The following is a 181,918-nucleotide window of genomic DNA, read 5'->3' on the forward strand; positions in this document are numbered from 1 at the left end:
ACCGCCACTTGTCAACACACCGATTTTCTTAATCATGACTACCTCTGAACTTAGGAAGCAAAAAATAATCCTGTTGCCTGAAGCGCCCCCTCACCAGGAGTGCCCATCGATAATTGCAATAGTATATCAAACGCTTCTGGCTGAATTGATTCAGGTCAGACCAAATGGCGGTAATTTATACAAATAATGCCGATCCGCCCCACATTTTTACATCGAGTTTACAGACTATAACCGAAAGCTCATAAAATACCCTGCTGTGCTAACGGCACCACAGAGCACGGATCCTGATGAATAATCACATCAGAACCCGGAAAACGGTGCAGAATCGCCTGCTCCACCTGGTCAGCAATCACATGAGCCTGAACCAGCGGGAGATTATCTTCCATTTCCAAATGTATCTGAATAAAGCGAGTCGGCCCTGACTGCCGTGTTCGTAGATCGTGCGCCCCGCTGACTCCGGGCCATGCGGTCACGATATTGATAATGTCCTGGCGTTCCTCATCAGGAAGCGCGCGGTCTAATAACGACTGGACGGCGTCATAAGCCATGCGCAGCGCGCTATATAAAATATAGACGCCAATGCCCAATGCAAACAGCGCATCGGCACGGTGCCAGCCATACCACGAGAGGCCGAGCGCCACCAGAATTGCGCCGTTCATCATAACATCAGACTGATAATGAAGCATATCCGCCCGTACTGCCTGACTTTGGGTTTTTCTCACCACCCAGCGCTGGAACGTCACCAATACCAGAGTGCTTATCAACGCAACGAGCGTCACAATCATCCCGACCCCCGCCGCCTGCATCGGTTCAGGGCGCACCAGGTGCTGAATACCGGTCAGGAACAGAAATAATGCCGAGCCGGAAATAAACATACTTTGTGCCAGCGCGGCCAGCGACTCCGCCTTACCATGGCCAAAGGTATGTTCTTCATCGGCAGGTTGTAGCGAATAACGCACGACTAACAGATTGGTTAACGAGGCGGCAATATCGACTAGCGAATCAACCAACGCCGCCAGAATACTCACTGAGCCGGTATACCACCACGCAAAAATTTTGATCAAAAGTAACGCAGAGGCCATCACCGTTGCCGCAATAGCCGCACGGCTCACCAGCTGCCCATAGGATTGATTCATAAACGCTCCTTACTTCGCGATGCGCTTAGTATAACCCGATCTTTTGCCGGGACGGGGAGCAAGGGAGAGGCCATTTGGCCGAATGACAGGCAAAAAAAACCCCCACATCATGTGGGGGAAGACAGGGATGGTGTCTATGGCAAGGAAAACAGGGTTTGTTACTGGGGTTGCAGGGTATTGCTACTACTGGAAAGCATCATCGCTGAGCCTTTTTGCATCCTTGCAACCTCACGCAACTGATCCATTCGTTGCTGGTGCTTAGCATTTAAAACCGCTTGCTGCTCGGGCGTTAACAGGTGGTACATCTGGTTGCGAACTTTTGCCATTTCAACCTGGCGGGCAACCTGTTCCTGCGCCATCTTATCTGCCTGAGCGCGTACAGCGTTTTCATCAAAATTTTCTGCGGTGACAAGGCTATGCATTGTCTCCATTTCGCTAACATTAACGGGTAGCCTGTCGTGGCGTGCCCGGTGCATAAGATCACGTAACTGCTGTCGTTGGTGTTCGGTTAAACTTATGCCGTCAAACATATGGCTCTGGCCGCTGCGCTGGGCCCCGACATCTCCAGGTAGCCAGTTAACGCTGGTGACGACTTCAGCAGCCTGGCTATATGCACTTAGCACCAGCGTTGAGGCCATGACGGCAGCGATAACATTGCGCATCACATACTCCCAAAACGTTTGTGTCGCGATTCAACGAGAGACAGTTTACGATGCAGGCTGCAAACATGCGTCAGGGGGTGTAAAACAACGTAAAGTCATGGATTAGCGGGCCTTGATGACGTAATTTCTGCCTCGGAGGTATTTAAACAATGAATAAAATCCTGTTAGTAGATGATGACCGGGAGCTCACCTCCCTGTTAAAAGAGCTGCTCGATATGGAAGGTTTTAATGTGCTTGTCGCCCATGACGGGGAACAGGCGCTGGCCCTTCTTGACGACAGCGTCGATTTACTTTTGCTTGATGTGATGATGCCGAAGAAAAACGGTATCGATACGCTCAAAGAGTTGCGTCAGACACACCAGACCCCGGTTATCATGCTAACGGCCCGCGGCAGCGAGCTGGATCGCGTTCTTGGCCTTGAGCTGGGCGCGGACGATTATTTGCCTAAGCCGTTCAACGATCGCGAGCTGGTGGCGCGTATACGCGCTATTCTGCGCCGTTCCCACTGGAGCGAGCAGCAGCAAACGACTGAAGCCGGTTCACCGACGCTGGAAGTCGATGCCCTAAGCCTCAACCCGGGTCGCCAGGAAGCCAGCTTCGATGGACAGACGCTGGAACTGACCGGCACCGAGTTCACCCTGCTGTACCTGCTGGCGCAGCATCTCGGCCAGGTCGTGTCGCGTGAGCACTTGAGCCAGGAAGTGCTGGGCAAACGTCTAACGCCGTTTGACCGCGCTATCGATATGCACATCTCCAACTTGCGGCGTAAGCTGCCAGAGCGCAAAGACGGCCATCCGTGGTTTAAAACTCTGCGCGGACGCGGCTATCTGATGGTATCGGCTTCATGATTGGAAGTTTAACCGCACGCATCTTCGCTATTTTCTGGCTCACGCTGGCATTGGTGTTGATGCTGGTTCTGATGCTGCCCAAGCTGGACTCGCGCCAGATGACCGAGCTGCTGGAGAGCGAGCAACGTCAGGGCATCATGATTGAACAGCACGTCGAGGCCGAACTGGCGACCGATCCGCCAAACGACCTGATGTGGTGGCGTCGTCTGTTTCGTGCCATCGATAAGTGGGCTCCGCCGGGCCAGCGCTTGCTGCTGGTGACCAGCGAAGGACGCGTTATCGGTGCTGAACGCAACGAGATGCAGATTATCCGCAACTTTATCGGCCAGGCGGATAACGCCGACCATCCGCAGAAAAAGCGCTATGGTCGTCTGGAAATGGTCGGGCCCTTTTCCGTGCGGGATGGCGAAGATAACTACCAGCTCTATCTGATCCGCCCTGCCAACACGTCTCAATCAGACTTTATCAATCTGCTCTTTGACCGGCCGTTATTGCTGCTGATCGTCACGATGTTAGTCAGCGCCCCGCTGCTGCTATGGCTCGCATGGAGTCTGGCTAAGCCCGCGCGTAAGCTAAAAAACGCCGCCGATGAAGTCGCCCAGGGCAACTTGCGTCAACATCCGGAACTGGAAGCCGGCCCGCAGGAGTTTTTAGCCGCCGGGACCAGCTTTAACCAGATGGTGACCGCGCTGGAACGCATGATGACCAGCCAGCATCGTCTGCTGTCCGACATCTCCCACGAGCTGCGCACGCCGTTGACGCGCCTGCAGTTAGGCACCGCATTGCTGCGCCGCCGCAGTGGGGAGAGCAAAGAACTGGAGCGCATCGAAATGGAAGCGCACCGGCTGGACAGCATGATCAACGATCTGCTGGTGATGTCGCGTAATCAGGCTAACAACGCGTTGGTCAGCGAGACGGTAAAAGCTAATCAGCTTTGGGGTGAAGTGCTGGATAACGCCGCATTTGAAGCCGAGCAGGTAGGGAAATCGTTCACTGTGGAGTATCCGCCAGGGCCGTGGCCGCTGTACGGTAACCCCAATGCGCTGGAAAGCGCGCTGGAGAATATCGTGCGTAACGCGCTGCGCTACTCGCATACGAAGATTTCAGTGAGTTTCTCGGTGGATAAAGACGGGATTACGGTGAACGTCGATGACGACGGTCCGGGCGTCAGTCCGGAAGATCGCGAACAGATTTTCCGTCCGTTTTACCGGACCGACGAGGCGCGCGATCGCGAGTCTGGCGGTACCGGCCTGGGGCTGGCGATTGTTGAAGCCGCCATTCAGCAGCACCGCGGTTGGGTGAAAGCCGACGACAGCCCGCTGGGCGGTTTACGCTTAACCATCTGGCTGCCGCTGTACAAACGTTCATAACGGACTTCCCCGGAATACCATTTCCGGGGAAGCTCAGATCTTATGCTGCTGCAGTTGTTGCAGTGAGTTTTTGCTTCTTAATCCGCTTAACCAGCAGCGTCGAGCAGACAAACCCCATTAAGCTGAACGCAACCATCACGCTAAAAACGTAGTTATAGCCAGTGATGCCGCTGTGGGTGTCCAGCAGCCAGCCATACAGCGTATAGGCAAACATCGCTGGCATATAACCAATAATGCAGCCAAAGGCCATGGCAGAACCAGCATACTCACGCGGTGTGCCAATCTCATCCATTGGTGCGAAGAAAATGGCGCGCTGCGAGAAAATAATCGCCCCAAATCCTAACGTTGCCGCCATTCCCACGTACACATTCATAGACTGATGGGGCAGCTGCATAAAGATAATCATGGCGATAGCAGAGATCAGGAACGTCCACTTCAGATAAACTGTGGGTGACTTGGCAACCTTATCAGCCAGCAATCCCCCAATCGGCCCACCGACCATTTTCAACGCATACTGGTTAATAATGCCGTACGCCCCAACCAACGCGACCGGCAGCATATAGATATCTTTCAGGAACGGGATAAAGTACGTCAGCCCACAATAAGCAGCGTATACGAAGAAGATACCAAGGGCAGCCAGCCAGACATTCGGGCAGGACAAAACATGTTTGATACCTCTTATCACTTCAACATTGGCATTGGCGTTTTCACCGCCTTTTATCTGGTCATTATCGACGATAAAGTAGGTAATAATGCCCGCGACTAAAGTGATTACCGTATAAAACAACAGGCCGGCCTGCATGCCCGCTTTTCCTTCGCCGAAATGGACAAAAACAAATAGCGCACCGGAGGCAACAATAACATCCACCACACCGCGTCCGGCCTCTAAAAAGCCAAACATACGTCCCTGCTCTTCTTGCGTACCGAGCAAGCGAACCGCTTTCAGCAAGACCGGCCAATAAACTACATCAGCAAAAAAGGCCATGGCGGCAAAACAGACCAGATACCCGGTGAAGGACGGCAAAGTCGATAAATACAGACCGCACAACCCAACACCGATTAAACCAAAGGGTAATAGTATCTTTTTAGAGTAACGATCCGCGATATATAGTGAGAGAAAAAGCCCTGCGGTCTGAACGATTGTATATACCGTAAAGCTTAGACCAATTTGCGTATTTGTTAATCCCCAGTCATTTTGCATTGGCACATAAAATACATCCTTCATACTGGAGAGCTTGAATATTGTGCCTCCCCCCAAAATCAAAAAGCACAGCCGTGCCCATTTGTTCATGAACATAATTCACACCCTCATTGCTGGTTGAGAGAAAAGCTCGATCAATCAAATGAATAACAAACCATACGGCCAACCATAAATAATGGCGCGCCTGCATAATTCTCCACTACTTAATAAAAAATTATTAGATATTTATAAAGTCATCACATAGATCACGAATGTATTTAATTTGCGAAAGAGCATGTTCTTTTTCCTGTGCCAGGCGAGCATCAACCAGATGAGTATCAGGCAAAGGGGTATAGCTCGCTTCTCGCCACGGGATCCAGGGATTATCACCTTCATCATCGAAACGAAATGCGGGCGCATAATATTCCACTTCTTCTTCAAGCCCAAAAGAGAGGACTTGTGGTTTATCCTCGCCTAAAAGCAACAATGCCCTGAGCATCTCTTTCATTGGTAAATCGCCATACCCGGAACGACAAGCTTCATGCCCCCAGCCCTTTCCTTCTTTAATAATTCGGGCATCCTTGATATGTACCTGAGTAATTAATGGTGACATAACCTCTAATGCCGCAAGGGGTTGTTCATTGGCATTAATCATATTGCCAAAATCGAACAAAATAGAGAGGTTCTGCATACCGCTATTTCTCACCAGCGCCACCAGTTCATGGCCCTGCAAATCTTCATGCTGTTCAATCGTAAAGCTCAACCCGCAATCATCAAACTGTGACAACCAGGCGATATCACTGGCAATTTTCTCCAGTACATCCTTTAGATAGCCTTCGTAACGAGGGTAGAAGCGCACCGAGGTTGCGCCGGTTGCCTGCGCGATGCGGATGGCGTCAGCCAATGTCTCCCGATCCGATGCGCTCGTTTCTATATGAATATCCAGACCATAGTTTGCCGCCTTTTCCTTAAAGCACTGCAATTGCTGGCTATTCATCTTCTGTAGCGCTTGAGATTCACCATCTTCAACATGGACTTTTACGCCCTTTAATTCTTGTTGATGAGCAATATCCAACAAATCGCCAGGGAGAATACGTTCATAACGCATATTTAAATGAAAAGCATAAGCATGGAGATAGAGCTGTATATTTTTGGCTCGTTCAGCAAGACGTTCTCTATTCATATTTTCCATAATCTTTCTCATTCATCACGAATAACAAGTTCCACGGACTCAAGGCGCCAGTATTCAAAGTCAATCTGAACCACCTTTTTATCATGAGTCGCACGATGTTTTTCTACCAAAATACCGTAGGTATTAGGTGCAACCCCCAATTCCTTACAAGCCATTTCCGGCATATTGACCGGTTTAAAGACCATTTCTTTAATATTTAACACGTAACCAAACTCCTCCTCCCAAACTCGGGCAAAAGATTTGTCTTCCAGTTTCGGGACAAAATCTGGTGCAATTTCAGCGTTAATATAAGACTCATGATAAAATACTTTGTGCTCGTCAAGCCCGCACCATCCAGTGATAAGATATCGTTGACCTGAAGCCTGAAAAACCTGATCAACATGGTGCGGAACGGTCTCAACGGCCTCTTTTGATAAATACCCCCAAAATGGATTGCGTCCCTGGGCTCTTGCTTCAGCATTAAAGCTTGAAAGTGATTTGGGGTTATAAATGAATCGCTTCGACGAAATAAACCAACCACTACGGTTTTTTCTAAAAATACGTGAGTCAACTTCAAGTTCAATAAGAACCTGACGTAAGGTCATACGCTTCGCATCCAACAACTCACAAAGTTCCCTCTCAGAAGGTAACTTTGCGCCAGCCGGTAAATTTTTCTCATTCAGCCAGCTTTCGAAGCGCTCTCTGAGGACATCAACATAGTTTTTCTCTTTCATATCGCCCAATCTGGTTTAAACCAATTTACACATAAGATATTTGAGTGCAGGGAATACTCAAGTTTTTTTTCGTAACCGAGGCTTTTTTTGTGGACCAGGTAGCAAGAATGGCTCTGAAGTACGTGGCCACAAACCTATTGCCACGCTAAATAGATGAGACAAAGCGAAAAGGAAAAGCAGGGGCGATCGGCCCCTATATGGGAAGAGAGAAACTAACGAGCGGGTGAGTTATTTCCCCCACAATCTCCGGGAATTGTCTTCGATCTGCCCGCTTAAACGCCGTTTCTGCATGGTACGGCTCCAGCTCACTGACAGCCCCGCCGCTGATAGCAGGCGGTGGTACTGTTCATCATCAAACGGCATAGACCAGGCGATCGCGCCAGCCTCGTGCACGCTAACATCGCTTAGCCGGGAGACCAGCTCTAGCGGCGTATCGCTGGATACCTTCCCGCCCGCCACCACCCGATACAGCCAGCCGGTTTTGCCGCTGTTCTGCATCAGCTGCGCCATATCGCTGACGGCAAAGTGATAGTTGAGCTTAAAGCACGGCGAACGCGGCTGCGTCACCTGAATCAGCGCCTCTCCCCAGTGGAAGATATCGCCAATAAAGACGTTTTGCTCCGTCAGTCCCTCGGTCGAGAGATTCTCGCCAAACGCCGGGGCGCAGAACAGATCCGCCTGCTGAGGCAGCTCGCGAGCCCAGTGGGCATAATGTTCACGCGGATAGTGGCACAGCGCACGGTCCGGCCCGCCGTGAATTTTCTTCTCCGCCTGCTCATCGCCCTCAAGGCCGAGATCGCCGAGGGTTAATTCACCATCGACCTGAATTTTGCTTATTGCGCTCGGGCGGCTGCCGGGATAGTCGCGAATGCGCCCAATGTAGACATTTAGCGGATAGTGCATCTGCTGCTCCTTGCTGCGGACATAAAAAAAGCGAGTCATCAGACTCGCTTCTCACTCAGCACAATGCAACCTTATTTTTTGGCGGCAAAACGCGCTGCAGCTTCGTCCCAGTTAACCACGTCCCAGAACGCTTTGATGTAGTCCGGGCGACGGTTCTGGAATTTCAGGTAGTAAGCGTGTTCCCACACGTCCAGACCCACAATTGGGAAACCGGAAGCGCCGGAGATAGCTTCGCCCATCAGCGGGGAATCCTGGTTCGCTGTAGAAACTACAGCCAGCTTATCGCCTTTCAGCACCAGCCACGCCCAGCCGGAGCCGAAACGGGTAGCAGCCGCTTTTTCAAATTCCGCTTTGAAGTTATCAACGGAACCGAAATCACGCTCGATAGCCGCTTTCAGGTCGCCCTGCAGCGTAGTACCGGTTTTCAGGCCTTTCCAGAACAGGCTGTGGTTAGCATGGCCGCCAGCGTTATTACGCAGAACGGTTTTTTTGTCAGCCGGCAGTTGATCCAGTTTGGTGATCAGTTCTTCAGCAGACAGGCTAGCGAATTCCGGCAGGCTTTCCAGCGCAGCGTTGGCATTGTTAACGTAGGCCTGGTGGTGTTTAGTGTGATGGATTTCCATCGTCTGCTTGTCAAAGTGCGGTTCCAGGGCGTCATAAGCGTACGGCAGGGCTGGCAGTGTATAACTCATAATCATCTCCATTATTGTCGAGCGGCGGAAGGTGTTAATGCCGCGTAAGCAGTTGGTTCATTATAGTTAATTAAATGATATTGAAAACGCTTATCAATGCCGTATTTTTAATAAGGTTATAACAGACGGTTATACACGTGGTTTTGTGATGTAGAACAACGAATTAAGCTTCTGGTTGCCAAAGAAGGATGTTACGTGGCAACAGGTTGAAGGCAGTAAAACTGACCGATTTTTACACTCATCGGGTCGGAAAATGATTTATCCGATAAAAAAATAGATGAGGATAGAATCAATGAATCACGCGATTACGATGGGTATTTTTTGGCATTTGATAGGTGCGGCCAGTGCAGCCTGTTTCTATGCCCCGTTCAAAAAAGTTAAACATTGGTCCTGGGAAACCATGTGGTCTATCGGCGGGATTGTCTCCTGGCTGATACTCCCCTGGGCCATCAGCGCCATGCTGCTCCCTGATTTTTGGGCCTACTACGGCTCCTTTAATGCCTCCACGCTCCTGCCGGTGTTCCTGTTCGGTGCGATGTGGGGTATCGGCAATATCAACTATGGCCTGACCATGCGCTATCTCGGCATGTCGATGGGGATCGGTATCGCCATTGGCATTACGTTGATTGTCGGCACGCTAATGACCCCAATCCTCAACGGTCAATTCGATGTCTTAATTAACACTAAAGGCGGCCAAATGACGCTGCTCGGCGTGCTGGTTGCGGTGATTGGCGTGGGGATAGTCACTCGCGCAGGCCAGCTCAAAGAGCGCAAAATGGGCATCAAAGCCGAAGACTTCAACCTGAAAAAGGGGCTGGTACTGGCGGTAATGTGCGGCATTTTCTCGGCCGGTATGTCCTTTGCGATGAACGCTGCAAAACCGATGCATGAAGCCGCCGCCGCGCTCGGCGTTGACCCGCTCTACACCGCGCTGCCAAGCTACGTGGTGATTATGGGCGGCGGTGCGCTGGTCAACCTCGGTTTCTGCTTTATCCGCCTGGCAAAAGTGAAGAATCTGTCAGTAAAAGCCGACTTCTCGCTGGCAAAACCACTGATTATCAGCAATATCCTGCTTTCCGCATTGGGCGGCCTGATGTGGTATCTCCAGTTCTTCTTCTACGCCTGGGGCCACGCCAGCATTCCGGCACAGTACGACTACATGAGCTGGATGCTGCATATGAGCTTCTATGTCTTGTGCGGCGGGCTGGTTGGCCTGGTGCTGAAAGAGTGGAACAACGCAGGACGTCGTCCGGTTGGCGTACTGAGCCTCGGCTGCGTGGTGATTATCATCGCTGCAAACATCGTCGGTCTGGGAATGGCCAACTAGCTTCGTCAGGCGGCAGTGCGACTGCGCTGCCGCCACTGCCCCGGCGTCATGCCAATCTCACGGTTAAACACCACCGAAAAGTAGTTACTGTCCTCAAACCCGCACTGCATCGCCACTTCGCCAATCAGGCGTTCCGTATGCTGTAACAGATACTGAGCGTGGCAAATCCGCAGCTGGCGCAGATAGTGGTTGATGGTCATTCCCGTCTGCTGACGAAACTGCTGGCGTAGCGCGCGTTCGCTGCACCCTTCGCGTTCACAAAATTTATCCAGAAAGAAAGGCCGGTTCAGGCTACCCGCCAGTTCGGTAAGCAGCTTATCGAGCAGCGCCTCGCTCTGGGTTGCCGCCAGATTATCGGTGGCATAGCGATAGCGCTGGAGGATAAGCACCAGTTGAGCAAACAGCAGCTCGGCCATGTCATTGGCCTGCGCATCGCTACGGCTACTCTCGTGCTCCAGCTGGGTTATCACCTGACGGACCTGAGCCATACCGCTGCTGCCAATTCGCCAGTGCGGGACCCACGGCGTACCGAACAGGCCGGGAATATGTGCCGCCCAGTCAAAATTGAGCCGTAGCCGATCCGGGCAATAAATCACGTTTTGCAGGACGAGATCGTTCACCGAGGCGTAGGAGTGTTTATCTTCGGCGCGGATATAGAACAAATCGCCGCGCGTTATGCGCCACGGGCGATCGTTAAGGACGTGCAGGCCGTTGCCCCGCCACACCAGCACCAGTTCACAAAACTCATGGGTGTGTTCGGCAAAGACATTTTGCGGATAGCGATCCGCCACCGCCACAGCCTGGGCGGGGGAAGCAAAAAATTCATTTTTGCGAAGAATCAGCTGACCTGCCACTCATCAACTCCAGACGCGAACAAACGCATCATTATTCGCGCTTATACCTGTTAATACGTTGACTGCTCTCGCGTTACTGAAGAATCGCGTCGCGCCCCTGGCGAATATCGCGCGGAGACCAGTCAAACTCCCGACGAAAAAGCGTCGAAAAGTGGTTACTGTCGCCAAAACCACAGCGATACGCGATATCGGTCACGCTGTCATCACTATGGCGCAGCAGATGGCGTGCCTTTATCAGCCGCACCCGGTTCAGATAGCGCTGCGGCGTCAGGCCAGTTTGCTGTTTTAACTGGCGATGCAGAGTGCGCAGCGATAGCGAAAACTGCGCCGCCACCTCTTCCCAGCAGACATCTTCGGCAAAATGATCTTCCAGCCAGGCCATCAGGTGATTCAACCGCGCATCGTTATCCGCGCTTCCTTCAGCAAGGCTGCTTTTACGCAGTAGCACCAGCAACTGCATAAAGAAAATCTCGCGGCTGGCGATGGAATGCATGTCCGAATCCGCACCAACATTTTCCATCTGGCCGACAATCTGGCGAACCTGCTGCAACGCGCTTTGGTTAACCCGCCAGTGTGAGAGGTAATTCCCCTCCTGCTCCTGCGGCAGCAGTTCATTCAGGCCGGACAAAAAGCGAAACGCGTCCGGCGCGCGATAAAGCACATTGGTCAGGCATAAATTATCCGTGTGCTCGTAGAGATGGCGATCGTGATCGCGAATAAAACAGACCGACCCGCCGCTGATGGTATAGGGCTGACCGTTGAAAACATGAATTCCCGTACCGTGTTCGACGATAACAATTTCATGAAAATCATGATGATGCTCAGGAAAAGCCGATTGCGGGAGCCGCGGTTCAATGGCAACAGCAGAAACGCCGGACTTAAAGAAATCCACACTGTGCAACATGGTCATAGCCGCTCCTCGAAATGAGAAAAATTATCAATCAGTGGTGCAAATAGTAATTAAGGGTTGGCAATCCGGCCTTCAATTTTTGACTACAAAATTCGTAAAGCCTGCCGCTTTTTCAAGAAATGGCGGGAAAGATCGGGAACTGCGGACAACATCACATCCCTCAGCGAGCCGCTGATAAAACGAAACTGTGACCTCCCTCACGGTCACCTTTGCTTTCTTGCCAGGGGCCAATTTTCCCTGTCAGTAACAAGAAGGTGAGTCAGCCGCGACTTTTTTAGACTGCTTGCAATGATTTTCACAAGGATCTTCCCATGAGTTTTCGTCATTGTGTCGCGGTTGATTTAGGCGCCTCCAGCGGGCGGGTGATGCTCGCCAGTTATGAACCCGGGCAGCAAACGCTGGCGCTGCGCGAAATTCACCGCTTTACCAATAGCCTACAGAAGGTAGATGGCTTCGACTGCTGGGATATTGATAGCCTGGAAAATGAAATTCGCTGCGGCCTGGTGAAAGTATGCGAACAGGGCATCCTGATCGATAGCATCGGCATTGATACCTGGGGCGTGGATTATGTCCTGCTGGATAAACAGGGTCAGCGCGTCGGCCTGCCGGTCTCTTATCGCGACTCCCGCACCCAGGGCCTGATGCGCCATGCCGAAGAGCAGATGGGACGTGCGGACATCTATCGCCGCAGCGGTATTCAGTTTCTGCCGTTTAACACTCTTTATCAGCTTCGCGCGCTGGTTGAACAGCAGCCGGAGCTGGTCAGCCAGGCCGCGCACGCGCTGCTGATCCCGGACTACCTTAGCTTTCGCCTGACCGGCAAAATGAACTGGGAATACACCAACGCCACCACCACACAGCTGGTCAATATCAATAGCGATAACTGGGATGAAGAGCTGCTGAACTGGACCGGCGCGCCGCGCGAATGGTTCGGTACGCCGACGCACCCGGGCAACGTTATCGGCCACTGGATTTGCCCGCAGGGAAATCATATTCCGGTAGTTGCCGTCGCCAGCCACGATACCGCCAGCGCGGTTATCGCTTCGCCGTTAGCCAGCAAAAATGCCGCCTACCTCTCTTCCGGCACCTGGTCGCTAATGGGCTTTGAAAGCAAAACCCCCTGCACCAGCGACGAAGCGTTGAAGGCCAATATCACCAATGAAGGCGGAGCTGAAGGCCGCTATCGGGTGCTGAAAAATATCATGGGCCTGTGGCTGCTCCAGCGGGTGCTGAAAGAGCAAAACGTCGGTGACCTGTCGGCGCTGATTGCCCGCACGGCGGCGCTTCCAGCCTGCCGTTTCGTTATTGATTGCAACGACGACCGCTTTATCAACCCGGACAACATGAGCGCTGAAATTCAGGCCGCCTGCCGCGAATCCGGGCAGCCGGTTCCTGCCAGCGACGCCGAACTGGCGCGCTGTATTTTCGACAGCTTAGCGCTGCTCTACGCCCGAGTGCTCAACGAACTGTCGGCGCTTCGCGACCAGCCATTCAGTCAGCTGCATATCGTCGGCGGCGGCTGCCAGAACGAACTGCTTAACCAGCTGTGCGCCGACGCCTGCGGCATCACCGTGGTCGCGGGCCCCATTGAGGCCTCTACGCTGGGCAATATCGGCATCCAGTTAATGACCCTCGACGAGCTACATAACGTCGATGAATTCCGTCAAGTGGTGCGGCAAAACTACGCCCTCACCACTTTTACCCCTCATCCTGAAAGTGAAATTGCCCGCTTCATCGCGCAGTTTCAGCCACAACAGACCAAGGAGCTTTGCGCATGACCACTCAACTTGAACAAGCCTGGGAAATTGCCAAACAGCGCTACGCCAGCGTCGGCGTGGACGTCGAGGAGGCCTTGCGCCAGCTGGACCGCCTGCCTGTTTCCATGCACTGCTGGCAGGGCGATGACGTCGTCGGTTTTGAAAACCCGGAAGGGAGCCTGACCGGCGGTATTCAGGCCACCGGCAACTATCCGGGCAAAGCGCGTAACGCCACCGAGCTGCGCGCTGACCTTGAGCAGGCGCTGAGCCTGATTCCGGGGCCAAAACGCCTGAACCTGCACGCGCTCTATCTGGAATCCGAAACGCCGGTACCGCGTAATGAAATCAAGCCGGAACACTTTAAAAACTGGGTTGAGTGGGCGAAAACCAACAAGCTGGGGCTGGATTTTAACCCTTCCTGCTTCTCGCATCCGCTGAGCGCCGACGGCTTTACGCTGTCGCACGCTAACGATGAAATCCGCCAGTTCTGGATCGACCACTGCAAGGCCAGCCGCCGCGTTTCCGCGTATTTCGGCGAGCAGCTGGGCACACCGTCGGTGATGAATATCTGGATCCCGGACGGCATGAAAGATATCACCGTTGACCGCTTTGCTCCGCGCCAGCGTCTGCTGAATGCGCTTGATGAAGTGATCAGCGAAAAATTCGACCCGGCGCATCACATTGATGCCGTGGAGAGCAAGCTGTTCGGGATCGGCGCAGAGAGCTACACCGTCGGCTCCAATGAGTTCTATATGGGTTACGCCACCAGCCGCCAGACCGCCCTGTGCCTGGATGCCGGTCACTTCCACCCGACGGAAGTAATCTCCGACAAAATCTCCGCCGCGATGCTCTATATCCCACGCCTGCTGCTGCACGTGAGCCGCCCGGTGCGCTGGGACAGCGACCACGTGGTGCTGCTGGATGACGAAACGCAGGCTATCGCCAGCGAGATTATCCGTCACGACCTGTTCGACCGCGTGCATATCGGCCTCGATTTCTTCGATGCCTCCATCAACCGCATCGCGGCGTGGGTCATTGGTACCCGCAATATGAAGAAAGCGCTGCTGCGCGCCCTGCTGGAACCGACTGAACAATTGCGTCAGCTGGAAGTTGACGGCGATTACACCGCCCGCCTGGCGCTGCTGGAAGAACAGAAGTGTCTGCCGTGGCAGGCCATCTGGGAGATGTATTGCCAGCGTAACGATACTCCGGCGGGGAGCCAGTGGCTGGATAGCGTGCGGGCTTATGAGAAAGACGTTCTGAGCCAGCGCGGGTAAACCCTCACCCCGGCCCTCTCCCTGGAAGGGAGAGGGAGAAAACCAGGCCTTCTGCGCGATGTTGCCAGAGCGCACCGAACAGTTCCCTCGCCCCTTTGGGGAGAGGGTTAGGGTGAGGGGACAACCCCGCACCGAATTAACAGGAAACACAAGACTATGCAGACCATTATCGACTCCTGGTTCGTCCAGGGCATGATTAAAGCCACTTCCGACGCCTGGCTGAAAGGCTGGGACGAGCGCAACGGCGGCAACCTGACGCTGCGCCTCGATGAAGCGGATATCGAACCTTATGCAGCGGATTTCCACGCTAAACCGCGCTATATCGCCCTGAGCCAGCCGATGCCAACGCTGGCCAATCAGCCGTTTATCGTGACCGGTTCCGGCAAATTCTTCCGCAACGTCCAGCTCGACCCGGCCGCTAACCTCGGCGTAGTAAAAGTCGACAGCGACGGCGCGGGATACCATATTTTGTGGGGCCTGACTCACGACGCGGTACCGACTTCCGAACTGCCAGCGCACTTCCTGTCCCATAGCGAGCGCATCAAGCTGACCAACGGCAAAGACCGTGTGATCATGCACTGCCACGCCACCAACTTGATCGCCCTGACCTACGTGCTGGAGAACAATAGCGAGTTGTTCACCCGCAAACTGTGGGAAGGCAGCACCGAATGCCTGGTGGTATTCCCGGACGGCGTCGGCATTCTGCCGTGGATGGTGCCGGGTACCGACGAAATCGGCCAGGCTACCGCCGAGGCCATGCAGAAACACTCGCTGGTGCTGTGGCCGTTCCACGGCGTCTTCGGCAGCGGCCCCAATCTGGACGAAACCTTCGGCCTGATCGATACCGCCGAGAAATCCGCCGAGGTGCTGGTGAAAGTCTATTCAATGGGTGGCATGAAACAAACCATCACCCGTGAAGAGCTGGTCGCCCTTGGCAAACGCTTTAATGTTCAACCAATGCAGTCCGCGTTAGATCTTTATCAATAATAACATCGCGCCCCGCTCACCGAGACGGGGCGAAAAATCACCTGCAAACCCTACAAAACTGACTCATGTGGAGTAAAAGCAATGAAAATAAAGACAAGCTTGATCCTCACCGTTGCCGCCATGGCGTTGTCCGGTTCCGCTTTAGCTGAAGTTAAAATTGCCCTCGTGGCAAAATCATTGGGAAATGGATTCTTCGAAGCAGCGAACGTTGGCGCGCAGGAGGCAGCCAAAGAGTTAGGCGATGTAAAAGTTATCTATACCGGCCCGACCACCACCACGGCCGAAGCGCAGATCGAAGTGCTGAATGGATTGATCGCCCAAGGGGTGGATGCGATCGCGATTTCCGCTAACGATCCCGACGCCGTGGTGCCGGTGCTGAAAAAAGCGATGCAGCGCGGCATTAAGGTGGTCTCCTGGGACTCCGGCGTCGCGCCTGCGGGCCGCCAGATCCACCTAAATCCGTCCAACAACGCGCTGATTGGCGAAACCAACGTCAAGCTCGCCGCCGATGCGCTGAAAGCGCTCAATGTGGAAAAAGGCGATGTGGCGATTTTAAGCGCCACGCCAACTTCCACTAACCAGAACATCTGGATTGCGGAGATGAAAAAGGTGCTGCCGCAGTACCCGTCCGTCAATCTGGTCACCGTCGCCTACGGTGACGATCTGTCCGATAAAAGCTACCGCGAAGCGGTGGGTCTGCTGAAGTCATATCCTGATCTGAAAGTGATTGTTTCGCCTTCATCGGTGGGGATCGTTGCCGCCGCGCAGGCGGTGAAGGATCAGGGCAAAATCGGCAAGGTGTACGTGACCGGGCTGGGGCTGCCGTCGGAAATGGCCGGGGCGATTAAATCCGGCGCCAGCAAAAGCTTTGCCATCTGGAATCCGATTGACCTCGGTTACGCCGCCACTTACCTGGCGGATGATTTAGTCAAAGGCACGGCGACCAAAACCGAAGCCAATATGGGCAAGCTGGGCAAAGTGAAGCTGGATGTCGACGGTAACGGTGCGATGGCCGAGCCGTTCGTCTACGATGCCAGCAACATCGATAAGTTCTCGAAGATTTTCTAATCCCTGTTCCCTCACCCCGGCCCTCTCCCAAAGGGAGAGGGAGCAAACCATTCCCTCGCCCCTTTGGGGAGAGGGTTAGGGTGAGGGGCGATTTTACGGAGAACTATCATGTCAGCATCCACCCCACTGCTGTCGCTGAAGGGCATCACCAAGATTTTTCCCGGTGTGCGCGCCCTTGAGAACGTGCAGCTCGATCTCTGGCCCGGCAAAGTAACCGCCTTAATCGGCGAAAACGGCGCAGGAAAATCCACGCTGGTCAAAGTGATGACCGGTATTTATCAGCCCGAAGAGGGCGAAATTCTCTATAAAGCGATCCCTATCCAGCTGCCGAACCCGGAGTCGGCGCACAAGGTGGGGATCACCGCTATTCATCAGGAAACCGTGCTATTTGATGAGCTGTCGGTCACCGAAAATATTTTCGTCGGCCAGTATCTGCATACCGGCCTGCTGAAAAAACTCGACTGGCCTGCGATGCACCGCAAAGCCAGCGAGATCCTCAATCGCCTTGAGGTGCAGATTGACCCGCGCGCGACGCTGAAAACCCTCAGCATCGCCCAGCGCCATATGGTGGCCATTGCCCGGGCGCTCTCCTTTGAAGCTCAGGTGGTGATCCTCGATGAACCGACAGCGGCGCTCTCCCAACATGAAATTCTGGAGTTTTATCAAATCGTTGAGCGCCTGAAGCAGGACGGAAAAGCGATTCTGTTTATCTCGCATAAGTTCGATGAGATTTTCGAACTGGCGGACTACTACACCATTCTGCGCGATGGCGTGTACGTCAGCTCCGGGGCGATTAACGACATCACCGAAGAACGGATGGTGGCGATGATGGTCGGTCGCGCCATTACGCAAACCTACCCGAAAGTCGACTGTACCCCAGGGGAAACGGTGCTGGAGGTGAAAGATCTCTGCCACCCTACCGAATTCGCCCATATCAACTTCAGCCTGCGCAAAGGGGAAATTCTCGGCTTTTACGGCCTGGTCGGTGCCGGACGTACCGAGCTGATGCAGGCGCTTTCCGGTGTATCGCATCCCTCTTCCGGCGAGATCGTGCTGAAGGGCAAAGCGATGCGTTTTCGCCAGCCTGCCGACGCCATCAGCGCCGGTATCGTCTGCGTCCCGGAAGAGCGGCAGAAACAGGGTGCGATTATCGCCCTGCCGATCGCCCAGAACATCAGCCTGCCGCAGCTCAGCAAACTGAACGCCAACGGGGTGCTGAACGACGCCCGCGAATGGCGGCTGGCGGATGAGTACGCCTCGCGCCTGCAGGTCAAAGCCTTTAGCTGGCGACAGGCGGTAGAGACCCTCTCCGGCGGCAATCAGCAAAAAGTGGTGATCGGCAAATGGCTGGCGACCCATCCGGAGGTGATTATCCTCGACGAGCCGACCAAAGGCATCGATATCGGCTCCAAAGCGGCGGTGCACCAATTTATGTCCGAGCTGGTCAGCCAAGGGCTGGCAGTGATCATGGTTTCTTCGGAGCTGCCGGAAGTGATGGGTATGGCTGACCGGATTATCGTGATGCACGAAGGGCTGATGGTCGCCGAGTATCAGGCCGGTGAGGCCACGGCAGAAACCATCGTCAGCGCCGCCAGCGGCGTCAGTCAGGAGGCCGCGTAATGGGCAAACAACTGCTTAAACACCGCGAAGCGCTGCTGGCGGCGGTCATCATTTTGATGATCGGCGCGATAGGCAGTCGGGTGCCGTCGTTTATCGCCCCAGGCAATCTGGTGGAGATGTTTAACGACACCTCGATTCTCATCATCCTCGCTCTCGGCCAGATGATGGTGCTGCTCACCAAAGGTATCGATCTGTCGATGGCCGCCAACCTGGCGCTCACCGGGATGATCGTCGCCCTGCTCAACGCCCACTATCCGGGGATTCCCGTGGTGGCGCTGTTGGCGCTGGCAACCCTGCTTGGGCTGCTGATGGGGGTGATTAACGGCCTGCTGGTCTGGCGGCTCGGCATCCCGGCCATCGTGGTGACGCTCGGCACCATGAGCATTTACCGGGGGATTATTTTCCTGCTCTCCGACGGCGGTTGGGTTAACTCGCACCAGATGAGCGCTGACTTTCTCGGCCTGCCGCGCGCCTCGCTGTTGGGCCTGCCGCTGCTGAGCTGGTGCGCCATCACCGCACTCTTGCTGGTCGGCTATTTCTTACGCTTCAGCCGCACCGGGCGAGCGCTGTACACCGCTGGCGGCAACGCCACGGCGGCGTACTACACCGGGATTAATGCCGGGAAAATGCAGTTCATCAGCTTCTGCCTTTCCGGCGCGCTGGCCGGGTTCTGCGGCTACCTGTGGATCTCACGCTTTGCCGTCGCCTACGTCGATGTCGCCAACGGTTTCGAACTGCAGGTGGTCGCCGCCTGCGTGATCGGCGGTATCAGCACCATGGGCGGAACCGGTCGGGTGCTCGGCTGCCTGTGCGGTGCCTTGTTCCTCGGCGTTATCAATAACGCGCTGCCGGTGATCGGCATTTCGCCGTTCTGGCAAATGGCGATTTCCGGCGCGGTTATCGTGATTGCGGTGCTGCTTAACGAGCGCGGCAATAAAGGTCACGGGCGGTTAATCCTGCGCAACGCGGCATTAGCCCGACAGAAACAGGCGGTGAAATCATGAGCAAAATGATGATGTCTGAAGAGATGAAAAGCGTCCCGGTCGCACCGTCACCGCTGCGCCGCCTACTGTGCTGGGAGGGTTTTCTGCTGGCGGTCACTCTGGCGGTATTCGTGGTTAACGCCCTGGCGTCGCCCTACTTCCTTAATATCTGGAACCTGTCGGACGCTACGTTTAATTTCACCGAAAAAGCGATCATCGTGCTGCCAATGGCGATGCTGATTATCGCCCGCGAAATTGACCTTTCGGTGGCCTCGACGATGGCGCTGAGTTCAACGGTGATGGGCTTTTGCGCGGCAGCGGGCATGGACACGCCGCTGCTGGTGGTGGTCGGATTGGGCGTCGGGCTGCTGTGCGGTCTGTTCAACGGCATTCTGGTGACGCGCTTTAACCTGTCATCGATTGTGATCACCATCGGCACCATGAGCTTGTATCGCGGGATGACCTACATCCTGCTGGGCGACAAAGCGCTCAATCACTACCCGGACAGCTTCGCCTGGTTCGGTCAGGGTTACGTGTGGGGGGCGCTCTCTTTCGAGTTCGCGCTGTTTATCCTCCTCGCCGCCGCCTTTACCTTCCTGCTGCATAAAACCAACTTTGGCCGCCGAACCTACGCCATCGGTAATAACCCGACCGGGGCCTGGTTTTCCGGGATCAACGTTAAACGCCACAACCTGATGCTGTTCGCGCTGGTCGGGCTAATGGCCGGGCTAGCAGCGGTCCTGCTGACCTCCAGGCTCGGCAGCACCCGCCCGACGCTGGCGATGGGTTGGGAGCTGGCGGTGGTCACCATGGCGGTGCTCGGCGGCGTCAATATTCTCGGCGGTTCCGGCAGCATGGTGGGGGTGATTATCGCCGCCTTCCTGATGGGGCTGGTGACCTTCGGGCTGAGCCTGCTCAACGTGCCGGGCATCGTGATGTCGATCATCATCGGCGCGATGCTGATTGTGGTTATCTCGCTGCCGATTATTACGCGACGGATGATGCAGCGAAGACGAATTTAATTTCCCCCTCTCCCTTTGGGAGAGGGTCGGGGTGAGGGGAAACGGATTACCCAAATCGACATTAAGGAGAATTATCATGAGTTTTATGTTGGCACTTCCTAAAATCAGCCTTCACGGCGCGGGCGCAATCGGCGATATGGTCAAGCTGGTGGCGGGCAAACAGTGGGGTAAAGCGCTGATCGTCACCGACGGTCATCTGGTCAAAATGGGCCTGCTCGATAGCCTGTTTGCCGCGCTGGACGCCCAGCAGATGTCATATCATCTGTTTGACGAGGTGTTCCCCAACCCGACCGAAGCGCTGGTGCAAAAAGGCTACGCGGCATATCAGGAAGCAAACTGCGACTTTATTATCGCCTTTGGCGGCGGCAGCCCAATTGATACCGCCAAAGCGGTGAAAATCCTCACTGCCAATCCGGGACCGTCCACCGCCTACTCCGGCGTCGGCAAGGTGAAAAACGCCGGCGTGCCGCTGGTGGCGATCAACACCACCGCCGGAACGGCGGCGGAGATGACCAGCAACGCGGTGATCATCGACTCCGAACGTCAGGTTAAAGAAGTGATTATCGACCCGAATATCATCCCGGATATCGCCGTTGATGACGCCAGCGTGATGCTGGATATTCCGGCGTCCATCACCGCCGCCACCGGCATGGATGCGCTGACTCACGCCATTGAAGCCTTCGTTTCCGTGGGCGCGCACCCGCTGACCGACGCCAACGCCCTGGAAGCGATTCGCTTGATCAACCTGTGGTTGCCGAAAGCCGTGGACGACGGACATAACCTCGATGCCCGTGAGCAGATGGCCTTTGGTCAATATCTGGCGGGCATGGCGTTTAACAGCGCTGGTTTAGGGCTGGTCCACGCGCTGGCCCACCAGCCGGGCGCAACCCACAACCTGCCGCACGGCGTGTGCAACGCCATCCTGCTGCCAATCATCGAAAACTTTAACCGCCCGAACGCCGTCGCACGTTTTGCCCGCGTGGCGCAGGCGATGGGCGTCGAGACTCGCGGCATGAGCGATGAAGCCGCCAGCATGGAGGCGATCAACGCCATCCGCGCCCTGAGCAAGCGCGTCGGTATTCCGCAGGGCTTCAGCCAGCTTGGCGTCAGCAAAGAGGACATTGAAGGCTGGCTGGATAAGGCGCTGGCCGACCCGTGCGCACCGTGCAACCCGCGCATCGCCAGCCGTGACGAAGTTCGCGCGCTGTATCTGGAGGCATTATGATCCACAAAGCTTTTGTTATGCAGGTAAACCCTGACGCCCATGAAGAGTATCAGCGCCGCCACACGCCGATCTGGCCGGAGCTGGAAGCGGTGCTGAAGGCCCACGGCGCGCACCACTACGCAATTTACCTCGATAAAGAGCGCAACCTGCTGTTCGCCACGGTGGAGATTGAATCGGAAGAACGTTGGAACGCCGTCGCCAGTACCGAAGTGTGCCAGCGCTGGTGGAAACATATGCGCGACGTGATGCCAGCGAACCCGGACAACAGCCCGGTCAGCGCGGAGCTGAAAGAAGTGTTTTATCTGGATTAAATCCATGGCTGCCCCGCTGCGCTAAGCGGGGCAATCTTTCAGGACGTTAGAAGAAATACTTAAAGCGCAACCGCGCGCCGTAGCGGTCGTCGTCATCGCCCTGGCTCAGCTTATTGTCACTATCCAAAATAGAGTAATAAGCACCGAGATAAATATTAAAGTTCTGCATATTCATCACGTTCGGGATTTGATACGAAGCGTGGAAAGTATGAATATTGTAGGTGCCTTCGTCTTTAATCCAGCAATCGTTATCGCAAATCACCCCGGCATAATCGCTGATTTTGTTATGCGCGTAGATATATCCCAGCTCAAAGCGTTGCCACAGTGCGTTTACCCCGGCGGTAAAATCTTTTTCGTTACTGGCGTCCATATAAGCGGTGTTCAGGTTGACCACCACGCCGTTGTCCGGGTCGCTCTTCAGACCGTTCCATGTCATGGTCAAGCCGTAGCCGGTACGATCGGACTGATCGACAAAGTTGCCCTGCGCATTTTTATACCCGTAGGCGTTTTGCACTACGTTGGCCTCCATTGCCGCCGCTACGGAGAATTCATCCTTCGCCCATGACACAACAGGGCGCAGGTACGCAACGTTCTTTTTCTGCTCCATATCGCGACCATGGTAGCCGCTATCTTTATACAGTGACGTGCCGTCTTCCAGCAGGGTGTTAAGCTCAAAATACCAGTTATCAAGCTGCTTGCTTAGCAGGAAATTGCCGCCCGCGTCAGAACGACCGCGCCCCTCTTTCATCATATAGATATAGCCATGGCCGTCGCTGTACAGGTCGTTGGCGGTATTGCCCGAGTGTTCAACGAAAGTGTCCTGATTTAACGGGAACATATCGTAAGCTTCAAAGCGCCCCACTTTGACCTTCCAGTCGTTCTCCTGACCAAAGAAGAATGCGGCATCATCGAGGTTCATCGAGCCGGTCATATCCGCCAACGGCTGAATGGAGAACCCGGCAAAATAGCCGTTGTCCATTTTACGAATGCCGTCAAAACCCAGCAGGATGCGACCGTTTAAATCCCAGTTCTCGTAGGTTGGGTCGCTACCAACATCAGCGTTGGTCATCGCCAGCAAGCCACGTTTGCTTTCCGCATCCATGTTGAATTCCACGTCGCCGTAGATTTTCAGATCGCCATAACCGGTTAATTTAAGCTCAGGTGCGGTAATATTCTTTTTACTCTCTGCAATAGGGGTCTGGCTTTTTACCGGCACCGCATTTTGTGCGGCCTGTATAGAGGCATTCTGTTTATCCTGTAATTCTCGCACCTGGCTTTCCGCCACCGTCGCCCGGCTTTCAGCGGCGGCAAGCCGCGCTTCGAGTTGTTCCATACGCTGCTCGAGGGTCAGGTGATTATTTTTCGCCACTGCTGAACCTGCCATTAAACATAAACCAATCGCTATCGATAATACTTTTTTATTCATTTTTATTTTCCGGAGGTATAAGAGGGTCAGGTGAGTAGAAAACTCACCTGTGTTTACTTCTAATTATTTATATAAGATGGATAATTTAAGTTATTATTTAATATATTATCACCCCGCAAATAGCTGATATTTATTTTTATCCTCATCGGTAATGTCTCTTAATACTCGACAAGGCACCCCGACGGCCACTATGTTTGCCGGTATTGAGCGGTTAACCACGCTTCCGGCGCCAATCACTGAGTTTTTCCCGATAGTGACGCCAGGATTAATAATCACCCCGGTACCCAGCCAGACGCCATCTTCAATAACTACCGGCAGAGAAAACTGCTGCTGGGTATGGCGCAGCGTCGGATGCACAGGATGCCCCGCAGTGGAAATGGTGACGTTTGGCGCAAACATGACATTATTGCCGATAATAATCTCAGCATCATCGACCAGCGTCAGATTGAAATTCGCGTAAAAATTATCGCCAATGGTGGTGTGAATACCATAGGCAATATTAATCGGCGGTTCTATCCAGCACTCTTTGCCCACGTTGGCAAACATGCGCTGGATAATATCGTTTCTTAATTCCTGATTAAAAGGATGCGAGTGGTTATATTCATAAGCCCGCGCCTTACCCATCAGCCGCTGCTGCGGCAAGCCATATCCTGAATCAATATACAGCTCGCCGCTGTTCATTCTTTCCTTCATATCCATAGTGCAAACTTTCCTCATCTATTCAGCACATCCCTGTGAATTATCGTTCTCTTTTCTAAACCGTCATGGCGTTATCGCTAATCTTTTCTGACTTGGCCTTACCCGATAAGGTAAAAGCGGATATTAGCGTGACGGCCAGGGCAATTCCGCCGAGGATCATATAGGTGTCCTGGAAGCCGATCCGGTCATACATATTCCCGGCAAAAGCAGAAAGGAAAATCGCTGCCACCTGTTTGGAGAACTGGAAACCGACCAGGTAAATCGTCGCCGACAGGCGGACATCAAACACGCCGGTAATATATTTAAATGCGCCCACCAGCAGGAACGGTACTTCCAGCGCATGGAGCATTTTCAGGGCCACCACTTCCGCAGCGGTCGTGGCGAACGAGGAACCAATCATCCTTGCCGCCATCACCATCCCGGCAATCAGCAGCGTGTTCTTCGCCCCGATGCGGTTAATAATCCACGGCGAGCTGAACATAATGATCGCGTTACAAATTTCCCCGGCAGTGGTCGCAAAACCAAAGGCGCGGGTACCCGATTCCGGGGTAGCGAAGAAGGATTTAAAGAAGGTGGCAAACTGCTGATCGAAGACGTCATACACGCACGCCACGCCCACCACGTACAGGATGAACATCCACATTTTGCGCTGACGGAACATGCTCACGGCGGTTTTTAAATCCACTGCCGGGCGATTCGCGCCCAAAGAATCCATCACCTGGGCGCTCTGGCTGGCCTGCGGTTTGGCGATAGCCACCAGCACGACCAGCACCAGCGCGGCAGCCGATCCCATCCAGAACACCCACTCGGGATTCACACTGAACAGCATTCCTGCCGTGGTCGCGCACAGCGCCCAGCCGAGGCAACCAAAGGTACGCGCCTTACCGTATTCAAACCCGCTATTGCGGCTCACGCGTTCGATATAGGCTTCCATCGCCCCGGCTCCGGCGGAGAAAACAAAGCCGATATAGGCCCCACCGCTCAACGCGCCGAGCCAGATATTGGTTTTCAACAGCGGCGCAAAAACGTAGAGGAAAAAGGGGGCGATCAGCACCAGCAGCACGGTCACTATCCACATCAGGTGCTTTTTCAGCCCGAGCTTATCGGAAATCACGCCCAGGATGGGCTGAAAACAGATAGCGAACAGCGACAGGCTGGAGAAAACGATGCCGGTCTCGGTTTTATTCAGGCCGATGACATCCGATAGCCAGATCGGCAAAAACGGAAAGCAGGTGGCCATAATGAAGAAATAGAGAAAGAAGAACAGCCCGAAAATCCAGAAATTGGGGTTGTTTTTATGGGTACAGACGGTCGGGTTCATTGTGTATTCCTCAAAAAGGGCCGACTCGCGGCCCGTCACCATCAAACGCGTTGCAGGCCAATCAAAATGGCGCTTTCCGGGTCAAGGATTGGCAGCGCCAGTCCCGCCTGTTGTAACCACTCGCCGCTTACGGTCTGCGGCGTTGTCATCCATTCCGGTAGCTTACGCATCGTATGGCCGCCCTCTCCGGTAATTTGAATATTCGGATGATCGAGCACCGTCACCTGATAGCGCGCGCCTGCGTCCAGTCCCGCCACGCGCAGCGGCGCCATCAGGGTGTAATCCGGCATCGCCAGCTGGCTGACGAGGAAAATCGCCTGGCTCTTATCCTCACTCACCACGCCGTTCGCCAGCGTCGTGGCATCCGGCATATCAACTCGCCACTGCACGCCATGATGAATCACATCGCGCCACTGCTTGTGCAGCGCGGCGTATTTGCGATACCCCGCGCGTTCTTGTTCATCAGCGCTCACCGGGTCCAGCTCAAGGCCCATATGACCGAACAGCGCCGTCAGGCCGCGAAAAGCGATACTGTGCTGACGGAAGGTGGCGTGGCAATGGCGGTTGCCGATGTGCGCGCCCATCACTTCAGGCGGGAAGAAGTAACTCATGCCGCGCTGGATGGTATTGCGCTCCAGGGCATCGTTATTGTCGGAAGCCCAGAAGCGGTGGCTGCGCTTCAGCACTTCATAGTCAATACGTCCGCCGCCGGAGGAGCAGGACTCAAATTCGATATGCGGGAAACGAGCCACCAGCGTATCCAGCAGGCGGTAGAACTGGCGGGTCTGCGCATCGGCGGCGGCTTTGCCGTTATGCCCGGGCTGCACCAGCTCGCGGTTCATATCCCACTTCACATAATCTACGGCGTGCTCACCCAGCAGCCAGCTCATCCGCTCCAGCAGATAATCAAAGGCTTCCGGGATATTCAGGTTCAGCACAAACTGATGACGCCCAGGAATCAGCGTATAGCCCGGCAGCGCCAGCACCCAATCCGGATGCGCGCGATATAAATCCGAATTCGGGTTGATCATTTCCGGCTCAACCCAGATGCCAAACTCCATTCCCAGCGACTTCACGTGGTCGATAACCGGGGTCAGGCCGTTAGGATATTTTTTCTCATCGAGATACCAGTCGCCGAGCGCCGCCCAGTCGTCGTTGCGCCCTTTAAACCAGCCGTCATCGATGATAAAGCGCTCAACCCCCAGCTCCGCCGCCTCATCCGCCATGCGCATGATGTACTGCGGGTCGTGGTCGAAATAGATCCCTTCCCAGGTATTGAGGTGCACCGGGCGTGGTTTGTTATCCGGGAAGCGAATAATCTGTTCGCGCAGGTAGCGGTGGAACTGCTGGCTCATGCCGTTCAGCCCTTGCGCCGAATAGCTGGCGTAGAGGTTCGGGGTCCACAACGTTTCACCTTCCGCCAGCGCCATTTCGCCCGGCAGGTAGAGGGCTTCCGCCTGCAGATAGCGGCGACCATCGGTTTTAACTTCTGCCCGCAGACGGTGGTTGCCGCTCCAGCCCAGATGTACGCCCCACACTTCGCCTTGCATCTCGCTAAAAGCCTGGCTGCCGGTAATCAGCGCCGGGAAATGTTCGTGGGAGGTGCGCCCACGTCGGTTTTCCAGCACAAAGCTGTCGTGTTCGAGAACCAGACGATGGGGCTGGAATTCGCGGATCCAGCGGCCATGAAAGGCCATCACTTCGCGGGCGCGCTCGGCGACTGGCAGAGTAATCGCCAGACGGTCTACCTGCCAGGGCTGCACGCGCAGGTTGGTTAAACCATGGCGAACGCTCAGTACGCCGCTGCTATCAAGCTGGATTTCGCTGCATAGCCGCAGGCCTGCCTGCGAGTCTTCGCTGGTGATGGTTAAATTTTGCCCATCCTGCACCACATCGGTGGTGGTGAAAATTGGCGAGGCATCCAGTCCCTGGCGATGGCCTTCGATGCCCGGCGCGCCGAACAGGCCGTGGCCCAGTTCGGCCATTAAGGTCACTGGCGTGTCAATATCCAGACGACCGTTGGCAACCGGGCGGGCAATACTCGCCGCATCCTGCGGCGAAAAGTGGCTTAAGTGCGGCCCCCAGTAGATAATTTCGGCGAACGGATGGGTTTTTATCACCACATCGGCGGCTGCGCTTTGCAGGCGTAAAATCGAATCAGACATCAGACATCTCCACAACAAGGAATGCCTTACTGTTGATCCGAAACGTTTCGGGTGCCAACCAAAACGTTTCGGATCCGTGATCGAGTTCAGGAAATTAATCTAAAAAGGGGTGAATCAGGCGGTTTCGCCGGGTATGAATTCAGGCTGCCAGAGTACCTGGAGAGAGGCGAGATCGTCACCCGCAATTAGGCGGCGAACCATGCTGGCTATCTGGCGACCCACGCCCTGCCGGGTGGATTGAATCACCGCGCCAACCTGGGTCTCAATGATGCTGTCCTGCGGCAAGCCATCGTAAACGACTAACGCGACGCGATTTTCGCCAGTGAGGCGCCCCTGCTGGGCAAGAGCCATCGCCGCGCCGTCGCCGTGGCTGTTGCAGTCGGTGACGATCGCGGTGGGAGGCTCGGGTAAACGCAGCAGCTCCATCGTCGCCTGAAACCCGCTACGCCGGGTTGGCGTCACGCTGCGCAGCCAGTCCTCAGCTAATCCGGCCTCGCGTAGCGCTTGCAGGTAGCCGTTACGACGCTGAGTGATAAACGCCTGATTGTTATTTTCGCTCAACAGCGCGATACGCCGGTGCCCCTGGCTAATCAGGTGGCGGGTGGCGCGATAGGTTCCGGCCTGATTATCAAAATCAAACCAGGCGTAGGGCTGCGGCAGACGGCTACGGCCCATGGCAAGGAAAGGGAAGCCAGCTGATAGCAACTGCGTCAGACGTGGATCGTCATCCAGAGTATGCGCGACGATTAACGCATCGACGCGTCGGCTCTGCACCATACGCATATACCCGTGCTTGTCGGCCTGTTCATCGTCGGCAATCAGCAGTAAATCAATCTCATAGCGCGCCAGCTCGTGGCTAATTTCGCCGACCAATTCGAGAAAAACATTGTTATTCAACAGCACTGGACCCACGGGAAACACGAGGCCAACGGCGTCAATTTTACCCATCTTCAGGCGACGGGCGAAGGTATTCGGGCGATATCCGCGACGCTGTGCTTCCGCTTCCACGCGAGCGCGCGTCTCCTGCGACACGTCGTCATAGCCGTTTAACGCACGACTGACGGTGGTCACCGAGATCCCAAGTTCTTTAGCAATGGCTTTCAACGACATAAGTATCCCTGTCCTCGCGGGAGAATGCGGTAGTGTCCCGCAATACGGCCATGGCGTCCAGCAAGAGCGACAAAGCGCCGATGGCACCGGGACAGAACATAATCAGACATAACAGCTTCAGGAGAAGAGCATTAAATCAGCTCAAGAAGCGTTCTCGTAAGTTTAAGGGCTATTAATATATAAAAGATCTATACGCACACTAATGTTTATTCAATCTGAACATACTTGAACCAAAACTTTTTGTTATATAAAAATCATAATGTTAAAAAAAATCATTGTGTTCGCTAAAGCATAAAGAAGAGAGTGCACCATCAAAAAGTCGTTTCCTTTTGCCGTTAAATTATTTTATTTATATATTATTCAATCATGAACTATATCCCATAATTATATCATTAAATATGAAGTAAAGATGAACACAATCTCTTCATTGATATTTCTCAATTAACCATTAATTGAGAAAAGATTTAAAAAAATTAAATGCTATAAACGAAAAAAATTACCGAACATTTTCCACAGGATTTTATGTTTAGTTCACTGCTCTCTATTTCATCGCGGCGTGCTTTAATATTTTGCCTTTTCCTTTCTATGTTTGAACTACTAACTTATATTGCCAGCGATGTTGTTATGCCGGGAATGTTATTAGTCATTGCGGATTTAAATGCTGAGCCTTATTATATCCCCTGGTCTCTAAATGCCTACCTTCTCGGCGGAGTTGCGTTTCAATGGTTAATTGGTCCTCTATCAGATAGATTTGGCCGACGGCCTTTACTACTAATCGGCTGTGCTATTTTTTCTATTTCCTGTCTAGTAACACCGTGGGTTAATAACATCCAGATTTTCACTTCTCTTCGTTTTATTCAAGGTATGGGGCTGGGGTTTGTTGTGGTGGTCAGCTATCCGGCCTTACAGGAGGGGTTTAAAGAATCAGACGCCATACGCTTAATTGCTATATTCGCCAATATCGCGTTACTTTCACCATTATTTGGGCCGCTAGTCGGTAGCATTTTACTTTCATATATATCATGGCGAATGATTTTTATTGTTATCGCGATTATGGCGGCGCTGACCTGGTTCGGTTTGTTACGCTGGATGCCGGAGACAATCGGAGTAATGCGTAACGATGGCAGTAAAATTGAATACCAGCCGTTACAAGTAAAAACCATTGCTCGCGCTTACGGAGAACTGCTTAAAAACCAACGTTGTATGTCCGGCAGTATTGTGCTTGGCCTGACTGGGCTTCCGCTAATGGCGTGGATAGCGCTATCCCCTCTGCTGTTAGTGCACAATCTAAATATGAGCATGATGGAATATGCGCTATGGCAGTTACCTATTTTCGGCGCTTTGATTGCAGGTAATATCGTGCTTAACTACAGCGCTAAAAAATTCAAGACGGAGCGATTATTATATTTTTCACTTTTCCCTGTTTTTATCGGTATAATTCTGGCGCTGATAATAACTCTAATTTTCCAAAACATTATTGCCTTAATTTTTGGCATGGCCATTTATGCTTTCGGCCTTGGCATCTGCAACGCCACACTGTACCGCCTGACTCTATTTTCCAGCGAACTTGGGAAAGGTTGTGTATCGGCAATGATAGGAATGATTTCTGTCGCTATTTTTAGTGTCGGGGGCGCATTAATGGCTGCATTAGGCGCAGGCGATAGTCTTTGCGCATATATTATCGCGGCTATTTTCCCGATACTGGCAGCATTGTTAATTATGCTTAAAATGTTCAGCCACCAACTTAAGAATAAAATGAAAGCAACCGCACCAAACCATTAATTACCCATGAACGACTTATTATTAAGGATAAATAAAATGGTCACTCTATCCAGCGTTGATGCCCTCTGTACAATCAACACCCCTTATTGTGAAGACGGCAATTCACAACGACTTTTTGATGCCGCCATGCATGAAATAGTCGCCTTTCACGTAGCGAATACACCAGGTTATAGCCAATGGCTCACCCATCATAATATTCAACCAGATGCAGAAAATATAGATTCGTGGTCGCAGCTGCCGCCAATTTTTGCCAACTACTTCAAACAAAATTTGCTAATCAGTCGGTCTGGACAGGATGCGCTAGAACTCACCTCCTCCGGTACCAGCGGGCAGAAAAGCCGTATGCGCTATGATGAGCGCAGTATTGGAGCCGCGCAGGGAATGGTCGATCGCATTTTCCGCCACTATGGCTGGGAAACGCCTGATGCTCCTTGCAACTACCTGCTCCTGAGCTATGAACCCGCTGGTAACATCACTCTCGGCACCTCTTTTACTGACCAGTTCTTGTGTAAATACGCTCCCGTTAATCACGCCGTTTACGCATTGCGTCACACCGGAAGCGGGCATGAATTCGACTCTTACGGTGTTATTCGCGCTTTACAGGAGTTTGCTGAAGAGGGGTTACCGGTAAGGATCCTGGGGTTCCCGGCATTTATGTGGTTCATACTCGAACGCATGCGTGAAATGCATCTGCCAGCGCTCCAACTTCATCCTCAATCGTTAGCTTTTTTTGGTGGAGGCTGGAAAACGCATGCCGACCGGGAAATCCCTAAATCTGCATTTTATTCTCGACTGACCCAGCAACTCGGGATTTCGGATAGTCGATGCCGCGACGGCTATGGTTCCGTTGAGCACTGCGTGCCTTACATTGAATGCGCACATCACCATTTCCATATTCCTGTTTATTCCCGCGCCTGGATCCGCGATACCGCCTCTCTGGCGGTGAAAGATTATGGACAGAGCGGTTTTATACAATTTGTGTCGCCTTATATCACTTCCAGCCCTGCGCATAGTGTGGTCATGAGCGATCTTGCGGTACTGCACTGCGCCAAAGAATGTGGATGCGGCGCGACAACGGATTGGTTTGAGCTGCTTGGCCGGGCCAGTCGTAACAAAGCACGTAGCTGCGCACTGGCGGCATCAGAACTTATTAAGGGAAAATAATATGTATCTCATTCAGGGAAAAACCTATCCATCGTTCACGCCAGATGAGGCCCTGGCCCTGTTGACGAGCAAGTTGGATAGCGCGCTGAGCCAACCGCCGCGCCCAGAAATCGTGCTAACTTGCGCTGGGCTTTTTATCGAACAGCTAAAAGACTGCGCTTTTATTCCGCAGTTGGGCCCGGTTTATCGGGAAGAAATCAGAAAATTTTGCCAACCTGAAGCGCTACGCCATAAGCTCGAACATGAGCTGGGTGATAATCCCTTTTCCGTACGCCGCATTAACTACCGTGAGCCACAGTTTGAGGGCTGGCGTCCTCTGGGCGTCGTAGTGCATATCACCCCAGCAAATGCGGAACTGCTCCCCTTCTTTGCAATAGTAGAAAGCCTTCTGGTCGGTAATATTAACTGGCTGCGCCCAAGCTCCAGCGAACAAGGAATGACAATTCAGCTGCTACATGCGTTTATCCATTGCGATTTAACGGGTCATTTGGCGAACTTCGTCGCTGTTGTCCCCGTAGAGACAAAACGCCTGGACCTGTTACTTGCCCACGCCGATGGAGTATCAGCTTGGGGTGGCGATACCGCGCTTGGGGCGATTCGCCAACAGCTCCCTGACGGGTGTCGGTGGATACCCTGGGGACATAAAATCAGCTTTGCCTGGCTAAAACCTGATGCCATTAATGAAGAAAGCCTCCTTGCGCTGGCAGATGACGTTTGCTGTTTTGACCAGCAGGCCTGTTCCAGCCCGCAAATCGTTTTTGTTGATAGCGATGATTCTGCAGTATTGCATGATATTGGCAGAAGGCTGGCGGAGGCCATGCAGCACCGTCACGCGCTGTGGCATCCGTTAATTCCAGATGAAAAGGCGGCAGCAGATATCACCAGTACCATCGCCTTCGCGCAGCTGGACGCTGTGTTTTCTGGTGCGGACAACGCTCTACTGGCAGGAGACGGTTGGCGCATCATTCAGCAACACACCTCGGCTATTACGCCATCACCACTCTTTCGAACCGTATTGCTACGGCCGCTACCGCAACATAAAGTGATGCAAACGCTGCGCCCCTGGCGTACCCACCTGCAAACCTGCGGATTGGTTGCCGCCGATAGGGATATTATTCCCCTCAGCCAACTGTTGCTGGCCGCTGGCGTCAATCGAATTTGCCCCGTAGGTAAAATGCATGAGAGCTACCACGGCGAACCTCATGACGGCATTTATGCCTTGAGCCAACTGGCTCGCCGGGTCACGGTTACGCTGGATGCCAATGTCCTGTCGCAACAAGCCAGGCTCGACCCAAACCCGCCGCCGCCGATATTGTCGGCCCCGCAGCCCATTATGGATAAAACGGCATTCTTACAGCACTCCATGCAGCCCAGCGCCCAGCTTTTCTTTCGCAGCGGCGGCAGCAGCGGTGTGCCTAAACTCGCTGGTTTTACCTATCGCGACTATCACCGCCAGATGCAGGCCGCCGCCGCAGGCATGTTCGCTGCCGGGCTGGACCCCGTGCACGACAAAGTGCTCAATCTCATGTATGCGGGCAATCTCTATGGCGGCCTGCTCAGTTTTTTTACCGTACTTGAAATGCTAGAGGTCACCCATCTTCCAATGGGCGGGCCTCATGATGATGACTATCACGAGATCGCCCAAACGATTGTGAATCAGGGGGTCACCACGCTCATTGGTATGCCCAGCACGCTGTATCAGCTATTTACGCGAGAAGAGGCAATTTTACGCGACTACGGCGGCATTCAGAAACTCCTGCTAGGAGGAGAGCATATGGGAGCCGTTCAGCGTGACTACATTCAGGGTTTTGGCGTAACCACCATCCGTTCAGCCCTCTATGGCTCCGTTGATGCCGGCCCTCTGGGGCATGCATGCAGCTATTGCCCGGATGGAGTGTTTCACTTAATGGCTGATATTCAGTGGCTGGAAATTGTCGATCCGCTCAATGATCTGCCTGTCGCGCCTGGTGAAGCTGGGCGTCTGCTCTTTACCTCGACGGCCCGCGAGGGTCAGAAGATTATTCGTTACGACATAGGCGATACCGGCCGTTGGCTGCCCGGCGAATGCCCTTGCGGCGCACCCAGCCCCCGTTTTGAACTTTTGGGCCGCCACGGTAGCCTGGTGCGTATTGGCACAATGTTTATTCAGCCCCAGCGACTGGAGACGCTAGCTAATGCACCCATCCAATTGCTTCTTAAACATAATCCAGACAATGGGCTTGAATGTATTCAGATATTAACTGAAGGCAATATCGAAACTGTCAAAAAACAGGTCTGCACCGACCCTGAGCTCGGAATGGCGTTGGACGCCAATATGCTGGAGTTAGACGTTATTAACTGTTCTTACTCGGAATTTGAACGGCATGCACAAAGCGGTAAAACGCCGCTGGTCATTGATAAACGCCGTTAAGCGAGTCCCTACTGAACAGTTCACTATAAGGATATTTGTACATGATAACATCAGAGAGCGCCGACCTCCTTGAGCCGGCATTACCTCACATGGAAGAAATGACCGGAAGTCCACTAAGTCTTGAGCAACTTGTCCAGGTCGTTCGCCGTCGTTCGCCTTTCTATGCCGAACACTATCGCCATCTTGCCGCCAGCGGCTGGCAGCTAACAGACCTGCCGCTCATCAACCCCAAACGTTACTGGGAGGAGAGCCAGGGTCTGCAAAACTGGCCGGTACTCACCGGGCCTGTGGAAGATGGTATTGTTTTTAAGACTGGTGGCACCACCGGTGGCGGCAAGCTGTCCATTTTTTCCCGCCAGGAATGGCGCTCATTCGTCACTAGCTTTGGTCGTAGCCTCTCCAGCCAGATCAAGCCAGGGGCACGAGTAGCAAATTTATTTTTCGCTGGTGATTTGTACGCAAGCTTTCTTTTCATTCATGGCGCTCTTTCACACATGTCGACACCGGTATGTGAGTACCCTTTCACCGGAACGCTTGAATCACAAAACCTTACCGAACAAATCATTCAGCATGATATTAGCGTACTGGTAGGCGTACCGGCGATGTTGCTGCAATATGCGGCAGAACTCACTAGAAAAAACTGTCTTCTACCCGGAATTGAAACCATCCTCTACGGCAGTGAGAGCCTTTTTACAGAACAGCTACAGCTGCTGAAATCAGCATTTCCAAACGCACGTATCGCCTCCATAGGCTGCGCTAGCGTTGACGCCGGACTCATCGGACTCAGCTCTCCAGATTGCCTGGCAGGCGAACATCGGGTTTTTGAACCCGAAACCATCGTGGAGATTATTGATGAAGCGACAGGTGAGCCAATTAATGAAATCAATCGTTCCGGAATGCTGGTAGTCACCAGCCTCACCCGCACGCTAATGCCGCTGATTCGCTATCCGGTAGGCGATCTGGCCGCCTGGCGAGAACCTTCTGGAAGCAAAAATCGCAAGTTTATTTTGCAAGGGCGCAGCAGCCTCGGCCATCGTTTACGGGTTGGTTATGCATCCGTGTTCCCTGATGAAATAGCGGTGCTCATTACGGAAAAATTGGGTAATCAGCAGTGGCAACTAGTACTGGAACATGACACTCACCGCGATCGTCTGACCTTACGTATCGCTTGTTCCGGAACGCGAGACCAGGCGAATACGCTATGCAGTACGTTAGTCGCCAGAGATCATGCTCTCGCGGAGCTGCAGACCGCCGGACAATTGATCATTCAAGTTCACTGGTGCAGCCAGGTTGAACTCAGTCGTAATACCCGAACGGGTAAGCTACTGCGGGTGATCGATAAACGTGTCTACCTCGCACAGGAGACGGTGAAGTGATTGGAATAAGAGATTTTCAACGACAAGACAGCGAGGCTATCAGCGCTCTATTCCGAACGGTTTATGGCGAGCGCTATGTATATCCTGATATCTATATGCCCAGTATGATTAGCTGGCATAACGCACAGGGGCACTGGCACAGTGCGATAGCCGAACAAAACGGAACTATCATTGGTCATGCCGCATTATGGCAGCATGACACGGATAAGGAGGCCGCCGAGCTGGCCATGTTCGCCGTGCACCCTGTCATCAGAAACCGAGGAGTTGCCACTCAGCTTGGCAAACATTTGCTTCTTATCGCGAACAAGCTCGGTCTTGGCACGTTAACGATCAAAATGGTATCCAGCCATCAACACTCTCAGCGTCTGGCAAAAACGTTGGGTTTTCACTCAACGGCATTGCTCAGAGACTACGTCCCTTCTCCCTTCCAGTCGGGCCAGCGGGAAAGTATTATCCTGGGCGTATTGCTGTTACAACCGCGACCCGTACCGCTTGCCGTGGACGATAGCCGCCATGACTGTTGGATAAACTTGCTAAAGGAAAAATTCGGCACGGCTCATATCCCGCCTGCCAGAGAAACCATCGCTGCGCCTGTTGAAATATCAATTTGTGATGATCGGGTGGATGTGACGATTAATAAATCAATATCGCAGACGGTCAATGAGATATCCCGGCTCCCCGACTGCAAACTGATTCATATTCGAGTGCCCATCGATGGCTCTTTGATGTCGCTACGACAAAGGCTATGGCAGGGAGGATATACAGATATGGGCCTGGCGCCATCAGCTGAGGGTAGATGGTTCTGGCTGTTGCAACGAGGCTATCGTTCCCAACAACTCGAACTATCCTGTCCTATCGCTATTGCCCTACAGAAAATGAACTGCGCCGAGCATTGTCAATTCTGCTCGGCCACCAGCAGCGCCTGGGTATCCGGCTCCAGCGCCTGGAAAAGGTGCTCTCGATCGGCCGGATAGCAGATGTAATCCCCTTCCCCCAGTTCTTCCGGCGCTTCCGTCAGGCCAACTCGCGCGCGTCCCTGAGTGATAATAATATGCTCCACTGACCCCAGCGGATGCGGCTGTGAAATGCGGTCCGCTCCCGGCTGGGTCAACAAGAGATAGATATCGCGCCGTGCACCCGGCGGGCATGCAGCCAGGAGGATCGCCTGATAGTTTGCCTGCTCGGCGATAACTTTCGTCCCCTCGCCGCGACGGATCACCTGAGTGGTATTGACCTGCGGTTCCAGCAGACGAGCGAAGGGAATATCAAGAGCCACGCAGAGCGCCCACAGGGTTTCCAGGCTCGGGTTGCCGTTAGCGGATTCCAGCTGCGATAACGTCGATTTAGCAATTCCCGCCCGCCGCGCAACTTCGGCGAGGGAAAGCCCGGTGCGCGCACGTTCACGTACCAGACTTTTGGCAATCAGGCTAATTGGCTGGGTCATACACGGCTCCGTGTTTTTTATAACGAACGATTCGTTCGTCTTGAAATGCGATTCTGTTGCGTTCATTATAATGGAAATTCGTTCGATATGGCTAAAGAGTATGAAGCGGCACTTCGCCAGCCTCAAAGGCGACACCATTAAAGCAATTTTTTTAGTCTGCCTGGCGGTTGGCATCGTCGGCATGTCCTACGGCTCGCTGGCTATCGCCTATGGTTTTCCCATTTGGGTGCCTTTTGTCCTCTCGGTTTGCGTGCTGGCAGGTGCCTCTGAGTTTATGTTTATTGGGATTGTCGCCAGCGGCGGCAACCCGTTGGCAGCGGCAGCGGCCGGTTTACTGGTTAACGCCCGCCATATTCCTTTCGGCGTCACGGTACGCGATCTGGTCGGCCAGCGCGCCGCCAGCTTCCTCGGTTGCCACATCATGAACGACGAAAGCGTGGTTTTTGGTCTGTCGCAGAAAACCCCCGAACAGCGCCGGGCTGCCTACTGGCTATGCGGTCTGGGCGTGGCGCTGATTTGGCCACTGGGAGCGCTCCTGGGCGCGGGCGTCGGCAAGTTGCTTCCGGCTCCGGAAACCATCGGCCTTGATGCGGTATTCCCGGCGATTCTGCTGGCATTGGTCGTTCCGGCATTTAAAAACCGTACTACCCTTATCCGCGCCTGTAGCGGAGCGGTGCTATCTCTGGCCGCCGTGCCTTTTGCGCCGGTTGGCCTGCCGGTCCTGCTGTCGCTGTTTGGCCTGCTGGCGAGGAAAAAGTAATGGGTAACATGACGCTGTTTATTGTCGGTATCGCCGTGCTATCTCTGGGAACCTATTTAATGCGTTTAGGTGGGGCAAAGCTCGGCAGCCGTTTAGCCTTTTCTGAACGCTCCCAGGCACTGCTCTCCGATGCGGCGACGGTGCTGCTCTTTTCCGTCGCGCTGGCGACCACCTTTTATGAAGGCGAACATTTTGCCGGCATGGCGCGGGTGCTGGGCGTGGGCTTCGCGGTGTTCCTCGCCTGGCGCAAGATGCCGCTGATTGTGGTGATTATCGCCGCCGCCGTGGTAACGGCGCTGCTGCGGATGGCGGGAATGTCTTAGGCCGGATATCCAGGCGGCATCCGGCCATCAGGCTCACCAACGCCGGATGGCGACGCTAACGCGTCTTATCCGGCCTACAGTTTTCATTCCCTATCTGTATTTCAATCCACTCATTTAAGAGTCCAATGTCTGGTAGCTGTCGTTGATCTACCGTAAATACCGGTCCCAGGCGCATCGGTTGCGCCCGTTCGGCAAGCGCGTGAAGCTCCGGGAGATACTCTTCACCCGGATGTCCCGGTTTGCGATCCTGCAACCGCGTGGCGTAGCGTGATACCGCAAGCTCTGGCGAGATGTGATTCCAGACCTCAAGGACCTTTTCAACGCCAGCCTGCTGGAGCAGTTGCTGCAATGTTTCACGCGGCTGAAAACCAAACCATGCGTCTACCAGCCAGACGCAGCCCGCTGGAGACTGACCGACAATCGACCAGATAACCTCATAGGCGGCGCAGCCCAGCTGCCGGTTGAAGGGTCGATCAATATCAGTAAAGCGCGCCATAAAGGGCTCTTTAATACCGTCAATGGTCAGCAGCGGCAGATTAAATGCTGCCGAGAGCTGCCGGGTGACGGTGCTTTTACCCGATGCGGGAATGCCGTTAATTAAAATCACCGTTTTGCAGCCTGGAGTAAGGTGTCTCTTCATAACAGCGCGACGACCTCCTCCCGGCTGCTGGCGGCCCGCAGCTTCGTCATCGTCTCATTATTATCGAGTAACGCGATAATAGCGCGGATCCCCTCCTCAATATGGGCATTGCTATCTTGCGCGCCAAACATAATGACAATGTCCACCTTCTCGCTGTCGGCAAATTGAATCGGTTTATTCAGCACCACCAAACTAAAACAGTTGCGCTTTACGCCGCACTCCGGACGGGCGTGAGGGATCGCCACCCCTTCATCAAAAACGTAGTACGCACCATGATGCAGAGTATTATCAATGACCGCCTGGCCGTAATCCGCCGAAATGTATCCTTTTGCTACCAGCGGACTGGCGGCCAGATGAATCACCTTCTGCCAGTCGGACTCCGTGACGCCGACCTGAATGGCATCGGCCTCAATAAGTAATTCTTTTATTGTCATTACGACTCCTTAAGAGCCTATATCAGTAGGCGTTATCGGTGCAGGCAGTTTGGACACAGACAGCGCGGAAAAACCGAAGCGTACACGTAGTACGTGAGGATTTTGAGCACTGCCCTGGTTCAAACTGGCAAACAAGATAGCCTAATGAACAGGTTCTAAATATTGCGGCGAATAATGTTACGTAACTCATCAATGCGAATAAAAAGCGCATCTATTTCTTGCCGATGTGTTTTGCTTTTGGCATACACCGACAGCGCACGGTTATAAATCAGCATTAATGCTTTCTGTACTTCGCCATTGCCGGGGTTGCCCTGTAATTCGCCTTCCAGCCGGGTTATTTCCTCCGCCAGCTGGCTGGCCTGTTGGTCATAATCCTGCGGCGGGTTATTTTCTTTTTTCCACAGCGTTTTTAAAGATTCAAACATAGCGAGCTCCTCCCTGACGAACTACAGGGCAACGAATATCATTAAATAATGAAGTCTTATTTAAACAGGGCGATTTTTTCCATTAATACATTGGTGACTGCATTATTCGCTGGAATTAAAAACTTGCGCACGCTGTCATTCACTTTGCCTTTTTCAAAGGTGGTTTTGCATTGATCGACCCACTGGACGTTCATTTCCGTGCCGACATTCACTTTATTGATGCCCTCGGTGACGGCCAGACGCATATCCTCATCGCTGACGCCGGTACCGCCATGGAGCACTAACGGCACGCCGGTTGCGGCGCTAATCTCTTGCAGTCGCTGATGCTGGATCTGCGCCTTGCCGGTATACAGACCATGCACCGTTCCCACGGAGACCGCCAGCATGTCGACCTGCGTTTCATCCACAAAACGTTTCGCGTCTTCCACCGTGGTAAAGCAGATATCTTCCGCAGCAACCGCTTTACCATCTTCTGAGCCGCCGATAGCCCCCAGTTCGCCTTCAACGGTGATATTCCGCGGACGCGCCATCTCCACCACAATTCGCGTATTGCCGATGTTTTCTTCCAGCCCCAGGTGCGAACCGTCGTACATCACCGATGAAAAACCGGCGTCCATTGCCGTTTCGATCGCGCTAATATCAGAGCAGTGATCCAGATGCAGGCAGGTCGGCACATTTTCACTCTCCGCCAGCGAACAGACCGCGTCGACCAGTAAGCGATAGCCCAGATATTCCGCCGTCCCGGTCGAGATTTGAATCATTAACGGGCTATTACTCTTTTGCGCCGCTTTAAAAAAAGCGGGCAGCATTTCAATACAGTGCAAATTAAACGATCCAATCGCTTTAAATTTTCTTTCCTGCGCAATTTTCAGAATATCGTTGAAATTATACAGACTCATGAGCATTTTCCCCTTTCGGCTTCGCTGATTTACCGTTTACGAACCATGCCAGTGCGGCAACAAAAACAATGAATAAGGCGACAAACAACCAGTTATTCTGGAAGGCATGACCCAATACCAGACCGGAACTGATCACATCAGAATCGCTAAAAGTGACGCCAGTAAAGCCGTAGCTTTCGAGCATCGGTACCAGAATCGCAGGCAGGAAGGTGATAAACAGGCCGTGAACCACGCCGCCAATCATCGCCCCACGGCGGCCGCCCAGCGCATTACCAAACACGCCCGCCGTACCGCCAGCAAAGAAGTTGGTTAACAGACCGGGCAGAATCATCGCCAGGCCGAACAGCGGGAACACCAGCATGCCGATAATGGAGCCGACTGTGGTCGCCAGGAAGCCGACGATCACGGCGTTAGGCGCATAGGGAAACAGAACCGGGCAATCCAGCGCGGGCTTGGCGTCCGGAACAATACGCATTGCGATACCGCGAAATGCCGGAACCAGTTCATTAAGCAGTAAGCGAACACCGCTGTAGAGCACGAAGACGCCCGCCACGAACTGAATGGACTGCATAAAGGCGTACATCAGGTAATTAATACCGTTGGAGAACTGGCCAATATATTCCGGGCCCGCCGCGACCGCCGGGATGAGATACATCGGCACCATCACCACCGCCATCGCGAGGTAGGTGTCCTGGAGAAACTTAAAGTTGTCCGGTAATTCAAGGTCTTCCGTTGAGCGGGAACCTTTACCCACCACTTTGGCCACCGCCGCCTGTACCAGATAACCAATGGTGCAGAAGTGCCCCAGCGCCACGTCGTCAGAACCGGTAATGCGCCTGACCACCGGCTGTGCCAGCGCGGGCATCAGTACCGCCATAATGCCGCCAAAGATGCCGCCGGTCAGGATCAGCGGGAATCCGGTCAGTCCGGCTTTATAGCCAATCACCGCGCCAATGGTCGCCATCCACAGCAATGCCTGACCGGTCAGGAAGATATATTTCAGCGGCGTCAGGCGGGCGATAATAATGTTGACGGCAAAGATCACCAGCAGCGTCAGCGCCACTTCCGAGCCTAATTCACGGTTAGCTAACCCGGCGATAGCGGCAACGTCGGTAATATAGCCTTTCATGCCGAATCCCTGAGTGAAAATATCGTTCAGGAACGTGAGCGTGGCGACAATAATGTTAATCCCGGCCATCATGATTAAAAAGCCGAGCAAGGTTTTAAACGTTCCTTCTGCCGTTTTACCCGGTGATTTTTTTTGCAGGATCAGGCCCAGCATCGCAATAAAGGCGATTAATATCGATGCCTGACCGAGCAAATCTTTGACGATAAACTCTACAAAGCTATTCATAGTCCGCTACCTTCAGGTTACGTTCTTTTAAGAATGCGACGATCTTGGCCTCAACTTCGTCTTTATCCGTCAGTTTATGCAGCACCACCACGCGTTTAATTTCCTCCTCGCTAGCATCCGCCGTTAATATATCGGCGAAAGTTTTTTGCGTGAGAATCATATCGGATTTAAACGCTCCGGCTTCGGAAACGGTGGTATGTTCAATATGCGCCGGAATTTCCAGTTTCTTTAAAACCGCTTTCGTCGTCATTTCGATGGCAAAGCTTGAACCGAGGCCGCAGCCACATACGCAAAGAATTTTCAGCATGTAGGGTCTCCTCAAATTATATTGAGTTGTTTGGCAAGTTTATAATGGTGTCCTTCGGTATCTACCAGACGTTTTTTCATACTGACTAAATCAATTGGAATAGGTTTATTACTTGAATTAATTATGATGGCTTTATTTTTCATCCCTGACTGAATGCAGCGAACGACTTCACTGGCCATAATCGTACCCTGATAAATCTCTTCACAGGTCGGGTCACCGTTACGTAAACCGTAGCCCACAATGGTTTTACGAATACGCACGCCAATTTGCGGTTCAAGCTGCTTAATCATGGTATCAATAGCCCCCTGGAATCCGGGGGAATACTCCCTGGTGTAGCCTTCAGAGCACAGGATCACGACGCTATTCTGCTTTGCCAGTTTCTGCTTCACCCGCTCGGCAAGCGCAGCCAGCGGCATCTGCGATTCCGGGATCAGGGCGATATCCGCGTTACATTTAATCGCCGATTGCAACGTTAACTCTCCACAATAACCTCCTAGTATTTCGGGTAATGACTCCAACTTAATGATAGTGTTTTATGTTCAGATAATGCCCGATGACCTTGTCATGCAGCTCCACCGATTTTGAGAACGACAGTGACTTCCGTCCCAGCCTTGCCAGATGTTGTCTCAGATTCAGGTTATGTCGCTCAATGCGCTGAGTGTAACGCTTGCTGATAACGTGCAGCTTTCCCTTCAGGCGGGATTCATACAGCGGCCAGCCATCCGTCATCCATACCACGACCTCAAAGGCCGACAGCAGGCTCAGAAGACGCTCCAGTGTGGCCAGAGTGCGTTCACCGAATACGTGCGCCACAACCGTCTTCCGGAGCCTGTCATACGCGTAAAACAGCCAGCGCTGGCGCGATTTAGCCCCGACGTATCCCCACTGTTCGTCCATTTCCGCGCAGACGATGACGTCACTGCCCGGCTGTATGCGCGAGGTTACCGACTGCGGCCTGAGTTTTTTAAATGGCGGAAAATCGTGTTGAGGCCAACGCCCATAATGCGGGCGGTTGCCCGGCATCCAACGCCATTCATGGCCATATCAATGATTTTCTGGTGCGTACCGGGTTGAGAAGCGGTGTAAGTGAACTGCAGTTGCCATGTTTTACGGCAGTGAGAGCAGAGATAGCGCTGATGTCCGGCGGTGCTTTTGCCGTTACGCACCACCCCGTCAGTAGCTGAACAGGAGGGACAGCTGATAGAAACAGAAGCCACTGGAGCACCTCAAAAACACCATCATACACTAAATCAGTAAGTTGGCAGCATCACCGTATTTCGACCATAAATACCCGACCAGGCAATGCTCTGCCGGTATTTCTTAAGCGGGAAACTTCTTTAATAATCTGCTCACAGGCGGTAGAGAAACCAATGGTATAATCGCTACCGTACACATCGTTATCAATCGTCATCCCGACGCCAAAACAGTTAATATCAAACTCACTTAACGTATTGAGAAACTGCAGGCTACCGTCGCCGCCGGCCATAATCAGCACATCAACGCGCAGTGACTTAATTTTTTTAGCAATCGTTTCATATTCACTACGAAGCAATTTACGACTGGTGCGTCCGGAGGTAATAATCGGAATAGCCGCAATCGAAAAATCAACCAGATCGCGCCAGGCAACTTCTTGATAATTTTTATCCAACAGCCCAGGTATTCCGCCATTAAAAATGGTGATCTCAGCATTCGCCATTTTGGCAATCTGGAATATAAAATTATTAATTCCAGAAACATCCCCACCGCTGATAACAATGCCAATTTTCATTGCCTGCCCCCGCCGTTTTCTCTGCCAACATTTTTCCCTGACTTCAAGACTGCTATTTGCAATAGAGATCACAATATGCCGATAATTTTGCTCCAGCCTAATATTGACAACCGCTTTATTACGCTATTTTTTGTGATCAACATCTCTTTTATAAAGTGAGATCGGCTTAACAGTTAACTTTTTATTTTGTTTAAGATCATTAAGTTACTTAGCCCGATAATTCCCTGTATGGGTTGCATGTTTTTACCCGGCAATCCCGCTTTTGCGGAAAGAGAGAAATGTGATAAATAGCGCATTTTTTTCCTCGGAAAGGTTCACAGCACGTTTTTCCGCTAACCCGCACGAACTAGAATTGTGTGCTTGCGCACAAAGCCCACTCGCGCTTACTGGGCAAAATGTCACTGCGCGCTGACATATTGCCGCTCATCTCTTCGCCGTCCCGACGTTAAAATCGTATTCATTCAGTTTTAACGGAGTCTCACCATGGCAGCCCTTACAGCGAACTGCATTGACCTGAATATTCAGGGCAATAGCGTTTATTCCATCCTCAAGCAGCTGGCGGATATGGCCTTTCATAACGGCTACGTCAGCGACCGTAATCAGTTTTTGCAAACGCTGCTGCTGCGCGAAAAGCTGCACTCCACTGGTTTTGGTTCGGGCATCGCCGTTCCTCACGGCAAAAACGCCTGCGTGAAGCAGCCTTTCGTCCTGTTCGCGCGTAAATCCGCCAACGTCGACTGGAAGGCCAGCGACGGCGAAGACGTCAACTGCTGGATCTGCCTCGGCGTGCCGCAGGCCGGTGAGGACGACCAGGTCAAAATCATCGGCACCCTGTGTCGCAAAATTATCCATCAGGATTTTATCAACCAGCTGAAACAGGGCGACGCCGACCAGGTGCTGGCGCTGTTAAATCAGACCTTAACCTCATAAGGAAGCGGCTATGGAGTCATCCTTGCGTTTAGTGGCGATCACCAACTGCCCCGCCGGTATCGCCCACACTTACATGGTGGCGGAAGCGCTGGAGCAAAAAGCGCGTTCGCTCGGCCATACCATAAAAGTTGAAACCCAAGGTTCAAGCGGCGTCGAAAACCGCCTGACCAATGAAGAGATTGCCGCTGCGGATTACGTGATTCTGGCGACAGGACGCGGCTTAAGCGCTGATGATCGCGCACGCTTTGCCGGTAAGAAGGTTTATGAGATCGCCATTTCCCAGGCGTTGAAAAATATCGACCAGATCTTTACCCAGTTGCCCTCTCATTCGCAGCTTTTTGCCGCCGATAGCGGCGTCAAGCTGGGCAAACAGGATGTACAGCAGGGTAGCGTGATGAGCCACCTGATGGCGGGAGTTTCCGCCGCGCTGCCGTTTGTTATCGGCGGCGGTATTCTGGTCGCCATCGCCAATATGCTGGTGCAGTTCGGTTTGCCATATACCGACATGTCGAAAGGCGCGCCGTCGTTTACCTGGGTCGTCGAATCTATCGGCTATCTCGGCTTCACCTTTATGATCCCAATCATGGGCGCGTACATCGCCTGGTCGATTGGCGATAAACCGGCGTTCGCCCCGGCGTTTCTGGTGTGCTATCTGGCGAACGATAAAGGGCTGCTGGGTACGCAGTCCGGCGCGGGATTTCTCGGCGCGGTAGTGCTGGGGCTGGCAATCGGCTACTTCGTGTTATGGTTTCGCAAGGTACGTCTCGGCAAGGCGCTTCAGCCGCTGCTCGGCTCAATGCTGATCCCGTTCGTCACTCTACTGGTGTTTGGCGTGCTGACGTACTACGTCGTCGGCCCGGTGATGTCCGATATCATGGGCGGCCTGTTGCACTTCCTGAACACCATTCCGCCATCCATGAAAATGGGCGCAGCTTTCCTTGTTGGCGCGATGCTGGCGTTCGACATGGGCGGACCGATCAACAAAACCGCGTGGTTCTTCTGCTTCTCGCTGCTGGAAAAACATATCTATGACTGGTACGCCATCGTTGGCGTGGTGGCGCTGATGCCGCCCGTCGCCGCAGGTATCGCCACCTATATCGCGCCGAAGCTGTTTACACAGCAGGAGAAGGCCGCCGCCAGCAGCGCGATTGTGGTCGGCGCAACCGTCGCTACCGAACCGGCAATTCCTTACGCGCTGGCCGCCCCACTGCCGATGATTACCGCCAATACGCTCTCCGGCGGCATTACCGGGATGCTGGTGATCGCCTTCGGAATCAAACGTCTGGCGCCGGGTTTAGGTATCTTTGACCCGCTGATCGGCCTGATGTCGCCTGTAGGTTCATTTTATCTGGTGCTGGCGATTGGCCTGGCGCTAAACATTTCGCTAATCATCATTCTGAAAGGATTGTGGCTCAAACGTAAAGCCGCGCAGCAGGAGCTTGTCCATGAACATTGAGTTACTACAACAGTTATGCGAAGCCAGCGCCGTCAGCGGTGATGAACAGGAAGTTCGTTTGATTTTGATCGACACGCTGGAACCCTGCGTGGATGAGATCACTTTTGACGGCCTCGGCAGCTTTGTCGCCCGCAAAGGGACGCGCGGGCCGAAAGTCGCCATCGTCGGGCATATGGATGAAGTGGGCTTTATGGTGACGCATATCGACGAGAGCGGTTTTATCCGTTTCACCACCATTGGCGGGTGGTGGAACCAGTCGATGCTCAATCACCGGGTGACCGTGCGCAGCCGCGCAGGGGTAAAAATCCCCGGCGTGATTGGCTCCGTAGCACCGCACGCCCTGACGGAAAAGCAGAAACAGCAGCCGCTGTCGTTTGACGAGATGTTCATCGATATTGGCGCGAGCAGCCGCGAAGAGGTGGAAAAACGCGGCATTGCGATCGGCGATTTCATCAGTCCGGAAGCGAACTTTTCCCGCTGGGGCGACGATAAAGTCGTCGGCAAAACACTGGATAACCGCGTCGGCTGCGCCCTGATGGCGGAGCTTTTACAAGCGGTGGATAACCCGGAAATCACGCTGTATGGCGTTGGCAGCGTGGAAGAAGAGGTCGGGCTGCGCGGGGCGCAAACCTCGGCGGAGCATATCAAACCCGACGTGGTTATCGTACTGGATACTGCGGTGGCGGGCGACGTGCCCGGCATCGACAGCATCAAATATCCGCTGAAGCTCGGCGACGGGCCGGGGCTGATGCTGTTTGATAAGCGCTATTTCCCTAACCAGCAGTTGGTCGCCGCCTTAAAACAGAGCGCCGGAGACAGCGGCGCCCCATTGCAGTTCTGCACCATGAAAACCGGGGCAACGGACGGTGGACGCTACAATGTGATGGGCGGCGGTCGTCCGGTGGCTGCGCTGTGCCTGCCGACCCGCTATCTGCACGCCAATAGCGGCATGGTTTCGGCAAAAGATTATGACGCACTGTTTACCCTGGTGCGCGAGCTGCTGGCCTCGCTGACGGCGGATAAGGTCAAAGCCTTCACTGACTTTCGCCAGGTGAGCCATACACAAACTCATTCGAGTTGCATCAAGGCGGCAAATGAATGAATCCCTGGGAGCGTACAAGTAGTACGTGACTAGGGTGAGTGAATGCAGCTAACGCAGAAGCAGCTTGAAGGAGGAAGTGTATATGCTATCGGAACGCCAGTTAAAGGTCGCGGAGATTCTCGAACAGCAGCCCTGCTTGCTGGGCGAACTGGCGCGACAAACTGGCGTGTCGAGCCGCACGATCCTGCGCGATATTGATTACCTCAACTTTACCTTCAGCGGTAAGGCCCGCATTCACCCCGGCGGCGGTGCGGGCTACCAGCTGGATATTGTCGACCGGCGCGGCTATTTCCAGCTTTTACAACGTCATGATAATGATGACCGGTTGCTGGCGATATTACTGCTTAACCCATTTACCACCCGCGTGCAGCTCGCCGCGACGCTGAATTTACCGGAAACCTGGGTCGCCGACAGGTTGCCGCGCCTGAAGCAGCGCTACGAACGCGCGTTCAGCATCGCAAGCCGCCCCGGCGTCGGGCACTTTATTGATGAGCCTGAAGACAAGCGCATTATCCTGCTGGCGAATCTGCTGAAAAAAGATCCGCTGTTGATTCCCCTGCCGGGCATAACGCGCGAGAACATCGAGCAGCTTCAGCAGGCCTGTGAAAATCTGCACGCTTTTGCGCTGGTTTCCGGAGAGTATCTCGCAAGCGTAGTGCTTGCCGTTTATGCCCTGCGCAACCAGCTCACCGCCGCCTGGCCTGAGTGTCAGCATAGTGCGCTTAACAATGCGGTGGAGCTGGCGGGAATTTATCTCGGTGACAAGGCGTTTAGCACGCTGGTTGGGCTGCTGGAAATGCAACAACAGCATACCGCTGCGATTTCCGAAGAGGGCGTCGTGTCGCTGCTAAAATCGCTACCCGGCGTCACCCCGCTGAATATTATCGACGAACAGCTAGTCGAAAATATTACCGGTCACCTCCTGCGCTGCGTCGCCGCCCCGGTATGGATCCCGGAACATCGACAGGGCAGCATGAACAACCTGAAGGCCGCCTGGCCCGCCGCCTTCGACATGAGCCTGCGCTTTATCGCCCGACTTCGCGAACAGTTGGATATTCCTCTGTTCGACAGCGACCTGATTGGGCTTTATTTTGCCTGTGCTCTGGAACGGCATCAGAACGAACGCCAGCCGATTATTTTGCTCTCCGATCAGAACGCCATCGCCACCATTAACCAGCAGGCGATTGAGCGGGATGTGCTGAATTGCCGGGTGATTATTGCGCGCAGCGCGGGCGAAGTAAGCGCCATCAGCGAAGAGGTCACTCCGCTATTAATCATCAACAATAGTCACTATCTGCTTGATGATGCTTTAAAAAATGTTCTTACTATCAAAAACATTATCACCGCAGCCGGTACCGAGCAGATTAAAAACTTCCTCGCCACGGCCTTTATCCGCCAGCAGCCTGAGCGTTTCTTTTCACAGCAGGGCAGCTTCCATTACCCCAATACGGCGGGCGAAAGCTGGCAGGAGATTATCGGCCGAATTTGCGGACAGCTTGTCGCGCAGGGTCATATCACCGAAGACGAGGCACTGCGCATCTGCGCCAGGGAGCATGAGGGCGAAAACCTGATTGTGAATCGCCTGGCGATCCCCCACTGTTGGAGCGAGCAGGAGCGCCGCTTTCGCGGCTTCTTTATCACCCTCGCGCGCCCCATGCAGGTCAATAACGAGCCGGTCAGCCATGTGCTCATCGCCTGCGCCGCCGCCGACGCGCGCCACGAGTTAAAAATATTCAGCTATTTATCCAGCGTGCTGTGCCGTCATCCGGCGGACACTATTGCGGGACTGGCGGGGTATGAAGCATTTATTGCGCTGCTCAGGGAGTAAAGCTCCGCCGATTTGTTTTCCACCACAGAAAATGTGTGGCGATCTCCATCACACTCTAATCAAAACATGGTTTCATTTTTAACCCATGGCGTGGAAAGTATTCAGTGTCTAATGAAAACCGTAGTGTCTAGTGTCTAAATTAAATCGACGCTATTTTCTACTCTATGCGGAACACTGAAAAATGGCGCTGTCGGCGAAAGAAAAGTTATTTCACAAAATACTCACCCATTATGCGCAGAAACCCGCAGGTTTCACGGCTCAGGACTGCGCTGACTTTATGCAGGTTAACCGCAGCGTCATCAGTCATTACCTCAACAGGCTGTGCGATGACGGCCATCTGAGTAAAGAAAATACCCGCCCGGTTCGCTTCTTTGTGCAGCAAAATGGCGTAAAAAACGCGCAGGCGTCTCGCATAGTGTCGAAAAAGCACGACGCCTTTCAGCAGTTGATCGGCGCACAGGGAAGCCTGGCGGAAGCAATCGCGCTTTGCCGCTCGGCGGTGGATTATCCCGGCGACGGTCTGCCTGTCCTGCTCTCCGGGGAAAGCGGCGTCGGTAAGAGCCATCTGGCGGCGCTGATTTATCAATATGCCATCGAGCGCAACGTCATTGCGGCGGATAAGCCGTTCGTTGAACTGAACTGTGCCGACTACGCCAATAACCCGGAGCTGCTTTCGGCAACGCTTTTCGGCTATACGCGCGGTGCGTTCACCGGGGCTGACCGCGAAAAGCGTGGGGCCTTTGATGATGCGGATGGCGGGTTTCTGTTTCTCGATGAGGTCCATCGACTGTCAGCTGAGAACCAGGAGAAGCTGTTTCTGTTTATGGACAAAGGCTATTTCTATCGTCTCGGCGATAACCGCACGCGCCATCCGGCGTCGCTGCGCTTTATTTTCGCCACCACGGAGAATATCGACACCGTCCTGCTCAACACCTTCCGCCGCCGAATTCCGGTGCGCGTGACGCTGCCCAACTATATTTCGCGCCCGCTCACCGAGCGCGTCGCTCAGGTTAGCCATTTTTTGCATCAGGAAGCGCTCAGCCTGCGCCGGGATATTCATCTCGATAATCCGCTCATGCATCAACTGGTAACCTCGCCGGTGCGCGGCAATATCGGCGAGCTAAAAAATCAGATCAAAGTCATGTGCGCCAGCGCCTGGAGCGATAATCGCGAGACCTCCGTGATTACGCTACGCGGCCCCTCGTCCGGCGGCGAAATAATCAGAATTACCGCTAACCCTGATGATGATGCGCTTAATGTCAGCCAATTGCTGCCAAAAGCGATGCACGATGCGGTTATTTTTCGCGACTTTTGCCATAGCGGTAACGTGCTGTTGCTGAATCGCAAAATGGAACAGCTGCTGACCACGGTCAGCGGCGCGGTTGCCGCCGAGTCGCTGTATAGCGGCTATATCTGGCAGAATACCGCTCATGCGTTGAACGAGCTGGAGAGCCTGACCGGTATCAGCTGTAGCCAGGAGATCCGCAAAGCCGTCTGGCTCTGCGTCAGCTATGCGCTGCATCCTTCTCAGGAGGCGGTCAACGCGAACGAGCTACAGACGATTTCTGACTATGTTTCCGCGAAGGCGCGCCTGCTGGCGGAAGAGTGCCTCGCCTTGCTGAACAAACACGTCACCCACCAGCCGCTGCCCCTCTTGCTGCCGCTGTTAAGCTGCGCTTTTCATACCCTGGCCGGTGAAGACGACCCCATTCAGGGCATTATCGTTTCCCACGGTCGCGCCACCGCATCGAGTATTGCCGGTATCGCCAATCAGTTGACCGGCGGCTACTACTTTAAAGCCTTCGATATGGCCAACGCGACCTCCACCAGAGAAATCATCGACCTGCTGATTGCCCACGTCTCGCGCCTCAAACAAGGGGGCGGGCTGATTATCCTGGTGGATATGGGGTCACTAAAAGAGATCTACGAAGAAATTAAGCTTCACCTGCATGGTGAACTGTTGGTTATCAACAACGTCAGCACCGCTATGGCGCTGGATATTGCCGCCAAAATTCAGGACAAACTGTCGATGGAGGCGATTATTGAGAGCGCCAAAGGGGCGTATGAGGTTGAAACCCGCTACTACGCTGGGATCTTGCCGGGGAATAAAATCATTATCTCCTGCATCTCCGGCGAAGGGATCTCCCGCAAGCTGAAAGATATCGTCCAGCGATTTCTGGCGCAGGAGGAGATCGACATCATTACGATGGAGTATGACGATCTGAAGTGGAAAATCGCCCACGCCGACCCGGCACTAAACGGCACCCGGCTTATCATCACGACCACCGATCTGGAAGCGGGCTATATTCCGCTGCTAAGCGTAGAGCAGTTAATTAAAGAAAAGACGCTGGTGTTAAAGCGCGACTACTTCAACGGGCTGCTGATGGAAGGCGGTCTGGAGCCGATGATTGATGAAGTCGTGAAGCTGTTTACCGTCGAAGGCGTCGCCAGCCGTCTCAACTTCCTCAATCCGGTGGTGATTATTGATGAAGTTGAAGCGGTGATTAAACAGTATGAATCCTTCTACAAAATCCATTTTGAAAGCTACCTGCGCATCAATCTGTTTATGCATATCGCGCTGATGATTGAGCGGGTAATGGTCAATAACGGCGTGCGCCATCGCGAAGAGGCGGAGCTGACGCTGGATCAGCAGGCGTTTGTCGCCGTCCACGACACCTTTTTCCAGGCGCTGAACCGTAAATACAATATCACCCTGCCGCTCACCGAAGTGCTGATGATCTATGAAATCATGGAGCCATGGATCGCCTTTGACCCCATCAATTAACCTCCCGCCGCCAGCTTCGGCTGGCCCCATCGACACTGGTTATCCCGCCCATTTCAACACTGAAATTAGCGTCCAAAAATTAATTTTTCACCTTTAAAAACAAACAAATAAAAACATGGCACGCTGATTGCAAAATCCCTGGCAGATACCTGAAAAGATTAAGGAACGCGAAATGCGAGAGATGTACATCGCAACTCATGGCCGCTATGCCGAAGGGATTGTCTCAGCGTTAAATCTGCTGATTGGCGACGACCACGGCGTCACGCCCGTTTGCGCCTACTGCGGCGAAATTGGCTCAACGGCAGAGCTGGCAGCCCGCTTTGACGCCATCGCTCAACAGGCCGCCGCTCTTGGCAATGAACTGGTGCTGTTTACCGATATGCCCGGCGGCAGCGTCAACAATACCGCCGTACAGATGATGGTCAAATACCCTCACGCCCACGTTATCAGCGGCGCCAACCTGATTATGTTGATGGAGTTTTGCATGTCGGAACACCCTGATACCGCGCAGCGGCTTCAGGATGCGGTTGCCGCCGCCAGCGGGGCGATGCAGTACATGAATCTGTTGCCGGAGATCATCGCAGCGCGCCAGGCAACGCAGCAGCAGACCCAGGACGATATTGACGATTTTTTTGCCGGGGAGGAAAACCTGTGACCATCGCACTCGAAGCACTTGATGCCCGTTACTTCTCACCGCAACCGGGGCTGGATAAGACATGGTTAAGCGGGGCTATCGCCGAAGTGCTGGACCAACTCGATGCCATGCTGCCGCGCTTTACGGCAACGTTTCCCGCCGCCAGCGCCACCCATGGCTGCTACGCAAGCGTGGAGAAAGTCGACTGGACCGAGGGATTCTGGACCGGGATGCTGTGGCTCGCCTGGGAGGTGACCGGCGATGAAAAATACCGCACGGTGGCGGAAAACCTGCTCGACAGCTTTGAAGAGCGGCTCGATAAGCAGATCAAAGTCGATACCCACGACCTCGGCTTTCTCTATCTGCTCTCCTGCGTTAACGCCTGGAAGCTCACCGGCAACCTGCGCGCCCGGGAACTCGCCCTGCGTGCCGCCGAACTGCTGTATCGCCGCTTTAACGCCACGGCGGGCGTCATTCAGGCGTGGGGGGATTTAAGCGACCCGGCGCGTCAGGGGCGGATGATTATTGACTGCAACCTCAATGTCCCACTGCTGTTTTGGGCCGCCGACGAGACGGGCAACGCCGCGTGGCGGGAAGCCGCCAGTCGCCATCTGGCGCAGGCTGCGCGTTATCTGGTGCGTGAAGACGCGTCGACCTTTCATACGTTTTATATGGATGTAAAGAACGGCCAGCCGCTGCGCGGCGATACGCATCAGGGGTTCAGTGATAGCTCCTGCTGGTCACGCGGTCAGGCGTGGGGAGTTTACGGTTTCGCGCTGGGATATGCCCATACCGGCGATGCCTGGCAGCCCGAGCTCTCCCGCCGCCTGGCGCACTATTTTCTCAACCGCTTACCGGACGATTTTGTCTGCTACTGGGATCTGATCTTTACCGCTGAAGATAACCCGTACCGGGACACGTCTGCGGCAGCAATCGCCGCCTGCGGCCTGGCGGAATTGCTAAAGCTACTGCCGCTAACCGACCCGCTGCGCCCGGCCTACGCCAACGCTATCGAGCTGATGATGCGCAATTTACGCGAGCATTACTTTGCCCACGCGCAGGACGGCCTGCTGCGCGAAGGCGTTTACAACTTTGGCCGCAATATGGGTATTAACGAACCAAACCTCTGGGGCGATTATTTTTATTTCGAAGCCCTGGTTCGCCTTTCCCGCGTCTGGACCCCCTACTTTTGCTAACTGGAGCTACACATGATTTCTTTAGTACGTATTGACGATCGTTTGATCCACGGACAGGTTGCCGTCGTCTGGACCAAGCATCTGGGCGTGAACCGCATTCTGGTCGCCAATGACCAGATCGTGAATAACGAAGTGCAAAAAATGTCGCTGCGCATGGCGGCTCCCGATACCGCCAAGTGCGCCATTATGGCGGTCAAAGACGCGGGCGATGTGCTTAACGACCCGCGATCTGACGCGATGAAGATTATGGTGATCGTTAACAATGCTGCCGATGCCCGCCGTCTGGTTGAACAGGTTCCGGGGATAAAAACCCTGAACGTCGCCAACTTCGGGCGTATTACCGACAATCTGGCGGCGAAAAAGCGCATAAGTGACACCGTCTACGTGACGCCGGAAGATGTGGTGGATTTCCATGCTATCGCCGATCGTGGCGTAGCCGTTGAATACCAGGTCCTGCCTTCTCATCCGGTCAAAAACCTGATTGAGATGCTGGACAACGCCGCCAGTTAAGCGAGGTCGCTATGTTAACGTCTGCATTACTTGTCGCACTGGTGATGTATATCGCCAAATTCGCCGACCATACTCTGGGCCAACCGTTAATCGAACGACCGCTGATCTGCGGCGCGATGGTCGGACTGGTACTGGGTGATCTCCAGCAGGGCATTATTATCGGCGCCACGCTGGAGCTGATTTTCCTTGGCACCATCACCATCGGCGGCTCCGTCCCCGCCGACCTGGCGGTGGGTTCGGTGCTGGCTACCGCGTTTACCATTCTGACCCGCGCGGAACCGGCGGTGGCCGTTGCGCTGGCGCTGCCCATCAGCCTGCTGGCGGTGTTCGTCTACCAGGTGCTGAAGCTGGTTTATACCGCCCTGGTCGAGAAATATGACGCATTGCTTGAAGAGGGACGCGACCGTGCCGCACTCGGCATGACGTTCGGTATGACGATGTTTTACGGCGTACCGTTCGCAGTGCTGGCGTTCTTCGGCATCCTGTTCGGCACCGACGTTATCCGCAGCCTGGTCGAAAGCATCCCGGACACGGTGATGCGTGGAATGACTGCGGTAGGCGGCATTTTGCCAGCGTTGGGCTTCGCGATTTTGCTCAAAGCATTGTGGAACCGGAACATCGCAGCGTTCTTCTTTATCGGCTTTGCGATGGCGGCCTATCTGCAGTTGCCGATCATGGGCATTGCGATTATTGCCGCATCCGTTGCCGTTTATCTGTGCTTTAACGAGTTCAACCAGCTTAAAGCGAACAAACAAGCGGCGACTGCCGCGACCCCGTCAGTTGACGATAAGGATGGGTTCTTCAATGACTGATATCCATAACAACGCAGTGAGCGCGTACAGCGACAGCAAGAGTGAGAAAAAGATGTTCCGCCAGCTGTTCTTCCGTCAGTTCCAGTTGCTGGGTTCGATGAACTTCACCCGTATGGAAGGATTGAGCTACGGCTGGGCCATCGCGCCGATGCTGAAAAAAATCTATGCTGGTGACCCGCATCGCTATACCGAGTCGCTCAAACGTAACAGCCAGTTCTTCAATACCAACCAGCATTTAGCGCCGTTTATTATGGGCCTGACGCTGTCGATGGAGAAAGAGAACGCAGCCAATCCGAACTTTGATACCTCCAGTATTAACGGCATCAAAGTGGCGCTAATGGGGCCATTCGCAGGGGTCGGGGATTCCTTCTTCTACGGCGTGCTGCGCATTATCGCCACCGGGATCGCCATTGGTCTGGCGTCGCAGGGTAACCCGCTGGGGCCGCTGCTGTTCCTGCTGATTTACAATATTCCCAGCTATCTGCTGCGCTATTACGGCGGGGTAATGGGCTACCGTCTGGGATCAAAATACATTGCCGAAGCAACGCAGTCTGGGCTGCTGAGCTGCATAACGAAAGCCTCGGCGATGATGGGCTTGATGATGGTAGGGGCAATGAGCGCCAGCATGGTGAAGTTTACTACCACCTTCAAAACGACCATCGCCGGGCAGCCCTTTGTGCTGCAGGAGATCCTCGACAAAATTTGCGTCGGGCTGATACCTCTGCTTTTAGTTCTGGGCTGCCTGAAGCTGCTGAATAAAAAGGTTAGCCCAAATAAGGTATTAATTATGCTAATTGTCTTTGGCTTTGCGGCTGCTGGCGTTGGGATAATTTAATTTGTCATCAAGCTCCCTGTAATAAAGGGATATACCCTTCATACTTCAAGTTGCTTGTGCGTTGGCTTTCCTCGCTCACCCCAGTCACTTACTAGAGTAAGCTCCTGGGGATTCACTGCGTCGCCGCCTTCCTGCAACTCGAATTATTTTGGGGATAGAACAGGTAGCCCGGACAGAAGCACGCTGCTGGTTATTTCCCGGAGGCGGCGCGTTGCGCCTGTCCGGGCTACAAAAGCCCTATAAATGTTTAATATTTAAATAGAAAAACCGTCAGCGTCGAATAACAAACAGAAATATCACAATCAATATATTTATTTTAAGGATTTTATATTCTGACGCAGAAATTGTATTTATTTGCAAAATAATGGCACTCAATAAATCCTACAGGAATAAAAATGAAAACATTACGCACGCTGTTGATAGGCATACCGCTGACCTGCTTTACGCTAAATGTATTTGCCGCGACTACCTGGGTTGATAACCGCTACGCACACACTACGGCCGCTGAGAAAAATCAGTATAAAATAGGTCTGGGCCATATATTTGATAACGGTGCTGGAGTACTGGCTTCTGCTATGTACGATCTCGGGCAAGACTTTAATCAAATGAAAAGCTCTTTTCAGGAGTTTGAAGGCTGGTATCCCATTCCGCTTAATGAAAAATGGACGCTGACGCCGGGGGGATTAACCGATATTGATAGCAATGGGACGAAGCTGGCTCCTTATATCAGCCTCGATTATAAAATCAGTAAAACATTAAGTTTTAGCAGCCGCTATCGCTATAACCATATGACCCATAAAGAGCGCGATTATAATGGCGAGATGGATTATAACGACAGCCATCAGTTCGACCTGTTCCTTAATTACCAGGCGACAGAGAAACTGTGGCTCCAGCTCAACCCGGAATTTTTCGTTAACACCAACGACTTCAATGCTTCTAACGGGCAGAAAACCCACTGGGAACCGAGCATCGTGGCACGCTACCGTGTTGATAAGCACTGGCTTCCTTATGCGGAAGTCGCCTGGCTGGATCAAGACCAGAATCATGACAATCAAGTGCGATTCCGCCTCGGAATTCGCTATTACTTCGATTAACTTTAGTAAGAACACAAAGCTGTTTTAGCTATTTTATCCGCATTTCTGCCGCCGGGCGGCGGCTAACGCCTTGCCCGGCTTCAGGCACAAAAAAAGCGCCCTGAGGCGCTCTTTCGACAGTAGCTTTAAGCTTATTTGTTCAGTTCCGCTGTCATATGCACACGGTTACCGGTAAACGCTTCGGTAATTTTGTAAGATGATGCGCCAGCAGCCTGGGCCTGAGCGGCGATTTGCGCTTCCGCGCCATCGATAGTCATAGCGGTAGCAGTGACGGTTTCAGCGGCAAAAGAACCAAAAGAAGCGGCCAGAGCGATAACTGAAACAAAAGTTTTGATGCTTTTCATGATATAAACCCTTTACGTTAGTTGTTTGAATAAGGCGCTGTGCCTTGATGTGATAAATAATAGCCCTCACATCAGCAAACAAAAAGCGGAAGGATTTGCTTTAATAATTCAAATTATTTGAACTAAAATTCTGATGGTCCATGCGCCTTACCTGGACGACCAGACAACAAGTCCGGCCGCTCAGGTAGGTATAATTTACTGCTACAAACCATAGCGCTCCGCAATAGCGCGATGCCTGTCCTCATTGGCGCCAGCGGCCTGCGCCAAAGCCCACCAGCTTAGCGGATGCTCCCAGTCTTCGGTCAAACGGTGAAGGGTTTTATCAATATCGGCTTTCGTCACCGACCGTGGCGCACTGATGACAAAGTAGAATCCCGGTAGAAGCTCTGCATTCTCCCCCTGATGGCTATCCGTCAGTTGATAGTCTTCTGGGCTGTTACACCAGTAAAACCATTGCAATTCGCTTAGTGCTTCGCGGAAAGCGGTATATTGCGCTTCTTCAGGCCTGACGCCATCGCAAAACCAGGATTCTCCGTAGGTTGAAGGGACAATCGTGTGCAGCACATTATAAAGCGGCGTGAAATTTTTCCGCTCTTCTTCATCTTCCGGCGGGGTATTGAGAAGTTCAGCGTCAAATACCACCACCTCGTCGGCATGTTGAGGATATTCAGTGCGATAAGCAGGTTCGATGACTCTGGCGGTAACCGGGCCAATGCGCCTTGCATAATAATAACGGCTTTCATAATCTTCACGGAAATGCAGGCGGATAATACCCCAGTTTTCGTCAATAAAACCCTCACCTTCAGAGAGATCCATATCTAATTCAGTGGCTATCTGGCGGACAATCTCCCACTTCTGCAATATGCTGGCGACGGACATAATGTCCCACTGAGTGTTCCGAATATCGATTTCGCGGCGTGTCTGTAGCTCCAGAAGTTGCTGCAAATATTCCAGTTGCCTGTCAAAGGCCAGCTGTTTCTGCGCAGCCCAGGCGCTCAAGCGATACACTCCAGGCCACTCCCGGCCAATCTCATGCTGAATCAACTTCTGACCCATCGCTTCAAGCGAGACCCAGTCGCCCTGCTGGTCAAGCACCCGGGAGCGGAACCATAGGGCCATATGTTCCACGCCCGCGTCTTCATACTGACAGGCCAACTGTTCAATAGCGTTAACGTCTCCTCTTGCTACCAGTAAGTCCAGAAGCTGGAAACAGAGAGAATTTTCATCAAGCAAATGTCTTTCTACATACTGACGCAGAAATTTAATCGCCTCATCCTGCGCATTACAGGCACTTAATGCATCAGCCAGTTTACTTAGTAACTCAGCATTATCCTGGTCATGCAGGTAGGTACGGCGATATATTTCGACATCTTTTTCCGGATCAGGGTCACTATTTTCATCGCTATTTCCCACCACGATATCAGAGGGGCGAGTCAGCAATTCGGCTTCTTTTGCTGTGATTTTTTCGCTAAGTTCAAGGTATTCGATATCAATGCCATGCAAAGCGCGAAGCTTGGGAATATGCTGCTGCGCCAGATTAAACGCCAGCTTTGCAACCCAGATGGATTCACGCTCCAGCGCCAGTTGGATTTGTAGTTTAGCGAGATTGACGACTTTCCGATGGGCGCCAACCTGTGAGCGCTGTTCCAGCATTTGCTGAATAATTCTTGCCAGACGCCAGGTATTGCGTTCAGGAGAACGCGGAAGTAACACGCCAATAATTTGAATCCACTGATCCCAACCGTAGGGAGTAATATCCGACAAAGCGGGAAGCTGCTCCCAGACTTCATCATCTTTTCCCATTTGCGCCAGAATATACAGTTTCTTTAAAAGATAGCTGATGCGATCGCGCCCCCAGTAATCATTTTCCTCGGCGAGCTCTTCAACTAATTTTGCGGCTTCGTCATAACGTTGTAACGCAATTAATATATTTACGCGCGTCGCTAACAAAGGTTCAATATTGTCCTCACCCGCGTCGCGAACGGCGGCAATCTGCTTATCCAGATAGACCAGCGCCTGCTCATGCTTATTAGTATCCATGAGCGCGCTGGCATATTCCGTCGATAAACACTGAAAGCAGTTCCATGTGGGGTCGATACGGGACATAGTTTCTTCGCATACCGCCATACGTTCCGCCGCCCACCCGGGAGCATCGATGTTTTCATAACAGGCGGATAAATCCTGCGTTACGCAGACCGACTGCGGGCAATCAGCGGCTTCTTCACGATGCGCTTTTTCAAACAGTGCAACGACGTCCGGTAGAACTTTTTCGCCTTCACTGTAGTTGGTCAGGCGATGCCGTAGCTCCCAGTGACCGATGAAAATCTCCAGCCATGGATTTTTTGCTACCTGGTTGAGCGCTTTCATCTCCGGCAACAATGCATCCGCTTTTTCCATTTGTAAATGTAGTACGCAGTCAGAAAAATCATCAATCAGTTGTGGAATATATCCCTGCCCGACGTCACGTAATTCCTGACTATAATTGTTTTACCATTCCCATGTATCCACTTTTACTTTCCTTGATTAATTAATGATGGAATAACCTGAGTAAAATCTTCCAGCGCTTGATATAAATCAAGTTGCTGGTTCGAATTACCGCCGGCGCATAAAATAACTTTTAAAGATTTTAATAAGCGTAATGCCGCTACCGGTTGTTGCTGCTTCTGCAATGCGGCAACTAACTGAATAACATAGGGATTATTTAAATTCAGATAGAGCGTTGAGGTTTTGATTTGTTTAATTTGCGAGGTAAACTGACGTGCCAGCATTAATGCCGCAGTACTGATTCTCTTATCGGCATCATCCTGCTCAAGAATTTGTTTTAATTCCGCCTCCCTGTCGGCAGTCACGATCAGCGGCAAAACGGCTGGTTCGAAGCGGGAAACAATCAGCTGTTCACCATCGCATAGCTCTTTTTCCAGATAAGTCACTATCTCATCGGGAAGATCTGCAAGCGTAAAGAGCTGTTCATTACCCGTTCGCGTCCCCACTTCGATAACCCGACAATGATAACGCTGCGCCCATCTACGTAAAAAAGGGAGAACGGCATAGCGATCGCCTCTGGCAACGGGCCGCTGTAAAATATGGAACAGCATCTCCTCAAAACCGCCATCCTGGCTTAATAATATATTGATACTGTTATTAATTCGTAAATCTTTAGCTCGCAGCGGGCCCTTGGATGTGGGCACCTGTAATTTATCTTTCAGTAAATCAAATAAGCGCTCGTCACACAGCGCCGCGCCAAGTAATGCTTCATTGTGCCGTAGCAGCACCCGCCGCCACATTTCCGGCTGGTATTGTGCTAAATCGGATAATCCGGAAATAAGTGATTCCGATAAAGCCTCCTGGACGGCATACCAGGTTTCATCACGCTGCAGATCTTCACGACTCGCCGTTGGCGTCAGCTTTGATGATTCAATTATCCCGCCGACAAACCCCGCCCACGGCGGCAGCAGATCCCGCGCGTCATCGTCCAGCAGCATTCCGCGTAAAAACAGCGACAGATTACGGTTATCGCTAGTGCCATAGGTACTGCCATCCTGGATCCACAAAATCCCGACAGCATCGCTCGACCCGGAGGGTACTATCGGGATTGTACAAATAGGTTCAGAAGATTCAAACTGCGCGGCAAAGGCAAGGTTCTTACGCTGCACTAAAGCCGTGTGCATCGATACGCCCTCAGGAGTGGATTCACGCCATGGCGGCAGGAGTTTATTGACCGGCTCCTGCGCATCACCGACAAAAACAGGCTCATGCAGTAGTATGCAATAACGCGAAAGCACCCGTTTCAACAGGGTATTGCTGGCAAGATGGCTATAGTCTTCTTTCAGAGTCAGTATGACCTGCGTCCCTCGAGCGGTGGCTGTGCACGGGGTAACCGAATAACGCTGACCATCGGTTGAATGGTATTTCCAGCCCTGTTCCGGCGTTTGCCATGATGTTGTGAGCACCGTAACGTCTTTAGCCAGAACAAATGCGGAGAGAAAACCGAGGCCAAACATTCCTATCAGCCCTGTATTATCATCCTGCTGACGTAACATTCGGGTATAGCCCACGCCGACCGTGGCTAAAAAACCGTGAATTTCACTTTCAGTTAACCCGGCTCCGGTATCCGAAATGGTAATTGTCGATTTCGCGGCATCGGCAACAATACGAATATGGTTGTCACGCGGTGCATTCGGTTCCTCAATGCGTAGACGAACAATAGCATCATGCCCATTTTGAACCAGCTCGCGTATCGCCACAATTGGCGTGGAATAAAGGTGCTTACTTAATACTTCAATTAAACCCTTTAAATTTACTTCTGTGGAAAAAGAATCATCCGTTGGTTGCATCAATCTCATATCGTCAACACCCACAATCCATCGTGCCATTGAATAAATAGCCTTGTCGTATTTATTCCACTCGTATTATTTGTCGTGATATTAAAGTAGATGTAATACCATAGACATTATGATTACCCAGTAACGTTGATATAATACGCGGCATCATATAATCACTATTTACCGTTAACTGCAAGGCACCCTATTAACCACGAACAACCACTTGCCATTAAATACCCGTCATACTTCAAGTAGCATGTGCGTTGGTTTTATTAATCGGCTCATCCATGAGCCTTGCGGGCCGCCGTTACACTGCGTTCAAATCTGTTCCGGACAGATTTGTCGCTCACCCCAGTCACTTGACCTCCATAAGCTCCAGGGGATTCGCTGCGTCACCGCCTTCATGCAATTTGAATTATTTAGGGTATAAAAATAAAATATAGCTAAACAACTAACATTAATTGCTTTAATAATATTCTGCTATTTTTGACAAGAATACGTGACTTAATAGTCCGTAATCCTATTGCAGGATTACGGAGATATTTATTTTGCGCTCAGCCGCTGCGGATGAGTATAGATAGTCGCCCTGCCCGGCTTGCAGAATCCCACCAGCGTCAGGTTGCAGCGCTCGGCAACTTCTACTGCCAGCATCGTAGCGGCAGAAACCGCAAACAGGATTTCCACTCCGCACATAGCCGCCTTCTGCACCATTTCATAACTGGCGCGACTGGAGACTAACGCGGCGCCATTGTGCCAGGCATCCCCCAGTTCCGCGCGGCGTCCGAGGAGTTTATCCAGCGCCACGTGACGACCCACGTCTTCATAGCCGCCCAAGAGATCGCCGGAAGGACGAACCCAGGCCGCGGCATGCGTACAGCCGGTCAGGCGACCTATCGGCTGGAAATCGTTCAGATGCGCCAATGCGCGATCGAGATTCGCCAGGTCGAACGTCTGGGTAAACGGCAGCGGCTGCACCGGCTTACCGATATCGTTGAGCTGCTCAACGCCGCATACGCCACAGCCAGTGCGCCCGGCCAGCGCGCGACGGCGCTCTTTCAATCCCATAAAACGGCGGCTGGACAGCTCAATTTGTACTTCCAGGCCATTGCAAGCCTGTACGACATCCATCGCATAAATTTCACGTCGATTTTCTATAATCCCTTCGGATAAGGAAAATCCCACGGCGAATTGCTGCAGATCCTTCGGCGTCGCCATCATCACGACGTGCGAGATGCCGTTATAAACCAGAGCAACAGGTACTTCTTCAGCTAACTCGTCTGGATGAGGATGTTGCAGATCTTCGCGTTTCCAGAGCATCACCTGACGATAACCTGTGACATCTGTCACATTTTTGACTTGTTCGAGAGGGTTCTTATTCACTTTGTCTTAACCGTATTGGAACAGGCATACACACAATGTGGTATTCTGTTTATATCCCTCCAGGAACGAGGGAAATTACCCTAATTCTGAACCTTTGCGGCCCTTACCGCAAAGCAAATAACTATATGTGACAATGTCGAAACAAGGAGCGAACCATGCAGGTCAGCAGAAGGCAGTTCTTTAAGATCTGCGCTGGCGGTATGGCAGGAACCACGGCGGCTGCGCTGGGCTTTGCGCCCGGTTTAGCGCTCGCGGAAACACGGCAGTACAAGTTGCTGCGTACCCGCGAAACCCGTAACACCTGCACTTACTGTTCCGTCGGTTGCGGGCTGTTAATGTACAGTCTCGGCGACGGCGCAAAAAACGCCAAAGCGTCTATCTTCCATATCGAAGGTGACTCGGACCACCCAGTCAACCGTGGTGCGCTCTGTCCGAAAGGTGCCGGTCTGGTGGACTTTATCCACTCTGAAAGCCGCCTGAAATTCCCGGAATATCGCGCGCCAGGCTCAGATAAATGGCAGCAAATCAGCTGGGATGAGGCATTCGATCGCATCGCTAAGCTGATGAAAGAAGACCGCGATGCCAACTATATTGCACAAAACGCCGAAGGCGTCACCGTAAACCGCTGGCTTTCCACCGGGATGCTGTGCGCTTCCGCTTCAAGTAATGAAACCGGCTATTTAACCCAGAAATTCTCTCGCGCGCTCGGTATGCTCGCGGTCGACAACCAGGCGCGTGTCTGACACGGACCAACGGTAGCAAGTCTTGCTCCAACATTTGGTCGCGGTGCGATGACCAACCACTGGGTCGACATCAAGAACGCCAACCTTATCGTGGTGATGGGCGGTAACGCCGCTGAAGCACACCCGGTAGGATTCCGCTGGGCGATGGAAGCCAAAATTCACAACGGCGCCAAGCTGATTGTTGTCGATCCGCGCTTTACGCGTACCGCGTCGGTGGCTGATTTCTATACCCCTATTCGTTCCGGTACTGACATTACCTTCTTGTCAGGCGTCATCCTGTATCTGTTGAACAATGAAAAAATCAACCGTGAATATACCGAAGCCTATACCAACGCCAGCCTGATCGTGCGTGAGGATTATAGCTTTGAAGACGGTCTGTTCAGCGGCTACGACGCCGAAGCCCGTAAGTACGATAAAACATCCTGGAACTATGAGCTGGATGAAAACGGCTTTGCCAAACGCGATACCACGCTGCAACACCCGCGCTGCGTCTGGAACCTGCTGAAGCAGCACGTTTCCCGCTATACGCCGGATGTTGTCGAAAATATCTGTGGGACGCCGAAAGCCGACTTCCTGAAAGTCTGCGAGTACATCGCGGAAACCAGCGCCCATGATAAAACCGCATCATTCCTCTACGCGCTTGGCTGGACACAGCACTCCATTGGTTCGCAGAACATCCGCACCATGGCGATGATCCAGCTACTGCTCGGTAATATGGGGATGGCGGGTGGCGGCGTGAACGCCCTGCGCGGTCACTCCAACATCCAGGGGCTGACCGACCTCGGCTTGCTGTCGCAAAGCCTGCCAGGCTATCTGACGCTGCCGAACGAAAAACAGGCTGACCTGCAAACTTATCTGACCGCCAACACGCCAAAACCGCTGTTGAAGGATCAGGTCAACTACTGGGGCAACTACCCGAAATTCTTCGTCTCGTTGATGAAGTCCTTCTATGGCGATAAGGCAACAGCGGAAAACAGCTGGGGCTTTGACTGGCTGCCTAAGTGGGACAAAGGCTACGACGTTCTTCAGTACTTCGAGATGATGAAAGAGGGCAAAGTCAATGGCTACATCTGCCAGGGCTTCAACCCCGTCGCCTCATTCCCGAACAAAAACAAGACGATTGCTTCACTGTCCAAACTGAAGTACCTGGTGACCATCGATCCGCTCAATACCGAGACCTCCACCTTCTGGCAAAACCACGGTGAGTCGAATGATGTTGATCCGTCGAAAATCCAGACCGAAGTGTTCCGCCTGCCATCCACCTGCTTTGCCGAAGAGAACGGCTCAATCGTTAACTCCGGGCGCTGGCTGCAGTGGCACTGGAAGGGCGCGGATGCCCCAGGGATTGCCGTAACCGATGGCGAGATCCTGGCAGGTATCTTCCTGCGTCTGCGCAAGATGTATGCCGAACAAAGCGGTGCTAACCCGGAACAGGTGCTGAGCATGACCTGGAACTACTCCACACCACATGAACCCGCTTCGGAAGAAGTGGCAATGGAGAATAACGGGAAGGCGTTGGCGGACATTACCGACCCGGCTACTGGAGCGGTTATCGTCAAGAAAGGCCAGCAGCTCAGTTCGTTTGCACAGCTACGTGATGACGGCACTACCGCCAGCGGCTGTTGGATTTTCGCCGGTAGCTGGACGCCGGAAGGCAACCAGATGGCACGACGCGATAACGCCGACCCGTCAGGCCTCGGTAATACGCTGGGCTGGGCATGGGCGTGGCCGCTTAACCGTCGTATCCTCTACAACCGTGCTTCTGCTGACCCACAGGGTAATCCGTGGGATCCAAAACGCCAGATCCTGAAATGGGACGGCGCGAAGTGGGGTGGGATGGATATTCCGGACTACAGCGCCGCGGCGCCGGGCAGCGATGTCGGGCCGTTTATCATGCAGCCGGAAGGGATGGGACGTCTGTTTGCCCTCGATAAGATGGCGGAAGGCCCGTTCCCGGAACACTACGAGCCGTTTGAAACGCCGCTTGGTACCAACCCGCTGCACCCGAACGTTATCTCCAACCCTGCCGCCCGTATCTTTAAAGGTGACAAGGAAGCGTTAGGTACAGCAGATAAGTTCCCGTACGTCGGAACCACCTACCGCCTGACCGAGCACTTCCACTACTGGACCAAGCACGCGCTGCTTAACGCCATCGCGCAGCCGGAACAGTTTGTAGAAATCGGTGAAAAGCTGGCGAATAAGCTCGGTATTGCTCACGGCGATACCGTTAAGGTCTCCTCTAACCGCGGTTTTATCAAAGCCAAAGCGGTGGTGACCAAGCGTATTCGCACGTTGAAAGCAGACGGTAAGGATATCGATACCATCGGTATTCCGATCCACTGGGGCTACGAAGGCGTGGCGAAGAAAGGGTTTATTGCTAATACCCTGACACCGTCCGTCGGCGATGCGAACTCACAGACACCGGAATTTAAATCCTTCCTCGTGAATGTGGAAAAGGTGTAACGGAGACGACTTATGGCTTATCAATCGCAAGATATTATTCGTCGTTCCGCCACTAACGGTTTCACTCCCGCGCCGCAGGCGCGGAATCATCAGGAAGAGGTGGCGAAGCTTATCGACGTCACCACCTGCATCGGCTGTAAAGCCTGTCAGGTGGCCTGTTCCGAGTGGAACGATATCCGCGACGAAATCGGTAGCAACGTCGGGGTATACGACAACCCCGCCGACCTGACCGCCAAATCCTGGACGGTGATGCGCTTCTCGGAAGTGGAGCAAAACGACAAACTGGAATGGCTGATCCGCAAGGATGGCTGTATGCACTGCGCCGATCCGGGCTGCCTGAAGGCGTGTCCGGCGGAAGGGGCAATCATTCAGTACGCCAACGGTATCGTCGACTTCCAGTCTGAGCAGTGCATTGGCTGCGGCTACTGTATCGCTGGCTGTCCGTTCAACGTGCCGCGCCTGAACCCGGAAGATAACCGCGTTTACAAGTGTACGCTGTGCGTCGACCGTGTAACCGTAGGCCAGGAACCGGCCTGCGTGAAAACCTGCCCGACCGGCGCTATCCACTTTGGCTCCAAAGAGGATATGAAGGTACTGGCAGGCGAGCGCGTGGCGGAGCTGAAAACCCGTGGTTACGACAACGCAGGGCTGTACGATCCAGCCGGGGTTGGCGGCACGCACGTGATGTACGTGCTGCATCACGCCGACAAGCCGAATCTGTACCACGGCCTGCCGGAGAACCCGGAAATCAGCGCCACCGTGAAGTTCTGGAAAGGTATCTGGAAACCGCTGGCCGCCGTTGGTTTTGCGGCCACCTTTGCCGCCAGCATCTTCCACTACGTCGGTGTCGGTCCGAACCGTGCGGAAGAGGAAGAGGATAATCTGGATGAAGAGAAAGACGAGGTGCGCAAATGAAAAGACGTGACACCATCGTGCGCTACACGGCGCCGGAGCGAATCAACCACTGGGTCACCGCCTTCTGTTTCATTCTGGCGGCGGTGAGCGGGCTGGGGTTCTTTTTCCCATCCTTCAACTGGCTGATGCAAATCATGGGTACTCCGCAGCTGGCGCGTATTCTGCACCCGTTTGTCGGCGTTATCATGTTTGCTTCGTTCATCATTATGTTCTTCCGCTACTGGCACCATAACCTGATCAATCGGGACGATATTTTCTGGGCGAAGAATATTCGCAAGATCGTCGTCAACGAGGAAGTGGGGGATACCGGGCGCTATAACTTCGGCCAGAAATGCGTGTTCTGGGCGGCGATTATCTTCCTGGTATTGCTGCTGGTAAGCGGTGTCATCATCTGGCGTCCGTACTTTGCGCCAGCGTTCTCTATCCCGGTGATCCGCTTTGCGTTAATGCTGCACTCGTTTGCCGCCGTAGCGTTGATTGTAGTTATCATGGTGCATATTTACGCCGCTCTATGGGTGAAAGGCACCATTACCGCGATGGTGGAAGGCTGGGTCACGAAGACGTGGGCGAAGAAGCATCACCCGCGCTGGTATCGTGAAGTCCGCGAAAAGCAGGATAAAAGCCAACCGTAAGCGCAAGAGATTGTGGTGGTATAAAATGGCGTCGTCTATCGACGCCATTTTTTTAGCGGATCTTGTTCAGTTTTGACAACTTTTTGACATCTTTATACAGATAACAGACCAATCGAGGTTCAGGTTCCATAAGAATGGATTCGATTCTTTCACAAGGAGACGTATCGTGAATCTAAAGCACCTTTTCGCCGCTCTGACCCTCGGTTTGCTGGCAGCAAACGCGGGAGTATACGCCCAGCAACCTGTCCAGAAAGTGGCCATCAAAGCTGAACTGGCTTCCCCTGTTGTCATGGAAAATACACAGGATAAAAACTACCTCAAAGTGTCCCTGACGGGGTTTCCTCTTAACGCCGCCAAACGCAGCCCGATTAACCTCGCGCTAGTGATCGACCGTTCCGGCTCAATGGGCGGCGAGCGAATTAGACAAGCCACAGAAGCCGCAGTGATGGCGGTAAATACCTTGAGTCCCCAGGACACGCTCTCGGTGGTGATTTACGACGATGTGGTGGATGTCATCGTCCCCGCAGCTAAGCTCAGCAATAAAGAGAAGCTCATCAGCCAGATTCGCGAAAAACTGACCGCCCGCGGCGGTACTGCGCTGTTTGCGGGCGTGAGTCGCGGTATCAAAGAGACCAGTAAGTTTCTGGATAAAACCCAGGTTAACCGCATTATTTTGCTCTCCGATGGCCAGGCCAATATTGGTCCATCATCAACCAGCGAATTGGCTGAATTAGGCAAAATCGCCGCCCGTAAAGGGATTGCTATCACCACGATGGGCATTGGCGAAGGTTACAATGAAGACCTGATGGCGGCGATGGCACAGTACAGCGATGGCAACCACGTGTTTGTACAAAATACCAACGATCTGGAGAAAGCATTTGCCCATGAATTTGGCGATGTAATGTCGGTGGTCGCCCAGGATGTGGTCGTTGAAATTAACGTCGCTGGCAACGTTAAGCCGCTGCGCCTGCTGGGGCGCGAAGGCGATATTCACGAGAATACGGTTATGGTGAAGCTGAACCAGCTTTACGCCAACCAGGAGAAATATGTCATGCTGGAGCTGCTTCCGGTAAAGGGTAGCGCAGCACAAAGCAAGCCGCTGGCCGATGTGAAGGTTAGCTATGACAACCTTGCGACCCACCAGAAAGAAAGCTGGGATGAAAAAATGGCCATACGCTACACCGCTTCTGCCAGCGAAGTGAAAAAAGCAGTGATAGAAGATGTGGTCGTCGATTCGGCGATTCAGAAGTCAGCGATTCAAAACGAGCAGGCCCTAAAGCTCATCGACGAAGGCAAAATGGATGAAGCAAAGGCGGCCCTGCGTGAAAGCACAAGTCTTATGGGTTCCCTGCAGCTCAGTGCGCCAGCGCCCAGAATGAAAGCGCAAGAAAGTGCAGAAGAAAACCGCCAGTTGCTGCAAAAGCTGGAAACGGAAAGCAAAGAATCTTCTCGTAAGTCATTGAAAGAACAAAACTACAGAACCAAGAATCAGAGTTCGAAAGCGAACTAATCCACAAGGAGTGCTGGATGCCCAGAAGCAAGCTGATTTATCTCATCGTCACGCTGATGTTTTTTATCCTGCTGGCTTACCTGGGCATTCGTACTCTGGAGCATGAAGTCTTACTGCGCCAGTACCAGACGCAAACCCTTGCCAGGACACAAACCGCCAGCGTGGCGGCGGGTATCGAAAATCTCCTGCAACAAAAAGCCTCGCGTCTGCATGCTATCAGCGATTTTATCGATCCCCAGAATTTCACCGCTCTCAAGACGCTAAAAGAACACGATAGCGACATTACCGCCGTGTTTACCCTGCGTAAAAACCAGCTGCTTTACCCCGATGAACGCCAGCCATTAAGTAATGAAGATAAAGAGTGGGTGCGCCAGCTAACGCCGTTGGCTAACGACCCCAGCCAGCTTGTCAGCCATATTGCTCACAATGAGCAAGAAACGCCGCAGGCGGGATGGTTTATTACCAGTGAAAATCAGGAGCCGTTATTGATTTACTGGCGACAAAAAGGCGATACGGTCATCGGCTTTCGTCTCTCATATGTGCAGCTGATGATGGATATTGCAAATAACGTTCAGGTTAGCCCTGAAGAGCAGCAGATAGTTCGGGTAAGTGAAAGTGGGCGACAGATTTTTCAAAACAAACAGGCAGTTCTGAATCATCTGACGCCGCTGGACTCGCGCACACTGGACTACCCGCTTACCCTGTGGCAAATCAGTGTTTATGGCGTTAAAACCCCGCTTTATCACATTTGGTTATGGGGTAGCGCGCTCATTCTGCTGCTGCTGACGGCTGTCGCTTTATTGGGCTATTCGCTGTGGCGGGAATACACTCGCGCCGCTCGCCAGGCGCGCCAGCAGGTAGATTTTGTCAGCCAGGTATCGCATGAACTTAAAACCCCGCTGACCAATATCACCCTCTATGCCGAGCTATTGCGTGAAGGGCTGGAGGACGATCAAACGCAGGAGCTGCGCTACATAGATGTCATCACTCAGGAGGGCCAACGGCTATCCCGGCTTATCCAAAATATCCTGACGTTTACACGAGCGCCTAAACTACATCTGCAGAAGGTGAATATTTCACGCCTCATCGCCGAAATCGTCCACATCTTTACGCCTGCACTTCAGGCAAAGGGGATGGCGATTCATCTCTCCTGCCCTGAAGAGATCATATTGCAAAGCGATCGCGACGTGATCACGCAAGTTATCAGCAACTTTATTAGTAATGCCGAAAAATACGCGGCGCAGGGTAAACGGGTCGATATCCTGGTGCAAACCACATCTGAACAGGTTGAGATCGCCGTTCGTGATTATGGTCCGGGCATTACGGAGAAAGAGATGAAGATGATATTTCACCCGTTTTATCGGGTTAAATCATCGATTACCGAAGGCGTTTCAGGTACCGGTATTGGGCTGACTATCGCGTCTCAGCTGGCCGAACGCCTGCAAGGAAAGATTCAGGTTACCGCCGAAAACCCCGGTGTGCGCTTTACGCTAACATTACCTCAAGGATGAAACATGAAGATACTGATTGCAGAAGATGACGCCAATATTCGCCAGGGGCTGGTTGATGCGCTGTCGCGTGAAGGCTACACGCTGCTTGCAGCCCCTGATGGCCGTGAAGCATTGGCTATCTACCATCGCGAAAAGCCGGACTTCGTGCTGCTGGATATCATGATGCCCGAAATGGATGGTTATACCGTTTGCCGTGAAATTCGCCGCCACAATGAACATATCCCCATTGTATTTCTCTCTGCTAAAGATGAGGAAATCGACCGCGTTGTGGGGCTGGAACTGGGCGCGGATGATTACATCAGCAAACCATTTGGCATTCACGAACTGCGGGCGCGAATCAAAACGATCGCCCGCCGCTGCTTAAGCCATAACGACCCGCAGCCTAATCTCAGCTTTTCCTTTGGGGATTTAGCGGTTTTTCCCAACGAACTGTGCGCATGGCGTGGCGAACAACGATTAGAACTTTCTCTGCGCGAAGTGCGAATTTTAAGCTGCCTGGAACGCCACAAAAATCAGGTGGTGACTCGAGATATGCTGTTTGACGCTGCATGGGGCTACGATTACATGCCCAACAGCCGCACTCTTGATCAGCATATTTCCCGGTTACGCAAGGTGATTGAGCAGGATGCTAATCACCCTCAGCTAATCCGAACGGTGCATGGTCTGGGGTATAGATATCAGGTATCGTAACGCACACATTGCGATGTCTTAGGTATATCCCGTATGCCGATTGCGGTTATCATTAATGACATTCACCAGAGCGGGCGCGTGATGCCCGCCAAATCACAGAGCGGACGCGACCATAGCCGAATCTGCTGAAACCAGGAAGTGACTAAATGAGCATTCGTATCATCCCGCAAGATGAGCTGGAAAAGAGCGAGAAACGCTCGACGGATATGATCCCACCGTTATTATTTCCCCGGCTCAAAAATCTGTATAACCGCCGCGCCGAACGCCTGCGCGAGCTGGCTGAAAATAACCCGCTGGGCGACTACCTGCGCTTTGCCGCGCTGATCGCCCACGCGCAGGAAGTGGTGCTGTACGACCATCCGTTACAGATGGATCTCACCGCGCGCATTAAAGAAGCAAACGACCAGGGCAAACCGCCGCTGGATATTCACGTGCTGCCGCGCGATAAGCACTGGCACAAGCTGCTGCATTCGCTGATTGCCGAGCTGAAGCCTGAGATGAGCGGCCCGGCGCTGGCAGTTATCGAGAATCTGGAAAAATCATCAGAGCAGGAGCTGGAACTGATGGCAAGCGCGCTGTTTGCCTCTGATTTCGCATCAGTCAGCAGCGATAAAGCCCCGTTTATCTGGGCTGCGCTATCTCTCTACTGGGCGCAAATGGCCAGCCTGATCCCCGGTAAAGCCCGCGCGGAATACGGCGAACAGCGCCAGTTCTGCCCGGTGTGCGGTTCAATGCCGGTCTCCAGCATGGTGCAAATTGGTACCACCCAAGGTCTGCGCTACCTGCACTGCAATCTGTGCGAAACCGAGTGGCACGTCGTGCGCGTGAAGTGCAGCAACTGCGAACAGACACGCGATCTGCATTACTGGTCGCTGGATAACGAGCAGTCGGCCATTAAAGCCGAGAGCTGTGGCGACTGCGGCACCTACCTGAAGATTTTGTATCAGGAAAAAGATCCGAAAGTGGAAGCCGTGGCCGACGACCTCGCCTCACTGGTGCTGGACGCGCGCATGGAACAAGAGGGCTTCGCCCGCAGTTCCATCAACCCGTTCCTGTTCCCGGGTGAAGGGGAGTAAAGCTGGCGTTATGTCGGGTGGCATTTGCTGCCCGATTTACAACTGATATGGCGTAATCACGCCTGGAATCCTGGCAAAATCTTTAGTGTTGCGCGTGACCCGTTCATACCACTCCTCGCGCAGTTTCTTTTCATATTCAACACCATCTTCCTCGCGGCTTTGCCAAAGCCCCAGCGCATTGGAAATAACGGCTTCAGCTTGCCTCTCCAGGTACTGTTCAACCGCTTCGCGCAACAGTTCCGCTCGCGGAAGATTGCGCTGCTGCTTGAGGTCTTCAAGACGTTTGATAACGTCATCTGATAAGTCGAGTAGTATTCCGCCCATATCCATCCCTGCGATCATGTTCACATATGCCTCAGCTGTATCCTGGGCGACTAATTTTCAAACAACATATACCTATGGTAGACCGGGGAAAAGTGTCGTCTGAAACGATTTTCACTTTTGCGAGCCGCTTTCCATAATCCTTCTGCAACCCAAATCCCTCATTTTATTTTGTTAAAAACCAGGCTATAACGCTGTATATCCAAACAGTTAAAGGGAATGAAAATGGCGCTTGAAAAAGGTATTGCAGAGCTGGTTCGGGAATTTATCGCTGCTGGTCGCCCCTCTTCGCGCGAACAGAATATTGATGACCGGAGAAACGGTTACGTCGCCAGCACCGTGCTAGCCGGGGAACAAGAAGAGCGCGTACAGGTAGAAGATATCGAGCTCGAAGGCATGATTTTTCGCGTCGTTTCACCCCTGAATGCTACTGGCGCACTGCCAGCCGTTATCTATTTTCACGGCGGCTGCTTTATCAGCGGTGGCTTCGCTACTCACGACAATCAGCTTCGCCAGCTGGCTTATCGCAGCGGCTGTCGGGTTATCGCCATGCAATACCGACTGGCACCAGAACATACTTTCCCTGCCGCACATGACGATGCGGAAAAGGGAGCGCTGATAATATATCGTCATGCAGAGACGTTGGGCATTGACGCTTCGCGTATTACGCTTGCTGGCGACAGCGCCGGGGGACATTTGGCATTAGTGACCGCTCTGCGCCTGAAGACAGCACAGGCCTGGAAACCCGCACAGCTCATTTTGATTTACCCGATGCTGGATGCCACCGCCAGCATGAAGAGCTATCTCGATAACGGTAAAGATTACATCATCACCGAAGATACGCTGCTCAGCGGCTACGAAATGTACCTTTTATCGACGGAACTCCACCATCCGGAAGCCAGCCCGCTCTGGCGTAAAGACTTTAGCGGCCTGCCGCCGGTGCATATTCTGACGGCGGAATATGACCCTTTGCGTGATGAAGGCGAAACGCTATATCAGCGCATGGTTGAACAGGGCGTTGACTGTACCTGCCAGCGCTATCTTGGGGTGATTCACGGTTTCTTTCAGTTAGGTGGTGTAAGCCCAGCGGCGCGAAACGCCATGGGGGATATCGCCTGGCGAGTCAAATCACCAGGCCAATAGATAAGCATGGGGGAAATCTACTCTTCCTCGTTACCGCCTTCTTCATACGAACCAAAAGGCTTCGCGGGCAGGACAATATAGATACCTTCAAAGACAGCGCCCAGTTGATCATCGCCAAACAGTTCAACCTGTAGTTGAACACGTGCTTTACGCCCCCGCGCCAGGCGGTCAAGATCGCCGCTTAACGAGCCAAGGTCGGCAACTGCGCTCGGGCGTCCGCTAATTGGCTGGCTGTAACGGATATGGGCATCGGCAAGAATAATCGTCCCGCCGAGATGCCGCTCGCGCAGCATCAGCCAGATAAGCCCCCAGCCGGTTAACGTTGCCTGTGAAAACAGGCTACCAGCAAACAGCGTATGGTGCGGATTCTGGTTACCAGCCTCCGGCATGGTGGTGATAAATTTTTGCCCGGTGTACTGCTGAATGCGCACGCCCATTTTCTCGCTGAGCGGAATATGCTGGTACCAGGCCTGTTGCAACTGAGCGCACCAGTCGCCGCGATGCAAAATATCGTCCAGCGAGGCTATCGGCTTAATCATCAAAAAATGGCGAATCGGCGTGGTGGTCGGCGTGGTGATTTCACCCTGGTTCACAAAACCAAGCTTGGCAAAGAAGTCCATCGCGTCTTCACGAGCGCTACAGGTCACGCGCTTAACGCCCTCCTGACGGGCAACCGACTCCAGCGTCATCGCCATCAGGGTACCCAGACCTTTATCCTGCACCGAGGGATGAACAGCCATAAAGCGAATTGAAGCTTCGTTCTCCGCATTCACATACAGCCGTCCGACAGCAACCAGATTACCCTCTTCATCAACAACCATCTGGTGGTGCGCCATCGCATCCCACGCGTCTCGTTCAGACCCTTTCGGCTGATGCAGCGGCTTACGCAGCATCTCCCAGCGAAACTGATAGTAGCTCTCTAACTCTTCTTCTGTTTGCGGTACACGAAGGTGATACATAGCTGTACTCTCTTTTGTTACCCGCAGCCTGCCCGGAAGCTGGCTCATACCTGCAACCAAAAGGTCACGGGGCCATCATTCACCAGAGAGACCTGCATATCGGCAGCGAATCTTCCGGTCTGTGTATTTATTTCCTGCTGGCGACAGCGCTCGACAAAATACTCATACAGCGCTTCTGCTCTGTCCGGCGCGGCCCCTTTAGAAAACCCTGGGCGCATCCCGCGCTCGGTATCCGCCGCCAGCGTAAACTGTGAGACCACCAGCACGCTGCCGCCAGCCTGCTGGACGTTAAGGTTCATTTTGCCTTCAGCATCGCTAAAAATACGGTACCCCAGCACGCGCTCGCACAGGCGGTTCGCCTTTTGCTCATCGTCGTCTCTCTCAACGCCTAACAGCACCAAAAGTCCCGGGCCGATTTCACCCGTCACTTCATCCTCCACGGTAACGCTAGCTCGGGATACGCGTTGAATTAATGCAATCATGATTGTTCTGTTTCTTCTTTTTTCAGTTTGCGGTATTCACCGAGAGTGACAGTAATTTCAGCACCAAGCAAGACGATACACCACGTCCAGTACACCCAAACGAACAAAATGGGCACCACGGCGATCACACCGTAAATCAGCTGATACGACGGGAAAGCGGTGATATATAACGCAAAAGCCTTCTTCCCCGCTTCAAACAATAACGCCGCTACCAGCGAGCCAATCACCGCGTCGCGGTTGCGCACCTCGGCCGTCGGCACAATGCTATAAAGCAGCCAGAATGCCACCCAGGATAAAATTAGCGGAAAAATGCGCAGCACATCGTCAATCACGCTATTCAGGTCGCTGGCCCAGCGTAACGAAAGCAGGTAGGAGCTGATCGCCAGGCTTGCCCCCGCCAGAAGCGGCCCTAGGGTCAGAATCATCCAGTAGACCGCGAAGGAGTAGGTCTTTGGCCGCGTACGGGTACTGCGCCAGATCGTGTTCAACGCGCTATCAATGGAGTACATCAGCAGCAGCGATGTCACAATCAGGCCGAAAGCGCCCACGGCGGTCATCCGGCTGGAGTTAGCGACAAATTGCTCAATGTAACCCTGAATAACATCTCCGGTAGCCGGGATAAAATTCGCAAAGATAAAGTGGCGAATCTGGATGCTGACATCAGAAAACATCGGAAATGCCGCGAACAGCGCGAAAACAACGGCGATAAGCGGCACAAGGGAGAGTAACGACACGTAAGCAAGGTTGCCAGCCAGCGTCGTCATGTTATCTTCATCAATACGCCGCCAGAGCAACTTAAGCCAGGAAACCAGCGGCCGCGTACGGCGCGTTGTTTTTTGATGAAGATTTTTTAGCATAGCTGTTTCGCAAAGTAGTCGGGAATGGTCTCCTTCCCGGTCACCTGAATACTGGTAATCCCTAACCGCTCAGCGCCCGCGATATTTTCGGCGTTATCATCAAAAAAGACCGTATCCTCAGCAGAAAAACCTTCGGATTCGAGGACGCTCTGATAGATCCGCGCCTCAGGTTTGCGCATCCCCATCTCTTGCGAAAGATAAATATGGTCAGCAACGGCGCGTATCTCTGGATATTCATCCGGCCAAAAGGTGGTATGCAGACGGTTAGTATTCGACAGGACCACCACGCGATGCCCCTGCTCACGCAGCTTTTGCATAATGGTGGTGACTTCCGGGCGCAGGGCAACAAAAACGGCCTGCCAGCCATGGGCGAACTGTTCGTAGCTAAGCGGCATGCTCATTTCATGGCACATTGCCGCCGCAAAATCTTCATCGCTGATTTCACCGCGTTCATGCTGATGAAACGCCTCGCCCATAGCGAAATGCTGCTTCAGCGTCGCAAGCGGGATACGCGTTAAATCACTCCACGTCCCGAGCACACGGTTGAAGTCAATATCGACAATCACATTACCTAAATCAAAGATATAGAGCATGGTCCTCTCCTTTTGTACCGTGGAAAATTAACTGTAGCGGGAAAGGAGAGGTTTTACTATTCATGAGTAAAGGTTGAAGACCCCAGCACATCAGGAACTGAGGAATAGCTAGCTAGCCCTCTTCCTGGGCAAGAATAATTTCTGTCTGATTTTCATCCAGCCACGATTTTAACCCACCTGACGGGTACTCATCGGTAAACAGCGCCGTCACCTGCGCGACGTTACCGATCTCCACGGCAGCAGAAGCGTGATATTTAGTATGATCGGCGGCGAGAAGAATTTGCCTCGAGTGCGCCATCATCGTTTTCACCACGCTGGCTTCGTTGACATCAAACTCCAGCAGTGCGCCATCGCTTTCAATGGCCCCGACGCTTGTCACCAGATAATCAGCCCGAAAGTCAGCCACAAACGCCGTCGCGGAAGGGCCGATGATTCCGCTATTGTGCGGACGCAGCGTACCGCCGGGCACCATAACCTCGAAGCGTGGGTTGTTATAAAGAATATGCGCCACCCGCAGGCTGTTGGTGATGATGCGCAAATGGTTATGGTTTAACAACGCCCGCGCCACCTGCTCAACGGTGGTGCCTATGGTAATAAATACCGTTGAACCATCCGGAATATAGTCAGCCACCGCTTCCGCGATGGCTTTTTTCTCTTCCGTCCAGGAGACTTCACGCTGTTCGAACGCCGTATTGACCACGCTCGACGCTCTGCCCGCCCCGCCGTGGTGACGCGTAATCAATCCCTGTTCGCTTAGTTTACGAATATCACGGCGCACGGTCTGCGTGGAAACATCCAGTAGGCTGGCCAGCTCGTCAATATTCATATAACCGCGCTCGCTAATCAGCATAAGCAGCTGATCGTGCCGCGGGTTACCGGTCAGTTCGGTAAGACTCATGAAATTTCCTCGAAAAACCATTGCCCTGGCATTTTATACAAAAAGTGACAGAAAAGATCGGGTTTGATCACAGTCAGGGATACCCGCACGCCCTCCCGGGCGCGTACACTTCAGTGCCGCAACCCCACTGGCAAACTTGACGGCATCTTCCTGGGCGCAGCCAGAAGCCAGACTGAAGGCCAGCGCACCGTGGAAAACATCGCCTGCACCGGTAGTATCAACCACATCTACAGCAAATCCAGGTTGATGCTGTAACACATTATTTTTTATCCAGTCACAGCCTTCCCCACCTCGCGTCACATAAACATGTCCATTTGTGAGCGCTTGTGCTTTTTTCAGACCAGCCTCCGATTCTTCTGTCCCGGTCAGACGCGCCAGTCCCGGTTCAGAGAAAGCAGCATGATCGCTTAACGCCACCAGCTCGCTAATGTCCTGCGGCGTAACATCACCATCCAGCACGGTTATCACTCCAGCCCGACGCGCGAGGGTAAATGCCTGCTTTGCCCCTTCGTGCCAGCGAACATCTGCCAGCACCACGTCCCACTGGGAAAAATCAATCGCATTCAACCAGTCGGCATCCGGCAGTAAATCCGGACTAGGGTAGTTGACGATAATCCGCTCCCCTTTCGCATCAACCATGATTGCCGATTGCGAAGAGTGCGCTCCCGTATAGCGCCGGGTGTAGCGAGTATTTACCCCCAGGGACTCCAGCTCCGCCAGCAAGCTGTTTCCGGTGTCGTCATCGCCAACCCGGCCAATAAAGTCCACCTGCGCGCCCAGTTTCGCCGCCGCCACAGCCGCCGTTGCGGCAGGCCCGCCGCCCACTTCCGTATAGCGCTTCGCCACATACTTCCCTCCTTCAAACGGTAAACCTTCTACGTAATAGATGCGATCCATCACGGCAATACCCACACAAGCAACGCGAATCATGGTCATTCCTTAAACGTTTCGAGATGGGATCATTTTAATTTCACAAAATGTTTAAAAAGTGACGGCTGTCAATTTTTTGACTATAAATTACAAATACGATCAAAAACAGACAATAAACACCCATTTTAAATGACAAAAAATGACACCGCGTCTCAGGAGAACGTTATGGCAGCTATAGCATTTATCGGATTAGGTCAAATGGGTTCCCCCATGGCGAGCAACCTGTTGAAGCAGGGCCATCAGCTCAGCGTCTTTGACGTTAACCCGAATGCCATGCAGCAGCTGGTGGAAAAAGGGGCGCGTCCTGCCACCAGTCCGGCTGACGCGGCGAAAGAGGCAGAGTTTGTCATCACCATGCTGCCAAACGGCGATCTGGTACGGAACGTTTTATTCGGTGAATCAGGCGTCTGCGAAACCCTTTCGCCACAAGCGCTGGTGATTGATATGTCGACTATTCACCCGCTGCAAACCGACAAACTGATTACCGATATGCGCGCCAAAGGCTTCGACATGATGGATTGCCCGGTCGGGCGCACTTCCGATCACGCCGTCGCGGGGACATTGCTGCTGCTGGCGGGTGGCACGGCAGAGCAGGTCGAACGCGCCACGCCGGTACTGATGGCGATGGGTAACGAACAGGTCAACGCAGGCGGTCCAGGTATGGGTATCCGCGTGAAGCTTATCAACAACTATATGAGCATTGCGCTGAATGCGCTATCCGCCGAAGCCGCCGTACTGTGCGAAGCGCTCGGCCTCTCCTTCGATGTGGCCTTAAAGGTGATGAGCGGAACGCCTGCCGGAAAAGGTCACTTCACCACCTCCTGGCCAAACAAAGTGCTGAAAGGCGATCTCTCTCCGGCCTTCATGATCGATCTGGCCCACAAAGATCTTGGCATCGCGCTGGATGTTGCCAATCAGCTACATGTGCCGATGCCGCTCGGGGCCGCCTCCCGTGAAGTTTATAACCAGGCGCGCGCTGCAGGTCGTGGTCGGGAAGACTGGAGTGCCATTCTTGAGCAGGTTCGCGCATCTGCCGGACTAAACAATCAACATTGATAAGTAAAAGGACTGAGGACTGAACAATGACGAAGTACACCCTGAAAGATATCACCCGAGCTTCCGGCGGTTTTGCCATGCTGGCCGTCGATCAACGCGAAGCCATGCGCTTAATGTTTGCCGCTGCGGGGGCGAAATCCCCGGTCAGCGACAGCGTGCTGACCGATTTCAAAGTGAATGCGGCGAAGATTCTTTCTCCTTATGCCTCGGCCATTCTGGTCGATCAGCAGTTCTGTTACCGTCAGGTGGTGGAGCAAAACGCGGTAGCCAAAAGCTGCGCCATGATTGTCGCCGCCGATGAGTTTATTCCCGGCAACGGCATCCCCGTTGATAGCGTGGTGATTGATAAAAATATCGATCCGCAGGCCGTGAAGCAGGACGGTGCCAAAGCATTAAAACTGCTGGTGCTGTGGCGCAGCGATGAAGATGCCCAGCAGCGTCTGGACATGGTGAAAGAGTTCAACGAGCTATGCCACGCCAGTGGCCTGCTGAGCATCATCGAGCCGGTCGTTCGCCCGCCGCGTCGTGGCGATAAGTTCGATCGCGAGCAGGCCATTATCGATGCCGCGAAAGAGCTGGGCGACAGCGGTGCCGATCTCTACAAAGTCGAAATGCCCCTCTACGGCAAGGGCTCTGCGCAAGAGCTACTCACCGCCTCCCAACGCCTGAATGAAAACATCAACATGCCGTGGGTCATTCTCTCCTCTGGTGTCGATGAAAAACTGTTTCCTCGCGCGGTCAGCGTTGCAATGACCGCTGGCGCATCAGGCTTCCTGGCCGGGCGTGCGGTCTGGTCATCGGTTGTGGGGCTGCCGGATACCGAGCTGATGCTGCGCGATGTTTCTGCACCGAAGTTGCAGCGTCTGGGCGATATCGTCGATGAAATGATGGCCCGCCGCCGTTAATACGAGGATCGAAGAATGAAATGGTTTAACACCTTGAGCCACAACCGCTGGCTGGAGCAGGAAACCGACCGCATCTTTAACTTTGGCAAGAACGCGGCGGTACCGACCGGATTTGGCTGGCTGGGAAATAGTGGTCAGGTCAGAACGGATATGGGAACGCATCTGTGGATCACTGCCCGAATGCTGCACGTCTATTCCGTTGCCGCATCCATGGGTCGCCCCGGGGCGTATCAATTAGTCAGTCACGGGATCAACGCTCTGAACGGCGCGCTGCGTGATAAACGCTACGGCGGCTGGTACGCCTGCGTCAATGACGAAGGCGTGATGGATGCCTCCAAGCAGGGCTATCAGCATTTCTTTGTGTTGCTTGGTGCGGCAAGCGCGGTCACAACCGGTCATCCACAGGCCAGACAACTGCTCGATGACGCCATCGAAGTGATTGAAGAATACTTCTGGAGTGAAGATGAGCAGATGTGCCTGGAGTCCTGGGACGAAGCCTTCAGCCAGACGGAAGATTATCGCGGCGGCAACGCCAACATGCACGCAGTTGAAGCCTTCCTGATCGTTTACGACGTCACTCATGATCGTAAATGGCTGGATCGGGCGCTACGCATCGCGTCGGTGATTATTCACGACGTGGCCCGCAGCGGTGAGTATCGCGTTAACGAGCACTTCGATTCGCAGTGGAACCCTATTCGCGATTACAACAAAGACAACCCAGCGCATCGCTTCCGTGCCTACGGCGGCACTCCGGGCCACTGGATCGAGTGGGGCAGATTGATGCTGCATCTGCACGCCGCGCTGGAAGCTCGCTTCGAAACGCCACCAGCCTGGCTGCTGGAAGATGCTAAAGGTCTGTTCCACGCCACCATCCGCGATGCCTGGGCACCGGACGGCGCGGACGGCTTTGTCTACTCGGTGGACTGGGACGGTAAACCGATCGTTCGCGAAAGAGTGCGCTGGCCGATCGTCGAAGCGATGGGCACCGCCTACGCCCTGCACACCCTCACCGGCGACAGCCAGTACGAAACCTGGTACCAGACGTGGTGGGATTACTGCATCACTTATCTGATGGACTACGAGACCGGTTCATGGTGGCAGGAGCTGGATACCGATAACAAGGTGACCACCAAAGTCTGGGACGGCAAGCAGGATATTTACCACCTGCTGCACTGCCTGGTGATCCCGCGCCTGCCCCTGGCACCTGGGCTGGCTCCGGCGGTTGCTGCTGGTCTTCTGGATATCAACGCAAAATAGGTCATAAGGATAGCAGCCATGCACAGCGGCGGAAAAACCATTCAACTTCAGGCCGGACACTACCAGGCAAAAATCGTGACGGTTGGCGCGGGACTGGCGGAACTGACGCACCATGGGCGTCACGTCGTTATTCCACACAAACCTGAAGAGATGCCGCTGGCGCATCTGGGGAAAATATTGGTTCCCTGGCCTAATCGCGTAGCAAACGGCTGCTATCAGCATAACGGCAAGACCTTCCAGCTTGCCGTTAACGACCTTGCTTCGCAGAGCGCGATTCATGGCCTTTTAGCCTGGCGGGATTGGCAGATTAACCAGCAGTCGGCATCGGAAGCGTCGCTGATGATTTTTCTGCCACCTTCTTACGGCTATCCCTTTTCGCTGCTTGTCGAAGTCATATACCGCCTGGACGCCATAGGCGGTCTGCATGTTTCTATCAGCACGCTCAATATCGGCGATCAACCAGCCCCTTACGGTTCCGGCGCGCATCCCTATTTAACCTGCGATCTTGAGAAAATAGATAGCTGTACGCTAACCCTTCCGGCAGACGAGGTATTGAGCATTGATACCCAGGAATTGCATCGCGTTGAGCACACAGAGCTAAATTTCACCACGCCACACCCTATCGCGGCGACGCAGATCGATCACACCTTTAAAACGACAGCGCCGGACGATGAGTGGGAAGTCAGGATGTTCAGCGCAGCAAAAAATATGACGACGTTTCTGCGCTGCAATCAGCCCTGGCTGCAGGTTTACAGCGGCGAGAAGTTACATCGACAAGGACTTGCCGTCGAGCCCATGACCTGTCCGCCTGATGCCTTTAATTCCGGAATTGGCCTTATTTCTCTTGCCCCAGGCGAGATGCACCGGATGCGCTTTTTGATCGGCGCTGAATAGTCCCATTCCGACGCAAAAATTACCGAATTACCCTATATCTACGGAGACGAAAATGAATTCGTTACAACAACGGTCAAGCGCATTAGAACTCACAACCCTACAGGATGGCTTTGCGCTAACGTACCACCAGCGCCTGATTCTGCGCCATACCTCGCAAACCCCTTGCCTGTGGATTGGCACCGGCGTCGCGGATATTGATATGTTTCGCGGCAACTTCAGTATTAAAGACAAACTGAATGAAAAAATTGCTCTCACTAGTGCCACGGTCAGTGAATCGTCTGACGGCTGGCGGGTCGATTTCAGCCGCGGCACCACCATCAACGCGACCCTGAAAATCTCCACTGATGAACAGGGCCGCCTGAAGCTGGATCTGCAAAACGACGATCTGAGCCACAATCGCATCTGGCTGCGGCTGGCCGCTAACCCGGCCGATCATATCTACGGCTGCGGTGAACAGTTCTCTTACTTCGACTTACGCGGCAAGCCGTTCCCATTATGGACCAGCGAACAGGGCGTGGGTCGTAATAAAAATAGTTATGTCACCTGGCAGGCGGACTGCAAAGAGAACGCGGGCGGCGACTATTACTGGACCTTCTTCCCGCAACCAACCTTTGTCAGCACGCAAAAATACTACTGCCACGTTGATAATAGCTGCTACATGAATTTCGACTTTAGCGCACCGGAGTATCACGAGCTGGCGCTGTGGGAAGACAAAACCACCCTGCGCTTTGAGTGCGCTGACACCTATATTTCCCTGCTGGAAAAACTGACCGCGCTGTTAGGCCGCCAGCCAGAGCTGCCGGACTGGATTTACGACGGCGTCACGCTGGGTATTCAGGGCGGCACTGAGGTTTGCCAGAATAAACTGGACACCATGCGCAACGCGGGCGTGAAGGTGAACGGCATCTGGGCGCAGGACTGGTCCGGGATCCGTATGACCTCCTTTGGCAAGCGCGTGATGTGGAACTGGAAGTGGAACAGCGACAACTATCCACAGCTGGACAGCCGCATTAAGCAGTGGAAAGAAGAAGGCGTGCAGTTCCTCTCGTATATCAACCCGTACGTTGCCAGCGATAAAGATCTCTGCGCCGAAGCGGCAGAACGCGGCTACCTGGCAAAAGATGCCGCTGGCGGTGACTATCTGGTTGAGTTCGGCGAATTTTACGGCGGCGTGGTCGATCTGACTAACCCGGAAGCCTACGACTGGTTCAAAGAAGTCATCAAAAAGAACATGATTGAGCTCGGTTGCGGCGGCTGGATGGCAGATTTTGGCGAATACCTGCCGACCGATACGTATCTGCACAACGGCGTCAGCGCCGAGATCATGCACAACGCCTGGCCTGCGCTGTGGGCGAAATGTAACTACGAGGCGCTACAGGAGACCGGCAAGCTCGGCGAGATCCTGTTCTTTATGCGTGCGGGTTACACCGGCAGCCAGAAGTACTCCACCATGATGTGGGCGGGCGACCAAAACGTGGACTGGAGCCTTGATGATGGCCTGGCTTCGGTCGTCCCTGCGGCGCTGTCGCTGGCGATGACCGGCCACGGCCTGCACCACAGCGATATCGGCGGCTACACGACCCTGTTTGACATGAAGCGCACGAAAGAGCTGCTGCTGCGCTGGTGCGACTTCAGCGCTTTCACCCCGATGATGCGTACCCACGAAGGCAACCGCCCTGGCGATAACTGGCAGTTTGACGGTGATGCAGAAACCATCGCCCACTTCGCCCGCATGACCACCGTATTCACTACCCTGAAACCGTATCTCAAGCAGGCCGTCGCGCAAAACAGCGCCACCGGACTGCCGGTGATGCGCCCGCTGTTCCTGCATTACGAAGACGATGCAACCACCTATACCCTGAAATATCAGTATCTGCTGGGTCAGGATCTGCTGGTAGCGCCGGTTCACGAACAGGGTAAGCGCGACTGGACGCTGTATCTGCCAGAGGATAGCTGGGTCAACGTCTGGACCGGTGAAACTCACCAGGGCGGCGAAATTACCGTCGATGCGCCCATTGGCCAGCCACCCGTCTTCTATCGCGCGAAGAGTGAGTGGGCATCGCTGTTTGCCACTTTACGCCACATCTAATACGGCTCGCCCGCGCGGAAACTCGCGGGCAAACGGAGAATAACAATGAGTCAGAATACAGCCAATCCGGCAACCCTACGCTTACCTTTTAAAGAAAAACTCGCCTATGGGATGGGTGATTTAGGTTCCAATATCCTGCTGGACATTGGCACGCTCTATTTACTCAAGTTTTATACCGATGTCCTTGGTTTACCAGGTACTTACGGCGGTATCATTTTCCTTATCGCCAAGTTTTTTACCGCGTTTACCGATATGGGTACCGGGATTATGCTCGATTCGCGACGTAAAATTGGTCCGAAGGGCAAATTCCGTCCGTTCGTGCTTTACGCGGCTTTCCCGGTTACGCTCCTGGCCATCGCTAACTTTGTCGGCACGCCGTTTGAAATCACCGGCAAAACGGTGATGGCGACGGTGCTGTTTATGCTGTACGGACTGTTCTTCAGTATGATGAACTGCTCTTACGGCGCGATGGTGCCCGCAATAACGAAAAACCCGGATGAGCGCGCTTCGCTTGCCGCCTGGCGTCAGGGCGGCGCGACGCTCGGCCTGCTGCTGTGCACCGTCGGCTTTGTGCCAGTGATGAACCTGATAGAAGGCAACTCGCAACTGGGTTATATCTTCGCCGCCACGCTGTTCTCCCTGTTCGGCCTGCTGTTTATGTGGCTGTGCTATGCGGGAGTTAAAGAGCGCTACGTCGAAGTTAAGCCCGTTGATGCGGCGCAAAAGCCGGGGTTACTGCAATCCTTCCGCGCCATCGCTGGCAACCGCCCGCTGTTTATTCTGTGCATTGCCAACCTGTGTACGCTCGGCGCGTTTAACGTCAAGCTAGCGATCCAGGTCTATTACACCCAGTACGTCCTGAATGACCCAATCCTCCTCTCCTGGATGGGATTTTTCAGCATGGGCTGCATCTTTATTGGCGTCTTTTTAATGCCCATGATGGTCAGACGCTTTGGTAAGAAGAAGGTTTATATCGGCGGTCTGCTGATTTGGATTGCGGGCGATCTGCTCAACTACTTCTTTGGCGGCGGGTCGGTCAGTTTTGTTGCTTTCTCCTGCCTGGCCTTCTTTGGTTCGGCGTTCGTCAACAGCCTGAACTGGGCGCTGGTCTCCGACACGGTGGAATATGGCGAATGGCGCACCGGCGTGCGTTCTGAAGGTACGGTGTACACCGGGTTTACCTTCTTTCGCAAAGTGTCGCAGGCGCTGGCTGGCTTCTTCCCCGGCTGGATGCTGACCCAGATTGGCTACGAGCCCAATGTGGTGCAATCGGCGGGTACCGTCGAAGGCTTACGCCAGCTGATTTTTATTTATCCATGCGCGCTAGCGGTGATCACCATCGTGGCAATGGGCTGTTTCTACAACCTTAACGAGAAGATGTATGTCCGCATCGTTGAAGAGATAGAAGCCCGTAAACAACCTGTCTGATAATAATAATGAATAGCGCCCTTCGGGGCGTTACTGAGGAGCGATTATGTCTGACCATGATCCGCTAACGTTAAAACTGAGCCTGCGGGAAAAATGCGCCTATGGCGTGGGTGACTTCGGCTCAAATTTGATGCTGTGTATCGGCACGCTGTATCTGCTTAAATTTTATACCGATGAACTAGGAATGCCTGCATATTACGGCGGGATCATCTTTCTGGTAGCGAAGTTCTTCACCGCCTTCACCGATATGCTGACCGGCGTATTACTGGACTCGCGGCGTAATATCGGCGCAAAGGGGAAATTCAGGCCTTTTATTCTGTATGCCTCATTCCCCGTCGCGCTGGTCGCCACAGCGCAGTTTTTAGCGACAGATTTTACGCTAACGGTGAAAACGGGGCTGGCAACGGTGCTGTTTATGTTGTTCGGCCTGTTCTATAGCCTGATGAACTGCTCTTATGGGGCGATGGTTCCCGCCATCACTAAAAACCCGCACCAGCGCGCAGAACTCGCCGCGTGGCGACAAGGCGGCGCAACCCTGGGCCTGCTGCTGTGTACCGTTGGCTTTATGCCCATTCAGGCGCTTTTTACAAGTTCACCTTCGCTTGGCTATCTGACTGCTGCGCTGATCTTCTCCGTTTGCGGGTTATTCAGCATGTGGTGGTGCTTTAGCGGGGTGAAAGAGCGCTATATTGAAATCGTACCGGATCATCATAAACCCAGTATTCTCAAGTCGTTCTGCGCGATTTTCCGTAACCCTCCTCTGCTGGTGCTGTGTATTGCTAACCTATGTACGCTGGCGGCATTTAACATCAAGCTGGCGATTCAGGTCTATTACACCCAGTACGTACTGAACGACATCCATCTACTGTCATGGATGGGCTTTTTCAGTATGGGATGCATTCTGGTGGGCGTTTTTCTTGTCCCCACAACGGTGAAGCGCTTCGGTAAAAAGCAGGTTTACCTGGGTGGACTGGCATTGTGGGCCATAGGCGATGTGCTGAACTTTTTCTGGGGAAGTACATCATTTTTATTTGTGACGTTCTCCTGCATGGCCTTCTTTGGCACAGCCTTCGTTAACAGCCTGAACTGGGCGCTGGTTCCGGATACGGTTGATTACGGTGAGTGGAAAACGGGTATTCGTGCGGAAGGGTCGGTTTATACCGGTTATACCTTTTCACGAAAAATTTCCGCAGCGCTTGCTGGGTTCTTGCCAGGTATTATGCTGACGCAAATTGGTTATATCCCCAATATTGCGCAAAGTGAAACTACGCTGCTCGGTTTACGCCAGCTTATTTTCCTCTGGCCCTGCGGTTTGGCGATTATCGCGGCATTCACCATGGGCTTATTTTATAAGCTCAATGAAAGCCGTTTTGCTTTTATTATCGAGGAAATTGGCCAACGAAAAAAACAACACAACCCGGTATTGTGAATAACTAAAAGACCTCTTTTTTAATTATTGCCGCTCTATCCATTTTAATGGATAGCGGCTCCCCTACGTTAAAAAATGGATTTATTATGAAAAAAATAAACGCGATACTTCTGTTAACCTCTGTTATCTCTACCTCTGCGTTTGCTGGTGCTTATGTGGAAAACCGCGAGGCCTATAATCTGGCATCCGATCAGATGGAAGTCATGATGCGCGTTGGCTATAACTTTGATATGGGCGCTGGCCTGATGCTCACCAACACCTATACTCTGCAACGCAAGGATGAGTTAAAGCATGGCTATAACGAAATCGAAGGCTGGTATCCGCTATTCAGACCAACGGATAAATTAACGATTCAGCCGGGAGGGTTAATTACCGACAAGAGCATTGGCTCCAGCGGTGCGGTTTATCTGGATGTGAATTACAAATTTACCCCGTGGTTTAATCTGACCGTGCGTAACCGCTATAATCACAATAACTACAGCTCAACTGACTTAAATGGTGAGCAAGATAATAATGACACCTACGAAGTAGGTACCTATTGGAATTTTATTATCACCGATAAATTCTCTTATACTTTTGAACCACACTATTTTACGCGGGTGAATGATTTTAATAGTAGCAACGGTAAAGACCATCACTGGGAAATTACCAATACCTTCAGATATCGGATCAATCAAAATTGGTTGCCTTACTTTGAACTGCGCTGGCTGGATCGCAATGTGGAACCGTACCACCGGGAACAAAACCAGATTCGCGCTGGGGTGAAGTATTTCTTTTAAGTCTTCAGGCAAAAAAAAGCCGCTGATTATCAGCGGCTTTTTCATAGCAAGAAGCGTTAATTAATCTTCTTTAGAACCACGCATCGCGCGTTTACGATCGTTCTCGGTCAGATGACGCTTACGGATACGGACAGAAGTCGGGGTGACTTCTACCAGTTCGTCGTCATCGATGAACTCAAGAGCTTGCTCCAGCGTCATTTTCAGTGCCGGAACCAGGGTCGTCGCTTCGTCAGTACCGGAAGCACGCATGTTGGTCAGTTTCTTACCGGTCAGGCAGTTTACAGTCAGGTCGTTAGAACGACTGTGAATACCGATGATCTGGCCTTCGTAAACTTCTGCACCGTGACCCAGGAACAGCTTACCGCGGTCCTGCAGGCTAAACAGTGCGAACGCAACCGCTTTACCCTGGCCATTGGAGATCAGAACGCCGTTCTGACGCTGACCCACATCACCCGCACGAACGTCGTCGTAATGGCTGAAGGTGGAGTACAGCAGACCGGTACCGGAGGTCATGGTCATGAATTCTGAACGGAAGCCGATCAGACCACGGCTTGGGATCACGTAGTCGAGACGTACGCGGCCTTTGCCATCTGGATTCATGTTTTTCAGATCGCCTTTACGCTCACCCAGTGCCTGCATCACAGAACCCTGGTGCTGTTCTTCGACGTCCAGCGTGACGTTTTCGAACGGCTCTTGTTTACGGCCATCGATTTCGCGGAAGATAACTTTCGGACGGGAAACCGCCATCTCGAAACCTTCACGACGCATGTTCTCGATAAGAACAGACAGGTGCAGTTCACCACGGCCAGAAACGCGGAATGCGTCTGCATCCGGAGTTTCTTCAACGCGCAGCGCCACGTTGTGCACCAGCTCTTTGTTCAGGCGGTCAAGGATCTGACGAGAGGTAACGTACTTACCTTCTTTGCCACAGAACGGAGAGGTGTTAACGCAGAAGAACATGGTTACGGTCGGCTCATCAACAGACAGCGCCGGCAGCGCTTCAACATTCTGCGTATCGCAGATGGTGTCAGAGATGTTCAGCTCGCCCAGACCGGTGATCGCGATGATATCGCCAGCTTCTGCAACGTCGCTCTCGATACGCTCAAGACCCAGATGGGTCAGAACTTTACCGACTTTACCGTTACGGGTTTTGCCTTCGCTATCAACGATAGTAACCTGCTGGTTCGGCTTCACTTTACCGCGTTTGATGCGGCCGATGCCGATGACGCCAACGTAGTTGTTGTAGTCCAGCTGGGAGATTTGCATCTGCAGCGGGCCATCAAGGTCAACGTTCGGAGCCGGTACGCGATCGACGATAGTCTGATACAGCGGAGTCATATCGTCAGCCATATCTTCGTGATCCAGACCCGCAATACCGTTCAGCGCAGAAGCGTAAACGATAGGGAAGTCCAGCTGTTCGTCGGTAGCGTCGAGGTTTACGAACAGGTCGAATACCTGATCGACAACCCAGTCAGGGCGTGCGCCCGGACGGTCAACTTTGTTGATAACAACAATTGGCTTCAGGCCATGAGCAAAGGCTTTTTTGGTCACGAAGCGCGTCTGCGGCATCGGACCATCCATTGCATCAACGACCAGCAGAACGGAATCGACCATGGACATGACACGTTCAACTTCACCACCAAAGTCGGCGTGCCCCGGGGTATCAACGATGTTGATACGGTAATCATTCCATTTGATAGCGGTGTTTTTAGCCAGGATGGTAATCCCACGCTCTTTCTCCAAATCGTTGGAGTCCATCACACGCTCTTGAGTTTCGGCACGCGCATCGAACGTACCGGATTGCTGCAGCAGCTTATCAACCAGGGTAGTTTTACCATGGTCAACGTGCGCGATGATGGCGATGTTACGCAAATTTTCGATCACAACTTTGCCTCAGGCATTTAGAAATAGCGCGTTATTGTACACGGATTAATCGCACTACAAAACAGGATCACAAACATCCCCCGCAAACAAGTATTGCAGAGTTTCTTTGTGACCGCTTTCACGGAGCGTTAAAAGGGTTATTAAAGGTCAATTGCACCAAATAAGTGCCCAATGTTCACACAATTGCACTATTATAGTGCAACGCATTCATAATGGTGCAGCCCTTTTGCACGATGGTGTGCATGATAACGCCTTTTGGGGGCAATTTAAAAGTTGGCACAGATTTCGCTTTATATTTTTTAAGGCAACAACGCCACCTTAAGCAGTTAGAAAGTTTTCGTTACCACGACGACAATGACCAATCCGGGAGAGTTTAAGTATGTCCGCTGAACACGTTTTGACGATGCTGAACGAGCACGAAGTGAAGTTTGTCGATCTGCGCTTCACCGATACCAAAGGTAAAGAACAGCACGTTACTATTCCTTCTCATCAGGTAAATGCCGAATTCTTCGAAGAAGGCAAAATGTTTGATGGCTCCTCGATTGGCGGCTGGAAAGGTATTAACGAATCCGACATGGTTCTGATGCCGGATGCAACTACCGCGCTGATCGACCCGTTCTACGAAGAACCGACGCTGATCATCCGTTGCGATATCCTGGAACCAGGCACCCTGCAGGGCTATGACCGTGACCCGCGCTCCATCGCCAAACGTGCGGAAGAATACCTGCGCGCAACCGGCATTGCGGATACCGTGCTGTTCGGGCCAGAACCAGAATTCTTCCTGTTCGATGACATCCGTTTTGGTGCGTCTATCTCCGGTTCTCACGTTGCTATCGATGATATCGAAGGCGCATGGAACTCTTCCACCAAATATGAAGGCGGCAACAAAGGCCACCGTCCGGGCGTGAAAGGCGGTTATTTCCCGGTTCCGCCGGTAGACTCTTCTCAGGATATCCGTTCGACCATGTGTATGATCATGGAAGAGATGGGCCTGGTTGTTGAAGCTCACCACCACGAAGTGGCAACTGCCGGTCAGAACGAAATCGCTACCCGCTTTAATACTATGACCAAAAAAGCGGACGAAATTCAGATCTACAAATACGTCGTGCACAACGTCGCACACCGCTTCGGTAAAACGGCGACCTTTATGCCAAAACCGATGTTCGGCGATAACGGTTCCGGTATGCACTGCCACATGTCCCTGTCCAAGAACGGCGTAAACCTGTTCTCTGGCGACAAATACGCAGGCCTGTCTGAACAAGCGCTGTTCTACATCGGCGGCGTAATCAAGCACGCTAAAGCCATTAACGCCCTGGCGAACCCGACCACCAACTCTTACAAGCGTCTGGTCCCGGGTTACGAAGCACCGGTCATGCTGGCTTACTCTGCCCGTAACCGCTCCGCTTCCATCCGTATTCCGGTAGTGACCTCTCCGAAAGCGCGTCGTATCGAAGTCCGCTTCCCGGATCCGGCTGCTAACCCGTACCTGTGCTTTGCTGCACTGCTGATGGCTGGCCTTGACGGTATCAAGAACAAAATCCATCCGGGCGAAGCGATGGACAAAAACCTGTACGATCTGCCGCCGGAAGAAGCGAAAGAGATCCCACAGGTTGCAGGTTCTCTGGAAGAAGCATTGAACGAACTGGATGCTGACCGTGAATTCCTGACCGCTGGTGGCGTATTCACCAACGACGCAATCGATGCTTACATCGCCCTGCGTATTGAAGAGAACGACCGTGTACGCATGACTCCGCACCCGGTTGAGTTCGAGCTGTACTACAGCGTTTAATTTTGCTGTAAATCCGCGGTATTCCGTGTTGTGGCGTGGGGTACCGAGGATGTTTTGTTGCCGTGGAAACTTTCAGCCCATCTCAGGATGGGCTTTTTTCTCCACCAACGCGCTGATCTCATGAGCTTTTTACTCATAAAAAGCTATACTGCACTAAAATGGTGCACTCTAATTCAGGAGACTGTCAGATGGCAACAGGCACACTGCCCGATGCTGGGCAGATCCTTAACTCTTTAATCAACAGTATCTTACTGGTCGATGACGACCTGGCGGTGCATTACGCGAACCCGGCTGCACAGCAGTTGCTGGCGCAAAGCTCACGTAAGCTATTTGGTACCCCGCTCCCGGAGCTGTTGAGCTATTTCTCGCTGAATATTGGTCTCATGCAGGAGAGCCTGCAGGCGGGCCAGGGCTTTACCGATAACGAAGTGACGCTGGTCATCGATGGTCGGTCTCATATCCTGTCTCTGACGGCACAGCGCCTTCCTGAGGGCTACATTTTGCTGGAAATGGCACCGATGGATAATCAGCGTCGTCTGAGCCAGGAACAGCTTCAGCACGCACAGCAGATTGCCGCGCGTGACTTAGTGCGCGGTTTGGCCCACGAGATTAAAAACCCGTTGGGTGGCCTGCGCGGTGCAGCGCAGTTGCTGAGCAAAGCGCTGCCCGATCCTTCGTTGACGGAATACACCAAAGTCATCATTGAACAGGCCGATCGGCTAAGAAATCTGGTCGACCGCCTGCTGGGACCGCAGCATCCTGGAATGCACGTCACAGAGAGCATTCACAAGGTTGCAGAGCGAGTGGTGAAGCTGGTGTCTATGGAGTTGCCGGATAACGTCAAACTGGTTCGTGATTACGACCCAAGCCTGCCGGAACTCCCACACGACCCGGATCAAATTGAACAAGTGCTGCTGAATATCGTCCGCAATGCGCTGCAAGCGCTGGGACCTGATGGCGGAGAGATAGTCCTGCGTACCCGCACGGCGTTCCAGCTGACCCTGCACGGGGTTCGCTACCGCCTTGCAGCACGTATTGACGTTGAAGATAACGGCCCGGGAATACCGTCTCACTTACAGGATACGCTGTTTTATCCGATGGTGAGCGGGCGCGAAGGCGGTACTGGCCTCGGGCTGTCTATCGCCCGCAGCCTTATCGATCAGCACTCCGGCAAAATTGAATTTACCAGTTGGCCAGGGCATACCGAATTCTCGGTGTACCTGCCTATTCGGAAGTAGAGGTGTTTATGCAACGAGGGATAGCATGGATCGTTGATGACGATAGCTCCATCCGTTGGGTGCTTGAACGCGCGCTCACCGGGGCTGGCTTGAGTTGTACAACGTTTGAGAGCGGCAGCGAGGTGCTTGATGCCCTCACCACCAAAACCCCGGATGTCCTGCTGTCTGATATCCGTATGCCGGGAATGGATGGGCTGGCGCTGCTGAAACAAATTAAACAGCGTCACCCGATGCTCCCGGTCATCATAATGACGGCGCATTCAGATCTGGACGCGGCGGTCAGCGCTTATCAGCAAGGTGCCTTTGATTATCTGCCAAAACCGTTTGATATTGATGAAGCGGTGGCGCTGGTCGACCGCGCAATCAGCCATTATCAGGAACAACAGCAGCCGCGAAATGCGCCAATAAATAGCCCAGCGGCCGATATTATCGGCGAAGCGCCAGCAATGCAGGACGTTTTTCGCATTATAGGCCGCCTGTCGCGTTCCTCCATCAGCGTGCTGATCAACGGCGAGTCTGGTACCGGTAAAGAGCTAGTTGCCCATGCTCTGCACCGCCACAGCCCGCGCGCTAAGGCACCATTTATCGCGCTGAATATGGCGGCAATCCCCAAAGACTTGATTGAATCAGAACTGTTCGGCCACGAGAAAGGGGCCTTTACGGGCGCGAATACCGTACGCCAGGGGCGTTTTGAACAGGCAGACGGCGGCACGTTGTTCCTCGATGAAATCGGCGATATGCCGCTGGACGTACAAACTCGGTTGCTGCGCGTGCTGGCTGATGGCCAGTTTTATCGCGTAGGCGGCTATGCTCCGGTGAAAGTGGATGTGCGCATTATCGCCGCCACCCACCAGAATCTTGAGCTGCGCGTACAGGAAGGAAAATTCCGCGAGGACTTATTCCACCGCCTGAACGTGATTCGCGTCCATCTCCCGCCGCTACGCGAGCGTCGGGAAGATATTCCGCGTCTGGCGCGCCACTTCCTGCAAGTTGCCGCTCGTGAACTCGGCGTTGAAGCCAAGCTACTGCACCCGGAAACGGAGATGGCGCTAACCCGGCTGGCCTGGCCGGGTAACGTGCGTCAACTGGAGAACACCTGTCGTTGGCTGACGGTGATGGCGGCAGGCCAGGAGGTTCTGACCCAGGATCTTCCCAGTGAGCTGTTTGAAACCGCGATACCGGATAATCCGACGCAAATGCTGCCGGATAGCTGGGCCACGCTGTTGGGGCAATGGGCCGACCGCGCTTTACGTTCCGGTCATCAAAACCTGCTGTCAGAAGCACAGCCGGAGATGGAGCGCACGCTATTGACCACCGCGCTACGCCACACTCAGGGGCATAAACAAGAAGCAGCACGCCTGCTGGGATGGGGCCGTAATACGTTGACACGTAAGCTAAAAGAACTGGGAATGGAGTAGTAGAACAGTGTCGTGTAAAAAATAGTCTGCCAGCGCAAACTGCTGCTATTTTGTACTTTACTGTTCAAATGCGTTGAGTATGATCGTGCCCGGAAAGACAGGGGGAAATCATGCTTGAATCACTCATAAATATTATATCGAGCGGTGTCGCAGCCGGTCATACCCCGCAGACGGCAATAGCTGCTGTTTTGTGTGCGGCGATGGTTGGATTGTTTAGCTGATAATTCACCCTCTCCCGGCAAGGAGAGGGTGAATAGATTAAATCACGCGTGAAAACTGCTGCATCCGTGCTTTCTGGCGCAAATATGCGTCAAAGCACATGCATATGTTGCGAATCAGCAAGCGGCCTTTCGGCGTCACCTGAATCCCTTTCTCATCCACATCCACCAGCCCGTCTTTGGCCAGCGGCGCCAACAGTTTCATATCTTCAGTGAAGTAGTCATTGAAATCTAAGCCCCACTGAGTTTCTACAGCGGAGAAATCGAGACGGAAATTGCAGATCAGCGCTTTAATAACATCGCGACGAATACAGTCATCGCGAGTCAACGCAATGCCACGCCATAAGGCCGTTCCGGTTTCATCAATCTGCTGATAATACTGCTTCAGCTCTTTTTGGTTCTGCGCATAGCAGTCGCCAATCATACTGATCGCCGAAACACCCAGCCCCAGCAGATCGGAATCCCCTTGGGTGGTATAGCCCTGGAAGTTGCGATGCAAAATACCTTCACGTTGGGCTATCGCCAGTTCATCGTCCGGACGAGCAAAGTGGTCCATACCGATAAACTGATACCCCGCGGCGGTCAGCGAATCGATAGTCTCCTGCAGGATATCCAGCTTTTGCTCGGCAGAAGGCAAATCGGCATCTTTGATTTTGCGCTGTGCGGCGAAGAGCGTCGGCAAATGCGCATAGTTAAATACGCTCAGACGATCGGGATTTAGCTCAGCCACCCGCTGGAGCGTAAATGCAAAGCTCTCTGGCGTTTGCTTCGGCAGTCCGTAAATCAGATCGATATTGGTAGAAGTAAAGCCAATCTCTCGGGCATGGTTGAGCAGGGCGAAGATAAACTCTTCATCCTGCTCGCGGTTCACCAGGCGCTGCACCTCTTTGTTGAAGTCCTGCACGCCCATGCTCAAGCGGTTGAAACCTTCAGCGCGTAAATGATCCAGTACATCAAGCTCAATTTCACGTGGATCGACTTCAATGGAAATCTCAGCCTCGGCATTAAAATTGAAATGCGTACGCAGCAGGCTCATCAGGCGGCTAATTTGCGCCTTATTTAAATATGTCGGCGTACCGCCGCCCCAATGCAGTTGGTTAACCTGGCGACCCGCAAAAAGCGGCGCGCGATGGATAATCTCCTGCTCAAGGACGTCCAGATACTGATCGGCTTTATGCTGCTGGCGGGTGACAATTTTATTGCAGCCACAAAAATAGCAGAGCTTATGGCAAAACGGGATATGCACATATAGCGATAGAGGTCGCTGCGGATAACGGGCTACCGCTGCATCAAATTCAGCAGCGCCAAATTCCGGAGAAAACTCCAGCGCGGTGGGGTACGAAGTATAACGCGGCCCGGAATAGTTATATTTTTGGATCAGGGCCAGATCCCAGTCGATTAACTGCACAGACATGCTCACTCCTTCCGATGGTGCCGTCGGCGGGTACGCCGCTCCGGCCCAACCACACCTGGGGTAATGAGCCGGTTGCGCAGCCATTTCTGACGCCGCGACAACCGTCGTAGTTTAACGAATAACCACAGCAGATAACATATAACCAAAAGGGTTATAAGTAGGACCGGGAATCCGATGGGGTGCAAATGTTAGTTTCCGCCCTTCAGCAAACGCATCATATCTTCTTTGCGTTCTTCCTCTTCTTCATCTTCGTCATCATCGTAGGAGAGGCCGAGCTGTTGCATCAGTTCATCAATACGATCCAGTTTGGCATCAACCCAGGTCTGCTCTTCAGCATTCAAGGTTCCGCCCTCTTCCAGACGTTCCAGCAGCGCGTCCAGGCGCTCATCGTTCTCCAGCAAATCCAGCTCAGCCTGCGGTGAAAGCATAGGTTTCTCGCTCTTCGGTTTGTGCTGCTTAATCACTGGGGCATTCTCTGTCACACCCAGCGGGATCGGTTTTTTGCTGCCAATGCGCGGATCTTGCTGTTGGCCTTGTTTTTTACCCGCAGAGGCGGCATCACCACCGGTCGCACGACTTCCTGCCGCATGACCGCGATGTTTCTTCTGCTGCTTACGATCGCGAGCTTCCTGGTTCAATTCTTCACGCGTTTTGCGACTTTTTTTGCCACGAGGTACAGATGTCGGTTTTTTCATGGTGTTAATCTTCAGGCCGTTTTCTTCAGTATAGAATTGAGGCGGAATCTAGCAGAAAGCAAGCAAAGAAAAAAGGCGACAGATTACTCTGTCGCCTTTTTCCGCACTGACAACCCTTAATGGGTTTCTACTTTCCATGTTAGCTAACGACAACCCCTGTCTTTCCTTTAGCTACCAACAGTCCCTGTTACATCCATTTCCTTTTAAAACGTCTCCAGACGCCTGTCATCCTGACAATCCGTAGTCCTCGCCTCCTGGCGCTTCCTGACACCTCGTCCTGAGTATTAATCCTGTTAGCTTCCTTCGCCCTTGCCCGCTACTTTACTGGTTTAAGAAAAACCTACAACCAGCAACGGTATAAAAAATGCTAATTTCAGAATCTTCTCTTCATTTAATTGTATGATTTATAGAGCGTTAGTTATTTTTTAATCAGGCTTTTCTCACAAATGTCTTATATCAACAATGGCCAATGTCTCACAAAGCATGTGGCTTTTACTCACACCAGTGGGTTGCGGTAAAAACAGCCTTTTTCTATTGTTCAGGTATAATCCCCGTCATAGCCTGATTAACGGAGACGACCGTCTTGACCAACTGGAATTATCAACTGACGCATTTTGTCACTAGCGCACCAGATATCCGCCATCTTCCTTCTGATACCGGTATCGAAGTGGCATTCGCTGGCCGCTCTAACGCAGGGAAATCCAGCGCCCTGAATACGCTGACTAACCAGAAAAGCCTTGCTCGTACATCAAAGACGCCTGGTCGTACGCAGCTCATTAACCTGTTTGAAGTTGCTGAGGGAAAACGTCTGGTCGACCTGCCAGGCTATGGTTACGCTCAAGTTCCTGAAGAGATGAAAATCAAATGGCAGCGGGCGCTGGGTGAATACCTGGAAAAACGCCTGTGTCTTAAAGGACTGGTCATACTGATGGATATCCGGCATCCGCTTAAAGATCTCGATCAGCAGATGATCCTATGGGCCGTCGAAAGCGATATCCCGGTTCTTGTGCTGCTGACTAAAGCCGATAAGCTGGCCAGTGGCGCGCGCAAAGCCCAGCTCAACCAAGTCCGTGAAGCAGTAATCGCATTTAATGGTGATGTGCAAGTGGAAGCATTTTCTTCCCTGAAGAAGCAGGGCGTAGATAAACTGCGTCAGAAACTGGATAGCTGGTATAACGACATTCCTCCTCAGGAAGAGCCTGAAGACGGCGAGTAATTATCGTCAATTTTCCCGGGTATGGGCATACAGAGCCTTATCCGGGCAGCCTGCCTTGCCAATATCAATACGCAAAAAATTTTCTTTCACGCAATAAAAAACGCCCCGGTCATAAATGACCGGGGCGGCTAAAATATTCAGCCAAATCCGATTACGTGAAGTAAAAGGTCTGAAAGATAGAACATCTTACCTCTGTACCCTACGTCTTTAACTCTACTCTTGTTTCCGTTATGGATAAAGCATTTTTGTAGTTTATTTTCAGTCTTTACATAGCAAATTCAAATGATCATCACAAAACGGTATAAGTTATGTTACTCACTTACAAAAAATGGCCTTATGTACTGAACACTTAGTGCGCTTGATCCCAATTTTCCCCACTCCCCACTTCTACCAGCAGCGGAACTGCCAGCGTCGTGCTGCTTTCCATCAGTTCGTGGATCTTTTTCGCGACCGTATCTAAATCGTCTTTATGAACTTCGAAGACTAATTCATCGTGTACCTGCATGATCATACGCACTCGCGGTTTTTCACTTAACAACCAATCATCTACAGCGATCATTGCACGTTTAATGATATCCGCAGCAGTTCCCTGCATCGGCGCGTTGATTGCCGCACGCTCAGCGCCAGCGCGACGTGCTCCGTTGCTGGATTTAATGTCCGGCAAATAGAGTCGGCGGCCATCGAGCGTTTCAACATACCCCTGCTCTTTTGCCTGCGCACGGGTACGCTCCATATAATCCAGCACACCTGGATAGCGCTCAAAGTAGAGGTCCATATATTTCTGCGCTTCTTTACGCGGAATATTGAGCTGTCGCGCAAGGCCAAATGCGCTCATCCCGTAAATCAGGCCAAAGTTGATGGCCTTTGCGCTGCGTCGTTGTTCGCTGCTCACGCTTTCAAGCGGTAAACCAAAAACCTCTGCCGCAGTAGCACGGTGGATATCTTTCCCCTCCGCAAACGCGGTTAGCAAACCCTTATCGCGCGACAGGTGCGCCATAATGCGCAATTCAATTTGCGAGTAGTCGGCGGAGACAATGAGGTAATCTTCCGGAGCAATAAACGCCTGACGAATACGGCGTCCTTCTTCGTTACGTACCGGAATGTTCTGCAGGTTCGGATCGGTAGATGACAGGCGTCCCGTTGCAGTGACCGCCTGGTGATAAGATGTATGCACGCGACCCGTTTTCGCGCTGATCATCAGCGGCAGCTTATCGGTATAAGTGGATTTGAGTTTTGCCAGGCCACGATATTCAAGGATAACTTTTGGCAGCGGATAATCCAGAGCCAGCTCTTCCAACACCTCTTCCGACGTAGACGGAGCGCCGCCCGGCGTCTTCTTCAGTGGTTTAATCCCTTGTTTTTCAAACAGGATGGTTTGCAGCTGCTTAGGCGATGAGAGGTTAAACTCTTCACCTGCAATATCATATGCCTTCTTCTCCAGCTCAATCAGGCGCTTGGCGATTTCCTGAGAATGCGCATGCAGCACGGCTGGGTCAATCTTCACGCCGTTGCGCTCAACGCGGGATAACACTGGCACTAACGGCATTTCTATATTTTTAAAGATGTTCAGCGGGCCTTCATTCTGCTGAAGCTTTGGCCACATCTTCAAATGCAGTTGCAGAGTCACGTCAGCATCTTCCGCCGCGTAACGACCTGCTTCTTCCAGTGCGATTTGATTAAAGGTGAGCTGATTTTTACCCTTGCCGGCAATCTCTTCAAAGGTAATAGTTTTGTGCTTCAACCAGCGATCGGAAAGGCTATCCATATCATGGCGGCCCGCTACGCTGTCAAGAATGTAGGACTCCAGCATGGTATCAAAGGCAATACCGCGCAGCTCAATACCGTAGTTAGCCAGAATACCGCGATCATACTTAAGGTTCTGTCCAACTTTCAGAGCCTTATTATCTTCCAGTAAGGGCTTCAGCAGTTCCAGCACGCGGTCGCGCGGGATCTGATCCGGCGCATCCAGATAGTCATGAGCAACTGGTACATAAGCTGCGATGCCTGGCTCAACGGCGAATGACAGGCCGACCATATTGGCGGATACATTATCAAGACTGTCAGTTTCGGTATCAAAAGCAAAAAGCGGCGCTTTCTTCAATTTTTCGATCCACGCCGTCAGCGTTTCTTCATCAAGAATCGTGACATAGTTTTCAGAGGAGAGCGTTGCCGCTGTCTCTTCTTCAGCATCTGTAGCATCTGCCGCTACTTCGACTGGTTTCGCGGTAGGTTTAGCGCCTTTCGCCTGCATCCATTTACCGGACTCAACATCGGTTATCCAGCGTTTGAATTCATACTTTTTAAACAGCGTCAGCAGTTCATCCGCTGCGGGTTGCTCAACGAGCAGTTCTTCACAGCTCAAATCCAGTTCAACATCCGTTTTAATCGTTGCCAGCTGATAAGAGAGATACGCGACCTCTTTATTCTGCTCTAGCTTCGCCGCCATCGTTTTAGATCCGCGGAAGCTCAGGCCGGCGATTTTCTCAGACTCCGCATACAGCGTATCAAGCCCACCCAGCCCCTGTAGTAACGCTTGCGCGGTCTTTTCGCCGACCCCAGGGACGCCAGGAATGTTGTCCGACGAGTCACCCATGAGAGCAAGGAAATCAATGATCAGTTCAGGTGGAACGCCGTATTTTGTGACGACTTCATCCGGACCAAGAATAGTGTTAGTCATCGTGTTAATCAGGGTAATACCCGGCGTAACTAACTGAGCCATATCTTTATCACCCGTGCTAATCAGCACTGGACGACCTGCCTTTTCAGCTTCACGCGCCAGTGTACCGATCACATCATCAGCTTCAACGCCCGGAACAGCCATCAGAGGTAAGCCCATCGCCTTAACCATGGTATGCAGCGGCTCGATCTGCGCACGCAGATCGTCCGGCATCGGTGGACGATGAGATTTATAGTGCTCAAACAATTCATCACGGAAAGTCTTCCCTTTAGCATCAAAAACCACGACCGCATGAGTCGGTTGATACTGTAGGATCAAGCTTCGCAGCATATTCAGTACGCCGTACATTGCGCCAGTCGGTTCACCAGCGCTGTTAGTCAGCGGGGGAAAAGCGTGATATGCCCGGTAAAGGTAAGAGGAGCCGTCAACGAGGATGAGAGGGTTTTCTGGGATCTGAACCATAATTTCCGTGCCTGTTTATCAGATTATGGGTAAAGGATGCCACAGACGGGCATTAAATCCTGAATTTTTCCCCTATTTCCTCGAAAAGATTCATTGATCTCCACGATCATTGCACAACTTCATCTGTGGATAACTTTGTGTATAGTTTTAAAATGATAGCTAGGCAACTCTTAATAAAATAGCCCTTCAAATAATTAATTCATATTTATCATTTAGTTAACGTTATATTTTTTATCGTAATGTCGTTTTGATGACTCAATGCTCCATGTGGATATAAGATCCGGAAATTTTTCTGCTCTGGTAAGACCCGTTATTTGCTGTATTTTCTGATAAAATCAGTCCCTTGCGCTGTTTAAATGCGTTTTTTGTCAGCCTAACTTTCTGAATAAACTAACTATGTCGAGATTACTCGCTGCGATAACCCTTCCGCTGAGTATCGCCCTTACTATCTTAGTCACTATAATCTGCTCGGTGCCGATAATCATCGCCGGACTGATTAAACTTCTTGTGCCGATTCCTGCGGTCTGGCGCTCGATATCTGTTTTCTGCAACTTCATGATGTATTGCTGGTGTGAAGGGTTGGCACTACTGCTACATCTTAATCCGTGGTTAAAATGGGATGTTCAAGGTATTGAAGGCCTGAACAAGAGAAACTGGTATTTACTTATCAGCAACCATCACAGTTGGGCTGATATCGTGGTGCTCTGTGTGCTGTTTCGCAAACATATCCCAATGAATAAATACTTTCTCAAACAGCAACTAGCCTGGGTACCGTTTATTGGTCTTGCTTGCTGGGCCCTGGACATGCCGTTTATGCGTCGTTACTCACGTGGTTATTTAATTCGTCATCCAGAACGTCGCGGTAAAGATGTTGAAACCACCCGTCGTTCCTGCGAGAAATTCCGCGTCCACCCAACGACTATCGTTAACTTTGTCGAAGGTTCACGTTTTACTGAAGAAAAGCAGCGTCAGACTCGCTCACCCTACAATAACTTATTACCCCCAAAAGCTGCGGGTATTGCTATGGCATTGGGCGTGCTGGGATCGCAGTTTGATAAGCTGCTCAACGTGACGTTATGTTACCCAGAGAATAACCACAGGCCATTTTACGACATGCTAAGTGGTCGATTGACGCGGATTGTGGTGCGAATAAATCTGGAGCCTGTAGCTGAAGATCTACATGGCGACTATGTGAATGATAAAAACTTTAAGCGCCACTTCCAGCGTTGGTTAAATATGCTGTGGGAAGAAAAGGATCGTCAACTGACGGAAATAATGCGGCAGAAAAAATGATTTTAGTCGCTGAAAAGAACAACGCCGGTCAATGACCGGCGTTTGTTTTTTATTTCTTCTCAACTAACTGCTTAACAGTATCGGCATACTGAGCAACAAATGCGTCCATGTTGCTGGTATCCATCCCTTGCGGGTTAATCTGATATTTTCCGTTAACGTACATCGCGGGTACGCCCTGCAGTTGGAAATCAGCAGCAGCTTTTTCTTGCTGAGCAACCAGAGATTTCACCACGAAGCTGTTCCACGCCGCATCGTACTCTTCGCCTTTCACACCGGAATCAACAAAGATTTTACGGATATCGGCCACGGTCTGGACGGACTGGGTTTTCTGTACCGCTTCAAACATTGGAACAGTAATCTTGTCTTCCACGCCCAGCGCCATCGCCACAGCCCACGCCTGAGTCAGAGATTTGCCCATCTCCCCCCCCATAAACACAACGTGGTATTTGGTCATCTTGACGCCTTCAGGCAGCTTTTTCTTCACGTTATCTGACACATGAAGCACATCTTCGAACTGGTAGCAATGCGGGCAGTAGAACGAGAAGAACTCGAGCACCTGAGGCCCGCCAGCAACTGGCTTATCGAGGGTGATGTACTGCTTACCGTCGGTGATCTGGGCAGCGGATGCACTAAAAGCCAGAATCATACCAGCCAGCGCCAGCCAAATTTTGTTCATGATTAATTCTCTCCTGGATATTTCACATTAATACATTGGCGTTAACTGAAGAGGGGGTTCCTGCAGAACCTTCACCTGCTCAAGAAAAGTTGTTGTCTGCCCGCGCCAGTAATCTTCCCCGGTTAACCATGGGAAATTTATAGGGAAAGCAGGATCATTCCAGCGTCTGAGCAACCACGCCAGATAATAAACTAACCGCATCGCACGTAAAGGTTCGATGAGAGCGATTTCATCCGTATTAAAAGAGCTGAACTCTTCATAGGCTTCAATGATCATCTCAAGCTGCATCCGCTGCTCGGCTTTATCTCCATTTAACAGCATCCAGAGATCCTGGATAGCAGGACCATTACGCGCATCATCTAAATCAACAAACAGAGGGCCATCACGCCAGAGGATATTTCCGGCATGGCAGTCACCGTGCAAACGTAAGATATTAGCGTTCCCGTGCCATTGTGCCATTACAGCATCAATCAGTTTATCGGTAGAGCTGAGAAAGGCCTCTTTCAAACCAGCAGGAATCAATGGGGAGAGCTCGAAGACCTGGCGTGGCTCAAGGAGATATTCATTAGTACCAATCTCCGGGCGAGCGACAAAACGCTGCTTGCGACCTGTCTGATGCATACGGCCAAGATAGCGCCCAACCCATTCCATCTGATCGAGGTTATCCGCCTCAAACTGACGTCCACCTAGGCTTGGGAAAACGGCAAAGAAGAATCCCTGATGCTGGTGAAGCGTACTTTCATGGAAAGATAATGGCGCCGCAACGGGAACATCATCCTGCACGAGTTGAAGGGTAAACTGATGTTCTTCGAGGATTTGTTCTGCAGACCAGCGTTCAGGACGATAGAACTTCACCACATAGCGGTGGCGATCTTCGTCCTGAAACTGGTAAACGCGGTTCTCATAGCTGTTAAGCGGGGTGAGCCCAGAGTCCACCCGCATACCCAGATCAAACAAACCATCAATGATGGTATCCGGGTGAAGCGTCTGAAAATTGAAAGCCTTATCGTGCATCCTGACATCCGATAATCGTGCGAATGATTCAGGATATCATCTCATTGCCTGTTCCGTGGCAGCGCTTACAACCTTTTACTCTTTAATGACTCCGCGAGCGCGAAGCAATGCGGTTTTGAAGTCTTCTTCATAATCTTTCTGAATACCGGGAATAACGGCCTCTTTTGTCGAGTCGCGCATTTTCAGATGATAAATCAGAATATCGTCGGAAAGATCGCTTAATTCCCCCGTATAACCGGCCTCTTTGGCCAGTTTTTGCAAGAATTGAATCAAATTTAGTTCAGGTTCTTTCTGCCAGGCAGGCTGGAGGAGTTCAATGACTTCATTCAGACGTTTACATTTCATAGTAATGCTCCTTACTCTAGATAAAGACACGTTAGCAGGGACAATCCCACAATGAAAGAGGCGATATTGATATGCAACGCGAGGTAATAACCGGTGTCGTGTTGGCTGGAGGAAAGGCGACGCGCATGGGGGGAGTGGATAAAGGATTGCAGATGTTAAAGGGTAAGCCATTGTGGTGCTACGTCGCCGATACGCTGGAACCACAGGTGGATAAAATGGTTATTAGCGCCAATCGGAACCTTGATAGCTGGCAAACCAGCGGTTATCCGATTATTACCGATAGTATGAATGATTTTCCAGGCCCTCTGGCCGGGATGCTATCTGTCATGCAGCATGTTGAAAGCGAGTGGTTCCTGTTTTGTCCATGTGATACTCCTTTTATCCCCGCTTTTCTGGTCGAGCGCTTAATACAGAATAAGAAATTATCTCCAGTAGTTTGGGTACATGATGGTGAACGCGACCATCCGGCTATCGTTTTGGTAAATCATAAGGTCACAGCAGAACTTGAAACCTATTTGGCCGCAGGCGAACGGCGAGTCATGGTATTTATGCGCAAAGTTGGTGGGCATAATGTTGATTTTAGCGATGTGAAATCAGCATTCATGAACGTAAATACCCTCGATGACTTACAGAATATGCAGGTGTCATCATGATTCCCCTTCTGGCTATCGCGGCCTGGAGCGGTACGGGTAAAACAACATTACTGAAGGAACTGATCCCGGAATTATGTGCGAAAGGCTTACGACCTGGGCTTATCAAACATACTCATCATGACATGGACGTGGATAAACCTGGTAAAGATAGCTACGAGCTACGCAAAGCCGGAGCTGCACAGACTATTGTCGCCAGTTCACAGCGCTGGGCCTTAATCACAGAAACACCAAATAAAAACGAACTGGATCTTAGCTGGCTAGTAAGCAGAATGGACCCTTCAACGTTGGATTTAGTGTTAGTCGAAGGTTTTAAGCATGAGCCAGTACCAAAGATCCTACTTTACAGGCACAACAGTGGGCACCATATAGATGAACTGGTATTTGATGAACACGTTATTGCCGTGGCTAGCGATATTCCTGTCGAGACTTCACTTCCGCAGTTAGACTTAAATAACATCCCGCAAATCGTGGATTTTATTTTACAGTGGTTACACAAGTCCTAATCAGATCTCAATAGAAAAGAAAATTTTTTGCTGTATGAGAAATGCATGCTCGGATAAAGCTTCATCGCGCTTTGTCTGATTTTTTATGATGTACAAAAACGCAAAAAGCCCATCCGTCAGGATGGGCTCTTCACTTAATTAATGCCTGGCAGTTCCCTACTCTCACATGGGGAGACCCCACACTACCATCGGCGCTACGGCGTTTCACTTCTGAGTTCGGCATGGGGTCAGGTGGGACCACCGCGCTGTTGCCGCCAGGCAAATTCTGTTATCTGTATCACGCTGAAAATCTTCTCTCAATTCCGCCAAAACATCTTCGGCGTTGTAAGGTTAAGCCTCACGGTTCATTAGTACCGGTTAGCTCAACGTATCGCTACGCTTACACACCCGGCCTATCAACGTCATCGTCTTTAACGTTCCTTCAGGACTCTCAGGGAGTCAGGGAGAACTCATCTCGGGGCAAGTTTCGTGCTTAGATGCTTTCAGCACTTATCTCTTCCGCATTTAGCTACCGGGCAATGCCATTGGCATGACAACCCGAACACCAGTGATGCGTCCACTCCGGTCCTCTCGTACTAGGAGCAGCCCCCCTCAATTCTCCAGCGCCCACGGCAGATAGGGACCGAACTGTCTCACGACGTTCTAAACCCAGCTCGCGTACCACTTTAAATGGCGAACAGCCATACCCTTGGGACCTACTTCAGCCCCAGGATGTGATGAGCCGACATCGAGGTGCCAAACACCGCCGTCGATATGAACTCTTGGGCGGTATCAGCCTGTTATCCCCGGAGTACCTTTTATCCGTTGAGCGATGGCCCTTCCATTCAGAACCACCGGATCACTATGACCTGCTTTCGCACCTGCTCGCGCCGTCACGCTCGCAGTCAAGCTAGCTTATGCCATTGCACTAACCTCCTGATGTCCGACCAGGATTAGCTAACCTTCGTGCTCCTCCGTTACTCTTTAGGAGGAGACCGCCCCAGTCAAACTACCCACCAGACACTGTCCGCAACCCGGATCACGGGTCCACGTTAGAACACCAGCCATTAAAGGGTGGTATTTCAAGGTTGGCTCCATGCAGACTGGCGTCCACACTTCAAAGCCTCCCACCTATCCTACACATCAAGGACCAGTGTTCAGTGTCAAGCTATAGTAAAGGTTCACGGGGTCTTTCCGTCTTGCCGCGGGTACACTGCATCTTCACAGCGAGTTCAATTTCACTGAGTCTCGGGTGGAGACAGCCTGGCCATCATTACGCCATTCGTGCAGGTCGGAACTTACCCGACAAGGAATTTCGCTACCTTAGGACCGTTATAGTTACGGCCGCCGTTTACCGGGGCTTCGATCAAGAGCTTCTCCTTACGGATAACCCCATCAATTAACCTTCCGGCACCGGGCAGGCGTCACACCGTATACGTCCACTTTCGTGTTTGCACAGTGCTGTGTTTTTAATAAACAGTTGCAGCCAGCTGGTATCTTCGACTGAGTTCAGCTCCGTGAGCAAGTCACTTCACCTACCATCAGCGTGCCTTCTCCCGAAGTTACGGCACCATTTTGCCTAGTTCCTTCACCCGAGTTCTCTCAAGCGCCTTGGTATTCTCTACCTGACCACCTGTGTCGGTTTGGGGTACGATTTGATGTTACCTGATGCTTAGAGGCTTTTCCTGGAAGCAGGGCATTTGTTACTTCAGCACCGTAGTGCCTCGTCATCACACCTCAGCGTTGAATGACGTTCCGGATTTACCTGGAACATCCGCCTACATGCTTAAACCGGGACAACCGTCGCCCGGCTAACATAGCCTTCTCCGTCCCCCCTTCGCAGTAACACCGAGTACAGGAATATTAACCTGTTTCCCATCGACTACGCCTTTCGGCCTCGCCTTAGGGGTCGACTCACCCTGCCCCGATTAACGTTGGACAGGAACCCTTGGTCTTCCGGCGAGCGGGCTTTTCACCCGCTTTATCGTTACTTATGTCAGCATTCGCACTTCTGATACCTCCAGCAGCCCTCACAGGCCACCTTCAACGGCTTACAGAACGCTCCCCTACCCAACAACGCATAAGCGTCGCTGCCGCAGCTTCGGTGCATGGTTTAGCCCCGTTACATCTTCCGCGCAGGCCGACTCGACCAGTGAGCTATTACGCTTTCTTTAAATGATGGCTGCTTCTAAGCCAACATCCTGGCTGTCTGTGCCTTCCCACATCGTTTCCCACTTAACCATGACTTTGGGACCTTAGCTGGCGGTCTGGGTTGTTTCCCTCTTCACGACGGACGTTAGCACCCGCCGTGTGTCTCCCGTGATAACATTCTTCGGTATTCGTAGTTTGCATCGGGTTGGTAAGTCGGGATGACCCCCTAGCCGAAACAGTGCTCTACCCCCGAAGATGAGTTCACGAGGCGCTACCTAAATAGCTTTCGGGGAGAACCAGCTATCTCCCGGTTTGATTGGCCTTTCACCCCCAGCCACAAGTCATCCGCTAATTTTTCAACATTAGTCGGTTCGGTCCTCCAGTTAGTGTTACCCAACCTTCAACCTGCCCATGGCTAGATCACCGGGTTTCGGGTCTATACCCTGCAACTTAACGCCCAGTTAAGACTCGGTTTCCCTGCGGCTCCCCTATACGGTTAACCTTGCTACAGAATATAAGTCGCTGACCCATTATACAAAAGGTACGCAGTCACCCCATTAAAGAGGCTCCTACTGCTTGTACGTACACGGTTTCAGGTTCTGTTTCACTCCCCTCGCCGGGGTTCTTTTCGCCTTTCCCTCACGGTACTGGTTCACTATCGGTCAGTCAGGAGTATTTAGCCTTGGAGGATGGTCCCCCCATATTCAGACAGGATACCACGTGTCCCGCCCTACTCTTCGAGTTCACAGCCTGTGTGTTTTTGTGTACGGGAGTATCACCCTGTACCCTGCGACTTTCCAGACGCTTCCACTAACACACAAACTGATTCAGACTCTGGGCTCCTCCCCGTTCGCTCGCCGCTACTGGGGGAATCTCGGTTGATTTCTTTTCCTCGGGGTACTTAGATGTTTCAGTTCCCCCGGTTCGCTTCGTTAAGCTATGTATTCACTTAACGATAGTGTGTCGGAACACACTGGGTTTCCCCATTCGGAAATCGTCGGTTATAACGGTTCATATCACCTTACCGACGCTTATCGCAGATTAGCACGTCCTTCATCGCCTCTGACTGCCAGGGCATCCACCGTGTACGCTTAGTCGCTTAACCTCACAACCCGAAGATGTTTCGTAAAACACTTCGTGCTGCAAAAATTTGAGAGACTCGAACACACTGTCATTCTGTTCTTATTACGGAGAACAGACGCAGCATGTCGTTTCAATTTTCAGCTTGATCCAGATTTTTAAAGAGCAAATATCTCAAACGTAACTCACTGAGTTAGTTTTGAGATATCGGTGGGTTGTGTCTTTCACTCACAGCCAGCAAGTGGCGTCCCCTAGGGGATTCGAACCCCTGTTGCCGCCGTGAAAGGGCGGAGTCCTAACCGCTAGACGAAGGGGACACGAGGTGTCGCGACTTCGCAGCCGTCTTGCTTCTTTACATTCATCAGACAATCTGTGTGGACACTACAAAGGCAGGTTCTTTAAGGTAAGGAGGTGATCCAACCGCAGGTTCCCCTACGGTTACCTTGTTACGACTTCACCCCAGTCATGAATCACAAAGTGGTAAGCGCCCTCCCGAAGGTTAAGCTACCTACTTCTTTTGCAACCCACTCCCATGGTGTGACGGGCGGTGTGTACAAGGCCCGGGAACGTATTCACCGTGGCATTCTGATCCACGATTACTAGCGATTCCGACTTCACGGAGTCGAGTTGCAGACTCCGATCCGGACTACGACATACTTTATGAGGTCCGCTTGCTCTCGCGAGGTCGCTTCTCTTTGTATATGCCATTGTAGCACGTGTGTAGCCCTACTCGTAAGGGCCATGATGACTTGACGTCATCCCCACCTTCCTCCAGTTTATCACTGGCAGTCTCCTTTGAGTTCCCGGCCGGACCGCTGGCAACAAAGGATAAGGGTTGCGCTCGTTGCGGGACTTAACCCAACATTTCACAACACGAGCTGACGACAGCCATGCAGCACCTGTCTCAGAGTTCCCGAAGGCACCAAAGCATCTCTGCTAAGTTCTCTGGATGTCAAGAGTAGGTAAGGTTCTTCGCGTTGCATCGAATTAAACCACATGCTCCACCGCTTGTGCGGGCCCCCGTCAATTCATTTGAGTTTTAACCTTGCGGCCGTACTCCCCAGGCGGTCGACTTAACGCGTTAGCTCCGGAAGCCACTCCTCAAGGGAACAACCTCCAAGTCGACATCGTTTACAGCGTGGACTACCAGGGTATCTAATCCTGTTTGCTCCCCACGCTTTCGCACCTGAGCGTCAGTCTTTGTCCAGGGGGCCGCCTTCGCCACCGGTATTCCTCCAGATCTCTACGCATTTCACCGCTACACCTGGAATTCTACCCCCCTCTACAAGACTCTAGCCTGCCAGTTTCGAATGCAGTTCCCAGGTTGAGCCCGGGGATTTCACATCCGACTTGACAGACCGCCTGCGTGCGCTTTACGCCCAGTAATTCCGATTAACGCTTGCACCCTCCGTATTACCGCGGCTGCTGGCACGGAGTTAGCCGGTGCTTCTTCTGCGAGTAACGTCAATGAATGCGGTTATTAACCACATCCCCTTCCTCCTCGCTGAAAGTACTTTACAACCCGAAGGCCTTCTTCATACACGCGGCATGGCTGCATCAGGCTTGCGCCCATTGTGCAATATTCCCCACTGCTGCCTCCCGTAGGAGTCTGGACCGTGTCTCAGTTCCAGTGTGGCTGGTCATCCTCTCAGACCAGCTAGGGATCGTCGCCTTGGTGAGCCGTTACCTCACCAACAAGCTAATCCCATCTGGGCACATCTGATGGCAAGAGGCCCGAAGGTCCCCCTCTTTGGTCTTGCGACGTTATGCGGTATTAGCTACCGTTTCCAGTAGTTATCCCCCTCCATCAGGCAGTTTCCCAGACATTACTCACCCGTCCGCCACTCGTCACCCGAGAGCAAGCTCTCTGTGCTACCGTTCGACTTGCATGTGTTAGGCCTGCCGCCAGCGTTCAATCTGAGCCATGATCAAACTCTTCAATTTAAGTTTGATGCTCGTGAATTAAACTTCGTAATGAATTACGTATGTTCACTCAGAGACTTGGTATTCATTTTTCGTCTTGCGACGTTAAGAATCCATGTCACTTTGAGTGCCCACACAGATTGTCTGATAAATTGTTAAAGAGCAGTGCAACGCGGCTTTCGCTCACCGTTGCGAGGTCCCGTATAATACGTTTTCCTCATTCAGAGTCAAGCGTTTAATTTCGCTTTTCTCTGCCGGCGTTCATCGCTGAACCCCGCTAACCCGGCGGCCTGTAAGCCGTTGTTCCGTGTCAGTGGTGGCGCATTATAGGGAGTTATTCCGATGTGACAAGAGGAAACTTCAAAAAACTTTTCAACCGTCTCTTTTTTCACCACAGCAACGTGTAATGTGGCAAAAAATCGGCGTTTTGCCGTTTTAACAAACGAAGTAAGTCGCCTGATGGCATACTGATAGAGTAAAAAAGAGAAAGGAACGGCATTTATGTCTTTAAGCACACAGCAGCTGGCGGCACAAAAGAATATCTCCTGGGTATTAGCGGAGAAACTGGCGCAAAAAATTCTGACCGGCGAATATCAGCCAGAAAGCATTCTTCCTGGAGAGATAGAGCTGGGTGAGCAATTCGGCGTAAGCCGCACGGCGGTTCGTGAGGCAGTCAAAACGTTGACAGCAAAAGGGATGCTTTTACCTCGCCCACGCATCGGTACCCGCGTTATGCCACGCAGTAGCTGGAACTTTCTCGACAAAGAGCTGCTAGCTTGGTGGTTAACGGAAGATAACTTTGAAGAGGTTGTTAGCCATTTCCTCGTAATGCGCAGCAGTCTTGAACCGCAAGCCTGTTTTCTGGCGGCGAATTCAGGTAGCCCAGAACAAAGAGCACAACTCAATGCTCTAATGGCGGAGATGATTGAGTTGAAGAGAAACTTTCAGCGCGAGCGCTGGATTGAAGTCGATATGGCCTGGCATGAACATATATATGAGATGAGTGGAAATCCCTTTCTGATCTCTTTCGCTTCTCTATTCCATTCTGTCTACCACACCTATTTCACTTCGATAACCCAGAATGAAGTGATGAAGCTGGATCTCCATCAGGCAATAGTTGATGCCATCCTCGATAACGACGGTTCACGGGCGCTGAACGCCTGTCAGGCTTTGTTGAGTGCTCCAAATCATTCAAAGGGTACCGAATGAGCGAGAAGAAAGGGCGTAGTATGGCTGGGCTGCCGTGGATTGCTGCGATGGCCTTTTTTATGCAGGCGCTGGATGCCACCATTCTGAATACCGCCCTTCCTGCTATCGCACAGAGTCTCAACCGTTCACCGCTGGCCATGCAATCAGCTATCATCAGCTATACGCTTACCGTGGCCATGTTAATTCCAGTCAGCGGTTGGCTGGCTGACCGTTTTGGCACACGGAAAGTGTTTATCATCGCCGTTAGTCTGTTCACCCTGGGTTCTCTCGCCTGCGCTCTCTCAGGTTCTCTAACAGAGCTGGTTACCTTCCGCGTTATTCAAGGTATAGGTGGGGCGATGATGATGCCGGTGGCGAGGCTGGCATTACTACGCGCCTATCCGCGCAGTGAATTACTACCAGTGTTAAATTTCGTCACGATGCCTGGGCTGGTCGGCCCCATTCTCGGACCCGTACTCGGCGGTGTACTGGTCACCTGGGCCAGCTGGCACTGGATTTTTCGGGTATACGGATTTAATGGTTGATGGGGCACCTTCACCCCATCAATCTGATACCACCCTCAGATGGTTGATAGATCGACTCCGTAGTTGAGTTCCTCTGCGAAGTCCGGCAGTCCGTAACCGATGGTTTTCTTGTAGAAAGGAGAGACCTTCGCAGTCGGTGCCTTCTTCTTGTGCTTCGTGGTGTAGAGCATTCGTGCCCGCATCACCTCGAAGGAGTAACCGCGCCCTTCACGGTTCTTGTCCTTGGCCAGTCGGTTGATGGACTCCGTGTAAGCGTTGGTGACGGGCATGTCCGTCTCGAAGTAGGTCATGGTCTCTTCGCGCCAGTTTCCCACTGCCCTGACCAGATCGCTCCAGACTTCCTTTTGGCCCTTCGGGATGGTGGCTATCCACTCGTCCAGGGCGGCTTCTGCCTGGAGCCGTGTGGTGGCGTCCCAGATGCCGTAGAAGCGCTCCTTGTGCTCGTAGGCGGCCAGCAGTTGCGGGAACGCGCCTGTCCAGGTCTCCATGATGAGGCGCTCCCGGTCTGAGACTTCGTGAGCGCGTTTCAGCAGGATTTTCCGGTCTCCCTTGAGAGTCCGGCTCTGGGACGGTTTCAGCTCCTTTCTGAGGCCCTTGCGCACTCTCTCTAGGGCATCGTTGGCCATGCGCACCACATGGAACTTATCGACCACGATACGGGCCTGGGGCAGCACAGCCTTGACCGCTGCCCGGTAGGGGTTCCACATGTCCATGCTGACGATCTCGACCTTCTGCCGGTCTTTCAGCTTCATCAGGTAGTTGGTCACCACGTCCTGGCGGCGGGTGGCCAGCAGGTCGAGCAGGGTTCGCTCCTCAATGTTGGTCAGAATGCAGCGGTAGCGCTTGTTCAGGTATAGCTCGTCAATGCCCAGGATGCGGGGCGTCTCGAAGCGGTGCCAGCGCCCCAGGAACTCGGCGCGGGCGTTGAAGATGTCGCGCACCGTCTTCTCGTCCAGGCCGGTCTGTGCCGCCACAAAGGTGTAGGGGTGGTTGAAGGATTCCTTCTCCACGTACTCATGCAGCCGCAGTGTCATACGGAATCCGTCCACCATCTCCGGTAGCTGGGGCCTGAATGTTGTCTTGCAGGCCCGGCAGGTGTATCGGCGGCGGACCACCCAGAGAGTGACCCGCTTGCCGTGGATGGGCAGATCACGATAGGGAACGTCACGCTTGCCGAACCGTACGAACTCACCCTGCACGCCGCATTCCTCGCAGGCGATGGGATCGGGCACGTCCACCTGGAAGTGCATTTCGTCGTCGGTTGATTTGCAGCCCAGTACTTGGTATTGCGGCAGGTGAAGGATGTTGTCGGGAAGTTCGGTCATGGTGTTGTATAGGCGTAGGTGTCAGTCAGATCCATCCGACTCGGCATTGGTGTTTGCTTTTTTACCCAACAAGCTGCTGGAAACGAAAAGTAAGGCACCGAGGACAATTGCAATATCAGCCAGGTTGAAGGCCGGCCAATGCCAGTCTCGCCAATAGAAATCAAAGGAATCCACAACATAGCCGCGAAAGACCCGGTCAATCAGGTTGCCCATGGCGCCACCGAGGATAAGACTGTAAGCGATGGCTTCTCCTTTATGACGATTTTCAAGGATCAGCTTGATCAGAAAAATCGAGACCACTACCGCGATTCCGATAAAAAAGTAGCGCTGCCAGCCTCCACCATTCGCAAAAAGACTGAATGCGGCACCGGTGTTCCATAGGTGCACCCAGTTAAAGAACGGGGTCACCGAAACATACTCGCCATAGGCCATTGATTGCTGCACCAGCCACTTTACAGCCTGATCAGACGCTGCCAGCAGGCCCGATATGGACAATAGGGCATACGGCGAGAGCTTTTTGCCAATAATGAGCATTATTTAACCCTTCAACGCCAAAATGCGTCTGGCACCGTTAAGTACAATGCCCCCCGCGATGGTGCCGATAATCAGATCCGGATAATTGGAACCGGTCCACGCGACCAGGGCGCCGGCGGTGATGACCCCCAGGTTGATCACCACGTCGTTGGCCGAGAATATCCAGCTTGCCTTCATGTGCGCCCCGCCTTCCCGATGTTTGGATATGAGCAGCAGACAACTGGTATTGGCAATCAATGCGACGAATGCGATAGCCATCATCACCAGCGATTCAGGCTCACTACCGAATACAAAGCGTCTCACCACCTCTACGAGCACGCCCACAGCCAAGATCAGTTGCAGTACACCAGCAAGATGCGCGGCACGTACCTGCATTTTCACGCTATGTCCAACCGCATAAAGGGCAAGCCCGTACACCGCCGCATCGGCAAAATTGTCCAGGGATTCTCCAATCAGGCCGGTGGACCGGGCGATCAGACCGGCAGTCATTTCCACCACGAACAGAAGTGCATTGATGCCGAGCAACCAGCGCAGGGTCCCGGATTCTTGCTTAGCAGAAGCTGCCGAAAACTCGGCGGCCTTGATGGTCTCCGGATTTGCAGCGACGGTTTCCTGAAGCGAGGCGCCTAGCCCCAAGGTCTTCAGTTTCGAGGTGACGGGCTCGACCTCGCCGTCATGCACGACCTTCAGCCGGCGGTTCGACAAGTCGAAGGACAGCGCCCGAATCTCCTCAAAGCCGTTCAGGGCTAGGCGAATCATTCGTTCTTCTGATGGACAGTCCATCTTCGGCACGGCATAAACACTGACCCATCTCCCTGGCGCCTCGGAGGAGGCCTGTATATCGGTATCCGCTGCGGACGTTGCATCACCGCCACAGGCGCCACCACAGGATTTGCTCATGATACGACTCCACTTGAACAATGTTGTGGTACCATTTTAAACTATAAAGCTACTATAAGGTCAATAGAGTAAAGAATCCGTTGGGGAGGAGGCTGATGCGCATTGGTCAGTTGGCGCAGTTGGTAGGGGTCGAAACACAGACGATCCGCTTCTATGAACAGCAGGGCTTGTTGCCGCCGCCTGATCGGCAGGACAACGGTTACCGTGTCTATACCGAGAAGCATGGTGAGGGGCTGGCCTTCATCCGTCGCTGCAGAATCCTGGGCCTGTCACTGGCTGAGATTCACGAACTACAGAGCTATCAGGACGACCCTCATCAGCCTTGTACCGCCGTCAACGCCTTGCTCGATGATCACATCTCTCATGTGCGGTCGCAGATAACCGCTCTGCAAGCGCTTGAGAAACAACTCGTTTCACTGAGAGCGAGTTGCAACGATGACCGGGAAGTTGAGGCGTGTGGGGTTCTTGCTGGAATTAGCGAAGGAAACATGCACCAGCAGTAGGTGAAGCATCAACCAGATAATCCGATGAGATGCCGGTCTGTCTCACTCTCATGCAAAGGTAAGATCAACCATTTAATCCGCTTACCCGATTTTTCTAATTAATATTCCCATCGGCATTATCGGGATTGTGTACGCCCGTAAATATATGCCGGACTTCACTACGCCCCGGCGCCGTTTTGACGCGCTCGGCTTTCTGCTGTTCGGATTAAGTCTGGTACTATTTTCCAGCGGAATCGAACTGTTTGGTGAGAAGATCGTCGCGACATGGATTGCTCTATCCATCATTGCTCTGAGCATTGTTATGCTGTTGGCGTATATTCGCCACGCTCGCCGTCATCCTACGCCGCTCATTTCGCTTTCTTTATTTAAGACGCATACTTTTTCAGTGGGAATCGCGGGAAATCTGGCAACTCGCCTGGGCACCGGCTGCGTCCCGTTCCTGATGCCTCTGATGCTACAAGTGGGCTTTGGTTATCCGGCGATAATCGCAGGCTGCATAATTGCACCGACAGCTATCGGTTCGATTATTGCCAAATCGACCGTTACCCAAATTCTACGCTGGTTTGGCTATCGAAAAACGCTGGTTGGGGTCACGATATTTATCGGTCTGATGATCGCCCAATTTTCACTGCAGTCTCCGGATATGTCGATTTGGGTACTGCTGTTGCCGCTATTTGTATTGGGGATGGCGATGTCCACCCAGTTCACATCAATGAACACCATCACGCTCGCAGATTTGACCGATGAAAATGCCAGTAGCGGCAACAGCATGCTGGCCGTCACCCAGCAGTTATCTATCAGCCTCGGGGTCGCCATTAGTGCGGCAGTGCTGCGCTTTTATGAAGGGTTCGATAGTGTAAATACCATCGAGCAGTTTCACTACACCTTTATAACCATGGGAGCAATCACCGTGGTATCAGCGCTAGTATTTGCTTTATTGAAAGCGAAAGATGGCCGCAACCTGATTAAGGAGCGGCACAAGCATTAAGCAGAGCCACGCACGACCAGTTCTGGAGTCAGCTGAACGCGTTGTTGTTTTTGTCCTGGGTCAGCCATTCGGTGGATGAGTACATCGATGGCCAGCTCGCCCAGTTCATCTTTCGGCTGATGAATGGTCGTCAGCGGCGGCGTCATATAGCGAGCCAGCTCAATGTCGTCATAACCCACCAGCGCCATATCCTGCGGAATGCGCAATCCACTCTGATAAAGCGCCTGATAAGCACCAACCGCCATCGCGTCGTTACCGACAAACACCGCCTGCGGCAGCTTGGGGAGTACTAACAGCTTTTCCATTGCGCTAAATCCGCCGCCAAACTCAAAATCGCTGCTAATAACGTATCCTTCAGGTACTGCCAGCCCGGCACGAGCCATTGCAGCATGATATCCCTCAAGACGCAGTCGCGAAGGGGTTTTATCCAGCGGGCCCGCGATGCAGGCAATCCGCGTATGGCCTTGATCGATGAGGTACTGCGTCGCTATATCGCCACCCAACAAAGAGTTATCCTGGATCAGGTCACTATCGCCATCGAACGGTGCCCAATCCATCATCACCGTCGGTACGGAAGGGTAGCGCTGCATGATTTCCGGCGAAGGCTGGTGAGTTTCAGTACACAGCAGCAACAAACCATCGACGCGCTTTTGCATCAGCGTCTCCAGATTACGGTTCATTCGCTGTTCATCGCCTTCGGTGTTACACAGCACCAGGCTATAACCGCGTTCAAAACAGCTACGCTCCACACCACGTACCAGCTCCGAGTAAAACGGATTGGTACTGGCGGTAATGAGCATGCCAATAGTACGGGTTTGGTTTAATTTAAGACTACGCGCCAGTGCAGATGGCGCGTAATTCAGGCTCTTAATCGCGGCGTCGACTTTAGCGGTAATGGCTTCGCTAACGAAGCGATCCTTGTTGATGACATGAGAAACCGTCGAAGTGGAAACGCCCGCTATGCGGGCTACATCCTTCATGGTGGCCAAGCGTTACCCCTGTTGACGTAAAAATTCATCTATTTCTTTTCGCCATGGCACGGAGGGCTGAGCACCTTTACGGGTGACGGCGATAGCCGCGGCAGCATGGGCAAAACGAATCGCCTCAGCCAGTGCGGTACCTTCAAGCAGCGCGGTGACCAGCGCCCCATTAAAGGTGTCTCCGGCGGCAATAGTATCAACGGCCTGCACTTTAAAACCGGGAACACGATGACCGTTGCCTTTGAGACTAGCCCATACACCACGGCTGCCGAGGGTAATAATCACCGCACCAATACCTTTATCATGGAGCACGTTAGCTGCTTTTGCCGCATCATCGTCATTTTCCACTCGAACGCCGGTCAGTTTTTCCGCTTCGGTTTCGTTCGGGGTAATGATATCCACCAGCGCTAACAGTTCATCCGGCAACTCTCGTGCTGGAGCAGGATTGAGTATCACTGCAGTTTGACTCTGGTGAGCAATTTTCGCCGCCGCCAGTACGCTTTCTAACGGCGATTCCAGCTGCATTAGTAGCGCCTGCGCGCTGGCGATACGATCTTTTTCAGCTTCAACCTGCGTAACGGAAAGGGCGGCGTTAGCTCCAGCATGAATACCAATAGTATTCTCACCTTCAGCGTTCACAAAAATCAGCGCCACGCCGGTTGATTCCCCGGCAACAGCCCTTACCGGCGCAACGTCGATATTATCGCTTTCCAGCTGGCGACGAACGCGTTCACCAATATCGTCATCACCGGTACAGGCGATAAAAGAGATATTTGCCCCGCTGCGCCCGGCAGCAACGGCCTGATTTGCGCCCTTACCGCCGAAAGCGACCTGATAGTGATGACCGGTGACGGTTTCACCAGGCGTAGGGAAGGAGTCGAGGTTAAGGATGTGATCGGCATTGATACTACCAAGGACGACAAGTTTGCCTGCGGTTTTCATAATCAATATTCCCGGAAAGCGCGCCACCGGAACCCGGTGGCGCATGCCCTGCTTTTCTTTATTATGTTGACCCTCGGACCGTTGCCAGTCCGAATCACATATTATTGCTTAATGACCAGTTTCAACTCAACCGGATAGCTGGTATCCACTTTTTCGCCCTTCAGCACTTTATCAGCGGTCTCAACGCCTTTCACGCCAATCTGCTCCGGAAGCTGGGCGACGGTCGCAGCCAGTTTGCCACTGTTTACTGCTTTTTCGCCATCCGGAGTGCCGTCAAATCCAACCACCATCACATCAGATTTACCTGCGGTTTGCAGAGCGCGCAGCGCACCCAGCGCCATTTCATCGTTCTGGGCAAATACGGCCTGTACATCAGGATGCGCCGTCAGCAGGTTCTGCATGACGTTCAAGCCCTTAGTGCGGTCGAAATCTGCCGGCTGGCTAGCCAGTACGTTAAATTTATGCGCCGCAACGGCTTGTTGAAAACCTTCGCCACGCTCACGCGCCGCAGAAGTCCCTGCAATTCCCTGTAGTTCAATGATCTTCGCACTTTCGCCGACTTTCTTGGCAATATAGTCACCGGCCATCTTGCCGCCCAGAACGTTATCAGAAGCAATATGGCTTACCACTTCGCCTTTTGAGGCCTGGCGGTCAAGGGTAATAACCGGAATTTTTGCCTGATTCGCCAGCTTCACAGCATTACCTACTGCGTCAGAGTCGGTTGGGTTGATCAGCAGCAGTTTGGCTCCGCGAACGGTTAAGTCCTGAACGTTAGCCAGTTCTTTCGCAGGGTTGTTCTGTGAATCCAGCACCACCAGGTTATAGCCGAGTTTATCTGCTTCTTTTTGCGCACCATCCTTCAGAGAGACAAAGAACGGATTGTTAAGCGTAGAGATAACCAGAGCGATAGTGTCTTTTGCCATCGCGTTTGCGCTTACGGTTGCGCTTAAAGCTACAGCAGAGATCAGGGTCGCCAGTTTTTTCATATTCATAGTTAAGATGTCCTGTAGAGTTCTCAGTTACTGCTTCTTGTTATCTACCAGTACCGCCAGCAAAATAACCACCGCTTTCACGATCATCTGGTAATAGGATGAAACGCCTAATAAATTCAAACCGTTGTTCAGGAAGCCAAGGATCAAAGCACCAATCAACGTACCGACAATACGACCTTTACCACCCGCCAGGCTGGTGCCACCAAGCACAACCGCAGCAATAGCATCCAGTTCATAACCGGTGCCTGCCGTTGGCTGTGCGGAAGAGAGACGCGCGACCTCAATAATCCCGGCCAGCGAAGCCAGCATGCCGCACAAAGAATAGACAATGATTTTAACTTTATTGACGCTGATGCCAGAAAGACGGGTTGCCGCTTCGTTACCACCCAGCGCATAGATATAACGACCCAAACGGGTATGGTGCAGCATGTACCACGCGGCCAGGAAGACAATCGCCATAATCCACACCGGGGTTGGGATCCCCAGCGGGCGACCAATCCCGAACCAGCCAAACAGATCGGCATTGTCGGTAAAGCCAGTATTTACCGGGCTACCGTTGGTATAAACCATGGTCACACCGCGTAGCAGCAGCATCATTACCAGGGTAGCGATAAATGCCTGCACGCGCCCTTTTGCCACAATTACGCCTGTAACCGCGCCGATTGCCGCACCTAATGCCAGCGCAGCGGCAACGGCCACCAGCGCGTTAACCTCAATTCCGACAATTGAAGCGGCGACCGCGCCAGTCAGCGCCAGAAGGGAACCTACGGACAGGTCGATACCCGACGTCAGGATAACCAGCGTCATCCCTACCGCCATGATGGCGTTAACTGAAGTCTGTTGCAGAATATTGAACAGGTTATTCACGGTAAAAAAGTTGGGGCTCATGGTAGAGACAACCGCAATCAGCACCAGTAGGGCAATCAGCGATTTTTGCTCCATCAACCACGCTTTGGTGAAGTAGCGGCGACCAGAAACAGTCGGGTTATTCATCTTTTTTACTCCTGATTCACGCGGTTAAGCTTGCCCACAGCGGCAGCCATCAATACTTCCTGGGTGGCCTGCTCGCGTGTGAATTCACCGCCGAGATGCCCTTCATGCATCACCATGATGCGATCGCTCATGCCCAACACTTCTGGCATCTCAGAAGAGACCAGAATGATGCTCAGACCATCGGCTTTAAATTGGTTGATCAGTTGGTAGATCTCTTTCTTCGCCCCAACGTCCACGCCGCGGGTTGGTTCATCAAGGATCAGCACTTTTGGCCGAGTCATCAGCCCGCGGGCAATCGCCACCTTCTGTTGGTTACCGCCGGAAAGTAGCCCAATGGCCTGCTCCATAGACGGCGTCTTCACATTAAACAGGCGGATAAAATCGCTGACCGCCTGCTGTTCATCTTTATGCTTGAGGCTGCCGCCGCTGCGGCTGAAATAACGCAGTGCAGTCAGCGACATATTTTCTTTGACCGACATACCGAGCACTAAACCATCGCGTTTACGGTCTTCAGAGATATAAACGATGCCGTTTGCCAGGCCATCCTGCGGAGAACGCGTCACCACTTCATGACCATCAAGGGTGACGTAGCCACTGGTGCGCGGCAGCGCACCGTATAGCACTTTCATCAGTTCCGTACGCCCTGCGCCCATCAGCCCAGCGACGCCAAGAATTTCGCCTTTACGCAGGGTAAAAGAGACGTTCTCCACGCCCGGCCCACACAGCGCATCCACCTTCAGACGGATATCGCCCGGCGCTTTATCAATGCGCGGGTACTGATCTTCGAGCTTACGTCCCACCATCATTTCAATCAGCAGATCTTCATCAAGGCTGGCGACTTCACGCTCGGCAATGAACTGGCCGTCACGGAAGACCGTCACGTCATCGCAAATTTCGAAGATCTCTTTCATACGGTGGGAGATATAAACAATGCCGCGCCCTTGCGATTTCAGCTCGCGGATGACGCGAAACAGGGATTCGGTTTCGGTATCGGTCAGTGCATCGGTCGGTTCATCCATAATGATGACTTTCGACTCGAAGCTCAGCACTTTAGCGATTTCGACCATCTGCTGATCGCCGATCGACAGATCGCCCACCAGCTTTTGGCTATTGAAGCGTAAATTCAGCTTCAATAGCAGGACATCGGCTTCGGCATACATCTTCTTCCAGTCGATTTTGCCAAAGCGATTCACAAACTCACGGCCGAGAAAGATGTTCTCTGCAATCGTCAGCTGCGGGATCAGGTTCAGCTCCTGGTGGATGATGCCGATACCGGCTTCCTGGGAGGATTTCGGGCCGGTGAAGGTGGTTTCTTTACCCAGCCATAATAATGAACCGGCGTCACGGGCATAAATCCCGGTCAGCACCTTCATCATGGTGGATTTGCCTGCGCCGTTTTCGCCCACCAGCGCCATGACGCGCCCAGAGTAGACATTTAACGCAGCACCGGAGAGCGCCTTCACGCCCGGGAACGATTTATCGATCCCTTTGAGTTGTAAGAGTGCGTCCATGACGGCCTCAGAACGTGACGCCAGCACAGAGAATAATGTTCGCAAACGGGGAACACTCCCCGCTGCGAATCACCGCCTGACTATCTGCAGTTTCTTTTTTGAACTGCTCATGATTGGTATAACGAATTTCAATGGTGTTTCCCTGGTGTTGCTGCAGCAGCTCAAGATGTCTGAGCAACGTCGTGTGGAGCTGCGGGTTAAGGGTTTTAATCTCTTGCGCGAGGATAGCCGCTTCAACCTGCATTTCGCTCGTCACCACCTCCAGAACCTGCATAAAGGAGGGAACTCCGTGGGTTAACGCCATGTCGATACGCGTGCTGCTACGAGGTACTGGTAATCCAGCATCGCAAACTACCAGCGTATCGGTATGACCCAGACGGGAGATGACCGACGAAATATCAGCGTTAAGTACGGTACCTTTTTTCATTTTCTCTTTTGCTCCACTAGCGAAACGTTTCGCTGACATAAGTATTATCAATACTCGAGCAAAAAACCATCATCAGAATTGAGAATTGTGATCGCTATCGAAACGTTTCGCAAAACTGAGGTAAAGGAAGGAAGTCAGAATAACAAACAGCAAAAAGCCCTTCGCAAGGAAGGGCTTTAGAGAATCAAATTTCGACTTGGGTACCGAGTTCAATAACCCGGTTTGGCGGGATTTCGAACTGATCCGGCGCTCGCAGGGCGTTACGCTGCAGCAGAAGATACAGCTTGCCGCGCAGGCGCAGATACCACGGCCGCTTGCCGATGATTAACGACTCATGCGACATAAAGAAGGAGGTCTCCATCATCCGGCAGCTCAGGCCTTCCAGCCCGCAGCGGTGGAAGACTTCTTCAACATTCGGCGTTTCACGCCAGCCGTAGCTGGCAACCACGCGCCAGAACGACGGTGAAATCTGCTCAATCTGCACGCGACGAACGTTATGCACGTATGGCGCATCTTCGGTACGCAGCGTTAGCAAGATTACCCGCTCATGCAGCACCTTGTTGTGCTTCAGGTTATGTAACAGAGCGAAAGGAATCACATTTAGCGCTCGGGACATATATACGGCGGTCCCAGGAACGCGAACCGGCGGCGATTTTTCAAGGGAAGAGATCATCGCTTCCAAAGAATTACCATGTTCATGCATCCGACGTAGCAAGCGGAAACGCTCGCTTTTCCAGGTGGTCATGATGGTAAACATCACCAGACCCAGCGTCAGCGGCAGCCAGCCACCGGAGACGATTTTGTCGAGGTTAGCTGAGAACAGCGGGATGTCGATGCACATAAAGGCCACCAGCAGCAGTGCCACAACAAACTTATTCCAGTGCCAGTTTTTACGCGCTACCGTCGAGAACAAAATGGTGGTCAGCACCATGGTTCCCGTCACCGCAATCCCATATGCCGCCGCCAGGTTCGAGGAGTGCTCAAAGCTGACAATCACAATGACCACCGAGATATAGAGCAGCCAGTTAATGAACGGGATATAAATCTGGCCGGACTCCATTTCCGAGGTATGGATAATGCGCATCGGCGAAAGATATCCCAGACGCACCGCCTGGCGGGTCAACGAGAAGACACCGGAAATCACCGCCTGAGAGGCGATAACCGTCGCCAGGGCGGCGATAATCAGCATCGGAATCAATGCCCACTCGGGCGCCAGCAGGAAGAACGGGTTCTTAATCGCTTCTGGATGTTTTAGCAGTAGCGCTCCCTGACCAAAGTAGTTCAGCACCAGAGAAGGCAGAACTACCGAGAACCAGGCCAGACGAATAGGCAATTTACCGAAGTGCCCCATGTCGGCATACAGCGCTTCCACGCCGGTAATCGACAGTACCACCGCGCCCAGTGCGACAAAAGAAACGGTTTTATATTCGAGGAAAAAGTGAACCGCCCAGTATGGGTTCAACGCCTGCAACACTTCCGGGTTAGCAAAAATGCTACGCGCCCCTAGCACTGCCAACAGCAGGAACCAGATCAGCATAATTGGCGCGAACAGCTTGCCCACCATACTGGTGCCGTGCTTTTGGATAGCAAACAGCAGCGTCAGAACAATAATTGATATGGGGACAACCCAGGTATCCAGGTCAGGAGCGATAATTTCCAGACCCTCGATTGCTGACATGACCGAGATTGCCGGCGTAATGACCACCTCTCCGTAGAAGAAGCTACCGCCGATAAGACCAAGGATCACCAGTACGGACGTTGCTCGCGCGGACGTGTTACGTCCTGCCAGCGACATCAGCGTCAGGATCCCACCTTCACCGGCGTTATCCGCCCGCATAACGAAGGTAATATATTTGAGTGATACGGTAAAAATCAGCAGCCAAAAAATGAGCGACAGGAAGCCAAAAACAGCATCACGCTCAACGCCAAAGCCAAACTGGCCAGACAGACATTCACGAAGTGTATATAGCGGGCTGGTGCCGATATCGCCGTATACCACACCGATTGCCGCCAGCGTTATTGCTGGCAACGATTGCTTATTATCAGAGCTCATAGACTAGTCTTTTCGTTTATAAAACAAATGTGTGCCTAGTCCCTTGGCCCACAAAAAGCGCACAGTATGCACGATTATTTGCTAAATCGTACCCCTAACTGACATCATCTTAACCTGACTCAAAGAAAATAAATCGATTCTTCAGGCTATTACCACCCCTAATCAAACATCTATACTCGACTTAACAACGACATCCTAAAAAGCACGCAACTCAATTATGGCTCAATCACATTTACTGGCAGAAAGAATTTCCCGGCTCAGCGCAGCTCTGGAAAAAGGGCTCTTTGAACGCAGCCACGCAATACGCCTTTGTCTACTTGCGGCACTCAGCGGCGAGAGCGTTTTTTTGCTGGGTCCACCGGGTATCGCCAAAAGCTTAATTGCCCGCCGTCTTAAGTTCGCCTTCCTGCGAGCCCGCGCATTTGAATATCTGATGACCCGCTTTTCAACGCCGGAAGAAGTCTTTGGCCCACTTTCCATCCAGGCGCTGAAAGACGAAGGTCGTTACGAACGCCTGACCGCCGGCTACCTTCCGGAAGCCGAAATTGTTTTTCTCGATGAGATCTGGAAAGCAGGTCCGGCGATCCTCAATACGCTGCTGACGGCGATAAACGAGCGCCATTTTCGCAACGGGGCAACCGAAGAGAAAATCCCTATGCGCCTGCTGGTGGCAGCATCGAACGAATTGCCTGAAGCGGATAACAGCCTGGAAGCCTTATACGATCGCATGCTCATCCGTTTATGGCTGGATAAGGTACAAGATAAAACCAACTTCCGCTCAATGTTGATAAGCCAGCAGGATGAGAACAGCAACCCAGTTCCAACTAATTTGCAGGTCAGCGACGAGGAATTCATACAGTGGCAGCAAGATATCGGTGCCGTTAAGCTGCCGGACAGCGTGTTTGAGCTGATTTTCCAGTTGCGCCAGCAACTGGATGCACTACCCAACGCGCCCTACGTTTCAGATCGTCGCTGGAAAAAAGCCATCCGTCTGTTGCAAGCCAGCGCCTTCTTCAGCGGTCGAGATACCATTGCCCCTATCGACCTGATCCTGCTGAAAGATTGCCTGTGGCACAACATTGAGACCATGAACCTGATGTCCGTGCAGTTGGAAACCTTAATGACCAGCCACGCCTGGCAGCAACAGGCAATGCTCACCCGCCTGGGGACGATTATCCAGAGGCGCATTCAGCTTCAGCAACAGCAAAGCGATAAGACCGCGCTAAAAGTGACGCGCCTGGGCGGTATGTTTAGCCGGAAACCTCATTATGAATTACCTGCTGAAGTGCAGGCCCCCACGTTGACTCTGCTACTCCAGCAGCCGCTCAAACTGCACGATCTGGAAGTCATTCATATTACGTTTGTCCGTGAAGAGCTAGCGCATTGGCTGGAAAAAGGCGGTGAGATCCGCGGTAAACTCAACGGTATAGGCTTTGCCCAGCAGCTGAATATGGATGTCGATACCAGCCAGCACCTGGTTGTGCGCGATGTCAGTCTGCAGGGGTCGCGTCTCTCCTTACCCGGCAGTGAATCGCAGGAAAATATGCCGGCCGAAATCAGGCAACAGCTGGAAGCGCTGGACGACGAGTGGCATCAACAACACAACCGCTTCAGCGAACAGCAAAAATGCCTGTTTATTCCCGGTGAGTGGCTGGGACGCATCGAAGCCAGCCTGCAGGACGTTGGGACGCAGATTAAACAGGCCCGACAGTCATGACTCTGGATATGCTGAATGTCATGCTGGCAGTCGGCGAAGAGGGAATGATCGACGAAATGCTGCTGGCTCTGCTGGCAGCACCTCAGTTAGCCATTTTCTTTGAAAAATTTCCGCGGTTAAAAAATATCATCGCCGCAGATATTCCTCGCTGGCGTGAGGCGGTCAGATCGCGCCTAAAAGAGACCCATGTTCCTCCCGAACTGGATGCGGAAGTTCAGTGCTATCAACAGTCACAGCGGCTTTCCACTTCGCAGTTTATCGTCCAGCTCCCGCAAATCCAGAGTCAGCTACACAAGCTTCACTCCCCTTTTGCCGCCCAGGCACAGCAGTTAGTGGATAACAATCATACTTTTACCCCCGCTCTGCATACGCTTTTTCTCCAGCGCTGGCGTTTGAGTCTGGTGGTGCAGGCAACGTCCCTCAATCAGCAACTGCTGGATGAGGAGCGCGATCAGTTGCTTAGCGAAGTCCAGGAACGAATGACTCTCAGCGGTCAATTGGAGCCGGTGCTGGTGGAAAATGATAACGCAGCAGGGCACCTGTGGGATATGAGCGCAGGAGAGCTGAGGCGCGGTGATTATCAGTTGATCGTTCGCTACGGGGATTTTTTGACTCAGCAGCCTGAACTTATGCAGCTTGCTGAGCAGTTGGGTCGTTCCAGAGAGGCGAAGACGGTACCAAAAAAGGATGCGCCGATGGAAACCTTCCGCAGCCTGGTGCGAGAACCGGCAACCGTGCCGGAGCAGGTCGATGGGCTACAGCAGAGCGACGATATTCTGCGCCTGCTGCCGCCGGAACTGGCCACACTCGGCATCACCGAGCTGGAGTTTGAGTTCTATCGTAAGCTGGTAGAGAAACAGCTGCTGACCTACCGACTTCACGGTGATGCCTGGAAGGAAAAGGTAACCGAGCGTCCAGTCACCCGCCAGGATTTTGATGAACAGCCGCGAGGGCCGTTTATCGTCTGCGTCGATACATCGGGATCAATGGGCGGCTTTAATGAGCAGTGCGCTAAGGCTTTTTGCCTGGCGCTGATGCGGGTCGCACTGGCAGATAATCGCCGCTGCTTCATTATGTTGTTTTCCAGCGAGGTAGTGCATTACGAACTCACCGGACCACAGGGGCTTGAGCAGGCGATCCGTTTCTTAAGCCAGCGCTTTCGCGGCGGTACGGATTTGGCCAGTTGCTTCCGGGCTGTTATTGAGCGAATGCAGAACCCTCAGTGGGTAGATGCTGATGCGGTGGTGATTTCTGATTTTATCGCCCAGCGCTTGCCGGATGAGGTGATCAATAAGGTAGGGGAACTACAGCATAAACATCAGCATCGTTTTCATGCGGTGGCAATGTCGGTACACGGTAAGCCCGGCATCATGCGCATTTTCGATCATATCTGGCGCTTTGATACCGGGTTACGTAGCCGCCTGCTGCGTCGCTGGCGGCGTTAGCTGATCTATTAAAGAAGGGCAGCGACGCTTTCACGAACCTGCGTTGGCCAGACGCCGCACTGAACCTGCCCGATATGGTCAAGCTGCAGAAGTAGCATCGTCAGACGAGACTGGCCGATACCGCCGCCGATAGTCTGCGGCATTTCTCCGCGCAGCAGCGCCTGGTGCCATTCCAGCTTCAGGCGATCTTCATCACCAGTAATCGCAAGCTGGCGTTTCAGCGCCTCGGAATCCACGCGGATGCCCATCGAAGAGAGCTCAAAAGCATCTTCCAGAATCGGGTTCCACACCAGGATATCGCCGTTCAGACCAGCAAAACCTTCAGCTGCCGGCGTGCTCCAGTCATCATAATCCGGGGCACGAACATCGTGACGCTGACCATCAGACAATTTGCCGCCGATACCAATCAGGAATACAGCACCCAGATCTTTGGCTATCGCCCGCTCGCGGCCTTTAGCATCAAGATCCGGATAACGACTTAATAATTCCTGACTATGAACAAACTGGATCGTCTCCGGCAAGAACGGCGTCAGGCCAAATTCTTTGCTCACCGCAGCTTCGGTCGCTTTGATCCCGGCATAGATCGCTTCAACGGTCGATTTCAGCGTCCCGCAATGGCGTTCTGCGTCACCCATTACGCGCTCCCAGTCCCACTGGTCAACGTAAACGGAATGGATAGCGGTTAATCTGTCTTCATCGGGGCGAAGGGCCTTCATGTGCGTGTACAGCCCTTCGCCCGCGCTGAAGTCGTGTTGTCCCAGGGTTTGACGCTTCCACTTCGCCAGTGAATGAACCACTTCGAATTGGGCGTCTGGCAGTGTTTTCACTTTCACCTGAACCGCTTTTTCGCAACCAGACAGGTTATCCTGCGTCCCATCTCCCACACGGCTTAAGATGGGGGCCTGGACTTCAATCAGACCAAGCTTCTCTTCAAGCTGGCGGGAAAAGTGAGACTTAACGAAACTAATCTGGCGTTGTTTTGCGATGTATGCGGTTTTCATTTTTATGACTCCTGCGTCCTGTTGCCATTGATTAAGCAACAAAACCGCGATGCAATTCAATAATCCAACAACAAAAAGCCTGCTTAGGTTTTAATTCATCAAAATATGGCGCTAAAATAGAGCGATTCATCAAACTTCATAAGAAAAACCTATGGAAAATTATCAGATCGACAATCTGGATCGCGGCATCCTTGAAGCTCTCATGGCTAATGCACGTACCGCCTATGCCGAACTGGCGAAACAGTTTGGCGTCAGCCCCGGGACAATTCACGTTCGCGTCGAGAAAATGAAGCAAGCGGGAATTATTACCGGCGCACGCATTGACGTCAGTCCAAAACAGCTGGGTTACGATGTGGGCTGTTTTATCGGCATCATTCTGAAGAGCGCGAAGGATTACCCTTCCGCACTGGCCAGATTAAACAGTCTCGATGAAGTTACCGAAGCGTATTACACCACCGGCCACTACAGCATCTTTATAAAAGTGATGTGCCGATCGATTGATGCCCTTCAACATGTACTTATCAACAAGATCCAAACAATCGATGAAATTCAGTCCACTGAAACATTGATCGTCCTGCAGAACCCGATTATGCGTACCATTCGCCCGTGATCGGACTTTTTAATCCCACATTTTTCCACAGGTAGATCCCAGCCCGCTCACAGCGTACAATACGCCACTCTGAATAGTGGAGCGGGCGATCATGGCAGACATAACTCTTATCAGCGGCAGTACTCTGGGTAGCGCAGAATATGTATCAGAACATCTGGCGGAAAAGCTGGAAGAAGCTGGTCACGGCACCACTATCCAGCACGGTCCGTTGATTGAGGATCTGCAGGCCGAAGGAATCTGGCTGGTTATCTCTTCTACTCATGGTGCTGGCGATATTCCCGATAACTTACTGCCTTTCTATGAAGCGCTTCAGGAGAAGCAAGTCGATCTTTCTGCTGTCCACTTTGGCGCAATCGGCATCGGTAGTCGTGAATATGACACCTTCTGTGGAGCTATTGATAAAATCGAGGCGGCCCTCATAGCATGTGGGGCAAAACAGATCGGCGAAACGCTGAAGATTAATGTCCTCGAACATGAGATTCCTGAAGATCCAGCAGAGATTTGGCTTGGATCCTGGAAAAATTTGCTCTGAGAATTGTAAAGATCTTCGTTTCTTCTGTGGATAACTATGCTTAAAAGCTTGGATCAACCGGTAGTTATCCAAAGTATAACCCTTGACTGATTTTTGTGCTGTGTATAACCCTTCATTTTGATCCCAGCTTATACTGAACAGGATCACCGATCATTCACAGATAGTGATCCTTCTTAAGCTTTTGATCTTAAATCGTGGATCTGACTTATCCACAGATATCGTCGATCCTAATAAGAGATCACAATAAAACAGATCTCTAAATAAAAGATCTTCTTTTTAATACTCAGGATCCCGGTGCTTTCTCGAAAGCCGAAAGTTGAGTAGAATCCACGGCCCGGGCTTCAATCCATTTTCAAACCGCTTTACGCGAGGCAAACCACCATGTTTTATCAGGATCCTTTTGACGTCATCATCATTGGCGGGGGTCATGCAGGCACTGAGGCCGCGATGGCCGCAGCGCGAATGGGTCAACAGACTCTGCTTTTGACACACAATATCGACACGTTGGGGCAGATGAGTTGCAACCCGGCGATTGGCGGCATTGGGAAAGGACACCTGGTAAAAGAAGTGGATGCCCTCGGCGGTCTGATGGCAACGGCGATCGATCATGCAGGTATCCAGTTTAGGATACTAAACGCCAGTAAGGGGCCGGCGGTCCGCGCCACCCGAGCTCAGGCAGACCGCGTGCTCTATCGACAGGCAGTTCGCACAGCGCTGGAAAACCAGCCGAACTTGATGATCTTCCAGCAGGCCGTTGAAGATCTGATTGTTGAGAACGATCGTGTCGTCGGTGCCGTGACCCAGATGGGGCTCAAATTCCGCGCTAAGGCGGTTGTTCTGACCGTTGGTACATTCCTGGATGGCAAGATCCATATCGGTCTGGATAACTACAGCGGTGGCCGTGCTGGCGATCCGCCATCGATCCCGCTGTCTCGCCGTCTACGCGAGCTTCCGTTGCGCGTAAGCCGCCTGAAAACTGGTACTCCACCGCGTATTGACGCAAGAACCATTGATTTCAGCGTTTTGGCGCAGCAGCACAGCGATGATCCAATGCCGGTCTTCTCGTTTATGGGCAATGCTTCCCAGCACCCACGTCAGGTACCGTGCTATGTCACTCATACCAACGAGAAAACCCACGATGTTATCCGCAATAACCTCGATCGCAGCCCTATGTATGCTGGGGTGATTGAAGGGATCGGCCCGCGTTACTGTCCGTCGATCGAAGACAAAGTCATGCGCTTTGCCGATCGCAACCAGCACCAGATCTTCCTGGAGCCGGAAGGACTGACGTCCAATGAAATTTATCCAAACGGCATCTCTACCAGCCTGCCGTTTGATGTCCAGATGCAAATCGTTCGCTCAATGCAGGGGATGGAAAATGCAAAAATCGTCCGTCCTGGCTACGCTATTGAGTACGATTTCTTCGACCCGCGCGATCTTAAGCCGACGCTGGAAAGTAAATTTATCCATGGCCTGTTCTTCGCTGGGCAGATTAACGGCACCACCGGCTACGAAGAAGCTGCAGCGCAGGGCCTGCTCGCTGGTCTGAACGCCGCCCGTTTCTCTGCTGAGAAAGAGGGCTGGGCGCCGGGCCGCTCTCAGGCCTATCTCGGCGTGCTGGTGGACGACCTGTGTACTCTTGGGACCAAAGAACCGTACCGTATGTTTACCTCGCGGGCGGAATATCGTCTGATGCTGCGTGAAGACAATGCTGACCTGCGTCTGACCGAACAGGGTCGTGAGCTGGGTCTGGTGGATGACGAACGCTGGGCGCGTTTCAACGAGAAGCTGGAAAGCATTGAGCGTGAACGCCAGCGTCTAAAATCCAGCTGGGTTAATCCGCTGGCAGAAAGCGCTGCGGAAGTGAATGCTCACCTGACTGCGCCACTTTCTCGTGAAGCAAGCGGTGAAGACTTACTTCGTCGTCCTGAAATGACCTACGAGCAGTTGGTGCAGATGTCACCGTTCTCACCAGGTCTTGCAGATAAGCAAGCAGCTGAGCAGGTGGAGATTCAGGTTAAGTATGAAGGCTACATCGCTCGTCAGCAGGATGAGATCGAAAAGCAGCAGCGCAATGAAAATACCTTGCTGCCTGCGACACTCGATTACCGGCTGGTGAACGGATTGTCGAACGAGGTGATTGCTAAGCTCAACGATCACAAACCGTCCTCAATAGGACAGGCATCGCGTATTTCTGGTATTACGCCGGCGGCAATCTCTATTCTGCTGGTGTGGCTGAAAAAACAGGGAATGCTGCGTCGTAGCGCCTGATCTTTCCCTGATAGAGATATTTGGCGGATAACGCATTCGTATCCGCCCTTTTAATTCATCAGCCCGGTAAGCGTTATCGCCTCCGGGCTCATTGTTTTTAGACAGGTATTGACCGTGCTTAACAAACTTTCTCGTCTGCTGGCTGAAGCAGGGATTTCGCTCACCGATCACCAGAAAAATCAGCTGGTAGCCTATGTGGGCATGCTGGATAAGTGGAATAAGGCTTATAACCTGACCTCCGTTCGCGATCCGAACGAGATGCTGGTACGCCACATTCTCGATAGCATTATTGTTGCGCCGCACCTTAAAGGAACTCGTTTTATTGATGTGGGCACCGGTCCTGGGCTACCGGGTATTCCGCTGGCGATAGTGCGCCCTGAGTCCCATTTTACCTTGTTGGACAGCCTTGGTAAGCGTATTCGGTTCCTTCGTCAGGTTCAGCATGAGTTAAAACTGGACAATGTGACGCCGGTACAAAGTCGCGTAGAGGAGTTTTCTGGTGAGCCGCTGTTTGATGGCGTCATTAGCCGCGCATTTGCTTCGTTAAGCGACATGGTGAGTTGGTGCCACCACTTACCTGCGAAGAACGGTTATTTCTACGCGCTCAAAGGTTTAGTCCAGGAAGATGAAATGGCAAATCTTCCACAAGGGTATGTGGTTAATGAGATTATTGAGCTGCATGTTCCTCAGCTGGAAGGGGAGCGTCACCTGGTGGTGATTCAACCAAAAATGATTTAATTTTTATCAAAAAATGTGAAAAAAAGATGGCTCAAGCATGTTACAAAAATAAAAGTCACTGCAGGGTATTATCGGGTCATTGTTAACCTTGTTTTTACCATGGGTTTTCTTTCAGTTAACTTTGACTTGTTGCTTTCTCCGATGGATAGTCAACGTTGAAAATATCAGTGTGCTAAAAATCGAGCTGCTGATGCTTCATACTGATGTTAAATATTTATTATAAATGTCAATAAAAGGTTTTCATTGTATATAGGGTTGTTTTAGAAAGAATACCCATTTTTTATGTTGGATATCAAAAGGATGAAAACTTACGTTTTATGTACAGAATTAATTCAATTGCGGTAAAAATGTCTATTATGTGATCTGATGCACGCTTTAATTGCCGTGTTTTCTCGCTATTTGCAGTTTTGCATGACCGCTCACAGATTGGTGAAAAGCATGAAAAGTTGTCACTTTGAAAATAATTAAACATTTATTCACTATTTTGCTACTTATTGTTTGAAATCACGGGGCGTCACCGTATAATTTGTCCGCTTTTTGATGCTTGACTCTTCGTCTTAAAGGACGTTTTATACGACACGCGACATACCTCAAAGGGAGCAGGAGTAAAAACGTGATGTCTGTGTCGCTCTTGAGTCGAAACGTTGCTCGTAAGCTTCTGTTTATTCAGTTACTGGCAGTAATAGCAAGTGGACTGCTGTTCAGCCTCAAAGACCCCTTCTGGGTCATCTCTGCCGTTTGCGGAGGTTTGGCGGTTGTGTTGCCAAACATGATATTTATGATTTTTGCCTGGCGTCATCAGGCGCATACACCAGCTAAAGGCCGAGTGGCCTGGACCTTCGCCTTCGGTGAAGCCTTCAAGGTGTTGCTGACCTTCGCCTTTCTGGCGGTGGCGCTAGCGGTTTTAAAGGTGGTGTTTTTGCCGCTGATAGTGACGTGGGTTTTGGTGCTGGTGGTACAAATTCTGGCGCCAGCTGTAATTAACAACAAAGGGTAAAAGGCATCATGGCTTCAGAAAATATGACGCCGCAGGAATACATAGGACACCATCTGAACAACCTTCAGTTGGACCTGCGTACTTTCTCGCTGGTGGATCCGCACAACCCCCCAGCCACCTTCTGGACGCTCAATATTGACTCCATGTTTTTCTCGGTGGTTCTCGGTCTGCTGTTCCTTACCATTTTCCGTAGCGTTGCTAAGAAAGCGACCAGCGGTGTGCCAGGGAAACTCCAGACTGCTATCGAAATGACCATCGGCTTCGTCCATGGCAGCGTCAAAGACATGTATCACGGCAAGAGCAAGCTGATTGCTCCGCTGGCCTTGACCGTGTTCGTCTGGGTATTCCTGATGAACCTGATGGACCTGCTGCCAATCGACTTTATTCCTTGGATCGGCGAACACGTTCTCGGTCTGCCTGCTCTGCGCGTGGTGCCGTCAGCTGACGTGAACATCACCCTGTCGATGGCGCTTGGCGTGTTTATCCTGATTCTTTTCTACAGCATCAAAATGAAAGGCGTGGGCGGGTTCGTTAAAGAACTGACCCTGCAGCCGTTCAATCACTGGGCGTTCATTCCTGTCAACTTAATCCTTGAAGGGGTAAGCCTGCTGTCCAAACCGGTATCACTCGGTCTGCGACTGTTCGGCAACATGTATGCCGGTGAGCTGATTTTCATTCTGATTGCTGGTCTGTTGCCGTGGTGGTCACAGTGGATTCTGAATGTGCCATGGGCCATTTTCCACATCCTGATTATTACGCTGCAAGCCTTCATCTTCATGGTTCTGACGATTGTCTATCTGTCGATGGCATCCGAAGAGCATTGATTTTTACCAACATACTACGTTTTAACTGAAACAAACTGGAGACTGTCATGGAAAACCTGAATATGGATCTGCTGTACATGGCTGCCGCTGTGATGATGGGTCTGGCGGCAATCGGTGCTGCGATCGGTATCGGCATCCTCGGGGGTAAATTCCTGGAAGGCGCAGCGCGTCAACCGGATCTGATTCCTCTGCTGCGTACTCAGTTCTTTATCGTTATGGGTCTGGTGGATGCTATCCCGATGATCGCTGTAGGTCTGGGTCTGTACGTGATGTTCGCCGTCGCGTAGTAAGTTGTTCGAAAGAAACCTAAGCCACAGAGTTAATTTTTAAGAGGTATTGTGCTGTGAACATGAACGCAACAATCCTCGGCCAGGCCATCGCGTTTGTTCTCTTCGTATGGTTCTGCATGAAGTACGTATGGCCGCCTTTAATGGCTGCCATCGAAAAGCGCCAGAAAGAAATTTCTGACGGTTTAGCTTCTGCAGAACGCGCTAAGAAAGATTTGGACCTTGCACAGGCCAACGCGACCGACCAGCTGAAAAAAGCGAAAGCGGAAGCCCAGGTAATCATCGAGCAAGCGAACAAGCGTCGCTCTCAGATTCTGGATGAAGCTAAAGCGGAAGCAGAACAGGAACGCACCAAAATCGTCGCACAGGCGCAGGCTGAAATCGATGCCGAACGTAAACGTGCTCGTGAGGAGCTGCGTAAGCAGGTCGCTATCCTGGCTGTTGCTGGCGCCGAGAAGATCATCGAACGTTCCGTGGATGAAGCTGCTAACAGCGACATCGTGGATAAACTTGTCGCTGAACTGTAAGGAGGGAGGGGCTGATGTCTGAATTTGTAACGGTAGCTCGCCCCTACGCCAAAGCAGCTTTTGACTTTGCCGTCGAGCACAACAGTGTTGAACGCTGGCAGGATATGCTGGCGTTTGTCGCTGAAGTGACCAAGAACGAACAAATGGCAGAGCTACTCTCCGGTGCATTGGCTCCGGAAACGCTCTCTGATGCGTTTATCGCGGTATGTGGTGAGCAACTGGACGAAAATGGTCAGAACCTGATTCGGGTAATGGCTGAGAATAGTCGTCTGAAGGCGCTCCCTGATGTTCTCGAGCAGTTCATTCACCTGCGCGCTGCCAGTGAGGCAACCGCAGAGGTAGAAGTTATTTCTGCCACCCAGATGAGTGACGTACAGCTTGCGAAGATTAGCACTGCGATGGAAAAACGTCTGTCACGCAAAGTTAAGCTGAATTGCAAAATCGATAAGTCTGTAATGGCAGGTGTTATCATCCGTGCGGGTGATATGGTCATTGATGGTAGCGTACGCGGCCGTCTTGATCGCCTTGCAGACGTCTTGCAGTCTTAAGGGGACTGGAGCATGCAACTGAATTCCACCGAAATCAGCGAACTGATCAAGCAGCGCATTGCTCAGTTCAATGTTGTGAGCGAGGCTCATAACGAAGGTACTATCGTTTCTGTCAGTGACGGTGTTATCCGCATTCACGGCCTTGCCGATTGTATGCAGGGTGAGATGATCGCTCTGCCGGGTAATCGTTACGCTATCGCACTGAACCTGGAGCGCGACTCCGTAGGTGCCGTTGTGATGGGTCCGTACGCTGACCTTGCCGAAGGCATGAAGGTTAAATGTACTGGCCGTATCCTGGAAGTTCCGGTTGGCCGTGGCCTGCTGGGCCGCGTGGTTAACACCCTGGGTGCGCCAATCGACGGTAAAGGTCCGCTGGAGCACGACGGCTTCTCCGCTGTTGAAGCTATCGCTCCGGGCGTAATCGAACGTCAATCCGTCGATCAGCCGGTTCAAACCGGTTATAAGTCCGTCGATGCCATGATCCCAATCGGTCGTGGTCAGCGTGAACTGATCATCGGCGACCGTCAGACCGGTAAAACCGCGCTGGCAATCGACGCTATCATCAATCAGCGTGACTCCGGCATTAAGTGCGTCTACGTGGCTATCGGCCAGAAAGCGTCCACCATTTCTAACGTGGTACGTAAACTGGAAGAGCACGGCGCGCTGGCCAACACCATCGTTGTGGTTGCAACCGCATCTGAATCCGCTGCACTGCAATACCTGGCACCGTATGCCGGTTGCGCAATGGGCGAATACTTCCGCGATCGCGGTGAAGACGCGCTGATCATTTATGATGACCTGTCTAAACAGGCCGTTGCTTACCGTCAGATCTCCCTGCTGCTCCGCCGTCCGCCAGGACGTGAAGCGTTCCCGGGCGACGTATTCTACCTCCACTCTCGTCTGCTGGAGCGTGCTGCACGTGTTAACGTTGAATACGTTGAAGCTTTCACCAAAGGTGAAGTGAAAGGTCAAACCGGTTCTCTGACTGCGCTGCCGATTATCGAAACCCAGGCGGGTGACGTTTCTGCGTTCGTTCCGACCAACGTAATTTCCATTACCGATGGTCAGATCTTCCTGGAAACCAACCTGTTTAACTCCGGTATTCGTCCTGCGGTTAACCCGGGTATCTCCGTATCCCGTGTTGGTGGTGCTGCTCAGACCAAGATCATGAAGAAACTGTCCGGTGGTATTCGTACCGCGCTGGCGCAGTATCGCGAACTGGCGGCGTTCTCCCAGTTTGCCTCTGACCTTGATGATGCAACCCGTAAGCAGCTGGACCACGGTCAGAAAGTAACTGAACTGCTGAAACAGAAACAGTATGCGCCGATGTCCGTTGCGCAGCAGTCTCTGGTTCTGTACGCAGCAGAACGTGGTTATCTGGCAGATGTAGAGCTGGCGAAAATCGGTAGTTTCGAAGCTGCTCTGCTGGCTTACGTCGACCGTGATCACGCTCCGTTGATGCAAGAGATCAACCAGTCCGGTGGCTATAACGACGAAATCGAAGGCAAGCTGAAAGGCATCCTCGATTCCTTCAAAGCAACCCAGTCCTGGTAAAGTCTGGCGGCTTGCTTTAGGGCAGGCCGCAAGGCATTGAGGAGAAGCTCATGGCCGGCGCAAAAGAGATACGTAGTAAGATCGCAAGCGTCCAGAACACGCAAAAGATCACTAAAGCGATGGAAATGGTCGCCGCTTCCAAAATGCGTAAATCGCAGGAGCGCATGGCGGCCAGCCGTCCTTACGCAGATACCATGCGCAAAGTGATTGGTCACCTTGCGAACGGTAATCTGGAATATAAGCACCCGTACCTGGAAGAACGCGACGTTAAGCGCGTGGGCTACTTGGTGGTGTCTACCGACCGTGGTCTGTGTGGTGGCTTGAACATTAACCTGTTCAAAAAACTGCTGGCGGATATGAAAGCATGGTCCGATAAAGGCGTTCAGAGCGAACTCGCAATGATCGGCTCGAAGGGCGTGTCGTTCTTTAATTCCGTAAGCGGCAATGTTGTCGCTCAGGTGACCGGCATGGGTGACAACCCATCCCTGTCCGAACTGATCGGTCCGGTAAAAGTGATGTTGCAGGCCTACGATGAAGGTCGTCTGGACAAGCTGTACGTTGTCAGCAACAAATTTATTAACACCATGTCTCAGGTTCCAACCATCACCCAACTGCTGCCGTTACCGGCGTCAGAAGATGATGACTTGAAGCGTAAATCCTGGGATTACCTGTATGAACCCGATCCGAAAGCGCTGCTGGATACCCTGCTGCGCCGCTATGTGGAATCTCAGGTTTATCAGGGCGTGGTAGAAAACCTGGCCAGCGAGCAGGCCGCACGTATGGTGGCGATGAAAGCCGCGACCGACAATGGCGGCAGCCTGATTAAAGAGCTGCAGTTGGTATACAACAAAGCTCGTCAGGCCAGCATTACTCAGGAACTCACCGAGATCGTCGGTGGAGCATCCGCGGTATAACCAGGTTAATTCGTAGAGGATTCAAGATGGCTACTGGAAAAATTGTCCAGGTAATCGGCGCCGTGGTCGACGTCGAATTCCCTCAGGATGCCGTACCGCGCGTGTACGAGGCTCTTGAGGTACAAAATGGTAATGAGCAACTGGTGCTGGAAGTTCAGCAGCAGCTCGGCGGCGGTATTGTACGTACCATCGCTATGGGTTCTTCCGACGGCCTGCGTCGTGGTCTGGATGTTAAAGACCTTGAGCACCCGATCGAAGTCCCGGTAGGTAAAGCAACATTGGGTCGTATCATGAACGTACTGGGTCAGCCAGTTGACATGAAAGGCGACATCGGTGAAGAAGAGCGTTGGGCTATCCACCGTGCAGCACCGTCCTATGAAGAGTTGTCAAACTCTCAGGAACTGCTGGAAACCGGCATCAAAGTTATCGACCTGATGTGTCCGTTTGCGAAGGGCGGTAAAGTTGGTCTGTTCGGTGGTGCGGGTGTAGGTAAAACCGTAAACATGATGGAGCTTATTCGTAACATCGCGATTGAGCACTCCGGTTACTCCGTGTTTGCGGGCGTAGGTGAACGTACTCGTGAGGGTAACGACTTCTACCACGAAATGACCGACTCCAACGTTATCGATAAAGTATCCCTGGTGTATGGCCAGATGAACGAGCCGCCGGGAAACCGTCTGCGCGTTGCTCTGACCGGTCTGACCATGGCTGAGAAGTTCCGTGACGAAGGTCGCGACGTACTGCTGTTCGTCGATAACATCTATCGTTACACCCTGGCCGGTACTGAAGTATCAGCACTGCTGGGTCGTATGCCTTCAGCGGTAGGTTATCAGCCGACTCTGGCGGAAGAGATGGGCGTTCTGCAGGAACGTATCACCTCCACCAAAACCGGTTCTATCACCTCCGTACAGGCGGTATACGTACCTGCGGATGACTTGACTGACCCATCCCCAGCAACCACCTTTGCTCACTTAGATGCAACCGTGGTACTGAGCCGTCAGATCGCATCCCTGGGTATCTACCCGGCCGTTGACCCGCTGGACTCCACCAGCCGTCAGTTGGATCCGCTGGTTGTTGGTCAGGAACACTACGACACCGCGCGTGGCGTTCAGTCCATCCTTCAGCGTTATCAAGAACTGAAAGACATCATCGCCATCCTGGGTATGGATGAACTGTCTGAAGAAGACAAACTGGTGGTAGCACGCGCTCGTAAGATCCAGCGCTTCCTGTCCCAGCCGTTCTTCGTGGCGGAAGTATTTACCGGTTCTCCGGGCAAATACGTCTCCCTGAAAGACACCATCCGTGGCTTTAAAGGCATCATGGACGGCGAATACGATCACCTGCCAGAGCAGGCGTTCTACATGGTCGGTTCCATCGACGAAGCCGTGGAAAAAGCCAAAAAACTTTAACGCCTTAATCGGAGGGTGATATGGCAATGACTTACCACCTGGACGTCGTCAGCGCAGAGAAACAAATGTTCTCTGGTCTGGTCGAGAAAATCCAGGTAACGGGCAGTGAAGGTGAGCTGGGTATTTACCCGGGTCACGCACCGCTGCTCACCGCCATTAAGCCTGGTATGATTCGCATCGTTAAGCAGCACGGTCATGAAGAATTTATCTACCTGTCAGGCGGCATTCTTGAAGTGCAACCTGGTAGCACGACCGTTCTGGCTGATACGGCAATTCGTGGCCAGGATCTCGACGAAGCGCGAGCTCTGGAAGCGAAACGTAAGGCTGAAGAGCATATCAAAAGCTCTCACGGCGACGTGGATTACGCTCAGGCGTCCGCAGAACTGGCCAAAGCGATCGCTCAGCTTCGCGTTATCGAGTTGACCAAAAAAGCGATGTAACACCGGCTTGAAAGTTAAAAAGCCAGTCTGGTTTCCAGGCTGGCTTTTTTTATGATTTCGTTTCAGAAATAGTAAAACTAAAAAGTGAGTTCAATATTTTTGTGATGAGTATCTCATTTTTATTGATCGATCAAAAAATGAAGTGTAGACTTGTTTTTGTGATTTGAATCACAAAATAATCCATCAAAACATAATCGCTATCCAGGAAGTTATCATGAAACTGATCAACAAAATCGTCGCTTTCTTCAGTGCTATGAACGTTACCTTTGGTACTTTCAACAACTAAGAATCAAACTATCCGAACTGCATTTGCGCTGTACCGCTAACTAAAACGACAACACATGCGGTGTGAGGCAGGAAAGAAAGTTAGAGGGTCGCCCGAGGGCGACCTTTGTGTTTTTATAGGGTCTTAATTTCGACTGAGGAAGTTACCGGTATTGAAACTCCCATCCTCATTACGCAGCAGAGGATCCGGTAACGCCAGCGTTTGGTAATCGTTGCTACTAATGCTCTTTCCCTGCGCGTTGATGCTTCGACCGCCGTGAATGAAGTAGTTGCTATCGTCGATGTTGCCGACCACGGCGTCGTCATATTTCCCTGCTTGAGTGCGTAAGGATATATTATCGCTGAAAGCGCCTTGCGTTTCCGGTGCGCCGTATGGGCTTGGGCGGAAGATATAGTTAAATCGATGATTGTCTACCGCAACGTTATTGACCACCACCAGCTTACCGGGGTTGAAATTGTCGGTAAAACCGTCCAGGTGATTGCCAATAGCGATGCTGTTACGTACCTCATGTGCGACTGGCTGCCCTTCCCCACCGAGTTTAAAGCCGTTGCTGGTATTATTGCGGGCAATTGAATTCTCGATCACCACAACACCATTCGCCCCGTCCTCAATCTTGTTAAACAGGTCGAATCCGTCATCGATATTATCGTGCGAGTAGCAACCTTCCAGCCGGTTACCCTCCCCTACGCGCATTTTCACCGCGAAGCCATCGGCATTAATTTTCCCCGGATCTTCATTACTAAAGGATTCAGAATTCACCACCCGGTTATAGCTGGCCCACAGCGGGCGTCCAACATCTGCCGGAGAGGAAATTTGAATCCCGGTATCATCGTTGCGATAAGCGATAACGTTTTCAATCAGGTTATGGCTACCCTGCACGCGCAGGCTTTTATCCGTAACTTCAATGCCGTTGATATGCCAGTAGCTGGCGTCCAGTAGCAATCCGTGAATGATCGCTTTGCCGTCGGCTTGCAGGGTTTTGGTTTTGCCTTTCAGACCGCTTGCGTTCAGAGGAATTGCCGTTTGCGGATAATCTCCAGCGGCTAATACTATTTTTCCGCCTGCCGGGACGAATTCAATGGCGGAGGATAAATCGAGCGGTGAATCAGCTGTCCCTTTAGCCTGCGGCAGCCCATCTGGTGCGGCATAGAGCGTATTGCCTGTCACGCTGGCACTGTGCTCAACTGTCAGCGTTTGGCTAACCGGTTTTGCGCTGGTGGCTGGGGTAAAGCTGATTTCAAAAGTGTCTTTATCTTTTAGGACGGCAGACTGGGTAAACATCTCTCCGGCTTTTACTTCTTTATCCTGCCCGATCACCACTTCATCCTGACGAACGGTTATGCGCCCGTCGCTATTAGTGCGCGCCTGCAATATGTAATCTTTGCTCTGGCTTTTTGCGCTTGAGCTAATTTGCATCACAGGAGGCCAGCTTTTGGCGACGTACGGTGCGGAGGGGGCCGTATTTGCTGCTGAGGTAGTGAGTGAAGCATTGCTGACGGTGATTTTTGCGTTACGTGAGGCGAAGAAACCGACGTAGTAATGCTCTTTATCCTGCTGTGTAATCAGGTCAGCGTGAGGAACCTGCTGGCTAACCCATTCATTGCCGCCCGTTGCTGCCCATGAGGTAATAAATCCATCGTTGGTGCGCTCCAGCTTGAGCTGAAAAGTTGGTGTTTGCTGTAAGTCGATCATTTCTTTATAGCTCTGGCGCTTTATTGATGCGCCCGCATTGCCCCATGGCTGAGTTATCCCTTCCCGGCTGATAGCCTGCAGCTTGATATGCGAGTGATCTTTTTTATCCTGAGTCATAATGGCGTTCATCACCATATTGGATGCCGCCGGGAACTCTTCGTAACCGACTTTCAGCGGTTGCTGCCGCGCATTGCCAATCACATCACGTACCAGCAAACCAGCGCCTTCCTGCGCGGCCGGACGAGCGCCATTTTCCGGGCCAAACTGATTGACGGTCACCGTTGCCTGCAGGATAAAATTCTGGTTAGTTGGCAGTTCGGTATAAAAGAAGGTCAGCCCGTCATGGGAGTTGGCAATTTTGCCGCCGCGGCTCTCAATAGTAATGGGCTGGCTGAGATCGGCCGGGTCTTGCGACTTAAGTTTTTTGCCGGCGATCGTGACATCGTTAACGCCAATCTTTTCTGGCAGGACGTTAGAGGAAAAGTTGCTATCTGTGGATTGTCCAAAGGCGATAGCCCGCCACTGATGGGCTTCATTAGCCTGCAGCGGTAGCGCGATCATCGAACTGCAAAGGGTTAATGCCAAAGGTATTTTGTTATTCATTCTTTTCTCCTGGGTAATTATTAAGCGGCATTATCAGGAAAATGAAATGCTGTTTCTATTTATCGCGTCACAATTAATGAATATTAAAACTGTGTTTTATTTTGTTGTTTTTCTTTATTCAGGTGTCAAAAAAACAGTAAAAGCAGAGGGATAGCCAGTATAACCGTTAGCTAAAATGATTTTTTTGTACTAAACGGGTTTGCGCTGGTTAAAAATAGCGCCCTAAAATGGTGTATAGCGTTGAGCCTGAACGTTTTATCTTCGACTCGTTTCATGATGAAAAATATGTAGATATTTCAACGTGAAAGGCTTTTACTTTTCGTTCCAACAGCAGTCAGGATGCGTATGTCAAACAGTCCGATGAGCGTGGTTATTCTTGCCGCAGGCAAAGGTACCCGCATGTATTCCGATCTTCCCAAGGTGTTGCATTCGCTGGCTGGAAAGCCAATGGTGCAGCATGTCATTGATGCAGCTAAAGAATTAGGTGCATCAGCCGTGCATCTGGTTTACGGGCACGGCGGCGATCTGCTGCGCCAGACGCTGCATGAAGATAATCTTAACTGGGTCTTACAGGCCGAACAGCTTGGCACTGGTCATGCCATGCAGCAGGCTGCGCCGTTCTTCAGCGATGATGAAGATATCCTGATGCTGTACGGCGATGTGCCGTTGATTTCCGTTGAAACATTAAAACGCCTGCGAGAAGCGAAACCGCAAGGCGGTATCGGTCTGCTGACGGTTAAGCTCGACGATCCGACCGGCTATGGCCGCATTACGCGTGATAACGGTGCGGTGACGGGGATTGTTGAGCACAAAGATGCCAGCGAAGAGCAGCGACAGATTAAGGAAATTAATACCGGGATCCTGGTCGCTAACGGCGCGGACCTGAAACGCTGGTTGGCGAAGCTGACCAATAATAACGTTCAGGGCGAATACTACATCACCGATATCATTGCTATGGCCTACGAAGAAGGCCATGAAATTGCGGCTGTTCACCCTCAGCGTTTAAGCGAGGTAGAAGGTGTGAATAACCGTCTACAATTATCCCGCCTTGAACGCGTTTTTCAGTCTGAACAGGCTGAAAAACTGCTGCTGGCGGGCGTCATGCTGCTTGATCCGGCGCGTTTTGATTTACGCGGCACGCTGAAACACGGGCGCGATGTTGAAATTGATACTAACGTTATTCTCGAGGGTAACGTGGTGCTGGGCGATCGCGTGAAGATTGGTACCGGCTGCGTTATCAAGAATAGCACCATTGGCGATGATTGCGAGATCAGTCCCTATACGGTGGTGGAGGATGCTCATCTGGAAGCCGCCTGTACTATCGGGCCGTTCGCACGTCTGCGCCCGGGCGCAGAGTTGCTGGAAGGCGCGCACGTCGGCAACTTTGTCGAAATTAAAAAGGCGCGTCTGGGTAAAGGCTCTAAGGCCGGTCATCTGTCCTACCTTGGCGATGCTGAGATTGGCGATAACGTTAATATCGGCGCGGGCACCATCACCTGTAACTATGATGGTGCGAATAAGCACAAAACGGTGATTGGCGATGACGTGTTTGTTGGCTCTGATAGCCAGCTGGTGGCTCCGGTGACCGTAGGCAAGGGCGTGACCATTGCCGCAGGAACAACGGTAACGCGAAACGTTGCCGATAACGAACTCGTTTTAAGCCGCGTGCCGCAGGTCCATAAACAGGGCTGGCAGCGTCCGGTGAAGAAAAAGTAACGCTATTTCTCTTTCGCCCTTATTGGGGAGAAGGAGCGGGGTGAGGGGATAATATAATCCTCCCCCCACGGCAGTACCCATAAAAATAACCCCACTCTCTACAAGGCTCGGGGCGCCCGACCAGGGCACTAGCCAAAAGATTTCACACTGTAGCAAGGCGTCAAGCTTGAGAATCTACGGGAGCTTACTGAAGTAAGTGACCGTAGTGAGCAAGTGCAGCCAACGCAGAAACGGTGTGAAAGATGAAGGCTAAACAGGTTGACCGACAACGCATGGCATACAGCCAAAATCGGAATTAAAAACTATGTGTGGAATTGTTGGCGCAGTCGCGCAGCGTGATATTGCTGAAATCCTTCTTGAAGGTTTACGTCGTCTGGAATACCGCGGTTATGACTCCGCCGGTCTGGCGGTCGTTGACAACGAAGGTCATATGAACCGCGTTCGCCGCCTCGGTAAAGTACAGATGCTGGCTCAGGCGTTAGAAGAACGTCCCTTACACGGTGGTACCGGGATTGCTCATACCCGCTGGGCGACTCATGGCGAACCGTCTGAGGGTAACGCACACCCGCATGTTTCTGACCATATTGTGGTGGTGCATAACGGGATTATCGAAAACCATGAACCGCTGCGCGAACTGCTGCAGTCCCGGGGCTATGTTTTTGCCTCCGAGACGGACACCGAAGTGATTGCGCACCTGGTGCATTGGGAGCTGGAGCAAGGCGGTACCCTACGCGATGCCGTGCTGCGTACCATTCCTCAACTGCGTGGCGCTTACGGCACCGTGATTATGGATACCCGCGATCCGGGTACGCTGCTGGCCGCCCGTTCAGGCAGCCCGCTGGTCATCGGTCTGGGGATGGGGGAAAACTTCATAGCTTCCGACCAGCTGGCGCTGCTGCCGGTTACCCGCCGTTTTATCTTCCTTGAAGAAGGTGATATTGCGGAAGTGACCCGCCGCTCGGTCACTGTCTTTGATAAATCTGGCGTGGAGGTTCAGCGCCCGGATATTGAATCCAATCTGCAATATGACGCGGGTGATAAAGGTATCTATCGCCACTACATGCAGAAAGAGATCTACGAGCAGCCGAATGCTATCAAAAACACACTTTCCGGGCGTATCAGCCACGGCGAGGTTGATTTGAGCGAACTGGGTCCGCAGGCCAACGAACTGCTGTCTCAGGTTGAGCATATTCAGATCATCGCCTGCGGAACCTCCTACAACTCCGGTATGGTTTCCCGCTACTGGTTTGAGTCGCTGGCAGGGGTTCCGTGCGACGTCGAAATCGCCTCTGAGTTCCGCTATCGCAAATCTGCCGTACGTCGTAACAGCCTGATGATCACCCTCTCCCAGTCCGGCGAGACGGCGGATACGCTGGCTGGCCTGCGCCTGTCGAAAGAGCTGGGTTATTTAGGGTCTCTGGCGATTTGTAACGTTCCTGGCTCATCTCTGGTACGCGAATCCGATCTGGCGATAATGACCAATGCCGGAACGGAAATTGGTGTTGCCTCGACTAAAGCGTTTACTACGCAATTGACCGTTCTGCTGATGCTGGTGGCTAAACTGGCTCGCCTGAAAGGTCAGGATGCCGCTATCGAACACGATATCGTTCATGGCTTACAGACACTGCCGAGCCGCATTGAGCAGGTGCTTTCACAGGATAAACGCATTGAAGCTCTGGCCGAGAATTTCTCTGACAAGCATCACGCGTTGTTCCTTGGTCGTGGCGATCAGTATCCGATTGCCCTGGAAGGGGCGCTGAAGCTGAAAGAGATCTCCTACATTCACGCTGAAGCCTACGCCGCCGGAGAGCTGAAGCACGGCCCGCTGGCATTGATTGACGCTGAAATGCCGGTAGTGGTGGTGGCACCGAACAACGAGCTGCTGGAGAAGCTAAAATCCAATATTGAAGAGGTTCGTGCCCGAGGCGGCCAGCTATATGTCTTTGCAGACGGCGATGCGGGTTTTAACAGTAGCGACAATATGCACATCATCGAGATGCCGCATGTTGAAGAGGTGATTGCGCCTATCTTCTACACCGTACCGTTGCAGTTGCTGGCATATCATGTGGCGCTGATCAAAGGGACTGACGTCGACCAGCCGCGTAACCTGGCGAAATCGGTTACCGTAGAATAACGATTTTTACATCATCTACAGGGCTGCCGTCTGGTGGCCCTTTTTCTTCTCTGGAGATCGCTTTTTGATCTGCTAGTTAAAGAATGTATTGCACCTGTTTTATGACAGACTGCCATCTTTAACTCCGATTTTTACTGTCATAAAAATAAAATTTCCCGGTAAACTATTCGTCATTATCATTGCTAACAATGTGATTTATATTGTTTTTATTTGTCTTAAAATCCTGTCTTTTTATGTGTCATAAAACTGTAATAATTCGTACATTTTACTGTCACCTGTTTGTCCTATTTTGCTCACCATAGCTTCGAAACAATGATTTACGAATCCAGCAGGAGACATTATGAAAGTTATGCGTACCACCGTCGCAACAGTTGTCGCCGCGACCTTATCGATGAGCGCTTTCTCTGTTTTTGCAGCAGCAAGCCTGACTGGCGCAGGTGCAACTTTCCCCGCGCCGGTGTATGCCAAATGGGCAGATACCTATAACAAAGAAACTGGTAACAAAGTTAACTACCAGGGTATCGGCTCCTCTGGCGGCGTAAAACAAATCACTGCCAACACCGTAGATTTCGGTGCTTCTGATGCTCCTCTGGCTGATGACAAACTGGCTCAGGAAGGCCTGTTCCAGTTCCCGACCGTTATCGGCGGTGTGGTGCTGGCGGTGAACATCCCGGGTCTCAAATCTGGTGAACTGGTACTCGACGGTAAAACGTTGGGTGACATCTACCTGGGTAAAATCAAGAAGTGGGATGATGAAGCCATCACCAAACTGAACCCTGGTTTGAAGCTGCCTTCTCAGAACATCGCCGTTGTGCGTCGTGCTGATGGTTCCGGTACTTCCTTCGTCTTCACCAGCTACCTGGCGAAAGTGAACGAAGAGTGGAAATCTAAAATTGGCGCAGGTTCTACCGTAAACTGGCCGACCGGTCTGGGCGGCAAAGGCAACGACGGCATTGCCGCTTTCGTTCAGCGTCTGCCGGGTTCTATCGGCTACGTCGAATATGCCTACGCTAAACAGAACAATCTGGCTTATACCAAGCTGCTGTCAGCAGACGGTAAGCCGGTTAGCCCGACGGAAGATAACTTCGCTAACGCAGCGAAAGGTATCGACTGGAGCAAATCCTTCGCACAGGATTTGACTAATCAGAAAGGTGAAAATGCATGGCCTATCACCTCTACAACCTTCATCCTGGTTCACAAGGCTTCCAATAAGCCAGAGCAGACCGCTGAAGTGCTGAAGTTCTTCGACTGGGCGTATAAAAACGGCGGTAAAGAAGCAAACGCACTGGACTACGCATCCCTGCCGGATAGCGTGGTTGAGCAGGTTCGCGCTGCATGGAAGACCAACGTGAAAGACAGCAGCGGTAAAGCGCTGTACTAATACCCGTCATATTTTGAGCTGCAGGTGCGTTGGCTGCAGCTCGAATTATTTAGGGTATGGTATTACCTTTGCCAGAAAGATCAGTAAACTACGGTTTTTTCTGGCCCGAAACTGAAGAGTAATTTATGGCTGCAACCAAGCCGGCATTCAACCCTCCGGGGAAAAAGGGTGACATAATTTTCAGCGTGCTGGTAAAACTGGCGGCGCTGATTGTGCTATTGATGCTGGGCGGCATCATCGTCTCCCTCATTATCTCTTCCTGGCCAAGCATTGAAAAATTCGGCTTTGCCTTCTTATGGACCAAAGAGTGGGATGCGCCGAACCAGATTTTCGGTGCTCTGGTGCCGATTTACGGCACGCTGGTCACTTCATTTATCGCGCTGCTGATCGCCGTACCGGTGAGCTTTGGTATTGCACTGTTCCTGACGGAACTGTCGCCGGCCTGGCTGAAGCGTCCTCTGGGCATCGCCATTGAGCTGCTGGCGGCAATTCCCAGTATCGTTTACGGCATGTGGGGCCTGTTCATTTTTGCTCCGCTGTTTGCGACTTACTTCCAGGAACCCGTTGGCAACGTCTTGTCCAACATTCCTTTCGTCGGCGCTTTGTTCGCTGGCCCGGCATTTGGTATCGGTATTCTCGCCGCAGGCGTCATCCTGGCGATCATGATCATTCCTTATATCGCTGCCGTTATGCGTGACGTTTTTGAACAGACGCCGGTGATGATGAAAGAGTCCGCTTACGGTATCGGCTGTACGACGTGGGAAGTTATCTGGCGTATCGTTCTGCCCTTTACCAAAAACGGTGTTATCGGTGGGGTAATGCTCGGGTTGGGACGTGCGCTGGGGGAAACCATGGCGGTGACCTTTATTATCGGCAACACCTACCAGCTCGATAGCGCCTCGTTGTTTATGCCGGGCAACAGTATCACCTCTGCGTTGGCGAATGAGTTTGCCGAAGCGGAAACCGGCCTGCACGTTGCAGCATTGATGGAGCTGGGTCTGATTCTGTTTGTGATCACCTTTATTGTACTGGCTGCCTCGAAGTTCATGATTATGCGCCTGGCTAAGAATGAGGGGGCTCGCTAATGGCGACGATCGAATTGCAAACCACTGCAGAACTGGCGGAATCTCGCCGTAAAATGCAGGCAAAACGCCGTATGAAAAACCGCCTCGCCCTGACGCTATCGATGGCGACCATGGCGTTTGGTCTGTTCTGGCTTGTCTGGATCCTGATGTCTACCGTAACCCGCGGTATTGATGGCATGAGCCTGGCGCTATTTACCGAAATGACACCGCCGCCAAATACGGCGGGTGGTGGTCTGGCAAACGCCCTGGCGGGCAGCGGCCTGTTGATCCTGTGGTCGACGGTTATCGGCACACCTCTGGGCATTATGGCGGGGATTTATCTGGCGGAATATGGCCGTAAATCCTGGCTGGCCGAAGTTATCCGCTTTATTAACGATATCCTGCTTTCTGCACCTTCGATTGTTGTCGGCCTGTTTGTCTACACCATCGTGGTGGCGCAAATGCAGCACTTCTCCGGCTGGGCTGGTGTGATTGCGCTGGCTCTGCTGCAGGTGCCTATCGTTATTCGTACCACGGAAAACATGCTGAAACTGGTGCCAGACAGCCTGCGAGAAGCGGCTTATGCGCTGGGAACACCGAAGTGGCGCATGATTTCTGCTATCACCCTGAAAGCATCTGTATCCGGCATCATGACCGGTATCCTGCTGGCTATCGCCCGTATCGCCGGGGAAACGGCACCGCTGCTGTTTACCGCGCTCTCCAACCAGTTCTGGAGCACCGATATGATGCAGCCGATTGCTAACCTGCCGGTGACCATTTTCAAATTTGCCATGAGTCCGTTTGCGGAGTGGCAGCAACTGGCATGGGCCGGGGTATTGATTATCACCCTGTGCGTATTGCTGCTGAACATTCTGGCGCGCGTTATTTTCGCGAAGAATAAACACGGTTAATTTTTGCGGCGCGGCGAAATGCGGCGTCGAATGAGGAAGAGAACGAGATGAGTATGGTGAATGCAACCCCGGGTAAGCTTTCAGTTCGTAACCTGAACTTCTACTACGGAAAATTCCATGCCCTGAAAAACATCAACCTGGATATCACCAAAAACCAGGTTACGGCGTTTATCGGTCCGTCAGGCTGCGGTAAATCCACGCTGTTGCGTACGTTCAACAAGATGTTTGAGCTGTACCCGGAGCAGCGCGCGGAAGGCGAAATTCTGCTGGATGGCGATAATATTCTGACTAACACCCAGGATATCGCTCTGCTGCGTGCGAAAGTGGGCATGGTATTCCAGAAGCCGACGCCGTTCCCGATGTCTATCTATGACAACATCGCTTTTGGCGTGCGTCTGTTTGAGAAACTTTCCCGTGCGGATATGGACGAGCGCGTCCAGTGGGCTTTGACCAAAGCCGCATTGTGGAATGAAACCAAAGATAAATTGCATCAGAGCGGATACTCTCTCTCCGGTGGTCAGCAGCAGCGTCTGTGTATCGCGCGCGGAATCGCGATTCGTCCGGAAGTCCTGCTGCTGGATGAGCCTTGCTCAGCGCTGGACCCGATATCTACCGGGCGCATTGAAGAGCTGATCACCGAACTGAAACAGGATTACACCGTCGTTATCGTGACCCACAACATGCAGCAGGCTGCGCGTTGCTCCGACCATACGGCATTTATGTATCTTGGCGAGCTGATTGAATTCAGTAACACGGACGACCTGTTTACCAAGCCCGCTAAGAAGCAAACTGAAGACTATATTACTGGCCGCTACGGTTGATATGTCCTTCAGCTTTCAAGCGATAACCGCGTTGGCTGTCTTTGCTCACCCCGGTCACGTAGTAGACTACGCTCCCGGGGATTCGCGTAGTTGCCGCCTTGTTCTCGCTCGAAATCTTTTGGGCATCTGGAGAAATGATGGACAATTTAAACCTAAATAAACATATTTCCGGCCAGTTCAATGCTGAACTGGAGTACATCCGCACTCAGGTCATGACCATGGGTGGGCTGGTGGAGCAGCAGCTTTCTGATGCGATCACCGCGATGCACAACCAGGACAGTGAACTGGCGAAGCGCGTTATCGACGGCGATAAACAGGTCAATATGATGGAAGTGGCGATCGATGAAGCCTGCGTGCGCATCATTGCCAAACGTCAGCCGACCGCCAGCGACCTGCGTCTGGTGATGGCGATCATCAAAACCATCGCGGAGCTGGAGCGTATCGGCGACGTGGCGGATAAAATCTGTAGCACTGCGCTGGAGAAATTCTCTCATCAGCACCAACCGCTGCTGGTGAGCCTGGAATCGCTGGGGCGGCATACCGTGCAGATGCTGCATGATGTGCTGGATGCCTTCGCGCGTATGGATCTGGATGAAGCGGTGCGTATCTACCGTGAAGACAAGAAAGTCGACCAGGAATATGAAGGCATTGTGCGTCAGCTAATGACCTATATGATGGAAGACCCGCGCACTATTCCAAGCGTGTTGACCGCGTTGTTCTGCGCTCGTTCGATTGAGCGTATCGGCGACCGTTGCCAAAATATATGTGAGTATATTTTCTACTTCGTTAAAGGTCAGGATTTCCGTCATGTTGGCGGCGACGAGCTGGATAAACTGCTGGCGGGAAAAGACCCCAAAGAGTGATAAATCATTAGAGTCAATCCTGATAAATGGAATTATCAGGATTGGTTATGATTTGTGATTCACTTTTTTTAATTAATTGAGATTGGTGAGATTTTCGTCACAAATAATAATTTCATTAATTGTGATCTGATTTTTATAGCGCAACAATACGGACCATTAATCGGGTTACTTGTCATTACAAGGCTCGAATTAAAAACTCTGGATTGTTACTGCGTAAGCAGGCAAAACCTGACATCACCATTAACCTGGCGATGTCAGGTTTTTTTTTGCCAAATAATCCACTATCAGCAAGATACTGGGGTTGTTACCGCCATGCGGGCAAAACCTGAAGCAAATTACTTCTGTTTTAGACAGGTGATTTGCTTCAGGTTTTTTTTTGATTCTAAGCAAGGATGTTAGAGGGTAAACCATGAAGGCATTAGCCGAAAAAATAATCGCTGGCGTCGGCGGGCGAGAGAACATCATTAGTCTGATGCACTGTGCGACACGTTTACGCTTTAAGCTTCACGATCGGAGTAAAGCTCAGGCTGAGAGGCTTAAAAACACTGCCGGCATTATTATGGTTGTCGAAAGCGGTGGCCAGTTTCAGGTGGTTATTGGCAATCACGTTGCTGATATGTTCAATACTATTAATGGGTTGATTGGGGTAATAAATAACGCTGATAGTGTAAAAAAAGAAGAGGATAAAGATAATATATTCAATAAGCTTATCTATATCATCTCCGGGATATTTACGCCTTTTATAGGGTTGATGGCAGCTACCGGTATTTTAAAAGGTGTTCTGGCATTATCGCTCGTTTGCGGATGGACAACCGAGCAGAGTGGTACCTATTTACTGATGTTCAGCGTCAGTGATTCCCTCTTTTATTTTTTCCCTATTATCCTGGGCTACACGGCCGGGCAACGATTTGGTTGTAACCCGTTTACTACGATGGTGATTGGTGGGGCGCTGACTCATCCGTTGATTTTACAGGCATTTGAAAAAGCGCAAAACCCGGATAACCCGATCCTGCATTTTCTGGGGATGCCGATTACCTTTATCAACTATACCTCTTCCGTTATCCCGATTATTTTTTCTGCCTGGCTCTGTAGCTTACTGGAGAAAAGATTGAACCGCTGGCTGCCTTCAGCCATCAAAAACTTTTTCTCTCCTCTGATTTGTCTGGTCGTTATTACGCCGCTGACCTTTTTAGCTATTGGACCAGTGTCTACATGGTTGAGTGAAATGCTGGCGTTGGCCTATCAGTTCCTCTATCACACCGCGCCCTGGTTAGCCGGTGCCGTGATGGGCGGATTGTGGCAGGTGTTCGTGATGTTTGGCCTGCATTGGGGGTTGGTGCCGTTATGTATCAATAACTTTACCGTGCTCGGTTATGACACGATGCTGCCGCTAATGACGCCAGCCATTCTGGCTCAGGTAGGCGCTGCTCTGGCTATTTTTATCAGCGAACGTGATGCGCAGAAAAAAGTGGTGGCGGGGTCCGCTTCATTAACCGGACTTTTTGGTATCACTGAACCTGCGGTTTATGGTGTGAACTTACCGCGTCGTTACCCGTTTATTATTGCCTGCGTGAGCGGCGGTATTGGTGCTGCAATAGTGGGTTTCGCGCAGACGAAAGTTTACTCTTTTGGTGTTCCGAGTATTTTTACTTTTATGCAAACCATTCCGCCGACGGGGGTTGATTACACGGTTTGGGCCTGCATTATCGGTAGCTTCCTGGCAATGGGATTAGCTTTCCTTGGTACCCTGCTGTTCGGCATTTTTGGCAAGAAAAATAGCCAACCGCAACCAGAAGAATCCACTGTTGAACTGAACAGTCAACCGTTGCAGAAATTTGAAACGATCATCTCTCCCATGAACGGAACTATCGTTCCTCTCGAACTGGTACCTGATAACACTTTCGCCAGCGGTTTATTAGGTAAAGGCATCGCGATTCTACCTAATAGCGGTACGGTCTATTCTCCTGTTTCGGGCGAGGTTATCTCTTTATTTGAGTCATTACACGCCATTGGTATTAAGTCTAATGATGGCGCGGAGATCCTTATTCATGTTGGCCTTGATACCGTTAAATTGAAAGGACAGCATTTTACTTCTCATATTGATGTCGGTGATAAAATTTCTGTGGGCGATCTCTTATTATCTTTTGACCTCCCCGCGATATCTGCTGCTGGTTTTAATCTCGTGACGCCAATACTAATAACCAATAGTGATGATTATATGGATGTTCTGGTTTTAGGGAAGGAGCAGGTTCTTTCCGGGAGTGAACTTCTGTCGATCATTAAATAAGCATAAATGACAGGTTTTCCTTTCCTGTAACCATAAGTTTAAAGGAGGCATCTTTAATCTTTGCGTTTGAATGATAGCGTTTTTATATAGCGTCAGAGCTGGAGTGTTATCTGGCGAATTTATTTGTTAGCGGTATTCCGTTTTATGCCAATACTTAGATAAAGGGATATTATGTTTAAAAGAAATCTGATTACATCTGCAATTATTCTTATGGCCCCGCTTGCTTATACCGCTAATGCCATGGCGGAATCGCTGACGGTTGAGCAACGTCTTGAACTTCTGGAACAGGCGCTTAAGGATACGCAGAAAGAGCTTAAAAAATACAAAGATGAAGAAAAGACCAGGGGGCAGATTTGGGTCTCAAATACTCAGCCTGGCGGTAATAAAGGAAGTGCTGCTCAACAGGTGGTGAGCGCTCCGGCACCTGCGGGCAGTGCGCAAAAACCGGCCGCTGTATTGGTAAGAAATGATCAACCTGCGGCCAATGGAGAGTCTATCTATAGCTCCATGACGATGAAAGATTTCAGTAAGTTTGTGAAAGATGAAATCGGCTTTAGCTACAACGGCTACTATCGCTCTGGCTGGGGAACCGCATCCCATGGTTCGCCAAAGTCCTGGGCAATTGGTTCGCTTGGTCGCTTTGGTAACGAATATTCCGGCTGGTTTGATTTGCAGCTCAAGCAGCGGGTCTATCAGGAAGGCAACAAGCGTGTTGATGCGATAGTTATGCTTGATGGTAACGTTGGTCAGCAGTATTCCACTGGCTGGTTCGGCGATAACGCTGGCGGTGAGAACTATATGCAGTTCTCTGATATGTACGTTAATACCAAAGGTTTCCTTCCGTTTGCGCCGGAAGCAGATTTCTGGGTCGGTAAGCACGGTGCGCCGAAAATTGAAATCCAGATGCTGGACTGGAAAACGCAAAGAACCGATGCGGCAGCTGGTATTGGTCTTGAGAACTGGAAAGTAGGCGTAGGTAAATTTGATATCGCGTTAGTGCGCGAAGACGTCGACGACTACGATCGTTCCCTGAAGAATAAGCAACAGATTAACACCAATACCATTGATATTCGTTATAAAGAGATCCCTCTCTGGGATAAAGCGTCGCTGATGGTTAGCGGGCGCTATGTTGCGGCGAACCAAAGCTCATCTGAAAAATATAATGAGGGTAATAATGGGTATTATGAGTGGAAAGATACTTGGATGGCGGGAACATCGTTAACGCAGAAATTTGATAACGGCGGATTTAACGAGTTTTCATTCTTGCTGGCAAATAACTCCATTGCCAGTAGCTTCTCGCGCTATGCGGGGTCCAGTCCGTACACAACCTTTAACGGCAGATACTATGGCGATCATACCAACGGTACCGCCGTTCGTTTAACCTCGCAGGGTGAAACCTACCTGCGTGACGACGTTATTCTGGCCAATGCGATTGTTTACTCCTTTGGTAATGACGTCTATAGCTACGAAACCGGCGCGCATTCAGACTTTGAATCCATTCGCGCCGTCGTCCGCCCGGCTTATATCTGGGATAAATACAACCAGACCGGCGTTGAGCTGGGCTATTTCAAGCAGCAGAACAAAGATATCACCGGTAAGAAATACAACGAATCCGGTTATAAAACCACGCTGTTCCATACCTTGAAAGTCAATACCAGTATGCTGACCTCTCGCCCGGAAATTCGTTTCTATGCGACTTATATTAAAGCGAAGGACATCGACCTGGATAAGGCAGCGAACAGCAATACCAGCAGCATTTTTGAAGATGGTAAGAACGATCAATTTGCCGTTGGCGCCCAGGCTGAAATCTGGTGGTAAAGCTGGCGACGGTCAGGACATAATTCTAAAGAGGAGTCACGATGAAACGACATGCTATCTACTTCGCTCTGGCGCTGGCGGGTGCGGCGTTTACCGCCCATGCCGCGCCGCTTCCGGCAATGCCTGGCGGGTCGATCCCGGTGAGCCAGTATATTACGCAGGTTAACGCTGATAAGAGCATTACCTTCCGCCTGTTTGCGCCGGACGCAAAACGCGTCTCCGTGGTGACGGGGGCGACACCGGATACCTTTGTCTCTCACGATATGACCAAAGACGAGCAGGGGATCTGGACGTGGAAAGGCGAAGCCCTGGCCCCCAACCTCTACGAATACTATTTTGACGTTGATGGTTTCCGCTCTGTAGACACCGGCAGCCGTTATCAGAAGCCGCAGCGCCAGGTGAATACCAGCCTGATTCTGGTACCAGGCAGCATTCTTGACGATCGGGCGGTCGCTCACGGTGAGTTGCGGACGTTAACCTATCACTCAAAGGCGCTAAATTCTGAACGTCGCGCCTATGTCTGGACGCCGCCGGGCTACACCGGTACCGGCGAGCCGCTGCCGGTGCTCTATTTCTATCACGGCTTTGGCGACAGCGGCTTATCGGCTATCGACCAGGGACGCATCCCGCAAATCATGGATAACCTGCTGGCGGAAGGCAAAATCAAGCCAATGTTGGTGGTAGTACCTGATACCGAAACCGATATTCCAGAAGCGATCGCGGAAAACTTCCCACCGCAGGAGCGCCGCAAAACCTTCTATCCGCTGAATGCTAAAGCGGCCGATAAAGAGCTGATGAACGACATCATTCCGCTGATTGATGAGCGCTTCAATGTGCGTAAAGACGCAGATGGCCGGGCGCTCGCCGGGCTGTCGCAGGGAGGATATCAGGCGCTGGTCTCTGGAATGAATCATCTTGAAAGCTTCGGTTGGCTGGCAACCTTCAGTGGTGTGACCACCACGACGGTGCCGGATGCGGGCGTCGAGGCGCAGTTAAACCAACCGCAGGCAATCAATAAGCAATTGCGGAACTTTACCGTGGTGGTAGGCGAGAAAGATGTCGTTACCGGGAAGGATATTGCGGGTCTGAAAACTGAGCTGGAAAAGCAGAAAATCAAGTTTGACTACCATGAATATCCTGGCCTGAACCATGAGATGGACGTCTGGCGCCCGGCCTACGTCGAGTTCGTGCAGAAGCTATTTAAGTAAAAGTAGGGAGCCTGGGTTCTGGCTCCTTATCTTCAATATACACAGGGAGATAAAATGAAATTAATCGTGACGGAAGATTATGAAGAGATGAGCCTGGTTGCCAGCCATCATCTATTAGGCTACATCACCGCACCGTGTAGAATGAATCTGGCGGTGACGGCTGGCAGCACGCCTAAGCGCATGTATGAGCATGTGACCAGCGCAATCAAAGGGAAACCGTTTTATTCTCAGATCCATTATTACAACTTTGATGAGATTCCTTTCCGCGGCCAGGATCGGGAAGGCATCACCATCAGTAATCTGCGTAATCTGTTTTTCACTCCCGCGCAGATTCAGGAACAGAATATCCACAAGCTCAGCCATGAAAACTTTATGCACCATGACCGTCAGTTACAGGAAGATGGTGGCCTTGACCTGATCGTGATGGGGCTGGGTGCTGACGGTCATTTTTGCGGTAACTTACCGAATACCACGCGTTTCCATGATGCAACCGTTGAATTCCCTATTACCGGGGATATGGTTGGTATCGTCGCCCATGGCGAAATGGGCGGGGATTTCTCAGTGGTACCGGATAGCTACGTTACTATGGGGCCGAAAAGCGTGATGGCGGCGAAAAATTTGCTGCTTATCGTCAGCGGTGCGGCGAAAGCCCAGGCGTTGAAGCAGGTGATTGAAGGTGAAGTGAGCGAACAGGTTCCGGCCTCGGTACTGAAACTGCATCCTTCATTAGTCATCATCGCTGACAAGGCTGCGGTTGCTGAGCTGAGCAAAGCGTAAACTTCCAGGGCATAGCGTAAGCGGATTGCGCTATGCCTACTGGACTCGTTTCTGAGCTAACTACTGACTGACTATTACCTCTTTTTTCATTGTTTCTGCCATCACTATTATTAATGCATTCTGTCTTTAATTATTCTTTCGGAAATATAATTCACTCATCTTAACTATTTAAACGCGGATTGCGAAGGTACTTTATAACTTTGTATTTTTGATGTGAATGCAATTTGTGTTAATATTCATTTGGTCTTTTTATTAATGTCTCGTATTAATATGTGAGCACGTGCTGCTTTAGTTATAGATGATTGCCATTTTTAAAGGTGAGTGGCAAAAATACAAAGGTTTTATTGTGAGTGTTTTTTATACTTCATTCGAGTTGTCTCCTTAAGTAAAAACTACAGTCAAGGATCAATGGAATGATAATAAGTTCATCACAGTCATCTGAAACTCCCTCGGAGTTTTCCCGGGTTGTATTTGGTATGCCAGTTAAACTCTTTTGGGGCTATATCGCCATAGCCATTTTTATGACGGGCGATGGTGTCGAATTAGCTTTTCTCTCAAAATACATCATTGATATTGGCTTTGGTGTTTCACAAAGCGCAATGATATTTACCGTTTATGCTGTTACTGCCGCTATTGCTAGTTGGTTATCCGGAGGGATTAGTGAGATCTATGGCCCCCGGAAAATTATGGCGTTAGGTGTAGTATGGTGGGTCGTGTTCCACGTGTTATTTATTCATTTTGGTCTGGCAGCCAAAAATTACCCACTTATATTGGTTTTTTACGCACTACGTGGTTTTGCCTATCCGTTATTTTTCTACGCTTTTTATGTGCTTGTTGTTCAGAGAACGCCGCCACATCGTTTGGCTTCCGCAACCGGCTGGATTTGGTCGATGTTCACCATCGGTTATGGCATCGTTGCGTCTTTCTTACCCAGCGTAACCATTCCGCTTATGGGGTTTATTGCCACATTATGGATGTCGTTAGCATGGGTTGTTGCTGGGGGTATTCTGGCGCTGTTGACGTTGAAGGAGTTGCCTTCACAAAATAAGTCTTCGATTCCTAAATCGGCAAAACTACAGGAAATAAGCCGTGGTGTAACGCTTATCTTTGAGGATAAAAATATCTTTCTGGCATTAATCATCCGGGTGTTATGCAACCTGGCATTGTTTGGTTTTCCTATCTTTATGCCGTTGCATTATACCTCTCAGGAGGTGGGGTTTACTGCGGAAGAATGGATGCGAATCTGGGGGATATTCTTCCTGGTGCAGCCGGTCACTAATGTTCTGTGGGGCATAATTGGCGATCGAATTGGCTGGTTATTCCAGATGCGCTGGGTAGGCTTCTTTGGTTGTACTATAACCACGTTATTGTTCTATTTTATGCCTCTGTACTTCCCTGCCAGTCTTGGGATGGCTATCTTTTTTGCTCTTTTGTTAGCGTTTACGCTTACCTCTTTTGTCCCCATGGGGGCTATTTTTCCGATGCTGGCGCCCGATCATAAAGGTGCGGCAATTTCAGTGCAAAATCTGGGGGGTGGCATTGGCAACTTCATTGGCCCAGCTATTGCTACGCTCCTCTTTAGTCTGTCTTTTGATATTAAAACTGTGGTCATCTGCTATTCAGCACTTTACTTCCTCGGCGGAGTGCTGACGTGGTTTATTCGAAATCCTCAGCTCAATCTGACGCAGAACGAAATGGATTTAACCTCTCTGACTCTTAAGGAAGAAAAATGAACATTGATAATTTTTTTGGTTTGAACGGAAAAGTTGCCATGGTGACTGGCGCATCGGCAGGTATTGGACTCGCCATTGTCGAATTGATGAATGAATTAGGCGTAACGGTCATCATGGTGGATAAAAATCCGCAGGTTGTCGAACAGGCGAAACATATACTGGGTAAAGGTATCGGCATCGCCGCCGATCTATCCGATATTGATGCGATCCCTGCACTGGTTCAGCACGTAGTGGATGGTTATGGGCGTATTGATATTCTGGTGAATAATGCCGGGATCGGCATTCTTGAATCAGCCTCAGAGGTGAAAAAAGAGAGCTGGGATGCGACATTGCTGGTTAACCTGACAGCGCCTTACTTCCTCTCTCAGGCGGTTGGAGAGTTTATGATAAACCAGCACAGTGGCCGTATCGTTAATATTGCCTCCCAGGCCAGCGTTATTGCTCTGGAGAATCACGCAGCGTACTGCACAAGTAAAGCCGGACTGGTTATTGCGTCAAAAGTGTTGGCGGCAGAGTGGGGGAAATATGGCATTACCGTCAATACTATTTCCCCAACCGTGGTAGAAACGGAATTAGGTAAACGCTACTGGCAGGGTGAAAGGGCAACCGAGATGAAGGCTAAAATTCCAACAGGGCGTTTTGCCATGCCGGATGAAATAGCGGCTGCGGTGGCTTATCTTGTCAGTGATAAGGCCGGGATGGTTACTGGCGAGAATCTTATCGTTGATGGCGGCTACACTATTATCTGATTTGCCGAGCTATCTCAATGCTGAGACGGATGGCAAACCTGCTTTATCTATTGTGCTCGTATTTCTGCCGGGCGGCGGCTAACACCTTGCCCGGCCTGCAAATTCCAAAACGAGTTTCCTATAAGCTCGGACAGAAGCACTGCCGGGTCATTTCAGATGAGTGCACTCTGTCTGCAATCTGAATACTTAGCGCGTGATATCCCACCCGCGCGCTTTCCACAGATCCGGCAGCTCATCCAGGCGGGTAAACGTTGTCACTTTCGGATGCACGATCGGCTTGTTGTGCGGATCGGCGCAGAAGTAGAACACCTCCATTCCGGCAGCGATCCCTGACTGTGCGCCTGCGCTGGAATCATCGACCAGAATGCAGTTCTCGACGTTCACGTTCATCGCTTTTGCGGCATGGAGCATCAGGGCCGGATCGGGTTTCCAGCGCTGGATGTCGTAGCCGCTGAACAGTTTTTCCGGGAAGTGATGCAACATTCCCAATTTACCGAGAGAGTGCTGCATTTTGCTCACCGGGCCGTTGGAGACCACGCACATCGGCACCTTGACCGCATCCAGCAGCGCCTGTGCCCCAGGAATGACTTCCAGTTCAGTATCAAACAGACGTGCAACTTCATCGCGGTAAACCGGCTCAAGAGTCGCTTTTTGCAGGTCAACGCCGTACTCCGCGTTAATGGTGTCGATAATCTCGTAAAGTTTTACGCCCTTGAAGCGCTTAAAAATTTCTTCTAAATCCAGCGTAATGCCAAATTCCCTGAACATATGGACGTAGGCGCGGGAGCAGATCACCTCGCTGTCGACCAGCGTGCCGTCACAGTCGAAAAATACTGATTCTGGTTGGGTCATGTCGTTTCCATTTTAGTAAGTTAACGTTTTCGTCATGCTGATTTGTGAGACGCAATCGTTGCCGTATAAGCAAAATCAATGAAAAAAAGTATCTCACAACTGCCCTTATTGTCGCATTTTGGTATAGGATAGCGACGAATTTTCCCTCCTTTGTTCGGAAACCGATAATGAGTCAACAACAAACCAGCCAGTCTTCTGGCCAGGGTCTGCTGGAGCGCGTGTTCAAACTCCGCGAACATGGCACGACGGCACGTACCGAAGCGATTGCAGGTTTCACTACCTTCCTGACGATGGTGTACATCGTTTTTGTTAACCCACAAATTCTTGGCGTCGCGGGTATGGATACCAGCGCTGTTTTTGTGACCACCTGTCTGATCGCCGCGTTCGGCAGCATCCTGATGGGACTGTTCGCTAACCTGCCGGTGGCGCTGGCACCCGCGATGGGCCTGAACGCTTTCTTCGCGTTTGTCGTGGTTCAGGCGATGGGCCTGTCGTGGCAGGTCGGGATGGGTGCGATTTTCTGGGGCGCTGTTGGCCTGCTGCTGCTGACGATTTTCCGCGTACGCTACTGGATGATTGCTAATATCCCGGTTAGCCTGCGTGTCGGTATTACCAGCGGTATCGGCCTGTTTATCGGCATGATGGGGCTGAAAAACGCGGGTGTCATTGTCGCAAACAAAGACACCCTGGTGAGTATTGGCAACCTGACGTCCCACAGCGTACTGCTGGGTATTCTTGGCTTCTTTATTATCGCGATTCTGGCTTCCCGCAACATTCATGCGGCGGTACTGGTTTCAATCGTGGTCACCACGCTGCTGGGCTGGATGTTGGGTGATGTTCACTATACCGGCATCGTTTCTGCGCCGCCGAGCGTGACTACGGTGATCGGTCATGTTGATCTGGCGGGTTCGCTGAATCTCGGTCTGGCGGGAGTTATCTTCTCGTTTATGCTGGTGAACCTGTTCGACTCCTCCGGTACCTTGATCGGCGTGACTGATAAAGCGGGTCTGGCCGATGAGAAGGGTAAGTTCCCGCGCATGAAGCAGGCGTTGTTTGTCGATAGCGTTTCGTCCGTTGCGGGTTCCTTTATTGGCACCTCTTCCGTGACTGCCTATATCGAATCGTCTTCAGGGGTTTCCGTTGGCGGCCGCACCGGCTTAACCGCCGTAGTGGTTGGTCTTCTGTTCCTGCTGGTTATCTTCCTGTCGCCGCTGGCGGGTATGGTTCCGGCCTATGCCGCAGCCGGTGCGCTGATTTACGTTGGCGTTCTGATGACTTCCAGCCTGGCACGCGTGAAGTGGGATGACCTGACCGAATCGGTTCCTGCGTTTATTACCGCCGTGATGATGCCGTTTAGCTTCTCTATTACCGAAGGTATTGCCTTAGGCTTTATCTCTTACTGCGTGATGAAGATTGGTACCGGCCGTCTGCGTGACCTCAGCCCATGCGTGATTGTGGTTTCACTGCTGTTCGTGCTGAAGATTGTGTTTATCGACGCTCATTAATGCGCGTTTCCCTCACACTCGGCATGCTGGCGAGTGTGAGGGAACAATACTACGCTTTAACCCGCTGAATATACTCGGCAAAGGCGCTTAGCTGCCCGCTGAGATGATCGAGCGTACTCTGATCGACCACCTTCCCCTCCTGCGGATCGACCTTATTCTGAATCACACCGCCCATAAACTCTGGCTTGTTCATCACCATCGCATCGAGGAAGACCAGAATCTGGCGCAGATGATACTGGCAGCGTGCGCCGCCAATCACGCCCATTGAGCTGGTTTGAATCAGTACTGGTTTGCCGGATAGGGGCTGTTCTGGCAGACGAGACAGCCAGTCGATGGCATTTTTCAGACCACCAGGAACCGAGTAGTTATATTCTGGAGTTACGATAACCACACCATCCGCTTCACGAATTTGCTGAGCAATATCCTGCACGCTTTGCGGGAATCCCTCTTCCTGTTGGGCGTCGGCATCGTACAGCGGAATCGCGCCAATGGATGGTAACGCGGAGATTTCCATTCCCGCAGGCGCAATGCCGGGCAGGGTGCGCGCTACCATGGCATTAAAAGAGCCCTTGCGCAGGCTTCCGAGTAACGTAACAACTTTCAACGTATCAGACATGATTGCTCCTTTGCATCATGATGGCCGGACGGGCCGGTCAGTTGAGGGAGAAGGCTTTTTCGGTTGGTAAGCTGGTAAAGCGCATGAGTCGGGTGGATAACTCTTTTGCACGAACTTGCGCGTCAGGTAGGCTGTGCCACCCCGCTTTGCCGCCATATTCCCAGATTTTTAGTTGGCCAATATCCGGGCTTGCGGCGATGGACCAGACCAGTACTGTTTCGGCGTCGCAGACGGCTTCTATTGGCTGCATTCTGCCCGTTCGTAATCGGCCCGATCCCGGCAGAAGCTGTAGGTGAACTGGGGATTCTCCGGTCAGCTTCAGGATGCTTTTACGGAGTGCAGCCAGTTGAGCGCGAGCCTCATCGGGGTCGTGCTGATTGCTAATCCATAAACGTTCATTGCTATTAAAAGCGTAGCGGTCAGCGTCGTGTAATGAATGTAAGCCGTGGGAGGTGTGCCGTAGTTCCATATCCAGGCCGCAATCACCTTCGGTAGTTAGCGCCACGCCAACGATATTTCCGGCATACGAGATGGAAAAACGCGGGAGATTTTCGTCGCGAAAAACCGGTTTTCCATTCTCTTCATCAATGATTTCTGGAAGTTCTCTAATGCCATACAACATAAAGAGTAGTTCTGCGAGTAGCGATCGTGATGCACGATAGCGGCTTTGTCGGTACTCGGGCAGGCGTCTTGCTGATTGATGACAGGCTGCCGACAGGCGTGTTGATTGTGGTTCTCTGGTGTTGAGTATCCCTCTTGCAAAATGCGTTGCCATTCGTCGCTCCGTGATTAATGGTCAATGATAAAAACTGCGAATAATATTATCGCTCAGAATAGTCAGGTTTTAATGCGGAAATTACCTCTTGAAAAGGGAAATTGTGTGAATTTTACAATTTATTGCGCGAACGAGGCAAACCAGGGCTATAACGGGTCGATATAGAGCTGCCTGAGCGTTTCTCGCAGCCAGACGATCTTCGGGTTGTAGCTATTGCGCTTATGCCACAACAGCGTGAAGGGTACACGCACTTTCTCCAGAAGCGATGGCTCTAGCGGTAGTGGAAGCGAGACCAGCGGTAGGTGGTGCTGCTGATTATAACGCTGACAATAGCGTGGCGCAGTTGCCAGCATCGTATGATTCGGCTGTGCGGCCATAAACAGCGACTGCTCAAAACCTGGCACAGTCAATGCCACGGTGCGTTTATGCCCCAGATCGTCTAGCACGTCATCCAGCGCCCAGGTATCGCTCTGCTCCCAACATATATTGATGTGCGGATAGCGTAAGAAGGTTTCAAGATTCCACTCCTCGCTAAGCGCAGGGTGATCGGTGCGTAGCCACACCTGCGGTAAGTCGGTAAACAGAACCTCAAAATCAATATACCAGGGCAGCATACTCACTTGTTCCCGTGAGCGCGGATGGGTTTCCCGCCCGCAAAAGCCGATATCGACTTCGCCACGAATAATAGCATCCAGTGAATCGTAATCCCAATTACGCAGGCGGATCAGCGCTTGAGGATAGTGCTGGTAGATCCGTTGGGAAAGCGAATTCAGCAGAATCATCAGTAGCGGCGATTCCGCCGCCAGCTCAAACTTCAGACCGCTTGGCATCGTGTGATGAGGCTTATCGAGGATCTGATTGCCCATCTGCATCCAGTCCGCCAGATCCTGTTCCATGCTGCTCATCAGTGGCGTAGGCGACAGCCCCAGAGGCGTTTTAACAAACAAGGGATCGTCAAACCAGGCGCGCAGCTTAGCCAGCGACTTACTCACCGCCGACGGCGAGACGTTCATTCGTTTCGCCGTGCGGGTGACGCTGAGCTCCTGCGTTAAAAGCTGCAGGCACAAGAGTAAGTTAAGATCGAGACTCGACAGGGGTTTCTTCATAGCGCTGCGCGGCCCGCGACGGGGAAGCGACCATAATCAGAACAATGCTTACTATGCTACAGGCAATGAGTATCCCGATCAGCATATTCATTGCGCTGAGTCCGACGATCGCCGCCAGCCAAATCCACAGCGAAGAGCCGCAGACCTGAGCAATCCCTAAAACTGAGCTTGCGACGCCCGCGCGCAGGGTAAATGGCCCCAGAGCCTGACTCATCGCCACGCCAAAGCCGACGGAGAATCCGGCGCAAATAAGCCCCAGTCCCAGCATCGTCATGGTCTGGCTGGTGGAGAGGCAAAGTAGCAGGCCAGCGATAAAGAACAGAACCTGCGAGGTCAGCATCAGCGTGCGCGGCTTAAACAGCGTCAGGGCAAACGGTGTCGAGAACGAAACCACCATACTGACCAGCGCCATCAGCGCCATCGCCATGGAATAGGTACCGCGATCGAAGCCCATCTCTTCCATCATCAGCACCGGGGAGACGTTAACGTAGGTCAGGATAGTCGTCACGCTCAGGGTGGTAATGACAATTCGGCTGAGGAAAAAGCGGTTAAGTAGCGACTCGGGGGCGATATTTTGCTGTGTTTCCGTGTGCGGCATGGAGGTTGGGCGCGTTTCCCGCAAAGCAAAAATCGAAAGCAGGCCCACCAGAACGCCCATGCCGGTCATGGTATAGAACAGGCTCTGCCAGGGGTATTTCAGCATAATCAGATGGCCCAGTACCGGAGCCAGTACCGGAATAATGCAGGTGATACCGTTTAGCAATGACAGGACTTTGGCACGGCGGCGATCGTCGAGGGTATCGCGCAGAACGGCAAAGGCGACGACGTAGCAACTGCCCGCGCCAATCCCCTGAATAAAACGCCCAACCAGGAAGTGGGTACTGACCTGCGCTTGAGAACAGAGCAGGGACGCCAGAACAAAGACTATGGCTCCGAATATGGCTACTGGCTTACGCCCTGATTTATCCGCTATACGGCCAGCAAACAGCATTGCGGCGGCCATTCCCGCGAGATAAACCGAGAAGGCGATGTGCAGCTGCGCTTCGCTGGCCCCCAGGTCTTGTGCGATGCGCGGCAGGCCGACCAGATACATATCGATGCCGGATGGATAAAGCAAAACCAGCGCAAAACTACAGATAAGAAAGCGTGCCATAGAACCCCTCGCGATAAGAATGTCGTACAGAATAGAGACGATCGCGCGGTAGTACGAGTTGCCATTTGGACAACAATGATTTCCTGGGAGGAAAAACGCTTTGGAGATAAACGATTATAAGTTAATGATTTGATTTTATACTGTTTTTTACTGTCTCAATAAATTGATCGCGTAAATGATTACTTATCTGCGAATTCCAGACGAGACCAATATCCCAGCCAGCCTGGTTTCCTTCAAGATTGTGCAGACTCACTCCTGCAGGGAGGAAGTTACGCACGCTTTCTGGTAGCAACGCGACGCCGTTTCCCCCGGCGATCAGGGCCAATAAAGCATGTATATCATCCGTAACGGACGCGGGTTCGGCTGTGATGTCGCTTTGCAGAAGATATTGCCTTGTTTGTTCCGCCAGGCAGGGGCTTTGATCCGGATTAATTTGCAATATTGTGCTCGACATTAAAATATCTCGCTCGCTTTTTTGCTGCCAGGTTTTTGCTGATGGCACCACCAGAATAAGCTTTTCATGTTTAATGAATATTGAACTTAGCGGTTCGGTCATAGGAAGGCGAACAAAACCGACATGCAGCGAACCATCCATTAAGAGTTTGCATTGCACGCTTGATGGAATATGACTCACGGATATTTCTATGCCTGGATACATATTTTGAAATATGTTAATCCACGTCGAAACGGTATTGAATGATGAAATCCCAAATCCAATTAATAAACTATCGCTATTCTTTTTTTGTATTTCTCGCGTGTAGCTTAAAAAATGATGGTGTTGTTTTACCAGATCGTGAGCTTTCGAAAAAATCTGCTGCCCAAGCTCAGTGAGTATCGCACCGTGGCGTCCGCGCTGGAAAAGCGCCCCACCGATCTGCTGCTCTAATGCCTGGATTTGTTTGGATAAGGCTGGCTGCGTGAGGTGCAGGGCCATGGCGGCCTTGTGGTAGCTACCTTGTTCTGCAACAGTAACAAATGCGCGTATGAGTCTTATATCCATTCCTGACATTTATCGAACTCTGAAAAAATGGAATTATACACTCTATCATAAGTCAGAGCATACTTGCTAAGAGGTCTTTCATTATAAATAAGGACGATATTAATGTATCAAAATAAGTCGATAAAGTTAGCCGTTCTTTTCGATATGGATGGTGTATTAATTGATTCTAATGCTGTTATCGAGCGTGCATGGTGTGAAGCCGCGAAAATGTACGGCCGTGAAATTAGCGACGAAGATATTATTAAACATATTCATGGTCAGCCGGGACCACACACGATTCGCGCGCTGTTTAATGACCTACCTCTTGTCGATCGGCAGAAAGTCCAGGAACATATTATTTATGTCGAAAACACAGCCAGTTATGAGGCTATCCCTGGCGTGGCGAAACTTATTACTTCCCTTAAGGAAGCGGGGATCACCGTCGGTATTGTTACCAGCGGCTGGCGTGAGAAAATCGAGCGGGTGATTGAAATGCTTCATATTCAGTGCTGCATTTCGGTCATCGTCGAGCGCGATGATGTTGCCAGAGGTAAGCCTCATCCTGACCCCTATCTGCTGGCGGCGGCGCGGTTAGGGATCCCGGCGAATCAGACGGTGGTTTTTGAGGATTCCCGCAGCGGAGTCACTTCCGCCGTTGCTGCTGGAGCGTATTGTGTAGGGATAGGCAGCGATGATTTACTGCCTTACGGCGCAATGCTTGCTATCCCTGACTTTCGTGGGGTTCGCGTTGTGGCAGAAGGCGATAGCGCTCGGATGCTTTTATTCACACCTGAACATTGTGTACAGATGGGACAGTTATCGCGTTTCTGAGCCAACTAGCTGGCGTTATCGGCGCGGCCAAAGATGCTCATATGATGTCACCACGCGAGGCTCACCCAGCGTTTCAATCATACCCAGCGGCATTTGCCGTCGGGTTTCTTGCTTCCCAATAACCAGTGCGTTTTCAGTATCAGCCCAGTACAGAGCCGTGTGAGTGCCCCGCAGAATATCGACCAGACTCTGCCAGAAAGCATCAGTTCCCGGAACATGCACAAAATCAAGGTTACTGACTAAAGGAATTGCATCATTGGTCGCCCATACAGAGAGGTAATATTCGGGTTGTTGAGGATATTTAAGATTGTAGGAAACGAGTATTTTTCCGGCGATTTCACTGCGAGAAATATTTTTATTTGTAATAGCATCGCCAAACGCTTCCTCAACAATGGAAAGCGGGAAAAATCCCTCCTCGCCATGATCAAAAGCCTGGAGCCAGTAATCCATACTCATGATGTTTCTTCCCTTGTGGATAAATGCAATATACAAACCAGCAAGCAGATATGTTAATGCTTATTTATTGCGGCTTGTACCTGCATTCATCTTTAGTCATGACATTTGAGAAAATATCTACTTCCAAATCCTCGCCATACCTTCACTTTCTGGCCTGACGCTGGTAAAACCAAATTTCGCGTACAGCTCGGGAACATCGGCTACCAGCGAGACGTATGCTCCTTTAAACGCGTTTTCATCCAGCCAGGTGACAATTTTTTGCATGATCTGTCGACCAAGGCCTTTCCCCTGATGGGCAGGGTCAACGGCGATATCAACGATTTCAAAGTTCAGCGCGCCGTCGCCGACGATACGCCCCATGCCAACAGGTACGCCATCCCAGAGGATATGCACGCCATAGCAACTGTGCGGCAGACCCGCGCGAGCACCCTCCAGCGGACGTGGTGACATACCTGAAATAACGCGCAGACGACAAAAGTTTTCCGCGGAAGGGACGGTATCAATAAAGATGTAATCAGCAATCATTGTCGTATCCGGTAAGTGATGGTACCAATAAAGGTAATTGAGAAAGCGGTACGCGTGAAGACGTAAAGGAAGAATAAAAAACCCGCTTTAACAGAAAGTTAATGCGGGTTAGTCAATGCAATACAGAAGCTGGAAAATCGAGCTAACTCGTTAATCTATCAGCGATACGTTGCCTTGAAAACATGGCTATGGGCACATTCAAGGACACAAAAGTATACAATGAATAACCAGTACCTCTGCTCTGCTAGGTGTTACTGCTGAAAGTTCGCTTGTTACACAACGTAATACTCTTTTTTAACCCCATTCTGATGTTCTACTGATAGACAGTGTTTTTTCAGTAATCATTTGTTTAGTTTGGATTTTCATGATTCATGATTCCTGATTCCATAAACCATCTTCGTCATGCATCTGCGCTTCATATTCGTAAGATTTTGCAAGAGCTTCGATCATGATGGCAACGTTAGGTTTAGTATCCTTCCAATGGTTCGCTAAGTATCTGAATTTTTCCGAAACTTGTCGCTCTTGCGTTCCACCGTCATATGGCATACGGGTAGTGACACCACGAGTGTTACGAACTCCGGTTTTGAAACCTCGCCTAATGTCTTTGCAGTCATCCTGATCCAATAGATCGGCAATGATTGGGTGTGGCCAACATTCCACATTTTTATTTAAAGGCCAATCAGAAAGCCAGGCTCCTATAGTCAGGTCCGTGATAGCCTCTCGATCATTATCTTTTGCCAACTCTCGAACTCTGTTGATCCACGAGAAAAACAACTCGCTATTTATTTCTCCAGCGTGGTTCATACCAGGAACGCCGTGTTCTTCGTGGAGTAAACTACTGGCTGTCCGAGCAGCTGTTTGTAGATGCTCAGGTAGAGGTTCACGTGCTGTATTATGAGGTTTGTAGGCGAGACAGATGAGCTCCATAAAAGAATCTGGTTCACCTAATATTTCTGCCATCAAATGTGGTGCACCGTATTTGTCTCTTTTAAGTAGTGGATAGTAAATGAACTCCAGACTTACCATTTCTGCAGGATTGTTTCCTGCGTCAGTAAGCGCCTTGAATATACGAGAAATGTGCCATGAACGAGGGAATTCGGCATTTTCTTCTTGGCCAGCAGCGATGCCTTTTAGAATCAGGATTAGCGACTCCCTTGGTAAGTCACTAGAACGATCTCCCATAGCATTTATAGCTGTTCGCGGCCTTCCTGCGGCAAGTAGTTTTTCGATGCAAAAGAGCAATTGCTCCTTATTCGACTGGAAATAAGACGGTCGAACATTCAACCAGAAATGATCGAGAAGCATTTGATATTGATTTTCAATAAGTTGCCACAAGTTCATTCCTTGCGGAGCATTTACCATGAAACCAGCCATCTTTTCGGAAGAGGCGGATTTTTGCTCGAGTTGAGATAAGCATGTATCGAGGAAATCAAGGAGTTCTGCTTGAGGTAGCGCATGAAGTACACCGCTGGTCAGTGAATCATATAACGACGAACCCTGTGATGCCTCCAGATACCATTGACACAGCCATTCCGCCATCTCTTCACGTTCGAATGGTTCTTTAATAAGCTCCCAGCCAACAAGTCGCGGATCTCCACAACGTTTGGCTAGTCTATGAATACCAGACCAACCCAGTGCTTGGAAGATTTCTCGAAGGGCGAGGGTGCGCAATGCATTTCTTGTCTTGTTCGCTTTTTCATGATCTTCTTCATACCCGTCTGGGAGTTCAACCCATCCATTGGAGAAAATCCATGAATGCCTGACGACCAGATCATCCGCAGCTAGTCTGTCAAAAAATGGTCTCAACGCATCAGCTGAATATCGATCGCGTTTATCACCATCTTGGTTAAAAGAGTTTTCCCAGTTCAGAAATTGTCTGACGGCAGTGCGAACTGTTTCTCGCTGCTCATCGGGTAAAGTTGTAGCTTTACCTACCAGTTCGATTACCTTTTCTCTGAAAGTGGTGTCCATATCATTTATTTTCGGGACAAGATCAGAGATATAATGGGCATTGTCCTGAGCTTTCTCTAACAATAAATCTGCAACAGGTAGTATGAATCGTTGAATCTCACTATAGGTGATGCCCTCGTTAGTACCCGCATCATCGTCACGCCAGCGAGGTTTTGCATTGGGTGAAACCATATCAAGTTGGTTGGGTAGTAGGGCCATCAAAAGTTTCCAGGCTACTTCGGGATATTTATCGACGACATTCCTGAGTGCTCGGAGTCTTATATCGACGGACGCGGCTGTTTGTGGATACCAAGAGCGAAAAAAGGAAACCAGAGTATTAAATGGCGTATTACCCCAATTCCCCTTTATTTCTATATTTGATAGTTCTGCAAGGATATTCGCAACTCGTACGAGTCGGGCGGGATACCATGCCAGCAATTCCAAAGCCCAAAGTAGGTTGGCATGCCAGCAGCGGCCCGATATCTCTGATGATGTTGTTTCCGTAATCAGGCGAGTGACTGGTTTATCAGGGCTATGCAAACTGTTTTGAACGGCGTTCAGAAACTCATCAGGAGCCGCTTCTGCTAGAGCTCGAAGAAAGGATGAAACGGAGAGCCAACGTTCTTCATTGGCATCTTCCAGGAGTTGAGTAATAAAGCCTCGTACAGAATTGCCAATAACAACATGCTGAAAATTGTCTGAAAAATAGCCGAGTTTGGCAATTGATTCCGCCATAGCCTCCAAAACAACACCGGATTGTTCGCGAACTTTGCCATAGATTGAGGCCATCCATCGTTTGTCCTCTTCCAGTTCCAGCACAGGATCCGGTTGTTCAAATACAGCTCGAGCTACCTGAAAGAATCTTGCCAGAATGGTGTTCGTTAGTTTGGGGGCCATTAGATGTAATAGCTCCATTGGCGCTTTCGCTTTCCAGAGAGAACCTATTTTTACGACTGGTGCATCATCAAGCGCAGCTAAACTTAATAGCTCATTTTCAATGTCTTCGTAGGTGCGGTTGGCAATCTGCTCAACACAAGCCCTGTCCCCTTCGGAGTCGCTATTCCAGGCACCCACGAGGGTAAGTAGCAACAAATTTTTGGCGTTGGCACCTTCAATCCAATCTGGTTTTTTGAACACCGGATTTTGCGCATGCCATCGACGAAAAACCGTCCATGACCTTCCCAGTGAGTGGGTATACCGTGCGGCATCAGAGGATGCGATCCCAAGCTCGCAAAGGGATTTTTCAAACTCTTCAGGTTGCGGACGTCTAAGTTCCACTATTTTCTGATCTATTGCTTGGCACCCAATTCCCATGAGATTGAAGGCCTGGTCTCCAAATGCCATCGGTACTATTAAGCTCATACCTTCGCGTGGGGCTCGTCGCTTGCTCAACTGGTTATTGGTAATGACCACCAATTCAATGCCGGGATTAGCATCAATGAACTGCCATCCTTGTTCTGAAGTTATACAGGCAGCACGTAAGAAATGGCCTTCTTCAATCAACAATGCGCAAACGAAAGCAACTGCTTCGGACTGACTGTCAGCCATTACAGTTATCAGCGGGTCATGCTGATTAATATTGTTTTGTAGCGTAAGCTTTGACTGCTCTCTACCATGAAATAGCGCAGGTGCAGTAATTGCGGGGCAGGATTGATTTTTCCAGTGCTCCCAGTAGTTTTCTACTGCTTCAATGCCATGACCAGCAATATCAAGCTGCATGCCTAGCCATAAACTGGTCGCTGGAGAGGTTTCCAGCCATGCTTCCAGATCGTCAGCATCCCAAACTAGTACATCCGCCCAGGCATTTTTTTTCCTTGCCTGTTCTTGCCAAGTACTTTTGCCTGGCCAGCGACGAGGAGTTACAAAAACAAAGGTTGCTTGTGCTTTTTGAGCAGCTGAAATCTGTTCCAGACGTTTCTCAAAATCGCTGTTGGCTTTGGATGCCGGATCTTTTGAGGTGCCTAGCTCCCAGTAGCTGAGCCCATCTGGAACCCAGGGATTTCCTTGCGCAACATCGACAACACCATCCCAGCCAGGAACATTCACCGAATCACCACCTGGCATGGTAATTGCTGTAATACGTGATGTAACTGATATAAGCCGCCTTACCAGGATTGGAAGCATTCCTTGTGCTTCACGCTTGTCTGACCATTGGACTAGATGAGTTGCGGTGACGCGCATAATGGAAGGCTCCTTTGGAATGTGCCTACTGACTGGTTCTTCGTTTTAATCAGAGTGGTCTCAGAAGTTATCAACTTGACCTAACTGGTTAATTATACAGCATATCAATTTCAAATTAGCATCTGTTCGTACCTCTAAAGATGTAAAAAAGTTATGTCGCATTGTTTATGCGGCGCGCATAAAATCGCCCTTAATATGAGGTGATAAGCATAGTTTTTGCGTGCTGACTTGCGCTATAGTCCCCACGTTGCGGTAAAACCGCAGCCGGAATTGGCGTTCCGAATTATCACGAGTGTCGGTAGCGATGTTTGTAGTGCTACTGGCGCGGCCTGCGCTCGCCCCTTCAATGGTGGCTCAGGCAGGGGCTTCGAAAGAAGCGCCGGGTCGTGATAACCGGTACGCCAACCTGTAAGTATCCCTGAAAAACGAACCATTCACTTTTAGAGATCTTCCGACATACTGATTATGTCCCCTGAGGAGATCGCTATGCGTAAGATCCGATTCACCGAGCACCAGATCATCGCCGTCCTGAAATCCGTCGAAGCTGGCAGGACCGTCAAAGATGTGTGTCGCGAGGCTGCTATTTCCGAAGCCAGTTACTACAACTGGAAGGCGAAATATGGTGGGATGGAAGCCGCTGATATCAAAAAAATCAAAGATCTTGAGGACGAGAACCGCCGGCTTAAACAGATGTTTGCGGACCTGAGTCTCGAGTGCCGTGCACTGAAAGACGTTATCGAAAAAAAGCTTTAAAACCAGCGATAAAGCGGGAGCTCGTCAGCTATCTGACGGCACAATTTGCCATGAGCATTCGCCAGGCGTGCAGGACATTATCGCTGAGCAGGACGGTATATTTTTATCAGCCCGATACCCGGCGCGATGAACCGGTGATCCAGAAGCTGACAGAGGCGGCTGAACGCTATCCCCGCTACGGATTTAAGAAGCTTTTTCAGGTGCTGCGCAGGCAGGGTAACACCTGGAACCATAAACGCGTTCACCGGATTTACTGCCTGCTGAAACTGAATTTTCGCCGTAAGGGAAAACAGCGTCTGCCGGTGCACAATCCTGCTCCGCTGGCGACGCCAGAGGCGATGAACCAGAGCTGGTCCATCGATTTTATGCACGATGCGCTGGTGTGCGGCAGACGCTTCCGGACTTTTAACGTGGTGGATGATTTTAACCGCGAAGCACTGGCGATCGAAATTGACCTGAATATCCCGGCGCAGCGGGTCGTGAGAGTGCTGGACAGGATCGTGGCAAACCGCGGATATCCGCTGAAGATGCGGATGGATAACGGCCCGGAGCTGGTCTCGCTGACACTGGCACAATGGGCAGAAGAACATGGTGTAATGCTGGAATTTATCAGGCCCGGCAAGCCAACGCAGAATGCCTTTATCGAACGGTTCAACCGGACATACCGGACAGAAATACTGGATTTTTATCTGTTCAGAACACTGAATGAAGCACGGGAAATTACAGAGCGCTGGCTGGCTGAATATAACGGCGAGCGCCCCCACGAATCCCTGAATAACCTGACACCGGAAGAGTACCGGCTGATGGCTGAAACCCCGGAAATCTCAAAAAGTGCGTGGAACTAAAACGGGTGTGCTTACACTACCTTTTCGCATAATTTTTTTGAAAATGTTTCAAACTCTAACTCTTGGCTTCTGGTATTTAATGTTGAAATGAAATGTTCAAGTACAACTCGGTCAAGTGTCCCTTTTTCTATTACTTTTGAATCCGAAAAACGCTCTGGGCGTCTATTTTTCATGAAAGCTTTCGGAGAAAAATTCTGTTCCACTATATAATCCTCTATAATGAATTTTCATTTTATAAATAATATAAAATTAACAGTGTTCCTTTTTAAATTATCTCGTATTTACAAAGAATTTAAAACTATTATTTAACATACAGTTAAGTGATTTTAGAGAAATGTAGAACTCTTCATAATTAACGATTTATCTCATAAGCCTTCCCAAACTTCCCGATAACCACCTTCCGCCCCTCCTCAATCTGCGCATCAACAAAGTCCGCCCAGGACTGAAGCATCTCCCGGCGTTGATGCAGGTACTGCGCGCGGTTGTAAACACCGCGAACGCCGCCGATCTTATGCGCCAGGCATTTCTCTACCCAGTCGGAGTTGTAGCCTTGCTCATGTAGCAATGTGCTGGCAGTACGCCGGAAGTCATGAATAACAAAATCCCTGACGTTCAGATCCAGCGTACGCACTGCGCAGTTAAGCGTTGTTTTAGAGATCGGGCGTCGGTGGTCGTTTCGGCTGGGGAAGACGTATGGAGAATCTCCGGCCAGAAATTTTAGCTCTTCGAACATCGCCAGCGCCTGCTTTGACAATGGGACGATATGCGGGTTATCCATCTTCATTCTTTCGCCGGGTATACGCCATTCCAGCGAATTGAAGTTAACTTCACTCCATGTCGCTTCAATCAGTTCTGATTTACGCACCATGCAGATGATCAGCAGGTGCAGAGCCAGTTTGTGGCGTCGGTTCATATTAGAGGTGTAGATCCCCCGTAACAGGATGCCGATCTCTTCTGCTGTTAGCGCCACGTCGCGGCTTGTTGCTTGTGCGATATAACGGGCCTCGATAGCGGCTGCCGGGTTGTTGAATATGATTCCCCTGGAAATCGCATAGGCCAGCATGCGTTTAAGAACGTTTCGCGTCAGTAGCGCGACGTGATCCGAACCTCGTTGCTTGATACGGTCGAGCACGACCTGAATATGGGCTGTTGTGAGTTCTTCCAGTTCCAGTTTTCCGATGATGGGAATGATGTCCTTCTCGATAACGCGAGTGACGTTGCGCGGATTGCGGTTACTTTTTTCAACGATATCGGTCAGCCATCGTTTGGCGAATGTTTTGACTGTCGTTGGGTCTTTCTGTTTAAGCTTTTCTTCCTGCTTTTTCTGCGCCGGATTGATGCCATGAGCAACCATCGAGCGACACTTTTCACGCCAAAGCCGCGCTTCTGCAAGTGAGAAAGCTGGGTATTCGCCCAGCGTGATCTTTTGCGATTTGTTGTCAAAGCGGTAGCGGAAACGCCAGATTTTTCGTCCGGTGGGAAGAACTTCAATCACCAACCCGTCATGATCGGCAAGTTGCCAGGGGCGGTTTCTGGGAGTAAGCGTGCGTAGTTTGGTATCTGAAAGTGCCATATCTCACCTCTACAGTGTGTCCATGAGAAGGCTGATTTGAGCATTTTTTATACCGTTTTTGTGTCCATTTGATGTGATTTTTAGCGCAAAAAATGAACAATGGCACACGGAGAATTTAAAGATGGGCACAATTCAGGACACAAAAATCGCGGATGAACCCGCACGACTATGGACCAGTACGGAAAGTAAAAACCCGCATTAACAGGCAGTTAATGCGGGTTAGTGGACGTTCACGGACGAGGATGGACTAAAACTTATTTGCCAATACAGAAACTCGAGAAAATCCGTCCCAGCAGGTCGTCAGAAGTAAACTCGCCGGTAATCTCGCTTAAACATTGCTGAGACAGCCTCAGCTCTTCCGCCAGCAGCTCACCTGCCCATGCACCCAATAGCTGCGCTTTACCCTGTTGCAGATGCTCTGCAGCGTCTGACAGCGCCTGCAGGTGACGACGGCGTGCGAGGAAGCCGCCTTCCATGTTAGTTTCAAAACCCATACTCTGCTTGAGATGGTCGCGCAATACATCTATCCCTTCGCCGGTACGCGCAGAGAGGCGCACAAGTGAGTGGCCATTCACTTCACTCAGACCCAGCGTTTCGCCGGTAATATCCGCTTTGTTGCGCACCACGGTAATCGGTAGTTTTGCCGGTAAACGTTCGATAAAGTCCGGCCAGATATCGGCGGGATCAATAGCGTCCGTGGTGGTGCCATCGACCATAAACAGCACGCGGTCGGCCTGTTCAATCTCCTGCCAGGCGCGTTCGATACCGATACGTTCAACTTCATCGTTGGCATCGCGCAGACCGGCGGTATCAATGATATGCAGCGGCATACCGTCGATATGGATATGCTCGCGCAGCACGTCGCGAGTAGTTCCGGCGATATCGGTAACAATCGCCGCCTCACGGCCTGCCAGAGCGTTAAGCAGGCTCGATTTCCCGGCGTTCGGGCGTCCGGCAATCACCACTTTCATCCCTTCGCGCAGCAGGCTGCCCTGGCGCGCTTCGGCGCGTACGGCGTCGAGGTCAGCAATCACCTCGTTAAGCTGGGCTTCGATTTTGCCGTCGGAGAGGAAGTCGATCTCCTCGTCCGGGAAGTCGATGGCCGCTTCCACGTAGATTCGCAGGTGAGTAAGTGCTTCCACAAGGTGGTTAACGCGGGTGGAGAAGGCACCTTGCAGAGAGTTCAATGCTGAACGCGCTGCCTGCTCGGAGCTGGCGTCGATCAGATCGGCAATCGCTTCGGCCTGAGCCAAATCGAGCTTATCGTTCAAAAACGCACGCTCGGAAAATTCGCCGGGTTTGGCGATACGCAGGCCCGGTAACGTCAGAATACGTTTGAGCAGTAAATCGAGAATCACCGGGCCGCCGTGCCCTTGAAGCTCTAACACGTCTTCACCGGTAAAGGAGTTCGGGCCAGGGAACCACAGCGCAATACCCTGATCCAATGTGCTGCCATCGCTGTCTTTAAATGGCAGGTAGTCCGCATATCGTGGCTTCGGCAGCTTGCCTAATATCGCCTGTGCGACGTCGCGCGCCTTCAGGCCAGAGATACGCAAAATGCCCACGCCACCGCGTCCCGGTGGGGTGGCCTGGGCGACGATAGTGTCGTTATGGCTCATGGTGACTCTCTATGTAGATGTAAAAAAGGCGGTCCATTGACCGCCTTCTCTGGCATTAACATTACCGTGAATACTCGAAATAATTCAAGTTGCAGGAAGGTGGCAAGTTAGTGAGGCCCCAAGAGCTTACTGTAGTAAGTGACTGGGGCGAACTAATGAAGCCAACGCATCTGCGGCTTGAAGAATGAAGAGTATCAGGATTTTTTCTTCTCGCGGCTATGTAGGCCACGCTTCTCCAGACCACGGTAAATCAGCTGCTGCTGGATAATGGTCACCAGGTTGCTGACGATATAGTAAACCACCAGACCAGATGGGAACCACAGGAAGAACACCGTGAAGATGACCGGCATAAAGGTCATGATCTTCTGCTGCATCGGGTCGGTTACCGTGGTCGGCGACATCTTCTGAATGAAGAACATCGTTGCGCCCATGATGATCGGCAGGATGTAGTACGGGTCTTGTGCTGACAGGTCGTGGATCCACAGGATAAACGGCGCATGACGCAGTTCAACCGAAGCGCTCAGCATGTAATACAGCGCAAGGAAGATTGGCATCTGGATAATCAGCGGGAAGCAGCCACCCAGCGGGTTAACCTTCTCAGCTTTATACAGAGCCATCATTTCCTGGCTTTGACGCTGTTTGTCATCGCCCAGACGCTCACGCATTGCCTGAATCTTCGGCTGCAGCATACGCATCTTCGCCATGGAGGTGTACTGCGCTTTGGTCAGCGGGTACATGATGCCACGAACGATAAAGGTGATAACGATGATGGAGAAGCCCCAGTTACCCAGGAAGCTATGGATCCATTTCAGCAGTTTGAACAACGGCTGAGAGATAAACCACAGCCAACCGTAGTCAACGGTCAGGTCAAGATGCGGCGCAACGGCAGCCATTTTGTCCTGAATTGCCGGGCCGACCCACAGGGTGCTTTCCAGCTTATCGGTTTGACCAGGCTGCACCAGAACCGGCTGAGATTTGTAGCCGATAGCTACAATACCGTTACCGAGATTCGCGGTGTAGAAGTTGTTCGTGCCGTTGTTCTGCGGAACCCATGCGGTAGTAAAGTACTGCTGCAGCATGGCAACCCAACCGTTTTTGGTGCTGACGTTCAGGTTTTCGTTATCAACGATAGTGTCGAATTTATATTTTTCGTACTTCGTTTCAGATGTTGAATACGCTGCACCACGGAAAGTGTGCATTGTCGTCAGACCACCTGTCTGGGTATCGCGATGCGTCGGCAGATTGGCAGACTGCTTCAACTGGCCGAAGGTCGACACTTCCAGTGGTTTTTCGCTGGCGTTCTGTACGCTATAGGCGACATTTACCGCATACTCACCGCGTTTCAGGGTGAAAGTTTTGGTGAAAACGTTGCCTGCTTTATCGGTGTATGCCAGCGGAATGACGATTTCGTTCTGGCCATCAGCCAGCACAAACGCATCTTTATCGACGTTATACAGCGGACGCGGGCCATTAGCCGGGTTATCCGGACCATCACGACCGGTTAAACCGCTCTGCGCCTGATAGGTAAATTGCGGCGTAGTTTCCAGTAACTGGAACGGTTCAGTCGACTTCAGCTCTTTCGGGTAAGCCAAAAGCAGCGCTTGCTCAACATCACCACCGCTGGTGTTGATGGTCAGGTCAAGCACATCGGTTTTTACCGTAATCAGTTTTCCCTGGCCACTGGCCGGTACGCCCTGGTCGGCGGCGCTACCCGCTGCTGTGGTCGTTGTCTGCGTGGTCTGCTGCTGAGGCTGAGGATTGTTATCCTGCTCCCAGGCTTGCCAGATCATGAAAGACACGAACAACAAAGCGATGATAAGAAGATTGCGTTGCGAATCCATCGTTAGTGTTCTCTGGTATCAAATGGTCCAGGCGGGACGGGATCGTCACCACCAGGGTGTAAAGGGTGGCATTTTAATACGCGTTTCACCGTCAACCAACTGCCTTTTATCAGTCCAAACCTGCGCAATGCCTCAATTCCGTATTGAGAGCAGGTTGGTGTGAAACGACAGTGCGGCCCGAGTAGCGGACTAATCAGGCGTTGATAGACCCGAATCAGGCCTATCAGGACCCGCGAGCCAGGCGACAGTGGCGGCGCCATAATTTTTCCAACGCTTCCGAGAGAGCACGGTTATCGAGGTCGGCAACCCCCTTCTTCGCCACCACCACGAAATCCATTGGTGGGAGTTCATGTTGACGTAAACGGAAGCTTTCACGCGTCAGACGTTTAATCCGATTGCGTTCATGTGCGCGTTTAACGTTTTTCTTGGCGACAGTAAGACCGATGCGGGGATGCCCCAGCGAATTTTGGCGGCCGAGGATGGTGATTTGCGGCGTGCCAGCCCGTAATGGCTGCTGGAAGACGAAAGTGAAATGACTGGGAGTTAACAAACGTAACTCCCTGGGAAATGCGAGCTTAACCACTCAGGGTTAGCTTTATTACTTGGAAACGGTCAGACGAGAACGGCTTTTAGCACGACGACGTGCCAGAACCTGACGACCATTTTTAGTAGCCATACGAGCACGGAAGCCGTGAGAACGGTTGCGCTTCAGTACAGACGGTTGAAAAGTGCGTTTCATGGCGGTTTCTACCTAAACTTGAATAATTTCACTGACTTTCGCGTATACCCGAACGAATTTCGAACGGCCTACGCCTCAGCGTGGGTGATTAAAGAGGCCGGATTGTAATAATTGTACACTCCGGAGTCAATTCTCTTTCCTTATTTCTCGCACCTTGCCGCACAAAAAATAAGCGATGGCACGTTGCGGAAAACGGGCATTACGCGCCGGGTGGGGGATTATACGACCTGGTGGATAAAGCGCAAGGATCGCAAAGGATCTTTGTTAGATCGATTAAGCCCAAAACCAGCATAGCTCATTAATTTTTCCAATATGCGGCTGAAATCGTGCTTCACTCTCCCCGGGATCGTTTACACTTACCCGGCTTCGATCCTTCCTGTGGATAAATCGGGAAGAATCTGTTGAGAAATACAAGATCTCTTTCTCACTTTAAGCTATGATCCGCGGTCCCGATCGTGATCCAATGATCCACATCGGGTAATAACCGCAGATAGCGGTTCGCACGTCACCCCTTTTGTGCAGGGGCTTTTCGGCTAATGCAGGGTCTTGTCGACGTGTGCCAACAATCACGATTGTTTCAGTTTCTCTTTTATATCGATTTTTGTTCGAGTGGAGTCCGCC

At 51.9% G+C, this 181,918-nt stretch carries 157 protein-coding genes, 1 tRNA gene, 3 rRNA genes and 5 pseudogenes (1 of these 166 cut by a window edge); 89 read left to right on the plus strand and 77 right to left on the minus strand.

The window, feature by feature from the left end; all coding sequences use genetic code 11:
- The 3 genes from pfkA to cpxP all read right to left on the minus strand — a co-directional run.
- Positions 1 to 36 carry the beginning of a 6-phosphofructokinase gene (gene pfkA, locus HV213_RS28910; protein WP_181484217.1) on the minus strand. It extends 927 nt beyond the left edge of the window, so only the first 36 of its 963 coding nucleotides appear in the window; it begins with the start codon at positions 34 to 36; its stop codon lies beyond the left edge, outside the window.
- Positions 37 to 239: 203 nt separating this feature from the next.
- Positions 240 to 1,136: a CDF family cation-efflux transporter FieF gene (fieF, locus tag HV213_RS28915; protein WP_181484218.1), complete on the minus strand. Its 897-nt coding sequence runs from the start codon at positions 1,134 to 1,136 to the stop codon at positions 240 to 242.
- 158 nt (positions 1,137 to 1,294) lie between these two features.
- Positions 1,295 to 1,798: a cell-envelope stress modulator CpxP gene (gene cpxP, locus HV213_RS28920; RefSeq protein WP_181484219.1), complete on the minus strand. Its 504-nt coding sequence runs from the start codon at positions 1,796 to 1,798 to the stop codon at positions 1,295 to 1,297.
- A 149-nt stretch (positions 1,799 to 1,947) separates the two neighbouring features.
- On the opposite strand from cpxP, the gene cpxR reads away from it, so the two are divergent.
- Together cpxR and cpxA are read left to right on the plus strand one after the other, a co-directional pair.
- Positions 1,948 to 2,646 carry an envelope stress response regulator transcription factor CpxR gene (cpxR, locus tag HV213_RS28925; RefSeq protein WP_181484220.1) on the plus strand — a complete coding sequence of 233 codons (699 nt, stop codon included), beginning with the start codon at positions 1,948 to 1,950 and terminating at the stop codon, positions 2,644 to 2,646.
- Positions 2,643 to 4,016 carry an envelope stress sensor histidine kinase CpxA gene (cpxA, locus tag HV213_RS28930; RefSeq protein WP_110276143.1) on the plus strand — a complete coding sequence of 458 codons (1,374 nt, stop codon included), beginning with the start codon at positions 2,643 to 2,645 and terminating at the stop codon, positions 4,014 to 4,016. Before cpxR ends, cpxA begins: the two co-directional genes overlap by 4 nt.
- A 40-nt stretch (positions 4,017 to 4,056) precedes the next feature.
- On the opposite strand, the gene HV213_RS28935 is transcribed toward cpxA, so the two are convergent.
- The 5 genes from HV213_RS28935 to sodA form a co-directional block, all read right to left on the minus strand.
- Complete coding sequence (locus HV213_RS28935; RefSeq protein ID WP_181486522.1) at positions 4,057 to 5,307, minus strand: MFS transporter; 1,251 nt, start codon at positions 5,305 to 5,307, stop codon at positions 4,057 to 4,059.
- Between the two features lie 127 nt (positions 5,308 to 5,434).
- Positions 5,435 to 6,388, minus strand: coding sequence for a sugar phosphate isomerase/epimerase family protein (locus HV213_RS28940; RefSeq protein ID WP_181484221.1), 954 nt, complete (start codon positions 6,386 to 6,388; stop codon positions 5,435 to 5,437).
- 8 nt (positions 6,389 to 6,396) lie between these two features.
- Positions 6,397 to 7,101, minus strand: coding sequence for a GntR family transcriptional regulator (locus tag HV213_RS28945; RefSeq protein ID WP_181484222.1), 705 nt, complete (start codon positions 7,099 to 7,101; stop codon positions 6,397 to 6,399).
- A 228-nt stretch (positions 7,102 to 7,329) separates the two neighbouring features.
- Positions 7,330 to 8,004 (minus strand): 6-hydroxyaminopurine reductase, encoded by a 675-nt coding sequence (gene yiiM / locus HV213_RS28950; RefSeq protein WP_181486523.1) that lies wholly within the window; start codon positions 8,002 to 8,004, stop codon positions 7,330 to 7,332.
- 71 nt (positions 8,005 to 8,075) lie between these two features.
- On the minus strand, positions 8,076 to 8,696 hold the full coding sequence (gene sodA, locus HV213_RS28955) for a superoxide dismutase [Mn] (RefSeq protein ID WP_110276139.1): 621 nt from the start codon (positions 8,694 to 8,696) through the stop codon (positions 8,076 to 8,078).
- Positions 8,697 to 8,988: 292 nt separating this feature from the next.
- Here sodA and rhaT point away from each other — a divergent pair, with 292 nt between their 5' ends.
- On the plus strand, positions 8,989 to 10,023 hold the full coding sequence (gene rhaT, locus HV213_RS28960; RefSeq protein ID WP_181484223.1) for an L-rhamnose/proton symporter RhaT: 1,035 nt from the start codon (positions 8,989 to 8,991) through the stop codon (positions 10,021 to 10,023).
- Positions 10,024 to 10,028: 5 nt separating this feature from the next.
- Here rhaT and rhaR read toward each other — a convergent pair whose 3' ends face one another.
- Entirely contained in the window at positions 10,029 to 10,877 is an 849-nt protein-coding gene (gene rhaR, locus HV213_RS28965) for an HTH-type transcriptional activator RhaR (RefSeq protein ID WP_181484224.1), read from the minus strand.
- A 73-nt stretch (positions 10,878 to 10,950) separates the two neighbouring features.
- A complete protein-coding gene (gene rhaS, locus HV213_RS28970) occupies positions 10,951 to 11,787 on the minus strand; it encodes an HTH-type transcriptional activator RhaS (RefSeq protein WP_110276129.1) in 837 nt (278 codons plus the stop codon).
- 311 nt (positions 11,788 to 12,098) lie between these two features.
- Here rhaS (HV213_RS28970) and rhaB point away from each other — a divergent pair, with 311 nt between their 5' ends.
- The 9 genes from rhaB to rhaM all read left to right on the plus strand — a co-directional run bounded on the left by rhaB (position 12,099) and on the right by rhaM (position 22,037).
- Entirely contained in the window at positions 12,099 to 13,565 is a 1,467-nt protein-coding gene (gene rhaB / locus HV213_RS28975; protein WP_181484225.1) for a rhamnulokinase, read from the plus strand.
- A complete protein-coding gene (rhaA, locus tag HV213_RS28980; protein WP_181484226.1) occupies positions 13,562 to 14,821 on the plus strand; it encodes an L-rhamnose isomerase in 1,260 nt (419 codons plus the stop codon). The genes rhaB and rhaA overlap by 4 nt, the downstream gene beginning before the upstream one ends.
- 156 nt (positions 14,822 to 14,977) lie before the next feature.
- Complete coding sequence (gene rhaD, locus HV213_RS28985; RefSeq protein ID WP_181484227.1) at positions 14,978 to 15,808, plus strand: rhamnulose-1-phosphate aldolase; 831 nt, start codon at positions 14,978 to 14,980, stop codon at positions 15,806 to 15,808.
- 81 nt (positions 15,809 to 15,889) lie between these two features.
- Positions 15,890 to 16,876, plus strand: a complete 987-nt coding sequence (rhaS, locus tag HV213_RS28990; protein WP_181484228.1) for a rhamnose ABC transporter substrate-binding protein — start codon at positions 15,890 to 15,892, stop codon at positions 16,874 to 16,876.
- A 108-nt stretch (positions 16,877 to 16,984) separates the two neighbouring features.
- A complete protein-coding gene (locus HV213_RS28995) occupies positions 16,985 to 18,496 on the plus strand; it encodes a sugar ABC transporter ATP-binding protein (protein WP_181484229.1) in 1,512 nt (503 codons plus the stop codon).
- The gene (locus HV213_RS29000; protein WP_181484230.1) at positions 18,496 to 19,500 is read left to right on the plus strand and encodes an ABC transporter permease; all 1,005 of its coding nucleotides are present in this window, start codon (positions 18,496 to 18,498) and stop codon (positions 19,498 to 19,500) included. The genes HV213_RS28995 and HV213_RS29000 overlap by 1 nt, the downstream gene beginning before the upstream one ends.
- Entirely contained in the window at positions 19,497 to 20,501 is a 1,005-nt protein-coding gene (locus tag HV213_RS29005) for an ABC transporter permease (RefSeq protein WP_181484231.1), read from the plus strand. Before HV213_RS29000 ends, HV213_RS29005 begins: the two co-directional genes overlap by 4 nt.
- A gap of 76 nt (positions 20,502 to 20,577) precedes the next feature.
- The gene (gene fucO / locus HV213_RS29010) at positions 20,578 to 21,726 is read left to right on the plus strand and encodes a lactaldehyde reductase (protein WP_181484232.1); all 1,149 of its coding nucleotides are present in this window, start codon (positions 20,578 to 20,580) and stop codon (positions 21,724 to 21,726) included.
- Positions 21,723 to 22,037 (plus strand): L-rhamnose mutarotase, encoded by a 315-nt coding sequence (gene rhaM, locus HV213_RS29015; protein WP_181484233.1) that lies wholly within the window; start codon positions 21,723 to 21,725, stop codon positions 22,035 to 22,037. The genes fucO and rhaM overlap by 4 nt, the downstream gene beginning before the upstream one ends.
- A gap of 46 nt (positions 22,038 to 22,083) precedes the next feature.
- On the opposite strand, the gene HV213_RS29020 is transcribed toward rhaM, so the two are convergent.
- The 5 genes from HV213_RS29020 to HV213_RS29040 form a co-directional block, all read right to left on the minus strand.
- Positions 22,084 to 23,463 carry a carbohydrate porin gene (locus HV213_RS29020; protein ID WP_181484234.1) on the minus strand — a complete coding sequence of 460 codons (1,380 nt, stop codon included), beginning with the start codon at positions 23,461 to 23,463 and terminating at the stop codon, positions 22,084 to 22,086.
- A gap of 108 nt (positions 23,464 to 23,571) precedes the next feature.
- Positions 23,572 to 24,162 carry a DapH/DapD/GlmU-related protein gene (locus HV213_RS29025; protein ID WP_181484235.1) on the minus strand — a complete coding sequence of 197 codons (591 nt, stop codon included), beginning with the start codon at positions 24,160 to 24,162 and terminating at the stop codon, positions 23,572 to 23,574.
- A gap of 55 nt (positions 24,163 to 24,217) precedes the next feature.
- A complete protein-coding gene (locus tag HV213_RS29030) occupies positions 24,218 to 25,483 on the minus strand; it encodes an MFS transporter (RefSeq protein ID WP_181484236.1) in 1,266 nt (421 codons plus the stop codon).
- 41 nt (positions 25,484 to 25,524) lie between these two features.
- The gene (locus HV213_RS29035) at positions 25,525 to 27,648 is read right to left on the minus strand and encodes an alpha-galactosidase (RefSeq protein WP_181484237.1); all 2,124 of its coding nucleotides are present in this window, start codon (positions 27,646 to 27,648) and stop codon (positions 25,525 to 25,527) included.
- Positions 27,649 to 27,762: 114 nt separating this feature from the next.
- On the minus strand, positions 27,763 to 28,758 hold the full coding sequence (locus tag HV213_RS29040) for a substrate-binding domain-containing protein (protein WP_181484238.1): 996 nt from the start codon (positions 28,756 to 28,758) through the stop codon (positions 27,763 to 27,765).
- A gap of 522 nt (positions 28,759 to 29,280) precedes the next feature.
- On the opposite strand from HV213_RS29040, the gene HV213_RS29045 reads away from it, so the two are divergent.
- From HV213_RS29045 to HV213_RS29065, 5 genes are all read left to right on the plus strand, one after another.
- Positions 29,281 to 30,540, plus strand: coding sequence for an MFS transporter (locus HV213_RS29045; protein ID WP_181484239.1), 1,260 nt, complete (start codon positions 29,281 to 29,283; stop codon positions 30,538 to 30,540).
- Between the two features lie 36 nt (positions 30,541 to 30,576).
- A complete protein-coding gene (locus HV213_RS29050) occupies positions 30,577 to 31,704 on the plus strand; it encodes a LuxE/PaaK family acyltransferase (RefSeq protein ID WP_181484240.1) in 1,128 nt (375 codons plus the stop codon).
- A gap of 1 nt (position 31,705) precedes the next feature.
- A complete protein-coding gene (locus HV213_RS29055; protein ID WP_181484241.1) occupies positions 31,706 to 34,114 on the plus strand; it encodes an acyl-CoA reductase in 2,409 nt (802 codons plus the stop codon).
- Positions 34,115 to 34,203: 89 nt separating this feature from the next.
- On the plus strand, positions 34,204 to 35,490 hold the full coding sequence (locus tag HV213_RS29060; protein WP_442788175.1) for a phenylacetate--CoA ligase family protein: 1,287 nt from the start codon (positions 34,204 to 34,206) through the stop codon (positions 35,488 to 35,490).
- Positions 35,487 to 36,464, plus strand: a complete 978-nt coding sequence (locus tag HV213_RS29065; protein WP_181484243.1) for a GNAT family N-acetyltransferase — start codon at positions 35,487 to 35,489, stop codon at positions 36,462 to 36,464. Before HV213_RS29060 ends, HV213_RS29065 begins: the two co-directional genes overlap by 4 nt.
- On the opposite strand, the gene HV213_RS29070 is transcribed toward HV213_RS29065, so the two are convergent.
- Positions 36,386 to 36,934, minus strand: coding sequence for a helix-turn-helix domain-containing protein (locus tag HV213_RS29070; protein WP_181484244.1), 549 nt, complete (start codon positions 36,932 to 36,934; stop codon positions 36,386 to 36,388). The two genes, HV213_RS29065 and HV213_RS29070, sit on opposite strands and share 79 nt — an antisense overlap.
- Positions 36,935 to 37,034: 100 nt before the next feature.
- Here HV213_RS29070 and HV213_RS29075 point away from each other — a divergent pair, with 100 nt between their 5' ends.
- Together HV213_RS29075 and HV213_RS29080 are read left to right on the plus strand one after the other, a co-directional pair.
- On the plus strand, positions 37,035 to 37,694 hold the full coding sequence (locus HV213_RS29075; RefSeq protein WP_181484245.1) for an AzlC family ABC transporter permease: 660 nt from the start codon (positions 37,035 to 37,037) through the stop codon (positions 37,692 to 37,694).
- Positions 37,694 to 38,017 (plus strand): AzlD domain-containing protein, encoded by a 324-nt coding sequence (locus HV213_RS29080; RefSeq protein ID WP_181484246.1) that lies wholly within the window; start codon positions 37,694 to 37,696, stop codon positions 38,015 to 38,017. Before HV213_RS29075 ends, HV213_RS29080 begins: the two co-directional genes overlap by 1 nt.
- Positions 38,018 to 38,072: 55 nt before the next feature.
- On the opposite strand, the gene HV213_RS29085 is transcribed toward HV213_RS29080, so the two are convergent.
- The 9 genes and pseudogenes from HV213_RS29085 to HV213_RS29125 all read right to left on the minus strand — a co-directional run.
- Positions 38,073 to 38,657: a P-loop nucleotide/nucleoside kinase family protein gene (locus HV213_RS29085; protein ID WP_181484247.1), complete on the minus strand. Its 585-nt coding sequence runs from the start codon at positions 38,655 to 38,657 to the stop codon at positions 38,073 to 38,075.
- Positions 38,654 to 39,091, minus strand: a complete 438-nt coding sequence (locus tag HV213_RS29090) for a PTS sugar transporter subunit IIA (protein WP_181484248.1) — start codon at positions 39,089 to 39,091, stop codon at positions 38,654 to 38,656. The genes HV213_RS29085 and HV213_RS29090 overlap by 4 nt, the downstream gene beginning before the upstream one ends.
- Before the next feature lie 155 nt (positions 39,092 to 39,246).
- Positions 39,247 to 39,516 (minus strand): hypothetical protein, encoded by a 270-nt coding sequence (locus HV213_RS29095; protein WP_181484249.1) that lies wholly within the window; start codon positions 39,514 to 39,516, stop codon positions 39,247 to 39,249.
- 56 nt (positions 39,517 to 39,572) lie between these two features.
- Positions 39,573 to 40,415: a class II fructose-bisphosphate aldolase gene (locus HV213_RS29100; protein ID WP_181484250.1), complete on the minus strand. Its 843-nt coding sequence runs from the start codon at positions 40,413 to 40,415 to the stop codon at positions 39,573 to 39,575.
- Complete coding sequence (locus HV213_RS29105) at positions 40,402 to 41,769, minus strand: PTS sugar transporter subunit IIC (protein WP_181484251.1); 1,368 nt, start codon at positions 41,767 to 41,769, stop codon at positions 40,402 to 40,404. Before HV213_RS29105 ends, HV213_RS29100 begins: the two co-directional genes overlap by 14 nt.
- Positions 41,762 to 42,076, minus strand: coding sequence for a PTS sugar transporter subunit IIB (locus tag HV213_RS29110; protein WP_181484252.1), 315 nt, complete (start codon positions 42,074 to 42,076; stop codon positions 41,762 to 41,764). Before HV213_RS29110 ends, HV213_RS29105 begins: the two co-directional genes overlap by 8 nt.
- An 11-nt stretch (positions 42,077 to 42,087) precedes the next feature.
- A pseudogene (locus HV213_RS29115) lies at positions 42,088 to 42,579 on the minus strand (6-phosphofructokinase); the annotation flags it as partial.
- 16 nt (positions 42,580 to 42,595) lie between these two features.
- A protein-coding gene (locus HV213_RS29120; protein WP_223335778.1) for an IS1 family transposase occupies positions 42,596 to 43,293 on the minus strand; the annotation gives its coding sequence in 2 pieces (ribosomal slippage) (positions 42,596 to 43,044 and positions 43,044 to 43,293; 699 coding nt in all).
- Between the two features lie 56 nt (positions 43,294 to 43,349).
- Positions 43,350 to 43,844 (minus strand): annotated as a pseudogene (locus tag HV213_RS29125) (6-phosphofructokinase); the annotation flags it as partial.
- A gap of 483 nt (positions 43,845 to 44,327) precedes the next feature.
- Here HV213_RS29125 and HV213_RS29130 point away from each other — a divergent pair.
- The 11 genes from HV213_RS29130 (at position 44,328) to HV213_RS29180 (ending at position 57,026) form a co-directional block, all read left to right on the plus strand.
- Positions 44,328 to 44,774 carry a PTS fructose transporter subunit IIA gene (locus tag HV213_RS29130; RefSeq protein WP_142512745.1) on the plus strand — a complete coding sequence of 149 codons (447 nt, stop codon included), beginning with the start codon at positions 44,328 to 44,330 and terminating at the stop codon, positions 44,772 to 44,774.
- A 10-nt stretch (positions 44,775 to 44,784) separates the two neighbouring features.
- Positions 44,785 to 46,230, plus strand: coding sequence for a PTS fructose-like transporter subunit IIBC (locus HV213_RS29135; RefSeq protein WP_142514954.1), 1,446 nt, complete (start codon positions 44,785 to 44,787; stop codon positions 46,228 to 46,230).
- Positions 46,220 to 47,332 carry an aminopeptidase gene (locus tag HV213_RS29140; RefSeq protein ID WP_181484253.1) on the plus strand — a complete coding sequence of 371 codons (1,113 nt, stop codon included), beginning with the start codon at positions 46,220 to 46,222 and terminating at the stop codon, positions 47,330 to 47,332. The genes HV213_RS29135 and HV213_RS29140 overlap by 11 nt, the downstream gene beginning before the upstream one ends.
- A gap of 82 nt (positions 47,333 to 47,414) precedes the next feature.
- Positions 47,415 to 49,160 (plus strand): putative frv operon regulatory protein, encoded by a 1,746-nt coding sequence (locus HV213_RS29145; RefSeq protein ID WP_181484254.1) that lies wholly within the window; start codon positions 47,415 to 47,417, stop codon positions 49,158 to 49,160.
- 181 nt (positions 49,161 to 49,341) lie between these two features.
- Positions 49,342 to 51,945, plus strand: coding sequence for a sigma 54-interacting transcriptional regulator (locus HV213_RS29150; RefSeq protein WP_181484255.1), 2,604 nt, complete (start codon positions 49,342 to 49,344; stop codon positions 51,943 to 51,945).
- Between the two features lie 172 nt (positions 51,946 to 52,117).
- Entirely contained in the window at positions 52,118 to 52,600 is a 483-nt protein-coding gene (locus tag HV213_RS29155) for a PTS sugar transporter subunit IIA (protein ID WP_181484256.1), read from the plus strand.
- Positions 52,597 to 53,775, plus strand: a complete 1,179-nt coding sequence (locus tag HV213_RS29160; RefSeq protein WP_181484257.1) for a glycoside hydrolase family 88 protein — start codon at positions 52,597 to 52,599, stop codon at positions 53,773 to 53,775. The genes HV213_RS29155 and HV213_RS29160 overlap by 4 nt, the downstream gene beginning before the upstream one ends.
- Before the next feature lie 12 nt (positions 53,776 to 53,787).
- Positions 53,788 to 54,285 carry a PTS sugar transporter subunit IIB gene (locus HV213_RS29165; RefSeq protein ID WP_181484258.1) on the plus strand — a complete coding sequence of 166 codons (498 nt, stop codon included), beginning with the start codon at positions 53,788 to 53,790 and terminating at the stop codon, positions 54,283 to 54,285.
- Between the two features lie 11 nt (positions 54,286 to 54,296).
- On the plus strand, positions 54,297 to 55,097 hold the full coding sequence (locus tag HV213_RS29170; RefSeq protein WP_181484259.1) for a PTS mannose/fructose/sorbose/N-acetylgalactosamine transporter subunit IIC: 801 nt from the start codon (positions 54,297 to 54,299) through the stop codon (positions 55,095 to 55,097).
- Positions 55,090 to 55,932 carry a PTS system mannose/fructose/sorbose family transporter subunit IID gene (locus tag HV213_RS29175; RefSeq protein WP_142512736.1) on the plus strand — a complete coding sequence of 281 codons (843 nt, stop codon included), beginning with the start codon at positions 55,090 to 55,092 and terminating at the stop codon, positions 55,930 to 55,932. Before HV213_RS29170 ends, HV213_RS29175 begins: the two co-directional genes overlap by 8 nt.
- Positions 55,933 to 56,327: 395 nt before the next feature.
- Positions 56,328 to 57,026, plus strand: coding sequence for an oligogalacturonate-specific porin KdgM family protein (locus HV213_RS29180; protein ID WP_181484260.1), 699 nt, complete (start codon positions 56,328 to 56,330; stop codon positions 57,024 to 57,026).
- A 131-nt stretch (positions 57,027 to 57,157) separates the two neighbouring features.
- Here HV213_RS29180 and HV213_RS29185 read toward each other — a convergent pair whose 3' ends face one another.
- From HV213_RS29185 to fdhD, 4 genes are all read right to left on the minus strand, one after another.
- Positions 57,158 to 57,370 carry a YdgH/BhsA/McbA-like domain containing protein gene (locus HV213_RS29185; protein ID WP_181484261.1) on the minus strand — a complete coding sequence of 71 codons (213 nt, stop codon included), beginning with the start codon at positions 57,368 to 57,370 and terminating at the stop codon, positions 57,158 to 57,160.
- A gap of 201 nt (positions 57,371 to 57,571) precedes the next feature.
- Positions 57,572 to 59,767: a tetratricopeptide repeat protein gene (locus HV213_RS29190; protein WP_228288584.1), complete on the minus strand. Its 2,196-nt coding sequence runs from the start codon at positions 59,765 to 59,767 to the stop codon at positions 57,572 to 57,574.
- Positions 59,768 to 59,880: 113 nt separating this feature from the next.
- Complete coding sequence (locus tag HV213_RS29195) at positions 59,881 to 61,704, minus strand: ATP-binding protein (protein ID WP_181486524.1); 1,824 nt, start codon at positions 61,702 to 61,704, stop codon at positions 59,881 to 59,883.
- A gap of 531 nt (positions 61,705 to 62,235) precedes the next feature.
- The gene (fdhD, locus tag HV213_RS29200; protein ID WP_181484262.1) at positions 62,236 to 63,072 is read right to left on the minus strand and encodes a formate dehydrogenase accessory sulfurtransferase FdhD; all 837 of its coding nucleotides are present in this window, start codon (positions 63,070 to 63,072) and stop codon (positions 62,236 to 62,238) included.
- Positions 63,073 to 63,227: 155 nt separating this feature from the next.
- Between fdhD and fdnG the strand changes: the two genes are divergently transcribed.
- The 7 genes from fdnG to fdhE all read left to right on the plus strand — a co-directional run bounded on the left by fdnG (position 63,228) and on the right by fdhE (position 72,612).
- Positions 63,228 to 66,278, plus strand: coding sequence for a formate dehydrogenase-N subunit alpha (fdnG, locus tag HV213_RS29205; protein ID WP_181484263.1), 3,051 nt, complete (start codon positions 63,228 to 63,230; stop codon positions 66,276 to 66,278).
- Between the two features lie 12 nt (positions 66,279 to 66,290).
- Positions 66,291 to 67,193 (plus strand): formate dehydrogenase subunit beta, encoded by a 903-nt coding sequence (gene fdxH, locus HV213_RS29210; RefSeq protein ID WP_181484264.1) that lies wholly within the window; start codon positions 66,291 to 66,293, stop codon positions 67,191 to 67,193.
- Entirely contained in the window at positions 67,190 to 67,825 is a 636-nt protein-coding gene (gene fdoI, locus HV213_RS29215) for a formate dehydrogenase cytochrome b556 subunit (protein ID WP_110276095.1), read from the plus strand. Before fdxH ends, fdoI begins: the two co-directional genes overlap by 4 nt.
- A 166-nt stretch (positions 67,826 to 67,991) precedes the next feature.
- Entirely contained in the window at positions 67,992 to 69,335 is a 1,344-nt protein-coding gene (locus HV213_RS29220; protein ID WP_181484265.1) for a vWA domain-containing protein, read from the plus strand.
- 17 nt (positions 69,336 to 69,352) lie between these two features.
- A complete protein-coding gene (locus tag HV213_RS29225) occupies positions 69,353 to 70,846 on the plus strand; it encodes a sensor histidine kinase (RefSeq protein ID WP_181484266.1) in 1,494 nt (497 codons plus the stop codon).
- Positions 70,847 to 70,849: 3 nt separating this feature from the next.
- Positions 70,850 to 71,536, plus strand: a complete 687-nt coding sequence (locus HV213_RS29230; protein WP_181484267.1) for a response regulator transcription factor — start codon at positions 70,850 to 70,852, stop codon at positions 71,534 to 71,536.
- A 146-nt stretch (positions 71,537 to 71,682) separates the two neighbouring features.
- Positions 71,683 to 72,612, plus strand: coding sequence for a formate dehydrogenase accessory protein FdhE (fdhE, locus tag HV213_RS29235; RefSeq protein WP_181484268.1), 930 nt, complete (start codon positions 71,683 to 71,685; stop codon positions 72,610 to 72,612).
- Between the two features lie 108 nt (positions 72,613 to 72,720).
- Here the strand turns inward: fdhE and HV213_RS29240 are convergent.
- A pseudogene (locus tag HV213_RS29240) lies at positions 72,721 to 72,954 on the minus strand (CopG family transcriptional regulator); the annotation flags it as partial.
- A gap of 204 nt (positions 72,955 to 73,158) precedes the next feature.
- On the opposite strand from HV213_RS29240, the gene HV213_RS29245 reads away from it, so the two are divergent.
- The gene (locus HV213_RS29245; protein WP_181484269.1) at positions 73,159 to 74,076 is read left to right on the plus strand and encodes an alpha/beta hydrolase; all 918 of its coding nucleotides are present in this window, start codon (positions 73,159 to 73,161) and stop codon (positions 74,074 to 74,076) included.
- Between the two features lie 17 nt (positions 74,077 to 74,093).
- On the opposite strand, the gene fabY is transcribed toward HV213_RS29245, so the two are convergent.
- From fabY to HV213_RS29275, 6 genes are all read right to left on the minus strand, one after another.
- A complete protein-coding gene (gene fabY / locus HV213_RS29250; RefSeq protein WP_181484270.1) occupies positions 74,094 to 75,035 on the minus strand; it encodes a fatty acid biosynthesis protein FabY in 942 nt (313 codons plus the stop codon).
- A 44-nt stretch (positions 75,036 to 75,079) separates the two neighbouring features.
- Entirely contained in the window at positions 75,080 to 75,517 is a 438-nt protein-coding gene (dtd, locus tag HV213_RS29255; RefSeq protein WP_181484271.1) for a D-aminoacyl-tRNA deacylase, read from the minus strand.
- Positions 75,514 to 76,374, minus strand: coding sequence for a virulence factor BrkB family protein (locus HV213_RS29260; protein WP_181484272.1), 861 nt, complete (start codon positions 76,372 to 76,374; stop codon positions 75,514 to 75,516). Before HV213_RS29260 ends, dtd begins: the two co-directional genes overlap by 4 nt.
- Positions 76,368 to 76,967 (minus strand): glucose-1-phosphatase, encoded by a 600-nt coding sequence (yihX, locus tag HV213_RS29265; RefSeq protein WP_181484273.1) that lies wholly within the window; start codon positions 76,965 to 76,967, stop codon positions 76,368 to 76,370. Before yihX ends, HV213_RS29260 begins: the two co-directional genes overlap by 7 nt.
- A gap of 112 nt (positions 76,968 to 77,079) precedes the next feature.
- Complete coding sequence (locus HV213_RS29270) at positions 77,080 to 77,865, minus strand: DeoR/GlpR family DNA-binding transcription regulator (RefSeq protein WP_110276085.1); 786 nt, start codon at positions 77,863 to 77,865, stop codon at positions 77,080 to 77,082.
- Positions 77,866 to 77,898: 33 nt separating this feature from the next.
- Complete coding sequence (locus HV213_RS29275; protein ID WP_181484274.1) at positions 77,899 to 78,795, minus strand: sugar kinase; 897 nt, start codon at positions 78,793 to 78,795, stop codon at positions 77,899 to 77,901.
- Between the two features lie 165 nt (positions 78,796 to 78,960).
- Here HV213_RS29275 and yihU point away from each other — a divergent pair, with 165 nt between their 5' ends.
- From yihU to ompL, 8 genes are all read left to right on the plus strand, one after another.
- Positions 78,961 to 79,851 (plus strand): sulfolactaldehyde 3-reductase, encoded by an 891-nt coding sequence (gene yihU, locus HV213_RS29280; RefSeq protein ID WP_181484275.1) that lies wholly within the window; start codon positions 78,961 to 78,963, stop codon positions 79,849 to 79,851.
- Positions 79,852 to 79,877: 26 nt separating this feature from the next.
- Positions 79,878 to 80,756 carry a sulfofructosephosphate aldolase gene (yihT, locus tag HV213_RS29285; protein ID WP_181484276.1) on the plus strand — a complete coding sequence of 293 codons (879 nt, stop codon included), beginning with the start codon at positions 79,878 to 79,880 and terminating at the stop codon, positions 80,754 to 80,756.
- A 15-nt stretch (positions 80,757 to 80,771) separates the two neighbouring features.
- Positions 80,772 to 82,013 (plus strand): sulfoquinovose isomerase, encoded by a 1,242-nt coding sequence (yihS, locus tag HV213_RS29290; RefSeq protein WP_181484277.1) that lies wholly within the window; start codon positions 80,772 to 80,774, stop codon positions 82,011 to 82,013.
- A gap of 3 nt (positions 82,014 to 82,016) precedes the next feature.
- Positions 82,017 to 82,907 carry an aldose-1-epimerase gene (locus tag HV213_RS29295; protein ID WP_442788176.1) on the plus strand — a complete coding sequence of 297 codons (891 nt, stop codon included), beginning with the start codon at positions 82,017 to 82,019 and terminating at the stop codon, positions 82,905 to 82,907.
- A 52-nt stretch (positions 82,908 to 82,959) separates the two neighbouring features.
- Positions 82,960 to 84,996 carry an alpha-glucosidase gene (locus HV213_RS29300; protein WP_181484279.1) on the plus strand — a complete coding sequence of 679 codons (2,037 nt, stop codon included), beginning with the start codon at positions 82,960 to 82,962 and terminating at the stop codon, positions 84,994 to 84,996.
- A gap of 45 nt (positions 84,997 to 85,041) precedes the next feature.
- Positions 85,042 to 86,424 (plus strand): MFS transporter, encoded by a 1,383-nt coding sequence (locus tag HV213_RS29305; protein WP_181484280.1) that lies wholly within the window; start codon positions 85,042 to 85,044, stop codon positions 86,422 to 86,424.
- Positions 86,425 to 86,470: 46 nt separating this feature from the next.
- Positions 86,471 to 87,853 (plus strand): MFS transporter, encoded by a 1,383-nt coding sequence (locus tag HV213_RS29310; protein ID WP_181484281.1) that lies wholly within the window; start codon positions 86,471 to 86,473, stop codon positions 87,851 to 87,853.
- A gap of 86 nt (positions 87,854 to 87,939) precedes the next feature.
- Positions 87,940 to 88,632, plus strand: a complete 693-nt coding sequence (gene ompL, locus HV213_RS29315; RefSeq protein ID WP_181484282.1) for a porin OmpL — start codon at positions 87,940 to 87,942, stop codon at positions 88,630 to 88,632.
- A gap of 60 nt (positions 88,633 to 88,692) precedes the next feature.
- On the opposite strand, the gene typA is transcribed toward ompL, so the two are convergent.
- Positions 88,693 to 90,516, minus strand: coding sequence for a ribosome-dependent GTPase TypA (gene typA / locus HV213_RS29320; protein ID WP_110276075.1), 1,824 nt, complete (start codon positions 90,514 to 90,516; stop codon positions 88,693 to 88,695).
- 379 nt (positions 90,517 to 90,895) lie between these two features.
- Between typA and glnA the strand changes: the two genes are divergently transcribed.
- The 4 genes from glnA to HV213_RS29340 all read left to right on the plus strand — a co-directional run bounded on the left by glnA (position 90,896) and on the right by HV213_RS29340 (position 95,182).
- Positions 90,896 to 92,305: a glutamate--ammonia ligase gene (gene glnA, locus HV213_RS29325; protein WP_112216906.1), complete on the plus strand. Its 1,410-nt coding sequence runs from the start codon at positions 90,896 to 90,898 to the stop codon at positions 92,303 to 92,305.
- A gap of 188 nt (positions 92,306 to 92,493) precedes the next feature.
- Complete coding sequence (glnL, locus tag HV213_RS29330; RefSeq protein WP_181484283.1) at positions 92,494 to 93,543, plus strand: nitrogen regulation protein NR(II); 1,050 nt, start codon at positions 92,494 to 92,496, stop codon at positions 93,541 to 93,543.
- A gap of 8 nt (positions 93,544 to 93,551) precedes the next feature.
- A complete protein-coding gene (gene glnG, locus HV213_RS29335; protein WP_110276072.1) occupies positions 93,552 to 94,961 on the plus strand; it encodes a nitrogen regulation protein NR(I) in 1,410 nt (469 codons plus the stop codon).
- Between the two features lie 110 nt (positions 94,962 to 95,071).
- Complete coding sequence (locus tag HV213_RS29340; protein ID WP_110276071.1) at positions 95,072 to 95,182, plus strand: YshB family small membrane protein; 111 nt, start codon at positions 95,072 to 95,074, stop codon at positions 95,180 to 95,182.
- 37 nt (positions 95,183 to 95,219) lie between these two features.
- Here HV213_RS29340 and hemN read toward each other — a convergent pair whose 3' ends face one another.
- The gene (gene hemN / locus HV213_RS29345; protein ID WP_181484284.1) at positions 95,220 to 96,593 is read right to left on the minus strand and encodes an oxygen-independent coproporphyrinogen III oxidase; all 1,374 of its coding nucleotides are present in this window, start codon (positions 96,591 to 96,593) and stop codon (positions 95,220 to 95,222) included.
- A gap of 188 nt (positions 96,594 to 96,781) precedes the next feature.
- Positions 96,782 to 97,288 carry a Der GTPase-activating protein YihI gene (gene yihI, locus HV213_RS29350; RefSeq protein WP_110276068.1) on the minus strand — a complete coding sequence of 169 codons (507 nt, stop codon included), beginning with the start codon at positions 97,286 to 97,288 and terminating at the stop codon, positions 96,782 to 96,784.
- 583 nt (positions 97,289 to 97,871) lie between these two features.
- Here yihI and yihA point away from each other — a divergent pair.
- A complete protein-coding gene (yihA, locus tag HV213_RS29355) occupies positions 97,872 to 98,504 on the plus strand; it encodes a ribosome biogenesis GTP-binding protein YihA/YsxC (protein WP_110276067.1) in 633 nt (210 codons plus the stop codon).
- 137 nt (positions 98,505 to 98,641) lie between these two features.
- Here the strand turns inward: yihA and HV213_RS33830 are convergent, their stop codons facing one another.
- Both HV213_RS33830 and polA read right to left on the minus strand, forming a co-directional pair.
- Positions 98,642 to 98,689 (minus strand): small protein SpfP, encoded by a 48-nt coding sequence (locus tag HV213_RS33830; protein ID WP_071892919.1) that lies wholly within the window; start codon positions 98,687 to 98,689, stop codon positions 98,642 to 98,644.
- Positions 98,690 to 98,853: 164 nt separating this feature from the next.
- Positions 98,854 to 101,643 carry a DNA polymerase I gene (polA, locus tag HV213_RS29360; protein WP_181484285.1) on the minus strand — a complete coding sequence of 930 codons (2,790 nt, stop codon included), beginning with the start codon at positions 101,641 to 101,643 and terminating at the stop codon, positions 98,854 to 98,856.
- Between the two features lie 396 nt (positions 101,644 to 102,039).
- Here polA and HV213_RS29365 point away from each other — a divergent pair, with 396 nt between their 5' ends.
- Positions 102,040 to 102,936: an acyltransferase gene (locus HV213_RS29365; RefSeq protein WP_181484286.1), complete on the plus strand. Its 897-nt coding sequence runs from the start codon at positions 102,040 to 102,042 to the stop codon at positions 102,934 to 102,936.
- A gap of 49 nt (positions 102,937 to 102,985) precedes the next feature.
- Here the strand turns inward: HV213_RS29365 and dsbA are convergent, their stop codons facing one another.
- The 3 genes from dsbA to HV213_RS29380 all read right to left on the minus strand — a co-directional run bounded on the left by dsbA (position 102,986) and on the right by HV213_RS29380 (position 104,971).
- Complete coding sequence (gene dsbA, locus HV213_RS29370) at positions 102,986 to 103,612, minus strand: thiol:disulfide interchange protein DsbA (protein ID WP_181484287.1); 627 nt, start codon at positions 103,610 to 103,612, stop codon at positions 102,986 to 102,988.
- A gap of 27 nt (positions 103,613 to 103,639) precedes the next feature.
- Complete coding sequence (locus tag HV213_RS29375; protein ID WP_181484288.1) at positions 103,640 to 104,626, minus strand: serine/threonine protein kinase; 987 nt, start codon at positions 104,624 to 104,626, stop codon at positions 103,640 to 103,642.
- Between the two features lie 75 nt (positions 104,627 to 104,701).
- A complete protein-coding gene (locus HV213_RS29380; protein ID WP_110276062.1) occupies positions 104,702 to 104,971 on the minus strand; it encodes a YihD family protein in 270 nt (89 codons plus the stop codon).
- Between the two features lie 71 nt (positions 104,972 to 105,042).
- On the opposite strand from HV213_RS29380, the gene mobA reads away from it, so the two are divergent.
- Both mobA and mobB read left to right on the plus strand, forming a co-directional pair.
- Complete coding sequence (gene mobA, locus HV213_RS29385) at positions 105,043 to 105,624, plus strand: molybdenum cofactor guanylyltransferase MobA (protein WP_181484289.1); 582 nt, start codon at positions 105,043 to 105,045, stop codon at positions 105,622 to 105,624.
- Positions 105,621 to 106,127, plus strand: a complete 507-nt coding sequence (mobB, locus tag HV213_RS29390) for a molybdopterin-guanine dinucleotide biosynthesis protein MobB (RefSeq protein WP_181484290.1) — start codon at positions 105,621 to 105,623, stop codon at positions 106,125 to 106,127. Before mobA ends, mobB begins: the two co-directional genes overlap by 4 nt.
- Before the next feature lie 143 nt (positions 106,128 to 106,270).
- Here mobB and rrf read toward each other — a convergent pair.
- From rrf to HV213_RS29410, 4 genes are all read right to left on the minus strand, one after another.
- Positions 106,271 to 106,386 (minus strand): 5S ribosomal RNA (gene rrf / locus HV213_RS29395).
- Positions 106,387 to 106,453: 67 nt separating this feature from the next.
- A 23S ribosomal RNA gene (locus tag HV213_RS29400) occupies positions 106,454 to 109,362 on the minus strand.
- Positions 109,363 to 109,579: 217 nt separating this feature from the next.
- Positions 109,580 to 109,654 (minus strand) — tRNA-Glu (locus HV213_RS29405).
- A gap of 87 nt (positions 109,655 to 109,741) precedes the next feature.
- Positions 109,742 to 111,281, minus strand: a 16S ribosomal RNA gene (locus tag HV213_RS29410).
- The 16S, 23S and 5S rRNA genes sit together here with 1 tRNA gene alongside, the layout of an rRNA operon.
- A 480-nt stretch (positions 111,282 to 111,761) precedes the next feature.
- Here HV213_RS29410 and HV213_RS29415 point away from each other — a divergent pair.
- Together HV213_RS29415 and HV213_RS29420 are read left to right on the plus strand one after the other, a co-directional pair.
- On the plus strand, positions 111,762 to 112,469 hold the full coding sequence (locus HV213_RS29415; protein WP_112215580.1) for a FadR/GntR family transcriptional regulator: 708 nt from the start codon (positions 111,762 to 111,764) through the stop codon (positions 112,467 to 112,469).
- A pseudogene (locus HV213_RS29420) lies at positions 112,466 to 112,975 on the plus strand (MFS transporter); the annotation flags it as partial. The gene HV213_RS29415 and the pseudogene HV213_RS29420, both read left to right, overlap by 4 nt.
- 53 nt (positions 112,976 to 113,028) lie before the next feature.
- Here the strand turns inward: HV213_RS29420 and HV213_RS29425 are convergent.
- From HV213_RS29425 to HV213_RS29435, 3 genes are read right to left on the minus strand one after another with little or no spacing between them, the layout of a single operon-like run.
- A complete protein-coding gene (locus HV213_RS29425; RefSeq protein ID WP_004574636.1) occupies positions 113,029 to 114,318 on the minus strand; it encodes an ISL3-like element ISPpu12 family transposase in 1,290 nt (429 codons plus the stop codon).
- A 21-nt stretch (positions 114,319 to 114,339) separates the two neighbouring features.
- Positions 114,340 to 114,852 (minus strand): signal peptidase II, encoded by a 513-nt coding sequence (gene lspA, locus HV213_RS29430; RefSeq protein ID WP_003821921.1) that lies wholly within the window; start codon positions 114,850 to 114,852, stop codon positions 114,340 to 114,342.
- Between the two features lie 3 nt (positions 114,853 to 114,855).
- Positions 114,856 to 115,752, minus strand: a complete 897-nt coding sequence (locus tag HV213_RS29435; protein WP_004364974.1) for a cation efflux transmembrane domain-containing protein — start codon at positions 115,750 to 115,752, stop codon at positions 114,856 to 114,858.
- A gap of 95 nt (positions 115,753 to 115,847) precedes the next feature.
- On the opposite strand from HV213_RS29435, the gene cadR reads away from it, so the two are divergent.
- Both cadR and HV213_RS29445 read left to right on the plus strand, forming a co-directional pair.
- On the plus strand, positions 115,848 to 116,255 hold the full coding sequence (gene cadR, locus HV213_RS29440; protein WP_004364961.1) for a Cd(II)/Pb(II)-responsive transcriptional regulator: 408 nt from the start codon (positions 115,848 to 115,850) through the stop codon (positions 116,253 to 116,255).
- An 88-nt stretch (positions 116,256 to 116,343) separates the two neighbouring features.
- A pseudogene (locus HV213_RS29445) lies at positions 116,344 to 117,243 on the plus strand (MFS transporter); the annotation flags it as partial.
- On the opposite strand, the gene rbsR reads toward HV213_RS29445, so the two are convergent.
- From rbsR to kup, 7 genes are all read right to left on the minus strand, one after another.
- Positions 117,240 to 118,232 (minus strand): ribose operon transcriptional repressor RbsR, encoded by a 993-nt coding sequence (gene rbsR / locus HV213_RS29450; RefSeq protein ID WP_110276052.1) that lies wholly within the window; start codon positions 118,230 to 118,232, stop codon positions 117,240 to 117,242. The pseudogene HV213_RS29445 and the gene rbsR overlap by 4 nt on opposite strands.
- 3 nt (positions 118,233 to 118,235) lie before the next feature.
- On the minus strand, positions 118,236 to 119,168 hold the full coding sequence (rbsK, locus tag HV213_RS29455) for a ribokinase (RefSeq protein ID WP_181486526.1): 933 nt from the start codon (positions 119,166 to 119,168) through the stop codon (positions 118,236 to 118,238).
- 98 nt (positions 119,169 to 119,266) lie between these two features.
- Positions 119,267 to 120,157, minus strand: coding sequence for a ribose ABC transporter substrate-binding protein RbsB (gene rbsB / locus HV213_RS29460; protein ID WP_181484291.1), 891 nt, complete (start codon positions 120,155 to 120,157; stop codon positions 119,267 to 119,269).
- A gap of 27 nt (positions 120,158 to 120,184) precedes the next feature.
- The gene (gene rbsC / locus HV213_RS29465; RefSeq protein WP_112215583.1) at positions 120,185 to 121,150 is read right to left on the minus strand and encodes a ribose ABC transporter permease; all 966 of its coding nucleotides are present in this window, start codon (positions 121,148 to 121,150) and stop codon (positions 120,185 to 120,187) included.
- A gap of 5 nt (positions 121,151 to 121,155) precedes the next feature.
- A complete protein-coding gene (rbsA, locus tag HV213_RS29470; RefSeq protein ID WP_181484292.1) occupies positions 121,156 to 122,661 on the minus strand; it encodes a ribose ABC transporter ATP-binding protein RbsA in 1,506 nt (501 codons plus the stop codon).
- Positions 122,662 to 122,668: 7 nt separating this feature from the next.
- The gene (rbsD, locus tag HV213_RS29475) at positions 122,669 to 123,088 is read right to left on the minus strand and encodes a D-ribose pyranase (RefSeq protein WP_181486527.1); all 420 of its coding nucleotides are present in this window, start codon (positions 123,086 to 123,088) and stop codon (positions 122,669 to 122,671) included.
- 184 nt (positions 123,089 to 123,272) lie between these two features.
- Positions 123,273 to 125,141, minus strand: a complete 1,869-nt coding sequence (kup, locus tag HV213_RS29480; protein ID WP_181484293.1) for a low affinity potassium transporter Kup — start codon at positions 125,139 to 125,141, stop codon at positions 123,273 to 123,275.
- A 217-nt stretch (positions 125,142 to 125,358) separates the two neighbouring features.
- On the opposite strand from kup, the gene ravA reads away from it, so the two are divergent.
- Together ravA and viaA are read left to right on the plus strand one after the other, a co-directional pair.
- Positions 125,359 to 126,858 carry an ATPase RavA gene (ravA, locus tag HV213_RS29485; RefSeq protein ID WP_181484294.1) on the plus strand — a complete coding sequence of 500 codons (1,500 nt, stop codon included), beginning with the start codon at positions 125,359 to 125,361 and terminating at the stop codon, positions 126,856 to 126,858.
- Positions 126,855 to 128,303, plus strand: coding sequence for an ATPase RavA stimulator ViaA (gene viaA, locus HV213_RS29490; protein ID WP_181484295.1), 1,449 nt, complete (start codon positions 126,855 to 126,857; stop codon positions 128,301 to 128,303). The genes ravA and viaA overlap by 4 nt, the downstream gene beginning before the upstream one ends.
- Before the next feature lie 8 nt (positions 128,304 to 128,311).
- On the opposite strand, the gene asnA is transcribed toward viaA, so the two are convergent.
- The gene (asnA, locus tag HV213_RS29495) at positions 128,312 to 129,304 is read right to left on the minus strand and encodes an aspartate--ammonia ligase (protein WP_181484296.1); all 993 of its coding nucleotides are present in this window, start codon (positions 129,302 to 129,304) and stop codon (positions 128,312 to 128,314) included.
- Positions 129,305 to 129,455: 151 nt separating this feature from the next.
- Here asnA and asnC point away from each other — a divergent pair, with 151 nt between their 5' ends.
- The 13 genes from asnC (at position 129,456) to HV213_RS29560 (ending at position 140,955) form a co-directional block, all read left to right on the plus strand.
- A complete protein-coding gene (gene asnC / locus HV213_RS29500; protein WP_004107306.1) occupies positions 129,456 to 129,914 on the plus strand; it encodes a transcriptional regulator AsnC in 459 nt (152 codons plus the stop codon).
- Between the two features lie 91 nt (positions 129,915 to 130,005).
- Positions 130,006 to 130,446 carry an FMN-binding protein MioC gene (gene mioC, locus HV213_RS29505; protein WP_112215590.1) on the plus strand — a complete coding sequence of 147 codons (441 nt, stop codon included), beginning with the start codon at positions 130,006 to 130,008 and terminating at the stop codon, positions 130,444 to 130,446.
- A 381-nt stretch (positions 130,447 to 130,827) separates the two neighbouring features.
- Complete coding sequence (mnmG, locus tag HV213_RS29510; RefSeq protein WP_181484297.1) at positions 130,828 to 132,717, plus strand: tRNA uridine-5-carboxymethylaminomethyl(34) synthesis enzyme MnmG; 1,890 nt, start codon at positions 130,828 to 130,830, stop codon at positions 132,715 to 132,717.
- Between the two features lie 114 nt (positions 132,718 to 132,831).
- The gene (gene rsmG, locus HV213_RS29515; RefSeq protein WP_181484298.1) at positions 132,832 to 133,455 is read left to right on the plus strand and encodes a 16S rRNA (guanine(527)-N(7))-methyltransferase RsmG; all 624 of its coding nucleotides are present in this window, start codon (positions 132,832 to 132,834) and stop codon (positions 133,453 to 133,455) included.
- A 616-nt stretch (positions 133,456 to 134,071) separates the two neighbouring features.
- Positions 134,072 to 134,452, plus strand: coding sequence for a F0F1 ATP synthase subunit I (gene atpI, locus HV213_RS29520; protein WP_181484299.1), 381 nt, complete (start codon positions 134,072 to 134,074; stop codon positions 134,450 to 134,452).
- Between the two features lie 8 nt (positions 134,453 to 134,460).
- Entirely contained in the window at positions 134,461 to 135,276 is an 816-nt protein-coding gene (gene atpB / locus HV213_RS29525) for a F0F1 ATP synthase subunit A (protein ID WP_181484300.1), read from the plus strand.
- Between the two features lie 47 nt (positions 135,277 to 135,323).
- A complete protein-coding gene (gene atpE / locus HV213_RS29530) occupies positions 135,324 to 135,563 on the plus strand; it encodes a F0F1 ATP synthase subunit C (protein WP_000429386.1) in 240 nt (79 codons plus the stop codon).
- Positions 135,564 to 135,619: 56 nt separating this feature from the next.
- Positions 135,620 to 136,090 carry a F0F1 ATP synthase subunit B gene (gene atpF, locus HV213_RS29535; RefSeq protein ID WP_110276038.1) on the plus strand — a complete coding sequence of 157 codons (471 nt, stop codon included), beginning with the start codon at positions 135,620 to 135,622 and terminating at the stop codon, positions 136,088 to 136,090.
- A 14-nt stretch (positions 136,091 to 136,104) separates the two neighbouring features.
- On the plus strand, positions 136,105 to 136,638 hold the full coding sequence (gene atpH / locus HV213_RS29540) for a F0F1 ATP synthase subunit delta (RefSeq protein ID WP_110276037.1): 534 nt from the start codon (positions 136,105 to 136,107) through the stop codon (positions 136,636 to 136,638).
- 12 nt (positions 136,639 to 136,650) lie between these two features.
- Positions 136,651 to 138,192: a F0F1 ATP synthase subunit alpha gene (gene atpA, locus HV213_RS29545; RefSeq protein ID WP_110276036.1), complete on the plus strand. Its 1,542-nt coding sequence runs from the start codon at positions 136,651 to 136,653 to the stop codon at positions 138,190 to 138,192.
- Between the two features lie 50 nt (positions 138,193 to 138,242).
- A complete protein-coding gene (gene atpG, locus HV213_RS29550) occupies positions 138,243 to 139,106 on the plus strand; it encodes a F0F1 ATP synthase subunit gamma (RefSeq protein WP_110276035.1) in 864 nt (287 codons plus the stop codon).
- A gap of 26 nt (positions 139,107 to 139,132) precedes the next feature.
- Positions 139,133 to 140,515: a F0F1 ATP synthase subunit beta gene (atpD, locus tag HV213_RS29555; protein WP_181484301.1), complete on the plus strand. Its 1,383-nt coding sequence runs from the start codon at positions 139,133 to 139,135 to the stop codon at positions 140,513 to 140,515.
- Positions 140,516 to 140,535: 20 nt separating this feature from the next.
- Positions 140,536 to 140,955: a F0F1 ATP synthase subunit epsilon gene (locus HV213_RS29560; RefSeq protein ID WP_110276033.1), complete on the plus strand. Its 420-nt coding sequence runs from the start codon at positions 140,536 to 140,538 to the stop codon at positions 140,953 to 140,955.
- A 409-nt stretch (positions 140,956 to 141,364) separates the two neighbouring features.
- Here HV213_RS29560 and HV213_RS29565 read toward each other — a convergent pair whose 3' ends face one another.
- Positions 141,365 to 143,536, minus strand: a complete 2,172-nt coding sequence (locus HV213_RS29565) for a right-handed parallel beta-helix repeat-containing protein (protein ID WP_181484302.1) — start codon at positions 143,534 to 143,536, stop codon at positions 141,365 to 141,367.
- Positions 143,537 to 143,881: 345 nt separating this feature from the next.
- Here HV213_RS29565 and glmU point away from each other — a divergent pair, with 345 nt between their 5' ends.
- From glmU to HV213_RS29630, 13 genes are all read left to right on the plus strand, one after another.
- Positions 143,882 to 145,252: a bifunctional UDP-N-acetylglucosamine diphosphorylase/glucosamine-1-phosphate N-acetyltransferase GlmU gene (glmU, locus tag HV213_RS29570; RefSeq protein WP_181484303.1), complete on the plus strand. Its 1,371-nt coding sequence runs from the start codon at positions 143,882 to 143,884 to the stop codon at positions 145,250 to 145,252.
- 304 nt (positions 145,253 to 145,556) lie between these two features.
- On the plus strand, positions 145,557 to 147,386 hold the full coding sequence (gene glmS / locus HV213_RS29575) for a glutamine--fructose-6-phosphate transaminase (isomerizing) (RefSeq protein ID WP_181484304.1): 1,830 nt from the start codon (positions 145,557 to 145,559) through the stop codon (positions 147,384 to 147,386).
- A gap of 340 nt (positions 147,387 to 147,726) precedes the next feature.
- Entirely contained in the window at positions 147,727 to 148,767 is a 1,041-nt protein-coding gene (pstS, locus tag HV213_RS29580) for a phosphate ABC transporter substrate-binding protein PstS (RefSeq protein ID WP_181484305.1), read from the plus strand.
- Between the two features lie 125 nt (positions 148,768 to 148,892).
- Positions 148,893 to 149,852 (plus strand): phosphate ABC transporter permease PstC, encoded by a 960-nt coding sequence (gene pstC / locus HV213_RS29585; protein ID WP_110276028.1) that lies wholly within the window; start codon positions 148,893 to 148,895, stop codon positions 149,850 to 149,852.
- The gene (gene pstA, locus HV213_RS29590; RefSeq protein WP_110276027.1) at positions 149,852 to 150,742 is read left to right on the plus strand and encodes a phosphate ABC transporter permease PstA; all 891 of its coding nucleotides are present in this window, start codon (positions 149,852 to 149,854) and stop codon (positions 150,740 to 150,742) included. Before pstC ends, pstA begins: the two co-directional genes overlap by 1 nt.
- 47 nt (positions 150,743 to 150,789) lie before the next feature.
- A complete protein-coding gene (pstB, locus tag HV213_RS29595; RefSeq protein WP_110276026.1) occupies positions 150,790 to 151,563 on the plus strand; it encodes a phosphate ABC transporter ATP-binding protein PstB in 774 nt (257 codons plus the stop codon).
- A gap of 137 nt (positions 151,564 to 151,700) precedes the next feature.
- Positions 151,701 to 152,426 carry a phosphate signaling complex protein PhoU gene (phoU, locus tag HV213_RS29600; RefSeq protein ID WP_110276025.1) on the plus strand — a complete coding sequence of 242 codons (726 nt, stop codon included), beginning with the start codon at positions 151,701 to 151,703 and terminating at the stop codon, positions 152,424 to 152,426.
- Between the two features lie 409 nt (positions 152,427 to 152,835).
- Positions 152,836 to 154,713, plus strand: coding sequence for a PTS beta-glucoside transporter subunit IIABC (bglF, locus tag HV213_RS29605; protein WP_181484306.1), 1,878 nt, complete (start codon positions 152,836 to 152,838; stop codon positions 154,711 to 154,713).
- A gap of 171 nt (positions 154,714 to 154,884) precedes the next feature.
- The gene (locus tag HV213_RS29610; protein WP_181484307.1) at positions 154,885 to 156,531 is read left to right on the plus strand and encodes a carbohydrate porin; all 1,647 of its coding nucleotides are present in this window, start codon (positions 154,885 to 154,887) and stop codon (positions 156,529 to 156,531) included.
- A gap of 41 nt (positions 156,532 to 156,572) precedes the next feature.
- Positions 156,573 to 157,739, plus strand: coding sequence for an esterase (locus tag HV213_RS29615; protein ID WP_181484308.1), 1,167 nt, complete (start codon positions 156,573 to 156,575; stop codon positions 157,737 to 157,739).
- 54 nt (positions 157,740 to 157,793) lie between these two features.
- Positions 157,794 to 158,516, plus strand: coding sequence for a glucosamine-6-phosphate deaminase (locus tag HV213_RS29620; RefSeq protein ID WP_181484309.1), 723 nt, complete (start codon positions 157,794 to 157,796; stop codon positions 158,514 to 158,516).
- 476 nt (positions 158,517 to 158,992) lie between these two features.
- The gene (locus HV213_RS29625; protein ID WP_228288585.1) at positions 158,993 to 160,249 is read left to right on the plus strand and encodes an MFS transporter; all 1,257 of its coding nucleotides are present in this window, start codon (positions 158,993 to 158,995) and stop codon (positions 160,247 to 160,249) included.
- Complete coding sequence (locus tag HV213_RS29630; RefSeq protein ID WP_181484311.1) at positions 160,246 to 160,998, plus strand: GolD/DthD family dehydrogenase; 753 nt, start codon at positions 160,246 to 160,248, stop codon at positions 160,996 to 160,998. Before HV213_RS29625 ends, HV213_RS29630 begins: the two co-directional genes overlap by 4 nt.
- Positions 160,999 to 161,184: 186 nt before the next feature.
- Here the strand turns inward: HV213_RS29630 and yieH are convergent, their stop codons facing one another.
- The gene (gene yieH, locus HV213_RS29635) at positions 161,185 to 161,850 is read right to left on the minus strand and encodes a 6-phosphogluconate phosphatase (RefSeq protein WP_181484312.1); all 666 of its coding nucleotides are present in this window, start codon (positions 161,848 to 161,850) and stop codon (positions 161,185 to 161,187) included.
- A gap of 167 nt (positions 161,851 to 162,017) precedes the next feature.
- On the opposite strand from yieH, the gene adeP reads away from it, so the two are divergent.
- Positions 162,018 to 163,355, plus strand: a complete 1,338-nt coding sequence (gene adeP, locus HV213_RS29640) for an adenine permease AdeP (RefSeq protein WP_181484313.1) — start codon at positions 162,018 to 162,020, stop codon at positions 163,353 to 163,355.
- Between the two features lie 49 nt (positions 163,356 to 163,404).
- On the opposite strand, the gene HV213_RS29645 is transcribed toward adeP, so the two are convergent.
- The 5 genes from HV213_RS29645 to HV213_RS29665 all read right to left on the minus strand — a co-directional run bounded on the left by HV213_RS29645 (position 163,405) and on the right by HV213_RS29665 (position 168,014).
- Positions 163,405 to 163,971: an NADPH-dependent FMN reductase gene (locus HV213_RS29645; protein WP_181484314.1), complete on the minus strand. Its 567-nt coding sequence runs from the start codon at positions 163,969 to 163,971 to the stop codon at positions 163,405 to 163,407.
- A 37-nt stretch (positions 163,972 to 164,008) separates the two neighbouring features.
- Entirely contained in the window at positions 164,009 to 164,746 is a 738-nt protein-coding gene (locus HV213_RS29650; RefSeq protein WP_181484315.1) for a 4'-phosphopantetheinyl transferase family protein, read from the minus strand.
- A gap of 146 nt (positions 164,747 to 164,892) precedes the next feature.
- Entirely contained in the window at positions 164,893 to 165,852 is a 960-nt protein-coding gene (gene yidZ, locus HV213_RS29655) for an HTH-type transcriptional regulator YidZ (protein WP_181484316.1), read from the minus strand.
- Entirely contained in the window at positions 165,821 to 167,005 is a 1,185-nt protein-coding gene (locus tag HV213_RS29660; protein WP_181484317.1) for an MFS transporter, read from the minus strand. The genes yidZ and HV213_RS29660 overlap by 32 nt, the downstream gene beginning before the upstream one ends.
- A gap of 121 nt (positions 167,006 to 167,126) precedes the next feature.
- Positions 167,127 to 168,014: a LysR family transcriptional regulator gene (locus HV213_RS29665; RefSeq protein ID WP_181484318.1), complete on the minus strand. Its 888-nt coding sequence runs from the start codon at positions 168,012 to 168,014 to the stop codon at positions 167,127 to 167,129.
- Between the two features lie 93 nt (positions 168,015 to 168,107).
- On the opposite strand from HV213_RS29665, the gene HV213_RS29670 reads away from it, so the two are divergent.
- The gene (locus HV213_RS29670; RefSeq protein WP_181484319.1) at positions 168,108 to 168,815 is read left to right on the plus strand and encodes an HAD family hydrolase; all 708 of its coding nucleotides are present in this window, start codon (positions 168,108 to 168,110) and stop codon (positions 168,813 to 168,815) included.
- Positions 168,816 to 168,830: 15 nt separating this feature from the next.
- Here the strand turns inward: HV213_RS29670 and HV213_RS29675 are convergent, their stop codons facing one another.
- The 3 genes from HV213_RS29675 to HV213_RS29685 form a co-directional block, all read right to left on the minus strand.
- Positions 168,831 to 169,271: a hypothetical protein gene (locus HV213_RS29675; protein WP_181484320.1), complete on the minus strand. Its 441-nt coding sequence runs from the start codon at positions 169,269 to 169,271 to the stop codon at positions 168,831 to 168,833.
- A gap of 117 nt (positions 169,272 to 169,388) precedes the next feature.
- On the minus strand, positions 169,389 to 169,796 hold the full coding sequence (locus tag HV213_RS29680) for a GNAT family N-acetyltransferase (RefSeq protein WP_181484321.1): 408 nt from the start codon (positions 169,794 to 169,796) through the stop codon (positions 169,389 to 169,391).
- Between the two features lie 369 nt (positions 169,797 to 170,165).
- Positions 170,166 to 173,927: a hypothetical protein gene (locus HV213_RS29685; protein ID WP_181484322.1), complete on the minus strand. Its 3,762-nt coding sequence runs from the start codon at positions 173,925 to 173,927 to the stop codon at positions 170,166 to 170,168.
- Between the two features lie 486 nt (positions 173,928 to 174,413).
- Here HV213_RS29685 and HV213_RS29695 point away from each other — a divergent pair.
- Positions 174,414 to 175,525, plus strand: a protein-coding gene (locus HV213_RS29695) for an IS3 family transposase (protein ID WP_411195475.1) whose coding sequence is annotated in 2 segments (ribosomal slippage) — positions 174,414 to 174,675 and positions 174,675 to 175,525 — 1,113 coding nt in all. Because the reading frame shifts where the segments join, the coding sequence is not laid out codon by codon here.
- An 11-nt stretch (positions 175,526 to 175,536) separates the two neighbouring features.
- Here the strand turns inward: HV213_RS29695 and HV213_RS29700 are convergent.
- The 8 genes from HV213_RS29700 to HV213_RS33835 all read right to left on the minus strand — a co-directional run bounded on the left by HV213_RS29700 (position 175,537) and on the right by HV213_RS33835 (position 181,596).
- Positions 175,537 to 175,728, minus strand: a complete 192-nt coding sequence (locus HV213_RS29700) for a hypothetical protein (RefSeq protein WP_181484323.1) — start codon at positions 175,726 to 175,728, stop codon at positions 175,537 to 175,539.
- A 149-nt stretch (positions 175,729 to 175,877) separates the two neighbouring features.
- Positions 175,878 to 177,098, minus strand: coding sequence for a tyrosine-type recombinase/integrase (locus HV213_RS29705; RefSeq protein ID WP_181484324.1), 1,221 nt, complete (start codon positions 177,096 to 177,098; stop codon positions 175,878 to 175,880).
- 254 nt (positions 177,099 to 177,352) lie between these two features.
- Complete coding sequence (mnmE, locus tag HV213_RS29710; protein ID WP_181484325.1) at positions 177,353 to 178,717, minus strand: tRNA uridine-5-carboxymethylaminomethyl(34) synthesis GTPase MnmE; 1,365 nt, start codon at positions 178,715 to 178,717, stop codon at positions 177,353 to 177,355.
- A gap of 194 nt (positions 178,718 to 178,911) precedes the next feature.
- The gene (gene yidC / locus HV213_RS29715; protein ID WP_110276013.1) at positions 178,912 to 180,558 is read right to left on the minus strand and encodes a membrane protein insertase YidC; all 1,647 of its coding nucleotides are present in this window, start codon (positions 180,556 to 180,558) and stop codon (positions 178,912 to 178,914) included.
- A gap of 2 nt (positions 180,559 to 180,560) precedes the next feature.
- Positions 180,561 to 180,818 carry a membrane protein insertion efficiency factor YidD gene (gene yidD, locus HV213_RS29720; protein WP_004871831.1) on the minus strand — a complete coding sequence of 86 codons (258 nt, stop codon included), beginning with the start codon at positions 180,816 to 180,818 and terminating at the stop codon, positions 180,561 to 180,563.
- Positions 180,782 to 181,141 carry a ribonuclease P protein component gene (gene rnpA, locus HV213_RS29725; protein WP_004871829.1) on the minus strand — a complete coding sequence of 120 codons (360 nt, stop codon included), beginning with the start codon at positions 181,139 to 181,141 and terminating at the stop codon, positions 180,782 to 180,784. Before rnpA ends, yidD begins: the two co-directional genes overlap by 37 nt.
- 15 nt (positions 181,142 to 181,156) lie before the next feature.
- Positions 181,157 to 181,297, minus strand: coding sequence for a 50S ribosomal protein L34 (gene rpmH, locus HV213_RS29730; RefSeq protein ID WP_002220736.1), 141 nt, complete (start codon positions 181,295 to 181,297; stop codon positions 181,157 to 181,159).
- 218 nt (positions 181,298 to 181,515) lie between these two features.
- Positions 181,516 to 181,596: a hypothetical protein gene (locus HV213_RS33835; RefSeq protein ID WP_420915787.1), complete on the minus strand. Its 81-nt coding sequence runs from the start codon at positions 181,594 to 181,596 to the stop codon at positions 181,516 to 181,518.
- Between the last annotated feature and the right edge of the window lie 322 nt (positions 181,597 to 181,918).

This window comes from Klebsiella sp. RHBSTW-00484, from assembly GCF_013705725.1.
Lineage (GTDB): Bacteria > Pseudomonadota > Gammaproteobacteria > Enterobacterales > Enterobacteriaceae > Klebsiella.

What these genes read in the sequence shown, in the direction of transcription:
- fieF (WP_181484218.1), bottom strand. Translation starts at nt 1,136, where the DNA reads ATGAATCAATCCTATGGGCAGCTGGTGAGCCGTGCGGCTATTGCGGCA.
- cpxP (WP_181484219.1), bottom strand. Translation starts at nt 1,798, where the DNA reads ATGCGCAATGTTATCGCTGCCGTCATGGCCTCAACGCTGGTGCTAAGT.
- cpxR (WP_181484220.1), top strand. Translation starts at nt 1,948, where the DNA reads ATGAATAAAATCCTGTTAGTAGATGATGACCGGGAGCTCACCTCCCTG.
- cpxA (WP_110276143.1), top strand. Translation starts at nt 2,643, where the DNA reads ATGATTGGAAGTTTAACCGCACGCATCTTCGCTATTTTCTGGCTCACG.
- HV213_RS28935 (WP_181486522.1), bottom strand. Translation starts at nt 5,307, where the DNA reads ATGAACAAATGGGCACGGCTGTGCTTTTTGATTTTGGGGGGAGGCACA.
- HV213_RS28940 (WP_181484221.1), bottom strand. Translation starts at nt 6,388, where the DNA reads ATGGAAAATATGAATAGAGAACGTCTTGCTGAACGAGCCAAAAATATA.
- HV213_RS28945 (WP_181484222.1), bottom strand. Translation starts at nt 7,101, where the DNA reads ATGAAAGAGAAAAACTATGTTGATGTCCTCAGAGAGCGCTTCGAAAGC.
- yiiM (WP_181486523.1), bottom strand. Translation starts at nt 8,004, where the DNA reads ATGCACTATCCGCTAAATGTCTACATTGGGCGCATTCGCGACTATCCC.
- sodA (WP_110276139.1), bottom strand. Translation starts at nt 8,696, where the DNA reads ATGAGTTATACACTGCCAGCCCTGCCGTACGCTTATGACGCCCTGGAA.
- rhaT (WP_181484223.1), top strand. Translation starts at nt 8,989, where the DNA reads ATGAATCACGCGATTACGATGGGTATTTTTTGGCATTTGATAGGTGCG.
- rhaS (WP_110276129.1), bottom strand. Translation starts at nt 11,787, where the DNA reads ATGACCATGTTGCACAGTGTGGATTTCTTTAAGTCCGGCGTTTCTGCT.
- rhaB (WP_181484225.1), top strand. Translation starts at nt 12,099, where the DNA reads ATGAGTTTTCGTCATTGTGTCGCGGTTGATTTAGGCGCCTCCAGCGGG.
- rhaA (WP_181484226.1), top strand. Translation starts at nt 13,562, where the DNA reads ATGACCACTCAACTTGAACAAGCCTGGGAAATTGCCAAACAGCGCTAC.
- rhaD (WP_181484227.1), top strand. Translation starts at nt 14,978, where the DNA reads ATGCAGACCATTATCGACTCCTGGTTCGTCCAGGGCATGATTAAAGCC.
- rhaS (WP_181484228.1), top strand. Translation starts at nt 15,890, where the DNA reads ATGAAAATAAAGACAAGCTTGATCCTCACCGTTGCCGCCATGGCGTTG.
- HV213_RS28995 (WP_181484229.1), top strand. Translation starts at nt 16,985, where the DNA reads ATGTCAGCATCCACCCCACTGCTGTCGCTGAAGGGCATCACCAAGATT.
- HV213_RS29000 (WP_181484230.1), top strand. Translation starts at nt 18,496, where the DNA reads ATGGGCAAACAACTGCTTAAACACCGCGAAGCGCTGCTGGCGGCGGTC.
- HV213_RS29005 (WP_181484231.1), top strand. Translation starts at nt 19,497, where the DNA reads ATGAGCAAAATGATGATGTCTGAAGAGATGAAAAGCGTCCCGGTCGCA.
- fucO (WP_181484232.1), top strand. Translation starts at nt 20,578, where the DNA reads ATGAGTTTTATGTTGGCACTTCCTAAAATCAGCCTTCACGGCGCGGGC.
- rhaM (WP_181484233.1), top strand. Translation starts at nt 21,723, where the DNA reads ATGATCCACAAAGCTTTTGTTATGCAGGTAAACCCTGACGCCCATGAA.
- HV213_RS29020 (WP_181484234.1), bottom strand. Translation starts at nt 23,463, where the DNA reads ATGAATAAAAAAGTATTATCGATAGCGATTGGTTTATGTTTAATGGCA.
- HV213_RS29025 (WP_181484235.1), bottom strand. Translation starts at nt 24,162, where the DNA reads ATGGATATGAAGGAAAGAATGAACAGCGGCGAGCTGTATATTGATTCA.
- HV213_RS29030 (WP_181484236.1), bottom strand. Translation starts at nt 25,483, where the DNA reads ATGAACCCGACCGTCTGTACCCATAAAAACAACCCCAATTTCTGGATT.
- HV213_RS29035 (WP_181484237.1), bottom strand. Translation starts at nt 27,648, where the DNA reads ATGTCTGATTCGATTTTACGCCTGCAAAGCGCAGCCGCCGATGTGGTG.
- HV213_RS29040 (WP_181484238.1), bottom strand. Translation starts at nt 28,758, where the DNA reads ATGTCGTTGAAAGCCATTGCTAAAGAACTTGGGATCTCGGTGACCACC.
- HV213_RS29045 (WP_181484239.1), top strand. Translation starts at nt 29,281, where the DNA reads ATGTTTAGTTCACTGCTCTCTATTTCATCGCGGCGTGCTTTAATATTT.
- HV213_RS29050 (WP_181484240.1), top strand. Translation starts at nt 30,577, where the DNA reads ATGGTCACTCTATCCAGCGTTGATGCCCTCTGTACAATCAACACCCCT.
- HV213_RS29055 (WP_181484241.1), top strand. Translation starts at nt 31,706, where the DNA reads ATGTATCTCATTCAGGGAAAAACCTATCCATCGTTCACGCCAGATGAG.
- HV213_RS29060 (WP_442788175.1), top strand. Translation starts at nt 34,204, where the DNA reads ATGGAAGAAATGACCGGAAGTCCACTAAGTCTTGAGCAACTTGTCCAG.
- HV213_RS29070 (WP_181484244.1), bottom strand. Translation starts at nt 36,934, where the DNA reads ATGACCCAGCCAATTAGCCTGATTGCCAAAAGTCTGGTACGTGAACGT.
- HV213_RS29075 (WP_181484245.1), top strand. Translation starts at nt 37,035, where the DNA reads ATGAAGCGGCACTTCGCCAGCCTCAAAGGCGACACCATTAAAGCAATT.
- HV213_RS29080 (WP_181484246.1), top strand. Translation starts at nt 37,694, where the DNA reads ATGGGTAACATGACGCTGTTTATTGTCGGTATCGCCGTGCTATCTCTG.
- HV213_RS29085 (WP_181484247.1), bottom strand. Translation starts at nt 38,657, where the DNA reads ATGAAGAGACACCTTACTCCAGGCTGCAAAACGGTGATTTTAATTAAC.
- HV213_RS29090 (WP_181484248.1), bottom strand. Translation starts at nt 39,091, where the DNA reads ATGACAATAAAAGAATTACTTATTGAGGCCGATGCCATTCAGGTCGGC.
- HV213_RS29095 (WP_181484249.1), bottom strand. Translation starts at nt 39,516, where the DNA reads ATGTTTGAATCTTTAAAAACGCTGTGGAAAAAAGAAAATAACCCGCCG.
- HV213_RS29100 (WP_181484250.1), bottom strand. Translation starts at nt 40,415, where the DNA reads ATGAGTCTGTATAATTTCAACGATATTCTGAAAATTGCGCAGGAAAGA.
- HV213_RS29105 (WP_181484251.1), bottom strand. Translation starts at nt 41,769, where the DNA reads ATGAATAGCTTTGTAGAGTTTATCGTCAAAGATTTGCTCGGTCAGGCA.
- HV213_RS29110 (WP_181484252.1), bottom strand. Translation starts at nt 42,076, where the DNA reads ATGCTGAAAATTCTTTGCGTATGTGGCTGCGGCCTCGGTTCAAGCTTT.
- HV213_RS29130 (WP_142512745.1), top strand. Translation starts at nt 44,328, where the DNA reads ATGGCAGCCCTTACAGCGAACTGCATTGACCTGAATATTCAGGGCAAT.
- HV213_RS29135 (WP_142514954.1), top strand. Translation starts at nt 44,785, where the DNA reads ATGGAGTCATCCTTGCGTTTAGTGGCGATCACCAACTGCCCCGCCGGT.
- HV213_RS29140 (WP_181484253.1), top strand. Translation starts at nt 46,220, where the DNA reads ATGAACATTGAGTTACTACAACAGTTATGCGAAGCCAGCGCCGTCAGC.
- HV213_RS29145 (WP_181484254.1), top strand. Translation starts at nt 47,415, where the DNA reads ATGCTATCGGAACGCCAGTTAAAGGTCGCGGAGATTCTCGAACAGCAG.
- HV213_RS29150 (WP_181484255.1), top strand. Translation starts at nt 49,342, where the DNA reads ATGGCGCTGTCGGCGAAAGAAAAGTTATTTCACAAAATACTCACCCAT.
- HV213_RS29155 (WP_181484256.1), top strand. Translation starts at nt 52,118, where the DNA reads ATGCGAGAGATGTACATCGCAACTCATGGCCGCTATGCCGAAGGGATT.
- HV213_RS29165 (WP_181484258.1), top strand. Translation starts at nt 53,788, where the DNA reads ATGATTTCTTTAGTACGTATTGACGATCGTTTGATCCACGGACAGGTT.
- HV213_RS29170 (WP_181484259.1), top strand. Translation starts at nt 54,297, where the DNA reads ATGTTAACGTCTGCATTACTTGTCGCACTGGTGATGTATATCGCCAAA.
- HV213_RS29175 (WP_142512736.1), top strand. Translation starts at nt 55,090, where the DNA reads ATGACTGATATCCATAACAACGCAGTGAGCGCGTACAGCGACAGCAAG.
- HV213_RS29180 (WP_181484260.1), top strand. Translation starts at nt 56,328, where the DNA reads ATGAAAACATTACGCACGCTGTTGATAGGCATACCGCTGACCTGCTTT.
- HV213_RS29185 (WP_181484261.1), bottom strand. Translation starts at nt 57,370, where the DNA reads ATGAAAAGCATCAAAACTTTTGTTTCAGTTATCGCTCTGGCCGCTTCT.
- HV213_RS29190 (WP_228288584.1), bottom strand. Translation starts at nt 59,767, where the DNA reads ATGGAAAAAGCGGATGCATTGTTGCCGGAGATGAAAGCGCTCAACCAG.
- HV213_RS29195 (WP_181486524.1), bottom strand. Translation starts at nt 61,704, where the DNA reads ATGCAACCAACGGATGATTCTTTTTCCACAGAAGTAAATTTAAAGGGT.
- fdxH (WP_181484264.1), top strand. Translation starts at nt 66,291, where the DNA reads ATGGCTTATCAATCGCAAGATATTATTCGTCGTTCCGCCACTAACGGT.
- fdoI (WP_110276095.1), top strand. Translation starts at nt 67,190, where the DNA reads ATGAAAAGACGTGACACCATCGTGCGCTACACGGCGCCGGAGCGAATC.
- HV213_RS29225 (WP_181484266.1), top strand. Translation starts at nt 69,353, where the DNA reads ATGCCCAGAAGCAAGCTGATTTATCTCATCGTCACGCTGATGTTTTTT.
- HV213_RS29230 (WP_181484267.1), top strand. Translation starts at nt 70,850, where the DNA reads ATGAAGATACTGATTGCAGAAGATGACGCCAATATTCGCCAGGGGCTG.
- fdhE (WP_181484268.1), top strand. Translation starts at nt 71,683, where the DNA reads ATGAGCATTCGTATCATCCCGCAAGATGAGCTGGAAAAGAGCGAGAAA.
- HV213_RS29245 (WP_181484269.1), top strand. Translation starts at nt 73,159, where the DNA reads ATGGCGCTTGAAAAAGGTATTGCAGAGCTGGTTCGGGAATTTATCGCT.
- fabY (WP_181484270.1), bottom strand. Translation starts at nt 75,035, where the DNA reads ATGTATCACCTTCGTGTACCGCAAACAGAAGAAGAGTTAGAGAGCTAC.
- dtd (WP_181484271.1), bottom strand. Translation starts at nt 75,517, where the DNA reads ATGATTGCATTAATTCAACGCGTATCCCGAGCTAGCGTTACCGTGGAG.
- HV213_RS29260 (WP_181484272.1), bottom strand. Translation starts at nt 76,374, where the DNA reads ATGCTAAAAAATCTTCATCAAAAAACAACGCGCCGTACGCGGCCGCTG.
- yihX (WP_181484273.1), bottom strand. Translation starts at nt 76,967, where the DNA reads ATGCTCTATATCTTTGATTTAGGTAATGTGATTGTCGATATTGACTTC.
- HV213_RS29270 (WP_110276085.1), bottom strand. Translation starts at nt 77,865, where the DNA reads ATGAGTCTTACCGAACTGACCGGTAACCCGCGGCACGATCAGCTGCTT.
- HV213_RS29275 (WP_181484274.1), bottom strand. Translation starts at nt 78,795, where the DNA reads ATGATTCGCGTTGCTTGTGTGGGTATTGCCGTGATGGATCGCATCTAT.
- yihU (WP_181484275.1), top strand. Translation starts at nt 78,961, where the DNA reads ATGGCAGCTATAGCATTTATCGGATTAGGTCAAATGGGTTCCCCCATG.
- yihT (WP_181484276.1), top strand. Translation starts at nt 79,878, where the DNA reads ATGACGAAGTACACCCTGAAAGATATCACCCGAGCTTCCGGCGGTTTT.
- yihS (WP_181484277.1), top strand. Translation starts at nt 80,772, where the DNA reads ATGAAATGGTTTAACACCTTGAGCCACAACCGCTGGCTGGAGCAGGAA.
- HV213_RS29300 (WP_181484279.1), top strand. Translation starts at nt 82,960, where the DNA reads ATGAATTCGTTACAACAACGGTCAAGCGCATTAGAACTCACAACCCTA.
- HV213_RS29305 (WP_181484280.1), top strand. Translation starts at nt 85,042, where the DNA reads ATGAGTCAGAATACAGCCAATCCGGCAACCCTACGCTTACCTTTTAAA.
- HV213_RS29310 (WP_181484281.1), top strand. Translation starts at nt 86,471, where the DNA reads ATGTCTGACCATGATCCGCTAACGTTAAAACTGAGCCTGCGGGAAAAA.
- ompL (WP_181484282.1), top strand. Translation starts at nt 87,940, where the DNA reads ATGAAAAAAATAAACGCGATACTTCTGTTAACCTCTGTTATCTCTACC.
- glnA (WP_112216906.1), top strand. Translation starts at nt 90,896, where the DNA reads ATGTCCGCTGAACACGTTTTGACGATGCTGAACGAGCACGAAGTGAAG.
- glnL (WP_181484283.1), top strand. Translation starts at nt 92,494, where the DNA reads ATGGCAACAGGCACACTGCCCGATGCTGGGCAGATCCTTAACTCTTTA.
- glnG (WP_110276072.1), top strand. Translation starts at nt 93,552, where the DNA reads ATGCAACGAGGGATAGCATGGATCGTTGATGACGATAGCTCCATCCGT.
- HV213_RS29340 (WP_110276071.1), top strand. Translation starts at nt 95,072, where the DNA reads ATGCTTGAATCACTCATAAATATTATATCGAGCGGTGTCGCAGCCGGT.
- hemN (WP_181484284.1), bottom strand. Translation starts at nt 96,593, where the DNA reads ATGTCTGTGCAGTTAATCGACTGGGATCTGGCCCTGATCCAAAAATAT.
- yihI (WP_110276068.1), bottom strand. Translation starts at nt 97,288, where the DNA reads ATGAAAAAACCGACATCTGTACCTCGTGGCAAAAAAAGTCGCAAAACG.
- polA (WP_181484285.1), bottom strand. Translation starts at nt 101,643, where the DNA reads ATGGTTCAGATCCCAGAAAACCCTCTCATCCTCGTTGACGGCTCCTCT.
- HV213_RS29365 (WP_181484286.1), top strand. Translation starts at nt 102,040, where the DNA reads ATGTCGAGATTACTCGCTGCGATAACCCTTCCGCTGAGTATCGCCCTT.
- dsbA (WP_181484287.1), bottom strand. Translation starts at nt 103,612, where the DNA reads ATGAACAAAATTTGGCTGGCGCTGGCTGGTATGATTCTGGCTTTTAGT.
- HV213_RS29375 (WP_181484288.1), bottom strand. Translation starts at nt 104,626, where the DNA reads ATGCACGATAAGGCTTTCAATTTTCAGACGCTTCACCCGGATACCATC.
- HV213_RS29380 (WP_110276062.1), bottom strand. Translation starts at nt 104,971, where the DNA reads ATGAAATGTAAACGTCTGAATGAAGTCATTGAACTCCTCCAGCCTGCC.
- mobA (WP_181484289.1), top strand. Translation starts at nt 105,043, where the DNA reads ATGCAACGCGAGGTAATAACCGGTGTCGTGTTGGCTGGAGGAAAGGCG.
- mobB (WP_181484290.1), top strand. Translation starts at nt 105,621, where the DNA reads ATGATTCCCCTTCTGGCTATCGCGGCCTGGAGCGGTACGGGTAAAACA.
- HV213_RS29415 (WP_112215580.1), top strand. Translation starts at nt 111,762, where the DNA reads ATGTCTTTAAGCACACAGCAGCTGGCGGCACAAAAGAATATCTCCTGG.
- HV213_RS29425 (WP_004574636.1), bottom strand. Translation starts at nt 114,318, where the DNA reads ATGACCGAACTTCCCGACAACATCCTTCACCTGCCGCAATACCAAGTA.
- lspA (WP_003821921.1), bottom strand. Translation starts at nt 114,852, where the DNA reads ATGCTCATTATTGGCAAAAAGCTCTCGCCGTATGCCCTATTGTCCATA.
- HV213_RS29435 (WP_004364974.1), bottom strand. Translation starts at nt 115,752, where the DNA reads ATGAGCAAATCCTGTGGTGGCGCCTGTGGCGGTGATGCAACGTCCGCA.
- cadR (WP_004364961.1), top strand. Translation starts at nt 115,848, where the DNA reads ATGCGCATTGGTCAGTTGGCGCAGTTGGTAGGGGTCGAAACACAGACG.
- rbsB (WP_181484291.1), bottom strand. Translation starts at nt 120,157, where the DNA reads ATGAATATGAAAAAACTGGCGACCCTGATCTCTGCTGTAGCTTTAAGC.
- rbsC (WP_112215583.1), bottom strand. Translation starts at nt 121,150, where the DNA reads ATGAATAACCCGACTGTTTCTGGTCGCCGCTACTTCACCAAAGCGTGG.
- rbsA (WP_181484292.1), bottom strand. Translation starts at nt 122,661, where the DNA reads ATGGACGCACTCTTACAACTCAAAGGGATCGATAAATCGTTCCCGGGC.
- rbsD (WP_181486527.1), bottom strand. Translation starts at nt 123,088, where the DNA reads ATGAAAAAAGGTACCGTACTTAACGCTGATATTTCGTCGGTCATCTCC.
- kup (WP_181484293.1), bottom strand. Translation starts at nt 125,141, where the DNA reads ATGAGCTCTGATAATAAGCAATCGTTGCCAGCAATAACGCTGGCGGCA.
- ravA (WP_181484294.1), top strand. Translation starts at nt 125,359, where the DNA reads ATGGCTCAATCACATTTACTGGCAGAAAGAATTTCCCGGCTCAGCGCA.
- viaA (WP_181484295.1), top strand. Translation starts at nt 126,855, where the DNA reads ATGACTCTGGATATGCTGAATGTCATGCTGGCAGTCGGCGAAGAGGGA.
- asnA (WP_181484296.1), bottom strand. Translation starts at nt 129,304, where the DNA reads ATGAAAACCGCATACATCGCAAAACAACGCCAGATTAGTTTCGTTAAG.
- asnC (WP_004107306.1), top strand. Translation starts at nt 129,456, where the DNA reads ATGGAAAATTATCAGATCGACAATCTGGATCGCGGCATCCTTGAAGCT.
- mioC (WP_112215590.1), top strand. Translation starts at nt 130,006, where the DNA reads ATGGCAGACATAACTCTTATCAGCGGCAGTACTCTGGGTAGCGCAGAA.
- mnmG (WP_181484297.1), top strand. Translation starts at nt 130,828, where the DNA reads ATGTTTTATCAGGATCCTTTTGACGTCATCATCATTGGCGGGGGTCAT.
- atpI (WP_181484299.1), top strand. Translation starts at nt 134,072, where the DNA reads ATGTCTGTGTCGCTCTTGAGTCGAAACGTTGCTCGTAAGCTTCTGTTT.
- atpB (WP_181484300.1), top strand. Translation starts at nt 134,461, where the DNA reads ATGGCTTCAGAAAATATGACGCCGCAGGAATACATAGGACACCATCTG.
- atpE (WP_000429386.1), top strand. Translation starts at nt 135,324, where the DNA reads ATGGAAAACCTGAATATGGATCTGCTGTACATGGCTGCCGCTGTGATG.
- atpH (WP_110276037.1), top strand. Translation starts at nt 136,105, where the DNA reads ATGTCTGAATTTGTAACGGTAGCTCGCCCCTACGCCAAAGCAGCTTTT.
- atpA (WP_110276036.1), top strand. Translation starts at nt 136,651, where the DNA reads ATGCAACTGAATTCCACCGAAATCAGCGAACTGATCAAGCAGCGCATT.
- atpG (WP_110276035.1), top strand. Translation starts at nt 138,243, where the DNA reads ATGGCCGGCGCAAAAGAGATACGTAGTAAGATCGCAAGCGTCCAGAAC.
- atpD (WP_181484301.1), top strand. Translation starts at nt 139,133, where the DNA reads ATGGCTACTGGAAAAATTGTCCAGGTAATCGGCGCCGTGGTCGACGTC.
- HV213_RS29560 (WP_110276033.1), top strand. Translation starts at nt 140,536, where the DNA reads ATGGCAATGACTTACCACCTGGACGTCGTCAGCGCAGAGAAACAAATG.
- HV213_RS29565 (WP_181484302.1), bottom strand. Translation starts at nt 143,536, where the DNA reads ATGAATAACAAAATACCTTTGGCATTAACCCTTTGCAGTTCGATGATC.
- glmU (WP_181484303.1), top strand. Translation starts at nt 143,882, where the DNA reads ATGTCAAACAGTCCGATGAGCGTGGTTATTCTTGCCGCAGGCAAAGGT.
- glmS (WP_181484304.1), top strand. Translation starts at nt 145,557, where the DNA reads ATGTGTGGAATTGTTGGCGCAGTCGCGCAGCGTGATATTGCTGAAATC.
- pstS (WP_181484305.1), top strand. Translation starts at nt 147,727, where the DNA reads ATGAAAGTTATGCGTACCACCGTCGCAACAGTTGTCGCCGCGACCTTA.
- pstC (WP_110276028.1), top strand. Translation starts at nt 148,893, where the DNA reads ATGGCTGCAACCAAGCCGGCATTCAACCCTCCGGGGAAAAAGGGTGAC.
- pstA (WP_110276027.1), top strand. Translation starts at nt 149,852, where the DNA reads ATGGCGACGATCGAATTGCAAACCACTGCAGAACTGGCGGAATCTCGC.
- pstB (WP_110276026.1), top strand. Translation starts at nt 150,790, where the DNA reads ATGAGTATGGTGAATGCAACCCCGGGTAAGCTTTCAGTTCGTAACCTG.
- phoU (WP_110276025.1), top strand. Translation starts at nt 151,701, where the DNA reads ATGGACAATTTAAACCTAAATAAACATATTTCCGGCCAGTTCAATGCT.
- bglF (WP_181484306.1), top strand. Translation starts at nt 152,836, where the DNA reads ATGAAGGCATTAGCCGAAAAAATAATCGCTGGCGTCGGCGGGCGAGAG.
- HV213_RS29610 (WP_181484307.1), top strand. Translation starts at nt 154,885, where the DNA reads ATGTTTAAAAGAAATCTGATTACATCTGCAATTATTCTTATGGCCCCG.
- HV213_RS29615 (WP_181484308.1), top strand. Translation starts at nt 156,573, where the DNA reads ATGAAACGACATGCTATCTACTTCGCTCTGGCGCTGGCGGGTGCGGCG.
- HV213_RS29620 (WP_181484309.1), top strand. Translation starts at nt 157,794, where the DNA reads ATGAAATTAATCGTGACGGAAGATTATGAAGAGATGAGCCTGGTTGCC.
- HV213_RS29625 (WP_228288585.1), top strand. Translation starts at nt 158,993, where the DNA reads ATGCCAGTTAAACTCTTTTGGGGCTATATCGCCATAGCCATTTTTATG.
- HV213_RS29630 (WP_181484311.1), top strand. Translation starts at nt 160,246, where the DNA reads ATGAACATTGATAATTTTTTTGGTTTGAACGGAAAAGTTGCCATGGTG.
- yieH (WP_181484312.1), bottom strand. Translation starts at nt 161,850, where the DNA reads ATGACCCAACCAGAATCAGTATTTTTCGACTGTGACGGCACGCTGGTC.
- adeP (WP_181484313.1), top strand. Translation starts at nt 162,018, where the DNA reads ATGAGTCAACAACAAACCAGCCAGTCTTCTGGCCAGGGTCTGCTGGAG.
- HV213_RS29645 (WP_181484314.1), bottom strand. Translation starts at nt 163,971, where the DNA reads ATGTCTGATACGTTGAAAGTTGTTACGTTACTCGGAAGCCTGCGCAAG.
- HV213_RS29650 (WP_181484315.1), bottom strand. Translation starts at nt 164,746, where the DNA reads ATGGCAACGCATTTTGCAAGAGGGATACTCAACACCAGAGAACCACAA.
- yidZ (WP_181484316.1), bottom strand. Translation starts at nt 165,852, where the DNA reads ATGAAGAAACCCCTGTCGAGTCTCGATCTTAACTTACTCTTGTGCCTG.
- HV213_RS29660 (WP_181484317.1), bottom strand. Translation starts at nt 167,005, where the DNA reads ATGGCACGCTTTCTTATCTGTAGTTTTGCGCTGGTTTTGCTTTATCCA.
- HV213_RS29665 (WP_181484318.1), bottom strand. Translation starts at nt 168,014, where the DNA reads ATGTCAGGAATGGATATAAGACTCATACGCGCATTTGTTACTGTTGCA.
- HV213_RS29670 (WP_181484319.1), top strand. Translation starts at nt 168,108, where the DNA reads ATGTATCAAAATAAGTCGATAAAGTTAGCCGTTCTTTTCGATATGGAT.
- HV213_RS29675 (WP_181484320.1), bottom strand. Translation starts at nt 169,271, where the DNA reads ATGAGTATGGATTACTGGCTCCAGGCTTTTGATCATGGCGAGGAGGGA.
- HV213_RS29680 (WP_181484321.1), bottom strand. Translation starts at nt 169,796, where the DNA reads ATGATTGCTGATTACATCTTTATTGATACCGTCCCTTCCGCGGAAAAC.
- HV213_RS29685 (WP_181484322.1), bottom strand. Translation starts at nt 173,927, where the DNA reads ATGCGCGTCACCGCAACTCATCTAGTCCAATGGTCAGACAAGCGTGAA.
- HV213_RS29705 (WP_181484324.1), bottom strand. Translation starts at nt 177,098, where the DNA reads ATGGCACTTTCAGATACCAAACTACGCACGCTTACTCCCAGAAACCGC.
- mnmE (WP_181484325.1), bottom strand. Translation starts at nt 178,717, where the DNA reads ATGAGCCATAACGACACTATCGTCGCCCAGGCCACCCCACCGGGACGC.
- yidC (WP_110276013.1), bottom strand. Translation starts at nt 180,558, where the DNA reads ATGGATTCGCAACGCAATCTTCTTATCATCGCTTTGTTGTTCGTGTCT.
- yidD (WP_004871831.1), bottom strand. Translation starts at nt 180,818, where the DNA reads ATGGCGCCGCCACTGTCGCCTGGCTCGCGGGTCCTGATAGGCCTGATT.
- rpmH (WP_002220736.1), bottom strand. Translation starts at nt 181,297, where the DNA reads ATGAAACGCACTTTTCAACCGTCTGTACTGAAGCGCAACCGTTCTCAC.
- HV213_RS33835 (WP_420915787.1), bottom strand. Translation starts at nt 181,596, where the DNA reads ATGAGCTATGCTGGTTTTGGGCTTAATCGATCTAACAAAGATCCTTTG.